Origin of the sequence: Klebsiella sp. 2680 (genome assembly GCF_900198535.1) — a bacterium.
In the GTDB taxonomy this organism is placed as follows: Bacteria; Pseudomonadota; Gammaproteobacteria; order Enterobacterales; family Enterobacteriaceae; genus Klebsiella; species Klebsiella indica.
The window spans coordinates 115,344-322,248 of the sequence record NZ_FZNJ01000005.1; the positions used below are offsets into that span (position 1 = coordinate 115,344).

Consider the following 206,905-nt stretch of genomic DNA (forward strand, 5'->3'; position numbering starts at 1 on the left):
CAGCAACAGATACAGCGTGCCATCGATATGCAGGCCATTGAGCGCCGCTTCGGTACTGCCGACGTTAGTGGCTTTGGAATCATTGATCCAGCGCACGCCGTTATGTTCCAGCGCCAGTTGAAAGCGATGCGCCAGCCCGGTAAATGTGGTCAACGCTTTCAGGCTGCTGGCGCGCGGCAGGCCTGCGGCATCGGCCAGCGCTAATGCCGCCAGGGCATTGCTGTAATTGTGTTGACCGCTAATTTTCATCTCTTTAACGTTGAGTACTTTCTCACCTTTTACGCGCAGCCAGGTTTCTCCCTGCTGGCGGTTCAGATGATAATCGCCAACGTCAACGCCGAAGCTGATGCAGCGCTCATCAGCGCCGCGTACCGGCATGGTTAAGGCATCATCAGCATTAACGATGCAGGCCCGGGCATGCTCATAAATGCCCAACTTAGCGGCACGGTACTGCTGCAGCCCCAACGGATAGCGGTCCATATGATCTTCGGTAACGTTGAGGATCGTCGCCGCTACCGCCCGCAGACTGAAGGTCGTTTCCAGTTGGAAACTGGAAAGTTCCAGTACATACAGTTCACGTTCAGGGGCCAACAGCATCAGCGCAGGGAGACCAATATTGCCCCCTACGCCGACATTGACGCCCGCCGCTTTCGCCATTTCGCCGACCAGAGTGGTCACGGTACTTTTGCCATTAGAGCCGGTAATCGCGACGATTGGCGCCTGCGCCTCACGACAGAACAGTTCGATATCGCCGACGATCTCCACCCCAGCATCTGCCGCAGCACTCAGGGAAGGATGCGCCAGCGCGATGCCAGGGCTGGCGACAATCAGGTCCGCCGCCAGCAGCCAGTCATCGTTCAGACCGCCGACATAGCGCTCAACGGCTTCCGGCAGTTTATCCAGCCCGGCAGGCGCGACACGGGTATCCATTACCCGCGGCGTCACGCCGCGAGACATGAAAAAGTCCACGCACGACAGGCCGGTCATGCCCAGCCCAATAATGACGACTTTTTTACCCTGATAATCTGCCATGTTTAACGTACCTTCAGCGTCGCCAGGCCAATCAGCACCAGCATCAGCGAAATAATCCAGAAGCGCACAATAACGCGCGGTTCCGGCCAGCCTTTCAATTCATAGTGATGGTGAATCGGCGCCATACGGAAGATGCGCTGACCGCGCAGCTTGAAGGAGCCGACCTGCAGAATCACCGACAATGTTTCAACGACGAAAACGCCCCCCATAATCACCAGCAAGAACTCCTGGCGCAGCAGCACAGCGATAATCCCCAGTGCGCCGCCCAGCGCCAGCGACCCAACGTCTCCCATAAAGACCTGCGCCGGATAGGTGTTAAACCAAAGAAAACCGAGACCGGCGCCGACAATTGCCGTACAGACAATCACCAGCTCACCGGCGTGACGCAAATAGGGAATATGCAGATAGTTAGCAAAGTTCATGTTACCGGTGGCCCAGGCCACCAGCGCGAACCCGGCGGCAACAAATACGGTCGGCATAATCGCCAGCCCGTCGAGACCATCGGTCAGGTTGACCGCGTTGCCGGTACCGACGATGACAAAATAGGCCAGCAGGATATAGAACAGCCCCAACTGCGGCATCACGTCTTTAAAGAATGGCACCACCAGTTGCGTGGCGGGCGTCTCTTTACCCGCCATATACAGCGCGAAGGCGACGCCTAACGCAATCACCGACATCCAGAAGTATTTCCAGCGGGCGATCAGACCCTTGGTGTCTTTACGCACCACTTTGCGATAGTCATCAACGAAACCGATAACGCCGTAGCCGACCAGTACCGTCAGCACACACCAGACATAAGGATTGGATGGATAGGCCCACAGCAGAACGGAAACGACAATGGCGGTCAGGATCATGATCCCGCCCATGGTTGGCGTGCCGCGCTTGCTAAAGTGTGATTCCGGGCCATCGTTACGCACCACCTGGCCGAAAGAGAGTTTTTGCAGACGGGCGATCATCCGCGGGCCCATCCACAAAGAGATGAACAGCGCGGTCAGCAGGCTGACAATGGCACGAAACGTCAGGTAGGAAAAGACGTTAAAGCCGGAATAATATTTGACCAGATGCTCGGCCAGCCATACTAACATGTTCCGTTCTCCTGTAATGCGCGTACTACCTCTTCCATGGCGGCACTACGTGAACCCTTCACTAAAATGGTCATAATTTTGTGTTCTGACATCAATTCTTGTAGTCGCGTCACCAGCTGCGTTTTATCGCTAACGTGTTCGCCGACGCCGCTGGCGTCGCTAATGGCTGCGCTCAATGTACCAACGCTTAATACGCGATCGATCCCGCCCGCTTTCGCCGCCTCACCGACCTGACGATGGCAGGCCTGACTTTCCGCACCGAGTTCGGCCATATCGCCAACGACCAGCACCCGATAACCCGGCATCTCTGACAGCACCTGTACCGCGGCGGTCATTGAGCCGACGTTGGCGTTGTAGGAGTCATCCAGCAGAAGCTGGCTATCGGTCAACGCGATCGGGAATAATCTTCCCGGCACCGCTTTCAGCCCCTGCAAACCGGCTTTAATCGCCGCATGGGTCGCCCCCACCGCCATCGAGAGCGCGGCGGCAGCCAGCGCATTGGCAATGTTGTGACGTCCCGGCAATGGCAGCAGGACATCAACGCTGCCCGTTGGAGTGCACACGGTAAATTCTGTACCGCGTGAGGTCACGCGAACGTTCGTCGCGGTGAAATCGCTATTGGCGGCGTTCGGCGAGAAGCGCCAGGTCTTACGTTCGCCAATCACGCTTTGCCAGTTCAGCCAGTCATTGTTATCGGCGTTCATAATGGCAATACCGTTGACGGGCAGACCGGTGTAAATTTCGCCCTTGGCCTTCGCAACACCTTCCAGCGAGCCGAAACCTTCAAGATGCGCGGCGGCCAGGTTATTGACTAACGCCGCTTCAGGTCGCGTCAGGCTAACGGTCCAGGCAATTTCGCCCTGGTGATTGGCACCTAGCTCGATAACCGCATAATCATGGTCTTTAGTCAGACGCAGCAGCGTCATTGGCACGCCGATATCATTGTTCAGGTTGCCTGCGGTATACAGCGTATTGCCGCACTGGCTCAGAATCGCGGCGGTCATCTCTTTGACCGAGGTTTTACCGGAAGAACCGGTCAGCGCGACGACCCTCGCGGGAACCTGCTGACGCACCCATGCCGCCAGTTCGCCGAAGGCCTGTCGGGTATCCTTCACCACCACCTGCGGCAAATCGCACGCCAGTTGACGGCTGACCAGCAATGCCCCGGTGCCAGCGGCTTTTGCCTGGTCGGCAAAATCATGGGCATCAAAGCGCTCGCCTTTCAGTGCCACAAACAGGCAGCCAGCCGTGATCTTACGGGTATCCGACGTGACCTCATCAATCGCCACATCGCCGCCGTGCAGTTCGCCGCGCGTAATGTCGGCAAGCTGGCTGAGAGTCAAGCGAATCATGCGACCGTCCCCAGCAGACGCGCAACGGTGACGCGGTCAGAATAATCAAGCCGGCGATTGCCAACGATCTGGTAATCTTCGTGGCCTTTTCCCGCCACCAGCACCACATCGCTTTCTTTCGCCTGCATCACCGCACTGGTTACCGCTTCGGCACGCCCCTCAACCGCTTTAGCACGCCCCGCGTCGAGCATACCGGCGAGGATGTCGTTAATAATCGCCCGCGGCTCTTCGGTGCGCGGGTTGTCATCGGTGACCACAACAATGTCGGCGAATTCTTCCGCGATAGCGCCCATCAGCGGGCGTTTGCCTTTGTCGCGGTCCCCGCCGCAGCCAAACACACACCACAGTTTACCGGCGCAGTGCAGACGCGCCGCCTGTAGCGCTTTTTCCAGCGCATCGGGCGTGTGGGCGTAATCGACCACTACTGTCGGTTTTCCCGGCGCGCTGAACACTTCCATTCGCCCGCAAACCGGCTGCAGGCGAGGAGCCGTTTTCAATAGCTCAGCCAACGGATAACCCAGCGCCAGCAGCGTCGCCAACGCCAGTAACAGATTACTGACGTTAAAGGCGCCCATCAGGCGGCTTTCGATCTCCCCCTTGCCCCAGGTGGAGTCAAACTGAATGGTCGCGCCGCCGTCGTGATAGTTTACGGCGGTTGCTTTGAGCCAGCGTCCCCGGCAGTTCGGATTAATGTGTTCTCCCATTGATACAGCAACCGCATCCGGCAGTTTCGCTAACCAGCGGCGGCCGACTTCATCGTCCGCATTGACGATAGCCTGACCAAAATGGTGGGTTGAATAGAGCAGCCATTTCGCCGCTTCGTAATGCTCCATATCGCCATGATAATCAAGGTGATCCCGGCTCAGGTTGGTAAAGATCGATGCAGCAAACTTCAGCGCGGCGACGCGGTGCTGTACCAGACCGTGAGAGGAAACCTCCATCGCGGCAAAGGTCGCGCCCTGCGACGCCAGGCGGGAAAGCACCTGTTGAACATCGACTGCCGAACCGGTGGTATTTTCCGTCGGGATGATTTTATCCAGCAGGCCATTCCCGACTGTGCCCATTACCGCACTGGTTTCGCCGAGTAGCTTCGCCCATTGCGCCAGCAGTTGAGTGGTGGTGGTCTTGCCATTCGTCCCGGTTACGCCGACCAGGCGCAGTTGCTCCGAAGGTTGATGGTAAAAGCGCCCGGCCAGCGCAGATAAACGCTCATTGAGCTGGCTCAGATAAATGACCGGTACGCCGTGCATTTCACGGATTTCACCGTCGTTAGCCTCATCTTTGGCCTCAGCAATAATGGCAGCAACACCTTGCGCTATCGCCTGCGGGATATAACGACGCCCGTCCGCCTGATGACCTAAAACCGCAATGAAAAGATCGCCAGAAGCCGCCACCCGGCTGTCCAGCGTCATTTCTCGCAGAATTCGCTCCGGCGCGCCAGGCACCCACGGAGCGAGAAGGTCGCGCAAATTACGATCTGCCACCTGTCCCCTCGCCTTTATTAATCACTAATTCACTTTTTTCGGCCGTTGCTAACGCATCCGGTTCAATGTTCATGGTACGCAACACGCCTCCCATGATGGCACCGAAGACCGGCGCGGAAACGGCGCCGCCGTAGTATTTACCCGCCTGCGGATCGTTGATCACCACCACCAGCGCGAAGCGTGGGTGACTGGCGGGCGCAACGCCTGCGGTGTAAGCAATATATTTATTGATATAGTGGCCATCCGGCCCGACTTTTTTCGCCGTACCGGTTTTAATGGCGATGCGATAGCCTTTGATGGCCGCCTTCACGCCGCCGCCGCCTGGCAGCGCCACGCTTTCCATCATATGAACAACGGTACGCACGGTGGATTCCGGGAACACGCGCTCTCCGGGAACCGGGGGATCAACTTTGGTAATCGACAGCGGGCGATAAATGCCATAACTGCCGATCGTCGCATAGACTCGCGCTAACTGTAACGGGGTTACCATTAGCCCATAGCCGAAAGAAAAGGTGGCCCTCTCTATGTCAGACCACCGTTGTTTTTGAGGGTATAAGCCACTGCGTTCTCCGACCAACCCCAAATTGGTCGCTTTTCCAAGTCCAAAACGTGAGTAAGTATCCACTAACGCTGAGGACGGCATCGCTAACGCCAGCTTAGAAACACCGACGTTACTCGACTTCTGTAGTACCCCGGTCAGGGTTAATTCGCTATAGCGCGCCACGTCTTTAATTTCGTGACCGTTAATTCGATAAGGAATCGTATTCAGCACGCTATTTTCGTTAACAATACCGCGCTGAAGCGCCGTCATCACTACCATCGGCTTCACCGTTGAACCCGGCTCAAACACGTCGGTAATGGCGCGATTACGCATGGCATCTTTGGCGGTTCCGGAGAAATTGTTAGGGTTATAGGATGGGCTATTAGCCATCGCCAGCACTTCACCGGTGTTAACATCCACCAGTACCGCGCTTCCCGACTCCGCTTTGTTAAACGCCACGGCGTTGTTCAGCTCGCGATACACCAGCGCCTGCAAACGCTCGTCAATGCTTAGCGCGAGGTTATGCGCCGCCTGGCTATCGGTAGAGGAGATATCCTCAATCACACGGCCATAGCGGTCTTTACGCACAATACGTTCGCCAGGCTGACCGGTGAGCCACTTATCAAAGCTCTTTTCAACGCCTTCGATCCCCTGGCTGTCGACGTTGGTGAAACCAATAAGGTGAGCGGTTACTTCGCCTGACGGATAGTAACGGCGGGACTCTTCGCGCAGATGAATCCCCGGCAACTTCAGCTTACGGATGTAATCGGCCATATCAGGATTAACCTGGCGCGCCAGATAGATAAAGCGCATCCGTGGATTGGTATTGATACGCGAAGCCAGCTGATCCAACGGCATATTCAGCACATCTGCCAGCGCCTTCCAACGGTTGTCCAGCGTGACGCCGCCGGCATCATGCAACTCTTTCGGATCGGCCCAAATCGCTTTCACCGGCACACTCACTGCCAGCGGACGACCGGAGCGATCGGTTATCATCCCACGTGCGGTGGACACTTCCTGCACACGCAGCGAACGCATATCGCCCTGACGCACCAGCATGTCGGGACTAATCACCTGTAGCCAGGCCACGCGGCCCAGCAGAAAACCCAGCGCCAACAGAATACAGCCGCATAACAACGCAAAACGCCAACTAACAAAGTTGGCCTGTTCTTCCTGACGTTTTGCTTTTAACGTTTTCGGCGCTGCTTTCATGCGTCGCAATAATCCTTATTTCTGTACAACGATATTTTCTTGTGATGGATCGACGTGTTGCATATGTAATTTCTCCGTCGCAATCCGCTCAACCCGGCTGTGATCGCCCAGCGCGTTCTCTTCAAGGATCAGGTTGCGCCATTCAATATCCAGCGCATCACGCTCCAGAACCAGCTGTTCGCGCTGCGCAGTTAACAGGCGCGTATGATGCGCCGTCGTCACCACCGTAATCGCCGTGATAATGATGCAAATGAACAGGCAGAGTGGCAGTTTCCCAAACCGCAGAAGATCGTCTCCGATCACGCCAGGCAAAGCATGGCGCTCGTTGCTTCCTATCGATCCTTTAACCTTACTGAGGGCTTCTGTCACTCTGCCGATCATGCGTTCGTCCTCTCTGCAATACGCAGCACTGAACTACGGGCCCGTGGATTTTCCGCCACTTCTTCTTCGCCCGGCATCAACTTGCCTAATGCTCTTAGCTCACGGCCGCCCAGTTTTTTGAGCTGCTCTTCCGTCATCGGCAACCCCGCGGGAACCTGCGGACCGCGGCTTTGCTCACGCATAAAACGCTTCACAATACGGTCTTCCAGCGAGTGGAAACTGATGATGGAAAGCCGCCCTCCCGGGGCCAGCACGCTGAGCGAGCTTTTTAGCGCCTGCTCTATCTCCTCCAGTTCACTGTTCACCCAAATGCGCACCGCCTGGAAGGTACGGGTCGCGGGATGTTTGAATTTGTCTTTTACCGGCGTTGCCGCCGCCACCACTTCCGCCAGTTCTTTGGTTCGCGTCATCGGCTCAATACGGTTACGCTCGACAATCGCACGCGCAATGCGTTTGCCAAAACGCTCTTCGCCAAAGGTTTTTATCACCCAGGCGATATCGGCTTCATCGGCGGTTTGTAACCACTCAGCGGCTGACTGGCCGCGAGTCGGATCCATACGCATATCCAGCGGGCCATCGCGCATAAACGAAAAACCACGTTCCGCATCATCCAGTTGCGGTGATGAGACGCCAAGATCGAGCAAAATACCGTCGATCTTACCGGTAAGATTGCGCTCGCCAACATAGTCAGCCAGCAGTGAAAAAGGACCATGAACGATGGAAAAACGAGGATCATCAATGGTTTTTGCCACGGCAATAGCCTGCGGGTCACGATCGATTGCCAGCAGGCGTCCTTCCGCTCCCAGCCGGGAGAGAATCAGACGCGAGTGACCACCGCGTCCAAAAGTGCCATCAATGTAGATACCGTTCGGACGAATATTCAGACCATTGACGGCTTCATCCAGAAGGACCGTAGTATGTTTAAAATTTTCCATCATTTACAAAGACAAATCCTGCAGGCGCTCCGACAGTTCCCCGGAAGCGGACTGCTCAGCGTCAATATCTTCCTTGACCCGTTGATACCAGGTCGTTTCGTCCCACAGTTCAAACTTGTTGAACTGCCCGACCAGCATCACTTCTTTTGTCAGCCCGGCATGTTGCCGCAGCACCGGCGCTATCAACAGGCGCCCGGCGTTATCCATCTGACATTCGCTGGCATGCCCCAGAAGCAGACGCTGTACGCGCCGCTCAGCGGGATTCATGCTCGATAAACGCGACAATTTTTGCTCGATGATTTCCCATTCAGGCAAGGGGTAAAGCAGCAGGCATGGGTGATGGAGGTCAATGGTACATACCAGTTGACCGGAAGCGCCCTCGATCAGCCCGTCGCGATAGCGCGTCGGGATAGCCATACGGCCTTTACTGTCGAGATTGACTAACGTTGCCCCACGGAACATGCCAGCCTCACCTCTTTTCGCCACTTTATCCCACAAATTCCCACAAGAAGGAGTTTACGGAGCGGAGGAAAAGCTTGTCAAGCTAGCACGAATACCAACGGAGCCTAAAAACCCATTATTTACAGCCGATATTCGCCCTGACGAAAAATCAACCAACAAACGAGGCAAATTAACGCTATGAATATCGGTAAGAAAATAACCAACAAACGTGTAACAGTTAAAAGCTGCAAAATATCTTCGGCAGGAAAATATTAAAGTGTCAGTTTGCGACGCGAGCGGCATTTTAGGTCATTCTGATGCGGGTTAACAGCATCAGTTAGCGCCTGAGAGGGCCTTTTACAGCGTGAGGCAGGGTTCGTGGCCAGCATAATAGTGAGAAAACGAGGATTAATTCAGCAACGCGCCGATTGAGTGTAACAAAATAATACAAACAGTTTAGCCAATCCATTTAGCGAGTAATAAAAGCGCAAAATAATTGGCCGTAAGAATAAAATTAAAAAAGGTGGCAGAAAGATTAAGGATTTATCTGAAAGATGCTTCACCCTGCCATTTTTACACCATTCATCCGAATTATCGCCAGACGCGTATCTGTCTGGCGAACGCTTTACGCATAATCCTGGTAACCTATTAGCGCAAATGCTCAGCGGCGGTTTAGCGTGCCGCGACGATACAAATTACGCCGGATACGGCTCAAGCCCGGTTTCGGTTTACGGGGTTCATCCAGGCTGGCCAGCACGATCTCCAGAACGCGTTCCGCAACATCGCGATGGCGCTGAGCAACGGCTAACACCGGACACTGGAGAAAATCCAGCAGTTCATTATCGCCAAAAGTGGCAATCGCCAGCTCAGAAGGCAATTTCCCTTCCCGGCGCAGCGCAACATCCATTACGCCCTGCAGCAGCGGAAACGAAGTCGTAAACAGCGCCTGTGGCATAGGATGGGTCTCCAGCCACTTTTCGAACAGTTGCGCCGCCGCTTCACGTTCGTAACTGTTTGCATAGAGGAAATGCACCTCTCGTGGATCGTCCTTCCACGCGATACGAAATCCCTGCTCACGCAGGAAGCTCACCGAAAGCTCCGGCAATGCGCCAAGATACAGTACCGTTTCCGCCGGAAATTTGCGTAATTCCGCCGCGAGCATTTCAGCGTCATCCTGATCGGCGCCAACGACACTGGTAAAGTGTTCGCGATCGAGCGCGCGGTCAAGGGCAACAATCGGGAACGAATCGTTGGCCCAGCGCTGGTAGAACGGATGCTCAGGCGGTAACGAAGTGGAGACGATAATCGCATCGACCTGGCGCTGCAGCAGATGCTCAATACAGCGCATCTCGTTATCCGGTTGATCCTCGGAACAGGCAATGAGCAGTTGATAACCACGCTGACGCGCCTGGCGCTCCAGGTAATTGGCGATACGCGTATAGCTGGTGTTCTCCAGATCCGGAATAACCAGACCAATAGAGCGCGTACGTCCTGCACGCAAGCCGGCAGCGACCGCATTCGGATGATAGTTATGCTCACGAACAACCGCCATCACCTTTTCAACAGTCTTATCGCTAACGCGATACTGCTTCGCTTTACCATTAATCACATAGCTGGCGGTGGTTCGCGAGACACCGGCCAGCCGGGCGATTTCATCCAGTTTCACAATTGCCCCTTGGGTAATAAGTACAAAACATAACCATTCTTCAGGTATGGCTTCATTTTTATAACATCTAAACGCAGAAAAGTTAGCACAGCAACCGCTTTAGTCTACAGTTCCCACCGATTTCGCAAAAAAATAGCCCGACAAGCTGTGCCGGGCTATTTTTACATCAATTTCAGGGGATCAGCGCATGATTTTGTCGCCACGGGACAATCCAACGACCCCCGAGCGGGCCACTTCGACAATTCGTGCGACATCACGCAAAGAAGCCAAAAACGCATCCAGCTTGTCGCTGGTTCCGGCCAGTTGCACGGTATAGATAGAGGGCGTCACATCGATAATCTGCCCACGGAAAATTTCCGTATTACGCTTCACCTCGTCACGTCCGTAACCGCTGGCCTGCACTTTCACCAGCATAATTTCACGCTCAACATGCGCGCCCTGGCCAAGCTCGTTAACGCGTAAGACGTCCACCAGCTTGTGCAGTTGCTTTTCTATCTGCTCAATCACTTTCTCATCGCCGACGGTCTGAATTGTCATTCTGGAAAGCGTCGGATCGTCGGTCGGCGCGACCGTAAGGCTTTCAATATTATAACCACGCTGCGAAAAGAGGCCGATTACACGGGATAATGCCCCCGATTCGTTCTCCAGTAATACTGATAATATCCGGCGCATAATCAGGTCCTCTCCGTTTTGCTCAACCACATTTCATCCATACCGCCACCGCGAATCTGCATCGGATAGACATGCTCGCTGCCATCAACCGCCACATCAACGAAAACCAGACGGTTATTGCGCACCTGTTCCAGTGCCTGAGCGAGTTTCTCCTCCAGCTCCTGGGGTTCGCTAATACGAATCCCGACATGGCCATAAGCTTCCGCCACGCGGGCAAAGTCGGGCAGCGACGCCATATAGGATTGTGAATGGCGACCAGAATAGAGCATGTCCTGCCACTGTTTAACCATTCCGAGATAGCGGTTGTTCAGATTCAGAACCAGTACCGGCAATTCGTATTGCAGCGCAGTGGAGAGTTCCTGAATATTCATCTGGATACTGCCATCGCCGGTCACACAGATAACCATTTCGTCCGGCAGCGCCATTTTGACGCCAAGGGCGGCAGGCAAACCGAATCCCATCGTGCCCAGGCCACCGGAATTAATCCAGCGCCTCGGTTTATCGAAAGGATAATAGAGTGCGGCGAACATCTGATGCTGGCCGACATCGGACGCGACATACGCATCGCCGTTGGTCAGACGCCAGATCGTTTCAATCACCGCCTGCGGCTTAATCTTGTCGCTTTGCGTGTCGTATTTCAGGCAATGGCGCGCACGCCACTGTTCAATCTGCCGCCACCAGTCACGGATGTCATCCAGCGGCTGCTGAGAGTCATCAGATGCGAGCAACTCCAGCATTTGTTCCAGCACCAGATGGGCATCGCCCACGATAGGCACATCAGCAGACACGGTTTTTGAAATAGACGTGGGATCAATATCAATATGCAGCACCGTGGCGTTCGGACAGTATTTTGCCAGATTGTTCGTCGTACGATCGTCAAAGCGCACGCCGACGGCGAAAATCACGTCGGAATGGTGCATGGTCATATTAGCTTCATAAGTGCCATGCATGCCCAGCATCCCTAATGCCTGCTGGTGCGATGCAGGAAAAGCCCCCAGCCCCATCAGCGAAGAAACCACCGGCAGCTTCAACTTCTCAACCAGCGTGTATAACGGGGATTCGCATTGCGCGTTAATCGCGCCACCGCCGACATAAACCACCGGTTTTTTTGCCGTCATCAGCGTTTGCAGCGCACGTTTGATCTGCCCTTTATGGCCCATCGTCGTCGGGTTATAAGAGCGCATGCTAACCGTGTCCGGCCAGCTATAAGGCAGTTTTTTAGCCGGGTTCAGAATATCTTTCGGTAAATCGACGACAACCGGGCCAGGACGCCCGCTGGCCGCCAGCCAGAAGGCTTTTTTCAGCACGCCGGGAATATCCTCGGTTTGCTTCACCAGGAAACTGTGTTTCACCACCGGTCGGGAGATCCCCACCATGTCACACTCCTGGAAAGCATCGTAGCCGATTAATGACGTTGCCACCTGCCCGGACAGGATCACCAGCGGAATGGAGTCCATATAGGCCGTCGCAATACCGGTAATCGCGTTCGTTGCCCCGGGGCCGGACGTGACCAGCACAACGCCAACTTCGCCCGTCGCACGAGCAAGGCCATCGGCCATATGCACGGCAGCCTGCTCATGGCGAACCAGAATGTGATCGATGCCACCAAGGGTGTGTAACGCATCATAGATATCGAGGACTGCGCCCCCGGGATAACCGAACACTTGCTTGACGCCCTGATCGACCAGCGACTGGACGACCATCTCGGCTCCTGACAACATCTCCATGATTTGCCTCCCGGCTTATTGTTTTTAACGACAGCGGAATCCGATTTCCGCGCGCTCGCACAAGACGGAGCACAACGGCTCCGCATTGAGGTGAATAGACTGCATGGCGTTACCATAACTGCTCACTAACGGGCAGGCAATTGGTGACCGTCGGCGCAAGAGACGCATAAAAAGAAGAAAAGATAGAATCCGGAGCAAAAGACGGTGAAAAACTTCAGATATAAGAAAATATGATAGCCAATGCTCGGAGAAAATAACTAACTACAGGAAATCATCCATTTTTTATCTGATACAGAGAGCATGTGATAAATGCAAACAGCATAAAATGCTACATTTTGTGATTTTTATCACACAAAGAAGGAGCCGAAGCCCCCCTTTGTACACGCGGTTAACGTTGGCAAATACTCACCAGCAGTTCTTCCATCCATTGATGACCTTTATCACGCCCGGCCGCTTCATGCCAGGAAAGATAGCAAGTCCGGCTATTCACTTTCAGCGGTAGAGGCAATATTTTTAGGTCCAGCTTATCGGCGAATTCACCCGCCAGCCAGCGTGGCGCAATAGCAACCATGTTGGTTTTGGCAACCACATTTAATACACTTATCATCGCATTACCTTGATAAGCAATACGGGATTGTTTATCAACCGTGTCATACCATGGCTGACTAAATGATGCATAACTATCAAGCGCGACGACGGCGTGCTCTTCCTGATAAATATCACTCCCCGCCAACGGCCCGAAAATTCGTGGATGTTTCCGACTCGCCACCATCACCATTTCATCTTTAAATAAGGGGACACAGGCAAACTCAGGACGACGAAACTCTTCATAACCAATAACAAATTCGATTTCCTGATAACGTAATTGATGCTCAGTATTCTTATTCAAGGCAGATTTAAAAACTAAATGAATGTTCGGCGCAATCTCAGCTACTTTATTAAAGATAACTGAAGTCAGGTAGTTATCCAGCGGACTGCAAACGCATAAATTAAATACCCGCTCGCTGCTGAGTGGCTCAAAGCCAGAGCCGGGTAATTCATTTTGTACCAGCTGCAATGCCTGACGAACGGCTCCAAATAGCTGAAAAGCCCTTGCTGTTGGCTGAATGCCGCGCCCATAACGAACAAACAGCTCATCATTAAACATCACTTTCAGACGCGATACGGCATTACTGACCGCTGGCTGCGACATCCCCAGAGAATGCGCCGCACGCGTAATATTTTGTTCCTGCATTACCGCATCAAATACGGTCAACAGATTGAGATCCACCATGCGTAACTGAGGTTTTTTGTTTTCTCCCTCAGAAACAGATTTATATTCAGTACCTTTATTTAACATATCTAACTCCCCTGTTACACTAAAATCCTTTTACCGAAATACATTAATTAATTCAGAGAATATCATTTATCATGCATATGACACTGACAAAAGGGTCGGAATCGATTTTAGGAATATATCAAGATTATGAATACCGGCAGAAATCGAACAATTTGACAGCATCTGTATTCAATAAATCTCTATCTTTTATTTAATAGTATTAAGTGTCACATAAAGATTAAGAGCCTATCCCATTAGGGCTATTTTGCTTGTCATTTTGAACCTGGGCAGTGCTCAGAATCCTCACGTACTACGTGTACGCTCCGGTTCTTCCGCGCTGGCCGTGTTCAAACTGTCGGCGCCAATAACGCCTGGTGGGATAGGTTCTAAAAATGAATAAAAACAGATAACGCTAACCACGACATGGGTTTTATTATACGATATGTTTACCCCTTTTTAATTTACATATCATTATCATTCACAACACCCAACCCACACATAAATAACAGCCGCAAAACAAATGGCTATACAGATATCGTTACCTGATGGACCCGGAGCTTAATTGAAGATCCCTCTACATCACGATATCAAAGTCACTCAGCAAGCGGCCCGGCTGATAGCACAAAACGATCGTCGTAAAAAAAGCGCAGTCGCCAGCATAATACGCTGACGACTCTTTTTGGTAAAAAGCCGTTTTCTTCTCTCGGGGGTTGACATCAAAAGCCATATCCAGTAACTCTAAAGGCATAACGATTTCATCTGGAGCATGACGTAATGATTCGCAGCATCCGCTTACTCAGCCTACTACTACTAAACGCATCCATTTTGCGCGGTAGGCTGTTGGGCGACGTTCATCGTTAAGTCATCTTCCAGCAAGACGATAAAACCCGCGCCAATGCGCGGGTTTTTTTATGCTCGCGAGCAAGGCGCCAGGACACAGACCAAGGATCTAAACCATGAGCCAGCAAGTCATTATTTTCGATACGACCTTACGCGACGGAGAACAAGCGTTACAAGCCAGCCTGAGCGTGAAAGAGAAACTGCAGATTGCCCTGGCCCTGGAGCGTATGGGCGTTGACGTGATGGAAGTCGGCTTTCCGGTCTCATCTCCGGGCGACTTTGAATCCGTGCAAACCATCGCGCGCACGGTTAAAAACAGCCGCGTTTGCGCCCTGGCACGCTGTGTCGAAAAAGATATTGATGTGGCAGCAGAATCACTGAAAGTCGCGGAAGCGTTCCGCATCCACACCTTTATCGCCACCTCGCCAATGCATATTGCGACCAAGCTGCGCAGTAACCTGGATGAGGTGATTGAACGGGCGATCTATATGGTTAAACGCGCACGTAATTACACCGACGATGTTGAGTTTTCCTGTGAAGATGCCGGCCGTACGCCAATTGCCGATCTGGCTCGCGTCGTCGAGGCCGCCATCAACGCGGGGGCGACCACGATCAATATCCCCGACACTGTCGGTTACACCATGCCGTTCGAGTTCGCCAACATCATTACCGGCCTGTACCAACAGGTTCCTAACATCGACAAAGCGGTTATCTCCGTCCATACCCATGACGATTTAGGCATCGCGGTCGGTAACGCCATTGCTGCGGTTCACGCTGGTGCTCGCCAGGTTGAAGGCGCGATGAACGGTATCGGCGAACGCGCGGGCAACTGCGCGCTGGAAGAAGTGATCATGGCTATCAAAGTGCGCAAAGACATTATGGATGTGCACACCCGCATTAATCACAATGAAATCTGGCGCACCAGCCAAACCGTCAGCCAGATTTGTAATATGCCTATCCCTGCCAACAAAGCCATCGTCGGCACCGGGGCTTTCGCGCACTCATCCGGTATCCACCAGGACGGTGTGCTGAAAAATCGTGAAAACTACGAAATCATGACGCCGGAATCCATCGGTCTGAACCAGGTACAACTGAACCTGACCTCCCGCTCCGGCCGTGCCGCGGTGAAACACCGCATGGAAGAGATGGGCTACAAAGATACCGACTATAATATGGATCACTTGTACGACGCCTTCCTGAAGCTGGCGGACAAAAAAGGCCAGGTCTTCGATTATGACCTGGAAGCACTGGCATTCATCAACAAACAGCAGGAAGAGCCGGAACATTTCCGCCTCGATTACTTCAGCGTGCAGTCAGGCTCCAGCGATATCGCAACCGCGTCCGTGAAACTGGCCTGCGGCGAAGAGACCAAAGCCGAAGCCGCCAACGGCAACGGCCCGGTTGATGCGATTTATCAGGCAATTAACCGTATTACCGGCTATGACGTTGAGCTGGTCAAATATGACCTGAACGCCAAAGGCCAGGGCAAAGACGCGCTGGGTCAGGTAGACATCGTCGCTAACTACAATGGCCGTCGTTTCCACGGAGTGGGTCTGGCAACGGATATCGTGGAATCGTCCGCGAAAGCGATGGTTCACGTCCTGAACAACATCTGGCGCGCCGCAGAAGTCGAAAAAGAGCTGCAACGCAAAGCTCAAAATAAAGAGAACAATAAGGAAACCGTGTAATGTCGAAGAATTACCATATCGCTGTCTTACCAGGTGATGGTATTGGCCCGGAAGTCATGAGCCAGGCGATGAAAGTACTGGAAGCCGTTCGTCATCGTTTTGATATGCGTATTACCACCAGCCAGCATGACGTTGGCGGCATCGCCATCGACCATCAGGGTACCCCGCTGCCGCAGGCCACCATTGAGGGCTGCGAGCAGGCCGACGCCATTCTGTTCGGCTCCGTTGGCGGGCCGAAATGGGAACACCTGCCCCCCGCAGAGCAGCCGGAGCGTGGCGCGCTGCTGCCGCTGCGTAAGCACTTTAAATTATTCAGCAACCTGCGCCCGGCTAAGCTGTATCAGGGGCTGGAAGAGTTTTGCCCGCTGCGTGCGGATATTGCCGCCAGTGGCTTTGATATTCTGTGCGTCCGCGAACTGACCGGCGGCATCTACTTCGGCCAGCCGAAAGGCCGCGAGGGTAGCGGTCAGCATGAGAAAGCGTTTGATACCGAGGTCTATCACCGCTTTGAGATTGAGCGCATCGCTCACATCGCTTTCGAATCCGCCCGCAAACGCCGTCGCAAAGTCACCTCTATCGATAAAGCCAACGTGCTGCAGTCTTCTATTTTGTGGCGCGAAATCGTGAGCGAAATTGGTAAGCAGTACCCTGACGTTGAACTGGCGCATATGTACATCGACAACGCCACCATGCAGCTGATTAAAGATCCGTCCCAGTTCGACGTACTGCTGTGTTCCAACCTGTTTGGCGACATCCTGTCTGACGAGTGCGCGATGATCACCGGCTCAATGGGGATGCTGCCGTCCGCCAGCCTCAATGAACAAGGCTTCGGTCTGTATGAACCCGCTGGTGGCTCCGCCCCGGATATCGCCGGCAAAAATATCGCCAACCCGATCGCGCAAATCCTGTCGCTTGCGCTGCTGCTGCGCTATAGCCTGGATGCGGATAACGCGGCGACGGCTATCGAAAATGCAATCAACCGTGCGTTAGAAGAAGGCGTACGTACCGGCGATTTGGCGCGCGGCGCGGCGGCGGTGAGTACCGATGAAATGGGTGATATCATTGCCCGCTATGTCGCTGAAGGGGTGTAATCATGGCGAAGACGTTATACGAAAAATTGTTTGATGCTCATGTGGTTTATGAGGCGCCTGACGAAACTCCGCTGCTGTATATCGACCGTCATCTGGTGCATGAAGTGACGTCTCCGCAAGCCTTCGATGGCCTGCGCGTTCACAACCGCCCGGTGCGCCAGCCAGGCAAAACTTTCGCCACGATGGATCACAACGTTTCGACGCAGACCAAAGACATTAATGCCTCCGGCGAAATGGCACGCATCCAGATGCAGGAACTGATTAAAAACTGCAAAGAGTTTGGCGTCGAACTGTATGACCTGAATCACCCGTACCAGGGGATTGTTCATGTCATGGGCCCGGAACAGGGCGTGACGCTGCCTGGGATGACCATTGTCTGCGGCGACTCCCACACGGCGACGCATGGCGCATTCGGCGCGCTGGCCTTCGGTATCGGTACATCCGAGGTTGAACACGTGCTGGCGACCCAGACGTTGAAGCAAGGGCGTGCTAAAACCATGAAGATCGAAGTCATGGGTAAAGCCGCGCCGGGCATCACCGCCAAAGACATCGTCCTGGCGATCATCGGTAAAACCGGCAGCGCTGGCGGCACCGGTTACGTTGTGGAATTCTGCGGCGAAGCCATTCGTGATTTAAGCATGGAAGGCCGCATGACCCTGTGCAATATGGCTATCGAGTTAGGCGCGAAAGCGGGCCTGGTTGCACCGGATGAAACCACCTTTAATTACGTAAAAGGCCGTCTGCACGCGCCGAAGGGCAAGGATTTTGACGATGCCGTCGCATACTGGAAGACCCTGAGCACCGATGATGATGCCACTTTTGACCGTGTTGTGACTCTGCAGGCGGAAGACATTTCCCCACAGGTAACCTGGGGAACGAACCCCGGTCAGGTGATCTCCGTCACCGATACCATCCCGGACCCGGCATCCTTCACTGACCCGGTCGAGCGCGCAAGCGCAGAAAAAGCGCTGGCCTACATGGGCCTGAAATCTGGCGTACCGTTAACTGAAGTGGCGATTGATAAGGTCTTTATCGGCTCCTGCACCAACTCGCGCATCGAAGATTTACGCGCCGCAGCGGAAATCGCCAAAGGCCGCAAAGTCGCGCCGGGCGTCCAGGCGCTGGTGGTGCCAGGATCTGGTCCGGTGAAAGCCCAGGCCGAGGCGGAAGGCCTGGATAAAATCTTTATTGAAGCTGGTTTTGAATGGCGTCTGCCGGGCTGCTCCATGTGCCTGGCGATGAACAATGACCGTCTGAATCCGGGCGAGCGCTGTGCCTCCACCAGCAACCGTAACTTTGAAGGCCGTCAGGGCCGCGGTGGCCGTACTCATCTGGTCAGCCCGGCAATGGCCGCCGCGGCAGCCGTTACCGGCCATTTCGCCGACATCCGTAGCTTGAAATAAGGAAACCATTATGGCAGAGAAATTTATCCAACATACCGGCCTGGTGGTTCCGCTGGATGCTGCGAACGTGGATACCGATGCAATCATTCCCAAGCAATTCTTGCAGAAAGTCACACGTACCGGCTTTGGCGCGCACCTGTTTAACGACTGGCGCTTCCTGGATGACAAAGGCGAACAGCCCAACCCGGACTTCGTGCTGAATTTCCCTGAATATAAAGGGGCATCCATTCTGCTGGCGCGGGAAAACTTTGGCTGCGGATCCTCGCGGGAACATGCGCCCTGGGCGCTGACCGACTACGGCTTTAAAGTGGTTATCGCCCCCAGCTTCGCTGATATCTTCTACGGCAACAGCTTTAACAACCAGTTGCTGCCGGTAACCCTGAGCGAAGAACAGGTCGATGAGCTGTTTAAGCTGGTCCTGTCACAGCCCGGCATTAAATTTGAAGTCGACCTTGAAGCTGAAGTCGTCAAAGCGGGAGATAAATCCTATCCCTTTAAAATTGACGCCTTCCGCCGTCACTGCATGCTTAACGGTCTGGACAGTATTGGCCTGACTCTGCAGCATGAAGAGGCAATCTCAGCCTATGAGAACAAGCAGCCGGCCTTTATGAGGTAAAGCGGCCAGAAGTGTATATCTCAGCCCGGACGTGAGTTCGGGCTTTTTTTCTTCCCGCGAAAATGAGACCTGACGCACATATACTCATATTGGCCATTATGCCAGACAGGAATATTTGAATCTTTAAAAATAAGTCATTATCAATTGGGCATCTATTCAATCATTCCGCGACCTGTTTTGTGTCAATTCACATGGACAAGTAAACAATCGATTGAAATATTTAATATAAAAACATCCGCGCGTGAATGAAATGTTAATCCTATAGAATTCCCCTATAGCTCAACGTAAAAAAAAGCATTATTTTTCCATTTCGTGCCTCGTTATCTTCCCCCACAGAGAGAGATTAACCTTGGATCGGCCAGGACACCGTATAGCGTCTGCCTGGCATCCCGTGGAGAGAGAGTATATGAGCCACTACCCCCATCTTTTTTCCCCGTTGACTATCAACGGGATGACCATCAAAAACCGTATCATCATGCCGCCGATGGGGTCCAACATGGCGAGTCTGAACGGTGAAGTCACCCAGGAGCAGATTGAATACTATGAGTTACGCGCGCGGGGCGGCACCGGGCTTATCACTATTGAAAATATTTGTATCGATTTTCCTTTTGCGTCTAACGGTACCACGCAGTTGCGCATCGATAACGATCAATATATCCCGCGACTGTTCAAATTAACCGAGACTTTGCATAAACACGGCGCCTGCGTCAGTATTCAATTAAATCATGCGGGCGCTTCAGCCTATGCATATCGCCTGAATGGGGAAATGCCGCTTTCATCCTCCAGCACACCGTCAAAAAAGAACGGAAATATTCCCCGGCCGATGACACATGAGGAAATTTATCATGTGGTGAATAAATTTGGCGATGCGGCGGAACGCGTACGCCGGGCCGGATTTGACTGCGTGGAAATTCACGCGGGCCACTCCTATTTAATTAGCCAGTTTTTATCGCCGCTATTTAATAAACGCACGGATGAATTTGGCGGCAGTATAGAGAATCGCACCAGAATATTAACCTTAATTGTGGATAAAATACGCGCCTGCGTCGGCCCGCGTTTCCCGATCAGTCTGCGTATTAGCGCTGATGATTTCCAGAAAGGCGGCAATACGCTCGAAGACTCTCTGCGTATCCTCGAACTGTGCCAGGACAAAGTCGATATTATCAACGTCTCCGCCGCACAAAACGATAACCTGAATTTCCAGATTGACCAGATGTCACTGGAAGATGGCTGGAAACGCTACCTCTCACGGGCGGTTCGCGAAAAATTCCATAAGCCGACGGTGATTGCCGGCAATATTCGGTCGCCGAAGGTCGCCGAGGACATTATCGCCAGCGGCGATGCCGACCTGATTGCCATTGGCCGCGGGCTTATCGCCGAACCAGAATGGGTACAGAAAGTGCAGAGCGGTAATGAACGCCTGATGCGCAAATGCATCTCCTGCAACATCGGCTGTGCGGATCACCGTATTGCCCGTTCCCGTCCTCTGCGTTGCTCTATTAACCCGGATATTATCCACGGTGACGCCTATAAACAGCGGCGCGTAAACCGTGATGTCAACGTCGTCGTTATCGGTGCCGGGACGGCGGGCATGGAAGCGGCCTGCACCGCGGCTGAAGTCGGCTGCCATACCTGGTTGCTTGAGGAGAAACACAATATCGGCGGGCTGGCCAGCGAGATTTCGCTGCTGCCGGAGAAAAAACGTATCGCCGATTTCCCGCAGTTTATGAAAAACCGTATCGCCTCGCTTGATAACCTGATGTTGCAGGTCGGTAAGCGCGCCAGTGTCGAATCGGTTGCCGCGCTGCGCCCGGATCTAATCGTCAATGCCACCGGTTCTGTTCCCTTGCTGCCGCCGATTGAGGGACTGCGCGAGAACATCGATGTCGTCGGCGGCAGCGTCTTTTCGATTACCCATATGCTGCATAATCTGGATCGATTTGCCGATGCCGCGGGTAAACGTATCGCCGTCGTCGGCGCGGGAGCCGTCGGTCTGGATGTGATTGAATATTTTTCCACTCGCGGCGTCAACGCCGTACTTATCGAAATGCAGGATGCCCCTGGCCGCGACCTGGACATTATTACCAAAAACGCCATGTTGACCATGCTTAATGAGCATCGCGTGGAACAGCACATGGGTACACAGTTAGTGGCCGTTACCCCAACCCATTTCACCGTTAAAAACGCAGATGGCACCTTTGATATTCCGTTTGATTACGGCTTCGTCTGTCTGGGAATGCGCGCCAATACCCGTGGCCTCAATGAGATTGAACAATGGGCCAGAGACAATAACGTAAAAGTGATGAACATCGGCGACAGCCTGATGGCCCGGCGAATCATTGATGGCGTACGCGAAGGACGCAACGTACTGGACATCCTTGAAGACATGGGTGCTCTGGGGGGCAATCTCGAATCAACAAAAATTCCATTTCTAACATATTGAGGGTTTTATCATGGCAGAACGTATTACCGGGCATACTGAGCTGATTGGTCTGATTGCCACCCCGATTCGCCACAGCATGTCGCCAACCATGCATAACGAAGCCTTTGCTTATCTGGGGCTGGACTATGTTTACCTGGCATTCGAGGTGGGTAATAAGGAATTAAAAGATGTCGTACAGGGCTTTCGAGGGTTAAAGCTGCGGGGCTGGAACGTCTCAATGCCGAACAAAACTGATATTTGCCAGTATCTGGATAAACTCTCTCCGGCGGCGGAACTGGTCGGCGCGGTAAATACCGTAGTGAACGACGATGGCGTGCTGACTGGCCACATCACCGATGGCACCGGCTATATGCGCGCCCTGTCTGAAGCGGGCATAGACATTATTGGCAAAAAAATGACCGTGTTAGGCGCTGGTGGCGCGGCTACCGCGATCTGCGTACAGGCGGCGCTGGATGGCGTAAAAGAGATCGCTATTTTTAACCAGAAAGACAAATTCTTCCCCAACGCGGAAGAAACTGTCGCCAAGATCCGCCGCAACACCGACTGCGAGATCCACCTGTACGATATTGCCGACCACAATAAACTGCGCGCCGAGATCGACAGTAGCGTCATTCTGACCAACGCCACCGGCGTGGGCATGAAACCGTTTGAAGGCCAGATGTTACTGCCTGACGACAGCTTCCTGCGACCGGACCTGATTGTTTCCGATGTCGTCTACAACCCGCGCAAAACCTATCTGCTCGAAGTCGCTGAGAAAAAAGGCTGCCGTACTTTAAACGGCCTTGGAATGATGCTCTGGCAGGGGGCGAAAGCTTTCGAAATCTGGACCGGAAAAGAGATGCCGGTTGAACACGTCAAAAGTATCCTTTTTTAAGGATGGGCGCGATGAAAAATAAATATGTTCCAACGGCAGCCGGGCTATACCTCAACTACATGATCCACGGCATGGGGGTTTTGTTAATTACCCTCAATATGGCGAATTTACAGACACAGTGGGGAACTGATGCTGCCGGCGTCTCCATTGTTATCTCGTCGCTTGGTATCGGTAAGCTCGCCACGATCGTGACAGGGTTCCTGTCCGACCGCTTTGGCCGCAAACCCTTTGTTTATCTCGGGATAGCCAGCTATCTGGTCTTCTTTATCGGTATATTGATGACGAAGAACATCTATCTGGCCTACTTCTGCGGTATTATGGCGGGCCTGGCGAACAGCTTCCTCGACTCCGGAACCTACCCGGCGCTGATGGAATCTTTTCCTGACTCTGCCAGCCGCGCGAATGTGCTGATCAAAGCCTTTATCTCTGCCGGGCAGTTCTTGTTGCCATTTATCATTAGTTTTCTGATATGGGCAAATCTGTGGTTTGGCTGGTCGTTTATCATTGCCGCCGCGCTGTTCGTTATCAGCGGTCTCTATCTGCTGAAAATGCCGTTCCCGGACCAGCAGACGAAAAAGGAGAGCGTCGCAAAAGTACAGGTGACCCCAGCGCCGCAGAGCAACGCCAACAAGCTTGATATGATCGTATTTACTCTGTACGGCTACATCAGCATGGCCACGTTCTATCTGGTCAGCCAGTGGCTCGCACAGTATGGTCAGTTTGTTGCCGGGATCCCTTACGCATCAGCCATCAAACTGCTGAGTATCTATACCATGGGCTCGCTGACGTGCGTATTCGTCACCGCCGCGCTTGTCAGAGGCGTCGTCAGTTCGGCAGTTGCGATGATGATATATACCTGTCTGTCGATGATTTCGCTGCTGATCGTCTGCCTGTTCCCCACGCCAATGATAGTTACCGGTTTCGCTTTTGTTTTTGGCTTCTCCGCCGCCGGCGGGGTGATGCAAATAGGGGCGACCATTATGGCTATGAGTTTCCCGGACGGGAAAGGCAAAGCTACCGGGATTTTCTACACTGCAGGGAGTGTGGCCAGCTTTACGATCCCGTTGATCACGGCAAAACTCTCGAAGATCGGCATCGCCAGCATTATGTGGTTTGATTTCTTTATCGCCATCATTGGTTTTGTGATTGCGCTGTACATCGGTTATCGTCAGTTTCAGACTCGCGCCGCGGCAAAAACCGCGCATGTCGCGGCAACCCTCTGATAGTCGCTGACAAAAAGAATGGATACCCACATGACGAACGCAGTAACAGTAAAAAACATTACCTTCCGGGAAGGGGAAACCTTAATTTGCGTGCCGCTGATCGGCAAAACGCTTGAGGAGCTGCAAGACAATGCCTGCGCGCTGGCAACGGCCGGAGCCGACATTATCGAATGGCGCGTCGATCACTTCACGCAGGTTAGAGAGACGGAGCAGGTACTGCTGGCACTGAGTGAAATTCGCCAGCGGCTAAAAAATATGCCGCTGCTGTTCACCTTCCGCAGTAAAAAAGAGGGAGGAGAAACGGAAATCAGCGATGAAGCCTATTTCGAGCTGAATCGCCAGGCGGTCAACAGTGGTCTGGCCGACGTCATTGATATTGAGTTGTTCAACGACGAAGCGCAAATTCGCTCGCTGGTAAACGATGCGCACTCTGCTGGTGTAAAAGTCATCATGAGTAATCATGATTTTCATAAAACACCGGCTCAGGAAGATATCATCTACCGTTTGCGCCGTATGCAGGACCTGGGTGCCGACCTGCCGAAGATCGCGGTTATGCCGCAGTCACCGCAGGATGTACTAACGCTGCTCTCTGCGACCCTGACCATGAAAGAAAAATATGCCACTCGCCCATTAATCACCATGTCGATGGGAAAATCCGGCGGCGTTAGCCGGGTAACAGGTCGCCTGTTCGGTTCGGCAATGACTTTCGGTACCGTGGGCCACGCCTCGGCACCGGGACAAATCGCCATTAGCCAACTGCGTGAGCTTATGGACATTCTCTCCTGAGAATGAGGTTGCCCGGAGAATCTCTCCGGGCATCTGTTCAACTGATTTTTTGGCTGTCATTGATAATGACTTCTTTAAATGACTGAATTGCCGGGGAAAACACCCTTTCTTTCATCGTTGCCAGATAAATATAACGAGGAGGAATCGCATTTTTTATCGTCAGGATATGCACGTTATAATATGAGAGTGCGGAAATTCGCGGCATGATCGCAATACCATAATCAATACTGACCAGTCCCGCCATCGCCGTATCCTCTTCCACATAGCAGGCAATATCCGGCACCAGTTTTTGTTGCATAAAGACATTATCAATAAAAGGTCGTAGCCCGCTGTTTTCTGAAAAATAGATATAGGGATAATGAATCGTTTCCGCCAGATCGACTTCATTTTCATACAATCTGGCCAGAGGATGATCTTTCGCCGTCACGACCACCAGCTCTTGCTGAATAATGGGAATAAAATCAATATCCGGTTCATCAGCAATATAGGAACAAATAACCAGGTCGCTTTTCCCGGCCTTAAGATCCTGCAATAAACTTAGCGAGGTACCCTGAGTAAAAGAAAATGTCACATTGTGACGAGAGGGTGAAAGTGAGTACTTATGGATTAACCGTGGAACAACATGCTCTCCCATGGTGTAAATAAACGCGATGCGAATGTTTTCTTTGTTCTCTGAATTATTTTTTTGCAACGTCATACGGCCATTTTCTAAAGAGGCCAGCGCATCCTCGACATAGGGCAGAAAGCGTTTGCCATTCTGCGTGATCTTAACATTGCGCCCTTTTCTGGCGAACAGCGCGACGCCCAGCTCTTTCTCCAGTTCAGAAATAGCATGGCTCAGGGAGGGTTGGGTGATAAAAAGACTGGAGGCTGCTTCCGTGTAATGCTCCGTTTCCGCCAGTCTCTTAAAATAATAAAGTTGCTTCAGGTTCATTATTTTTTCTCGTATAATATAAAAATAGATCTAATATACCATACAAGCCATCGCTGATAAGCCATAAAAGAGAAATACCAGGGCTATATCAAATATTATTTTGTTATTTAATGCCAGCGACGCATACGGTATTGCCGATGATCGATGTATCGGTCCTGCAACAGAGTATTTTTGCATGCCTGTAGTCATGCAAAAATATTTTAAACTTTAAAGGAATTCTATATGAGGACGATAAATGCTGAGGAACGGCCGATTCTGCCGTCGGCCACACAGAAACGAAGCAAAACGCGAATTGTCATTCTACTGTTACTCTCTATTGGGACGATGATAAATTATCTCGATCGTACCATTTTGGGTATTGTTGCACCCAGTTTAACCCGCGAAATACATATCGACCCGACGATGATGGGTATCGTTTTTTCCGCTTTCGCCTGGACTTATGCGCTGGCTCAAATTCCTGGCGGGATGTTTTTAGATCGTTTTGGCAATAAATTAACCTATGCCCTGTCAATTTTTTTCTGGTCCACCTTTACCCTATTACAAAGCTTTAGCGTGGGGTTGAAATCCCTACTGCTGCTGCGTTTAGGGTTAGGTATCAGCGAAGCGCCCTGTTTCCCGGTCAACAGCCGGGTTGTCAGTAAATGGTTTCCACAGCATGAACGCGCGCGCGCAACGGCGACCTACACCGTCGGAGAATATATTGGCCTGGCCGCTTTTTCTCCATTGCTCTTTTTAATTCTTGAACATCATGGCTGGAGAACATTATTTTTTATTACCGGTGGATTAGGTATTGTATTTACCTTTGTGTGGTGGAAGTTTTATCATGAACCTCATGAGTCAAAAACCGCAAATCAAGCCGAACTGGAATATATCGGCGCAGAAAATACCGCACAACCCAATGAAAATATTCCCTTTAACTGGCCTGATGCGAAACGCCTGCTGTGCTGCCGACAAATCATTGGCGCCAGCCTGGGGCAATATGCCGGTAACACGACGCTGGTTTTCTTTTTGACCTGGTTCCCGACCTATCTCGCGAACGAGCGTCATTTACCGTGGCTTCACGTTGGTTTCTTTGCTTCCTGGCCCTTTCTGGCAGCGGCCATCGGCATTATTTTCGGCGGCTGGATATCGGATAAAATATTAAAAAAGACATGTTCAGTAAATATTAGCAGAAAACTCCCGATTATTTCCGGACTATTACTTTCCGGCACAATAATTACCGCTAACTGGGTGGATAGTAACACCGCCGTTATTATCATCATGTCAATTGCCTTTTTTGGCCAGGGCATGGTCGGGCTAGGCTGGACATTGATCTCAGATATAGCGCCGAAGAATATGGCCGGGCTTACCGGGGGGATTTTTAATTTTTGTGCAAATATGGCGTCAATCATTACCCCATTAATCATTGGCGTTATCATCTCAATGACCGGTAATTTCTTCTACGCGCTCATTTATATCGGTGTGACCGCGTTGATTGGCGTTATTGCGTATATCTTCATTATCGGCGATATCAAACGAATTGTATTGAAATAACGCATGACGGACAGTGCTCCGGCAGGCTGCCGGAGCACTCAGGCGCTAAATATTCTTAACCCTGCTGGTCATAAACAGCGTCACCAGCGAAATCGCCGTAATCATCCAGTAAACGCTGATATGCCCATAGCTTTGCGACAGCGCGCCCTGAATGACGCCTGCCAGAATGACCCCGGTGGAGATACTGTTGGTAAATAGCGTCGTTGCCGCCCCTGCTCGTCCGGGCATCAGATCCTGAAACCACAGCATGCCAATCCCGGCGATAATACCGATAAACACCGCATTAAACAGCTGTAAAACCAGCAGCGCCACGCGGCCGTGAAACAGAATCAGGCCAATATAAAACAGCACGCCCGCGGCAACCGCCGCCACCATCATATTGCGCTTGCCCCAGCGCTTAACAAAGTAACCCGCCAGAATCATCGCCGGAATCTCCAGTCCGGCGGCCGTCCCCATCAGGACTCCGGCGAGGCTGTCCGGCAGTCCGAGATCGCTGCTGATCCACAGTGGCATATCAATGATATACATAGTGTTGCAGGTCCACATCAGCGTGGAGGCGATAAACAGCATACGGACATTTTTATCGTGCCATCCCCCGACCTGCCTCAGCACTCCCCCCTCCTCCGAGGGTTGTTCAACACGGGCGACCGACGGGAGCCTGAAAGCGATGAGCGCCAGACTGATGACAAAGATCCCCGCCGCTATCGAAAACATGGTCGTGAAGCCATAATTAAGCGCCAGCATAAAGGCCAGCGGAGGACCGATCACCCATGCCAGCGAGAGCTGAGCACGCATTATCGAACTGAACATCACCACTTCACGGGCCGAGCTATCGGCGTATTCCCGCGCCAGCGCAAAAAGCTGCGGCATCGCGGCGTTCGCCACCGAGGCCAGCATCACGCCACCGGTGATCAGCGTCAGATAATGACGATTAAACGCAAACAGCAGCGCGTTTCCTACCGCCATCAGGCAGCAGAACATGATCAGGCGTCGACGATCGCCCCGGCTATCCGAGCGCTTAGCCAGCGCCAGGCTGACCAGAATGCCGGCAATCGCGTTAACCGTATAGAACAGTCCCACCCAAAAGGGTTGCACGCCCACTTCGCGACTAAGGAATAAACTGAGCGTCGGCGCCTGCAGCGCGCCTGCAATACCGATCATAAACGCGACCAGCATAAAAGCGGCGTACACGCCGTTAAGACGGCGCCCCATCGTCATTAACCACAGCATCACATATCCTTTAGCGCGCGAAAAAAAGAAAAAAGCCAGCAGAAGATTTCTGCTGGCGGGTGATTCTATACTCTATGAATTTCGAGTTGCAGGACAATAACTATACAAAGGTTACTGAACAGCGCTTACCCTGGCTCACCAGAGGAGGGACCCAGGCTGAATCATGCAGCCAGACTGTCAATCTCTGGCGACACAGATAACTGCAGCTTGAAAAACGGGCGAATATAACACCAATACTCAGTCACACATGATGTCTGCAAGTCAATGAACCGAGGTCTGCGACGTCACTCCCCACTGCATCAGTTCGCCGAGCATTTTCTGCTGTCTTCCTGCCATCAGGCGGGCCAGCCAGGACGCATCCTGCGTCGCAGAAAAGTAGCGTTGGTAGAACTGTTGTGTGGTAGACCTCATCATATTCACCTCCTCACTTCATCGAAGGTGATTATTGACTTAATATAGGAAGTCATAAATTGCTGAGTTTTTATCAGGAGTTCCCCTTTTATGTCTTCCAGCCGTTTACAACAGCAGTTCATCCGCTTATGGCAGTGCTGCGACGGTAAGTCGCAGGAGACGACGCTTAATGAACTGGCAGATATGCTGAGCTGCTCGCGCCGCCATATGCGCACCTTACTGAATATGATGGAAGAGCGTGGCTGGCTGACCTGGCAGGCGGAAGCCGGACGCGGTAAGCGTTCCCGACTGGCTTTTCTCTATACCGGTCTGGCCCTGCAGCAGCAAAGAGCGGAAGATCTGCTGGAACAGGACAGGATCGATCAGCTGGTACAGTTAGTCGGTGATAAAGCCGCCGTCCGACAGATGCTGATCTCCCATCTTGGCCGCAGCTTCCGCCAGGGTCGGCATATTCTGCGCGTGCTCTACTATCGACCGATGAAAAATCTGCTGCCAGGCAGCGCGCTGCGCCGCTCAGAAACGCACATCGTGCGGCAGATTTTTAGCGCGCTGACGCGAGTAAATGAGGAAAATGGGGAACTGGAAGCGGATATTGCTCACCATTGGCAGCAGATCACCGCCACTCACTGGCGTTTTTTTCTTCGTCCGGGCATACATTTTCATCATGGTCGGGAACTGGAGATGGCGGATGTCATCTCTTCCTTACAGCGTAGCAACACGCTGCCGCTCTTCTCCCATATTGAGCGTATCGACTCCCCCACCGCATGGACCCTGGATATTCATCTTAGTCAGCCCGACCGCTGGCTACCGTGGTTACTCAGCCAGGTTCAGGCGATGATCCTGCCCCAGGAGTGGCGGTCGATGGAAAAATTCGCCAGCACGCCCATTGGCACCGGCCCTTACTCGGTTGTGCGTAATAACCAGAATCAACTTAAAATTCACGCTTTCGACGACTATTTCGGCTACCGGGCGCTAATTGATGAAGTCAACGTCTGGGTACTGCCGGAAATTGGTGAAGAGTCCAACGGCGGGTTAACGCTTCAGGGAAGTACGGAGAGTGAAAAAGCGGTAGAAAGCCGCCTTGAAGAAGGCTGCTATTACCTGCTGTTCGACTCCCGCAGCCCGCTCGGCGGTAATACGGCGGTACGCCAGTGGTTAAGTTATCTGTTCCAGCCCGCTAACCTGCTCTATCACGCTGGTGAACACTACCAGGGCAACTGGTTTCCAGCCTATGGCCTGCTGCCCCGCTGGCATCATGCGCGCAGCCATGCCTGTGAAAAACCGCCAGGTCTGGAAACGGTCAGGCTGACCTACTATCAGGAGCACGTCGAACATCGCGTCATGGGCAAGATCATGGCGACGCTGCTGGCCGAACATCAGGTGAAGCTGGAGATTCAGGAACTGGAATACGAAGAGTGGCATCGCGGAGAGGTAGTGAGTGACGTGTGGCTCAACAGCGCCAACTTTACGCTGCCGATCGATTTTTCCCTGTTTGCCTGGCTGTATGAAGTCCCGCTGATTCGCAAATGTATTCCCATTGACTGGGAGCGCGATGCCGGCCGCTGGCGCGCGGGAGAGCTTAATCCGGCGGCCTGGAGCCAGCAGTTGCTCACCACGCAAACTATCGTGCCGCTCATTCACCACTGGCTGATGATCCAGGGGCAACGCAGTATGCGCGGCGTGCGAATGAACACCCTTGGCTGGTTTGACTTTAAGTCAGCCTGGTTTGCGCCGCCGGAGCCGTAACGCTTTTCGTTAGCAGATAAAATCATTACACTAACTGCCGTTCTCAACGGGGTGCTAATAAACATACACAATATCATTCGAGTTGCATCGACGCGCGGTTAGCCCGGAAGCAACCAGAAAGATAAAGCGTATGGGCTGAGAAAATACCCGTCGAACCTGATCCGGATAACGCCGGCGAAGGGATTTGAGGCCCACTCAAAATCCTTTGCCCCCCCTTCTTCTGAGGTGCAAAGTGTTAAAAAAATTACTTCCCCTGCTGGCGCTGGTCGCCGCGCCGGTTTTTGCCAAACCCACCCTGACCGTTTATACCTACGACTCCTTCGCCGCCGACTGGGGGCCAGGCCCGGCGGTCAAAAAAGCCTTTGAAGCGGACTGCGACTGCGAACTGAAGTTCGTGGCGCTGGAAGATGGCGTCTCGCTGCTCAATCGTCTGCGAATGGAAGGCAAAAACAGCAAAGCCGATGTGGTGATTGGACTGGATAACAACCTGCTGGAAGCCGCGGCCCAGAGCAAGCTGTTCGCCAAAAGCGGCGTATCTACCCGCGCGGTCAGCGTACCCGGCGGCTGGCGCAACGATACCTTCGTTCCATTCGATTACGGCTATTTCGCCTTTGTTTACGATAAAAACAAGCTCAAAAATCCGCCGAAAAGCCTGAAAGAGCTGGTTGAGAGCCAGCAGAAATGGCGGGTCATTTATGAGGATCCGCGCACCAGCACGCCGGGCCTCGGCCTGCTGCTGTGGATGCAAAAAGTCTACGGCGATAACGCGCCGGAAGCCTGGCAGAAACTGGCGGCGAAAACCGTCACCGTCACCAAAGGCTGGAGCGAAGCCTACGGCCTGTTCCTCAAGGGCGAAAGCGACCTGGTGCTCAGCTACACCACCTCCCCGGCTTATCACATTATCGAAGAGAAAAAAGATAACTACGCGGCGGCCAACTTCGCGGAAGGCCACTATTTGCAGGTCGAAGTTGCCGCCCGCACCGCGGCCAGCAAACAACCGGAGCTGGCAGAGAAATTCCTCAAATTTATGCTTTCTCCCGGCTTCCAGAACACGATCCCCACCGGCAACTGGATGTACCCGGTTACCCAGGTTGCGCTTCCCGCAGGTTTTGACGGGCTGATCAAACCGCAAACCACCCTTGAATTTACGCCGCAACAGGTGGCGGCTGAGCGCCAGAACTGGATCAGCGCATGGCAACGCGCCGTCAGCCGCTAACTTTCGGCTGGCTGCTGCCCGGCCTGACGGCGGCGACCTTACTGGTCGCCGTCGCGCTGGCTGCTTTTCTGGCGCTGTGGTTCAGCGCGCCGGAAGCGGTCTGGGGATCGATGGTTAGCGATAGCTATCTCTGGCATGTGGTGCGCTTTTCTTTCTGGCAGGCGTTTCTTTCCGCGCTGCTTTCCGTGATACCGGCGATTTTTCTCGCCCGCGCGCTCTACCGTCGGCGCTTCCCCGGGCGCACGCTGCTGCTGCGCCTGTGCGCGATGACCTTAATCTTGCCGGTGCTGGTGGCGGTATTCGGCATTCTTAGCGTTTACGGTCGCCAGGGCTGGCTGGCTGAATTGTTTACCGTGTTCGGCTGGCAGTGGACGTTTTCACCCTACGGATTACAAGGGATCTTGCTGGCGCATGTGTTCTTCAATATGCCAATGGCCACGCGCCTGCTGCTGCAAACGCTGGAAAATATCCCCGGCGAACAGCGGCAAATCGCCGCCCAACTAGGGATGCGCGGCTACGCCTTCTTCCGGCTGGTTGAATGGCCATGGCTGCGTCGGCAAATTCTGCCCGTCGCGGCGCTGATCTTTATGCTCTGTTTCGCCAGCTTTGCGACCGTGCTGTCGCTGGGCGGCGGCCCGCGCGCGACCACGATCGAACTGGCGATCTACCAGGCGCTCAATTTCGACTATGACCCGGCGCGCGCGGCGATGCTGGCGCTGATCCAGATGGTCTGCTGCCTCGGGCTGGTATTACTCAGCCAGCGCCTGAGCAAAGCCCTCGCCATCGGGGTCAGCAACATCCACGGCTGGCGCGATCCTGACGACCGTTTGTTCAGTCGACTGAGCGACATTGCGCTCATTGTCATCGCGCTTTTACTGTTGCTGCCTCCGCTACTGGCGGTGATATACGACGGTCTGAATAACAATCTGTTTAGCGTCCTGCAACAGCCTGCGCTATGGCAGGCGCTGGGGACCTCACTGCGTATCGCCCTTGCCGCCGGGCTGTTAAGCGTGATGCTGACCATGATGCTGCTGTGGAGCAGTCGCGAACTTCGCGCCCGTAATCGCCCGTTGGCCGGACAGGCGCTCGAACTCAGCGGCATGCTGATCCTCGCCATGCCGGGCATCGTACTGGCCACCGGATTCTTCCTGCTGCTCAATAACAGCACAGGGCTACCGGAATCCGCCGACGGTATCGTGATTTTCACCAATGCGCTGATGGCGATTCCCTATGCGCTGAAGGTGCTGGAAAATCCTATGCGCGATATCAGCACCCGCTATGGCGCGCTTTGCCAGTCGCTGGATTTGCACGGCTTTACGCGCCTTAGGGTGGTGGAGCTTCGCGCCTTAACACGCCCGCTGGCCCAGGCGCTGGCTTTCGCCTGCGTGCTGTCGATCGGCGATTTCGGCGTCGTGGCGCTGTTCGGCAATGAAGATTTTCGTACCCTGCCGTTCTATCTGTATCAGCAAATTGGCGCTTATCGTAGCCAGGACGGCGCCGTTACCGCTCTGCTGCTGCTGGCGCTGTGCTTTTTACTCTTTAGCGTAATTGAAAAACTTCCGGGGCGTGATGCTAAAACTGAATGATGTCACCTGGCTTTACCAGCATCTGCCGATGCGTTTTACCCTCTCTGCTGAACGCGGCGAATGCCTGGCCGTCCTCGGTCCCAGCGGTGCCGGGAAAAGTACCCTGCTGAATCTGATCGCCGGTTTTTTATCACCCGCCAGCGGCAGCATTGAGATCGACGGTCAGCCTCATACCCACACGCCGCCCGCGCGCCGTCCGGTATCGATGCTGTTTCAGGAAAATAATCTCTTTAATCACCTGACTATCCGCCAGAACATCGCGCTGGGGATGCATCCGGGATTAAAGCTGAACGCAGAGCAGGCCACCCGTTTGCAGACCATTGCCGGGCAGATGGCGATTGACGCATTGCTGGATCGCCTGCCTGGCGAGCTTTCCGGCGGGCAACGCCAGCGTGCGGCGCTGGCGCGCTGTCTGGTGCGTCAGCAACCGGTACTGCTGCTGGATGAACCCTTCTCAGCGCTCGATCCCGCGCTACGTCAGGAGATGCTGGCGCTGGTTGCCGACGTCTGCCAGCAGCAGCAACTGACGCTATTAATGGTGTCGCACAGCGTAGAGGACGCGGCGCGCATCGCGCCGCGTTCGCTGGTAGTGGCTGAGGGACGGATACTCTGGGACGGCGAGACTACCGCGCTGCTCAGGGGCAACAGCAGCGCCTCAGCGCTGCTGGGGATTAGCGCGCAATAACCTTATACAGAATATCAAGATAGACCGGCATAAGCGGGTGGCGGAAGGTAAAAACCAGCGCGGCCGCGGCAACGCATACCGTCAGCGGCGTTAGCCACCGCAGGCGCGAACGCGGCAGGAAACGGGTTAAACGATCGCCCGCGCTGTTAGCGCCCCGCCACAGTCGCCAGCACAACCAGGCCGCCAGCCAGGCCAGCAGGGCCGCCCCCAGCAGCAGCCACTTAAAGCTGGCGCTGTGTTCATCCGTCGGAATATCAATCGCCGCCCCGGCGAGGATACCCGGTAAAAAATAGAGCGGCGGCCACAGCAGGCAGCCAATAATATTTGGCGGGATAAATTTCGCCACCGGCAGATCAAGCATCCCGGCGACCATCGGCACCAGCGGACGCGTCGGCCCGACAAACCGCCCGATAAGAATGGTCACCATGCTGTGCTGATGTAGCGCATGCTCGGTCTTATCGAGCAGCGCTTTATTTTTCTTCAAAAAAGACCAGCGATGCAGCGGCTTCTTAAACCGCCAGCCTAGCCAGAATGACACCCAGTCGCCGAGCAAGCAGCCGATAATCCCCGCCAGCCATGCCTGCCAGAAATTAACCTCGCCGCTACCGATCAGCGCGCCCAACCCGGCCATCATCACCGTTCCCGGCAGAATAAGCCCGACCAACGCCAACGATTCGAGGAAAGCGACCAGCAGAACAGCCAGCAGAGAATAGACCGTGGATTGCGTAATAAAGTGTTCCAGCAATGCTTGCATAATGTACCCGGTTTTAAAACGAAGCACGGATTCTCCGGAGCCGTGAATACTTCGTCAAGCCATCAATTGTTTCTACCCGTCATATTTTACGTTGCAGATGGCAACGTGAATTATTTAGCGTAGATCCTGTTTACTGGCTGCGTTAATTAACCGGACCATCATTTCACTTTCTTTACTTTCTATTCGCATCCAGCGCGAAACTCACTGGGGCTGGCGCCGGTGCACTTCTTAAAGACGCGTGAAAAGTAGAGCTGGTCTTCAAAGCCGACGTTACGCCCCACGGTGGCTATCGGCATCCGCGTGGTGCTGAGCAGCAGCTTCGCCTGGCTAATCCGCTGATCTTCACGCCACCCCAGCACGCTGATCCCCAGTTGCTGGCGAAACAGATGCGACAGCCGCGACGGCGACAGGCACACATGCTGGGCAACGCTGGCAATATCGAAATGGCTGTCCGCCAGATGATCGCTGATATACTGGCAAGCGTCGCGCACCCGGTTATCCAGCGGCGGATGCAACGATTCATTGATCGCCTCCATACGCCGCAGCAGCAGTTGCTCCATGAGATTGATCGCCAGCAGTTCGGAATAGCGCCCCGCCCCCTGCCCGGCCTCAACGATTTGCCCGAACAGCTCGCCAAAGCGCGGCAGCCACTGCTCATCCGGGCGGAAAAACCCGGTCTGGGCAAAAATCGTCGGCCAGTTAAGCCACTCATGCCAGTAAGCGCGTGGACGGAAGTAAACCCACTGGTGATACCATTCGCCAGCATTGGGATGACGGCCATAATGGTGAATTTCGCCCGGCGGGAACAGCAGCATATCCCCAGGCCGACAGGTAAACTGCTCCCCGTGGTTCTTGATCACCCCTTCGCCACGGATCGTCAGATTAAGGATATAGCCCTTCATGCCCAGCGGACGATCGATAAAGAAATCCAGATAGCCATCGGCGTCAATCGGCGTCAGGCCCGTCACCAGATGGGCATTAAAAGAGTAACCCGGCAATAAAGGATCGTTTTGCGTTTCGGCCATAACCTCAGCTCTCCCGGAGACATTAAGGACACCAATTGTCCATACCTTGCATTTTATCGCCTGGCTGACAGCCTGTACTGCGACGCGGGTTTGAAATCGAATTAAAACCCGCCGCTTCTCGGTAATAACTGAGAAAATCGGACAATTCCACCGCTTTCAGCGCATAACTGAAGTGTCTATAAAGACGGCAGAAAAGTCCACATTGAATATTTGCACGATGTCACACTTTGCAGCGTCACAGCAATATAGTCCATAAGATTAGCGAATACGGCCTGACGGTTTTCTGCCTGACTATCTACTGTTTCACCATGAATGATTTTTAGCATGGAGTAACAGCATGGCAATTGCGATTGGCCTCGATTTTGGCAGTGATTCAGTACGCGCGCTGGCCGTAGAGTGCGCAACCGGCGAAGAGCTGGCCACCTGCGTCGAGTGGTATCCGCGCTGGCAAAAAGGGCTATTCTGCGATGCCCCAAACAATCAGTTCCGTCATCATCCACGCGACTATATCGAATCGATGGAAACGGCGCTGAAAAGCGTCCTGGCATCACTGAGCGCTGAGCAACGCGCTACCGTTGTCGGTATCGGCGTCGATAGCACCGGCTCAACCCCCGCGCCAGTTGACGCCGACGGTAATGTGCTGGCGCTACGCGAAGAGTTCGCCAGTAACCCGAACGCAATGTTCGTATTGTGGAAAGACCATACCTCGGTAGAGGAGGCGGAGGAGATTACCCGCCTGTGCCACCAGCCGGGCAAAGAGGATTACTCCCGCTATATCGGCGGTATCTACTCCAGCGAGTGGTTCTGGGCCAAGATCCTTCATGTCACCCGCCAGGACAGCGCCGTCGCCCGCGCCGCCGTGTCATGGATTGAGCTATGCGACTGGGTGCCCGCCCTGCTTTCCGGGACGACACGTCCCCAGGATATTCGCCGCGGTCGCTGTAGCGCCGGGCATAAATCTCTGTGGCATGAGAGCTGGGGTGGCCTGCCGCCGGCCGGCTTCTTCGATGAACTCGACCCAATAATTAATCAGAACCTCGCCTACCCGATGTTCAGCGATACCTTCACCGCGGATATCCCGGTCGGCACCCTGACCGCCGAGTGGGCTCAGCGCCTCGGTTTGACACAAACCGTCACCATCTCCGGCGGCGCTTTCGACTGCCATATGGGCGCCGTCGGTGCTGGCGCGCAGCCGAATGCCCTGGTCAAAGTGATCGGCACCTCAACCTGCGACATCCTGATTGCCGATAAGCAAAACGTTGGCGAGCGCACGGTGAAGGGGATTTGCGGCCAGGTCGACGGCAGCGTTGTCCCTGATTTTATCGGTATGGAAGCCGGGCAATCCGCTTTTGGCGACATTTACGCCTGGTTTGGCCGCATTCTCGGCTGGCCGCTGGAACAACTGGCGCAGACCCATCCGGAACTAAAAGAGCAGATCACAGCCAGCCAAAAACAGCTGCTGCCCGCGCTGACCGAAGCCTGGGCAAACAATCCGTCACTCGATCATCTCCCGGTGGTGCTGGACTGGTTTAACGGTCGCCGCACGCCGAACGCTAACCAACGCCTGAAAGGGGTGATTACCGATCTGAACCTCGCCACCGACGCCCCGGCGCTGTTCGGCGGGCTGATTGCCGCCACCGCCTTCGGCGCGCGCGCCATTATGGAGTGCTTCACCGAACAGGGCATTCCGGTGAATAACGTGATGGCGCTTGGCGGTATCGCGCGGAAAAACCCGGTGATCATGCAGGCTTGCTGTGATGTGCTGAATCGCCCGCTGCAAATCGTCGCGTCCGATCAGTGCTGCGCGCTTGGCGCGGCTATCTTTGCCGCCGTCGCCGCTGGCGTCTACGCCGATATTCCCGCCGCACAGCAGCATATGGCCAGCCAGGTGGAACGCACCCTTCAGCCGCACCCTAATCAGGCGCAACGGTTTGAACAACTCTATCAGCGCTACCAGCAGTGGTCGGTCAGCGCAGAACAGCTTTATCTCCCTTCGACTGCAAAGGCGGAAACAGCCCCGCAATCCCAGGCCGCCCTCACCCATTAAGGACATGAAAATGACTATTTTTAATAATTATGAAGTGTGGTTCGTCATCGGTAGCCAGCATCTGTATGGCCCTGAAGCGCTAAGCCAGGTTACGAAACACGCAGAACATGTGGTGAACAGTCTGAATGCGGAAGCCAAACTGCCGTGCAAACTGGTGCTTAAACCGCTGGGCACCACGCCGGATGAGATCACTCATATCTGCCGCGACGCGAACTATGATGATAAGTGCGCCGGGATGGTGGTATGGCTGCATACTTTCTCACCGGCGAAAATGTGGATTAACGGCCTCACTATCCTCAACAAACCGCTGCTGCAGTTCCATACCCAGTACAACGCGGCGCTGCCGTGGGACACTATTGATATGGACTTTATGAACCTGAACCAGACCGCGCACGGCGGCCGCGAGTTCGGCTTTATCGGCGCGCGTATGCGTCAGCAGCACAGCGTGGTAACCGGCCACTGGCAGGATCGCGATGCCCATCAGCGTATCGGGGCATGGATGCGTCAGGCGGTTTCTAAACAAGATACCCGCCATCTGAAAGTGTGCCGTTTCGGCGACAACATGCGCGAAGTGGCGGTTACCGACGGTGATAAAGTCGCCGCGCAGATCAAGTTTGGTTTCTCGGTTAACACCTGGGCGGTTGGCGATCTGGTGCAGGTGGTCAACGCCGTTACCGATGGCGAAATCAGCGCGCTGGTTGATGAGTACGAAAGCAGCTATCGCCTGACGCCTGCGGTACAAATCCACGGCGAAAAGCGGCAGAACCTCCTTGATGCCGCGCGAATTGAACTAGGAATGAAGCGTTTCCTTGAACAAGGTGGATTTCACGCCTTCACCACCACGTTTGAAGATTTACACGGCCTGAAACAGCTTCCAGGGCTCGCCGTACAGCGCCTGATGCAGCAGGGTTATGGCTTTGCCGGCGAAGGCGACTGGAAAACCGCCGCTCTGCTTCGCATCATGAAGGTGATGGCAACCGGTCTGCAGGGCGGCACCTCCTTTATGGAGGATTACACCTACCACTTCGAGAACGGCAACGATCTGGCGCTGGGCTCGCATATGCTGGAAGTTTGCCCGACCATCGCCACCGCCGAGAAACCGATTCTCGACGTCCAGCCGCTGGGCATCGGCGGTAAGGCCGATCCGGCGCGTATCATTTTCAACACCCGGAGCGGTCCGGCGATCGTTGCCAGTCTGATCGATCTCGGCGATCGCTATCGTCTGCTGGTGAATACCATTGAAGCGGTAAAAACTCCGCACGAGCTACCGAAGCTGCCGGTGGCCAATGCCCTGTGGAAAGCGCATCCGGATCTGCGCACCGCCTCCGAGGCCTGGATTATTGCCGGTGGCGCGCATCACACCGTCTTCAGCCAGGCGCTGACGCTCGACGATATGCGCCAGTTTGCCGAACTCCAGGATATCGAGTTGACGGTGATTGATAACGAAACGCGCCTGCCGTCCTTCAAGGATGCGCTGCGCTGGAACGACGTTTATTACGGTTCAAAACGCTAAGCGGCTGTCCCCTCACCCTCTCCCCCTCAACGGGGAGAGAGAACCGATCGCGCGATGTAAGCCCGGGAGAAAAACCCGATCATCCTGCCGATTTTCGCCCTCTCCTTTTGGGAGAGGCCGGGGTGAAGGAAATCTGACTTGCCTGCTATTTCGGAGCACATTATGTTAGAAGATCTCAAACGCCAGGTACTGGAAGCTAATCTGGCCCTGCCAAAGCACAACCTTGTCACGCTGACCTGGGGCAACGTCAGCGCCGTTGACCGTGAACGGGGCGTGCTGGTGATCAAACCCTCCGGCGTCGACTACAGCATAATGACCGCCGAGGATATGGTTGTGGTGAGCCTGGAAACGGGCGAAGTGGTTGAAGGCAATAAGAAACCCTCTTCTGATACGCCAACGCATCGTCTGCTGTATCTGGCATTCCCGACGTTGGGCGGCATCGTCCACACCCATTCCCGTCACGCCACCATCTGGGCGCAGGCCGGGTTGTCGATTCCCGCGACCGGCACCACCCACGCCGACTATTTCTATGGCGCAGTCCCCTGTACTCGCCTGATGACCGACGATGAAATCAACGGTGAATACGAGTGGGAGACCGGGGCGGTGATCGTCGAAACGTTCCGTGAAAAAGGCCTCGATCCGGCGCAAATGCCCGGCGTGCTGGTGCACTCCCACGGGCCGTTTGCCTGGGGGAAAAACGCCGAGGATGCAGTACATAACGCCATCGTGCTGGAAGAGATCGCCTATATGGGTATTTTCTGCCGCCAGCTGGCGCCGCAGTTGCCGGATATGCAGCAGACGCTGCTGGATAAACACTACCTGCGCAAGCATGGCGCGAAAGCCTATTACGGGCAGTAGCGGCACAGCATTCCCGGCTCGCGCTGCGCTTAGCCGGGCAACAGGTGCACAGCCGTCTGCGGGACTGGTAGCCCGGACAGGTGCGCAGCGCCGCCTCCGGGAGATAGCGCGCGCCACACCTGTATAAAACCCCAGCATCACGCCATAAACCAGGTTATAATAAGGCCTGGTTTTTATTGATGAGAGCACGGCGTGACGCAGCCACGAGAAGGTTTTTTACTCACCCGTCACTGGCGGGATACCCCGCAGGGCACCGAACTGACGTTCTGGCTGGCGACCGATAATGGCCCGCTGGAGGTTACGCTGCCGCCGCAGGAATCCGTCGCGTTTATCCCTGAATCCCAGCGCGCGCAGGTTGAGCGCCTGCTGCAGGGGGAAAACGGCCTGCGCCTTGCGCCTCTCGCCCTGAAAGATTTTCACCGCCAGCCCGTTTTTGGCCTCTACTGCCGTGCGCATCGCCAGCTTATGCGGCTGGAAAAGAAGCTGCGCGAAAACGGCGTCACGGTATACGAAGGCGATATTCGCCCGCCGGAGCGTTACCTGATGGAACGCTTTATTAACGCGCCTGTATGGGTAGAAGGCGACGCGCGCGGTCGGCAACTGGTCAACGCCCGGATGAAGCCCAATCCCCACTACCGCCCACCGCTAAAATGGGTTTCGCTGGATATTGAAACCAGCCGTAACGGCGAACTCTACTGCATCGGTCTTGAAGGATGCGGTCAGCGTGTCGTCTATATGCTTGGTCCTGAACCCGCCTCAGCGCCTGCCGTCGATTTCGATCTGCACTACGTCGCCAGCCGCCCGCAACTGCTGGAAAAGCTAAACGCCTGGTTTGCCGTTCACGATCCTGATGTGCTGATCGGCTGGAACGTGGTGCAGTTCGATTTACGCGTTTTACAAAAGCACGCCGAGCGTTACCGTATCCCGCTAATACTCGGCCGCGGCAACAGTGAACTGGAGTGGCGCGAGCACGGTTTTAAAAACGGCGTCTTCTTTGCTCAGGCCAACGGCCGCCTGATTATCGACGGCATTGAAGCGCTTAAATCGGCATTCTGGAACTTCTCCTCTTTTGCGCTGGAGTCGGTCGCCCGCGAACTGCTCGGCGAGGGCAAAGCCATTGATAATCCCTGGGATCGGATGGATGAAATCGACCGCCGTTTTCACCAGGATAAACCAGCGCTGGCCACCTACAACCTGCAGGACTGCGAGCTGGTCACCCGCATCTTCCATAAAACCGAGATCATGCCGTTTTTACTGGAACGCGCCACGGTCAACGGCCTGCCGGCGGATCGTCACGGCGGCTCGGTAGCGGCCTTCAGCCATCTCTATTTCCCGCGTATGCACCGGCTGGGCTACGTTGCGCCGAACCTCGGCGAAGTGCCGCCGCAGGCCAGTCCCGGCGGCTACGTGATGGACTCACGCCCCGGCCTGTACGACTCGGTGCTGGTACTGGACTATAAGAGCCTGTACCCGTCGATTATCCGCACCTTTCTGATTGACCCGGTGGGGCTGGTTGAAGGGCTGGCGCAGCCCGATGACGCGCACAGCACCGAAGGCTTCCTTGGCGCCCGTTTCTCGCGAGAAAAGCACTGCCTGCCGGGGATTGTCGGGCAAATCTGGCACGGGCGCGACGAGGCCAAACAACATAAAAACAAACCGCTGGCGCAGGCGCTGAAAATAATCATGAATGCCTTCTACGGCGTGCTCGGCACCAGCGCCTGCCGCTTTTTCGATCCGCGTCTGGCCTCATCCATCACTATGCGCGGACACGCGATTATGCGCCAGACCAAAGCGCTGATTGAATCCCGGGGCTATGACGTTATCTATGGCGATACCGACTCCACCTTCGTGTGGCTCAAACGAGCCCATAGCGAAGAGGAAGCCAGCAGCATCGGCCGCTCGCTGGTGGCCTTCGTCAACGAATGGTGGGCGACGGCGCTGGGCAAAGAGGAGCTCACCAGCACCCTGGAGCTGGAGTTTGAAACCCACTTCTGTCGCTTTTTAATGCCAACCATTCGCGGCGCCGACACCGGCAGTAAAAAGCGCTATGCCGGGATGATTCAGGAAGAAAACGAACAGCGAATGGTGTTTAAAGGGCTGGAAACGGTGCGTACCGACTGGACGCCGCTGGCCCAGCAGTTTCAGCAGGAGCTCTATCTGCGCATCTTCCGCCATCAGCCCTATCGCGACTATGTGCGCGAGACCATCGATAAGCTAATGAGCGGTGAGTTTGACGATCGACTGGTCTATCGTAAACGCCTGCGCCGTCCGCTGGTGGAGTATCAGCGTAACGTGCCGCCCCATGTCCGCGCCGCAAGGCTCGCGGATGAGCAAAACGTCAGGCTGGGCAGGCCGCAGCAGTACCAGCAACGCGGCAGCATTAAATACGTCTGGACCCTCAACGGCCCTGAGCCGGTGGATTATCAACAATCACCGCTGGATTATGAGCACTATTTGTCAAAGCAATTACAGCCGGTCGCCGAAGGAATTCTTCCCTTTGTCGACGATGATTTTGCTACAATTGTGACCGGGCAACTGGGCCTATTTTGATATTGCCTTACGCACGCCGCTGGCACAAAAGCCGAAAAATGAAGGGCGAGGAGGTGGTGACGAACGTTCCGCCATCCAGTAATATAGCGCCCTTTCCATTCCCGGACCCAATTTTAACGCATCTTCGATTCTTTCGGAGATAAGCAACTATTGCCTGCAATTAAAGAACTAAAGAGCCGAACATATATGCCTTTTACACTTGGTCAACGCTGGATTAGCGATACAGAGAGCGAACTGGGATTAGGGACGGTCGTTGCCCTGGATGCGCGCATGGTTACCCTGCTTTTCCCCGCCATCGGCGAAAACCGTCTGTACGCACGCAACGACTCCCCCATCACCCGCGTAATGTTTAACCCGGGCGATACCGTCACCAGTCATGAAGGCTGGCAACTCCAGATTGACGAAGTTAAAGAAGAGAATGGCCTGCTGACCTATACCGGAACCCGTCTCGATACCCAGGAAACCAACATCAGCCTGCGGGAAGTCCTGCTCGACAGCAAGCTGGTCTTCAGCAAACCCCAGGATCGTCTGTTTGCCGGGCAAATCGACCGTATGGACCGTTTCGCCCTGCGCTATCGCGCGCGCAAATTTCAGAGCGAACAGTATCGCATGCCCTGGAGCGGTCTGCGCGGCCAGCGTACCAGCCTGATCCCACATCAGCTGAATATCGCCCACGACGTCGGTCGCCGCCACGCGCCCCGCGTCCTGCTGGCGGATGAAGTCGGTTTAGGAAAAACCATTGAAGCCGGGATGATCCTCCATCAGCAGTTGCTCTCCGGCGCTGCCGAACGCGTACTGATCGTGGTACCGGAAACCCTGCAACACCAGTGGCTGGTGGAAATGCTGCGTCGTTTTAACCTGCGCTTTTCCCTGTTTGATGACGAGCGCTACGCCGAAGCCCAGCACGACGCCATTAACCCGTTCGAAACCGAACAACTGGTTATCTGCTCGCTGGATTTTGTGCGCCGCAGTAAACAGCGTCTGGAACATCTGTGTGACGCCGAATGGGATCTGATGGTGGTCGATGAAGCGCACCACCTGGTGTGGAGCGAAGAGTCGCCGAGCCGTGAATACCAGGCCATCGAACAACTGGCGGAACGCGTGCCGGGCATTCTGCTGCTCACCGCCACCCCGGAACAACTGGGGATGGAGAGCCACTTTGCCCGTTTGCGCCTGCTCGATCCCAACCGTTTCCACGATTTCGCCCAGTTTGTTGAAGAACAGCAAAACTACCGTCCGGTTGCCGATGCCGTCGCCCTGCTACTGGCTGGTAAGAAGCTGAACGACGCCGAGCTGAACGCGCTTAGCGACCTGATCGGCGAGCAGGATATTGAACCGTTATTGCAGGCCGCCAATAGCGACCGTGATGACGCGCAGACCGCGCGTCAGGAACTGGTATCCATGCTGATGGACCGCCACGGCACCAGTCGCGTGCTGTTCCGCAACACCCGTAACGGCGTCAAAGGCTTTCCGAAACGCGAACTGCATACGATTCGTCTGCCGTTGCCGACCCAGTACCAGACGGCCATCAAGGTTTCCGGCATCATGGCCGCACGCAAAACCGCAGAGGAACGTGCCCGCGATATGCTCTACCCGGAGCAGATATACCAGGAATTTGAAGGCGATACGGGTACCTGGTGGAACTTCGACCCGCGCGTCGAATGGCTGATGGGCTATCTCACCAGTCATCGCTCGCAGAAAGTGCTGGTGATCTGCGCCAAAGCGGCCACTGCGCTACAGCTGGAGCAGGTGCTGCGTGAGCGCGAAGGTATTCGTGCGGCGGTGTTCCATGAAGGGATGTCCATCATCGAGCGTGACCGCGCCGCCGCCTGGTTTGCCGAAGAAGATACCGGGGCTCAGGTGCTGCTGTGTTCTGAAATCGGCTCCGAAGGGCGTAACTTCCAGTTCGCCAGCAATCTGGTGATGTTCGATCTGCCGTTCAACCCGGATCTGCTGGAGCAGCGTATCGGCCGTCTTGACCGTATCGGCCAGGCCCACGATATTCAGATCCACGTGCCGTATCTGGAAAAAACCGCCCAGTCGGTGCTGGTGCGCTGGTATCACGAGGGACTCGACGCCTTCGAACATACCTGCCCGACCGGTCGCACCGTCTACGATAGCGTGCATAACGAGCTGATTAACTATCTCGCCGCGCCGGAAAACAGCGATGGCTTCGATGAGCTAATCAAAACCTGCCGCCAGCAGCACGAAGCGCTGAAAGCGCAACTGGAACAGGGCCGTGACCGTCTGCTGGAGATCCACTCCAACGGCGGTGAAAAAGCCCAGCGGCTTGCGGAAAGCATCGAAGAACAGGACGACGACACCAGCCTGATCGCCTTCTCCATGAACCTGTTTGATATCGTCGGTATCAACCAGGACGATCGCGGCGAAAACCTGATTGTGCTGACCCCGTCCGATCATATGCTGGTCCCGGATTTTCCGGGCCTGCCGGAAGATGGCTGCACCATTACTTTCGAACGTGATGTCGCCCTGTCCCGTGAAGATGCGCAGTTCATCACCTGGGAACACCCGCTGATTATCAACGGTCTGGATCTGATCCTCTCCGGGGATACCGGCAGCAGCACCATCTCGCTGCTGAAAAACAAAGCACTACCGGTAGGAACACTGCTGCTGGAACTGATTTACGTCGTGGAAGCGCAGGCGCCGAAACATCTGCAGCTTAACCGCTTCCTGCCGCCGACGCCGGTGCGCATGCTGCTTGATAAAAACGGCAATAACCTCGCCGGTCAAGTCGAGTTTGAAAGCTTTAACCGCCAGTTGAGCGCCGTTAACCGTCACACCGGGAGTAAACTGGTCAACGCCGTCCAGCAGGATGTGCACGCAATTTTGCTACAGGGCGAGGGCCAGGCGGCAAAAGCGGCCCAGGCGCTGATCGATGCCGCGCGTAGCGAGGCGGATGACAAGCTGAGCGCTGAACTGTCGCGTCTGGAAGCGCTGCGCGCCGTTAACCCGAACATCCGCGATGATGAACTGGCGGCTATCGAGAACAACCGTCAGCAGGTGATGGACGCCCTGGGACAAGCAGGCTGGCGTCTTGATGCGCTGCGCTTAATCGTGGTCACTCACCAGTAACGGAACGCGAATATGGCGATGGAAAACTACAATCCGCCGCAGGATCCCTGGCTGATTATCCTCTACCAGGATGAGCACATTATGGTGGTCAACAAGCCCAGCGGCTTGCTGTCCGTGCCGGGTCGGCTGAAGGAGCACAAGGACAGCGTGATGACGCGCATTCAGCGCGACTTCCCGCAGGCCGAATCGGTGCACCGGCTGGATATGGCCACCAGCGGCGTGATTGTGGTCGCCCTGACCAAAGCGGCAGAGCGCGAACTCAAGCGCCAGTTCCGCGAACGAGAGCCGAAAAAGCAGTACGTCGCCCGCGTGTGGGGGCATCCGGAAAAAGCGCAAGGTCTGGTGGATTTGCCGCTGATTTGCGACTGGCCGAACCGGCCAAAGCAGAAAGTGTGTTACGAAACAGGCAAAGCGGCGCAAACCGAGTATGAAGTGCTGGAATTCACGGAAGATAACACTGCCCGCGTGCGCCTGAAGCCCATTACCGGGCGTTCGCACCAGTTGCGGGTGCATATGCTGGCGCTGGGCCATCCGATTCTCGGCGATCGCTTTTATGCTCCGCCGGAAGCGCTGGCCATGGCACCGCGTCTGTTACTGCACGCCGAAACGCTGACCATTACCCATCCCGCTTACGGTAACGCGATGACGTTCCGCGCGCCGATCGATTTCTGACCGGTCGACGATCTCCGTCCCGGTCGTGCCGCCAGCGGCGCACCCGGGACGCTTATAGTACCTAACAGGAAGCTCGCGTTAATCGCGGGCAAACCACGCATCAATCATCTGTTCAACGCGGGCAACAACCTGCCCGGTTTCGTGACGACGACTACGGGCGCAGGCGTGCGCCGGTTCTTCACACAGCAAGCAACGGCGCTTATCTTCTCCCATCGACTGCCGGCCAACCAGGCCATTTTTCGGGCAGATCACATCAATATCCCACAGACGGCCCAGCGGATGACTCTGCTCCAGATCGGTACAAAACGCTTTGATTTCACTCGCGTTATGTTCAACGCACCACAGCGCTTCCGGCCCGGTCGGCAGCCATAGCACCTGACGGTCCAGGGTGTGCCAGCGGTGTGTCCATAACATCTGGTCACAGGCCTGCAGCGCCACGCCCATCATATTGCGATAGCGAATGCTGTCTTTTACCGCGCCAGGCGTTACCAGGGTCAACGAAATGACCGGCTGTTGATAATGGGCCAGCCAGTCGGCCTGGCGAGCCGCACGCTGCTCTCTCGCCGCCAGCAGCGCCTCCATGCTTACGCCCTCAAAGGCGGGACTATCCACCGACATTTGTTTCTCTCCTCATCAATAAAAGACAGCGCTCAGGCGACCGTCGCTCTCACTAATTTCGGCGCTGATTGTATCGCTAAATGCACCGCATTTTGGAGACAGGACGCAGAAATTTTCTGCGTCATTTTGCGATAAATAACAGACTTAATCGTTACAAAAAAGTTAAATCATGCCAGGAAATGACTAAGAAAAAGCAATCCCAGCGAAACATTAATCGCGCCGCCGATTCGCGTGGCTATCTGGGCAAACGGCATCAGATTCATGCGGTTGCCGGACGTCAGAATCGCCACATCGCCGGTACCGCCCTGACCGCTCTGGCAGCAGGAGACAATCGCCACGTCAATCGGGTACATGCCAATCTTTTTCCCTACCAGGAACCCCGTCGCCACCAGCGCCGACACGGTACTGATAATCACCAGCAGATTGGTCACGGTAAATGCGTTAACCAGCTCCTGCCACGGGGTGATCGCCACGCCGACAGCAAACAGAATCGGGTAAGTCACCGCCGTGCGGAAGAACTTATACACCATCTGCGATCCCTCCTGCAGACGCGGAGAGACGCCGTTCGCCAGTTTGAGCAGCACCGCGAGGAACAGCATTCCCACCGGCGCTGGCAAGCCGATCATCTTCTGCCCCAGCATACCCAGCATATACAGCAGCACCGCCAACAGCGCGCCGGACGCCAGCGTCGTCACATCCATTTTGCCCTCGGTAGCCTTTTCACCCTGTATCTCGTTGCGGCGGTTTGGCATCAGTTGCCCTTCACCGGTTAAATGCGGGAAGCGTTTACCCAACTGATTCAAGCCGCCGGATATAACAATCGCGGTCAGACTCCCCAGCATCACCATCGGCAGAACCCGACCTAAAGCAACGCCCTGTTCCATATGCATCAGCGCGGCGTAGCCAATTGACAGTGGGATCGCGCCTTCCCCTACGCCACCGGCCATAATTGGCAACACAATAAAGAAGAATACCTGAAACGGCTCCAGACCCAGCACGGTACCGACGCCGACCCCCACCAGCATGCCAACGATTTCCCCACACAGCATCGGCAAGAAAATCCGCAAAAAACCCTGAATCAGCGTGGTACGGTTCATGCTCATAATGCTGCCGACAATAATGCAGCAAATATAGAGATAGAGAATGTTGGTCGATTTATAGAATTTGGTGGTTGATTCCACTACCACATCCGGCAGCAGTCCGTAATGCACCAGCGCCGAAGGAATAAAGGTCGCGCAGATGGCCGCCGCCCCGAGCTTCCCCAGCACCGGCAGGCGTTTACCAAATTCGCCGCAGGCAAAACCGAAAAAAGCCAGTGTCGCCACCATAACCACAATATCGCTCGGTAGCTTGCCGCCCAGACAATCTATCGCGATCAGGCCGCCGGCCAGCAAAAACAGCGGCAAGGGGATAATACCGACTTTCCAGTTATCAAGAATGTGCCACCAGCGCTGTTTTAGCGGTGCTTTCGGCGTATTAATAGGATCGATGGTTGCAGGGAATGCGTTGTCTGTGGTGCTCATGATTAAGCCCTCTGATTATTATTCCTTTGCAGATTAGAGCGCCACGCACAGACTTAATGTGAGGATCAACAGATTAAAAACGAAGTTTTTATGGTCACTATGGTTTTTATGGTTTTTATTATTGGTGTGATATCGCGCTGATTTATTGGCGTGGTTTTTATGGTTTTTAAATCCGTGGCCGAATTCACCTTGATAAATCACCGCCAGCGGATAATGCTGGTACCAGGCCCCTGCCCTGCATGGACGCTCACAAGTTTCCCTCAAGAACCCTGTTGGCATTGCAAAAGATGATCGCCTGCCGCCACTCTGATATTGTGCATAATACTTATGAAAGTTTCATTTCAATTTAAGTTATTCATTTCGTTGGTCGCCTTTTTCTCAGTTCTGTTCTCACTGTTCGGCGTTTATTATTATTTCGATGCCAGCCATCAGCTTTATCAGGAAATGAGCGCCCGGGCGAAAATACAGGCAGAAGAAATCGCCCTGATGCCGGATTTACGTCAGTGGGTGGCGCGTGAAGACGCTCAAGCCATCAAACCGTTTATGCAACATATCGCCAGCCGCAGCGACGCCAGTTTTATTGTGATTGGCGACAAGCATGGCCTGCATCTGTTTCATTCGGTCCATCCGGAATGGGTTGGCACCCGGCTGGTTGGCGGCGATAACCAAGCCGTACTGGAGGGGAAAAGCATCACCACCATCCGTAAAGGCGGGCTGGGGATTTCCCTGCGCAGCAAAGCGCCCGTTTTCAATGACGCAGGCCAGGTTATCGGGATTGTTTCCGTCGGCTACCTCACCAGCTATCTCGACAGCATTACGCTGGAAAAAGCGCTCAATCTCTTTATCGCCGCATTGATACTGCTGATCGCACTGTTTGTATTCTCCTGGTACTTCACCCGCAGCATCAAAAAACAGATTTTTTCGCTGGAACCACGCGAAATCGGCCTGCTGGTTCGCCAGCAAAAAGCAATGATGGAATCGATATACGAAGGCGTGATTGCGATCGATCATAATCGGCGCATTGAAGTGATTAACCACGCTGCCCGCAGCCTGCTCGGGCTGACCCAGCCCGCGCACCAACTGCGCGGTAAATCAATCGATAGCGTCATTACCCCACAGCCGTTTTTCACCGGCGATGAGATGCTCGAAAACGATACTCACGATGAGTTGTGCCGATTTAACCAGCTTACCGTCCTCGCCAGCCGGGTACGCATCATGCTGGAAAATGCGCTACAGGGTTGGGTGATTACCTTCCGCGATCGCGATGAAATTAACTCCCTTAGCGCCCAGCTCAGCCAGGTAAAACGCTATGTCGATAACTTGCGTATTATGCGTCACGAGCAGCTAAACCGTATGACGACGCTTTCCGGTCTACTGCATATGGGCCACTATGATGAGGCGATTCGCTATATTCAGGCCCAGTCGGAACACGCCCAGGAACTGCTGGACTTTATCTCATCGCGTTTTCATTCCCCGACGCTGTGCGGCCTGCTATTGGGTAAAGCCGCCCGCGCACGGGAGAAAGGGGTGGAACTCAGCTTTGACCCCGCCTGCCGTATTGACCGCCCGCTGCCGTCATTGATGGAGTCTGAACTTATCTCTATCATCGGTAATTTGCTGGATAACGCCATTGAGGCCACCCAGCGCGCTGCGACGCCGCACGAAGCGGTCGAGATCCTGATTCAGCTTAATGCCCGGGAATTAATCATTGAGGTGGCTGACCGCGGGATCGGTATTCGCCCGGAAATCCGCGAGCGCATTTTTGAACGCGGGATCACAACCAAAACCCGTGGCGATCACGGTATTGGTCTTTATCTTATTGAGCACTATGTCACCCAGGCTGGCGGCACGATTGAAGTGGCCGATAACACGCCGCGCGGCGCGATTTTCACGCTGTTTATTCCCGCCAACGGGCCAGCCCTTCCGCAACAAGAGACGCACTATGCATCATGACCTGGTCGATGTACTGATCATCGAAGATGAAAGCGAACTGGCGCGGCTGCACGCCGAGCTTATCCATAAACACCCGCGCATGCGACTCACGGGAATGGCGGCATCCCTCGCCCAGGCGCGGCAGATACTCAACGCCAGGCCACCGCAGCTGCTACTGCTTGATAACTACCTGCCGGACGGAAAAGGCGTCACCCTGATGAACGACCCCATTCTGGCCCAGGCTAACTGTTCGGTGATTTTTATTACCGCCGCCAGTGACATGGAAACCTGCAGTCTGGCAATCCGCAACGGTGCTTTCGACTACATCCTCAAGCCGGTGTCATGGAAGCGTCTGAGCCAGTCGCTTGAACGGTTCGTGCAGTTCTACGATCAACAGCGCGAATGGAAGATTGTCGACCAGCAGAACGTTGATTCACTGTATCAGTTGCAGGCGAAAAACTTCCGCGCCGATAGCGGCAGCAAAGGCATTGAAGAAAAAACCCTGGCGCGGGTGCAAAACCTGTTTACCGACAGAGAAGATCGCTGCTTTTCGGTTGATGAAGTGGTGAATGAGGCGGGGTTAAGTAAAACCACCGCCCGACGCTATCTGGAACACTGCGTGGAAATCGGCTTTCTGGATGTGGAAATGCTATACGGCAAAATCGGCCATCCGCGGCGGATGTACCGCCGCGCCGTCGGCACATCGTAACGCCGTCTCCCGCGCCGGGGAGAGGGCGGTAATTCAGAATCCGCGCTGCTCTTTAATAAGCTCCCAGGCTTTCTGGATCTCTTGCGCTTTCTGCTTGGCCATCTCCATCATCTCCGGCGGCAAGCCTTTCGCCACCAGTTTATCCGGATGGTGTTCGTTCATCAGTTTACGATAGGCGCGCTTAACGGTCGCGGCGTCATCAGTGGGCTTTACCCCTAATACGTTACAGGCATCTTCAAGGGTTGGCCCTCGCTGCGCCTGCTGCCAACCGGCATGGCCGCCGCGCTGGCCATACGATTGCTGCTGCGACTCACCGCCAAACTGCGCGCCGCCCTGCATCATACGCAGGAACTGATCGAACTGGGCGCGGGAAATCCCCAGCTCATCGGCAATAACAAACAGCACTTCACGCTCATTCGGATGCAACTCGCCATCGGCGAAGGCGGTTTGCAACTGAATTTCCAGAAACATCCGAATTAAATCAAAGCGCCCAAAACAGACGCTACGCAGCTGACGCATTTTCTCGCGCAGCGGATAATCATCTGATTTTCCGACCCGAAATGCCTGCTGTGCCGCGGTACGCGCTTCGCCATGCAGATTCATCCGATCCATCATCAGACTGGCGACATGAATATCCGCTTCAGTGACACGCCCTTTCGATTTGGTCAGATGCCCCATCACTTCAAAAGTGGTGGAAAAAAACAGCGACTGGCGCTCCTGCTGGTTGGCAAACACATTCAAACGGCGACTACGTGCACGGTCAAACATATGCCCGACTAAGAAGCCCAGCACCACGCCCCAGAAGCCGCCCCCCATCATCAACGCCACCGCAACGCCAATTATTTTCCCCAAATACTGCATAGACTCCCCAATCTCTCAGCCGCCAGTTAAGCTATATCTGACCGCACATTACAAAGCGCTGACGCCTCGGTCAATTATGGGACATAGCCTATAATTTGCTTTATCATACTCGTCATTCTACACGGTGCCTAACGCTCGGGAATAAAACGGGCCGGATTAACACTAGCGCGATTAAGATGAGTACGTTAGGCTCTGACCGTTTGCAAGCCGCTGCTACATGATGACGGAACAACAAATACAACGTATGAAAAAACGTATTCCCAGCCTACTGGCAACCATGATTGCCAGCGCCTTGTATAGCCAACAAGGCTTCGCTGCCGATCTCGCCACGCAGTGTATGCTTGGCGTCCCTGCCTATACACGTCCTTTGGTTGAAGGGAAGCCCAACGACCTGCCGGTGACGATTAATGCCGATCACGCGAAAGGCAACTATCCTGATAATGCCGTATTTACCGGCAACGTTGATATTAATCAGGGGAACAGCCGTCTCCAGGCCGATGAGGTTCAGCTTCATCAGCAGCAGGCCGCAGGCCAGGCGCAACCCGTACGCACGATTGACGCCCTCGGCCATGTTCACTATGACGACAATCAGGTGATCCTGAAAGGGCCGAAGGCCTGGTCGAATCTGAACACCAAAGATACTAACGTCTGGCAGGGCGATTACCAAATGGTGGGTCGTCAGGGCCGCGGCAGCGCTGACCTGATGAAGCAGCGCGGCGAAAACCGCTATACGATATTAGAAAACGGCAGCTTTACCTCCTGCCTGCCAGGGTCTGACACCTGGAGCGTCGTCGGCAGCGAAGTTATCCACGACCGCCAGGAGCAGGTGGCGGAAATCTGGAACGCGCGGTTTAAACTCGGCTCGGTGCCGATTTTTTACAGCCCTTACCTGCAACTGCCGGTAGGCGATAAACGCCGCTCAGGCTTCCTGATCCCGAACGCCAAATACAGTACCAAAAACGGCGTGGAGTTCTATCTTCCTTACTACTGGAATATCGCGCCTAACTTCGATGCCACGTTGACCCCGCACTACATGAGCAAGCGCGGCGGCGTCATGTGGGAAAACGAGTTCCGCTATCTCACCGAGGCGGGCACCGGCCTGCTGGAGTTCGATTATCTGCCATCGGATAGCATTTATCGCAACGATCACCCGGACGACGGCAACAGCCGCCGTTGGTTGTTCTACTGGAAGCATTCCGGCGTTATCGACCAGGTGTGGCGTCTGAATGCCGACTACACCAAAGTCAGCGATCCCGATTACTTCAACGATTTTAGCTCCAAATACGGTTCCAGTACCGACGGCTACGCCACGCAAAAACTGAGCGCGGGCTACGCCAATCAGAACTTTGACGCCACCGTGTCGACGAAGCAGTTCCAGGTCTTTAACCGGGAATCAAGTAACGCCTATTCCGCCGAACCGCAGCTGGATGTCAATTATTATCAGAACGATGTCGGCCCGTTTGATACCCATCTTTATGGCCAGGCGGTGCACTTTGTTAACTCAAACAGCAATATGCCGGAAGCCACCCGGGTTCACTTTGAACCGACCATCGATCTGCCGCTGTCTAACGGCTGGGGAAGTCTCGATACCGAGGCAAAACTGCTGGCAACGCATTATCAGCAGAGCAACCTTGATACTTATAACGCAGCCAACGGGACTGACTATAAAGATTCCGTTAACCGCGTCATGCCGCAGTTTAAAGTCGATGGCAAAATGGTTTTCGAGCGCGATATGCAAGAGAACTACACCCAGACGCTTGAACCGCGCGTGCAGTATCTGTATATCCCCTATCGTGACCAGAGCAAGATCGGCAGCTACGACTCCACGCTGCTGCAATCGGACTACAATGGCCTGTTCCGCGACCGCACCTATAGCGGCCTCGACCGTATTGCTTCGGCCAATCAGCTGACTACCGGCGTCACATCGCGCGTTTATGATTCCGCCGCCGTTGAACGTTTTAATATTTCCGTTGGTCAAATCTACTATTTCACCGAGGCACGAACCGGTGACGATAACATCAACTGGGAGAACAACGACACGCGAGGTTCACTGGTATGGGCTGGCGACACCTACTGGCGCATCACCGATGACTGGGGTTTACGCGGGGGCATTCAGTACGATACGCGTCTGGATAACGTCGCAACCGGCAACGGAACCGTGGAATACCGTCGCGACGAAAACCGTTTAGTACAACTTAACTACCGTTACGCAAGCCCGGAGTACATTCAGGCGACACTGCCTTCGTATTCCACCGCTAAGCAGTATAAAGATGGGATTTCGCAGGTAGGTATCACCGCCAGCTGGCCAATCGTCGATCGTTGGGCTGTCGTCGGCGCGTACTACTACGACACGAATACCAGAAAATCAGCGAACCAGATGTTAGGGGTGCAGTATAGCTCCTGCTGTTACGCTATCCGCGTCGGCTATGAACGCAAGATCAACGGCTGGGATAACGACAGCAGCGAAAGCAAATACGATAATACCTTCGGCTTTAACATTGAGCTGCGTGGTCTGAGTTCCAACTACGGCCTCGGCACCCAACAAATGCTGCGTTCGAACATTTTACCGTACCAGAGCTCCCTGTGATGTGGCTGGTTTACAACGTAATCCGCAATTGCGGTTAATTGAAATGGAAAAAGTATGAAGAACTGGAAAACGCTGCTTCTCGGTATCGCCATGATCGCGAATACCAGTTTCGCTGCCCCACAGGTTATCGATAAAGTAGCGGCTGTCGTCAATAATGGCGTTGTTCTGGAAAGCGACGTCGATGGTTTGATGCAATCGGTAAAACTTAACGCCCACCAGGCCGGGCAGCAGTTGCCGGATGACGCAACCTTACGTCATCAGATCCTCGAACGGCTGATCATGGACCAGATCATTCTGCAGATGGGCCAGAAAATGGGCGTGAAGATCTCTGACGATCAGCTCGACCAGGCCATCGCCAACATCGCCAAACAAAACAATATGACCATGGATCAGATGCGTAGCCGTCTGGCCTATGACGGGATCAACTACAACACCTATCGTAATCAAATTCGCAAAGAGATGTTGATTGCGGAAGTGCGTAACAATGAAGTTCGTCGTCGCATCACCATTCTGCCGCAGGAAGTGGAAACGCTGGCCAAACAGATTGGCGATCAGAACGATGCCAGCACCGAACTGAATCTTAGCCACATCCTGATCCCGCTGCCGGAAAATCCAACTTCCGAGCAGGTTGCCGCTGCGCAGGCGCAGGCAAACTCGGTGGTTGAGCAGGCGCGCAACGGCGCAGACTTCGGCAAACTGGCTATTACCTATTCTGCCGACCAGCAGGCGCTGAAAGGCGGCCAGATGGGATGGGGGCGTATTCAGGAGCTGCCAGGCATCTTTGCTCAGGCGCTGAGTACCGCGAAGAAAGGCGATATTGTTGGCCCGATTCGTTCCGGCGTTGGCTTCCATATCCTGAAGGTTAACGATATGCGCGGCGGCAACCAGAACATCTCGGTCACCGAAGTTCACGCTCGTCATATTCTGCTGAAACCGTCGCCGATTATGAACAACGATCAGGCACGCGAGAAGCTGGAGCAGATCGCGGCTGACATTAAGAGCGGTAAAACCACCTTCGCTCAGGCAGCGAAAGCGTTTTCCGAAGATCCTGGTTCCGCCAACCAGGGCGGTGATTTAGGCTGGGCGACGCCGGATGTCTTCGATCCGGCGTTCCGCGATGCGCTGATGCATCTCAACAAAGGTCAGATCAGCGCCCCGGTTCGCTCCTCTTTCGGCTGGCACCTGATTCAGCTGCTGGATACCCGCAAAGTTGACAAAACCGATGCCGCGCAAAAAGACCGCGCTTACCGCATGCTGATGAACCGCAAATTCTCTGAAGAAGCGGCCACCTGGATGCAGGAACAGCGCGCCAGCGCCTACGTTAAGATTCTGAACAACTAATCGCATAAGCCTCATACACAACATCGTTCAGGGTGTATCGAGGCGGCTAAGCGAATCGCCCCGGCCTTTGACCGGGGTGACGAAGCGCAGCCAGTAAAAGATCGTCTGAAGGATGAAGTGTATGAATCGCGTTGTTATCACTCCCGGCGAACCCGCAGGGATTGGCCCCGACCTCGTGGTGCAGCTTGCACAGCGCGACTGGCCGGTCGAACTGGTCGTTTGCGCTGACGGCGCGCTGTTGTCTGACAGAGCAAAGCTGCTCGGTCTCTCTTTATCCCTTTTGCCTTACGAACCCACGCAGCCGGCGACACCGCAACGCGCAGGTACCCTGACGCTGCTTCCCGTCGCCCTCAATGCGCCGGTTGAACCGGGCGTGCTCAACGTCAAAAACGGCGGTTATGTGGTCGACACGCTGGCTCGCGCCTGCGATGGTTGCCTGAACGGCGAATTCGCCGCGCTGATTACCGGGCCGGTGCATAAAGGTATTATCAACGACGCGGGAATCCCCTTTACCGGCCATACTGAGTTCTTCGAAGCGCGTTCACAGGCCAGTAAAGTGGTCATGATGCTGGCAACCGAAGCGCTTCGCGTGGCGTTGGTGACCACCCATCTGCCGCTCAAAGCGGTAAGCGAGGCGATCACCCCCGAGCTGCTGCGCGAAATCATCACCATCCTCGATCATGATTTGCGCAGCAAATTTGGCATCAAGGACCCGCACGTACTGGTTTGCGGCCTGAACCCGCATGCGGGTGAAGGCGGCCATATGGGCACGGAAGAGATCGATACGATAATTCCGGTGCTGGAAGAGATGCGCGCGAAGGGCATGAACCTCAGCGGCCCGTTACCGGCGGATACCCTGTTTCAGGCAAAATATCTCGACCATGCCGATGCGGTACTCGCGATGTATCACGATCAGGGCCTGCCCGTGCTAAAATACCAGGGCTTTGGCCGCGGCGTGAATATTACGCTCGGTTTACCTTTTATTCGCACTTCCGTTGACCACGGTACCGCGCTTGAACTCGCGGGCCAGGGGAAAGCGGAAGTCGGCAGTTTTATCACGGCGCTTAATCTCGCCATCAAAATGATTGTTAATACTCAATGAATAATCGAGTCCATCAGGGCCACTTAGCCCGTAAACGCTTCGGGCAAAACTTTCTCAACGATCGCTTCGTGATCGACAGCATTGTCTCGGCCATCAATCCACAAAAAGGTCAGGCAATGGTTGAAATCGGCCCCGGCCTCGCCGCGCTGACCGAGCCGGTCGGCGAACGCCTCGACCAGTTGACCGTCATCGAGCTGGACCGCGATCTGGCCGCCCGTCTGCAAACCCACCCGTTTCTCGGGCCAAAGCTGACGATTTATCAGCAGGATGCCATGACCATGAACTTCGGCGAGCTGTCCCGGAACCTGGGCCAGCCGCTGCGCGTTTTCGGCAACCTGCCATATAACATCTCAACGCCGCTCATGTTTCATCTGTTCAGCTATACTGATGCCATTGCCGATATGCACTTTATGCTACAAAAAGAGGTGGTCAATCGTCTGGTCGCCGGGCCGAACAGTAAGGCGTATGGTCGGTTAAGCGTAATGGCGCAGTATTACTGCCAGATAATCCCGGTGCTTGAAGTGCCGCCGAGCGCCTTTACGCCGCCGCCTAAAGTCGATTCCGCCGTCGTACGTCTGGTGCCTTACCGCACATTGCCCCATCCGGTAAAAGAAGTACGCGTGCTGAGCCGTATTACGACCGAGGCGTTTAACCAGCGGCGCAAAACCATCCGCAACAGCCTTGGTAATCTGTTCAGCATAGAGGTTCTGAGCGAACTGGGCATCGATCCGGCAATGCGCGCAGAGAATATTTCCGTGGCGCAGTACTGTCAGCTAGCTAACTGGTTATCCGATCATCCCCCTGTCAAGGAGAGCTAACCATGATTAATTCGCCCCGAATGTGTGTGCAGGTGCAAAGCGTCTATATCGAATCGCAATCTTCCCCGGAAGAAGAGCGCTACGTCTTCGCTTATACCGTCACCATTCGCAATCTGGGGCGGACTCAGGTTCAGCTTCTTGGCCGCTACTGGCTTATCACCAACGGTCATGGTCGTGAGACCGAAGTTCAGGGGGAAGGGGTTGTCGGCGAACAGCCATATATTCCCGCTGGCGGCGAATTTCAATACACCAGCGGCGCGGTTATCGAAACGCCGCTGGGCACCATGCAGGGTCATTATGAAATGATCGATGTGAACGGTACGCCGTTCGCCATTGAAATCCCTGTTTTCCGTCTCGCAGTACCAACGCTCATCCATTAAAACAATGTCTACATACCTTATTGGCGACGTTCACGGTTGTTACGATGAATTGATCGCATTATTAGAGCAGGTGGAGTTTAATCCTGAGGTTGATACCCTGTGGCTCACCGGCGATCTGGTCGCGCGCGGTCCCGGTTCTCTCGAAGTGCTGCGTTTCGTGAAACAGCTTGGCGATAGCGTACGCATCGTCCTGGGTAATCACGATCTTCATCTGCTGGCGGTTTTCGCCGGTATCAGCCGCAATAAGCCGAAGGATCGGCTAAAAGCACTGCTTGAAGCGCCTGATGCCGATGAGTTGCTCAACTGGCTGCGTCGCCAGCCGATGATGCAAATCGATGAAGAGAAAAAGCTGGTGATGACCCATGCCGGGATTACCCCGCAATGGGATCTGGCCACCGCCAGACAGTGCGCTCGCGATGTGGAAGCGGTGCTGTCCAGCGACTCCTACCCGTTCTTCCTCGACGCCATGTACGGCGATATGCCAAATAACTGGAGCAATGAACTCAGCGGCCTGGCGCGCCTGCGCTTTATTTCCAACGCCTTTACCCGCATGCGCTACTGTTTTCCGAACGGGCAACTGGATATGTACGCCAAAGAGGCGCCGGAAAACGCCCCCGCGCCGCTAAAACCGTGGTTTGCCATTCCTGGCCCGGTGGCCAGCGAATACAGCATTGCTTTCGGTCATTGGGCTTCGCTGGAAGGAAAAGGCACGCCGGAAGGGATCTATGCGCTGGATACCGGCTGCTGCTGGGGCGGGGATCTCACCTGCCTGCGCTGGGAAGATAAACGCTACTTTGTGCAGCCGTCGAACCGTCATCTTGATTCAGGCAAAGGCGAAGCGGTAAACGCCTGAGTCTTATGTTGTCGGCTGGATAAGGCGTTTACGCCGCTATCCGGCATTCACGCCACATCATTATCTGAGATAGCTGCTTATCAGGCCGACAAATCTGCATGACCACGACCGATTAACGACGTTCCAGAATCTCGAAACAGTAGCTATGAGAGTTCTGCGCGTCGGCGTCGTGGAACTCACTGAATACGGACTCCCACTGATCCGGATCGTAATCCGGGAAGTGGGTATCACCCTCGACTTCCGCGTCAATATGCGTCAGATAGAGCTTGTGCGCTTTCGGCAGAAACTGTTCATAAACACGACCGCCGCCAATCACCATCATCTCTTCGACATCGCCGCAGGCGGCAATGGCTTCATCAACCGATTTTACCCACTGTACGCGTTCGTCGGTGCCCGGCTGGCTGCTGATAACAATATTTTTACGCCCGGGTAAAGGGCGACCAATGGATTCCCAGGTCAGACGCCCCATCACTACCGGTTTGTTTAACGTGTTGCGCTTAAACCAGGCGAGATCGGCGGGCACATTCCACGGCATGGCGTTTTCCATACCGATAACGCGATCGACCGCTAACGCCGCAATAAGACTGATCATTGATTAATTCCCGAATACAAAAAATTGCCGCCACTATACGGAAAGCGTAATACTTCGTCGACTGGACAGAGAGTAAAGAATAAGGAAATTTTTAGATTTGCTGGCAAGCCCACGTAAGCCTGGTGAGCCGCCAGCAGCGGATTTAAATGGAAAACAAAATATTACTTGTAAAACTCACGTGACACCCTGAATTCATTTCATGACACCGGCTTATTCTGCGGCTCATCAGCAATATCGCCAGTATGTATTCCTTCTTCCGTCCCCTGCCAGCCATGACGCTGAACCAGCGACAAATGGTTGCGATCTTCGTTGATGATATCGGCCAGCATCTCGCTGGTACGCTTGAACACCGCCACCCGGGAAGCCGAATCGTTTTCCGCCATGACCACCATCTCCTCAACCATTTGCAGATTAAAACGGCGGAACAGATCGGCGCGCTCCCTGGCCTCGTATGCCCCCAGCCCCAGAGCCTCCAGGGTCATGCGCCCGGATCTCAGCGCCGCTTCAAAGGTTTCACGTTCCGGTGCTTCTATCCCGGCCTGACGCAACTTGATGTAATGGTTAACATCACGGGCACGGGAAATAATGTGCAGATGCGGAAAGTGCTCTTTTGCCAGTTCCACCAGTTGCAGGCTGGTCTGCGGATCATCGATAGCGTTAATCAACACTTCCGCATTCTCCGCCCCGGCGGATTCCAGCAGATCAGCGCGCGTGGCATCGCCGTAAAACACTTTCATATCAAATTTGCGCAAGGTATCGATATGGTCAGGATCATGATCGAGGATAACCATCTTTACGCCGCTGGAGAGCAGCACACGACCGACGATCTGCCCATAACGACCAAATCCGGCGATAATCACCCGCGGCTGCTCTTCATCAATTTCATCAGCTTCGCGCTGCTGGCCCCCCGTAGATTTTTCCAGACGCGTCAGCAATACCAGCAGAATCGGCGTTGCCGCCATCGACAGTGCGACGGCCAGCGTTAACGCCTTCGCCCATTCGCTGTCCAGCACATGGGCCATCTGCGCTGCGCTGAACACGACAAAGGCAAACTCACTCCCCTGTCCCAGCAGTACCGCAAACCAGCGGCGCTGGGCGCGCGGTACGCTCAGCGGTTTGGCAATCAGCCACAGCATCAGGGATTTAATCACCAGAAAACCCACCAGTAAAATCAGAATGCGCAGCGGATGGGTCGCCAGGGTACCAAAATCGACAGACATGCCGACACCGATAAAAAAGAGCCCCATCAACAGGCCCTTAAACGGTTCGATATCGCTTTCCAGCGCGTGACGATACTCCGAGCTCGCCAGCAGCACCCCGGCAAGGAACGCGCCCATCGCCATCGACAGGCCAACCTCTTCGAGCAGCAATCCGAAACCAAATACGAGAAACAAGGCCACGGCGCTGAACACTTCTCGCAGGCCGGAACGTGCGGCAAAGCGCAGCATCGGTCGGGTAAGGTAGCGCCCGAGCACCACCACCAGCGCCAGCGCCCCCACGACCTTCAGCGCCGACAGGGCAAACGCGCCCAGCGTCGTCGAGCCGCCGCTCGCCGCCAGCAGCGGGATCATCGCCACCAGCGGAATAGCGGCAATATCCTGGAATAGCAGCACCGCAAAAGCGCTACGGCCCAGTTGCGTCACCATCAGGTTACGCTCGTTCATCACCTGCATCGCAATCGCCGTTGAGGAGAGCGCCAGAGTCATACCTATCAGCTCCGCCACCTGCCAGCGCAGGCCAAGCGACATACAGAACAGCCCAATCAGCGTGCCGCAGACCACCATCTGCAACGCCCCACCGCCGAACACCGAAGCGCGCAGCTTCCACAGGCGCTGAGGATCCAGTTCCAGGCCAATGACAAACAGCATCAGCACCACGCCGATTTCAGCAAAGTGCAGAATTGACTCAGCATCCGTGACCAGCCGCAGCCCCCACGGGCCGATAATACACCCGGCGATTAAATAGCCGAGCACCGATCCCAGCCCACAGCGCACGGCAATCGGGACAATCAGCGCGGCAGAACCTAAATAGATCAGCGCCTGTATAAGCGTGTGGCTATCCATTCTGATGTGCCTCCTGCCATTCTATTAAACGTTGCCGATAATGGCGCGCCTGCGCCTGGAGGGTTTCATCATCACAGACGAACGTGCAATGAATGGCGAACGGTGGTAACCACTTCATGCCACAGTACAGACTGGTCGCCTGTAGCGGCTGGGCCAGAACATCAAAACCGGGAAAAGCGCCAGTATCAAAGTGGCTTTCACCGCCGCCGGTCGTCACCGCCCACATCAGCGATTTACCGCGCAGCGCGCTGCCGTTGTGACCATATGCCCAGCCGTGCGACAGGACTTTATCCATCCACAGTTTCAGCAACGGCGGCACGCTGTACCACTGCATCGGATGCTGCCAGATAACCAGATCGGCGCGAACCAGCGCCGCCTGTTCGGCGGCGACGTCGATATTAAAATCAGGGTACAGTTGATAGAGGGAGCGTATCTCTACGCCGTCAAGCCTCCCTGCCTGCTCAAGCATCCGCTTATTCGCATGCGAGTGCTGCGGATAAGGGTGCGCATAAATTATAAGAATCATTGATTAGCCTGCATTCGCTCCTGTAGTAATCAGCAAGAGTGTAGACAGTTAATCAAAACGCTTACAACGATAAGTGCGATCTATACCGCGTTATTTTACGCATTCCGCGGCTGTTTATTGACCGCGATATCCGACTCGGAGGTATCAAGGTCGCACTTCTTCGGCAACAAGAAAGTGATGGTTCCGGCAATGATCAACGACCCGGCCAACGCACAGACCGCGACGTTCTGACCATAAAGATAAATCATCACGCCGACCAGATATGGACCGCAAAAACCGCCAAGGTTACCCAGACCATTAATCACACCACGAGCGCTCCCGGCCACTTCCGGCGAGGCGATACGTCCGGGCATCGACCAGAATGGGCTGGTTGCCGACTTCAGGAAGAAACCACAGACCACCAGCGCAATATAAGCCGCCACCACATGCTCGCGCAGCACGACTGAGGCCACCAGCGCCGCCGCGAAGCAGTAGAGCGAGAAACGAACCCACAGACGACGTTTACCACTGCGATCGCTGAATAGCGAGATCGCGTAGATCCCGGCCAGGGTCGCGATGAACGGCAGTATGGCGAGGAATCCGACGCTAGCCATACTACCGCCGGTCAGTCCTTTAAGGATCGTCGGCAGCCATAGCGTGTAACCATAATCACCGGTCTGGTAAAAGAAGTTGAGGATCACCAGCTTCATCAGGCCAGGGTTACGGAACACGTCTTTCACCGGCGCATTGCTCACTGGCGCTTCGGCCAGTTTTACCGCTCGTTCAGCCGCAAGCGTAGTGACAAGATATTGACGCTCGCTTTCCGGCAACCAGCGGGCTTCTTCCGGGCGGTCGCTAATCATAAACCACCATACCGCCAGCACGACTACCGACAGCAGCCCTTCGATGATAAACAGCCAGCGCCAGTCCAGCGCCGCAATAATGGCGCCCGACACTGGCGCGGTCAGCATGCCGCCCAGTGGGGCAAACATCATCACAAAAGCATTCGCCCGACCAAGCTCTTTTTCCGGAAACCAGTTGCTGATCATCGTCAGCACCACCGGCAGCATGCCGCCTTCAGAGACCCCGAGAATAAAACGTAACACCAGCAATTGATATTCATGAGTCACAAAACCGGTGGCGATAGACACAACCGCCCAGGCGATCAGTGACCAGGCAATAAACGTCTTGCCACTGCCGTTTACCGCAATTCTGCCGCCGGGTATTTGCAGAAATAAATAACCAATAAAAAATATTCCGCTGGCGACACCAGCCATCTGACTGGTAATACCTAAATCCGTTTCCATTCCGCCGGGCAGCGCAAAACTAATATTAACCCGGTCCATAAACGAAATAATACAAGCAATCAATACCGGCGTAATAATACGCAGCCAGCGGGTGCTGGGAATTTTATCGTTCATATATCGCACTCTCTATGCAGAGGTTATCATTGTAATAAAGTGAGCGTAGGGACAGAGAAATAAACGTGAGAATTAATTAATTGCGTTCGGCAATACCGTACCGGCGAAATAAGCCGCCACATTGGCATAAACCACATCGCTCATTTTCTGCCGCGTCTCATGAGTGGCGCTGGCAACATGCGGCTGTAGTACTACATTATTGAGCGCAATCAGCTCTGCCGGTACATTTGGCTCATCTTCGAAGACGTCAAGACCGGCTCCGGCGATAACACCGTTTTGTAACGCCTGGATCAGTGCTTTCTCGTCCACCAGCGAGCCGCGGGCAATATTAATCAGCCAGGCATGTTTCGGCATGACGTTAAACACGGAAGCGTCAATCAGCCCGCGATTAGCTTCGCCTCCCGAGGCGGCAATCACCAGGAAGTCGCTTTCATGGGCCAGCGTGTGCAGGTCCGCGCACCACTGATAACTGAGTCCTTTCACTTTTTTGCGATCCGTATAAAGCACCTCCATATCGAATCCGCGGGCGCGGCGAGCGATAGCCTGGCCGATATTGCCCATCCCCAGCAGGCCGATGCGTTTGCCGCTCACCTGAGTCGCCAGCGGCAGCCCGCCGGTCAGCCAGCGCCCTTCCCGCACGAAACGATCGCCCTGACACAACTGACGCGAACCGGCCAGCAGAAGCCCCATCGCCAGGTCGGCGACATCGTTGGTCAACACGCCAGAAGTAATAGAGACGGCGATCTGTCGGGTGCGGGTGAACTCCAAATCGACGGCATCGGTACCCACGCCGAAGATAGCAATCAACCCAACGTGCGGCAGCAGCTCCAGAACGCTGTTCTGAACGCCAACATCACCCCGGGTGACCACGACCGCAATGTTCTCCCCCTGTTCGCGCAGAAAAGCGATCGGATCGTCCTGCTCATACAGGCGATACAACGGAAACTCGGCGGCCAGCTGCGCCTGTAGGGTATCGATAACGGGAGCCACTAAAAGGACGGCGCGGGTAATAGCATTATTCATCAGATCACCTGTTTGATATTTCAGTACGACGGTAGTCACTATCAAACGGGTTTTCTATGTGGTTTTTTGCGATCTGCATCACGCTGAATCGTGTTAAAAATAGCTGTTACGCGCTCCGTGATCGCTAAGACAAAACCGGCCTGCAGCGGCATGACAGCGGAAAATACGTTAACGTTCCGCTAACACCGCGCCATTAACGGTCAGGCAGGGTTAAATTGTTTCCCCCATCGACAAGCGATAATGCAGATCGACTTTCTCAATCGTGGGCAGTCCTTTGATTTTCTTAATTAAAATTTCCGTTGCGACTTTACCCATTTCAAAGCGTGGCGTCAGTACGCTGGCAAGACGCGGGGAGACGATCTGCCCGATCTCCAGACCATGAAAACCGGCAATCGCCAGTTCCTGCGGCACATTGATACCGGAAGCCAGGCACTCCTGTAACACGCCAACGGCAAGATCGTCATTGGTACAAAGAATCGCATCCATATCTGCGTACATCTGACGAGCGAGGGTCATCATCCCGGTTCCTATCGACACCGACGACACTTTGTTCGGCGCGATACGTCCCTGCGGCAATCCAGCATTGGTCATCGCCTGACAGTAACCGGCATAGCGCTGCTCATCTCGCACGTCGGACATCGAACCAAAATAGATTACCCGCCGCTTACCGCTCGCCAGCAGCATATTGGTCATATCGAATCCGGCGTTGAAGTTATCAAAGCCGACATTAATGCGCCCGACGTTATCCGTCAGCCCCATCACCTCGGCCACGGGAATCTTTGCCGCATTGAGGTATTTATCCGCCCGCAACGTATGGACCGACTCGGTTAGCAGCAGACCTTTAACGTTAAAGGCTAACACAGCGGCAATCTGCTCCTCTTCACGCTGACGGTCATAGTCGTAATTCACCACCAGCGTCTGATAACCGTGGGTAGCGGTGACCGACTCAATCCCGGCCAGCAGATCGGCAAAAATTTGATTATGAAAGGAGGGAATAAGCACGCCAATACGCGGAACGGCAACGCTAATCATCGCCGGATTATCAGGGTCCGGTTCGTAGCCGATTTCGGCAATAACGCTGGCGATACGCTCTGCCGTTTCCGGCTTGACCTTGTCCGGCGTACGTAAATAGCGGCTGACGGTCATCTTAGTTACGCCTGCCAGCGCTGCAATATCATTGAGCGTAATGCGTTGTGCTTTCATTTATCGACCCGTCAAATACATCCACTGCATCAGGCCATTATGCCTGTCACAGGTTAAAAAGAGAATCTTACGGCTCCCGTGTTAACCTGCTGAGCTACGGTAATTTCCATCCCGCTTCACGTTTAGCGTAACCCCTTTTGGTAACACCGTTTTGAGTGATCTGCATCACAGTTTTACCCAACAAAAATCCGTGAGATAGAGCACAGGTTATTCCGGTTACGTTTTTTATCAAATCAGAATTACCGGGCGCAACATCATTTATATTCAGCCGTTAATCAGGACATCAAGATGAAAGATCTTTTCAGCTTACAAGGCAAACGTATTTTAATTACTGGCGCAGGACAAGGGATTGGCTTTGTCATGGCGCAGGGCCTTGCGCAATATGGTGCGGAAATTATTATTAACGATATTTCAGCATCGCGCGCTGATGATGCGGTAATGAAATTACGCGATGAAGGTGCTACCGCGCATGCTGCGGTATTTAATGTTACCGATGCCGATTCCGTAGAAAACGCGATTAATCAAATTGAAAATGAAACCGGCGCAATTGATGTCTTATTTAATAATGCCGGAATTCAGCGCCGTCATCCGTTTACCGAGTTTCCGGTACAGGAATGGAATGACGTTATTTCGGTAAACCAAACCGCCGTATTTCTCGTTTCCCAGGCCGTTGCTAAACGCATGATTAGCCGCCAGCAGGGAAAAATCGTCAATATCTGTTCGATGCAGAGCGAACTGGGACGCGACACGATCACCCCATATGCTGCGGCGAAAGGCGCGGTGAAGATGTTAACCCGCGGGATGTGCGTCGAGCTGGCGCGCTACAACATCCAGGTCAACGGTATCGCGCCGGGTTACTTTAAAACGGCGATGACAAAGGCGCTGGTTGACGATCAAGCCTTCACCGACTGGCTATGCAAACGTACCCCCGCCGCCCGCTGGGGTGACCCGCAGGAGCTGGTTGGCGCAGCGGTATTCTTATCATCCAAAGCCTCGGATTTCGTTAACGGTCACCTGCTGTTCGTCGATGGCGGCATGCTTGTCGCCGTCTGAACAAGGAGTTCACTCACTATGGCAGGGCAATGCATTATTTTAATGGGCGTCTCCGGGACCGGCAAAACCACCGTCGGTCAGGCCTTAGCCCAGGCGCTTGGCGCAAAATTTATCGATGGTGACGATCTGCATCCGCGGAAAAATATCGTCAAAATGGCCGCCAGCCAGCCGCTTGATGATGACGATCGCCAGCCGTGGCTGGAGCGCATCGGCGATGTGATTTTCAGCCTTGGACAGAAGAACGAGTCCGGCGTACTGGTGTGCTCAGCGCTGAAAAAGCGCTACCGCAACCAGCTGCGCGAGGGCAACCCCCATTTGCGCTTCCTGTGGCTGACCGGCGACTATGACTGCATTTTGCAGCGTATGCAGACGCGTAAGGGCCACTTTATGCCAGAGGCCTTGTTGCGCAGCCAGTTCGCCACCCTGGAGACGCCGGACGCCAGCGAAAGCGATGTTTTAGCCGTCGATATCACGCCCGATGTCCCGGACATCGTGGCGCATTCCATCACGCTACTCAACCATCATCAACGACAGGGGATCCCGGCATGATTATTGATACCTTAACCGCCGCCGCCAAAAATAACGTTTACCCACCGGTTATCCGCAAAGCGTTACAGGCGGTATTGCAGCAGGATCCACAGACACTGCCACCGGGGAAATACACCATTGATGGCGATAATCTGTTTTTTACCGTCGTTGAAGGCAGGACGAAACCGCTGGTGGAACAGCGCCCAGAATATCATCATCAGTACATAGATATTCATATTGTACTGAAAGGCGAGGAGATTATCGGTGCCGGTAATCAGGGTCTGGAGATCGTAGAAGATGGCCCGTTTAATACGGCGCATGATATTGGGTTCTGTCAGAAAATCAGCAGCGAAACGCTGATTCATCTGTACCCCGAGGAACTGGCGATTCTGTTCCCCGGAGAGCTGCACCGGCCAATGTCCGCCATGGATACGGGCGCCCCGCTGCGCAAGATTATTGTCAAAATAGACCACGCCTTGCTTTAATGAATCGGCCTCGCAGCAATTCCAGCGAGCCCATAGATAGCGTTTAGATATCCTGCTCATCTATCAGTTGAGCATCCAGGCATAGGTTTCGGTCGTTCCACGCCTGTCGGTGCCCAAACGTATGGCGACACTTTACGCCTCATGATAATGCGCAGGATCTTGCCGCAACAAAAAAAGCGCCTCCGGCGTCGACCACCGGAGGCGCTTTTATCAACAAATTACCTTACTTTTTAATTTGCGCGTGCATTTCCTGTACCGATGTCACCTTCTCCATTGCGTTGGCATTCAGCGCCATCGTGGTGGCGAACCCGCCGTTCAGCGTAGTGTCATAGTGTACTTTGTACTGTAGCGCACTGCGGCGAATCAGCTTGGAGTCTTCAATCGCCTGACGACCTGCGGTGGTGTTGATAATGTAGGTGTATTCGCCATTCTTGATGCGATCCTGAATATGCGGACGACCTTCATGCACTTTGTTCACCAGACGCGGGTTGATACCGGCTTCGCCCAGCACAATCGCCGTGCCGTGAGTTGCATCCAGTTCAAAACCAAACTTCAGCAGTTTCGCCGCCAGATCCACCACGCGCTCTTTGTCGCCTTCGCGCACGGAGAGCAGCGCACGGCCCGATTTCTTCATCGTTGAGTTACTGCCCAGTTGCGCCTTAGCGAACGCCTCCGCGAAGGTGCGGCCTACGCCCATCACTTCACCGGTAGAGCGCATTTCCGGCCCTAACAGCGGGTCAACGCCAGGGAACTTGTTAAACGGCAGCACCACCTCTTTCACCGAGTAGTACGGTGGGATAATTTCTTTCGTCACGCCCTGCTCGGCCAGCGATTTGCCCGCCATCACGCGCGCCGCCACTTTCGCCAGCGGCACGCCGGTGGCTTTCGAGACGAACGGCACGGTACGCGCCGCACGCGGGTTGACTTCAATCAGATAAACTTCGTTGTTTTTGACCGCGAACTGTACGTTCATCAGACCGCGCACCTGCAGCTCAAACGCCAGCTTCTGCACCTGCTCGCGCATCACATCCTGAATCTCCTGGCTCAGGGTGTAGGCGGGCAGCGAACAGGCGGAGTCGCCGGAGTGGACGCCCGCCTGCTCGATATGCTCCATGATACCGCCAATCAGCACCATTTCGCCGTCGCAGATGGCGTCCACATCCACTTCCACCGCATCGTCAAGGAAGCGATCCAGCAGCACAGGCGCATCGTTGGAGACGCTGACGGCGGTCTGGAAGTAGCGACGCAGGTCGATTTCATCATAGACAATTTCCATCGCCCGCCCACCGAGAACGTAGGACGGACGCACCACCAGCGGGTAGCCAATCTCTTTCGCCTTCTCAACGGCCTGCTCAATCGCCGTCACGGTGGCGTTAGCCGGTTGTTTCAGCTTCAGGCGGTCAACCGCATGCTGGAAGCGCTCACGGTCTTCCGCGCGGTCAATCGCGTCCGGGCTGGTGCCGATAACCGGCACGCCAGCCGCTTCCAGCGCACGCGCCAGCTTCAGCGGCGTCTGGCCGCCGTACTGGACAATAACGCCTTTCGGCTTCTCGATACGCACGATTTCCAGCACATCTTCCAGCGTCACCGGTTCGAAGTAGAGGCGGTCAGAGGTGTCGTAGTCGGTAGAAACGGTTTCCGGGTTACAGTTGACCATAATGGTCTCGTAGCCGTCTTCGCGCAGCGCCAGTGAAGCGTGTACGCAGCAGTAGTCAAACTCAATACCCTGACCGATACGGTTCGGGCCGCCGCCGAGGACCATAATTTTATCCCGGTCAACGGATGGGTTCGCTTCACATTCATCTTCATAAGTGGAGTACATGTAGGCGGTATCGGTAGCGAATTCCGCCGCACAGGTATCCACACGCTTGTAAACCGGGTGCAGATCGTACTGGTCGCGCAGTTTGCGGATTTCCGCTTCGCGCACGCCTGCCAGCTTCGCCAGACGCGCATCGGCAAAGCCTTTACGCTTAAGCTGACGCAGGAAGTCCGCGTCGAGGCCGGTAATACCGACTGCAGCCACTTTCTCTTCCAGGCGAACCAGCTCTTCAATCTGTACCAGGAACCAGCGATCGATATTGGTCAGGTTGAACACGCCATCCACGGAGAGGCCCGCACGGAAGGCGTCCGCGATATACCAGATACGCTCGGCGCCCGCATCTTTCAGCTCGCGACGAATTTTGGTCAGCGCTTCCGGGTCATCCAGGCTCACTTTCGGGTCAAAACCGGTGGCACCCACTTCCAGACCGCGCAGCGCTTTCTGCAGAGATTCCTGCTGAGTACGGCCAATCGCCATCACTTCGCCGACGGATTTCATCTGGGTGGTGAGACGGTCGTTGCTGCCGGCGAATTTTTCAAAGTTGAAGCGAGGAATTTTGGTCACAACGTAATCGATGGACGGTTCGAACGATGCCGGAGTGCGGCCACCGGTGATGTCGTTCATCAGTTCGTCGAGGGTGTAACCCACCGCCAGTTTCGCCGCCACTTTGGCAATCGGGAAGCCGGTGGCTTTTGACGCCAGCGCCGAGGAGCGGGAGACGCGCGGGTTCATTTCGATGACAATCAGACGACCGTTTTTCGGGTTCACCGCAAACTGAACGTTGGAACCGCCGGTTTCCACGCCGATTTCACGCAGTACCGCCATCGAGGCGTTACGCATGATTTGGTACTCTTTGTCCGTCAGCGTCTGGGCTGGCGCGACGGTGATGGAGTCACCCGTGTGAATGCCCATCGCGTCAAAGTTCTCAATGGAACAGACGATGATGCAGTTGTCATTCTTATCACGCACCACTTCCATTTCGTACTCTTTCCAGCCAATCAGCGACTCATCAATCAGCAGCTCGTTGGTCGGAGAAAGATCCAGCCCGCGGGCGCAGATCTCTTCAAACTCTTCGCGGTTGTAGGCAATACCGCCGCCGGTGCCGCCCATCGTAAAGGAGGGACGGATAATGCACGGATAACCGACGTCAGCGGCAACCGCCAGCGCCTCTTCCATCGTATGCGCAATACCGGAGCGGGCAGTGTCGAGGCCGATTTTCTTCATCGCCACGTCAAAACGGCGGCGGTCTTCAGCTTTATCAATCGCATCGGCGGTGGCGCCAATCATGGTCACGCCGAACTCAGCCAACACGCCCTGACGCTCCAGCTCCAGCGCGCAGTTCAGCGCCGTCTGGCCGCCCATCGTCGGCAGCACCGCATCCGGGCGCTCTTTCTCAATAATTTTACGCACCACTTCCCAGTGAATCGGCTCGATGTAGGTCGCATCGGCCATTTCCGGGTCGGTCATGATGGTCGCCGGGTTAGAGTTCACGAGTATTACGCGATACCCCTCTTCACGCAGCGCCTTACACGCCTGGGCACCGGAGTAGTCAAACTCACACGCCTGGCCGATAACAATCGGGCCCGCACCCAGAATCAGGATACTTTTTATGTCTGTACGTTTTGGCATTGCTTTCTTCTCCGAAGAACCTGTTTATGGTCGTCGCGAGCGATGGGCAGACAAGGAAAAAATTTGTGAGAAAGCGCAGTTTACAAAACGTAAATGAGCATTTTGAACAAATTTTTAACGCCGTATTCCCGAGCACAGCAGAACATAAACAGGTTCTGATTATTTCGCGGACTGACGGTAGAGCTCAATTAACTCGATAAAGTGGTCGAACAATGGCGCGGCATCATGCGGGCCTGGGCTCGCCTCCGGGTGCCCCTGGAAGCTGAACGCCGGTTTATCGGTGCGATGAATCCCTTGCAGAGTGCCATCGAACAGCGATTTGTGCGTCACGCGCAGATTGGCAGGCATAGAAGCTTCATCCACCGCAAAACCGTGGTTCTGCGCCGTAATCATCACGGTATTATTATCGATATCTTTAACCGGATGGTTACCGCCGTGGTGGCCGAACTTCATTTTGATGGTTTTCGCGCCGCTGGCCAGCGCCAGCAACTGATGGCCGAGGCAGATGCCGAAAACCGGAATATCGGTTTCGAGGAATGCCTGAATCGCCTCGATAGCGTAATCGCACGGCGCCGGATCGCCAGGGCCGTTAGAGAGGAAGATACCGTCCGGGTTCATCTTCAGCACCTCTTCGGCGGAGGTCTTCGCCGGAACCACCGTCAGGCGGCAGCCGCGATCCACCAGCATGCGCAAAATATTGCGTTTGGCGCCGAAATCATAGGCCACGACGTGGAAAGGCAGATCGCTTTCGGCTTTAGCTTCCGGTAAATCACCCTCCAGCGTCCAGCTCCCCTGGGTCCAGTTATAGGTTTCTGCGGTGGTTACTTCCTTCGCCAGGTCCATCCCGTTCAGCCCCGGAAACGCTTTCGCTTTTTCCAGCGCCAGTGCCGCATCCGGGTTATCACCCGCGATAATGCAGCCGTTCTGCGCGCCTTTTTCACGCAGCAGGCGCGTCAGCTTGCGGGTATCGATATCGGCAATCGCCACAATATTATGGCGCTTCAGATAAGAAGAGAGGTCTTCGGTATTGCGGAAGTTACTGGCAATCAGCGGCAGGTCGCGAATCACCAGGCCTTGCGCATGCACCTGCGAAGACTCTTCATCGGCGGCATTGGTGCCGACGTTGCCGATATGGGGATAAGTTAGAGTAACGATTTGGCGGGAATAGGAAGGATCAGTGAGGATTTCTTGATAACCGGTCATTGAAGTATTGAAAACGACTTCCCCAACCGCCGAACCTGTTGCCCCTATGGCCCGACCGTGAAACTGGGTTCCGTCTTCCAGAACCAATAGCGCTGACTTAATCAAAACACCCTCCAAAGAATATCCACTCACTTTATTTGCATATTAATTCATAATATAGATCTGAATCAATGCAAATCTGTTGCCCGCAGAATTTTGGCAAACGGCGGCATTCTGGAGAGAAGGCAGGTAAAAGTCAACTTAAAGCGGATATTTTTAACCTTATTTCAGGCAACTATTCAGAAATACCGGCTTTAACGGGCAAAAAGATCAACTAACTGACCAGGGAAAACGCTTGCGGAGCCAGGTGATTGTGAAATCAATCCTGCGAAAGTAAAAAAACAGACCAACTGGTCAAAATTCACAACGAAGCCACAAAAAATACGAATAAAACATCAAATTTCTCTTACTTCGTTGTAAATACAATAAAAAACGACGAAAAATAAAAAGGGCAACAAGATATTGCCCCTTGCAATCAATTACTTATTGATCACAATAACCACATCACGATGGGTAATAATCGTTATAAACTGTTTAACTCAAGCACATCACGCATATCGAAAAGACCATTTTTCTTGCCTTTTAGCCATAATGCAGAGCGGACGGCACCATTAGCAAAAGTCATTCTGCTGGAGGCTTTGTGGCTGATTTCGATGCGTTCGCCAATATCGGCAAACATCGCCGTATGTTCGCCAACGATATCCCCGGCGCGCACGGTGGCGAAGCCAATCGTACCGGGTACCCGTTCACCGGTATAGCCTTCACGACTGTATACCGCGCACGCTTTCAGATCTTTATTCAGTGCGCCAGCAATCGCCTCACCCATCGCCAGCGCAGTGCCCGATGGCGCATCCACTTTGTGGCGATGGTGCGCTTCGATAATCTCAATATCGGTGTAGTCGCCCATCACTTTCGCCGCCTTTTCCAGCAGCTTTAACATCACGTTGACGCCGACGCTAAAGTTGGCGGCAAACACGATGGCAATCTCCTGCGCCGCGTCACTAATCGCCTGCTTTCCGGCATCATCAAAACCCGTCGTGCCAATAACCATCCCTTTGCCGTGCTCACGGCAAAAAGCGAGATGGTTCAGCGTACCTTCCGGACGGGTAAAATCGATGAGGACGTCGAAATCATCTTTGACCGCCTCAAGGTGGCTTTGCACCACGACCCCTGACTTACCCGTGCCCGCCAGTTCTCCCGCATCGCTGCCGATCAGCGAGGAACCTTCTCGCTCCAGCGCGGCGCCAAGTACCGCCCCTTCCATTTGCTGTACCGCCTGAATTAACTGGCGTCCCATCCGGCCGCCCGCCCCCGCGATGGCCACGCGGATTTGTGCATCATGCATAGCTATTCTCTTTTGTTAATACTACGTAAATTGTTTTCAGAGTAACCAGCCCATCGCTGCGCCGCTACTCAAAAACGCCGATAATTAGAAATTTATGACAAACTGCCGCTGATATCAGTAAAAACTATAAGATTGTGCCGGGAATCGGCGGGCTGGCAACCGGAAAGGATGAGTCTGGTCGAGTCTGAAAAGCCCGGATCGGTCAGCAGACAGGCCTATCCGGGCTCAATCAACAGTATAAAAGCGAGCAATCAGTGCAGGTACAGTTCACCGGCAGGAAAACCATACAGGAACCAGGTGACCGCCAGCAGATCGGCGCTACCGCCGGGGCTAAGATGACGAGCGATCAGTTCATCATCCAGTTGGCGCAACGATTCAAGCCCGCCATCAGCCAGTACCCCACCTTCCCACAGCAGTCTTTGCGCCTGCTGCTGGACAAAGTTAAGGCCCTCCAGGCCACCGCGAGAAACCAGATTGGTATCGTCATTCCAGGCCATCAGATGGAGTAAAGTCTGCAGCAGCGCCAGATTGGTGTCTCCGGTCTCAGCCATCACGCGATTAAATACCGGCATCGCCTGAGTGCGCACGGTACGAAAGCCACTTTCCGCCTCACCTCTGGCACCAGACAGTCCGTAACGCAGAAAATGCCCTTCCCCCTTACTCACCTTTTTTCCTTCACAGGCGGAAAGCTCGCGCCCCACCAGGCCACGACAGAATCTGGCGACCTGATCGCAGACCCGATGTTGCTCAACCGGTTCCCTCCAGGCAACCAGTCTTCCAATCGCCGCGCTGAGCAGACCAAAAGCGAAGATCGCGCCGCGATGTGTGTTCACCCCGCCAGTCGCCTCCAGCATATCCGTTTCGCAGGCCATACCCACTGGACGCAGCATCATCAATACCTGATCTGACACGATATTCGCGGTATCGTGACCCATGATGAAAAACTTCTCCATCCACGGGGCGACAACCGCCGTACTGGCCTCAAACGAGGCCAGATCCATATCCTGATGCGCGCCGGTGTTACAAATATCCACCAGCCCTGGCTTCGGCGTCAGGCGAACTTCAGTCAGCAGCGCCCGCTCCACGCGAGAAACAATATCCTCTGCCGTGACTGTTTGACGACGCGACTGGCGATGCTGGCTCATCATCACTTCGCTCATGCCTCATCTCCTCGACGCGTTTAGCGGGCGGTTTTAACCTGATGAATCACATCAATCACCGACCCATCGCGATAGCGCACCACGGCAACAACGCGATCGGTAAATGCGATCGGCGCCGGTTTGCCGGTCAAAAGCTCAGCGCGCTGCTGTAGCGCTTCGATGGTCATCAGCGGAATACCGGCATTACGCAGGTTATCGATCAGATCCTGGCGCGCCGGATTTACGGCGATACCGTGGTCGGTCACCAGCACGTCGACGCTGGCGCCCGGCGTGACGCGAGTCAGGACGTTTTCCACCACGCAAGGAATGCGCCCGCGCACCAGCGGCGCGGTAATAATGGTTAAGTCAGCACCGGCCGCGGTATCGCTGTGGCCGCCGGATGCCCCACGCAGCACGCCGTTAGAGCCGGTCATCACGTTCACATTAAACCCGGTATCGATTTCCAGCGCGCTCAGCACCACCACGTTCAGGCGTTCGCAGGAAGCGCCTTTCGCGCCGGGATTGGCGTACTGGTTAGCGGAAATCTCAATATGATTCGGGTTATTCGCCAGCGAACGTGCGGCATCGCCATCAAAAGACTGGGTATCCAATAACGCTTTAATTAATCCTTTTTCATGCAGATCGACCATCGTGCCGGTGATCCCACCCAGGCCAAAGCTGGCAGTAATGTTATTACGGCGCATTTTGTCTTCCAGAAAACGCGTGACCGCCAGAGATGCACCGCCGGTACCGGTCTGAAGAGAGAAGCCGTCTTTGAAGTAGCCGGAATGTTCGATAATTTTTGCGGTCTGGCGAGCAATCAATAACTCGCGCGGATTGCTGGTCAGGCGAATCGCCCCGGCGGTGATTTTCGCCGGATCGCCCACTTCCTCAACCTGGGCGATCAAATCCACCTGATCCTGAGCGATACTGGCCGGATAGTTCGGGTAATCCACCCATTTTTCGGTCAGCAACACCACGCATTTTGCAGCCTCGGCATCCACCCTGGCGTAACCCAGCGATCCGCAGCGTGATTTCCCGCTAAAACCATTGGCGTTCCCGAACTCATCGCAGCACGGCACCCCGAGGAACGCGACATCAATACTCAGTTCTCCACTCTGTACCAGATACGCCCGCCCGCCGTGAGAGTGGATTTGTACCGGATTTTCCATCAGACCCGCAGAGATCTCTTCGCCCAGCTTACCGCGCAGGCCAGAGGTGTAAATCTGACGAATTACGCCGTTTTTAATATGCTCAATCAGCGGCCAGTGTGCGTCAATAAGCGAACTGGACGCCAGCGTAAGATCGCGAAATCCCATCTCCGCCAGCTTCTCCACCACCATATTGACCACCTTATCGCCACCGCGAAAAGCGTGGTGAAAGGAGATGGTCATACCGTCTGTCAGCCCGGAGCGGCGGATCGCTTCCTCCAGCGAGTCACAAACTTTACGATGCCGTTTTTCACTTTCACTGGATAACCACGGACTTTTCGCCGTCACGCCCACATAGGGCGCTAATCCTTCCGGCATGACGTACTGCTGATTAAGCATTGCCACGGTCTCTTTCATGATTTTCTCCTTAATCCCGAATGCCGGACGCCGATAGCGCCACAACTTTGCGCGCATGAGCAATAATCGGCCCATCTATCATCTTGCCGTTTAGCGATACCACGCCCAGACCACGCGCTTCCGCCTCTTCCGCCGCCGCGATAACATCCCGCGCATGCTCGACGTCTTTAAGCGTTGGGGCATAAACCTGATGCAGCAGCTCAATCTGACGTGGGTTGATCAGCGATTTGCCGTTAAAACCGAGGTTTTTCGCCATGCTGGCTTCCGCAAGGAAACCTTCTTCATTATTAATATCCGACCACACCACATCATAGGCCGCGATACCGGTGACGCGGGCGGCATGCAGCACCGCGCAGCGAGCGTAAAACAGCTCGCTGCCATCGCCCCGGCAGGTGCCCATATCCATCACGTAGTCGAAGGCCGCCAGCGCAATTGCCGCCAGACGCGGACTGGAACGGGCGATCTCGACCGCATTCACCACCCCCAACGCCGACTCAATCGCCGCCATTAACCGGGTACTGCCGACTTCCCGGCCACACTCACGCTCAATGCGCTCGACGTGCGCTTCCAGTTCATGGATATCTTCTTTACTGTCGGTCTTCGGCAAACGAACCATATCCACGCCCGCGCGCACGACGGCCTCAAGGTCAGCGAGGCCAAACGGTGTGTTGAGCGGATTAATACGCACCACGGTTTCCACGTCCTGATACAACGGATGCTGCAACGCATGGTGTACCAGCAGGCGAGCGGTATCTTTTTCACGTAGCGACACCGCATCTTCGAGGTCAAACATCACCGCATCTGCGCCGTAAACAAAAGAGGTGCTTAACATTGCGGCGTTGGCGCCCGGGATAAACAGCATACTGCGACGAGGTTTCATAACTGGCTCCATTGCAGTTGAGATTGTTGCGCAGCCCGCAGCGCCGCGGCCTGGACGCGCGCCTTCAGTACACATTCGAGCGCGCCTTTATCATCGACGATCACATTTGCCCGGGTGACGCCAAGCTTCGCCAGCGTCTCTCTGACCACCTGTTCGATCGCGGCACCAAACTGCTGCTTCACCACGCTGTCTATTTCAAGCTGAATACCTGGCGCATCGGCAGGCCCGATCCTGACCATGACATCGCTGGACTCCAGCGTGCCGGCCAGGGCATCAATCATTATTTCCATAGAGGCAGATCCTTAGTTATGGAGGTAAAATCAGGCGGTTTGCTGCTCGCTTTCCGCCAGATGCTTCAGAAAAGAGAGTGTTCCCGGCGGAACCAGTGAGGCGATCGTTGACCACTTGCGTTGCTGATAGAGCGTGCGCACGCGGGAAGCGGAAATCGGTCCGCCATCCTTCTCAACCCGCTGCAGTTCGACGACCTTAATGGCAGGCGTATCACCGGGCGCTTCCAGCAGTTGCCGCATGCGCAAGTTGTAATTACGGGTCAGGGGACACAGTGGCTCGCTGCCGACAAAGCGGTGGGTGATCTGTAGCGCCGGAGCTAAATGTTGGCGAAAGAGTTGTAGATCGATCTGGCTGTGGCAATCGTCAACCGCGCCGTTGTCTTTGAGGAAATAACCAGGGAAAGTGGCTCTCGAAATCAAATAAGCCGATCCCGGATGCAAAGTTACGTTGGCGATCCCGGCGATCCCCTGCTCAATGAGCGCGAAACGATCCTGATAGCTGAAAAGTGAAGCGTCCTCCTTCACCACAAACAGATGCAGCCAGTCGCACTGATGAGCGGCCTGCTCAACCAGCCAGCGGTGTCCTAAGGTGAAGGGATTGGCATTCATCACAATAGCGCCAATTTTTTCCCCAGGCTGGCGATACATCATAAGCTGACGGCAATAACGGGCCAGACGCTCACAGCTATTTTCCATTAAAACGGCCTGCTCACCTGCCTGGGCTATCGGCCAGAATCCAGCGCAGGAAAATAGCGCGGCATTGGAGGGTTTGGTGAACAAAAACAGTTCGCTGCGCCCCAGTTCATACGCCTGAGTCATCAGTTCGGTCAACAGCTTCAGGCTCACCCCTTCTCCCTGCAGTGACGGTTCGACGGCAATACACTTCAGAACACATCCGGCAATCGCGCCACACCCGACAATGCGACGTTGATACTCCGCAACAATCACAATTTCGCAATCGGCTTCTAACGAGAGCTGATGTTGATGAAGAAAGAGATCGATGCTCTCTCGCCGCTGCGGATCTTTTTGTACCGCGACACGTTTTAATATCAGATTCATTTTTTAGCGCTTCATTGACCAAAAACGGACTGTATTTCGCCACTGTTCCCAGAGTGGTTCTTTTATTTAAGTCACACTTTTTTTCGTACCTTAATTGGCTTTATGGCTTTTATGTTGTTAATTAATTCAGAAGAATAAAAACAATTAAATTAATAAAAAACACCGCTAATCAGTGAAGATAATCACATATCCACCGGGGACGGATTTATTATTATGCCACCGTCCTATTATTACTTTTCTAACGGCATTATTCCTTATTATAACAGGGTGACGTCTTATGACTAACATGAGCCAGGTTCCGGAGACGGAGAAAAAGAGCGTTAACGATATACTGGGATTTAAAATCTTCGGTATGCCACTTCCGCTTTACGCGTTAGCATTAATTACTTTACTTCTTTCACATTTTTATAACGCATTACCGACCGACGTTGTCGGTGGCTTCGCGGTGATGTTTATTATTGGCGCCATTTTCGGTGAAATTGGTAAACGCTTACCCATATTTAATAAATATATTGGCGGTGCGCCGGTGATGATCTTTCTGGTTGCCGCATATTTTGTGTATGCCGGAATTTTCACACAAAAAGAAATTGATGCCATCACCAATGTGATGAAAAAAACGAATTTCCTGAACTTATTCATCGCAGTGTTGATAACCGGCGCAATCCTGTCGGTTAACCGCAAACTGCTACTTAAATCCCTGCTGGGTTATATTCCGACCATCTTAATGGGGATCCTCGGCGCATCAATATTCGGTATGCTTATTGGTCTGTGCTTCGGCATTCCTGTGGATCGTATCATGATGCTGTACGTGCTGCCGATCATGGGCGGCGGCAACGGCGCAGGCGCGGTTCCACTGTCTGAAATTTATCACTCTATTACCGGTCGTTCCCGTGAAGAGTACTACTCAACGGCAATTGCCATTCTGACTATCGCCAATATCTTTGCCATCGTGTTTGCCGCGCTGCTCAATATTATTGGCAAAAAATATCCGGCAATGAGCGGTGAAGGCGAACTGGTGCGTAAAGCCTCATTCAAAGTGGAAGATGACGAAAAAGCCGGTGAAATCACCCATCGTGAAACGGCTGTCGGCCTGGTGCTCTCCACGACCTGCTTCCTGCTGGCTTACGTTCTCGCCAAAAAAATTCTGCCGAGTATTGGCGGCGTGTCCATCCACTATTTCGCCTGGATGGTACTGATTGTCGCCGCGCTGAACGCCTCCGGCCTCTGCTCGCCGGAAATCAAAGCCGGCGCTAAACGTCTGTCTGACTTCTTCTCTAAACAGCTGCTATGGGTGCTGATGGTTGGCGTGGGCGTATGCTACACCGACCTGCAAGAAATTATTGACGCCATTACTTTCGCCAACGTCATCATTGCCGCGGTGATTGTCGTCGGTGCCGTCGTTGGGGCCGCTGTCGGCGGCTGGCTGATTGGCTTCTTCCCGATTGAATCAGCAATTACCGCCGGTTTGTGTATGGCTAACCGCGGCGGTTCCGGCGACCTGGAAGTTCTCTCTGCCTGCAACCGTATGAATCTTATCTCTTATGCCCAAATATCCTCCCGTTTGGGCGGCGGTATTGTACTGGTCATCGCCAGCATCGTGTTCGGCATGATGATGTAACCAATACGCACGATGGCGCTATCTGGGCATAAATCACGGTGGTGCAAATCAGGGCCCTGAGCCAGGGGCGGCTCCGGGAAATCCACCCTGCTCCTTAGCCAGAAGCACCAACGGATTCATCTTCAGACACGCCATCGTGCCCTTATTTTTGGACTATTTCATGAGTAATGCAGTTCTGCTGGGTGAAGGTTTCACCCTGATGTTTCTTGGTATGGGTTTTGTGCTGACGTTTCTGTTGCTGCTGATTTTCGCCATCCAGGGCATGTCCATCGCCGTGAACCGTTTCTTTCCCGAACCGGTTCACGCCCAGGGAACGGCCCCGACATCTGCCGCGCCAGACACTGACGACTTCACCCGCCTCAAGCCGGTGATTGTCGCCGCTATTCACCACCATCGTCGCCTTAACCCCTAATTCACAGAGGAATCCATGACCGTTGCCATTACCGATGTCGTCCTGCGCGACGCCCACCAGTCTCTTTTCGCTACCCGCCTGCGTCTTGACGATATGCTGCCTATCGCCGCTCAGCTTGATGATGTGGGCTACGGCTCACTCGAATGCTGGGGCGGCGCCACCTATGACGCCTGTATCCGCTTTCTGGGCGAAGACCCCTGGGTCCGCCTGCGAGAGCTAAAAAAGGCCATGCCGAAAACACCGCTGCAGATGCTGCTGCGCGGGCAAAATCTGCTCGGCTACCGCCACTATGCTGATGACGTGGTGGAGCGTTTTGTCGAACGTGCCGTCAAAAACGGCATGGATGTGTTCCGCGTATTCGACGCCATGAATGATCCGCGCAATATGAAAACGGCGCTGCAGGCGGTGCACAACCACGGCGCGCATGCTCAGGGAACGCTCTCCTATACCACCAGCCCGGTGCACACGCTGCAAACCTGGCTGGATCTGACTGAACAGCTGCTGGAAGCCGGGGTTGACTCCATCGCCATCAAGGATATGTCCGGTATCCTGACGCCGTCCGCCGCCTTTGAACTGGTGAGTGAAATCAAAAAACGCCACGATGTGCGCCTGCATTTACACTGCCACGCCACCACCGGAATAGCGGAAATGACCCTGCTGAAGGCCATTGAAGCCGGTGTTGACGGCGTGGATACGGCGATCTCCTCCATGAGCGCCACCTACGGTCATCCGGCCACTGAAGCCCTGGTCGCCACCCTTGCCGGAACGCAGTATGACACCGGACTGGATATCAACAAGCTGGAAAGCATTGCGGCATACTTCCGCGAAGTGCGCAAAAAATATCACGCCTTTGAAGGCCAGTTGAAAGGCTATGACAGCCGTATTCTGGTCGCTCAGGTGCCGGGCGGGATGCTCACCAATCTGGAAAGCCAGCTAAAGCAACAAAATGCCGCCGACCGGCTGGACGACGTGCTGGCGGAAATCCCCCGCGTGCGCGAGGATCTCGGTTTTATTCCGCTGGTCACCCCCACCTCACAGATTGTCGGTACCCAGGCGGTGCTCAACGTATTGACCGGGGAGCGCTATAAAACCATCGCCAAAGAGACTGCGGGGATTCTGAAAGGGGAATACGGCCACACCCCGGTACCGGTTAACGCCGCATTACAGGCAAGGGTACTGGATGGCGCAGAGGCTATCACCTGTCGCCCGGCGGATCTGCTCAAACCGGAGCTGGTACAGCTGGAAATGGATGTGAAGCAACAGGCGCAAATGCAGGGCATCGTGCTGGCGGAGAATGCTATCGACGACGTGCTCACCGTGGCCCTGTTTCCGCAGATCGGCCTGAAGTTCCTTGAGAACCGTAACAATCCATCGGCCTTTGAGCCGGAACCGCAGGCGGAAACCGCGCAGCCTGCCGCGAAAGCCGACATGCCCGCAGCGTCCGGCATCTATACCGTAGAAGTAGAGGGGAAAGCCTTTGTGGTGAAAGTCAGCGACGGCGGCGACATCAGCCAGCTCAGTCCCCCTTCTGCGCCGGTACCGACAACCAACGCGCCAGCGCCGACAGGAACCGGCGCACCGGTCACGGCACCGCTGGCGGGCAATATCTGGAAAGTCATCGCCAACGAAGGCCAGACGGTCGCGGAAGGTGACGTACTGCTGATTCTGGAAGCCATGAAAATGGAAACCGAAATCCGCGCGCCGCAGGCCGGGATCGTTCGCGGTATTACGGTGAAAGCCGGCGATGCGGTCTCCGTGGGCGACACCCTGATGATGCTGGCGTAAGGAACAGGAACCATGGAAAGTCTGAACGCCCTGATTCAGGGCATGGGGCTGATGCACCTCGGCTTCGGGCAGGCCATCATGCTGCTGGTGAGTCTGCTGCTGCTGTGGCTGGCCATCGCGAAAAAGTTCGAGCCGTTACTGCTGCTGCCGATTGGCTTCGGCGGCCTGTTGTCCAACATCCCGGAGGCCGGGCTGGCGCTAACCGCCCTTGAAAACCTGCTGGCGCACCACGATGCCGGACAGCTAGCAGTGATTGCCGCAAAGCTCAACTGCATACCGGATGTCCACGCCATTAAGGAGGCATTCGCACTGGCCATACCATCAGTGCAACAACAAACAGAAGCGTTGGCGACCGATATGGGCTACACGCCGGGCGTGCTGGCGCTGTTTTATCAGGTGGCGATAGGCTCTGGCGTCGCCCCGCTGGTCATTTTTATGGGCGTGGGGGCGATGACCGATTTCGGTCCGCTGCTGGCCAATCCGCGCACCCTACTGCTGGGGGCGGCGGCGCAGTTCGGTATCTTTGCCACCGTACTCGGCGCGCTGACGCTGAATTATCTTGGCTTTATCAACTTCACGCTGCCGCAGGCGGCGGCGATAGGCATTATCGGCGGCGCGGATGGCCCGACCGCAATTTATCTCGCCAGCAAGCTGGCGCCGGAGTTGCTCGGGGCTATCGCGGTAGCAGCGTATTCGTATATGGCGCTGGTGCCGCTGATCCAACCGCCAATTATGAAGGCGCTGACCACGACAAAGGAACGGAAAATCCGCATGATGCAATTGCGCACAGTAAGCAAGCGGGAAAAGATCCTCTTCCCGGTGGTGCTGTTACTGCTGGTGGCGCTGCTGTTACCGGACGCCGCCCCGCTGCTGGGGATGTTCTGCTTCGGCAATCTGATGCGCGAAAGCGGCGTGGTGGAACGTCTGAGCGATACGGTGCAGAACGCACTGATTAATATCGTCACTATTTTTCTCGGATTATCCGTTGGCGCCAAGCTGGTGGCGGACAAGTTCCTGCAACCGCAGACGCTGGGTATTCTGGTTCTGGGGGTGATGGCCTTCTGCGTCGGAACCGCGGCTGGGGTCTTGATGGCGAAATTACTCAATAAGTTCAGCAAGCATCCGATAAATCCACTGATAGGCTCGGCCGGCGTCTCCGCAGTACCAATGGCGGCGAGAGTATCGAACAAGGTGGGGCTGGAAGCGGATGCGCAGAATTTTCTGCTGATGCACGCAATGGGGCCGAATGTGGCCGGAGTGATTGGCTCGGCTATTGCCGCTGGCGTGATGCTCAAGTACGTGATGGCAATGTAGTTCGGTACGTATCCAGGCGGCGGTGCTGCGCACCTGTCCGGGGTGCGGCTCCGTGCGTTCGGATGATCCGGGTCTGACGCCGGTGCCGCATCCCGGGGATACGAAAATATCGTATTGCAAGCTAAATATCTTCCGAAATCAGCAAAACTGTGGGCCGATTCGGCGTTGTCAGCCACTAAAAAGGAGAACATGACCATTTGATGTCCATTCGCCCAATGATTAGCCGAAAAATCACGCACTGGTTTGCCCGCCGTTCATTCCAGAACCGCATCTTTCTGTTGATCCTGTTTACCTCAACCATCGTGATGCTGGCCATGTCATGGTATCTCACCAGTATTACAAAAGAGCGCCTGCATTATCAGGTCGGACAGCGCGCGCTGATTCAGGCAATGCAAATATCCGCCATGCCTGAGCTGGTTGAAGCGGTGGAAAAGCACGATCTGGCGCGAATTAAAAAACTTATCGACCCAATGCGCTCCTTTTCTGATGCCACCTATATCACCGTCGGCGATGTAAACGGCCTGCGTCTCTATCACGTTAATCCTGATGAAATCGGCAGATATATGAAAGGCGGCGACAACGACGAAGCGCTGTCTAACGCCAAAAGCTATGTTTCGGTACGTAAAGGCTCGCTGGGTTCTTCATTACGCGGTAAGTCGCCGATCCAGGACAGCACCGGAAAAGTGATTGGCATCGTCTCTGTGGGATACACCATTGAACAGCTGGAAAACTGGTTGAGTCTGCAGATCGGTTCATTGATGATCCCCATGGCGATCATGCTTCTCCTGCTGCTTTATTGCGCCCGACGCTTCTCCCTGCATATAAAAAAACAGATGCTGAATATGGAGCCGCAACAGCTTTCACAACTGCTTATCCAGCAGAGCGTGCTGTTTGAATCAGTATTTGAAGGGCTGATTGCAATCGACTCACATTACAACATTACCGCCATCAATCAAACCGCACGACGGCTATTAAACCTGAGCCAGGCGGAAACAAGTCTGATAGGTAAATGCATCAGCAGCGTGATTTCCCAGGAAAACTTTTTCTATGATGCGCCGCAAACAAATAAGAAAGACGAAATCGTTACTTTTAATCAAATTAAAGTCATCGCCAGCCGGATGGCCGTGACCCTCAATAATGAACCTCAGGGTTGGGTGATTAGCTTTCGCAGCAAAGATGATATTAATACCCTGAGTCTACAGCTTAGTCAGGTCCAGCAATATGCGGATAATCTGCGCGCCGTGCAGCATGAACATCGCAACCTGATATCCACCATTGCCGGTTTGCTGTTTTTGAAACGCTACGATAACGCGCTGGATCTGATTCAACAACAGTCGGAGAGACACCAGAAAGTCCTCGATTTTATTGCGCGTAATTTTAAAGTTAATCATCTTGCCGGGCTGCTGATTGGCAAATACTACCGTGCTAAGGAACTTGGCTTAGAACTGGTGTTCGACCCCGGCTGCTATGTCGATACGTTACCCCCATCACTTTCGCACAATGAGTGGATCTCGATTGTCGGGAATCTGCTGGACAATGCTTACAATGCCACGTTACGTCAGCCGGAAGGTTCAAGACAGATTGAGTGCCTGATCAACAGTGAAGGCAGTGAAGTCATCATCGAAATCGCCGATCAAGGGTGCGGTATTGACGAGGCGCTGCGCGATCGCATTTTTGAGCGCGGCGTCACCAGCAGCGACAGCAGCGATCACGGCATCGGATTATGGCTGGTGCGTAGCTACGTTGCGCAGGCTGGCGGCCATATCGTCATTGATGACAATATCCCCTTTGGCACAATTTTTTCCCTCTATATCCCCCTGACCCGAGATGAACATCATGGATAGCATAACAACCCTCATCGTTGAAGACGAACCTATGCTGGCGGAAATTCTGGTGGATACCATCAAACAATTCCCTCAGTTCGAAGTCATTGGTATCGCGGATAAACTTGAAAGCGCAAAAAAACAGCTCCGTCTCTATCAACCGCAGTTGATCCTGCTGGATAATTTCTTACCCGATGGCAAAGGCCTCGATTTAATCCGCCACGCCGTCTCGATTAATTATAAAGGGCGTATCATTTTCATCACCGCCGATAACCACATGGATACCATCAGCGAAGCATTGCGGATGGGGGTTTTTGATTATCTGATTAAGCCGGTTCACTATCAGCGCTTGCAGCATACGCTTGAGCGTTTTGCCCGTTACCGCAGTTCCCTGCGTTCCAGCGAACAGGCCAGCCAGACCCACGTTGACGCTCTTTTCAATATTCAGGCCAAAGAACATACCGAAGCCGCCGGTTCCCCGCTACGCGGCATTGACGAAAGCACTTTCAACCGAGTTCTGCAGCTGTTTGCTGACCCGGAGACAGTCCACACCGCCGACTCACTGGCCCGTATTCTCGGCAGCAGTAAAACCACCGCCCGCCGTTACCTGGAACAAGGGGTTAAAAACGATTTTCTTGAGGCTGAAATCAGCTACGGTAAAGTCGGCAGACCGGAACGGATATATCATGGTAAACATTCTGACCCCACTTAAACATCAGGCGAGCCCCTGTTTATTGGGCTATGGCAGTGAGTTAAGTACACGCCTGAGGTTTTATGCCGTCTCGTTTATCTGCGTGGAATTCATTTTTGGCCGGTTTTGGCGAAAGTTTGATGTTGCTGATTCGCATCTCGGCCTGAGCTCAGATTCATTTGCTCTGGAAGTACAAATGAATCTGAGCTTACTTCCCCCCTCTGGTCCTGTTCGTGCAGATTATCGAACGGAGCAACGTTCCTGCCGTTGCGCGCCAAACACGCCCGACGGCCTTCAGCAATTAGCCGCAGCGCCTCACGCCTGGGCAGGAATCGGCCTTTGACCTCCCTTTTTCGTCACCAGCGCGAATGCTGTTCAACATGGTTAAGCGTTTTGTCCGACAACTTGAAATATGACGGGTATCTATTTTTTCAATGACCATTCAAATCATCCCCCAGTTCATTAATATTCTCCACCACCATACCCCAAATGTAATTTGAAGAAGAAAGGTAAGAAACGTTAATATTCCGCCGATAATCCACCATGATTTGATATCATTGTAGCCAGCGCCAAAAATAACCGGCCCTGCAGCACCGCCATAGTGGGTTACCATACCGCCATAAGAGTTGCTGAAGAGTAAGGCGAGTGCTGTTAGCATCACCGGTGCGCCTGACACATTCGCCAGCATAGCAAATACTGGAATCATCGCTACAACATAAGCACTTCCCGATGCAAAGAAATAACGCACCAAAATACTTAATGCAGTAATAACAATAAAGGCTAAATTACCGTGACCGTTAAATGATATATTGTTTTTTAATAAATCAGCCAGCCATAAGAAAAAACCGACCCTGGATAGCAGTGAACTTAAGCCAATGATGCCACCGTACCATATGAGCGTATTCCATCCTCCCTTATTTTTAATCACGTCATCCCAGGTAACGATTCTCAACACCAGCATCAACGCCATGACACAGATTGCAACGGTTGACGCGTTGATCCCCAGTGGCTTACTAAATACCCAGCCAGCCAGGGCGAGAACAAAAATACAAGACAGCATCTTTTCGCGTAACGTCATTGGCCCCAACAATTCGATACCTGTTTTAGCGATCTTTTTATTATCTACGATCTTCAGTTCAGGTGGATAAAGCTTGTAGGTAATCAGTGGCGTTAATAGTAACATGATGACGCCAGGTAATCCCGCAGCCAGCGCCCATCCTCCCCAGCTCAATTTTATGTGGCAAATATCCTCGATCATTTTCAGCGCAAGTATATTTCCGGCCATGGCGGTGAAAAACATATAACTGGTTGTTTTAGTAACCATATAGACATTCAACATGAGATAATGGCCAACTCGCTTTGCGCTCTGCTCAGGCTCTGATCCAAGAGCGACGGCGACACTATTGATAATGGGTAATACTATACCGCCAGCACGAGCAGTATTCGAAGGCGTGGCTGGAGCCAGAATCAGGTCAAGAAAAGCAGTAACATAGCCAAGCCCCAAAGTCGTACTGCCAATCTTGCCAATAAGAATATAAGCAATTCTTTTACCTAATCCGGTAATGACAAATGCCGCACTTAGTGTAAATGCGGAAAAAACTAACCAGGTTGTACCGGATGAATATCCACTTAATACGCTAACGGCTTTTACAGTTCCGTCCCCTAAATTACCGACAATCGCCATTGATGCAGCAACAGCTATCAGTAACACGACAGGTTCAGAAAAAGGTTTAATAACTAAACCGACAATGGCTGCCAGATATATACCGGATAATATCCAGGCAAGTTGTGATAACCCTGCGGGTGCCGGAAATAAACTTATGAGCAACGGTATTGCTATTATAACAAGTAATTTCCATAACGTATTCTTTTGCATTTTTATTCCTTACCTGCACTCAGGATTAAAGGATGCTTGTGGAACGCATTCACATCCCCCGCAGCACACAGCATATTTCCGTCGTTTGGCAAGGTGTCGATTTGCAGTTGGTTAACCGAAACCTGAACAGACAGATAATCGATATCTGCTTTATCGCTAAGAGATTGACTGATAATAGTGACTTTACTGCTTTGTGGACTCCTTTCACCAATGCCATTCATCTCCAGCGCATAACCCGATCCCATTATGGCTAACAAGAACTCATCTCGTTGTTGAAGATCCTTAGGTAAATCATCGTCCAAAAGAAAGGCATCTGTGGATGTCTCTCCGCACATTAATACACAGGGAATGCGCTTCATAGCATGTTCCTCACACCATAAGAAATAGAAGAATTGAATAAAACAGCCTTGTGAATTTAATTAGTTTTATGCTCTTTAAGTTTTTATTTCCTTAATCAACGCCACATGTAAATCATCTCAGGCATTTTACAAATTCATTCTACTTGCAAGAAATTTATTGGTTGATAAAATTTTGCCATAGGAGTTATTCCTGCTGAGCATTAATTAAAAAAACTTTGCCGATTAATCACCATTTTTCATCGGGTTAGAGAAAATTTATTACCCCTTATGGAGAAAAAATGAAAAATGAACTATCTGGAATGAAAGCCTTTGTCACAATTGCAGAGCTAGGCTCATTTAGTAAAGCTGCCGAGTCACTCAATCTCACGCAACCAGCATTAACCAAAAAGATAAAAAAAATAGAGAGTAATCTGAATATTGCGCTATTCGAACGAACGACGCGAAAAATTGCGCTGACTCAGGCCGGAAAAGCTCTTCTCCCAAAGGCAAAGTCTTTGATTTCCAACCTTGATGCGGCAATATTTAACCTCAGCAATTTAACATCTCAATTACATGATACCGTCACGCTATCCTGCATTCCTACTGCCGTGTTTTACTTTTTACCGCGTGCTATCATTCAATTCAATCAACGCTATCCCAACATCAAAGTACGAATTTATGAGCAAGGTGTAGAAACATGTCTGAACTCAGTACGAAAAGGCAATGTTGATTTTGGAATAAATATGAACTTCGTCACATACCCTGACGTCGATTTTATCCCGCTGCTGAATGAGCCTTTTGTTCTGGCCTGTCGACAAAATCATCCCCTGGCAACCAGGAAACTGGTCGAATGGCAGGAACTCGTCAACCAGACCTTAATCGGTGTAAGAAGATCAAGTGTCAATAGACAGCTAATAGAAAAATGCCTGGCGGATAAACCCTGGAGGCTGGATTGGTTTTATGAAGTGAGACATTTGTCAACCTCGCTCGGTCTTGTCGAGGCTGGCCTGGGCGTATCGGCGCTACCGTGCCTGGCGATGTCTCATAACGCGAATAACAAGGTCGTGAGCATTCCCCTTGTCGAACCGGTTATCAGACGCACGCTTGGTATGATCCGCGCAAAAAACCGTCCGCTGTCCGAAGCATCGGAACGATTCGCGTCACTATTACTTCTTATGTGGACAAATGAAGCGGGCACGCTATGGCGCAATGTCGTCGACTCAAATCAGAATACCTGAGTTCCCGAAAAGCCGCTTCATCGCCATATTAAGGCGCCAGCGCAATCACCTCTGCCGCCCAGCGCTGGAACCCGGCGACATCCAGCCCCAATGCTACCCGCGCATTTGCTGGCTGCCCCAGCTTACCTTCAATATCGACAACCGTCATGCCGGATGTCCATGTTCCCTGAGTTTCCACCGCCACAAAGCACGGTTTGAGGGTAAAGAGCTGCGGACGAACCAGCCAGGCAATCGCGCACAGGTCATGCATACGCAAGCCGCTGCGCATGCTGCCGCTACGATAGTGGCTAAACAACGCATGAAGCATTTTCCCGGTCTGATTAAGCGCGGGAAGCGTCGCGAGATAATCCGGAGCCAGCACCGCCTGATTGGTTACATCCAGCCCACACATGACGATTTCCAGCCCGCTGTTAAAGACTTTCGCCGCCGCTTCCGGGTCGATAGCGATATTAAACTCCGCACTCGGCGTAAAGTTACCGCGCCCGGCGGAACCGCCCATAATGACCAGGCGGCGGATATTAAAACGGCATTCGGGATACTGAGTCAGCAGTAGCGCGATATTGGTTAACGGACCAATCGCCACCAGCGTTATCGGCTCCGATGCATGCATCAGCGTATCGCGCATGGCCTGAAACGCCGGTTTGGCCAGCGGCTGGCGATTATGCTCAACGAAAGCATAGCCTTCCATCCCGGACTCGCCGTGAACGGAAGCAGCATCGCGCAGCGGGCGAACCAGCGGCATTGATGCCCCCTGGGCCAGCGGGATATCAGCGTTCCAGAAATGCAGCAATTGCAGGGCGTTGCGGGTCGTTTTCTCCACGGAGACATTCCCCGCCACGGTGGTCATCAGCTGTAGATCCAGCTCTGGGGCAAACAGCGCCGCGGCAATCGCCGCCGCATCGTCAATGCCGGGATCGGTATCCAGAATGATCGGTAAGCGCATCGTTTCTCCATAAAAAAATGCCAGACATTCAGTCTGGCATCTTCTCATACTATGGCGAAAAAGAATCTATTCGACTTCACGGACATCGACCCGCAGCTCTTTCGGCACTTCGAAAACAATGTTCTCTTCGCGGCCTTCCAGCGGCACGGCTTCGCCGCCGCCCAGTTCCTGCAAACGAGAAATGACGTTCTGCACCAGAATATCCGGCGCCGATGCGCCCGCGGTTACGCCCACGCATTGCGCCTCTTTCACCCACGCCTCCTGAATATCGGCCGCATCATCAATCAGATACGCCGCTTTACCCATTCTCTGAGCCAGCTCGGCCAGACGGTTGGAGTTAGAGGAGTTTTTCGACCCTACGACCAGCACCACGTCGGCCTGTTCAGCCAGCGCGCGGACCGCTTCCTGACGGTTAGTGGTCGCATAACAGATATCATCTTTACGCGGTCCGACGATTTTCGGGAAACGTTCGCGCAGGGCGTCAATCACGTCAGAAGTATCATCAACGGAGAGCGTTGTCTGGGTCATAAACGACAGCTTCGCGTCGTTTTTCACATCCAGCGTCCAGACATCATCCGGTGATTCCACCAGATACATCCCCCCTTTCGGGTTACTGTACTGGCCCATGGTGCCTTCGACCTCCGGGTGACCGGCGTGGCCAATCAGAATCGACTCTTCACCGCGGCGGCTGGCGCGGGCGACCTCCATATGCACTTTGGTCACCAGCGGGCAGGTGGCGTCAAAAACCGTCAGATCGCGGTTTTTCGCCTCATTGCGCACGGCCTGAGAGACGCCGTGGGCGGAAAAAATCAGGATTGCGCCGTCCGGTACTTCGCTAATCTGCTCGATAAAAACAGCGCCGCGTTGACGCAGACTATCCACCACATAGCGGTTGTGGACGACTTCATGACGCACATAGATCGGCGCGCCGTAAAGCGTCAGCGCGTTTTCGACAATGCTGATAGCGCGGTCAACGCCTGCGCAAAATCCGCGCGGGTTAGCCAACAGAATCTGCATTTTACTCCTCCAGCGCCGGATCGATCTCCAGCACTTCAACATCAAAATGAACGGTACGCCCGGCCAGCGGATGGTTGAAATCCACGGTGATCGAATCACCGTTCACTTCACGGATCACACCAGGCATTTCGCTGCCATCCATTGCGGTAAAGAGCATAATCGCGCCAGTCTCAGGTTCACCCGCGTCGATAAATTCCCGGCGGGAGAAATATTGAATCAAATCCGGGCTCGGTACGCCAAACGCCGCATCCGGCTCCAGCGAAAAGGTGGTTTTATCCCCCTCTTTCAGCCCCAGCAAGTGTTGCTCAAGACCTTCAGAAAGCGAAGTATCGCCCAGGCGGAAGAGCGCGGGTTTACCATTATTACGGGTTGACTCTGCGGTGGAGCCATCGTCGAGTTTTAAGGTGAAGTGCACCAGCACCGCACTGTTGCTCTGTACTGATTTAGACATGCAGGTTGCTCACTTGTTTTACCGCCTGTTTGCCCGGTAGCGCTAACGTTACCGGACAAACAAAGATCGCGCTATTTTGTCGGCCGGATAAGGCATTTCGCCGCCATCCGGCATTTTATTACGCCTGCTTTTTCGGCAGGAACCCTTCCAGCACAATCAGCGCCGCGCCGATGCAAATGGCGGTATCGGCAAGATTGAAGGTGGCAAAATGCCACTCCCCAACGTAGAAATCGATCATATCGACGACAAAGCCGTGCCAGAGCCTGTCGAATAAATTCCCCAGTGCTCCGCCAATAATCAGCGCATAGGCAATGTTATTCAGCTTTTGCGTCGCCTTAGCGCGATACATCAGCACCGCGAGGATCACGCAGATACCGATAGCGATACCAGCAAAGAACCAGCGCTGCCAGCCGCCGCTGTCGGCAAGGAAGCTAAAAGCCGCGCCATAGTTACGCGCATAATGCAGATTAAGCGATGGAAACAGCGAGACCGTATCCCCCAGAGCAAAATTCTGGAGGATCAGGTATTTACTGCCTAAATCGATAATCAGCACGGCTACGACGATCCACAACCAGCGTAGCCCCGTTGAACAAATCGGTTTACTCATCAGGCAAATTTACGTTTTTCACCGTCACCGGCGATGTTGCTGACACAGCGTCCGCAGATATCCGCGTGTTCCGCCACCTTGCCGATATCCGTGGTGTAATGCCAGCAACGCGGGCATTTGTCACCTTCGGCTTTGCTCAGCACAACTTTCAACCCCTTCAGCAGTTCACTCTGCCAGGCGTCAGCCGGAGCCTGCGCATAATCGACAACTTTCGCCCCGGAGGTCAACAGGACAAATCGCAATTCATCGCCCAGCGCGTTCAGCTTCGCCGCAAGATCGGCATCGGCATACAGCGTGACCGCCGCTTCCAGAGAGCCGCCCACCTGCTTATCCGCACGCGCCTGTTCGATTACCTTGTTGACTTCGCTGCGCACTTTCAGCAGCGCGTCCCAGAAAGCGTCATTCATTGCTTCGTCGGCAGTCAGGCCGAACAGACCGGTGTACCATTCACCGGTAAAGACATATTTTTCACGCTCGCCCGGCAGATAACCCCAGATTTCGTCGGCGGTGAAGGACATAATCGGCGCCATCCAGCGCACCAGCGCCTCGGCAATATGGTACAACGCAGTCTGGCAGCTACGGCGCGCGACGCTGTCCGCTTTGGTGGTGTACTGGCGGTCTTTGATGATATCAAGCCAGAATGACCCCATTTCGACAGAGCAAAAGCGCATCAGGCGCTGCACTACTTCGTGGAAATCATAAGACTCATAGGATTTGACGATATCATCCTGCGCCGCTTGCGCACAGCCAACCGCCCAGCGGTCCAGCACCACCATCTCTTCCGGTTTCATCATGTCTTTTGCCGGATCGAAACCATTCAGGTTCGCCAGCAGGAAGCGCGCGGTATTACGGATACGGCGATAGCTGTCGGCGGCACGTTTGAGGATCTCGTCAGAAACCGCCATTTCACCGGTATAGTCGGTAGAAGCCACCCACAGACGCAGAATATCGGCCCCCAGTTTGTTCATTACATCCTGCGGAGAAACGGTGTTACCGATGGATTTGGACATCTTGCGGCCCTGGCCATCGACGGTAAAGCCGTGGGTCAGTACCTGACGGTACGGCGCTTTGCCTTTCATCGCGGTGGAGATCATCAGCGAGGACATAAACCAGCCGCGATGCTGGTCGGAACCTTCCAGGTACATATCGGCAGCATGACCGGCAAATTCAGGACGCACGTCAACGACGGAGGAGTGAGTCGACCCGGAGTCAAACCACACGTCGAGGGTATCCGGCACCTTTTCGTAGTTATCAGCATCGGCGCCGAGGATGTCGCGGGAGTCGAGATCCCACCACGCCTGAATGCCATCGACTTCCACGCGTTTAGCCACTTCTTCCATCAGCTCCAGCGTACGCGGATGCAATTCTTGCGTCTCTTTATGCACGAACAGCGACATCGGGACACCCCAGGTGCGCTGACGAGAGATACACCAGTCGGGACGATTGGCGACCATCGATTCGATACGCGCCTGCCCCCAGTCAGGGATCCACTGGACACCTTTGATCTCTTTCAGCGACTGCGCGCGCAGACCTTTCTGATCCATGCTGACAAACCACTGCGGCGTGGCGCGGAAGATGATTGGCGTTTTGTGACGCCAGCAGCACGGATAGCTATGCTGTAGCTTTTCTACGTGCAGCAGCGCGCCTTTTTCCCGCAACAGCGCTACGACGATGTCGTTGGCTTTAAAGACGTTGACGCCGTCCAGAGTCGGATAAGTTCCCGGCAGATAAGCGCCGTCCGGGCCAACCGGGTTAGCGACTTCCAGCCCATATTTTTGCCCAATGACATAGTCGTCCGGACCGTGGCCTGGCGCGGTATGCACCGCCCCGGTACCCGCATCCAGCGTGACGTGATCGCCAAGGATCGCCGGTACGTCAAAATCGAGGAACGGATGCTTAAAGCGTAACATCTCCAGTTCGCCGCCGTTGACCACCGCCAGAATGGTGTAGTCAGCGATGCCGGCGCGCTTCATCACGCTGTCGACCAGGTCTTTAGCGACGATCAGCGCCTGCCCCTCAACCTGCACCAGCGCATAATCAAACTCTGGTGACAAAGAGATTGCGCGGTTGGCTGGCAGCGTCCATGGGGTGGTGGTCCAGATAACCAGAGAAACCGGGCCATTCACATCGGCCACGCCAAATTTGGCCAGCACCGCCGCTTTATCCACCGCGTGGAATGCCACATCGATGGACGGAGACGTTTTGTCGTAATACTCCACTTCCGCTTCCGCCAGTGCGGAGCGGCAGTCTGCACACCAGTGTACTGGTTTAGCGCCTTTATGCAGGTGGCCGTTGCCGATGATTTTAGCCAGCGCGCGGATGATGTTGGCTTCAGTTTTGAAGTCCATGGTCAGATACGGATGCGACCAGTCGCCGAGCACGCCCAGACGGATAAAGTCTTTACGCTGGCCGTCGACCTGGGTAGCCGCATATTCGCGGCATTTAGCGCGGAATTCAGCCGCGGTGAATTTTTCCCCCGGCTTACCGTACTCCTGCTCCACTTTCAGCTCAATCGGCAGACCGTGGCAATCCCAGCCCGGCACATACGGAGAGTCATAGCCCGCCAGCCCTTTGGACTTAACGATAATGTCTTTCAGAATTTTATTAACCGAGTGACCAATATGAATGCTGCCATTCGCATAAGGAGGGCCATCATGCAGAATGAAGGTTTTTTTGCCTTTTTTGGCTGCACGGATGATGCCGTACAGGTCATCATCGGTCCAACGCGCCAGCATTCCCGGTTCACGCCTGGCGAGGTCGCCGCGCATCGGGAACCCTGTTTCCGGCAAATTCAGGGTCGATTTATAGTCACTCATCAGATTCTCGGTTCCGTTATTTCGGTTTGATAAACACCGTCAGGGTCAGGCCTGCCCGGTTAGCCCAAAGAACTCGCGGGCCGTTAACTCATCGCAGGCAATTTGCGCCTTTAGTTCATCAAGCGACGCAAATCGCTGCTCATTACGTATCTTTTTACGCAGTATTACATCTATATGACGACCATAGAGGTCCATTACAACATCCAGCAGATGCACTTCTAACTGCTGGCGTACGCCTGCCACTGTCGGACGGGTGCCGATATTGGCGACGCCAGGCAAGGGATGCTCTCCCAGCCCCATCACTTCCACCGCATAAACCCCTTGTACCGGGGAGACCTGACGACGCAGCGGTAAATTCGCCGTCGGGAAACCAATGGTGCGCCCCAGCTCATCGCCGTGGACAACGCGACCAGAGATAGTAAACGGATGCCCCAGCAAAGTCTCGGCCAGCGCCAGATCGTCATCCGACAGCGCCTGGCGTACCGCCGTACTGCTAATACGCACCCCGCCCTCGCAAAATGAGTGGGTACTGGTGACATCAAAGCCGTATTCCACGCCGGCTTTTTGTAATAATAAGAAATCCCCCTGGCGGCTAACGCCAAAGCGGAAATCATCCCCCACGACGAGGAACTGAACGCCTAATCTGCGGACCAGCAGTTCGCTAATAAAATCCTGGGCGGTCAACGACGCAAAGCGCCGATCAAAGCGCACGCACAGTACGTAATCGACGCCGCTTTCAGCCAGATAGTTAAGCTTTTCACGCAGACGCGTTAAACGTGCGGGCGCTTTATCGGCGGCAAAAAGCTCCAGCGGCTGCGGCTCAAAAATCATCACTGCCACCGGTAAGCCACGCTGACGACCTTCCGCACGCAAACGCTGCAGTAACGCCTGGTGCCCGCGATGCACGCCGTCAAAATTTCCAATGGTCAGCACACACCCGCGCGGGGCCTGACTGAGATTATGTATGCCGCGTATCAGCTTCATGTCTGGCTCAAAACAGTGAAAATCGTCCGAGTATACCTTGTACAACTGGCAACGTTAACCAGCGATTGCACCTCTACACCGAAAGATCCCGGTAATTCATTCACTCAGCGCAAGATCGCCGGAAAAACACCCCGCTGTCGTCGATTTTTCTGGTCGAAAGGCTGTATTCGCCAGCAACAAGCTGATAGAATCTTGCGCCATCACTACGTAATAAAGCGTTGTTGGTTTAAACGGCGCTTATTTGCACAAATCCATTGACAAAAGAAGGCTAAACGGGCATATTCCTCGGCCTTTGAATTGTCCATATAGAACACATTTGGGAGTTGGACCTTGGCTAATATCAAATCAGCTAAGAAGCGCGCCGTTCAGTCTGAAAAGGCCCGCAAGCACAACGCGAGCCGTCGCTCTATGATGCGTACTTTCATCAAGAAAGTATACGCAGCTATCGAAGCTGGCGACAAAGCGACTGCACTGAAAGCATTTAACGAAATGCAACCGATCGTGGACCGTCAGGCTGCTAAGGGTCTGATCCACAAAAACAAAGCCGCACGTCATAAAGCAAACCTGACTGCTCAGATCAACAAACTGGCTTAATTGTCTGTTGGTTGTCGCTTTGTAAAAAAGCCCGCGAAAGCGGGTTTTTTTATGTCTGTCGTTGATCACGTCAAACGTCAATACTCGCGTTCTGGTTATCGCAGCCGGTTCATACTTCAGCATGGACTGGCTGCGGCATTTTCCACGTAGCAGGAAACTGTTCTGGCTTATCTCCGGGAAGAGGTGAAAAGCGCTGAATAGTCGCGGTGACAAATACGCTGCACTGCCGGATGCTGGATCATGCGCTCGGCAAAAATAGCGTGATACTCTTCCATCACATTATCCATACGCCCGATCTCGACGATCGACTCATCGCTATAGAAATCATGTGAATACAGCGTTGGCGCGACGAATATCGCGTTATGCAGCGCCCCGAAGGCTTTCATCAACGCCGCATCGTCGAATTCCCCCAGAATTTCCACCTGCAATCCCTGCGAGTTAAACCAGTTGAGCAGCTTACGCCCCAGCATGGAACAACGCCCCGGAATCAACAAACGACGCTCTTCCAGGCAGGCCGGGAACGGCTTTTCCGGCGGAGGATTCATGCACCAGAAACTGACGCTGCATTCGCCGATTTTCACTGAAAACAAGCCTTCCTGCTGGGTGGAGTCAATGGGGCAATCGGAGATGATCATATCGAGCTTATGCTGGCTCAACTGCTCCAGCAGCATTTCGTGAGTTGACTCAAAACAGCGTAAATGGATCTGTTCGTTATCGACGACGGCGGCATCAAGTACACCGCTGACCAGCCTTTTTGACAGTGCGTCAGCCACACCGACATCAAACAACAGATTCGACTCTTTACGATAATTAACGATATCCAGCATTTCCTGGCTCAGGGTAAACATACGATCGGCGTAGCGGAAGACCAGTTCCCCCAGTTCACTGGGCTCAAGCCCTCGTCCTTTACGCTTGAACAACTTCCCCTGCAGACGCTCTTCCAGCGCTTTGATCTGTCCGGTAATGGTTTGCGGCGTCAGGAACAATGCCTCCGCAGCACCAACCACTGAGCCTTCTTTATAGACATGCCAGAAATAGTACAGATGGTTGTAATTGATATGTGACATGCTTCTCTCCCTGATTATGTCGAGGAGAACCGTAGCGGCTTTCCGTGAAATGTTAAGCCGCGTAGCCCGAATCCGCTACGCGCTTACGCAGTATGATGTATCCCGTCACTGCCGATAATATCGATCCAATAAGGATGCCAAGCCTGGCCCAGTTGTTCAATGCGGGATCAACGCTGCTGAAAGCCAGGGAGGCAATAAAAATCGACATGGTGAAACCAATCCCACATAGAATGCCAACCGCCATAATTTGCTTACAGCTCGTCCCTTCAGGCAACGAGGCCCATTTCAGCTTTAGCGCCAGCCAGCAGAACAGGCTAATTCCCAATGGTTTACCGATAAACAACCCGGCAATAATACCCAATGGCAGCAGCGAGGTCAGCCCTTCTACCGTGATCCCCTGCAAAGAAACGCCCGCATTAGCAAAGGCGAACAGCGGCAGGATCAGGAATGCCACCCACGGATGCAGTACGTGCTCAAGCTGCTTCGCCGGCGATTTACCTTTCTGCTCTTTTAGCGGGATCATAAAGCCGACAATGACGCCGGCCAGCGTTGCGTGAACGCCCGATTTCAGAACCGCGGTCCAGAGTATGGCGCCGACCAGAATATAGATGCCGGTGCGTCGTACGCCGCTCAGATTTAATGCCGCCAGTACCGTGATAGATCCAGCCGCAACAATCAATGACATGACGGAAAGGTCGTGCGTATAGAACAACGCAATAATAATAATGGCGCCCAGATCGTCAATGATGGCCAGCGCCATCAGAAAAATCTTCAGCGCAGCGGGAACCCGATTCCCCAGCAGCGCCAGTACGCCCAACGCGAAGGCGATATCGGTCGCAGCCGGAATCGCCCACCCTTCTCTGGCAATCGGATCCCGGCCGTTAAACGCCAGATAAACCAGTGCCGGAACCACCATTCCGCCCAACGCCGCGACGAGCGGAAACACGGCCTGGCGACGGCTGGCCAGCGCCCCCTGATTCATCTCGCGCTTCACTTCCAGGCCTATCAGCAGGAAAAATATCGCCATCAGCGCATCGTTAATCCACAACAGCATATTTTTGTTGATTTCTAACGCCCCTACGCGCAGTTGAACGGGCGTTTCCAGAAAAGAACGATACAGATCGCTGGTCAAGCCAGTATTGGCGAATAACATCGCCATTACGGCGGCAAAAATTAAGATAATGCCTCCGGATGCATCGCTATGGAAAAAACGCTGCAGATGTTTCACTTTTACCTCACCTTATCGGTAAACAACTCGATAAAAGAATCATACAGACGCAAATACATCGAAAAAACCAGTTTTAAATTGCCTTTATAGACGGTTTTTTCGAATTAACAAGTAAGACGACATAGCGTTTGTCAGAGGAAGAATAAACGTAAACCGCTCTCAATAATTCAGGGGCGAGGCGAGATGGTGGATAATCGTTAATTCAGGTAGTGTAGCGGCTAAAAGAGAAAAAGCCTGAGTAACAAAACCCAGGCTTGAGATGCAACAGGCAATCAAAAAAGATCAGCTGGTTAAATCATCGAAAAATTTCTTCACGCCATCAAAGAAACTTTTCGAGCGCGGGCTATTCTTCTCACCCGTGGGCCCACCAAAGCTCTCCTGAAGCTCTTTCAGCAGTTGCTTTTGTTTGTCATTAAGCCCCACCGGCGTTTCGACCACTACGCGACACAGCAGATCGCCCTGCGCGCCGCCACGCACAGATTTTACGCCTTTACCACGCATGCGGAACAGCTTACCGGTCTGCGTTTCGCCGGGCACCTTCAGGTTCACCCGGCCATCCAGCGTCGGGACCTCAATCTCACCGCCAAGCGCAGCCATGGTAAAGTTGATCGGAACTTCGCAATACAGGTTATTGCCTTCACGCTCAAAAATTGCGTGCTGCTTAACCTGTACCTGAACGTACAGATCGCCAGCCGGTGCGCCATGCTCACCCGCTTCGCCTTCACCGGCGAGGCGAATACGATCCCCGGTATCGACGCCTGCCGGGATCTTAACCGACAGCGTTTTGCTCTTCTCTACGCGACCATGACCATGACATTTGTTGCACGGATCTTTAATCAGCGTACCGCGGCCCTGACAGTGCGGACAGGTTTGCTGCACGGCGAAGAAGCCCTGGCGCATCTGCACCTGGCCGGAACCATGACAGGTCGGGCAGGTCTGCGGCTGAGTGCCTGCTTTCGCGCCACTACCGTGGCAGACATCACACTCTTCCAGCGTCGGAATACGGATCTCTTTGGTCACTCCGCGAACGGCTTCTTCCAGCGTCAGATCCATGTTATAGCGCAAATCGGCACCGCGCGACGCACGCTGGCGGCCGCGACCTCCGCCAAAAATATCACCGAAAACATCGCCGAAAATATCGCTGAAATCAGCACCGCCGCCAAAACCGCCGCCCCCCATGCCGCCTTGTTCGAAGGCGGCATGACCGTATTGATCGTAAGCAGCGCGCTTCTGAGCATCAGTCAGGATTTCATACGCTTCTTTAATTTGTTTAAATTTCGCTTCGGCCTCTTTATCGCCCTGATTGCGGTCCGGGTGATACTTCATGGCCAGGCGTTTATACGCCTTTTTGATTTCACGCTCTTCCGCGGTTCTGGGAACGCCCAAAATCTCGTAATAATCTTGCTTTGCCATTGGTGTTGTTCAGCCCCTTAACATGCGTGCACGGGCGGAGAGGAACCCTCTTCGCCCGTGCCAGTATTTACCCGTTCAAAGGGCGATTATTTTTTGTCTTTTACTTCTTCAAACTCAGCATCGACAACATCGTCATCTTTCGCGTTGTTTGCAGAAGCGTCAGCGCCGCCAGCCTGCTGCTGTGCATGCTGCTGCTGAGCGATTTCCATCAGTTTCTGGGAAGCCTGCGCCAGTTCCTGCATTTTCGCTTCGATAGCCGCTTTGTCTTCACCTTTCAGCGCCGTTTCCAGCGCGCTCAGCGCAGACTCGATTGCGGTTTTATCATCAGCCGGCAGTTTATCGCCCGCTTCTTCAACCTGCTTACGGGTGCTGTGCAGCAGATGGTCGCCCTGGTTGCGGGTCTGAACCAGCTCTTCAAACTTACGGTCAGATTCAGCGTTCGCTTCAGCATCGCGAACCATTTTCTGAATTTCGTCCTCGTTCAGACCAGAAGAGGCCTTGATGGTGATCTTCTGCTCTTTACCGCTGTTTTTGTCTTTCGCGGAAACGTGCAGGATACCGTCAGCATCGATATCAAAGGTGACTTCGATCTGCGGCATACCGCGCGGTGCCGGGTTGATGCCATCCAGGTTGAACTGACCCAGAGATTTGTTATCAGACGCGCGTTTACGCTCACCCTGCAGCACATGGATGGTTACCGCAGACTGGTTGTCTTCAGCGGTAGAGAACACCTGGCTGTGCTTGGTCGGGATAGTGGTGTTTTTGCTGATCAGCGCGGTCATTACGCCGCCCATGGTTTCGATACCCAGAGACAGCGGAGTAACGTCGAGCAGCAGAACGTCTTTCACATCGCCGGTCAGTACGCCGCCCTGCACCGCTGCGCCGATAGCAACAGCTTCGTCCGGGTTAACGTCTTTACGCGGTTCTTTACCAAAGAACTCCGCCACTTTTTTCTGCACCATCGGCATACGCGTCTGACCGCCCACGAGGATAACGTCGTTGATATCCGATACGGACAGGCCAGCATCCTGCAGCGCGACTTTCAGCGGCTCGATAGAACGGTTCACCAGGTCTTCGACCAGGCTTTCCAGTTTCGCGCGAGTCACTTTAATGTTCATGTGTTTCGGACCGGTGGCATCTGCGGTGATGTACGGCAGGTTCACGTCGGTCTGCTGTGCGGAAGAAAGCTCGATTTTCGCTTTTTCTGCCGCTTCTTTCAGACGCTGCATCGCCAGCGGATCGTTACGCAGGTCAATGCCCTGATCTTTCTTAAATTCTTCAACCAGGTAGTTGATCAGACGGGTATCGAAGTCTTCACCACCCAAGTGAGTATCGCCGTTGGTTGCCAGAACTTCGAAGGTTTTTTCGCCATCAACTTCGTCGATTTCGATAATAGAGATATCGAAAGTCCCCCCACCGAGGTCATATACCGCGATAGTACGGTTGCCGATTTCTTTATCGAGACCATAAGCCAGTGCGGCGGCGGTCGGTTCGTTGATGATACGTTTGACTTCCAGACCAGCGATACGACCGGCGTCTTTCGTTGCCTGACGCTGAGCATCGTTGAAGTAAGCCGGTACGGTGATAACCGCTTCGGTTACCGGCTCACCCAGGTAATCTTCTGCGGTTTTCTTCATTTTTTTCAGCACTTCAGCAGAGATCTGCGGCGGTGCCGTTTTGGTGCCTTTCACATCAAGCCATGCGTCGCCGTTATCTGCAGCAACAATTTTATACGGCATGATGGAAACGTCGCGCTGGACTTCTTCATCCTGGAAGCGGCGGCCAATCAGGCGTTTAATCGCAAACAGGGTATTTTGCGGGTTTGTCACTGCCTGACGTTTAGCCGGCTGACCTACCAGAGTTTCACCATCCTGGGTATAAGCAATGATAGAAGGCGTGGTGCGATCGCCTTCGGCGTTCTCCAGCACACGAGCTGTAGTGCCATCCATAATCGCTACACAAGAGTTGGTCGTACCCAGGTCGATACCAATAATTTTACCCATCTAAACGTCTCCACTAAAAATTCAGTCAACATGTGGTTGTGAACCTGTAATAAGGGCGAAACGTGCGGTTTCAACCGCCCGGACATCATTTTTTTTCAGGTTCATTCACTGCGGTTGACTACAAGATGGGGTCAGCCACCGCGTCATCAAGGGGGAGACACAAAAAAATTTTACCTCTGCTCCCCTGATGGATGGGCAAAACGGCGGCAGTTGGCAACAAGAGAGGGAAAAGAGTACACCCGATAAAAATAGCGCTAATCGGTAGCGTAATATATGACCCAGGCATAATTCGCAATAAATTCTCGGCACCCCGCCTGCCCAGGGTCGATAACCTACCGTCGTCAGGCAGAATCACAAATTGCTTAAAAACCCCCCTCCAGATCATGGACAGTATTCTGGCGCCTCATTATTATGCCGCGCCCCGCTCTCCAGCGGCTGTTAATATTTTTATTATAATCATTAAGTTGGGAAATTATGGATACCTCTAAATTAGCTAATCCGGCACCGCTGGGCCTTATGGGCTTCGGCATGACCACTATTCTGCTTAACCTCGTAAATAGCGGTTTGTTCGCATTTGATGTCGCTATCCTGGCAATGGGCATTTTTTACGGCGGTATCGCACAAATTTTTGCCGGTCTGCTGGAATTTAAAAAAGGTAATACTTTTGGCTTAACTGCATTTACCTCCTATGGCGCTTTCTGGTTGACGCTGGTCGCGATCCTTTTGATGCCGAAAACAGGTCTTGCCGAAGCGTCTGACGCACACTTTCTCGGTATGTATCTCGCACTGTGGGGGATCTTTACGCTGTTTATGTTCTTTGGCACTCTCAAAGGCCCGCGTATGCTGCAGTTCGTGTTTCTGAGTCTGAGCATACTGTTTGCTCTGCTGGCGATCGGCCACCTGGCAGATAACGAAGGCATCGTTAAGATTGCGGGCTGGGTTGGACTGATTTGCGGCGGCAGCGCGATTTATCTGGCGATGGGTGAAGTGCTGAACGAACAGTTTGGCCGCACCGTTCTGCCAATCGGCGAACAGCATTGATTGATGTTGCCGCCCGAACATGGGCGGCAACGAGATAACCGCACGGCGTTAAGACAGGCGCTGCAGTTCAGCTTCCGGCGTAGCGACCTGCTTATCCAGTCCCTGATTCAGCCACACGCCCAATCCCAGTCCCATAAACGACAGGGCCAGCACGTACCAGGCCGGCGCCATCGGCGAAACGCCCATCAGCATTGTCACCGCGATCGGCGTCAGGCCGCCAAAAATGGCATACGAGACGTTATAAGAGAATGAAATGCCGGTAAAGCGAACTTCCGCCGGGAACGCGCGCACCATCACGTAAGGTACCGCCCCCACCACGCCGACACACAGGCCAACCGCGCCATAGAGCAGGAACAGCTGCTGCGAGTTGCCGCCAGAAAGATGGTAGAAAGCCCAGCTACTGGCGGCCAGAAATAAACTCCCGACGATAAATGTGCGGCTGGCGCCAAACTTATCGACTGCCAGACCCGCCAACAAACAGCCAATGCACAGCATAATGGTGGCAATACTGTTCGCCTGCAGAGTGATTGCCGGAGCAAAACCGTAGTGCTTTTGTAACCAAACTGGCGACATCAAAATCACGACCACTATTCCGGCAGATAATAGCCAGGTCAGCAACATTGAGACGATCACCGCTTTCTGGTGCTTCAGCGTAACGGCCTTAACCGGCATCTCCTGAGCTAAGGCTTTTCGCTGTTGCATCTCAAGGAAAATCGGCGTCTCCTGTAGCCAGCGGCGTAAATACATGGCCACAAGACCAAATGCGCCGCCAAGCAAAAAAGGAATGCGCCAGCCGCCGTCGTGGATCCCCTGTGGCGTCAGATGAGTGTTAATCAGCGTCGCGACGACCGATCCCAGTAAGATCCCCACCGTCAGGCCAGCGGTCAACGTGCCACAGGCGATACCGATTTTTTTCTCCGGAACATGTTCTGCAACAAACACCCATGCACCCGGCACTTCTCCGCCAATAGCAGCCCCCTGAAGAATACGCATAAACAGCAGCAAAAGCGGCGCCACGATGCCCATCGATTGGTAAGTCGGCAACAGGCCTATCGCCAGCGTTGGCAGCGCCATCAGCAGAATGCTCAGAGTAAACATTCTCTTACGCCCGACCAGATCGCCGAAATGCGCCATAATAATGCCGCCAAGGGGACGGGCTAAATATCCTGCGGCAAAAATACCGAAGGTCTGCACCTGACGCAGCCACTCCGGAATATCGGCCGGAAAGAACAGTTCGCCAACGACAGCAGCGAAGAAGACAAAGATGATGAAGTCATAAAACTCCAGCGCGCCGCCCAGGGCAGCCAGCGTCAGAGTTTTATAATCTTGTCGATTCAGAGGTCGGGTATATTGTGACATAACGAGCAATCATCCAGAGGTATGAAGGGTGTTTTACGCAATGTGTAAAGTAAAAAACACTATACCGTAAATAAAACAACACACCACAGGCAATTCAGGTTATATCAGAAATGCATCAAATTCAGGATAAAGTTTCACGCCTTGCACTTTTAGGGCGAAAAGCTGCTACCACATCCCCATTTGTTTCGACATATGGCCCTTCAAGCAGCTGTACACAATACGGTACACTTGCAAAAATACCCTGTACCAGGACGTTACCTTCGGCATCTTTCACCCCCTCCAGCGTCTCCTCAATCGCCTTTGGCTGACCGGGCAGATTAAGGATCAGCGCCTGCTTGCGGATAACGCCAACCTGACGCGAAAGAATAGCTGTCGGTACAAAATGCAGGCTGACCTGGCGCATTTGCTCACCAAAGCCCGGCATCACCCGGTCGGCAATCGCCAGTGTCGCATCCGGGGTCACATCGCGCCTTGCCGGGCCGGTACCACCGGTGGTCAGCACCAGATGACAGCCCATCTCATCAACCAGCTCACACAATGTTTGCTCGATAATAATCTGTTCATCGGGGATTAAGCGGGGCAGCAATTCGAAAGGCGTGGACAGCGCACGCGCCAGCCACTCTTCAAGCGCCGGGATACCTTTATCCTGATAGACGCCGCTGGAGGCGCGATCGGAAATGGAAACTAAGCCGATTCGTAAGGTGTTCATGATTATTCCGTTCAAACAGTATTAATAAACAGAATAATACACCGAGGGGAGCAAGGCAGACAGTTTAATGTGGCCGACGGACGTCGGCCACGCGCGGGATTACAGCAGATCGCCGATCATTTTTTCCAGTTTTTCCTGGTCGATCGCAAACTTACGGATACCTTCCGCCAGTTTATCTACCGCCATCGGATCCTGGTTGTGCTGCCACAGAAACTCGGATTCCGTGATACGCGCCGGGCGCGCTTTAACTTCGCCGCTGAACGCCAGTTTGCGTTCGATAGCGCCTTCACTTTCCGCCAGCTCTTTCAGCAGGGCCGGCGCGATGGTCAGACGGTCACAGCCAGCCAGTTCCAGAATCTCGCCGACATTACGGAAGCTTGCGCCCATAACCACAGTTTCGTAGCCATGCTGTTTGTAGTATTCGTAGATTTCGCTTACGGAAACCACGCCCGGATCTTCAGCCGGCGCATACTCTTTCTTATCGGTATTGGCTTTGTACCAGTCAAGAATACGACCAACAAACGGAGAGATCAGGAATACGCCTGCTTCCGCGCAAGCACGAGCCTGAGCGAAAGAGAACAGCAGAGTCAGGTTACAGTTGATGCCTTCTTTTTCCAGCTGCTCCGCCGCGCGGATGCCCTGCCAGGTGGAAGCCAGTTTGATCAGAATACGATCGTTGCTGATGCCGGCATCGTTGTACAACTTGATGATGCGTTTAGCCTTAGCGATGGAGGCGTCGGTGTCATAGGACAAGCGAGCGTCAACTTCAGTGGAAATACGGCCAGGGATCAGCTTAAGGATTTCGAGACCAATGTTCACCGCCAGCTTATCGGAAGCATCAACAATCTGCTGCGCGCGATCGCTGCTCTGGCTGCGAGCCCAGGCAACAGCATCATCAATCAGCTTACGGTACTCAGGGATCTGAGCCGCACCGAGAATCAAAGAAGGGTTAGTCGTGGCGTCCTGAGGCTGATACAGCTTCATCGCCGCGATATCTCCGGTATCAGCTACGACAGTGGTGTACTGACGCAGAGAAGTTAATTTATCCGTCATGATAGTGTTTCTCTTAAACAGCAGTTAAGGGGATGTAACCGGTCTGCCAAGATGATAACACGCTGCTGGATCAGCGCAACCGCCGACAATGCACGAGCGCAGAGTGTGATAAACTACACCAATTAATTATCTGAACGTAAAGGGATTACCACTGAATTGGTGGCGCTTACACTCACGCGCCAGTATGGGCCAGGGGATGTTTAATGCCTGATTTTCTGTTCTTCATCAATGAAATACTCTGGGGCTCGGTAATGATTTATCTGTTACTGGGCGCTGGCGCCTGGTTTACCTGGCGAACAAAGTTTATTCCGTTTCGTTGCGTCCATCAGTTTAGCCAGGGTCTGAAAAAAAGCCTTGCGTCCCGGCCCGGCGGAGTCACGTCTTTTCAGGCATTGTGCACAGGTATGGCGGCACGTATCGGGAGCGGCAACCTGGCGGGAGTCGCCCTGGCCATCACCGCCGGTGGACCGGGAGCCGTTTTTTGGATGTGGATCTCAGCGCTGCTTGGGATGGCAAGCAGCTTTGCCGAATGTTCTCTTGCTCAGCTTTATAAAGAACGCGATGCCCGTGGCCAGTTTCGCGGCGGCCCCGCCTGGTATATGGCCCGGGGTTTAGGTATGCGCTGGATGGGGGTGTTGTTTTCCATTTTGCTGCTGCTGGCCTATGGCACTATTTTTAACACCGTGCAGGCCAACTCCGTTGCCTATGCCATGAAGTATGCATTCCATGCACCTGAAATCGTCACAGGTTGCGTGCTGGCCATTCTTATTCTGCTGGTTATCGTCCGCGGCATTCGAGGCGTGGCGCGATTACTGCAGTGGTTCGTGCCGCTGTTGGCTATGGTATGGATCCTGACCAGCCTGGTTATCAGTCTGTGGCATATCGACGAGCTACCAACCGTTTTTGCCACCATTTTCCGCAGCGCCTTCGGCTGGCAAGAGGCGGCGGCAGGCGCTGTCGGCTATACCATCAGCCAGGCGCTCACCAGCGGCTTTCAGCGCGGTATGTTTTCCCATGAAGCGGGCATGGGGTCGACGCCCAATGTCGCAGCGGCGGCAGCGACCTGGCCGTCGCACCCTGCCACTCAAGGGCTCGTGCAAATGATTGGCGTCTTCATTGATACGGTAGTGATCTGCACTGCCAGCGCCGTCATCATCATGCTCGCCCCGAGGAACGATAACAGCGCCGCAATAAACGGTATTCAGGCGCTTCAGCTTGCCATGAACAATCTTGTTGGCGACTGGGGCGCCGGTTTTGTCGCTTTTATCATGCTGCTTTTCGCCTTCAGCGCCATCATTGCAAACTATATCTATGCGGAAAATAATCTTGTCTTTCTGCGGATGGACAGCAGGCGAAATATCTGGGCGCTGCGGTTCCTCGCCCTGAGCATGGTCATCGCCGGAACGGTAATCAGCTTACCGGTCGCCTGGCAAATGGCGGATATCGTCATGGCGTTGATGGCGATTACGAACCTGACGGCTATCCTGCTCCTGTCGCCAACGGTACGGATCATCACCGATGATTATCTACGCCAGCGTCGGCTGGGCACGCGGCCGGAATTTGACGTTACGCGTTACCCCGAAATTCATCAGCAGGTGATGTCGGGTATCTGGGATAATCTGCCGCGTAAATAGCGCGGCAATTACAGCTATCGCTCCCTCTGTGGCGTTTTTTTGCTAAAGTCGTCAAAAATCTCCTGAAAGGACTGGATATGCTCATTCTGATTTCACCTGCCAAAACGCTTGATTATCAAAGCCCGCTAGCGACTGCTCGCTATACCCAGCCTGAACTGCTGGAATACTCTCAGGAACTGATCAATATCGCTCGCCAGCTGTCTGCGCCGCAGATAGGTAAACTGATGAGCATCAGCGACAAGCTGGCTGACCTCAATGCCACCCGTTTTCACGACTGGCACCCGGATTTCACCCCGGCGAATGCCCGACAGGCGATTCTGGCTTTTAAGGGCGATGTTTACACCGGTCTGCAGGCAGAGACCTTTAGCGAAGCCGATTTTGATTTTGCCCAGCAGCATCTGCGGATGCTTTCCGGCCTTTATGGCGTTCTGCGCCCGCTCGATCTGATGCAACCTTACCGGCTGGAGATGGGAATTAAGCTTGAAAACGCGAAAGGCAAAGATCTGTATCAGTACTGGGGAGAGGTGATTACCGATAAGCTGAATCAGGCACTGGAAGCGCAGGGCGACGATATCGTTATTAACCTGGCCTCTGATGAATACTTCCGGGCGGTTAAAGCCAAACAGCTTGCGGGTCGGATAATTAAGCCGGTTTTCCTCGATGAGAAAAACGGTAAGTTTAAAGTAATCAGCTTCTACGCCAAAAAAGCGCGCGGATTAATGAGCCGTTACATCATTGAAAATCGCTTAACCAGGCCAGAGCAGCTGACCCGCTTTGATAGCGAAGGTTATTTCTTTGATGCCGATGCATCAGGGCCGGACGAACTGGTATTTAAACGCCGCGAACAGTAAAAATCACGCTCCCCTGCCGCCGGATAAGGCAGCAGGGGAGTCAGGCTTAACCCATCATCAGCTTACGCAGGGCGGCAAAATCAGCCGGTAGATTATGCGACAGCAGCGGCAGATCCGCACGATCCGCCAGCGCTTTCGGCAGCGGCAGCGTCTCTTGCAGAATCTCTTCCACGCTCTCTTTAAACTTCGCCGGATGCGCGGTGCCGAGGAACAGGCCGTACTCACCGGGCTGCAGCTGGTCGCGCAGCGCGCGATAAGCTATCGCCGCATGCGGTTCCGAGGTATAGCCAATGGCTTTCAGTTCGCGCATGGTGGATTTCGTGGTTTCATCATCCACCGCCGCATAGCCCAGCTCATTCAGACGCCAGGTTTTGCGCCGGAACAGCTCTTCTACGCGCGGCCAGTTGTTCGGCTGGCTGACGTCCATCGCGTTAGACAGCGTGGCCTGGGTCGCTTTCGGCGACCAGTTACCGTCCTGCAGGAAACGCGGCACAGTATCATTGGCGTTGGTCGCCGCGATAAAGCGTTTAATTGGCAGCCCCAGCGATTTCGCCAGCAAACCAGCCGTCAAATCGCCAAAGTTGCCGCTTGGCACCGAGATAACCAACTGATTACGGGCCTCCTGCGGCAACTGCGCGACGGCCTCAAAATAGTAGCAAATCTGCGCCAGCAGGCGGCTGATATTAATGGAGTTAGCCGAGTTCAGCCCCAGAGCGGTTTTCAGCTCTTCGTCGTCAAAGGCCTGTTTCACCAGCGCCTGGCAGGCATCGAAATCACCGTCGATCGCGACGGTTTCAATATTGCCGCCCAGGGTACAGAACAGTTTTTCCTGCAGCGGGCTGATTTTACCGCGCGGATAGAGAATGACGACGTTAACGTTCGGCAGACCATAGAACGCATGGGCGACCGCCGCGCCGGTGTCGCCGGAGGTTGCCGTCAGGATGGTCACCGGTTTGTCGCCCGCGATATGGGTCAGCATCTGCGCCATAAAGCGGCCGCCAAAATCTTTGAACGCCAGCGTCGGGCCATGAAACAACTCCAGGCATCCCACATCTTTCTGCACTTTACTGACCGGCGCCGGAAAGGTGAATGCCGTGGCAATACGCTGTTGCAGCATGTCCTGCGGGATCTCGTCACCAATAAACGCAGACAGGATTTTCGCGCTGCGCGGGACGAAATCCAGCTTCAGCATATCGTCAATTTCAGTCAGGCTAAATTCCGGTAGATCGTGCGGAAAGAACAGCCCCTGCTGCTTGCCAAGCCCCTGCGTCACGGCCCGCGCAAAGCTGACCTGTTCGTTATGATCTTTTAAGTTATAGAGTTTCATTGGTTATCCCACTACTCGAGCGCCCGCCGTATCCAGCTGGCAAATATGAACGAAGCCTTCCTGATTTTGTAGATAGTGCTTTGCCAGCCAATCGGCGACACGCTGCGCGGTTTCCGGTTTATCGCATAACGCGAACATCGTCGGGCCGGAGCCGGAAATACCACACGCCTGCGCGCCAATTTCCATCGCCGCCTGACGCGCTTCGCTGAAGCCCGGCAGCAATTTGGTACGATACGGCTCGGCAATCACATCCGTCATCAATTTCGCCGCCAGCTGCGGCTGACGGGTATAGCAGGCATGAATAAAGCCCGCCAGATGACGACCATGAGCAATGCAGTCCTGACGGCGATACTGCGCCGGGAGAATCGCCCGCGCTTCCGCCGTCGAAACTTTAATGCCCGGATAAGCCAGCACCCATAGCCACTCGTCAAATGCCGGAACCTGCTGGCTGATAATGCCGTTTTCCTCAAGCATCAACTGGATACCGCCAAGGTAGCACGGCGCCACATTGTCGTAGTGGATGCTGCCGGAAATCCGCCCTTCCATCTCGCCCATCAGCGCCAGCATCCGGGTTTCGTTGAGCGGCTTACCGCAAAATTCGTTCATCGCCACCAGCGCCGCGACCACGGAGCAGGCGCTGGAACCAAGCCCGGAGCCTATCGGCATATTCTTTTCCAGCGTCATCGCGACCGGTACTTTTTTGCCAACCTCCTGGCAGAAGCGCTCCCAGCATTGATAGACGATATTTTCCTGCGGAGCCGTCGGCAGTTTGCTGGCAAAACGGCCAACGTTTTGCAGACTGAAGCTTTCAGCCGCCTCCACCGTCACGTTGTCCCCCAGCAGCGTACCGTCGACCGGCGTCACCGCCGCCCCCAGCACGTCAAACCCGACGCTCATATTGGCACTGGAAGCCGGGGCATATACTTTGACCATCTTAAACTCCTAACTTCCATGACAGGGTACGCAACAGATCGGCGAAAACGCCCGCCGCCGTCACATCGTTACCCGCGCCATAGCCGCGCAGCACCAGCGGCAGCGGCTGATAATAGTGGCTGTAAAAAGCCAGCGCGTTCTCGCCGTTTTTCACTTTGAACAGCGGATCGTTGCCGTCAACCGCGGCAATTTTCACCCGACACGTGCCATCCTCTTCTATGTTACCCACATAACGCAAGACTTTACCTTCATCGCGCGCTTTCGCGACCCGCGAGGAAAACTCATCATCCAGAGAAGGCAGACGCGCCATAAAGCTTTCAACATCGCCGCTGGCATCGAAATCGGCCGGCAGCGCCGGTTCGACGATAATGTCAGACAACTCCAGCTCACACCCGGTTTCACGCGCGAGGATAAGCAGTTTACGCGCGACGTCGACGCCGGACAGATCGTCTCGCGGATCCGGCTCGGTATAGCCCATCTCACGCGCCAGCTTCGTCGCCTCAGAAAAACTCATGCCTTCATCAAGTTTACCGAAGATAAATGACAGCGAGCCGGAAAGAATACCGGAGAAATGCATCAGCTCATCACCCGCGTTCAGCAGATTTTGCAGGTTTTCAATGACCGGCAGACCCGCGCCAACGTTGGTATCGTATAAAAACTTACGCCGGGAACTGGCCGCAGCATGGCGCAACTGATGGTAGTAATCGAGCGAGGAGGTGTTGGCTTTTTTATTCGGCGTCACCACGTGAAAACCTTCACGCAAGAAATCCGCATACTGATCGGCTACCGTCTGGCTGGAAGTGCAGTCGACAATAACCGGGTTCAGCAGATGGTACTCTTTCACCAGACGGATAAGTCGGCCTAAATTGAACGTCTCTTTCGCCTCAGACAGCTCGTCGCGCCAGTGCTCAAGGTTCAGACCATGTACGCTGGTCAGCAGGGCACGAGAATTGGCGACGCCGCAAACGCGCAGGTCAATATGCTTGCTTTTTAGCCAGCTTTGTTGGCGCTTGATCTGTTCGATCAGCGCGCCGCCAACGCCGCCGACGCCGATCACAAACACTTCAATCACCTGGTCGGTATTGAACAGCATCTGGTGAGTCACGCGCACGCCGGTTGTCGCGTCATCATTGCTTACGACAACAGAGATAGAGCGCTCGGAAGAGCCCTGAGCAATCGCGACGATATTAATATTGGCGCGCGCCAGCGCAGCGAAGAATTTGGCGGAGATCCCACGTAAAGTCCGCATACCATCGCCGACAACGGAGATAATCGCCAGGCGTTCCATGATCGATAGTGGCTCAAGCAACCCCTCTTTCAGCTCCAGGTAAAATTCATCTTCCATTACCCGCTTCGCTCGCGCACAGTCGCTTTGCGGAACACAGAAGCTGATGCTGTATTCGGAAGAGGATTGGGTAATCAGAACAACGGAAATGCCCGCGCGAGACATGGTGGCAAATACGCGCGCCGCCATCCCCACCATCCCCTTCATCCCCGGCCCGGAGACGTTGAACATCGCCATATTGTTAAGATTAGAGATCCCCTTCACCGGCAGATCGTCTTCATCACGGCTGGCGCCGATAAGGGTACCCGGCGCCTGCGGGTTACCGGTATTTTTGATTAAGCACGGGATCTGGAACTGGGCAATGGGGGCGATAGTGCGCGGATGGAGAACTTTAGCGCCGAAATAGGAAAGCTCCATCGCTTCCTGATAGGACATTGACTTCAGCAAACGGGCATCCGGCACCTGGCGTGGGTCGCAAGTATAAACGCCATCAACATCGGTCCAGATCTCACAGCAGTCGGCACGAAGGCAGGCAGCCAGTACCGCCGCAGAATAGTCGGAACCATTACGCCCCAGCACCACCAGTTCACCCTTTTCGTTGCCCGCAGTGAAACCTGCCATCAGCACCATATGGTCAGACGGGATCTGGCTGGCGGCAATGCGCCGGGTCGATTCAGCGATATCTACGGTCGACTCGAGATAATGCCCTACGGCAAGCAGTTTTTCGACCGGGTTAATGACCGTAACGTGATAACCGCGCGCTTCCAGCAAACCGGCCATAATGGCAATAGAGAGCTTTTCTCCTCTGCAAATCAACGACGCGTTGACGCTGTCCGGGCACTGTCCGAGCAGGCTGATACCATGCAGTACGTGTTTAATTTGCGCGAATTCCTGCTCAACAAAGACTTTCAATTGCGCAAGCGGGAATCCGGGTTGCGCCTCGGCGAGCCCTTGCAAAAGTTCGGCAAAAATACGTTCAGCATCGGCGATATTCGTTAGCGCTTCCTGACCACTGATTGTTTTTTCGATCATTGCGACCAGGTGGTTAGTAATCTTTGCCGGGGCAGACAGAACGGTCGCTACCTGCCCCTGCCTGGCATTACTCTCCAGAATATCGGCAACGCGCAGAAAACGCTCTGCATTTGCCACTGATGTACCGCCAAACTTCAACACACGCATGGTTGTGACCCCTTGATTTTTTTGTCGAAAAAAAAGCCCGCACTGTTCAGGTGCGGGCTTTTTTCTGTGTTTCCTGTACGCGTCAGCCCGCACCGTTACCTGTGGTAATAGTGATGGTGATAATCGTGGTGATCATGCCGATGCGATTCATGGACGTTGTGTACTCTGTAATTTTTATCTGTCTGTATCCTGTGCCTATATTGGTTAAAGTATCTGTCGCCTTAAGTCAACGAATTTCTACTTACAGGCGTTTTTTTCGTGAATAGACAATCCGCCAAAATACCCCAATTACTCACCGGAATTTATGCAAAGAAATGTCAATAATCAGCACACATATCCATACTAAAACGCTATGACGGGATTTTAGTCTGAGAGTTTTTTTTCAATGTCGTGCAATAAACGATGAAGCATTGCGGTGTCGCGCTGTTGCAAAAGACCGATACGCTGCTGTAGCCAGTCGCTGAGTTTGACATCATCTTCAACGCCCAGACGGGTAAGTAGATCGCGAGTTCGTAAACGTAACGCCTGGAGCTGATTGTCATCCCCGTCGACTAACATGGTCCGGTTTTGCTGCAGCAACGAAGTCAGTTGATAACAATACACCATCACAGACTGCCCTAAATTCAACGAAGGGTAGTCCGCCACCATGGGGATACCGGTCAATACGTCGGCCAGGAGCAACTCTTCGTTAGTAAGCCCGGAATCCTCCCGGCCAAACACCAGAGCGGTATGATTCATCCACTGCGCTTTCTCCTCCAGCATTGGCAAAAGCTGCTGCGGCGTCACGTAATAGTGAAAACGCGCCCGGCTGCGAGCGGTTGTGGCGACGGTAAAATCGACGTCGTGCAGCGCCTGCTCTAATGTGGCAAAAGTACTGATATTATCGAGAATGTCGCCGGAGCCATGCGCAACCCAGCGCGCGGCAGGCTGCATATGGGCATCGCTATCGACGATACGCAGGTCGCTAAACCCCATTGTTTTCATCGCTCTCGCGGCAGCGCCAACGTTTTCTGCCCGAGCGGGAGACACTAACACAATTGATAAACGCATTCGGTTTCCCTTTTATCTTTCAGCGGCAGGAATGACCATTCATCCCCTCATTTTACGCGCCATGAATTTACAAATTTGCAACAAAAGACGCTAAATTTGAGCTTTATCACTCATAAAGAAAACTAAACTATTCCCAAGACCCCATTACCCGGAGTATGTTAACAGAACGCATTTATCCGTATGTTTGACAATGATATTTATGTCAAAGCGTCTTTGCGGGTAGTGGATTCACCCTATTCATTATTTGCTGAGCGCGATTAATTGAGCCGTAGGTAAATTGTGATGATGAATCGCATTTCAATGCAATGATTTCACATGACTATTAACGTGCTACAATTGAACTTGATATAGGTCAACGAAGCGTAGTTTTATTGGGTGTCAGGGCTCTCTTAGCCTGTTATGTTGCTGTTAAAATGGTTAGGATGACAGCCGTTTTTGACACCGTCGGGTCCAGAGGGAAAGTACCCACGACCAAGCTAATGATGTTGTTGACGTTGATGGAAAATGCATCAAGAACGCAATTACGTACTTTAGTCATGTTACGCCGGACATGTTAATTTGCGACATGTACCAGGCAGGTCAGGGACTTTGGTACTTCCTGTTTCGATTTAGTTGGCAATTTAGGTAGCAAACATGCAGACCCCGCACATTCTTATCGTTGAAGACGAGTTGGTAACACGCAACACGTTAAAAAGTATTTTCGAAGCAGAAGGTTATGATGTATTCGAAGCGACCGATGGCGCGGAAATGCATCAGATCCTGTCTGAAAATGATATTAACCTGGTGATCATGGATATCAACCTGCCAGGTAAAAATGGTCTCCTGTTAGCGCGCGAACTGCGTGAACAGGCAGACGTCGCGCTGATGTTCCTTACAGGCCGCGACAACGAAGTGGATAAAATCCTTGGCCTCGAAATCGGTGCCGATGACTATATCACGAAACCATTTAACCCACGTGAACTGACGATTCGCGCACGCAATCTGCTGTCCCGAACCATGAACCTCGGCACCGTAAGCGAAGAGCATCGCAGCGTAGAAAGCTATAAGTTCAACGGTTGGGAGCTGGATATCAATAGCCGTTCGCTGGTTAGCCCGAATGGCGAGCAGTACAAACTGCCGCGCAGTGAATTCCGTGCCATGCTTCACTTCTGTGAAAATCCGGGCAAAATTCAGTCGCGTGCAGAACTGTTGAAGAAAATGACCGGCCGTGAGCTTAAACCGCACGACCGTACCGTGGACGTGACCATCCGTCGCATTCGTAAGCATTTTGAGTCCACCCCGGATACCCCGGAAATTATCGCCACTATCCATGGCGAGGGGTACCGTTTTTGTGGCGACCTGCAGGAATAACAGCGTTTTTCTTGCTGTCATCACGTAAAAACGGCGCAACTAGCGCCGTTTTTTATTTAAGATGCCACGCTTCCCGCCTCATCACAGCTCTCAGACCGTGAAGCGGATAACGATGAACGGCAAATCGGTCAGCAACAGAGTTGAACACCATAATAGCTGCGCCCCGTGAGAGCGGGTCTTATGAGTAAGACTGGCCACTCCGGCGACCTGCGCACCTGCAGTTTGACGGGAACAGACGCGCATTATCCCATACCCGGCCCATCCAGCACCAACTATATACCGGCGACTGAATTAGCATTGCCCGTTATTTATCCCATGCCATAATCGGCACAGCGCTAATCGCATTCTTTGGCGAACCGTCGACAATTTTATCTGAATAGGTCAGATAAACCAGCGCATTACGTTTGGCATCGTAAAAACGCACAACCTGCAGCTTTTTAAATATCAGCGAGGTACGTTTCTGGAATACCACCTCCCCCTGGGTTTTGCCCTTTTTGATTTTATCCGTTAACTCAATGGGCCCCACCTGCTGGCAGGAGATCGCTGCATCGGAAGTATCTTCCGCCAGCCCCAGTCCGCCTTTAATTCCCCCCGTTTTCGCCCGGCTGATATAGCACGTAACATTCTGAACATCGGGATCGTCAAAGGCCTCAACCACGATTTTATGATCCGGTCCGAGGAATTTAAAAACAGTATCAACAGAGCCGATTTGTTCCGCCTGCGCCAGCTGGCAGCCCGCGAATAAAAACATGCCCGCAGCTAATTTCTTGTATTTCATATTGTTACCATTATTAAATAATTTACTGAGCCATTATCACACATCAAGAAGAAAAGTTTTATAGATCACAGCGTTAAAAACGCACCACCAATACTTTCTGAATAATCGCATTTAAAAGCAAAAAAAACACTGAATGCTAAAACGTCAAAAAATGCTATTATCCGCTACCTTTAGTAGCGGGCACCTGAGTTTAAGGATGGGGATATTTTATGGATCAAGCAGGGATTATTCGCGATCTCCTTAGCTGGCTGGAAGGTCACCTGGATCAACCACTCTCACTGGATAATGTGTCAGCAAAAGCGGGCTATTCCAAGTGGCATTTACAAAGAATGTTCAAGGACGTAACCGGTCATGCCATCGGCGCCTATATCCGTGCCCGTCGCTTATCCAAATCGGCTGTCGCCCTGCGACTGACCGCACGCCCGATTCTCGATATCGCTTTACAGTATCGCTTCGACTCACAGCAGACCTTTACCCGAGCGTTCAAGAAGCAATTCTCGCTCACGCCAGCGCTCTACCGACGCTCTCCTGACTGGAGTTCGTATGGTATACGTCCACCGCTGCGTCTCGGCGAATTCACGATGCCAAAGCATGAGTTCGTCACGCTTGAGACTACTGAACTGGTTGGCTTAACCCAGAGCTATACCTGCAAACTCGAAGAGATTTCTGACTTCCGTAATCAGATGCGCGTACAATTCTGGCGAGAGTTTCTTGCCAATACGCCGTCGATTCCGCCGACCCTGTATGGCCTGCATGAGCCGCGTCCTAGCCTCGATAAAGATGACGAGCAGGAGGTTTTTTACACCACTGCGCTGACGCCGGAGCTGGCTAACGGCCACCTGCATAACGCTCATCCGATGACGCTTGAAGGCGGAGAGTACGTGATGTTTACCTACGAAGGCCTGGGCACCGGGTTACAGGAATTCATCCTGACGGTTTACGGTACCTGTATGCCGATGCTCAACCTTACCCGACGCAGAGGCCTGGATATCGAACGCTTCTTCCCGGAAATTGAAAGTGGGGATCAGGAACCGCCAGTTAACGTGCGCTGTGAATACCTGATCCCGATTCGCCGTTAACGCTGAAGCTCATCCATTGCGGGGGCATCCAGATGCGAAACATCCCCCGCCGTTTCCACCACCCATCCTGAGGCCAGCCACGGGCTTTGCTGGTAGTCAATGCGGGAAATAGAGCAGTTGCGCAGGCGCAAACGACGTTCCGCATAAGCCGGTAAACCCAGGATTGTACTCACCAGGCAACCCAACGCCATCCCGTGGCTCACCAGCAGCGGCCGACTTCCGGCAGGCAACGCCAGACAAGATGCCAGCGCCGCGTGCATGCGCTCGCTCAACTCCTGCATTGACTCCCCCTGCGGAATGCGGCCATCCGGCGTGCCGTTCACCAGTTGTCGACGCCAGCCCTCTTCTTCTTCATTCAGCGAGTCAATATGGCGCTTTTCAAGCACCCCCATATCCAGCTCACGCAAGCGTGCGTCCGCAATGATACGGCAACCGCAAGCTTCGGCGATAATCTCCGCGGTACGCCGCGTACGGCCTAAATCACTGGTGATAATATGCGTAATGCCTAACGTTCTGGCACGCTCACCAACCTGCCAGGCCTGACGCTCACCATGGGCGGTAAGCGGACTGTCAGACTGGCCCTGAATACGTCGCTCGGCGTTCCACTGCGTTTCACCGTGGCGAACAAGGTAAACCTGTAACATGCTTTATTATCCGTTCTGAACTCTCAATCTTCGAGCTACAAGCATAGCTTACCTGCAACCAGACTGATCTGGAGTATACTGCGATGATGTTATGTCACTCTGAGTTGTTTTGATTATGCACCATGTTGTCTCAGCGACCACTAATCCCGCCAAAATTCAGGCAATTCTGCAGGCTTTTAACGAGATCTTCGGCGAAGGATCCTGCCATATTGAGTCTATCGCCGTCGAGAGCGATGTGCCGGAACAGCCTTTTGGCAACGAGGAAACGCGCGCTGGCGCACGAAATCGCGTAGCCAACGCGCGCCGTATACGGCCGAACGCGGACTTCTGGGTAGCCATTGAAGCCGGGATCGACGAAGGCAGTACTTTTAGCTGGGTGGTTATCGACGATGGCGCACAGCGTGGAGAATCGCGCTCCGCGACCCTGCCGCTACCGCCAACCATTCTGGAAAAGGTTCACGCTGGCGAAGCGCTGGGATCGGTGATGTCACAGCATACCGGTATCATTGAAATTGGCCGTAAAGAGGGAGCGATTGGCATCTTTACCGCCGGAAAGCTAACGCGCAGCAGCGTTTATCATCAGGCGGTCGTGCTGGCGCTAAGCCCGTTTCATAACGCTATTTATCGTTAACTTTCGGCAGCACCTGCGACAGCCACTGGCGCAATTCCGCCGGAGCGGACTTCAGGCTATTTGAACCACGGGTAATAGTGGCGATCCCCGCGCCGAGCTCATTTTTTAGCTCGCGCTGGCTCATCTCGCCGCGCAGCAGTTCTTCAATGATGCGAACGCGCGTCCCCAGCGCCTCACGTTCATCGGGGGTCAGCATGAGCTGTAAAAACGGCAGTTGTAAATCGTCGGTGTACGCCTGCTGTAATAGCGCCACGAAACGCAGCCATTCCTGATGACGCTGTTCGGCCACCGCCGCTGAATAGGGGGATTGTTGGGTCATGTTACGCCACCTGTCGGATGTACTCACTAACGAGTACAAAGCATAACATACTTCTGTCCGTACTCTACGCATTTCAGGCAACATAGCAAAATGCTATGTTGCCTGAAAACGACGGGGCTAATAACGCAGTTTCCACTCCGCATCGCTCAACAGCGTATCTTTCTGCCCCATAAAGTAGCGATAGTAAGCGTCATAGGACAAAACGTTTTTCACATAACCACGCGTTTCCGAGAACGGTATACTCTCGACAAACGCCACTGCGTCTATCCGCCCGTCGCTATTGCCGCGCCAGGTTCGAACTCGCCCTGGGCCGGCGTTATAGGCTGCAGAGGCGAAAATGCGGTTATCGCCAAACTGTTGATAAACATATTGCAGGTAGCGAGTGCCGATATTGATGTTCATTTCCGGGTCCAGCAGTTGCGATGGGCTGCTGTAACCCGGAATACTGAACATGCTGACCATGTGCGTGGCCGTTCCCGGCATAATCTGCATCAGGCCGCGGGCGCCAACCGGTGAACCGGCTTTCGGATTCCAGGCGCTCTCCTGGCGGGCAATCGCCATCGCGTAGCTTTGTGGAATATCTTTGCCGCTGGTATAGCGGGCAAAGAGATCTTTATAGGCGAGTGGAAAACGCTCTTCCAGTTGATCCCATAATTTACCGGCGATCGTGGCCTGAACGCTGAGATCCCACCAGTCCTGATTAAACGCATAGCGCGCCAACTGAGCCTGCTGATCTTTGGTTTTGCTGGTCACCAGGCTTGCCCATTCACTACGGGCGGTGTTATCCATATTCCAGTACATCAGCTCACGCACGCGAGCCATTTCAGGCCCGGAGGTCAACGCCGGATCGATATTAGCGGGCGCTTTGTCGATGCGAAAAGTGTACTCCTCGCCAAGACGCTGGGCCGCGACCATCGGGTAAAAACCGCGTTGCTGCATCAGAGCGTGCAGAATCTCTTTCGCTTCATCATCGCGCCCGCGCTCCAGCAACAGATCTGCTTGCCAGTATCGCCATTCATCTTTCTCTTTCGCCTCCATCGGCAAACGAGCCAGCCAGGTGTTCAGACCGCGTCTGTCGCCGAGACCTAAAGCCATACGCACCCGACGCTCCACCAGAGTCGTCGATTGCGAACGCATAATGGCGTCGTCGCGCCAGCTAGCCTGTTCTTCGGTAACGTCGTTACCCATCAGTCGCCAGGCGACAATATCCCGCAGTTGCTGAGTCTGCTCTTCATTCAGCTTCTGCGCCTGCGCCAATGCGGGGATCATCAGGCGCGCGTTTTCCACATCCTGACGCGCAACGCTGGCAAAGGCCGCCGCTGCCATCTGGCGGGTGAAATCCGTCGCGCCGGTGGTACGGGCGAACGTCATTACACTATTCGGATCGTTAGCCAGCGCAATGACCGCTGTCGAAATCGTTTGATAATCAGGCGGCATCTGTTGGGCAAGAACTCGCACCAGACTGGTATTCCCCGCTTTCATCGCCAGCAGGATCCGCTCAAGATACGCCAACGGATCCTGCTGACCGGAAGCGCGCCAGGCGCCAAATAGCCGATCGCAGGCGTTTGGCTGACTTTTTCCGCTCAACCACAGCGTTTTTGCACCGCTCCAGGCTTCCTGAGTCTGGCCTGTGTTCCATTTTGCATAGTAGTAATTACACTGCGCTTCAGTGCTGGCCGGTTTATCCGGACTAAAGGCCAGCAGGCCACGCCAGTCGTCACGACGCGCCAGCTCGTTAACAAATCGTGATTTCAGCGACCGCGCCAGAGGCAGTGTCGGGTTGGCAGCGATAAAATTGGTCACCACCAACGCAGGCTGATTCATGAGATCGTCGGTTATCTGCCGATACTGAAGGTAAGGATAGAGCGGATAGGTCGTCAGGGTGGGCATCAGTTGGTTGACAACATCCATCTGTCGATGGTCCCACGCCTGTTTAATTTGAGCATAGCGGCTGCGTTGTTCATCCAGTGAATCCGCATGCGCCAGTTGGCTTAACACCAACAGACTCACGCTGGCAGCCAGAACACGCCAGGCCACAGTTTTGGCTTTTTCCACAAGCTCATCCTCTCTTCAGGTGCGCCACTGCAGCATCATGCCGCTGGCAAAATTTCATGTATCAGATAGATATGCTAATCAGACAACGCAAATCACGCCATGTCCTGAACATTTTTTTACGCTTTTGTTAATCCCATCGCCTCGCTGGGATTAACGCGCGAAAAAGGCTACACTTCGCCTTTGAAAACTATTCACTACGCTACTCAAAATTATTCTGGCTGCATCAAAGCGGCAATAAGAAGAGATCCCTGAAAGCATTACCGGGTGTTCCGAATGCAGCCAACACAGAGGCCGCCAGAAGGATAGAGAGTATATAAATGAGAGGCGAACTCCAACGTGGCTCAATTCGTTTATACTATGCATCGTGTCGGCAAAGTGGTTCCGCCGAAACGTCATATTTTGAAAAATATCTCCCTGAGCTTCTTCCCTGGCGCGAAAATCGGCGTTCTCGGTCTGAACGGCGCCGGTAAGTCGACCCTGTTACGCATTATGGCCGGTATTGATACCGATATCGAAGGCGAAGCGCGCCCGCAGCCCGGCATCAAGATTGGTTACCTGCCACAGGAGCCGCAGTTAAATCCGGAGCAGACCGTACGCGAGTCAGTCGAAGAGGCGGTGGCCGAAGTGGTCAACGCGTTGAAGGGTCTCGACGAGGTGTACGCTAAGTACGCTGAGCCGGATGCCGACTTCGACAAACTCGCCGCGCAACAGGGTAAGTTTGAAGAGATAATCCAGGCGCACGACGGCCACAATCTCAACGTACAGCTGGAGCGTGCCGCCGACGCTCTGCGTCTGCCGGACTGGGAGGCGAAAATCGCCAATCTTTCCGGTGGTGAGCGCCGCCGCGTCGCGCTGTGCCGTCTGCTGCTGGAAAAGCCGGACATGCTGCTGCTTGACGAACCAACTAACCACCTGGATGCAGAATCCGTGGCATGGCTGGAGCGTTTCCTGCACGATTTCGAAGGTACCGTCGTGGCGATTACTCACGACCGTTACTTCCTCGATAACGTTGCCGGTTGGATCCTTGAACTTGACCGCGGCGAAGGGATTCCGTGGGAAGGTAACTACTCTTCCTGGCTGGAGCAGAAAGATCAGCGTCTGGCGCAGGAAGCCTCTCAGGAAGCGGCCCGTCGTAAATCGATCGAGAAAGAGCTGGAGTGGGTACGCCAGGGCGCGAAAGGCCGCCAGTCTAAGGGCAAAGCCCGTCTGGCACGCTTTGAAGAACTTAACAGCGTCGAATACCAGAAACGTAACGAAACCAACGAACTGTTTATTCCGCCTGGCCCACGTCTGGGGGATAAAGTGGTGGAAGTCAGCAATCTGCGTAAGTCCTACGGTGACCGCCTGCTGATTGACGACCTGAGTTTCTCCGTGCCGAAAGGCGCGATTGTCGGCATCATCGGCCCGAACGGCGCGGGTAAATCCACGCTGTTCCGCATGATGTCCGGTCAGGAACAGCCGGATAGCGGCACCATCACCCTGGGTGATACCGTCAAGCTGGCTTCCGTCGACCAGTTCCGTGACGCCATGGATAACAGCAAAACCGTGTGGGAAGAAGTTTCCGGCGGGCTGGATATCATGAAGATCGGCAATACCGAGATGCCGAGCCGCGCCTACGTTGGCCGCTTTAACTTCAAAGGGGTTGACCAGGGCAAACGCGTGGGCGAGCTGTCCGGCGGTGAGCGCGGTCGTCTGCATCTGGCGAAGCTGCTGCAGGTTGGCGGCAACGTGCTGCTGCTCGATGAACCGACCAACGACCTCGATATTGAAACCCTGCGCGCGCTGGAAAACGCCCTGCTGGAGTTCCCGGGCTGCGCAATGGTTATCTCGCACGACCGTTGGTTCCTTGACCGTATCGCCACTCACATCCTGGATTACCAGGATGAAGGTAAGGTGGAGTTCTTCGAAGGGAACTTTACCGAGTACGAAGAGTACAAGAAACGCACCCTGGGCGCCGATGCCCTTGAGCCGAAGCGTATCAAGTACAAGCGTATCTCGAAATAAATGCAAAAGGGCAACGCAAGTTGCCCTTTTCAGGCTGATGACAAACCTGCATCAGATACTGTGCCCGCATTTCCGCCGGATGGCGGCTAACGCCTTATCCGGCCTACATGTTCTAAAATATCAATAAATTATCAATCACCTGCTGGCCCGTGCAAACGAAGCGCCGCCGGACAATTCCTGAAGAACGCTCATTGAAAAAGACAAAGCAAGTTGTGGTGCTGGTCAGTTTAGGAAAATTCACCCGGTGTTATAGCGGGTAAGCAGCTCCGCTAATCGGTAGTTATGGCGAACATGGCGCGTTTTTCGTTTTCGCCCATTCAAATTCCGTGGTCTGTTCCGTTCACGGGTAATACGAAGATATTCGTTATATCCACAGCGTGTGAACGGGCAGGGGGACGTTTCGCCCGTCCCCCTGCACCCCCGGCATGGCGCTGAAAACCTGCCGCTCCGCGGTCCGCTCCACTCCGGCTTCATCTGGCGGACCGGCTGAGACGCGGCATCCTTGCCGCGACTCAGCCTCTGGCCGCCGTCCTGGCGGCCAGTCCTGGATGCGCGCCTGCGTTCTCGCCAGGTTTCCTTGATGCGCCCAACCCCCATGCGGTGAGTCCGTTATTCGTCAGTGGCTTTTCAGAGGCTGAAAATTATAAAAAAGTTATATCCTTTATATTTCAGCCCGTATCAGCTCAGTAAGCGAATCAACTGAATCAGATTTTCGTTTAAACCACCGATAATGCGATTGCCACAGGCAAATAAAACAAAAGGCAACACCGATGATTTGCTTAAGTGAACGGCATTACAAAGCAAATTGCCCTTTTTTATGTATCCCGTCTCTCTGTAGGCTGAGACGGCCGGGGTGAGGGCATCAGGCCGCACTGTCCGTGCCTTATCCGGGCTGCCCCTGCTCGCCCATCATCTCTTTCACCAGTTCAACACAGCGCAGAAAGCGCGCGTCGTAATCCGCTTCTTTCACATGCACGAAGTCTATTTCATTCTCTTTTAGCAGAGAGACCAGCAGCGACTGGAACTCCTTACGATCGACTGAACTGCCAAGACTGCGCAAACCATCCGCTACCCACGGAGTATTGTTCTCCAGCAAAATAACCAGGTCGAAGCGATACTCATCGATCAGCGCCTGAACAAAGGGATGCTCGCGCCCTTCATACTTCAGACAAAAAGCCTGAGTGCTGACAAAATCGGTGTCGATAAACGCCACTTTATTGGCATATTTTACTGCAAAATCAATGTATTGTGCATGTCCAAGAGCTATTTTGTCATAGTCAGAATATTGCAACGCAATCTCATCGCCGCCAAGATGCGAAAACACATAGTCACGACCATATTCCCAGGCGCTGGTCGTATTAAAAATATTGGACAGTTTATTTACCAGCGTCGATTTACCGCTGGACTCACCACCAAGAATCGCCACCGTACGCACAAAAAATGGTTTTACTTCAGTCGGAATATATTCCCAGTAGCGGAACGGGTTTTCACGGATCTGCCCCCCGCTAATGTTCATAAAAGTGCGTTTCGGATCGATAAGGACGGTCTCGATCCCTAAATGCTCCAGATACTGGGGCGCATCCCCTTCTTCTGAAGTATAAATCCAGTTTGGCTCAATACCCTTCTCGCTCATAAAGGCACGGATCCCGCGGCTCCAGACATCCCAGCCGTGCGGATAAGGCTCCATTCCTTCTTCATTAAAAGCATGAATGCGAATATTTTTTTGATATTTAAAGGTTTGCAGCAACCAGCGCAGACGATCGGGTACGGTCGGCTGCTGTGACATGGCGCTCTTTTCAAACAGTTCACGATCACGGGGAGCGTCGTAACCCATAATGATATGCAGTTCATCGACCTGGCTGCAGGCACGCTGAATCAGGTAAATATGCCCGGTATGCAGCGGATAAAACTTACCAAAAACGACACCCACGCTCTTTTGCCGACGCGGAAACTCCAGCCCCAGAAACCGATGCAGCGCTTCCAGCTTCTGCGCGCTCGGGCTTTTGATTTTAGCGTTCAGCAACTGGCTCAGATAGCCTTTGGTCATCCCGCTGGCATCCGCCACCTGCTGTAGCGTACAACCTTTCTGCTTGATCGCGGTTTTAAGATAGTCAAACGATGACACAAGAGCCTCCTGCTAAAAAACGCGTAACAATGCCTGATGGCGCTTCGCTTATCAGGCCTACAACATCAATCCGTAGGCCGGATGGCGACGCATTGCGCCGCCATCCGGCAAATTATACAACATCAGTGCATACAGATGATTATAAGTCGTCAAAGACGCTTAACGCGTCCGCAAGTTTTTTCACACCAAAGATCTGCATCCCTTCCGGCACTCTTTTCGGTACGTTGGCCGCCGGAACGATTGCGCGACGAAATCCATGCTTAGCCGCTTCCGAGATACGCTCCTGACCGCTCGGCACCGGGCGAATCTCCCCGGCCAGCCCCACTTCGCCGAAGACCACCAGATCCTGCGGCAATGGGCGGTCGCGCAGACTGGAGACCATCGCCAGCAGCAACGCCAGATCGGCGCTGGTTTCAGTGACCTTTACCCCACCGACGACGTTGACGAACACATCCTGATCCGCCATCTGCAGGCCACCGTGGCGATGCAGCACCGCCAGCAGGATCGCCAGACGGTTTTGCTCCAGCCCCACAGCCACACGGCGTGGATTGGCCATCATCGAGTGATCCACCAGCGCCTGGATCTCCACCAGCAGCGGGCGCGTCCCTTCCCAGACCACCATCACCGAACTGCCGGACGTCACTTCATCACCACGGCTTAAGAAAATTGCGGAGGGGTTGCTGACCTCACGCAGTCCCTGCTCGGTCATCGCGAACACGCCCAGTTCATTTACTGCGCCAAAACGGTTTTTATGGCTGCGCAGGGTGCGAAAACGAGAATCGGCGTCACCATCAAGCAGCACCGAACAGTCGATACAGTGCTCCAGCACCTTCGGCCCGGCCAGAGAGCCATCTTTAGTGACATGACCAACCATCACAATAGCCACGCCGCGCGTTTTGGCAAAGCGCGTCAGGTAAGCGGCCGTTTCGCGCACCTGGGCCACGCTCCCCGGCGACGACTGCACGTCGGCCATATGCATCACCTGGATGGAATCGATAACCATCAGCTGCGGCTTTTCTTCATCCGCAATAAGGCAAATCTGCTCAATACTGGTCTCTGACAGCATATTGAGATTGGCGGTCGGCAACCCCAGACGATGGGCGCGCATCGCCACCTGCTGCAGCGACTCTTCCCCGGTAACGTACAGCGTTTTCATACCTTCAGACAGTTTGCACAGGGTTTGCAACAGCAGCGTCGACTTACCCGCCCCGGGATTGCCGCCAATCAGGATGGCGCTGCCAGGCACGACACCACCGCCCAGCACACGGTCGAATTCTTTAAAGCCAGTGGAAAAACGGGGCAATGCCTCAAGGCTGATATCAGAAAGCTTCTGTACTTTCGAGATCCCGGCATTACCGGCATAGCCTGACAGGCGCTCGTTCCTTGCCACCTGCGGTGAAGCGGCTATGCGCATCTCGGTGATCGTATTCCACGCATGACAGGCGCTGCACTGCCCCTGCCAGCGCGGGTAGTCCGCACCACATTCATTACAGACAAATGCGCGTTTTGGAGCTTTCGCCACGTTCACCTCTTACTTTTGATTCATGCTGCCGGAGAGAATACAGAATACCCCCATCAGGTCAGCGTGACGGATAGTCACTTCCGCCAGTTCATTTACTTTTGGTTTGGCATGATAGGCAATGCCGAGCCCTGCCGCTTTAAGCATCGGCAGATCGTTAGCGCCATCGCCAATCGCTACGGTTTGCGCCGCCGGGAGCGCATACTTTTCCGCCAGTTTGCGCAGCGTATTGGCTTTATATTTTGCATCGACGACATCGCCAATAACGTTGCCAGTCAGCTTACCGTCCATGATCTCAAGTTCATTGGCAAATACCGCATCAAGATGCAAATTGTCGCGCAGATACTCGGCAAAGAAGGTGAAACCGCCGGAGGCGATCGCCACTTTCCAGCCGAGCGTTTGCAGATTCTGAACCAGTTGCGTCAGCCCCGGCATCAGCGGCAGGGCTTCGCGCACCTGCAACAAAATGTTGGCGTCGGCATCTTTCAGGGTCGCCACCCGCTGACGCAAACTGGCGGTGAAATCAAGTTCGCCACGCATCGCTCGTTCGGTGACTTGCGAAACCAGTTCGCCGGTACCGGCCAGTTTGGCGATTTCGTCGATACACTCAATCTGAATCGCCGTTGAATCCATATCCATCACCAGTAAACCGGGCGTGCGCAAGTGCGGGATTTTGCCCAGCGGCGCGACATCCAGTCCCGCTTCGTGGGCCAGCCGCGTCGCCCGTAGCGTCAATGAACCTGCCAGACGAATCACCTGATAATCTTCGACCGCCCACGAGGAGACGATAACCAGCGCCGCGCCCAGCTCACGCTGCCACTGCGTCAGACGACGCTTGTTAAGGCCCCGGCCATACAGCAACCAGCCGCTACGTCCGGCGTGGTAATCCAACGGCATAACTTCATCACCGCTGAGGGAAAGCGGCAATCCAGGCCACAGGGAAACATCTTCAGGCAGGTCGCACCAGGTCAAACTATTTGGCATCACGGCTCCACATCACTTCATTCAGGCGAGGAAAATAACGCATGAGGCTACCTTGTAACCAACGCTTCTGGCAACATTAAGCTGCAAATTTTCAAAGGTGGAATATGGTACGCGCAAAACTTAAATTCCGGCTGCATCGCGCGGTGATCGTTTTGATCTGTCTGGCGCTGCTCGTTGCTCTGATGCAGGGCGCGTCGTGGTTCAGCCAGAACAGTCAAAAACAGCGTAATCCGCAACTGGAAGAACTGGCACGCACGCTGGCACAACAGGTGACGCTAAATCTGACGCCGCTGATGCGTAGCGAAACGCCAGATGAGAAAAGGATCGGCCAGTTGCTGGAACAGCTTACCGACAAAAGTCGGGTCCTGGATGCGGGTGTTTATGACCAACAGGGCGATTTGATCGCGCGTTCCGGTGAAAGCGTTGAAGTACGCGATCGGCTGGCGCTGGACGGCAAAAAAGCGGGCGGTTACTTCAACCAGCAAATCGTCGAGCCTGTTCAGGGTAAAAATGGTCCACTCGGCTACCTGCGGCTGACGCTGGATACACATACCTTAGCCACTGAATCGCAACAGGTCGATAATACCACCAATATCTTACGCCTGATGCTGTTATTATCACTGGCCATCGGCGTGGTACTGACGCGTACCCTGCTGCAAGGTAAGCGCACCCGCTGGCAGCAATCGCCCTTCCTGTTGACCGCGAATAAACCGGTGCAGGATGAAGATAAAGATGAATCGGAATAAGGAAATCGCGATGCCTGGACTTCGTCTGCTGCTCTCTGACTCTTACGACCCGTGGTTCAATCTGGCGGTTGAGGAATCTATTTTCCGTCAGATGCCCGCCAGCCAGCGTGTGCTGTTTTTGTGGCGGAATGCCGACACTGTGGTCATTGGCCGCGCGCAAAACCCGTGGAAAGAGTGCAACACCCGGCGCATGGAAGAAGACAATGTTCGCCTGGCGCGACGCAGCAGCGGCGGCGGCGCGGTGTTTCACGATCTGGGCAATACCTGTTTTACCTTTATGGCCGGGAAGCCGGAGTACGACAAAACGATCTCCACCGCGATAGTGCTCAATGCGCTGAACGCGCTGGGCGTTACCGCAGAAGCTTCCGGCCGTAACGATCTGGTGGTGAAAACAGCGGAAGGCGACCGCAAGGTTTCCGGCTCGGCCTACCGGGAAACCAAAGATCGCGGCTTCCATCACGGTACATTGCTGTTGAATGCCGATCTCGGCCGTCTTGCGAACTACCTCAACCCTGATAAGAAAAAGTTACAGGCCAAAGGGATCACTTCTGTACGCGGGCGCGTCGCAAATCTGGTGGATCTGCTGCCAGGCATTACCCATGAACACATCTGCGACGCTATTACCGAGGCGTTCTTCAGCCATTACGGCGAACGCGTGGACGCCGAGATAATCTCTCCAGATAAAACGCCGGATCTGCCCAATTTTGCCGAAACGTTCGCTCGCCAGAGCAGTTGGCAATGGAACTTCGGCCAGGCGCCAGCTTTTACGCATCTTCTGGATGAACGCTTTATCTGGGGCGGCGTTGAACTGCACTTCGACGTTGAGAAAGGGCATATCACACGTGCTCAGGTTTTTACCGACAGCCTTGACCCTGCGCCGCTGGAAGCGCTGGCCACGAAATTACAGGGCTGCCTGTATCGCGCTGAAATGCTACAGCAGGCTTGTGATGCGCTGTTAGTCGATTTTCCAGAGCAGGAGAAAGCGCTACGGGAGTTGTCGGCATGGATTGCCGGAGCGGTGCGCTAATTAAAAAAGCCCGCTGCGCTTAGCGGGCCTCAAAACCGCAGGCCGGGTCGGGTGAAGCTCCGCCCGGCACAACAGGCCTTACTCTTTATCGCCCAGCAGAACGGATTCCAGCGCGATTTTGATCATGTCGTTGAACGTCGTCTGGCGTTCAGCGGCGGTGGTCAGTTCATGAGTACGGATATGGTCGGATACGGTGCAGATAGCCAGCGCTTTCGCACCAAACTCAGCCGCAACGCCGTAAATACCTGCCGCCTCCATTTCCACGCCCAGGATGCCGTACTTTTCCATCACGTCGAACATTTCGCCGTCAGGAGAGTAGAACAGATCGGCGGAGAACAGGTTGCCCACGCGCGCGTCAACACCCAGCGCTTTCGCCGCGTCTACCGCGTTGCGCACCATGTCAAAGTCGGCGATGGCCGCAAAATCATGATCCTTGAAGCGGATACGGTTAACTTTGGAATCGGTGCAGGCACCCATACCGATCACCACATCGCGCAGTTTAACGTCCATACGCACAGCACCGCAGGAACCCACACGAATGATTTTCTTGACTCCGAAGTCGGTGATCAGTTCTTTCGCGTAAATAGAGCAGGATGGGATCCCCATGCCATGCCCCATAACGGAAATCTTACGGCCTTTGTACGTCCCGGTGAAACCCAGCATGCCGCGCACGTTGTTCACTTCACGTACATCTTCAAGGAAAGTTTCAGCAATGTGCTTCGCACGCAGCGGGTCGCCCGGCATCAAAACGACGTCAGCGAAATCACCCATTTCTGCATTAATATGTGGAGTTGCCATCTTCAGCTCTCTTTAATTAGTTGTTTTTACCGGGTGGTGGCTTTGCCTTACCCGGCCTGCAAACCGTAGGCCCGGTAAGCTTGCGCCGCCGGGCAATTGCATCACAGCATGTTTTTGCCGTAGTCCATCGGCGACGTACCGAAGTACGTTGCCAGCGTCTGACCGATATCCGCAAAGGTTTCACGGTGACCGAGCGAGCCCGCTTTCACTTTCGGGCCATAAATCAGCACCGGAATGTGCTCGCGAGTATGGTCCGTACCGGTCCAGGTCGGGTCACAACCGTGGTCGGCGGTGAGGATCAGAATGTCATCTTCACCGACCAGTTCCATCAGTTCCGGCAGACGGCGGTCAAACAGCTCCAGACCCGCAGCATAGCCCGCTACGTCGCGGCGATGCCCCCAGGATGAGTCGAAATCAACGAAGTTGGTAAAGACGATCGTCTCGTCGCCCGCGTCTTTCATCTCTTTAAGGGTGGCGTCGAACAGCGCGTCCAGGCCAGTGGCTTTCACTTTTTTGGTGATGCCGCAGTTGGCGTAGATATCCGCAATCTTACCGACGGAAACCACCTGCCCTTTTTTCTCGTCGACCAGTTTCTGCAGGATGGTCGGCGCCGGCGGTTCAACGGCCAGATCGTGACGGTTGCCGGTACGCTGGAAGTTACCGGCCTTATCGCCGATAAACGGACGCGCGATAACGCGACCAATATTGTAGCCGCCTTCGGTCAGCTCTTCACGGGCGATTTCGCACAGCTCGTACAGCTTATCCAGCCCAAAGGTCTCTTCATGACAGGCGATCTGGAATACGGAGTCAGCGGAGGTATAGAAAATCGGTTTACCGGTTTTCATATGCTCTTCGCCCAGTTGATCCAGAATGACCGTGCCGGAAGAGTGACAGTTACCGAGGTAACCCGGCAGGTTGGCGCGTTTTACCAGCTTATCCAGCAGTTCCTGCGGGAAGCTGTTTTCGTGGTCGCTGAAGTAGCCCCAGTCGAACAGAACCGGCACACCGGCGATTTCCCAGTGTCCTGATGGGGTATCTTTACCGGAAGAGAGCTCATGCGCCCATGCGTAAGCACCGATAACCTCTGCGTTACCGTCCATACCCGCAGCAATTTTACCGGTAGCACCTTCATGCGCCTTCACCAGCCCCAGACGAGTCAGGTTAGGCAAATTCAGCGGACCTTTGCGGCCGTGGTCAGCCTCGCCTTTGGCGCAGGCTTCTGCAATATGGCCCAGGGTATCTGAACCTACGTCGCCAAAGCGATCCGCATCTTCAGTCGCACCGATGCCGAAAGAGTCCAGCACCATAATAAATGCACGTTTCATCTTATTCTCCGTACCTTTTGCGCTGCAAAAAAGCGATCAGATCAGTATACCGCTATTCGGTAATACGACGATAGACTGTCGGTGTAATTTCAGGCGCTTTGTCGTCAAGGCTGATTGCCGCTTTGACGGCTTGCGCCGCTTCCTGCCAGCTGGCTTCGTCTTTGGCGTGGATAACAGCCAACGGACGCTGCCCGTCAACGCTGTCCCCCAGACGCGCCATATCGGTAAAGCCGACGCTGTAATCAATGGTGTCCGACGCCTGGCGACGACCGCCGCCCATTGAGACCACCGCCATGCCCAATGCGCGAGTGTCTATCGCGGAGACAAAACCTTCCGTATCGGCATAGACGGCTTTGCTGAGCATCGCCGTCGGCAGGTATTTCGCGTAGTTTTCCACGAAATCGCTCGGCCCTTTCTGTGCCGCTACCATGCGACCAAAGATTTCCGCCGCTTTGCCGTTATCCAGCACCGCCTGTAGTTTCACTCGCGCATCGGCGTCATCTTTCGCCAGCTTGCCGGAGATCAGCATCTCCGCACACAGCGCCATCGTGACGTCGAACAGACGCGGGTTGCGGTATTCACCTGTCAGGAACTGCACCGCTTCGCGCACTTCGACGGCGTTACCGGCGCTGGAGGCCAGCACCTGGTTCATGTCGGTGAGCAGCGCCGTTGTGCGCACGCCTGCACCGTTGGAAACGCCAACGATGGCTTCAGCCAGCGCGGCAGAGAGTTCGTAGGTCGGCATAAAGGCGCCGCTGCCCACTTTCACGTCCATCACCAGCGCATCCAGCCCTTCCGCCAGTTTTTTCGCGAGGATTGAAGCGGTGATCAGCGGGATGGAGTCCACCGTCGCGGTAATGTCGCGGGTGGCGTAAAAACGTTTATCCGCCGGTGCGAGCGAACTGGTCTGCCCAATAATCGCCACACCCACGTCTTTAATGATTTCGCGGAAACGGTTGTCGTCCGGGAAAATATCAAATCCCGGGATCGCTTCCAGTTTGTCGAGCGTACCGCCGGTATGACCGAGACCGCGCCCGGAGATCATCGGAATGTAGCCGCCGCAGGCCGCCACCATAGGGCCAAGCATCAGCGAAGTCACATCACCCACGCCGCCGGTGGAGTGTTTGTCGACAATGGGGCCGTTAAGGTTGAGACTCTTCCAGTCCAGAACGGTTCCTGAATCTCGCATCGCCATGGTCAGCGACACACGCTCAGGCATCGACATATCGTGGAAGAAAATGGTCATCGCCAGCGCGGCAATCTGCCCTTCAGAGATGGTGTTATCACGAATACCATTGATAAAGAAGCGGATCTCTTCGTCGCTTAACGGATGACCATCACGTTTTTTACGAATAATTTCTTGTGCGAGAAACACGGTAACCCCCAGGAGAAAAGAGTAGAAGGCCATTGTAGGCCGGGTAAGCAACGCGCCACGCGGCAGTCGTATTGATGCCGGATGGCGGCTGCGCCTTATCCGGCCTACGTCACTACAACTCCGGCAATATAAGGCTTAGTAGCTGCTTGCGCTCTTGCCATCCCCGTGGCCCAGCGCTTTCAGCAGGCTTGCCAGCAGGCTGGATGCGCCGAAACGGTAGTGACGGGAATCCGCCCAGTCAGCGCCAAACAGTTCGTCAGCAATAGCCAGGAACTGCTGCGCATCTTCAGCGGTACGCACGCCGCCAGCCGGTTTGAAACCAACGGTTCTGGAAACGCCCATATCGCGGATTACTTCCAGCATGATGCGTGCGCTTTCCGGCGTTGCGTTAACCGGGACTTTACCGGTAGAGGTTTTGATGAAATCCGCACCGGCTTTGATGGAAATTTCAGACGCTTTACGGATTAACGCTTCTTCTTTCAGCTCACCGGTTTCGATGATCACTTTCAGCAGCACGTTTGCCGCTGCACAGGACTCTTTACAGGCTTTCACCAGATCGAAGCCCACCTGCTGTCGACCTTCGATCAGCGCACGGTACGGGAATACCACGTCAACTTCGTCCGCGCCATACGCGATGGCTGCGCGGGTTTCCGCCAGCGCGATGTCGATGTCATCATTACCGTGCGGGAAGTTGGTGACGGTCGCAATGCGGATCTCCGGCGTGCCTTGCTCTTTCAGGGCCTTACGGGCAACAGGGATAAAACGCGGGTAAATGCAGATTGCAGCAGTATTTCCAACCGGGGTTTTTGCCTGATGGCACAGCGCGATCACTTTTTCATTGGTGTCATCGTCATTCAGGGTAGTCAGGTCCATCAGTTTCAGCGCCCGCAGGCTGCTTGCAGCTAAATCAGTCATTTTATACTCCGACGGCGTATTGCCGGTTTAACGTTTATTCACTTTGCGAGACTGTTACTATTGTAACATCATCTCGCACTCACACTTCGATACGTATCACAATTAATGAAAGACAATTGCTAATTTGCATTAATTAAATGTGATATTACTCACACAAAAACCCGAACTCAGGCGTTCAGGGTCAACCGGTGCGTACGCATCATCCCCTCTTCTGCCAGATCGTAAATGTGACAATAATAACATAACACCATATTAAAACGTGCTGTCGGTGTGCAGAATTTACCCAAAGCGACAGAGAATCCTTATTATTTATTGATAAATAATAAATTTATTTTATTGCTGAAATGAGGGAATTTTAACAATCAGAAGGCGAGTGCCAGCAGCGGTGTTGCCGCTGGCCTGTTTTATCGTTAAGCGTGAGTTATAACGCGAGGAATACACCCGCGATTGTGGCGCTCATCAGGTTAGAGAGCGTACCTGCCGCAACGGCGCGGATACCCAACTGGGCAATATCCTGACGACGGTTAGGCGCCATTCCTCCTAACCCACCGATCAGAATCGCAATGGATGACAGGTTAGCAAAGCCGCAAAGCGCAAAAGAGATGATAGCCTTGGTATGCGTGGAAATCACCTGTAAACCTGCGGCGGCAACGTCAGCATCAGCTTTCAGATATTCACCAAAATTCATATAAGCGACAAATTCATTGATGATCAGCTTCTGGCCGATAAAAGAACCGGCAACGGTAGCCTCACTCCACGGTACGCCAACCACCCACGCCAGCGGCGAGAAAACCCAACCGAGGATCAATTGCAAAGAGAGATCGGGATAGTTAAACCAGCCGCCAACGCCGGAAAGAATACCGTTCACCAGCGCGATCAGGGCGATAAACGCCAACAGCATCGCGCCAACGTTAAGCGCTAACTGCATCCCGGAAGCCGCGCCGGAGGCGGCGGCATCCAGCACATTCGCCGGAGCCTCTGGGTCGGCGTCATTTTTCCCCATCGCCGGACTGTCCTGCGGTTTCTCGGTTTCCGGTACAATAATCTTCGCGAACAGCAGGCCGCCAGGCGCCGCCATAAACGAAGCGGCAATCAGGTATTCCAGCGGCACACCCATCTGCGCATAGCCGGCAAGAACCGACCCGGCAACAGACGCCAGGCCGCCGCACATCACCGCAAACAGTTCCGAGCGCGTCATCGTCGCAATATAAGGACGCACCACCAGCGGCGCTTCTGTTTGACCAACAAAGATATTCGCCGTGGCTGAGAGCGACTCCGTGCGCGAAGTTTTCAGCACCGCGCGCAGCGCCCCGCCAAGAATGCGAATAATAAACTGCATAATGCCGAGGTAGTAGAGTACCGCGATCAACGAAGAAAAGAAGACAATCACCGGCAGTACGCGGAGAGCGAAAACAAATCCACCGCCGCCGAAAACCTCAAACATCTTATCGGAAACCAGCCCACCGAAAATAAAGCTGATCCCCTCATTGCCATAAGCAATCACGTTGGCAACACCGTTCGACATGGCCAACAGCGCCGTGCGACCCGCCGGTACATAAAGAACCAGTGCACCGATCCCCACCTGGATAATCCAGGCGCCGAGGACGGTACGCAGATTGATGGCCTTTCGATTGCTGGAGAGAAGCACAGCGATAGCTAACAGCACCACCATGCCAAAAAGTCCCATGAGAATTTGCATACAGAATACCTGTGTATTAATAGTTCGACCTAAAAGCCACGCGATTATAACGGTATGAAATCATCATTCTCATTTCAGCTCACATATTTTAAGCAAATCGATGATATAAAAAGGCAATAATGAGATATCCGTCACTTAACAGATCGTCACAGGAGGGCAAAAACGTCTTTGGTATTACACATTATGGCATGGGCGATCACTTCCGCAGGTTCCCGTCGAAGCTCGCACAGGCTGGCGAAAACGCGAGCCACCTGTTCAGGGCTGTTCGGCTGTCCCTGAAAGCCATTCAATGGCATATCCGGCGCATCGGTCTCCAGCAGCAGCGCCGAAAGAGGCAACCTGGCCATCACATCGCGGGTCTTACTGGCGCGTGGATAGGTAATCGTCCCACCTACGCCAATTTTATAGCCCAACTGTACAAAGCGCTCCGCCTGCTGCAGGCTACCGGAAAAACCATGTACCACGCCGGTTCGCGGTAAAGCATGTTTTTTCAACAGCATCGCCAGCTTATCGTGGGTGCGTCTGGAGTGAATAATAACGGGAAGATCGTCACGTTTGGCCAGCCGCAGTTGCGCTTCAAATATTGAAATCTGGCGTTCAAACTGCGGATCTTCACGATAAAGATCGAGGCCGATTTCCCCCACCGCCACCAGCTTGTCGTGACGCCCGGTCAGACAGATTTCAAGCTGTTCAAGGCTACGCTCATCATGCCGCTCAATGACTATCGGATGTAAGCCCAGTGCGGCATATATCGCATCATGTTGCTCCGCCAGCGCCAATACCCGACTGAAATTATCCGCTTCAATTGCCGGTACCACGATCTGCGTAACGCCAGCGGCCGCCGCCCGGGCAAGACTGGCGGTTTCATCACCGGTAAAAGGTGGAAAGTCAAAGTGGCAGTGAGTATCAATAAATCGTAAGGTCACGCCAGATCCTCATTATTCATGCTGGTATCATTGGCCTGTGACGTGGCGACAATCGACGCCTGATGAATCTCATTGGCCACAGGTGCAGGCGGAACAACGCTCGTTTTCGGCACCGCGATACGCGGCGCATGGCGCAACAGCGGCGGCTGGTCGGCCAACAGTTTACCGATCGTGGCGAGGAAATAACGCCCGCACTGGCGTCCGGTTTTGTAGTCTTCCAGTAACGCCGGAATACGGCTACCTAACACCATACTCTTCAAGGGTTTCTGCGGATATATCTCCAGAATACGCAGCTTGCCCGGAGGTTTCTCAATAAACTGTTGCGTAGCACGATAGGTGGTTTCGTGATGCTGCACCAGGTTCACAAACGTCTGCAGGCTACTTTCGCCAAGCCACCGTTCCATTCGTTGAAACCACTTCGGCGTATAGTACATCTGGGAGGGAACGGTGCGAATCACCACGATGGTCTGCGCCCCCCGACGGGCCGCTTCCTGCACGGGTATCGCGTCGCTGACGCCGCCGTCGAGGTAGCTGACGCCATCCAGCATCACGCCGCTGCGATAAAAGCCGGGAATAGCGCTGGACGCGCGGATCAGATCAAGCCAGGTTTGTTGGGTCGGGGAAAAATAATTTGCCATATAGTCATCACCCCGGCAGGCGCACATCCAGAACGCTTTTCCCTGCGCAAAGCGTTCTTCCGCGTAAGCCATTGCCAGCGGCATCCTTTGCGCGGTGGTCTCCACCAGCCAGTCCAGATCGATAAGGTTACCGCCGCGAACGAAACGCATCGGGTCGAAAAATTCGCGAGAGGTGGTATAACGCGTGATGACCTTACGGGCATAACCGGGTTGGTTACAGATATAGGCAGACAGGTTTTGCGCTCCGGCTGAAGTGCCAAACATCATATCGAATGGGTTAAATCCCGCGCGCATAAATTCGTCCAGCACTCCGGCGGTAAAAATCCCTCTCTGCCCCCCACCTTCGCACACCAGGGCGAGTTTGCCCGGCGGGAAGGGTTTTACAGATAATGGCGTGATGTTGCCCAGCGTAACGGGAATGCGATGCCCCACCCTGCTTCCTGCCTTACGTATTGTAAAAAACAAAGGTAACGCAATTTTTAACGCCCGAAAGCAGAGAAAGCCAGTCGCAGCGACTGGCTTTATGTAAGACGGTATTTCACAGGCTAACGTTCAGGGGCGCCGACGGCCGGTAAAGAGACTGACCAGAAACAGAATAATACCAACGATAAAGACAATTTTAGCAGCCCAGGCAGCGGTGCCCGCCAGGCCACCAAAGCCCAGGGCAGCAGCAATTAACGCGATCACCAGAAAAATAATACCCCATCTAAACATACGTCTCTCCTTACCAGAGTTAATGACGGTTGATTTTCTGCGCGTTCAGACCGCGCATACACAACCCTGTGGTGCTACACATTCAGCGGAAAGACCGCAGAGAAATGCTGTTAATGAATGGATTTATTTGACGCTAAGATCGTTTTTTACGCTTTTGACGCCGGAAACGGCCTGGGCAATCGCCTCCGCCCGCGCCGACTGTTTGCTGGAGGCGACCGTGCCGGATAAACGCACGATGCCATCGGTGGTCTCTACCTTCACGTTTCGCGACGGAACAATATCGTCAGCCAGTAATTTAGCTTTGATTTCACTGGTGACTGCCGTATCGCCAGCGTAACCCTTCAGGGACGCGGATTGTTCGTTCTGCACGCTAAGTTTGTCGTTAACGGAGTCCACACCTTCAACGGCTTTGGCAACGCTAAGCGCCTGTTTACGCTGCTCAGCGCTATCCACCGTCCCGCTTAACGTAACGACTTTATTTTCGGTTTTCACAGAAATATCGGTGCTGCTAATCTCTTTATGGTCAATCAGTGCCGCCTTCACTCTGGCGGTAATGGTGCTGTCATCCATGAAATTACCGACTTTATCCATCGAATTATCCACCGCCTGCCCCGCACGGCTGGCAGCAGATTTGACGCTATCGAGGGTTGAGTTTTCCGCATATGCCGAGGCGCTGATGATGGCTGAGCCGAAGAGGAGAGCCAGTACTGTCCTGGCGTTCTTTGGTCTTGTCATTGTGAGTTCCTCGTTATTTTTTAACAGATAAAGCAAAATAAGCAGTCTATTAAGCCAGAAATGTAAGAATGACTTATTAAATGTAGTAGAAAAACCAGAAAACGCGGCATGAGCAGGTAAAAAAGCGCGACGAAGCGCCACAATTAAGAACTTTCCAGACAGGCAATCGCAGAGGGTAAAGTGCGTGGAGCGCGGCGAAAACCGCGCTCCGGAGTGGATTAGTGTTCGCGTGTTTTTCGGAACTGCACGTCAGGATAACGTTCCTGGGTCAGGTTCAGGTTAACCATCGTCGGAGCGATATAAGTGAGGTTATCACCGCCATCAAGCGCTAACTGAGTTTCGTTCTTACGCTTAAACTCTTCGAACTTTTTCACGTCGGTTGATTCAACCCAGCGCGCAGTCGCCACGTTAACCGATTCGTAAATCGCCTCTACGTTATATTCGCTCTTCAGACGCGCCACAACTACGTCAAACTGCAGCACACCAACGGCCCCGACGATCAGATCGTTGTTAGAGATCGGACGGAAAACCTGCACCGCCCCCTCTTCAGAGAGCTGGACCAGCCCTTTCAGCAGTTGTTTTTGCTTCAGCGGATCTTTCAGGCGAATACGACGGAACAGCTCCGGCGCGAAGTTCGGGATACCGGTGAACTTCATCATCTCGCCCTGGGTAAAGGTATCGCCAATCTGAATGGTGCCGTGGTTGTGCAGACCGAGAATATCCCCCGGATACGCCTCTTCCACATGGGAACGATCGCCAGCCATAAAGGTCAGGGCGTCAGAGATCACCACGTCTTTGCCCGTGCGAACCTGGCGCATTTTCATGCCCTTCTCGTACTTGCCGGAAACGACGCGCATAAACGCCACGCGGTCACGGTGTTTCGGGTCCATATTGGCCTGAATCTTAAACACGAAGCCGGTGAACTTCTCTTCTTTCGCTTCTACCTTACGGGTATCAGTCTGACGTGGCATCGGCGCGGGCGCCCATGCCACCAGGCCGTCCAGCATATGGTCAACGCCGAAGTTACCCAGCGCGGTACCGAAGAAAACCGGCGTGATTTCACCGGCCAGGAACAGCTCTTTATCGAACTCGTTAGAAGCGCCCTGCACCAGTTCCAGCTCGTCGCGCAGCTGCTGCGCCAGGTCTTCGCCCACGGCAGCATCGAGTTCCGGGTTGTTCAGACCTTTAACAATGCGCACTTCCTGAATGGTGTGGCCTTTGCCGGTCTGGTACAGGTAAGTTTCGTCTTTATAAAGGTGGTAGACGCCTTTGAACAGCTTACCGCAGCCAATCGGCCAGGTGATCGGCGCACAGCCAATTTTCAGCTCATTTTCCACTTCATCCAGCAGTTCCATCGGGTCGCGGATGTCACGGTCCAGTTTGTTCATAAAGGTCAGGATCGGCGTATCGCGCAAGCGGGTAACTTCCATCAGCTTACGGGTACGATCCTCAACGCCTTTCGCGGCGTCGATAACCATCAGGCAGCAGTCTACCGCCGTCAGGGTACGGTAGGTATCTTCGGAGAAGTCTTCGTGCCCGGGGGTATCCAGCAGGTTAACCAGACAGTCGTGATACGGGAACTGCATAACGGAGGTGGTAATAGAGATGCCACGCTGCTTTTCCATCTCCATCCAGTCAGATTTCGCATGCTGGCTGGAGCCACGGCCTTTTACCGTACCAGCGGTCTGAATCGCCTGTCCGAATAACAGCACCTTTTCCGTAATGGTGGTTTTACCGGCATCCGGGTGAGAAATAATGGCAAAAGTGCGGCGCTTAGCCACCTCCTGCAAATATGGAGACAACGTCATAATTCAATCTTCTTAGTAAACGCGACAACGCGCCGCGCATGTTGAATACGAAAAAATTGCGGCTATTTTACCCATCAATGGAGGGGAGGCAATCAGTGTTTACACAGGCGTTGCTCCAGTTCGCTTAACGAGGTGACCGTCCAGTCCGGATGGAGATCCGCAGGCAGTTCCCGTTGATGAGGGTTGAACCAACAGGTCGCCAGACCGGCGTTGACGCCGCCACGAATATCCGACTCAGCGGTATCGCCGACCATCAACACCCGGGAACGCTCGGGATTTCCCGCCTGCGCCAGCGCATAGTCAAAAATACGCACATCCGGCTTCGCCACCCCAACCTCTTCGGAAATAATCAATAAATCAAAGTGATCGCATAATCCGGTACGCTCAAGTCGCGTCTGCTGCAGTGAGGTAAAACCGTTGGTGATAATCCCCATTTTCACCTTCCCCTGCAACGCATTAAGTAACGATACCGCCCCCGGCAGCGGCGAACAGATCTCCGCCATCGAATTCATAAATGCGGCATTCAATTCGCCAGGGGGGACATTCAGCCGTTCGGCCCAGTTATCGAAGCGCTGATGCTGCAGTTGAAGAGACGTGATAGCGCCGTTCTGATAATCCACCCACAGCGGCTTATTCACGGCCTGGTAATCCTGAAAATCCTCGGCGGAAAACGTCACGCTATAATCGAGAAACATTCGCTGCAGACCGCTAAATGAGTCGAACGTAAATAACGTTTCATCGGCATCAAAGAAAATCCAGTCCCATTTCATCGTCTCACCTTGTCTTACATACTGATTGGCAGCGCCATAATGATTGCATCCTCACGCCCGTCGACCGTGGGATAATAGTTGCGACGAAGGGTCGCCTCGTTAAAGCCTAAGCGCTCATAGAGTGCGATGGCGGCGAGATTAGAGGCGCGCACCTCCAGCCACAGGGTGACGACGCCGCGTTTTTCCACTTCGTCAATCACATGTTCCAGCAGTTCTCTGCCGAGGCCGCGACGCTGAAAAGCAGGATCGACCGCGATATTAAAGAGTGTTGCTTCGTCGAGCACGATTTGCGTAATGGCAAAGGCCGCCATCTCGCCGTCCACTGCCAGTTGAAAATTGAGATAGCGTTCTCCCTGATTGCTGGCAAACGTCTGCTCGCTCCAGGGAAACGCGTGAGCGCGCGTTTCGATTTGCCAGGCGCGGGGCAAATCAGCCGCGTTGAGGGTAGAAATCGTGTTCATGTGCGCAAATTTGTTGCCAGAGCGCCCTGCGGGCAGGCGTACTGGTTTGAAGTTCATCGAATGCGGGTGTCGATATCTGAGCCCCCGCCAGCGGCAGCGGTTCGTCCGTGCCCAATCGCCAGCTATTACAGCGGGTATCCTGCGGCAGCATCGCGACACGTTCAGGCGTCAATTGCATAACCTGTTCCGGGGCCAGGGCCAGCGCGCGTAAAATATCACTGACCAGCGGTTCGCTAAGCGATGGCAATGCTTCCGCCACCATCACCAGACGGATACTCCCGGGCAGCGAGATAGCGATTTCACCCTGTAACGCCCCAGGACGACGTAGCGACCACTGAGTAATCCCCAGTTGCTGTAATTGCCAGTCTCGTCGGGATGTCATAGCGAAACACTCCTGTTAATCCAGCGCGCAATATAACAAATCCGTCGTATCTGCGCCAACAAAGCCGCTGCCGCTGGTCGGTGTCCCGCGTCTGACAAAGAGGCAGCCCGAAAGATAACGTGTATAATCGGCGCCAGTCTCAATGAAGGAGTGTTTCATGTCCGCTTTTACCCCGGCAAGTGAAGTCTTGCTGCGCCACAGTGATGATTTCGAGTCCGCCCGCGTTCTGTTTGCCGGTGACCTGCAGGATGATCTGCCCGCACGTCTGGACACAGCCGCCAGCCGCGCCCATACCCAGCAGTTTCACCACTGGCAGGTACTGAGCCGCCAGATGGGTGAACATGCCCGCTTTAGTCTGGTCGCTGAAGCCAGCGACGTCGCCGGTTGCGACACACTTATTTACTACTGGCCAAAGAACAAGCCGGAAGCGCAGTTTCAGTTGATGAACCTGCTTTCGCTATTACCCACAGGTAGCGATATTTTCGTGGTTGGCGAGAACCGCAGCGGCGTACGCAGCGCGGAGCAGATGCTGGCCGAATATGCGCAGCTAAGCAAAATCGACAGCGCGCGGCGCTGCGGGCTGTATCACGGTCGTCTGGAAAAACAGCCCGAATTCAATCCACAACAGTATTGGGGCGAATACGCGCTGGACAATCTGACAATTAAAACCCTGCCGGGCGTCTTCAGTCGCGATGGGCTGGATATTGGCAGCCAGTTGCTCCTTTCTACCCTGACACCCCATACGAAAGGCAAAGTGCTTGATGTCGGCTGCGGCGCTGGCGTGCTGGCAACCGTGCTGGCAAGCCATTCACCAAAAGTTCGTTTAACCCTGTGCGACGTCAGCGCTCCGGCGGTAGAGGCCAGCCGCGCCACGCTTGCCGCCAACGGCATGGAAGGGGAAGTGTTCGCCAGCAACGTCTTCTCCGAAGTGAAGGGGCGCTTCGACATGATTATCTCCAACCCGCCTTTCCATGATGGTCTGCAGACCAGTCTGGAAGCCGCGCAAACGCTGATTCGCGGGGCCGTCCGTCATCTGAATAGCGGCGGAGAGTTGCGTATCGTCGCCAACGCCTTCCTGCCTTATCCGAACGTGCTGGATGAGACCTTCGGCTTTCACGAAGTTATCGCCCAAACCGGTCGCTTTAAGGTCTACCGGACGGTTATGACCCATCAGGCAAAGAAATAATCTTTCACCTGTTCCGGCGACAGCGCATGCCTGTCGCCGACATCCCCCTTCAGCCGTCCATTTTTGCAACAATCAATCCAACTGATACAATTAACTATTGACGAATAGCTGAAAACCACTAGAATGCGCCTCCGTGGTAGCGATACTTTCATAGTGTCGATGGTATGCGAAGGTGGCGGAATTGGTAGACGCGCTAGCTTCAGGTGTTAGTGTCCTTACGGACGTGGGGGTTCAAGTCCCCCCCCTCGCACCAAAACCACGTTGATATTGCTCGCACTGGGCGAAGGTGGCGGAATTGGTAGACGCGCTAGCTTCAGGTGTTAGTGTTCTTACGGACGTGGGGGTTCAAGTCCCCCCCCTCGCACCAACGAGGCGATATCAAAAATGAAGAATACTGTGCGAAGGTGGCGGAATTGGTAGACGCGCTAGCTTCAGGTGTTAGTGTCCTTACGGACGTGGGGGTTCAAGTCCCCCCCCTCGCACCAATATTCTTCCCCTTCTGAATTATCCCATCAGCCTTAAATTCATTATCATCAGCATCATCCCACTTACCAGCGCGAGACATGACGGTAACAGAACGAAATGCCGTAACTGACGATGCCAAATCATCGCGGCTGACATCAGCATTCCTGAAGTGACTAATCCGCGCCAGGCCTCAACCGACAAATCGGCAAAACCGAGGGCGGTAATCAATATGCCAGGGATCAGAACGCCCCAACCACTCCCTAAGGTTCGCTGCAACATGTTTCCACCTCTCACAACGATAATGATAACCAATATCATATGGTAATTTTTATCATTTGTCATATCTGGTAAGCTGCAAGACTCTATTCTTTACGTTTACGGTAATGACATACATTCATGAAGGTGATAAATTAAGCGAACGAAAACTATATATTAAAATTCCTGATTAATGCACAAAAAAGCTTATTTTGTGTGGTGTTTTTTCATTATTTATTTTTAGCACCCATCATATTGTATTTTAACGACTAATAATGACTACCCCAACATGACTGCACAATCCTGGCGCGTACATCACAAGCAAAAATATCAGTATTCCTTACGGCTCTTCCTGTTGCTTAGTTTTGTTTCTGCCACGTTGTCTCTGGTCAGTCCACTCTTTAGCGTCATTACTTATACTCTGCCTTGCTTTATGATTGTTGGCTGCAGTACGGTTTTGTTGCTATGGCACTGGCGATTTTCCCGGCGTAAAATAAGTATTTCAGTTATTTCTCTTATATTTGGCCTGCTTTGGGCATGGCACATTGCGGTAAAATCAGCGGTGATAGGTTCACCGCATTTTAACTACCTGGTGATTGCCTTATTAAGCGTACTGTTTATTGGCACTATTGCTTTTTCCAGCAATATCATTGCGTTCACCCTGTACTCTTTGCCGACATTTACTGTCTGTTTGATTCTTGATGACAGAGGGCAATGGATACGGATGTGCTGGTACTTTTTTCTGCCCATTGTCGGTATCACGCTACAGAACGTCATTCAGAAGCGTAGCGAAATATTCACTCAAGGGCTTATGGATAAGCTTCTGAAGGAACGTAACACGCTTAACGATCTCAGTATGTTAGATCCGCTTACTGGTTTGTATAACCGCCGAGGTTTACAGAATCAGTTGAATACTGTTCTTTCATTAGAAAATACCGAGCACTACGTCCTGCTGCTGGATATTGATCATTTCAAAGCTTACAACGATCATTATGGGCATATGATGGGCGATCAGGCGCTGATTCAGGTCTCCGCCGCCATCCGCAACGCCGTGCGCTCACGCGATATCGTTGCCCGCTTTGGCGGCGAAGAATTTATGGTGCTGTTGACCAACAGTACGGCGGAAAATGCGCTTCAGGCTGCGGAACGGATCCGTCAACGAGTCTACGACCTGAAAATTCCCCATATGTTTAATGAAAGTGTCGCGACCAATGTCACTATCAGTATTGGTATGACGCCGCTGATTGATGCCGATGTTGATAGTGCGCTGAAACGGGCGGATAACGCCCTTTATGAAGCCAAAAATATGGGGCGTAACATCATTCTCGCCAGCTAGATCTGGCTGTCCCCCTGCACGACATCATCGCGTAGACAAATCTCTTGCCAGGTCAACGTCAGGATATTAATATCAAAAATCATTCTCATTTATATTTTCATTTTATATCCGATGGCTTACCGATCACTCTCATTCAACAATGATCTCATCTGGCGGGCGCCGCTCTCTTCGCCTGAGCAGGCATTGGCGAATACGATTCGGGACAAGATCGCGACATTACGCCCCCATCTGTTGGATTTTCTCCGACTGAATGAACAAGCGCCACATCATGCATTAACCCTGACAGAATGGTCACAGCCGGTGGCGCTAAGTTCCCTGCTGGCGACGTATTCAGACCACATTTATCGCAACCATCCCAAGCATGCGCGTGAACAAAAACCGTTGTTATCCCTGTGGGCGCAATGGTACATCGGTTTACTGGTTCCGCCGCTAATGCTGGCTCTGCTGAGCGAGGAGCGTGCCATTAGCCTGGCGCCGGAGCATATTCGCGTCGAATTTCATGAAACTGGCCGTGCCGCCTGTTTTTGGATCGCCATCCATTCAGCGGAGAACATCTCCGGACAATCCGCTTCATCACGAATGGAAAGGCTGGTCACCCATGCTTTACAGCCCGTCGTTCAGGCGCTGGAAGCCACTGGTGATATCAACGGCAAGCTTATCTGGAGCAATACTGGCTATCTGATCAACTGGTATCTGGGGGAAATGAAAGCCCTGCTGGGGGATGAAAAAGTCACCGAAATTCGCCAACACTGCTTCTTTGAAAAACAGCTTGCCGACGGTCAGGATAACCCGCTGTGGCGAACGGTGGTTTTACGCGAAGGACAGCTCGTGCGCCGCACCTGCTGCCAGCGCTATCGTCTGGCGGATGTTCAACAGTGCGGCGACTGTACGCTGAAATAGCCTTCTCCTGAAACGGGCGACCAGCCCGGCCACCCGTCATGTTTATGCCGTCTGCTGACTCTCCGCGGCAATACGCTGCGCCTCTTCTGCCTCCTGGGTCAGCAACTGTTTCTCGTACACTTTAAAGAATGGGAAATAAATGATCGCCGAAACGCACGCCAGAATAACGACCAGAATAGCTGCCCGGAAATCCCAGCCTAACGCCCATGCGCCGCCAATCGGTGCCGGCGCCGTCCACGGCACCACTGAAATCACCCGGCTAATCAGGTCCAGCTTCATTGTCGCCCAGGCCAGTACCGCATTAACCATCGGCGCCAGCAGGAAAGGAATAAAGAACACCGGATTCATCACAATTGGCGTACCGAAAATCACCGGTTCGTTGATGTTAAACAGGCTTGGCACCACGCTCAAACGACCAATCGAACGCAAATGCGCGGAGCGACTGCGCAGATAGCAAAATACCAGCCCCATTGTGGCTCCCGAACCACCAATGACGATAAAGAATGTCCAGAACGCTTCCATAAAGATATGCGGTAACGGTGCGCCCTGCGCCAGGGCCTGCTGGTTCATGCCAAGATTGGTTAGCCAGAACATCTGCAGCATACCGGAGACAATCGCCGCACCGTGGATACCGGCAAACCACAACAGATGAGCAATCAGTACCGCCAGTAAAATGGCGGGCAACGAATCCGCCGCAGAAACCAGCGGTTTGAAGATAGCCATAATGGCCTGAGGGATCAGCATATCGAAATGATGCTGAATAAACAGACTGAGCGGATAGAGCGTCACCACCACAACCAGCACCGGGATCAGCAGATCAAAAGAGTTTTTAATCATCGGCGGCACCTGATCCGGCAGGCGAATACCGATGTTATGCGCTTTCAGAAAGCGCATCATTTCGACGCAGTAAACCGCCACAAGAAGGGCGGTAAAGATCCCCGTTCCCCCCAGACTATCAACCGGCAAACTGCCATTCGTCTTTGGTGCCGCTACGAGCAGAAAGGCCATAATCGACAGCATCGCGCACATAAAAGGATCAAGCTGATTCGTTTTTTCGTAATGCTTGCCGAGGTTATAGGCAATCGCGGCACAAATGTAGATAGACATAATGCCCATCGTCATATCAAACGGCGTCAGAATTCGCCCCTCATACTCTTTTGCCAGATCCAGCCAGGCACGGGCAATCCCCCAGGTGGTATCCGGCGAAAACGGCGGGTAAGCAAAGACGAGAAGAAAAGAGCCAACAATCATAAACGGCATGGCGGAAATAAAACCGTCGCGGATAGCCATAACATGGCGCTGAGACGAAATACGTCCCGCGGCCGGGCTGATGTAATTTTCTACAAAGCGAAATATCAAATTAAATGCAGCATGGTTAGCAGACATAGCAGCCCTCCTGACAGGCCAGATAAACAGTCCCGGCAACGATTATCTTGCCGCAGCAATGACCCCGGATTGGTGAGTGGGTCAGCACGTCGGATAGCACTCCTGGCGCACTGGCTGCGCAACCAGATCCGGTTCATATACGGCTCTTTTGTTATAGGTGACGCGGGAAATCACGTTGCCAGTATTCATATCTATATGAAAACCCGCAACCGGTTACAGTAACCGGTTGCAGTGATTGTGAAGGAGATCCAGAAATTGGAAAGATTCTTGATTATCCCCCAATGATATTTACACTTTGCGAAGCTTGTGACAGATTTTTAACAAGCCTTAATCAGGAGATTCCAATGAGTCTGCAGTCCGTGCGGCAGTTCTTTGCTGACCGCGCCCCCGATATCGAAATCATCGAACTTAATCAGAGTACAGCAACGGTCGCCTTAGCCGCAGCGGCGCATAACGTTGAGCCCGGGCAAATAGCAAAAACCCTGTCCTTAAAAGTCAAAGAAAGGGTCGTGCTTGTTGTCGCGAAAGGCGATGCACGCCTGGATAATAAAAAACTCAAGGAAGCGTTCGGCGCTAAAGCACGTATGCTAAGCAGTGATGAGGTGGTTACGCTAACCGGGCATCCCGTCGGTGGTGTGTGCCCATTTGGCCTGGAAATTCCGCTGGCGGTTTACTGTGACATCTCACTCAAGCAATACCCCGAAGTCCTGCCAGCCGCAGGATCAATCCATAGCGCCGTTCGCATTTCACCCGAACGAATGGCGCAGTTGACTGACGCCACCTGGATTGATGTTTGCTGTTAAGTAACACCAGGCTGGAGAGAGCAGGCCTCTCGTGCTTCTGGCAACATCCGAGCTCCACTACAGGCGCAGCAGAATATCTGCTGCGCTCAATAGCCCCATATCAGAACTGACGCCAAGCTTAGTCATCGCATTCGATTTATGCGCGCGGATAGTTTTGATATTTCGTTTCAGCTGCGTCGCTATCTCCGCCAGGGAATAGCCGTAGGACATATATCTCAGAATCGTATGTTCCATTGGGCTCAGGATCTGATGACACAACCTCGTTTTTGGGTTCATATCTGCCGCATTTACCTGAGGGTTGAGATTAAGAATCTGCAGCAAGCGTTCCTGCAACTCAATCCGACACGCTGATTTATTCAACAGACCATGTAAACGAGAAGATACCAGATGAACGATCAAACGCATTTCGGCTTCATCATTTGCCAGGACAATTCTTTGTATTTCAGGGTAATAGTGTGCGACTTCATTAAGGAAAAGTAAACTTTCCAGACGCGCTCGACGATTACCCGAAAGTGAAAAAATAATCGCGGAAAAATTATCAGATTTAAATGCTTGCTTTAATGTCTGAGTATCTTTAAAAAAACGAACACAAAATTTCTTATCGCTTTCATTCATTAATATGTGGTGAAGCGCCACTTCCGTCATCGTACATTTTTCGACGACAGCAATATATCGCGTTATGTGATTATTTTCCATTCTGCCGGTCCTCATTGGCCGAATCAATATTCAGCGTTCTCATTCCCTGAACACTGTTAATCCAGGCATACATTTCTGCGTTGCTGCGTAAAGATAAGCGCCGCATAGCGCTATTTTTTTGCGCGCTTATTGTTTTATTACTTTTCTTCAATAAAGCGGCGATTTGATTAATTCCCCACCCTTTTGCGAGAAGCCTCAGCACCTTCCGCTCAGAAAACGTCAGTATGGCCCGTTGATGCATCTCTTCATCAATATTTCCCCTTTCCGGGCGGCATCCCGCCTCGCTGACGCGTTCAGTCGCATTTCCTCCGGGGCAAATCGCGTCGATGAGGTAGTTCACCGGTTCACTGTTAGAAATTAATGTGCTTCCCGACCGCATTAATAACTCAACCGCTAATGGATAACAGGCATCTCCGGCCATAAATACCCAGTGTATATTCTGATATTGAATCATTAAAGAATGGTAATATTCACATATATCTCCAGGTTGATCGATTCCGCTGGAGAGATCTGCAATAACCAGCAGCGCACAACGTAATTGTAGTAAGGTTAACGCTTCCGGAGAGCGACAGAAACTGAATTCGTAATCAGGGCGATACTCCCCCACAATGGCTTTTAGCCCACACTGCATAACCGGAGCGCTACTAATAATAATACAGTGCTTCCCCTCTCCTGGTAACATAAACTCTCCGCTTCCTGTTGAAGATTCAGCCCAGGCAAAAGATCAGATGAATAATTGTGCATCCATCAGATTATTCTGCCGAAATAAATCTTTGTCGTCCCTGGCGAGCACACTATCTCGTGCGCTGAAGTCAATTTATATTATGGCGAGCAACATATTGCCGTTATCCATGCCAATAATTAACATTAACACAGGTATTTGTCAGCAATAAATTAGAAATGGTTAAAACCTTCGTTAGATATGCTAACGCAAGAGAGATGAGCCAACTATGATTTATTTTATTTTCTTCCGAAATGCTTTAGGTGATTCCCCACTATAGCGACGAAAGAAACGGGAGAAATAAGCAGCCTCAGTAAATCCCAAATAATCAGAAAGTTGCGCAATTGTCATGCTGGTATACTGCAGGTTACGACGAGCCTCAAGCATCAACCGTTGATGTAGAACGCCCAGCGCGCTACAGCCATAAAATTCATGGCATAAATAATTCAGATGCGTCACAGATATACCAACCCGCCGGGCATAACCCGTCAAAGGCATATGCTCGCGATAGTGGCTTTCAATAAGACGCGAAAAATGACGCATGACGGTGCGCTTACGTTCAGCTTTATCCTCCGTGATTAGCTGCGATCGATACCGCCGGTTTAACCAGACCAGCAGCGCCCCCAACAGCGAATGCAGCATCATTTCGCGCGCATCATGATCCTCACGGTACTCTTCCTGTATGGCGGTAAACAGGGCCCGGATATGGCTCCTGGACGTTTTCACCGGCACACACTGCGGCTGGTCGAGTACATCCAGTTGCCGCCCAAACTGATTTTCGAAACCTCTAAGCAGCGGCAACGCCAGCGATAAAACATATCCTTCCGTTCCCGGCGAAAAATGAAACCCATGAATACATAACGCCGGAACAACCTGAATACAGGATTCCGTCATCACGGTGGTGGCCCCTTCAATTTCGATGGCAGCCTGCCCTTTATGCAGATACAGCAATTGCACCAACTCCGCATGCTGATGCACGCGGATATGCCATTCATACAGACGGCTACGCTGCAGTATCGATTCACAGTGCAAAAGGTCGGGCGTTGGCCAGTCGCGATCTTCACCATACAGTTTAAAAACGGGAACGATGTTATCTGTCTGCATGATGGCTCCGGATCTTATCGCTTACGCCACACACACCATCGGCAGACCGACATAGTTTTCAGCGATAGTGGTTAAACCGGCACGTGATTCAAGAAAATAGCGACGGTCCGCCGCCTGCATTTTTCTGTCAAACTCGCTTTGCTGGGGGAAGTCATGCAACAGACGCGTCATAAACCAGCTGAATCGCTCACCTTTCCAGACACGATCCAGCGCCAGACGAGAATAGCTTGCTAACAGATCGGCGCGTCCATGGTGATAATATTCACGCAGGATCCGCCACAAATAGTTGACATCGGATGCCGCCAGATTCAGCCCTTTTGCCCCCGTTGGCGGTACGATATGCGCCGCATCCCCCACCAGAAATAATCGCCCATACTGCATCGGTTCCACCACGTAGCTACGCAGCGGCGCGATACTTTTCTCAAGTGAGTGACCAACCACTAACTTATTCGCCAGATCATCAGGCAACCGACGTTTGAGCTCATCCCAGAAACGTTCATCAGACCATGCTTCAACCTTTTCACTGAGCGGTACCTGCAAGTAGTAGCGGCTTCTGGTTAGTGAACGCTGACTGCAAAGCACAAACCCACGCTCATGATGGGCGTAAATGAGCTCCGGATTAACCGGCGGCGTATCCGCCAGCAGCCCAAGCCAGCCAAACGGCCAGACGCTTTCATACTCTTTAAGGATGCCGTCAGGAATACTTTGCCGGGAAACACCGTGAAACCCATCGCAGCCCGCAATAAAGTCGCACGCCAGACGGTAGTTTTCACCATCGCAGCGAAACGAGATCGAGGGCCGGTCGCTTTTCGCATCATTAATGATGACGTCCGTAACGCCATACATAATCGGTGCTGCGCATTCCGCACGCGCCGCCATTAAATCGCGCGTCACTTCGGTCTGCCCATAAACCATGACGCTTTTGCCTTCAGTAAGCTCCGTCAACGCAACCGGTACGCGCTGTCCCTCAAACAGAAACTCGATCCCGTGGTGCACCAGACCCTCAGCATCCATCCGCCGGGCAGCGCCCGCTTCACGCAACAACTCCACCGTTCCAGTTTCCAGAATCCCCGCACGAATCCGCCCTAACACATACTCAGGCGTTTGCCGCTCAAGAATGACCGTCTGGATCCCCGCGTTATGTAACAACTGCCCCAGCAGGAGTCCGGAAGGACCCGCGCCGATAATCGCAACCTGTGTTTTCATAGGATCGCCTCAGCAAGTTAATTATTTGTTGATTTTTTGTTTATTAAAAGTTCGAATTTGCATTTTTGATAAGTCGGGCAGGAAAAAGAAGGTAAGAATTGGTGCAAAAATTGCACTTTTTATCAATCTTGCGGAAATGTGGCAGAGGTCAAATTCCAGAGGCCAACAGACGGGCGATTTTTTACACATTGTTTGATCCTGACCGCTCAGCTAAAACAAGACTTCAGGTAAAAGTATCGCCAGACACGACAGCATCAGGCATCACGGACAGCAGGTATTTATGCAAGCAACGCAGGCAACTCAACGCGCAATCACGCGATTGTGCATTCAATGTGGTCTTTTCTTATTACAACATGGCGCAGAGAGCGCACTGGTTGAGGAGCTTTCAACCCGCCTGGGACGGGCATTGGGAATGGATAGCGTTGAAAGCGCCATCTCTTCCAACGCGATTGTGCTCACCACCATTAAAGATGGTGAATGTCTGACGTCAACGCGGAAAAATGCCGATCGCGGCATCAACATGCATGTCGTTACGGAAGTTCAACACATTGTGATTATGGCGGAGCATAAGCTGCTGGATTATAAGGATGTTGAAAAGCGGTTCGCGCAAATCAAACCGCTGCGCTATCCGCGCTGGCAGTTGGTTTTAATGGTCGGCCTCTCCTGCGCCTGCTTTTGTAAACTCAACAATGGCGGTTGGGACGGGGCATTGGTGACCTTCTGCGCCAGCGCGGTGGCCATGTATATTCGCCAGGTACTCACTCACCGCTCAATGCATCCGCAGATTAACTTCTGCCTTACCGCCTTTGTGGCCACCACAATATCCGGACTGATGCTGCGTCTTCCGGCTTTTGCCGGTACGCCGACAATCGCGATGGCCGCCAGTGTACTGCTGTTGGTTCCCGGTTTTCCGCTGATTAATGCCGTTGCCGACATGTTTAAAGGGCATATCAATACCGGTCTTGCACGCTGGGCCATCGCCAGTCTGCTAACGCTCGCCACCTGCATTGGTGTGGTGATGGCAATGACCATATGGGGGTTACGCGGATGGGTATAATCATGTATCTCCTCGCCCTTGCGCAGGATATGGTCCTGGCGGCTATTCCTGCCGTAGGTTTTGCCATGGTATTTAACGTGCCGCAGCGCGCGCTGCGCTGGTGCGCCCTGCTGGGGGCCATCGGCCACGGTTCGCGCATGGTGATGATGACGGCGGGTGTTAATATTGAGTGGTCGACATTTATGGCCTCCCTGCTGGTTGGCTGCATCGGGATCCAGTGGTCCCGTTGGTATCTGGCGCACCCGAAAATTTTCACCGTTGCGGCCGTCATCCCTATGTTTCCCGGTATATCCGCCTATACCGCGATGATTTCAGCGGTAAAAATCAGCCACTTTGGCTATTCGCAAGAGATGATGGTGATGCTCTTGAGCAACTTTCTTAAGACCTCGTCTATTGTTGGCGCATTATCTATCGGCCTTTCTATTCCAGGCCTGTGGCTCTACCGCAAACGTCCGCGCGTATAACGGTTCGCGTCGCCGGGTCACCTGCGGCGCTCCTTCCTGAGCGCACCCTATGCTACTATGTGTGCAGTTCCCCTCTTTCATTGTCGTTCAGAGTTGAGATTGATTTATGTCTTCACGAATATTAACTACCGATTTTAGCGGTCTGGATGACTTCATGCAGGATCACGCAACGGTACTGGCAAAATCGGCCAGCGGCGTCGTCGCCGTCTTCGCCAACAATGCCCCCGCATTCTATGCGCTCACGCCGGAACGTCTGGCAACGTTGCTGGAACTGGAGGCCAGACTATCACGCCCTGGTAGCGATATTGCGCTGGACGCGCAGTTTTTTGCCGAGCCTCCTCAGGCGGAACCTTGCGTCGTGCCGATGGGTAAATTTCCAATGTATGCCGACTGGCAGCCGGATGCGGATTTCCAGCGTCTGGCCGCGCTTTGGGGCATTGCCCTGAGCCAGCCCGTCACGCCGGAAGAACTGGCCGCGTTCATCGCTTACTGGCAGGCGGAAGGCAAGGTCTTTCATCATGTCCAGTGGCAACAGAAGCTGGCGCGCAGCGTGCAGATTGGCCGGGCCAGCAACGGGGGTCAGCCGCGACGCGATGTCAACGCGATCAGCGAACCTGATAACCATATTCCACGAGGATTCCGAGGATGAGCATGAAAAATGTCGGCGATTTAATGAAGCGCCTGCAAAAAATGATGCCAGCCCATATCGAACCCGCGTTTAAAACAGGTGAAGAACTGCTGGCCTGGCAAAAAGAGCAGGGCAAACTGCGTTCGGAAGCGCTGGCGCGTGAAAACCGCGCCATGAAAATGCAGCGCACGTTTAACCGCTCCGGCATTCGCCCGCTGCATCAGAACTGTTCGCTGGATAATTACCGGGTAGAGTGCGAAGGCCAGATGATCGCGCTATCCAGGGCGCGACAGTACGTCGAGGAGTTCGACGGCAACATCGCCAGCTTTATCTTCTCCGGCAAACCGGGCACCGGAAAAAATCATCTCGCCGCCGCGATCTGCAATGAACTGCTGCTACGCGGTAAGTCAGTATTAATTATTACCGTCGCCGATATTATGTCGGCGATGAAAGAAACATTTAGCAACCGGGAAACCAGCGAAGAGCAGCTCCTTACTGACCTGAGTAAGGTCGATCTGCTGGTGATTGACGAAATCGGCATGCAAACGGAATCGCGCTACGAGAAGGTCATCATCAACCAGATTGTCGACCGCCGCTCTTCATCAAAACGCCCTACCGGCATGCTGACTAACAGCAATATGGACGAAATGAATAAACTGCTTGGCGAGCGCGTTATGGATCGCATGCGACTCGGCAACAGCCTGTGGGTCAATTTTAACTGGGACAGTTATCGCGACCGTGTGACCGGGAAAGAGTATTAAGATATTTCTGAACCCTGCCAGCGCTATAATTACACGATCGTTAAATCACGGCGAAGAGTATGTCTATGAAATCTACAAAAATGTTGTTCCGCACGGCGATGGTGTCAGCCGCTTTACTGACTTTCGGCGCCCACGCCAGCTCCTGGCAGGATTCTCTTTCCAGCGCCGCTAACCAGCTCAGCGCCCAGAGCGATAGCCAGCAAAGCAGCGGTATATCCCTCTCCTCGCTCACCGGCTTACTAAACGGCGGAAGCCAGTCGTTGACTTCCAGCAGCATGAATAATGCCGCCGGGATTATGTCCTATTGTGCGAAACAGAAGCTGGCATCGGTAACTAATGGCGAAAACATCAAAAATCAGGTTCTGGATAAACTGGGCCTCAACACTGAGGAGAAGCAAAAAGAGGACACCAACTACCTTGAAGGCCTTCAGGGGCTATTAAGTAGCAAAGACGGCCAGCAGTTGAATCTGAATAGCCTTGGCAGCAGCCCACTGGCGGAAAAAGTGAAAACTAAAGCCTGCGATCTGGTCTTAAAACAGGGCGTTAACTTCCTCTCCTGATCCCTTCCTTATCATGCCGCGTTTGGCGACTTAGCTCCGCCAGCGCGGCCGTCATGGCAATTTGTTGCACAGATGTCAGTTTGAGCCCCCTCCGGGCACGATGTGAAGCAGATCAAAAACGGCGTTTTCTAAACCAATTCTGAACCAAAGCACAATTTCATGACCCTATAATTGCAGCAATATGAAGCGGCAATTACAGTGTAGTGTGGAAAGTGATCTGCCCGGCCAGCCGACAGCTGGCATGAATGAGGATGAGCTGTGTCTGAGTTGTTATCTATCGCCCTGTTTCTTGCCTCGGTGATGATTTACGCATTAAAAGCAGGTCGTAATACCTGGTGGTTCGCCGTCACGCTCACCGTACTGGGCCTGTTCGTTATTCTGAATATTACCCTTTACGCCAGCGATTACTTCACCGGCGACGGTATCAACGATGCAGTACTCTATACATTGACCAACAGCCTGACGGGCGCAGGCGTGAGCAAATATATTTTGCCAGGTATTGGGCTGGTGATCGCGCTGGTTGCGGTGTTTGCTGCGCTCGGCTGGGTGCTGCGCCGTCGTCAGCATCATCCTCACCATTTTGGCTACAGCCTTGCCGCACTGGTTCTGGCGATGGCTTCAGTCGATGCCAGCCCCGCCTTTCGCCAGATTAGCGAACTGGTCAAATCCCAGTCACGCGATGGCGATCCCGATTTTGTGGCTTACTATAAAGAACCGTCAAAGAGCATTGCGCATCCGAAGCTGAACCTGGTGTATATCTATGGGGAAAGCCTTGAACGGACTTATTTTGACGACGACGCGTTCCCGAAGCTGACTCCCGAACTCGGAAAACTGAAAAACGAGGGTCTGGATTTCAGCAATACCGCCCAGCTACCGGGTACCGACTACACCATTGCCGGGATGGTCGCCTCCCAGTGCGGGATCCCGCTGTTTGCGCCGTTTGAAGGCAATGCATCGGCCTCGGTCTCCAGCTTTTTCCCGCAAAATATCTGTCTGGGCGATATCCTGAAAAACTCCGGCTACGAAAACTACTTCGTCCAGGGGGCTAACCTGCGTTTCGCCGGCAAAGATGTCTTCCTCAAATCTCACGGCTTCGATCATCTGTACGGTGCGGAAGAGCTCAAAGCAACGGTCGCCGATCCCACCTATCGTAACGACTGGGGATTCTATGATGACACCGTTCTTGATGAGACCTGGAAAAAATTCGTCGCCCTTTCACAATCGGGAAAACGCTTCTCGCTGTTCGCGCTGACGGTCGATACCCATCATCCGGATGGTTTTATCTCCCGCACTTGCCAGCGAAAAAGCTACGAAATCGATGGTAAAAAGAACCTTTCCTTCAGCGCCGTTTCCTGTAGTCAGGAGCATATTGCCGCGCTGATTAACAAGATAAAAGCCTCGCCCTGGTTCAAAAACACGGTCATCGTCGTATCTTCCGATCACCTGGCGATGAAAAACACCGCCTGGGATTATCTGAATAAACAGGATCGCCGGGATCTTTTTTTCGTCCTGCGCGGCGATCAACCGCAGCAGGATATCCTGACGGTCAAGCGTAATACGATGGACAACGGCGCAACGGTGCTTGATATCCTCGGCGGCGATAACTTTATTGGCCTTGGCCGCAGCAGCCTTTCCGGCGAGTCGCTTTCCGCTATTTTCCTGAACATGAAAGAAAAAGTGCTGGCATGGAAACCAGATATCATCCGGCTGTGGAACTTCCCTAAAGAGATGAAGAATTTCACCATCGATGCGCAGAAGAACATGGTTTCATTTTCCGGCAGCCATTTCCGCCTGCCGTTACTGCTGCGTATCTCCAGTAAGCGCGTTGAACCGCTGCCGGAAAGCGAATACTCTGCGCCATTGCGCTTTCAGTTGGCTGATTTTGCCCCGCGCGACAATTTCGTCTGGATCGATCGCTGCTACAAGATGGGCCAGCTATGGTCGCCGGCGCTGGCGCTCTCTACGGACTGGTGCGTATCGCAGGGACAGTTGGGCGGCGAACAGCACGTCCAGCGTGTCGACAAAGCGCAATGGCAGGGCAAGACGGCGTTCAACGATACCCTTATCGACATGGGGCGCTATAAGAGCAATGTTAATACCCTGAAGATTGTCGATAACGATATTCGTTATAAAGCCGACAGTTTCATTTTTAACGTTGCCGGCGCGCCGGAGGAAGTGAAACAATTCAGCGGCATTTCCCGCCCGGAATCATGGGGGCGCTGGTCCAACGCGCAGCTTGGCGGTGACGTGAAGATAGAATATAAAGCGCCGCTGCCGGAGAAATTCGATCTGGTGATTACCGCCAAAGCCTATGGTCCGAATGCCAATAAGCCAATTCCCGTACGCGTTGGCGACAGCGAGCAAACGCTCACGCTGGCTAACACCGTCACCACCACCACCCTGCATTTTGATAATCCGTCACGCAGCAATACCTTGACCATTACGCCGCCAGATCCGCAGTCAACCAACGAGGGCAATATTCTCGGTCATTCCCCACGCCAGCTCGGTATCGGTATGGTTGAGATCAAAGTGGTAAAACGCGAAGGATAAAATAAACCCGCCCGGCGACTTTCTGTGCCGGGTCGTGGTGACTAAGGCCGGAAATCAGCCATGCAGCGGCTTTAACTCATCCGCCGACAGTCCGGTAATCCGCTGTATCGTCTCGGTATCTAAACCGTTCTTCAGCATACTATCGGCAATACGCAGCGCTTCCCGCCTGCTCCCTTCCTGGCGGCCTTCCTGCCTCCCCTCTTGCCGACCTTCTTGTCGACCTTCCTGCTTGAGTTTTTGAGCGATAGACATCAACCAACAGGAACTGGCGGTTATAATGGGAGTGGTGCTCACTGGCAAGCCTTGAGGGTGAGATTAATCAGGTGCAGGCTATCGGCAGTCACCTGGTCTATCTGGTCGAAATCAAGAATATTACCCTCAGCCAGCAGGGCCACGGGCTGATTTACTTCAAGCGCCGTTTCCATTCGGTAATGATGGAGATAGAAGTGGTGATGTAGGTTTACTCGCCGCCACGCGGGTAGCCTGATGATAAACACATTCCCGGAGGTGGTGCCTCCGGGAATGTGTTGTGATTCGGCAAGAAAGTAGTCAGTCAACTGCGCGACATGATGCCCAGTCAAACCTCCCACCACCGCGGAAATTTTGTTTGGTATAGTTCTCAGGCAGCGTTAAATGCCACCCTTTTCGTTCGGCGACGCAGGCAATGACGGGAAATTGAGAATAATCGATAGCATCATGAATAAATTGCTTTTTACCTATATGTTGTAAAAAGGCGTCACCTCGATTCCATATCGCTTTTTTGAGCCGGATATTCCAGACTTGATAGCTCTCGCCGGCAATAGTATAAGCTTCACCTTCAGGCGCCTTTTTTGTCCAGTCAATCTCTCCGCCATCGTTTAAATATTGCCACACAGCATAACGCTCAAGGGTAAATTGGCTGGGTAAGGTACTGACATTTTCAGAATCTATTTTATCGAGTAACTGTGGATTTGCTAACAGTAGCGCCATAGCTTTATGCATGTAGCCCAACATAATGTCGGGACGTTCGGGCAAGCCCTCTTCAGCTTCAAATAAAGAGATGTAAGCGAGATAGAGTGCGTCATCACGTACCTTTTGACCGTTCGCCGCCGCGCTGGCAACGATTTTCGCCGCCCGATATTGTAAACTACCCCAGGATTCACCGCCACCAACGGGTCTGTAGCGATTATTGTATTTTTCACCCGTCAGGTAACCTTGAGCAGCATTTAAATCGTTAGCATTTAACGCCGATACCGCGCGCTGATGGTCGGATAAGGTCATTACATTGCGTCCCGTATTTCTCGCCATATAATAAGACTGCTGACAATCAGAAAGCATGATTACCATAACGACCATAGCAATAACTCTCAGAAAGATTTTATATATTTTCAACGAGAAGCTCCTCATTCTATTTATAAATATATTGTTTTGAAACTTGTCTCGGTTCAATGTACAGCAAAACGGTTACTCGACCTTTTTTATAGCTGCGCTGCCATTTCGCGCAGTCAGTAATTCTATTGGTATCTAACCCTTTATTATACCATTCTTGTTGTCTGGCCATACAGTCTGAAAGACTTTGATAGAACTTGTTTTTATCAGCAATAAACTCTTCTTTAGTTATCGCCCGGCCATAATCTCGATCAAGGATTTTCACTTCCTTATTGTAAAGAGCCAGCGCCTCTTTGCCATTATCAACCTTGTAGGCCTGTTCGCTGGAGTCAACAACAGCGTTCAAATAAATACTCTTCAGTCCTTTGCTTTTATCGAAATAAAGATTCATTTTCTGATATTTCAATTCACTCACTTCCTGGGGGGACAGAGTTGAAATAATCAGGTTTGGATCTTTCCCCGCGTAATTGACATCTGAGACTTCCAGAGAATATAAAGGCGTGTTCCTGGCCTCATCATAGCTCATCTCCCATCGCAGATTATAAGGTGCAGGCGGCTCATCAGCGGCCTGACGAGGGCTGGCTGCATAACTGAATGTTGCATATAAAGCACTGATGATGATCATTAACTTTACAAATTTCATTACCTGATTTCCCTTTGATAAACGCTATCCATACCCAAAACTTCAAAGTCAGCATGATATTAAAATACCTATTAGTGAAATAACAATATTGATTTTTCTGCTGATAAATAACTCCATCCTGAACCGGCAAAGAAACGCTTATCGCCAGACAGAAAAAATAGTGACCTCAATCACATATCTACCACCCGTCGGCCTTATACCCAACCGCTTACTCCGGCAAGTGACCGCTTAACCCCGCATATAACCACTCGCAGATTTACCCAACTTTACGCATATGAAGTTCTGGCAAGATCGTCTCCAGCATAGCGAGTCAATATCTCCTCAACCCCTAACTTAAACCCAGAACCAGACGGCTTCGGCCTATTACTCATCTAATTAAGCCAGGTTTTACTATGGATACTAAAAAGTTATTCAAGCACATACCCTGGGTGATTCTTGGAATCATCGGGGCATTTTGCCTCTCAGTCATCGCCCTGCGCCGCGGCGAGCACGTTAGTGCCCTGTGGATCGTAGTGGCATCGGTTTCCGTCTACCTTGTCGCCTATCGTTACTACAGCCTGTACATCGCGCAAAAGGTGATGAAGCTCGACCCCACGCGCGCCACGCCGGCGGTCATTAACAACGATGGCCTGAACTACGTACCGACTAACCGCTACGTGCTCTTCGGCCACCACTTTGCCGCTATTGCCGGTGCCGGTCCGCTGGTAGGCCCGGTTCTCGCCGCGCAGATGGGCTACCTGCCGGGCACTCTGTGGCTGCTGGCGGGCGTCGTGCTGGCGGGGGCGGTACAGGACTTTATGGTGCTGTTTATCTCCTCGCGTCGTAACGGCGCTTCGCTGGGGGAAATGATCAAGCAAGAGATGGGGCCGGTACCGGGTTCCATTGCCCTGTTCGGCTGCTTCCTGATTATGATCATCATCCTCGCCGTGCTGGCATTGATTGTCGTAAAAGCGCTGGCGGAAAGCCCGTGGGGCGTGTTCACGGTCTGCTCGACCGTACCGATCGCCCTGTTTATGGGTATCTACATGCGCTTCCTGCGCCCGGGCCGGGTGGGTGAAGTGTCGGTTATCGGTATCGTTCTGCTGGTTGCATCCATCTGGTTCGGCGGCATCATTGCGCACGACCCGTACTGGGGCCCGGCGCTGACCTTTAAAGACACCACCATCACCTTTACCCTGATTGGCTACGCCTTTATTTCCGCACTGCTGCCGGTATGGCTGATTCTGGCGCCGCGCGACTACCTGGCGACCTTCCTGAAAATCGGCGTTATCGTCGGCCTGGCGCTGGGTATCGTGATTCTCAATCCGGATCTGAAAATGCCGGCCGTGACCCAGTATATCGATGGCACCGGCCCGCTGTGGAAAGGCGCGCTGTTCCCGTTCCTGTTTATCACTATCGCCTGCGGCGCGGTCTCCGGCTTCCACGCCCTTATCTCTTCCGGTACGACGCCGAAGCTGCTGGCTAACGAAACCGACGCCCGCTTTATCGGCTACGGCGCGATGCTGATGGAGTCCTTTGTAGCGGTGATGGCGCTGGTGGCGGCATCAATTATCGAGCCGGGCCTCTACTTCGCGATGAATACCCCACCTGCTGGCCTTGGCATCACCATGCCAAACCTGCATGAAATGGGCGGTGAGAACGCCGCGATGATTGCCGCGCAACTGAAGGATGTGACCGCGCACGCCGCAGCAACCGTCAGTTCCTGGGGCTTTGTGATTTCGCCTGAACAGATCCTGCAAACCGCGAAAGATATCGGCGAACCGTCGGTACTGAACCGCGCAGGCGGCGCGCCAACCCTGGCTGTCGGTATTGCTCATGTGTTCCACAAAATTGTTCCGATGGCGGATATGGGCTTCTGGTACCACTTCGGTATTCTGTTTGAAGCGCTGTTTATCCTCACCGCACTGGATGCCGGTACCCGCGCAGGCCGCTTTATGCTCCAGGATCTGCTGGGCAACTTCGTGCCGTTCCTCAAGAAAACCGATTCTCTGGTTGCTGGCGTCATCGGTACTGCGGGTTGCGTCGGTCTGTGGGGATATCTCCTGTATCAGGGCGTGGTCGACCCGCTGGGCGGCGTGAAGAGCCTGTGGCCGCTGTTCGGTATCTCTAACCAGATGCTGGCCGCCGTGGCGCTGGTGCTTGGCACCGTGGTACTGGTCAAAATGCAGCGCACCAAATACATCTGGGTTACCGTCATCCCCGCCGTATGGCTGCTGCTGTGCACCACCTGGGCACTGGGTCTGAAACTGTTCAGCACCAACCCGCAGATGGAAGGTTTCTTCTTCATGGCTCAGCAGTACAAAGAGAAGATTGCTTCCGGCGGTGAACTGACCGCACAGCAGATTGCCAACATGAACCATATCGTGGTGAACAATTACACCAACGCCGGTCTGAGCATTCTGTTCCTGGTGGTGGTCTACAGCATCATCTTCTACGGCATCAAAACCTGGCTCAACGTGCGCAACAATAAAGTGCGCACCGATAAAGAGACCCCGTACGTGCCGGTACCGGAAGGCGGTGTGGAGACCTCTTCACATCACTAACTAAACCTGATGCCGGATGGCGCTACGCTTATCCGGCCTACAAAATGCAGTTAACGTAGGCCGGGTAAGGCGAAAGCCGCCATCCGGCTTTATTCATTAACGGGACGGCAAAATGTTTGGTAACTTAGGTCAGGCAAAAAAATATCTCGGCCAGGCGGCGAAAATGCTGATTGGCATTCCGGATTATGACAACTACGTCGAGCATATGCAGACCAACCATCCGGACAAGCCGTATATGACCTACGATGAATTCTTTCGCGAACGCCAGCTAGCCCGCTACGGTGGCGATGGCAAAGGCGGTATGCGCTGCTGTTAATGGAGGCAAACATGACACCGATTGCAGTGACCCTGCTGACCGGGTTTCTTGGCGCGGGGAAAACCACCCTGCTACGCCATATTCTCAACGAACAGCACGGTTTTAAAATCGCCGTTATCGAAAACGAATTTGGCGAGGTTGCTGTTGACGATCAGCTCATCGGCGATCGCGCCACCCAGATCAAAACCCTGACCAACGGCTGCATCTGCTGTACCCGCTCCAATGAACTGGAAGATGCCTTGTTAGACCTGCTCGACAACCTCGACCAGGGCAACATCCATTTTGACCGGCTGGTAATTGAGTGCACCGGCATGGCCGACCCCGGCCCGATTATTCAGACCTTTTTCTCCCATGAAGTGCTGTGCGAACGTTACCTGCTGGACGGCGTCATTGCCTTAGTTGATGCGGTACATGCCGACCAGCAGATGAATCAGTTCACCATCGCCCAGTCGCAGATCGGCTATGCCGATCGCATTCTGCTAACCAAAACCGACGTGGCAGGCGAAAGCGAAAAACTGTGTGAGCGTTTAGCGCGTATCAACGCCCGTGCCCCGATTTACACCGTCACGCACGGCGATATCGACCTCTCCCTGTTGTTCGACACCAGCGGCTTTATGCTGGAAGAGAACGTGGTTAGCAGCAAACCGCGTTTTCACTTTATCGCCGATAAGCAAAACGATGTTTCATCGGTTGTGGTGGAACTGGATTATCCGGTGGATATCAGCGACGTGTCGCGAGTGATGGAAAACCTGCTGCTGGAATCGGCGGAGAAACTTCTGCGCTACAAAGGCATGCTGTGGATTGACGGCGAACCGAACCGCCTGCTGTTCCAGGGCGTCCAGCGCCTTTACAGCGCCGACTGGGACCGCCCGTGGGGCGACGAACAGCCGCACAGCACGCTGGTGTTTATCGGCATTCAGTTGCCGGAAGATGAGATCAGAGCCGCATTTTCGGGGTTGAAGAAGTAACCCTTATTCTGGATTGTCCGGTGGCGCTTACCGGACCTACAAATCAACGACACAGGCCGGATAAGGCGAAGCCGCCATCCGGCACTCACTCCCCCCACTCACTCAGTAATCACAAACCGCGTCGCGGCAAAGCAGTTGAGGATGCGGTGCACCAGAAACACCATCGTCAGCGTCGCTACCAGCGCGACGGTGACTGAAGTGATGCGGTACAGATCGCTGAAAACCAGATCGCTGTCCGGGTGCAGGTTCTGGCCGAACATAATCCCGATGGTGGTGATACTGGCAAAACCGACGCCCGCGCCGACCTTTTCCATCACATGCAGACGAGCGCTAAAGGCCAGCCCGAGACCGATCAGCGGCATCATCAGCAGCATATGGTTGCTGAAGTCATAAATGAGCAGCTGCACCAGCAGAATATAGATACAGGCCAAGACCACGCCGACCACGCGCCAGAGAGAACTTAACACCGCCCCGCGATAATGCATCGGAAACAGAATCAAAATACCCGCCATCAGCGCCGACAACGAATCGCTCAAATCGCAGATCTGAAAGATCACAAAGATCATCGTCGCCACGGTGCCGGAAAGCAGCGACTCATGGCGAATCCGGGCATCATCTTTCTCAATACGCGGCGGCGGCTGACGCGGTTCGACATCGGGGATCAGATAGTGCAGCAGCGCGCTCAGGGCTACCGCCATCACGCAGGCCTCCATATTGGAGAACATCAGCGTATGCCAGTTGGTGGTGGGGTAACTCATAAAGTTGAGCATCGTGCTCTGGCACACCACCCCCATCGCTCCGAGTAAAAACAGCGGCCCCTTGCTCATAAAACGAAAGCGCATCACGTACAGACCAAACACCACCAGCGTCATAATGACCGGCCACTGCGAGAGATAGCCGACAATCAACACCATTTCGACACAGTTCACCGCCGCGCTGAATACAAACTGTCTCGCCACATGGCGATTAAACACCGGCACCAGCGACAGCAGCATCAGCGGATAAACCACAAAGAACACGCCGTACTGCACGTTGTAGAAGGTCGAAATGCTCAGCGCTATCGTCCCGGCAACGGAAATACGCACGGTCTGGCGAAAATCATTGGCGGTGTAGGCCACATTATCATGCGAGTTGAATACACGGGCCAGGGTGTTGATCGACGCCAGCAAGTTAATAAACATAATGCAACCAGCTAACGAGGTGAATTTGCACCCCGGCAAAGGTGCGGGCAAACGGCCCTTCGCTGTTATACAACTGCACCGTAGCGCGCGCCCCGGTCGGCAGGGGGGTCTCCAGCGGCTCGTTCAATGCCACATGAATACGCATCCGTTGGGCATCGCGTACCCAGCGCGTCGACTGCTCCGGCTGCGACAACTGGCCGTTAACCGCTTCCTGCCCGGCCAGAATCCCGGCATCGCTACTGGTCACATGCGCAGGAAACACTTTGCCCGGCATGGCGTCAAACACCACTGCCGCATCCGTGCCAATACGGGTATGGCGCAGGCTTTTTTCACGAAAGTCAGCAACAATATCCATCTCAGGACTGACCAGCGCCAGTAAAGGCGTGGCAGCAGTGGCGTAAAGCCCAGGGTTGAGCTGGAGATTGCTCACCGTCCCGTCGGTTTCCGCCCGCACCTTTGTCCACTCCAGGTTCAGTTGCGCCTCCTCCAGCGCATTGCGGTATTTTTGCAGCGTCACATTGCGACTGTCGTCGCGTTCACCGCGCTGGATCAGCAGGTTCTGGATACTGGCATTCAGCGCCGCCACCGACTGCTCGCTGGTCTGCCAGGCCGTGCGTACCTTATCCAGATCAGACTGCGAGACATTCTGCATTGCGCTCAGTCGCTGATAGCGGTCAAGCGTGAGTTTATCGTTGCGGGCGGTATATTGCGCGGTGCGCAGGTTGGCGCGCGCAGAGGCGATCTGCGCATCCAGCTGTTGGTTGCTCAGCTTCGCCTGCTCAAAGGCAATCTGTGCGGCTTCAACTTTATTGATAAACGGCGTTGGGTCCAGTTCATACAACAGGTCGCCCTTTTTCACCTGGCTATTGTTGCGTACGTAGACGTGAGAGACATAGCCGGAGACGCGCGAGGAGATCGGCGTCACCACGCGCATCACGGTGGAATCCGGCGTCAGCGGGATCCAGATATCGGCAACGATAAACCAGGTGAATATTGCAAGGAAAGCGGCAATACTCACCCTTACCCAACGGGCAAATTTTTGTTCTGGGGTCATCATAATTTTTAGTGTTGATTGTCTTCTTCGCGGATTAACCGCAGATTGCAGGCGATTTGATTTAATGTGGCGCTGAAAGCGGCGAGTTCCGCTTCAGGAAGCGTACGCGTGACCCGATGTTGATAGATCTCAATCACCCGGTTCAGTTCTACCAGCCGGGAGCGCCCTGCTTCCGTTAGCGTCAGCAGGCGGATGCGCTTATCATATGGCGATGTTGAACGCACCAGATAACCTTGATTTTCCAGTTGCTTAAGGGTACGCATCAGCGGCGGCAGCTCAATGCCCTGTACCTCCGCCAGTTCACTCACCGAGACGTTATCACCCAGTTGATGCAGTTGCATCAACACCGTCCAGCTTGACTGCGTCAGGCCGGTATCGGTGATAGCGGCATCAATAATGGCTCGCCACTGGCGCACCACCATCGCCATACGCATCCCCATCGGGCGGCGGGCAAACAGATCATCTTCGGTCATGTATTTTCCCTCTTAGCTGAAGAGAAAATAATAGTTACCAGGATAAGTATCAAGAAACAAACTATCAGGAAGCATTAATTGATAAATTTTATGAATATAAAAAGGCCGGACATCAACCTGTTCAGCCTTTATAAACGACCTCATGGCTACTCGACCTGATCCCGCCGTAAGCCAATATCTTTCAATCTCTCATCGCTCATGCATTGCAGGATGCGCCGGGTTTGTGCCTGCCGTCGCCGCGCTTTGTAGGCACGCCAGATCAGCACAAAACCGATAAACGGCTGTTTTGCTTTGTTCTCATGAAATTCCACACGCCACCTCCCCATATGATTAGCAGAGGCTTCATTCTGAGGGCTTGCAGGCCGTATAATACAGATTCACAAAATACTTTTATTTAACATACAGATTGGTTAAAACGGTACCTGAACCGGATTAATTCCCGCCATCTGTACTGGTTTTTCTATCTGTATGACATCTATGAGGGATACAGCGTGACGCGTTACCAACATCTGGCTAATCTGCTGGCCGAGCGTATTGAGCAAGGGCTGTATCGCCACGGGGAAAAACTGCCGTCGGTGCGGAGTCTGAGCCAGCAACACGGAGTCAGCATCAGTACCGTACAGCAGGCGTATCAGACCCTGGAAACGCGGCAGCTCATTACGCCGCAGCCGCGTTCGGGCTACTTCGTCGCGCCGCGGAAAGCGCAGCCGCCAGTCCCTCCCATGTCACGTCCGGTACAGCGCCCGGTAGAAATTACGCAATGGGATCAGGTGCTGGATATGCTTGAGGGCCATCACGATAGCTCGATTGTCCCGTTCAGTAGCGGTATTCCGGATGTCAGTCAACCCAGCCTGAAACCGCTCTGGCGCGAGCTTAGCCGGGTGGCGCAGCATAATCTGAAGTCGGTGCTGGGCTACGACCAACTCCCCGGCAGCCGGGAACTGCGTCAACAAATTGCCCGCCTGATGCTGGATAGCGGTTCAGTCATCGACGCCGATGATATTGTGATCACCAGCGGTAGCCAGAGCGCAATGTCACTGGCGCTGTTGACGGTTTGTCAGCCGGGAGACATTGTCGCTATTGAATCCCCCGCCTACTACGGCACCATGCAGCTGTTGCGCGGTCTGGGAATAAAAGTCATTGAAATCCCCACCGATTCTGACACTGGTATCAGTATTGAGGCGCTGGAACTGGCGCTGGAGCAGTGGCCCATCAAAGGCGTCATTCTGGTCCCCAATTGCAATAATCCGCTGGGATTTATCATGCCGGACGCCCGTAAAAGAGCGGTACTGTCCCTTGCTCAACGCCACGATATTGTGATTTTTGAGGACGATGTGTATGGCGAACTGGCGACGGAATACCCGCGTCCACGCACTATTCACTCCTGGGACATCGACGGCCGGGTCATTCTGTGCAGTTCATTAACCAAATCTGTCGCGCCGGGTCTGCGTGTCGGTTGGGCCGTCCCCGGTCGCTATCATGACAAACTGCTGCACATGAAATACGCTGTTATCGGCACCAATGTCCCCGCCACGCAGCTGGCGGCGGCGGCCTTTATTCGTGAGGGGCATTATCACCGCCATGTCCGACGGATGCGTCAGATCTATCAGCGTAATATGGAGATATTTACCTGCTGGGCGCAAGAATACTTTCCCAGCGGGATCTGCGTAACGCGCCCCAAAGGCGGCTTTATGCTGTGGGTGGAATTGCCGGAGCAGGTTGATATGGTCTGCGTCGCCAGACAGTTATGTCGCCTGAAAATCCAGGTCGCACCGGGCTCGCTCTTTTCCGCATCAGGAAAATACCGCAACTGCGTGCGCATCAACTGCGCGTTAGCACCAGATGAGAAACATCGGGAAGTCATGCAAAAATTGGGGAACGCGATAAAAGTGGCAATGACATGAAACGTCCTTCTTCCGGCAGGCGGAGAGATCGCTTACTGGCGTATAACCACCAGCTTCGGGTTCACAACGCTTTAATTCGGGAATGGAGGGCTTACGGCCAAACAATGTTTCCATCTGTGTTATAACAAACCATCCCTTGCCAACACGAGCGCACCATGACGCAACCCCGTGATATTCCGCAAACCTTCTGGCGCAACGAGCAGCTTCCCTGGCTGGAGCTGCGCAGCACCTGGCGCAGCCGCCAGGCCTATAAATGCCACCATCACCCACAACTCTCTCTCGGGGCGATTATTGAAGGGGAAACGCGCTGTATCTGCAACGGACAGGAGTATCTACTGCGTACTGGCGATCTGATTCTCATCCCTGCGCAAACGCCCCACAGCTGCAACCCGCGTAACGATCAGCCGCGCAGTTACCATATGCTTTACCTCGATTTAAACTGGTGCCGACAACAGCTGGTGAATATTCCTCCTCAGTGCCAGTTGGCGACATCTCAGCCGGTAATACATGACCGCGGGCTCTTCACGCAGTATCTGCAGATCGTGGACCAGATGAAACAACAACAAACCGCGACGCTCCCCGCAAACATAGCCCGATTACTTCAGTGCCTACCTCTGCGCCCGCTCGCGCCTCTGGCGCTCAGCCAAACCAGCTCACGGCTGTTTAACCGTCTGGGAACAAGCCTGCAGGCTCCGCCTACGCTGGATAACCTCGCCGATGAGTTCGCCCTGCGCAAAGAGACGCTGATCCGCGTCTTTAAGCAGGATACTGGCCTGACTCCTGCCAGTTTTCTGAATATAGCGCGTATTGAATTCGCCAAAACGCGCCTGCGCGCCGGAGATAATATTGCCGACGTCGGCTATCAGGCCGGGTTTGCCGACCAGAGTCACTTCCATAAGACCTTTGTCAGCTATACCGCCGCCACGCCGCGTCAGTACGCACAGGGCCGATCAATATCAGACAATAATTAACGTTCGCGCAGGCGTAGGGTGGCCTCAGTTTATTACTGAGGTTGCTATGAACACACTTACTACGCTCTTTCCCTCTGCCTTTCCGGCGCTCGCGCTCTCTCATTTTGTTGCCTTGTTAAGCCCAGGGCCTGATTTTTTCCTGCTGGTGGGCTACGCCATCCGCTATCGGCTGCGCGGCAGCGCCGGGCTGTGCGTCGGTATTGCTGCCGGTAATGGCCTCTATATCATGCTGGCGATTATCGGCTGGGAAATTCTGCGCCAGCACCCCCTGCTTTTTACGCTGATTGAACTGCTGGGTGCGGCGTATTTGCTGTGGATTGGCAGTTTGCTTGTACGCAGTCGCCCGACAATGCTGGATTTACGCGGCGCGCCGGCTTCACGCCCGTCGCAGCTAAAACAACTGCTTCTGGGGCTCGGTTCCTCACTGCTCAATCCCAAAAACGCCCTGTTTTACCTCGCGCTGATGACCTCGCTACTTGGCCCAAATGTCACGATGTTGCAACAAGTGGTGAGCGGAGTCTGGATGACCGGCGTCGTGTTGCTGTGGGATCTGTTACTGGTATCCCTAATGGCACTCACGTCGGTGCAACGCCGCCTTTCCGCCGTCGTCTGGCGAATTGAGCAGGTAGCCGGTGGCATCCTGATGGCTTTTGGTTGCTGGATCGTGTGGCAGTTTTTGCACCTGTTCGCCGTCAGGTTATATGCTTAACCCTATGAATAAAATCGCTGACCTGAAACGCGCCAAACGACTGGCGTTATTGCTGCTGCTGATCGCAGCCGCTATTTTTATCACTACTCTCGTGCTGCCGCCGGCTCCGTGGGTCGGTGCGCTGAAGGCTATTTCCGAAGCGGCGATGGTTGGCGCGCTGGCGGACTGGTTTGCGGTAGTGGCGCTATTTCGCCGCATTCCGCTGCCGTTTGTGTCACGGCATACAGCCATTATCCCGCGCAATAAGAATCGTATTGCGGACAATCTCGGCCATTTCGTGCAGGAAAAATTTCTCGACACGCCGTCGCTGGTGGCGCTAATCCGCCGCTATCAACCGGCGCTAATGCTCGGCAACTGGCTCAGCCAGCCGGAAAACGCTCGCAGGATTGGTCAGCATCTGCTGCAAGTGATGAGCGGCTTTCTGGAACTGACCGATGATGCGCGAATTCAACGTCTGCTGCGTCGGGCGGTGCATAAGGCGATTGATAAGGTTGATTTAACCCAAACCAGCGCCATGATGCTCGAAGGGCTGACCCGCGATAACCGCCACCAGAAACTGCTGGATTCGCTCATTAGCCAGTTGATCGCCCTGCTACAACGCGACAGTTCACGGGCATTTATCTCCCGCGGGATCGTACACTGGCTGAAGACCGAACATCCGCTAAAGGCCAGACTGTTACCCACCGAATGGCTGGGCGAGCACAGCGCGGAAATGGTCACCGATGCGGTCAATACGCTACTTGACGAAGTCAGCCAGGATCGGGCCCATCAGATCCGCAAGGCCTTCGATCGCGCCACGTTGACGTTGATCGACAACCTTAAGTCCGATCCGCAGATGGCGGAAAAAGCGGATCATATTAAGGCATATCTGAAAAACGATGAAACCTTTAATCGTTACCTTGGAGAGGTATGGGCCGACCTGCGCGGCTGGATCAAACGCGACGTCAATCACGAGCATTCACGTATTAAGCAGCGCATTGCCGACGCCGGACAATGGTTTGGTGAAACGCTGCTCCATGATAAAGCGCTGCGTGAATCACTGAGCGAGCATCTTGAGCAGGCGGCGCATCGGGTTGCGCCAGAATTTGCGACGTTCCTGACACGCCATATTAGCGATACGGTAAAAAGCTGGGACTCACGCGACATGTCACGGCAAATCGAACTGAACATTGGCAAGGATCTGCAGTTTATCCGCATCAACGGCACGCTGGTTGGCGGTACTATCGGCCTGGTATTGTGGCTATTTTCACAAATTCCGTCGCTGCTGCATCTTCATATATGACGTAATAGATTGTTTTTAATATCTTTTTATCATAAAGATAATTAACATATTAAAAAATATGGATATTTCTATTGACCCTAAATTTGTTGCCGTGTGAACTGCTGAAATAGCATGCGCCGGTTCAGAACCTATCCCACCGGGGTTATTTCACTGGTCATTTTGCCTCCCGGCCGTACCTGAACAAAACGCTGTGCGTTTTGATAGCCCGATGACCAACCAGTATTACAGACCGTGCTCGCATTTCTGTCAGGCGGTGGATTACGCCAGAGCCGGGCGATAAAATGTACAGAGACTCGACAAGGAGCCCACTGATGTTGCAAGGAATGACTCGTTTTTTCGCCCGGCATTCCGCCACGCTGTTCTTTCCTGTGGCGCTGATCCTGTATGATTTCGCCGCTTACCTGACCACCGATCTTATCCAGCCCGGCATCATTCACGTCGTGCATGATTTTGACGCCGATGTGGCGCTGGCGCCCGCATCGGTTAGCCTGTATATGGCTGGCGGAATGATACTGCAGTGGCTGCTCGGACCGCTATCGGACCGCGTCGGTCGTCGGCCGGTGCTGCTTACCGGCGCGCTGATTTTTACCCTTGCCTGCTGCGCGACGATGTTTACCACCTCGATGACGCAATTCCTCGCAACACGTTTTATCCAGGGCACCAGCATCTGTTTTATCGCTACAGTCGGTTACGTCACCGTGCAGGAGGCGTTCAGCGAGACGAAATCGATCAAGCTAATGGCCATTATTACCTCCACCGTGCTGATCGCCCCGATTATCGGCCCGCTCTCCGGCGCCGCGCTGATGCATTTCATCCACTGGAAAACGCTGTTCGGTATTATTGCCACGATGGGATTTATCGCCTGGCTGGGGCTATTGCTGAATATGCCGGAAACCATACGACGCGGCGACGTTGCCTTTAGCGTCAGCGGCGTCGTCCGCGACTTCCGCGACGCGTTTCGCAACCGAATCTTTCTGTTCGGCGCCGCCACGATCTCGCTCAGCTATATCCCGCTGATGAGCTGGGTTGCGGTTTCACCGGTTATTCTGATTGATGACGGCGGGTTGAGCTCCGCAGCGTTTGCCTGGACTCAGGTCCCCATATTCAGCTCAGTGATTATCGCCAGTCTGTCAGTGGCGCGCTGGGTAAAAGATCCGGCCCATCCACGCTTTATCTGGCGTGCAGTACCCATTCAAATGACCGGACTGACGCTACTGATCGCCGGCAATCTGCTTTGGCCGCACATCTGGCTGTGGTCAGTGCTGGGCACCTGCTTCTATGCTTTTGGCATTGGGCTGATTTTCCCGACGCTGTTCCGCTTTACCCTGTTCTCTAACGATCTGCCAAAAGGCACCGTTTCCGCTTCGCTGAACATTGTGATCCTCAGCGTCAGCGCACTCTCCATCGAAGCAGCACGCTGGCTGTGGTTTAATGGCGGCAGACTGCCTTTTCACATCCTGGGCGTCGCGGCAGGGATAGCAGCCGCTTTCTGTCTGGCAGGATTGCTGAACCGGATGCGCAAGTTGCCGGATGCAACGCCGATGCAGGAGACGCAGGAGTAGAGAAACGCTACTCCACGGTCCAGGCCTCGCTAAAGTTCTCATCGGCAAACAGTTCCGTCAGGCCGCTGATCTGTTTGAGGCGCAGCACCTCGTCGGCATCCATACCCAGCTCTTCGCCAATGCGCCGATCGTCCCACCCCTGACGGTGTAAATCGCGCACAATATCCGACATCGCCGCGATCTGATGTTTGCCCCTGGCGCGATTATGGCGAATGGTCGCAGCAATACGCTCTTTCTCTCCCTCTCGTTCGGCATTGATCAGCGTCACCGGAAGATAACCATGCAGGCGTCGGCTCAGTTGTGGACGACGCTGGCCAATCAGATGGCGATGAAAACCGTCCACAACCAGATGACGCTGCTGCTGGCGAGCCACCACGACCGGTTGCGTAAAACCATCCAGCTCGATGGAGCGCTCCAGAAGCTGCTTTTCCACACTCGCCATCACGTTTGGATTATAGTCATTCGCCTCTACCGTTTGCGCCTTCACCCAAAGAACGCAGTCCACCGGTTCACGGCGAAACGGACTGTGCTGATGAATCAGGCTCTTTAGCTCGTTTATTGCCTTGATTTTCATATCAAGGTCATCAAACGATTGCAGATATTCAATCACTGTTTTAGCCACATCCGGTGATATCACAACACTCTCCATTCTTTGCGTTTGTTACCCATAAGCCGACAGTACCGTTCATAGTGCTTAGGCTGCGTCGGACTGAATGAAAGCATCCGACACCAGAAATCATTTTTCAGTAGCGTTTTGCAGATACGACGCCATGAGGGAATATCACGATAGCCGAGATCTTTTTCCTGCTCATCGGGAATATCATCGGGGAAACCGCGGGTCTGGTACCAGCGCAGATAAATCGCGATTTTATTCCGGTAATGCTCGGCCGTTTTTTCCGGCATGCTATCGAGCAAAAAGAGCGCATACTCGCGCCAGCTATAGTGCGGCGGCTTGCGGATTTTCGTCTTCAGCGCAAAGTAATCGCCGCTGGTATTGGCGTAAATCGCGCCGCTGTGCGCCCCGCATACCCGACGGCACATGCGCTCCCACGTATCAGGTTCCAGAATATGATAGAGCCATAGCCCACGACGCTGCTCAGGGCCAAAAGGTTCGCATACGCGCATATTCTTCAATGGCACGCCAGCACGATACATCAGATCATAAAGTGGATTGTAGGGCAGTTTCGACTTGTGATTAAAAATCCAGATATCGCGGGTCCGCCAGTCATAGAGGGGATAGCAGGTGTAGCTAAACCCTTCCGGCGAGGCCGTCGTCCAGGGTTTATCCTCCTCAAAGCGCAGTTTCGTCGATGAGGTTAGCGCCATATAGCGATGCAGCGACTCGTCGGTACGAATACCGATCAGCGAGGCGAGACTTTTGCCTGCGGCCAGCCAGTGCGCAAAAGCCGGGACAAAGGATTCGAATGTCATTTCTGGCTGATAAAAAGGAAAGAAGGCCGCATCCGTGATGGCATCATGAGGCGGTTGTCTCACCCATTCCACCCCTGGACGCCAGGCAACCCATTCGGGCTCATGTTGCGATACGCCGCTCACCGTTGTCATAGGCAGCGCCACCCAGTAGAACCGACTCACGACGTCCTGATAACGGTCTTTCATATTTTGTACATGTTGAATGGTTAATAAATACTGCGCTTCCCAGTCAACAAACAATACCGCAAATGTCTTCCCTTTTTTCCGCGCGACGGCGGCAGCCAAATGAAATAATACCGTTGAATCTTTGCCGCCGGAAAAAGATAAACACACCCGATCAAAGGTATCAAATACCCAATCTAAGCGCATCAGGGCAGCGTCAAAAACATTCATATTCAGTTTTACGAGCTTCATCCTTCACCCATGATAAATGAATCGCTGTCAAAATGTACTTATATACCCTCAATAATTCGAGTTGCAGGACAAACGATAACCGTTTTGAACGCGCATACGCCGACTCCGAAACACGATACCGAAGACCGGCCATGCGGCAAGCAAGAGTGTCCCGATGAGCTTACACAAGTAAGTGATTCGGGAGACAAATCTGCCAGAAACAGATTTGAACGCTGCCTGCAGCAGCCCTGAACGGACCGAATAACGCGCGTCGTCAACGCATAAGCAACTTGAAATATGACGGATATAGATAAATTCCGTCAGCCTGATAATCCAGAATCAGGCCAGAGAATATTCAGATAGATATTACTATGCTGAAAAAAGGCGAACGCAACTAAATGTTGCTAACACTGGCGAGATGATACTATCCCATTTAAATTCATGATGTTATGAGAAATATTGATTATTTCCATTTAATCCGATGAAATTTGATCCAGATCATGTTCTATACTCTGACATATTTTATCAATATCTTCCTGATGAGGAAAAACATCGCGCTTTCGGGCAAGTTAATCATTAATATCGGATATAATTTTGAATTCTGTCTAACGGTAACAATATTTATTAAGGAATGTAATGAACGATATCGATCTCAGCCTGGCGCAACGCGATTTGCTGCGCGAAAAGTTATGTAAATACTGCGAAGATAATTTTGAACTGGAACTGCAGCAATTTGATGCCGAATTCTTTATCGACTTTATCACTAAAGAACTGGGCCCAACGTTTTACAATGCCGGGATTGATGCGGCGATTAGCACTCACCTTGCCTGGAGCGATCGAATCCAGGAAGAGATGGATCTGAAAAAGATCTATTAGCGGGAGATCAATAAATACGTAGTGTTTGCAGGGTTATAATGTGGCTTCTTTCATCATCTCCCGTGTACGGGGAAGGAAAACCATGTCACTTATCACCGATCTACCCGCCATCTTTGACCAGTTCTCTGCAGCCCGCCAGAAGGGATTTCTCACGGTCATGGAGCTTAAAGAACACCATATTCCGCTGGTTGGTACCTACTGCACCTTTATGCCACAAGAGATCCCGCTGGCCGCAGGTGCGGTAGTCGTTTCGCTGTGCTCAACCTCTGACGAAACGATTGAAGAGGCGGAAAAAGATCTGCCGCGCAATCTCTGTCCGCTGATAAAAAGCAGCTACGGCTTTGGCAAAACCGACAAATGTCCCTACTTCTACTTTTCCGACCTCGTGGTGGGTGAAACCACCTGCGACGGCAAAAAGAAAATGTACGAATACATGGCCGAGTTTAAGGCGGTGCACATTATGCAACTGCCCAATAGCGCCAACGACGCGGCCTCAAGAGCGCTGTGGAAAGCGGAAATTCTGCGCCTGCAGCAGGTGGTTGAGGCGCGTTTTGGCACGCCGATCACCGAAGCCGCACTGCGCGAGGCGATTATCCTCAAGAATCGTGAACGCCGGGCGCTGGCGAATTTCTATCGCGTCGGGCAACTCAATCCTCCCGCGCTCAGCGGCAGCGATATCTTAAAAGTGGTCTACGGCGCGACATTCCGCTTCGATAAAGAGGCGTTGATTGATGAACTCAATAACATGGCTGAACGGGTTCGCCAGGAGTGGCACGAGGGTAAACGGCTGGAAGCGCGGCCACGTATTCTGATCACCGGCTGCCCGATTGGCGGCGCGGCGGAAAAAGTCGTCCGCGCTATTGAAGAGAACGGTGGTTGGGTGGTGGGCTTTGAAAACTGCACCGGCGCCAAAGCCACCGAACGCTGTGTGGAGGAGAACGGCGACGTTTACGACGCCCTGACCGACAAATATCTCGCCATCGGCTGCTCCTGCATCTCACCGAATGATCAGCGCTTAACCCTGCTCAGCCAGATGATTGACGAGTATCAGGCCGATGGCGTGGTGGATGTCATTTTGCAGGCCTGCCATACCTACGCGGTGGAATCGCTGGCGATTAAACGTCACGTGCGCCAGCAGCACAACATTCCCTATATCGCTATCGAGACCGACTATTCAACGGCGGATATCGGCCAGCTCAGCACGCGTGTCGCAGCCTTTGTTGAAATGCTCGAGGAGTAAGCATGAGTGTTTGCGTAGGAATTGATTCCGGTTCCACCGCCACAAAGGGCATCCTGCTTGAAAACGGCATCATTCAGCGCCGTTTTCTTAGCCCAACGCCGTTTCGCCCCGCCGACGCCATCGTCGAAGCCTGGGAAACGCTCTGTGCCGGGTTAAGCGAACGCCCGTTTTTAACCTTAACCGGCTATGGTCGCCAGTTAGTGGATTTTGCCGATAAGCAGGTCACCGAAATCTCCTGCCATGGACTGGGGGCTCGCCTGCTGGCCCCCGCCACCCGCACGATCATCGATATTGGCGGCCAGGACAGTAAGGTTATCCAACTGGATGACGACGGTAATCTGACCGACTTTCTGATGAATGACAAATGCGCGGCGGGTACCGGTCGCTTCCTGGAGGTGATCTCGCGCACGCTGGGCGCCAGCGTCGAGCAACTGGACAGCATCACCGCGGGTATTGAGCCGCATGAGATGACCAGCATGTGCACGGTATTTGCCGAATCCGAGGCCATCAGCCTGCGTTCTGCAGGGGTGCAGCCAGAGGCGATCCTTGCCGGGGTCATCAATGCCATGGCCCGGCGCAGCGCCCATTTTATTGGCCGCCTTTCGGCGCATGGTCCACTGCTGTTTACCGGCGGCGTCAGCCATTGCACGGCATTCGCACGAATGCTGGAGGGGCACATCGGCATGGCGGTGCATACCCACCCCGACGCTCAGTTTGCCGGGGCTATCGGTGCGGCGCTGATTGGTCTACGCCAGAGGAGTCGCAAATGACGGAATATCTGTTTTTATTTCATTCCACGGTAGGCGTGGTGAGGATGCGCAAAGCCCTGCAGGCCGCAGAAATGCATTTTCGGGTAAAGGATATTCCCCGCCAGCTACGCGGCGGCTGCGGACTCTGTATTTATCTGAGCTGTAAGGCGGGAGAGCAGCAGCAGTGGGTAATCCCCGGCGAAACGGAAGCAATATTTTGTGTCACCGGGGATAACTACCAGCTACTGACCCGCTTCCCGCAATGAACATGAGGGATCTTAAGAACATCCCGCACATTGCAGCAGAGCGCACAATGCGGAATGAGTCGGCGGCGCGTTGTTTACGCGGACCGCCGAATTTTACGGTTTTGTCTTCAGGATAGGGCCATGACCCTACCAGCAGAAAAAATGCGCGCGCAATCGCCGGATGCTTCCCTTAACCCAGCACCTGACGAATGCAAGATTTAAACACCCGCACGCCATCCGCCAGCGATTCGCGATCGAAATGCATCTCCGGGTGATGCAGACCCGGCACCAGGTTACAGCCCAGTCCCCAGAACCCGCCTTTCACTTCCGGGCGCAAACGCAGATAGTGGAAAAAATCTTCGCTACCCGGCGTGCTCTTCGCTTCCGTTAAGCCCGCATCGCCAAACGTTTCCCGAATCGCCTGGCTGACAATGGCCGTAGCCTCTTCATTAATAATGGCGGCAGGCATCTCTTTGACGATCCTGATATCCACTGTGGCGCCGTAAGCTGCCGCGCTGCTCTCTATCGCCCTGACTACGCGCTCTTTCAGCATTGCCATCCCGTCATTTTCCGCGCTCCGCAGATCCCAGCACACGTGCGCTTTAGCCGGAACAGAATTCGTCACTCCCGCATCGCAAAGAAAACGTGTAGCTTTCGCACTCCAGGTCAGCGAAGGCGCCAGGTGGATACCGTTTACCGCCTGCACAGCATGCGACGCGGCATCCAGCGCGTTAATGCCCAGATGAGGACGGGCTGCATGCGCGGCTTTACCGTGGAAATCAACCATTACCGTCGCGGAAGCGGAGTAGTACATCGCCGGAACCGCCTTCCCTTTTGGACACTCTTCCAGCGGCCTGAGATGGAAACCAAACAACATCTCCACATCATCCAGAACGCCCGCTTCCGTCAGCGCTATCGCCCCGGTTCCCAGTTCTTCAGCTGGCTGGAAAAGTATTTTTAACGTCCCACGCTTCACCAGACCTTCAGCGAGGATCTCTTCGGCAGCGGTCAACACCACCGAAGAGTGCCCGTCATGGCCGCAGGTATGGCGGGCCTCTAAACGACCACCGATAATATGGCCCAGCGCATCCATATCTGCCCGCAGCGCCACTACCGGCCCCGGTTTGCCGCTATCCAGTTGCGCAACAATGCCGGTGGTGCCGCCAACGTTGCGGGAAACCTGAAAACCCGCAGCTTCCAGCGCATCGCCGATATAAGCCGACGTTTTGTACTCCTCAAAGCCCAATTCCGGAATTTGATGCAAATAATTGAAATGCTCTAAAGTTCGCGACACGTTTTACTCCTTGTCTTTTATTATGCAATCACGCGCATGACCAGCATGGCGATAACGGCGTTGATAATGCTCACCGCCATCAGCAGCGGCCAATATTTTTTCGGTACATCCGCCACCCCGAGCAGCCGTCCCATGTACTGGAGCTGCGAGCCCATCAGAAAAATCGCCGGGATCAGGATAGTGATATCTGTCACATTGAGGGTACCTTTGCTCAGCAGGCTCACCGCCACACCGGTCCCCGCGGAAGCGGAAAGCCAGGAGGTCAGCAGAACGGTAATCGCTTCGCCAGGCAGGCCAAACAGCCCCATCAGCGGCGCGCAAAGATGGCCTATTATCTGCATCACGCCGAGCAAGTTAAGCATTTCGGCAATGACGTAGGCCATTAATACATTCGGCATCAGATTGTTGATGGCGATATTAAATCCTTTCCGTGCGCCAATAACAAAAATATCGAACGGATTACTGGCGACTTTTGCCGAATTACTCATTGTCAAAATCTCCTTTATAGGCAGTATTCAAAACCATACGGACGATTACTGCGCCAACAAATTTCAGGACAAACATTAAAAGCAGCGGGATAATAATGGGGATCGTTAACGATGCGAACAGCGCCGAACCAATAGAGAAATAGTTATTAATCAGGCCCGCGCCGGAATATTGCCAGGCCCCCATAATCACCACATCTTTGCGGTTAATTTTTTTGCTGTCATACAACTCTTTCGTTAACGCCGCACCGGCATCGGTGCTCTGTAGATCGGTAATTAAGGCCAGACCGGTGTACCCCGGAATACCCAACAGCGGACGTAATAGCGGTGTCAGCAGCTTATGCGCCGCGCGGATCGCGCCGTAGTGAGTAAATATTTCCAGCAGCCCCAGCGCCAGCATTACCGTCGGTACCAGTGACAGGGCAAATAAAAACCCGGCCTTCGCGCTGATCCCACCACTGCCGATAAAAGAGTTGGTTTCTGGCGTTTTCATGGTCCCAAATGCGCCGCCAAGCGTGGTGAAGTCAAAAGCCCCCAACCAGGCCATCCCTTCAACTTTAAAAAATAACCCTGAGAAAACCAATAATACGATTACCAGCGAAATCCAGGCGCCAGGCCCTACTTTCCATTCATTTGTTGTATCGTTGGAGGAACATTCCAACGTTTTATTTTCACTCATACCCAATCCTCTCACATCATGGAATATCTGTCCGATTGTATGTAATGTGCAATATTGTCAATTTATTATTCTTCTGGCTTATTATTTTGACGAAATAACATCCATAGATAACTAAGGCTTTCCTTTTTTAAAAGAGGCTGGCAGACATACCAAAACCTTATTCATCTTATTTATTTTATATAAATACCTTATTCATCAGCACCCATAATTGGGTTATCTGATTAGTATCGCTGTTTTATCCGCCCCGCATTTTCCTCCATTCCTGTTTTTTGTCCGAATAACGATTATCTATAACCAGACAGGATGATAAATGCCTGCTAAAGGGTGTTATTGTTGACTTTAGGTCAACAAAGGAGTGAGAAACGATGTTACACGAGAAGCCCATGAGCTATCTGTATGAAGTCGGTATTCAGGGAGGTATTCGGCGGGCAGCCGATATTCTGGGGATCAATCCGTCGGTCATTAGCCGCCAGATAGCACAACTGGAGCGAGCGCTGGAACTGCCTTTGCTGGAGCGCCGGGGGCGCAATGTCGTGCTTACCGAAGCGGGGCGTCTGCTGGCGGAGGATTACTGCGAAAGCCGCCAGCGACGAGAAAAACTGGAAAGCCATCTAAAGGATTTACGCCACATGCGCGGCGGGAGTATATCGGTGAGGATTGGCGGAGGACTGGTCACCACCTTTATTGAATCGGTGATGAGCACCTTCTCTCAATCCTGGCCGAACGTGTTCGTCGATATTATCGTCAGCAGCATGCAGGAGATGCTTAATGATATCGCCAGCGGCGAAGCGGATATGGCAGTGGCCTTCGGCCCCATCGGCAACCCGGAGCTGAAACGCCACAGCTTTCAGTGGGGGCCTATCTGCGCGGTCGTATCTCCGCAGCATCCCATAGCGACGCAGTCTATCGTCACGATTGACGAGTTAACCCAATATCGCCTGATCGCGCTAACCGAAAGCTTCGGTCTCCAGCGCCATATGAACGCCATGTTTAAAACCGCCGGACTACAGTTTCATCCCGCTTATCGCTGTAACCTCTTTTCAACCGCCATGAGCCTGAGCCAGGCTGGTCTGGGGATCTCGTTTATGACCGAATATGCCGCCCGGGAAGCCATCGCCCATGGCATACTGACCGCGATCCCCATCGACCATCCTATCGCCAGTAGCGCCCAATGCCACTTATTACGCAACTCCGACCGTCGGTTTTCACCCGCAGCCCATCATATGTGGCGACTATTGCATAACGCTTTTCGCGATGCGCAGCGGGCGCTGACGACCTGAGTGCGCGCTCATCCAAGCGGAACCTGTGCGGATATAGATTCTGGCTATACATAATGTCACTGGCGATGATGCTGGCGAGCCAGCGCCCACTTGTTCCATCACGTGCAAACGGGCGCTGATATTCGCGCCAGATTTGAACGATACTGATAACGTCAGACAGTCTGCGTCAGGTAATTAACCTGTTTGAGTCCGGTATTTAATTGAACCCAGGCAGGTTAAATTCAGACGGGTGCGCTCATGGTTATATACTGGATATATTCATCTACTGCTTTAAAGGCGTTCCACAATCATTGCAATACCCTGACCGCCACCAATACATAGCGTTGCCAGGCCCAACGTTTTATCGTAGCTATGTAGCGCGTGGATCAACGTCACCAGAATGCGCGCGCCGCTGGCTCCGATCGGATGGCCCAATGCAATAGCACCGCCGTTAACATTAACCTTCTCCGGATCTAACCCCAGCTCGCGTTGTACCGCCAGATATTGAGCGGCAAACGCTTCGTTAGCTTCGATTAAATCAATGTCTTGTATTGTCAGGCCCGCTTTCAGCAGCGCTTTCTGAGTAGCGGGAATCGGCCCCAGCCCCATCACTTCGCCTGGCACCCCTGCAGAAGCCCAACTGAGGATACGAGCGAATGGCGCTATCCCCTGTTGACGCGCTTCGGATTCACGCATCAGGATCAGGGTAGCTGCCGCATCGTTAATACCGGAAGCATTTCCTGCAGTTACGGTTCCGTCGGGCAGAAAGGCCGGGCGCAGCGTGCTAAGTGAGTCCAGCGTGGTATCGGCACGCGGGAACTCATCTTTGCTGAACCAGCGGGTTTCTTTCTTCATACGCAACGTAACGGGCGTAATTTCGGCAGCGAAACGACCGCTGGTCTGTGCAACAATAGCTTTTTGCTGCGATACCAGCGCAACGCTGTCCTGATCGGCACGAGTAAAGCCGTAGCGTTTAGCAATGTTCTCCGCCGTGATGCCCATATGATAATCATTGAAGGCGCACCACAGGCCATCCGTTATCATCGAATCCACCAGTTTTCCATCGCCCATACGGTATCCCTGGCGCGCTTTTTTCAACAGGTAAGGGGCGGCGCTCATGTTTTCCATACCACCAGTAATGCAAACCTGATTATCACCAGCGGCAATGGACTGGGCCCCAAGGGCCACGGCCTTCAGGCCAGAACCACACACTTTACCAACCGTAAATGAGGGAGTTTCAAACCCAAGCCCTGCCGCCTGGCTCGCCTGGTGCGCCGGATTTTGCCCCAGCCCGGCATTCAGTACGTTACCCAGGATAACTTCGTCGATCTGCAGACCTTGAGGCAGTGCCGACAGCCCATCCTTAATCGTGGCAGCAGCCAGTTCCACCGCTGGGATATTTGCCAGGCTACCAGCAAATTTACCAATAGCAGTACGTTTGGCATTAACAATAACGACAGAATTATTCAAATTCATCATTTTCTCCTCAGTGGACTTTTAACAGTTGCAGATTGTCGGAGAGGATGAACCTGGCTTCTGTTTTCTGGCGTAGTTCGTCAAGAGTGATTTCCGGGCTAATTTCACGCAGCACCATTTGTTGGTCAATAAATTCAAATACCGCCAGTTCAGTGATGACCATGCTAACTCTGTTGACCGCCGTAAGCGGATAAGTGCATTTGTGCAGTAGCTTCGGGGTACCATTCTTCGCGCAGTGCTCAAGTGCGATTATCACTTTCCTGGCCCCCACTACCAGATCCATGGCTCCTCCCATGCCCGGTATCATTTTTCCAGGTACAACCCAATTAGCCAGGTTGGCATGCTCGTCCACCTGTAAGCCACCGAGGACGCATACATCCACATGACCACCACGGATCAATGCAAAGGAAAATGCACTATCAAACATGGCTGCGCCCGGAACCATGCCGCAAGGCTGTCCACCAGCATTGACCAGATTAGTATTGATTTCAGTGGTGGCACCTAAACCGAGAAAACCATTTTCCGACTGGAAGGTGACTTCAATATTATTTGGTACGTAGTTCGCCACTTTAGTGGGTAAACCGATCCCTAAATTGACAACATCCCCATCTTTTAACTCCATGGCAACGCGGCGTGCAATAATCGATTTTGCGTCCATTAATATTCCTCCATGTATATATGATCAACGAGTGCTGCTGGCGTCACAATACATTCCGGCGCTAATTGACCGACAGGAATAACCTGCTCGCATTGTGCAATTACAGTATTTGCAGCAAGAGCAATAAGAGGATTAAAATTACGAGCAGTGAGATGATAAACAAGGTTTCCACTGGTATCAGAGATGCTTGCCTGAATGAGTGCCAGGTCGGCACGTAAAGGTAACTCTAATAAGTATGTGGTGTTATTAATGGTAATTTTCTGTTTATTTTCTTCGACTACAGTACCCACTCCAGTTGGGGTAAGAAAACCACCAAGCCCAGCGCCGCCACAACGTATACGCTCGGCAAGCGTTCCTTGAGGCACCAGCTCAACATCCACTTCACCAGCGAGCATACGCTTACCCGTCTCTGGGTTAGTCCCGATATGTGACACGATGATTTTCTTTACCTGACCGTTAGCTATTAATGGGCCAACGCCGGTATCGGGAAAAGCGGTATCATTACCTATCAGGGTTAAATGGGTGACACCGGATTTAATAATTTCCTGCACTAATAATTCCGGAGTACCTACACCCATAAAGCCACCGAACATAATGGTCATTCCATCCTTTAAGCAAGAATGGAAATAACCCGCATCAATAATTTTGGTTTTCATTATTTAGTCACTCCTTCACACGGACAATACGCTGCCTCACCAAAAGCGGGCAACAATTTCAACGTACTTTCCGATATAATGACTTCCTAATATAAGCAGGAAAACCTGCCCATATTAATTCATTTATTGCGTGCCATATACCCGTCATACTTTAAGCTGCATGTACGTTGACTGCGTTCACTCACCCAGTCACTTACTTCAGTAAGTGACTGGGGACTCGCTCGTTTGCCGCCTTTATGCAATTCGAATTATTTAGGGTATAGATATCATTGTCAGCGATCGGATATCGCGGGTATCAAATATCCATATCAAGGATAGCAGCGCTCAGCCCTTTACCATGCATATCCAGCGCCAGAGAGCGAGTTACGCCGCCCCCCAATGCACCGTACATTACAAAGTTCAACGCACCAATCGCAGGCAATTCATAACGCACCACGTCGCCAGTGACAATATCGGCAAACCAGGCTTTCACTTTCTCAGCCGTAATAGCTTTCTTAATTTTCTCATAATCTTCCGTGCGGTAAGCAATCAGCGAAATATTTGAGGTATTGCCTTTATCACCAGTTCGGGAGTGGGCGATTTCACGCAGTTTCATGAGTTAATCTCCAGGTAATTAATCATCGGGGTAACCCGATCGCGGGCTAGTAGTGTGGAATCCATTGCCAGGATCTCTTTGACGCCTTTATTCACACCGCCGCCGCCTGCCGGACCGTTGGTATACAACGTCTCGACCTCGTTACCCACTTTCACCGCTTCAGCACGTGTGGCGCAACGTGCCGCAACGCGGGCGCGCACTTCATATGGTTCGCTGCTCTGAGAGAGTCGGGTACCGTGCAAAGCATCGATGCCGATAAGATCGAAACGTACTTCAGATGGTACAAAGCCGCAAAGCTCGAAACGGCCTTTAACGACATCCAGCGCCAGACGACCACGTGCCACAGCACCTGGGCCAGCGTACGATATTTCGCCTTCTCCGATAAAGCCATCCAGATAACCGACCGATACTTTCAAAGTATCGGTCCTGGCTCGGCCAGTGGCTCCCTGAACACGTACACAATCTTCACCCACCTGGGTAAAAGTAACAGCAGTGAAATCGGCAACCACATCCGGCGTGATATAACTGTCGGGACGGTGGATTTCATACAACATCTGCTCCTTGCAGGTATCAACACATACACGACCACCGGAGCCTTGCACCTTAGTGATAATCGCGTCACCATTTTCATCGATCTCCGCAACAGGGAAACCCAAGCGTTCAAGATGCGGAATGTCTTTGAAACCCGGATCAGCATAATAGCCGCCGGTAATCTGTCCGGCGCATTCAAGCAAATGTCCTAAACAAGTACCCTTGCCCAGATGTTCCCAGTCGTCCGCTGCCCAGTTAAATTCATACATCATCGGAGCCAGGAACAAGGACGGATCGGAGACGCGTCCAGCAATGATAATATCTGCGCCGTCACGCAGGGCTTGCACCATTGCATCGGCGCCCATATAGGCGTTAGCGGAGAGAATCTCTTTCCCACATGATGATACGGGTTTTCCAATATCATCCAGTATCGCATCGGTTTGAATCAGCACAGGATGAACATCATCACCAGTAATCACCGCGATTTTCAACTGCTTCGCGCCTAACTCCCGGGCGATTTCCAATACACGCTTTCCGGCCGCTGTTGGGTTTGCAGAACCCATATTGGTAATTATTTTGATACCTTTTTCCAGGCAGGTCGGTAATATCGCATACATTCTGTCTGCCAACAGTTCGTTGTAACCCATCTCCGGGTTCTGCTTTTTGTGTTTTTGGCCAATAGCAATAGTTCGTTCAGCCAAACATTCAAAAACGAGATACTGAATATCGCCTTTCTGAGCCAATTCAAGCGCGGGCTCGATGCGATCTCCGGCATAGCCTGCACCGGAACCTATACGGATAGTTTTCATAGCATTACCTTCTGTATTTAAAACAACTCTTATATCGATGTCGTTGTCGACGAGGTTGACTAAAGAGGGAAGACACCAAAGATGACGCAGGCAATTGTCATGACGACACTAGCCGCCCAGAGCACGGGAATTGAGAATTTCTGGTGATCGGCTAAATCGACGCCCGCCAGGCTAACCAGCAGGAAGGTGGCTGGCGTCAACGGGCTAACGGGAAAGCCAGTCGTCATTTGCCCCAATACAGATGCCTGCGCAACCTGGATGGCAGGTACGCCAAGCATTTCGCTGGTGTGTGCGATCACGGGCATGATGCCGAAGTAATATGAGTCCGGATCAAATACCAGGCTGAGTGGCATGGATATCAGACCAACAACGAATGGAATATGAGAAGCCAGTGAGGGCGGGACAAAACCAACGGCCGCTTCGGACATCGCTTTAAGCATCCCGGCACCGCCCATGATGCCAGTGAAAGCACCTGCGGCGAACAGGATACTGGCCATCATCAATGCGGCTTTGGCGTGAGCATTAATACGCGCCTTCTGCATTTCTACATTAGGGTAGTTCACTATCAGCGCCACGGTCAGTGCGACCATAAAAGCGACTGTGGGGGATATCTTCGTAAACACCATAGTGCCAATCACGCACAAAACTAACACGATGTTAATCCAGAACATATGCGGACGACGTAAGGCTTTCTCCTCGTCAGTCAATTCCTTCACATGTTCTTGTACGTTAAATGATGCAGTGCCTCTATCAGGTAAATTCCCCCTCGCCAGACAGAGGCGTTTTTCCTCTTTTTTACCCCAGTAGTAGCCCATCAGCACCATAAAGACCAAACCGCAAATCTGAGCCGGAATCAGTGGAATGAACAGATCGTGGGTGGAGATATTCAGCGCAGCAGAAGCGCGAATCATCGGGCCAGTCCAGGGCAGAAAATTAACACCTGCGCTTAATGCAGTGATGCCGACCAGAATACGCTTATCAATGCCCAGTTTATTGAACAGAGGTAACATGGCCGGTATGGTGATCAGGAAGGTAACCGCACCATTACCATCCAGGTGAGCCAGTAAAGCCAAAACGCCGGTACCAATGATAATTCTAACTGGGCTGGTACCTACCATGCGCAAAATACCGCGAATAATAGGATCAAACATTCCCGCATCCGTAACCACACCAAAAAAACAAATGGCAAACACAAACATGGCTGCCATAGGTGCCAGTTTGGTTATACCATCAACGACATATTTTGCTGTGTCGGTACCACAACCTGCCAGCAATGCACCGACAATCGGAATGACAATTAATGCTACCAAAGGGGACATTCTTTTGGTCATGATGAAAAATAAAAGGGTGGCAATGGTAAGCACACCGATTAACGCTAACATAAAGCACTCCTCTCTATTCTATTTATTACCGTTGCGCCGTTGATTGTTGCGTTTATTTAAATAAGATGTAAGTAAATATCGTTTTCATAACAAACCAGAATCAACGCATATCCCAGAACAGATATTGTTGGCTGATCTTTTTTACCATCCAGAATGACAACAGACTAACTCATAATCAGAATAGATTTATTTGAAATAAAAATGCATGCATTTTATTTGTCAAACAGATAACTAGTAAAGCATTTCATATGGATAGGTAACTAAATGTTTTTTATGTGTAATCATGAAGAAAATTACGCTTATTGACCTTCCGTGGATGTGACATGTGTTGAAAATATCATCTTTATCTCTTCCATCTTGCTGACAAGTAAGATTTAATAAATGAGGCACCGATCATAAAAACATAATAAGTTACTTGCAGTAAATGAGTATTTTAATATCCGACAATGTTGAAGGTTTGATTTCAGATAGAGGTGTTATGAATTTATCCATTAGACAATTACGGGCATTCATTACCTTAACGGAAACTCAAAGTTTTACTCGTGCAGCGCATAAAATAAACCTTTCACAGCCTGCTTTTAGCGCACTGATCGCTACTCTTGAAGACGAAATTGGTTATCGCTTATTCGATCGTGATACCCGCAAGGTGCAATTAAATGCCAACGGTATTCATTTTATCGAAGTTGCGCGACGACTAATTCAATCCCATGACGATGCAGAAAATGAAATTAGAACTTATGCCACTGGTTATAAAGGCAAAATTGTGCTCGCGTTATTACCGTCTATGGCCGTGGAATGGTTGCCACAGGTGCTGGCTCAACATCACCATGAACATCCTGATATTAAAGTGGAACTACTGGATACACAATGGGATCGCTGCCTGAAAGCAATTCTGGACAAACACGCTGATCTGGCGTTGATGGCCGGTCAACCTTCTCCAGGAACCTTTAGGTCACGTATGCTGTTTGCTGATGATTTTTTTCTTATTTGCCACAGAACTCATCCGCTGGCACAACGACAGAATGTAGATGTTTCAGAAGTTGCACAATACACATTTGTTGGATTCTCTCAAGGGACCAGCATCCGCCAGTACACTGATCAACTGATGACGCCACACAGTTTTAACTATGTGCTGGAAGTGCGTCAGTTGACAACCATGATGGGATTAGTAGCGGCTAACTATGGCGTTAGTATCGTCACGGGATTGACGTTGTTTCAGTTCCAACATAAGGACATTGCTATCGTCCCATTCCGTGATTTATCGTTACAGCGCGGTATCTATCTGGTAACAGATAAAGAACGCCAACTGTCACAATGCGCCAAAGATTTTTATGATCTTTTGCTGACTAAAGCAGAGTGTTTTATGCCACGTTCAGTAAGTTGACCAACCAGACTGCAGGAATATTTATCCTGTTTATTGAACATCAAATAATAATAGTTTTTCCTGAGGTTAGTATTTATTAACACCATATACTTTAATTGAAAACCTAAGCGCAACATCACGTCGGAATGTACAACTTATACTTTGTATTTATACACTCCATAGTGAGCATCTCAATTTTCTCAGTTCAAGTTCGATCACTGTTCACCTCCGTGCGCTAATAATACAAATGACCTCATTTCCACTTTCATAGCATTCCTGTCAGTAAAAGCGCCAGGCCAAAGATCAACACCGCCAACGCGAAACAAATCCATGTTTTCTGATATTGTCCCTACGTTGTTTTCATCCATTCACTCCCCAAAAAACACCATCCCCTTATAGGGTTTCTCCCGGCAGGACGCCAGACGCCTGGCGAGATCGCCAACGTGCAACTCCAGCTTGTGACCGTCTGGATCGAGGAAGTAGTGCGATGCCCCTTCGCTTTTATTCACCTTCCATACCGCCACGCCAGCAACCTCGAGGCGGGCGGCAAAGCGGGCAAAATCCTCTTCCGCTATGCTAAACGCATAATGTGTGTAGTCGCTTTCCTCCGGCGGGGGAACGCGCCGTTGCGGATCCAGCGACAGACACAGCCAGAGATCGCCGCAGGAGAGATACGCACCGGTATCCCACGTCGCGTGCAATCTCATACCCAGAAGCTGCTGATAAAACATAATGGCTGGTGCCAGTTGGCTGACTGCCAGGGTCAGATGATTCAATCCGCTTAACATGGCTTATCCTCTAATGACATCACGATTTGCTGACGTAGCCACCGATGCGCCGGGTCACGGTGCCAGCGTTCATGCCACAGCATCAGCATATCAAATCCCGCCACCGCCAGCGGCGGTTCGACCACCGTCAGGCCGCCAGCGCCACGGACCAGCCGTTCCGGCAGCACCGCCACCAGCTCGCTATTGCGCAGGGTTTCCAGCATAAACAGAAAATGTGGCACAGAAAGCACAACCCGGCGGGTTAGCCCCAGATTCGCCAGTGCGCTATCAGTCGCGGCGCTGAATCCTCCGCCTTCCGGCGAGACAATCACCTGTTCCAGCTGGCAGAACTGTTCCAGGCTTAACGCAGATTGCAGAGCCCAATGCCCCACTCTGCCCGCCAGCACGTAGCGCTCACGAAACAACAAACGCTGATGTAGTCCCGGCGGCGCGCCATCGTGAGTATGAAAAAACAGATCCACTTCATCTCGCTCCGCCTGCTGTATCAGCCGGGAAGGTTGCAGCCTGTATACCGCCAGACGACTGAGCGGGGAAGCAATTCGCAGCGCATTAATCACCGGTAGCAAAATTGCCGATGCCATATAGTCCGTCGCCGCCACTCGCCAGGTCTGCACCGCTGTCTGCGGATCAAACCCCTGAGCTGGCGTCACTGCCAGCTCCAGCGCCAGTAGCGCATCGCGCAGAGGACCGCGTAGTTCATCGGCGCGAGCGGTGGGCTGCATACCCCGCGGCCCAGGCAGCAGCAGAGGATCGGCAAATATTTCACGCAACCTTGCCAGTTGCACGCTAACCGACGGCTGCGACAAATTAAGGCGTTGCGCCGCACGGGTCACATTATTTTCACTGAGCAGGACATCAAGAGTGCGGAGCAGATTAAGATCCAGACGCTGGAGATTAGACATAACTATACCTGTTATTAAAGTAATTCATTTTTACTATAACGCCAGCCCCTCTACTCTGCAGTTCTCCATTGCTCAGAGGTGATCTCAATGAATGTGTTACTGGTTTATGCCCATCCTGAACCGCGTTCCCTTAACGGCGCGTTGAAAGATTTTACCGTGCAGCGTCTGCACAATGCCGGTCACGAAGTTCAGGTTTCCGATCTTTACGCCATGCGCTGGAAGGCCGGATTTGATGCCGATGACAGCAGCGCCCCGCCGGTGGGGGCGTGCTGGCGAGCGACGCTGGATTCGCAATACGCCTTTGCTCATGGTACACAACGCGAGGATATCGTTCGCGAACAAGAGAAGCTACTGTGGGCCGATACGGTAATTTTTCAGTTTCCGCTGTGGTGGTTTTCTATGCCCGCTATCATGAAAGGCTGGATTGACCGGGTCTACGCTTACGGGTTTGCCTACGGCGTCGGCGAGCACAACGAAAAACACTGGGGCGATCGCTACGGTGAAGGGACGTTCGCGGGCAAACGGGCGATGCTGATCGTTACCGCTGGAGGGTGGGCGGAGCACTACTCGTCTCGGGGGATTAACGGCTCTATCGACGACATCCTGTTCCCTATTCAGCACGGGATCCTGTTCTATCCTGGCTTCGACGTACTGCCACCGCTGGTATTTTACCGTACAAATAAAATAGATGATTCGCGCTTCGCCACATTGTGCGAGGAACTGGCCCGACGGCTGGATACGTTATCCGAAACCGCTCCGATTCCCTTCCGCCGCCAGAATCAGGGCGACTATCTGATCCCGTCGTTAACGCTGCGCCCGGAACTGGCGCCGGGAGAAAGCGGCCTTAGCATTCATCTCAGCCACAAGTGATCTTTCTGCAAGTTGCAGGACAAAACGATTAACCGTTTGCACAACGCTTGTGCTGGCCTCAAAAAGGCAAGGCTCAGGGATGAGCCGGGTCACCGTAGCCGAGGGCGACCCGAATTATTTTTTGAACATATACACTAAATAATACATACAACCGCAATCAAAGAAATAAAAAACCATAACGAACCAACCAGATAATCAAAGCTGCTAGAAACACGATGAATGTCAAAGTTTGTCACTGTGCTTATCGATAAATAACATTTTGTGATTTCAATCGCGGTTATTTTTTCCTTTTTCCCTATTTTGATTACACCCTTTAACCAACAAGAGGACGATGTAATGATACCTAAATCGATTTATCGTCTCATCGCCCAGGGTGGCCTGGACGACTGGTATAATTTGGATCACCGCATCACCAACGACTTCCCTCGTTAATTCTCCGCTGCTGCTTACTCTCTGAAAAATTAATTTATTACTGCGTTTAGTCGTTATTTGTCGCGCCTGTTATTTGTCGCCAGATAACTAAACGCGGCACAGCATTCCCATGGAGAAAATAAATGAAACGTATCCCTGAACCGTTCCGCATTAAAATGGTTGAAAACATTCGTATGACCACCTTTGACGATCGCGTGAAAGCCCTGGAAGAAGCGGGCTACAATCCGTTTTTGCTTAATAGTCAGGATGTTTATATTGACCTGTTAACCGACTCTGGTACCGGCGCCATGAGCGACCACCAGTGGGCCGGGCTGATGATGGGCGACGAAGCTTATGCCGGGTCGCGCAACTATCAGCACCTGTGTGAAAAGGTCAAAGAGATCATCGGCTATCCATACACCATTCCAACCCATCAGGGACGCGGCGCGGAGCAGATCCTGTTCCCGAGCCTGATTGCCCGCCGCAAGTCGGCGCATCCGGTATTTATTTCTAACTTCCACTTCGATACCACCGCCGCTCACGTCGAACTCAACGGTGCAAAAGCCATTAACGTGGTGACGCCGAAAGCCTTCGACACCACCTCCTGGTATGACTGGAAAGGCAATTTTGACATCGATTTGCTGAAAACGACCATCGCCGAGCAGGGTGCGGAAAACGTGGTGGCAATCATTACGACCGTCACCTGCAATAGCTCAGGCGGCCAGCCAGTATCGCTGGCCAATATGCGCGAGGTGTATCAGATCGCTCGTCAGAATAATATTCCGGTGGTGATCGACTCAGCCCGTTTCTGCGAAAACGCCTGGTTTATTAAACAACGTGAAGAGGGCTATGCCGATAAGTCGGTGAAAGAGATTATTCTGGAGATGTACCAGTACGGCGATATGCTGACCATGTCCGCCAAGAAGGACCCGATGGTCAATATTGGCGGGTTGTGCTGCTTCCGCGATGACGTAGCGTTATTCAACGAAGTGCGCATTCGCTGCGTGCCGATGGAAGGCTTTGTCACTTACGGCGGACTGGCGGGACGTGATATGGAAGCAATGGCTATCGGCCTCGAAGAAGGGACCAACGAGGACTATCTCGCTTATCGTATTAACCAGGTGGAATACCTTGGCGAACGCCTGCGTGAAGGCGGCATTCCGATTCAGTATCCGACTGGCGGCCATGCGGTGTTCGTCGATGCCAAACTACTGCTACCACATATCCCGCCAGAGCAGTTCCCGGCCCACGCCTTAAACAACGAACTCTACCTGGAGGCCGGAATTCGCAGCGTGGAAATTGGTTCCCTGCTGCTGGGGCGCGACCCGGAAACCGGCAAGCAGAAGTCGTCGCCGATGGAGCTATTACGTCTGACCATTCCGCGCCGCGTCTACACTAACGATCATATGGACTATATCGCTGATGCACTGCTCGCCGTTAAGGCCCGTGCCGCAACGATTAAGGGCTTGACCTTCACCTATGAACCACCGGTACTGCGCCACTTCGTCGCCAGACTGAAGCCGGTGAAATAACCTCCCCATAGCGCTCCCGCAACGGGAGCGCTTTTAATCACAAGTCGGTACCAATACGCTCAATCACTCGGGTTGCGTCCGGGTAGCTGTTTGCGCAGCCTGTTATTTAATAAATATAGCCGCATGAGGAATACACCTTATGGCTACATTATCGGTTACAAAAAATACGCCATCGCTCATTGGCGGAGCGATGATCATTGGCGGTACAATTATTGGCGCGGGTATGTTCTCTTTACCAGTGGTGATGTCCGGAGCCTGGTTTTTTTGGTCGCTGCTGGCGCTCATATTAACCTGGTTTTGTATGCTTCACTCCGGATTAATGATCCTGGAAGCGAATCTGAATTATCATATTGGCGCCAGCTTCGACACAATTACCAAAGATTTACTGGGAAACGGCTGGAATATTATTAATGGTGCGACCGTCGCTTTTGTATTATATATTTTGACCTACGCCTATATTTCCGCCAGCGGTTCAGTTATTCAGCATACTTTCGCGCAAATAAATCTCGCTGTACCAGCGCGCTTAGGCGGCCTTGGGTTCGCGCTGGTGGTCGCCTTTATTGTCTGGCTCAGTACCAGAGCGGTAAGCCGGATGACCACCATCGTGCTGGGTGCCAAAATTATAACCTTCTTTATGACCTTTGGCGGCCTGATGTGGCATGTTGAACCCGCCATTCTGTTCAACCGCTCGGAAGCCAATGCGACGTATCTGCCTTATGTTCTAATGACGCTGCCGTTCTGTCTGGCATCATTTGGCTATCACGGCAACGTCCCCAGCCTGATGAAATATTACGGTAAAGACCCGCTCATCATTCGCCGCTGCCTGCTGTTCGGTACGCTGATGGCACTGGTGCTGTATATTATCTGGCTGGTGGGCACTATGGGCAATATTCCGCGCCCGGCGTTTATCGATATCGCCGCGAAAGGCGGCAATATCGATGTACTGGTGCAAACCTTGAGCGGTCTGCTGAACAGTTCGACGCTGGATTTACTCCTGACCGTTTTTTCCAACTTCGCCGTCGCCAGTTCGTTCCTTGGCGTGACTCTCGGCCTGTTTGATTATCTGGCGGATCTGTTTAAGTTTAACGATAGTCGACTGGGACGTTTTAAAACCGCGCTGGTCACCTTTCTGCCGCCAATCGTCGGCGGACTGCTGTGGCCAAACGGTTTTATCTATGCCATCGGCTTCGCTGGTCTTGCCGCCACCGTCTGGGCAGCTATCGTACCTGCTCTGCTGGCGCGTGCCTCACGTCGGCGTTTCGGCAGCCCAAACTATCGGGTATGGGGCGGTAATGCCATGATTCTGCTGATCTTATGCTTCGGCGGCGTCAACGCGCTAATTCATATTTTATCCAGCGTTAACCTGATGCCGGTTTATCGCTAAGTGAAAAACTGCTTTTACTGCCCTCACTTTTCGTGGCAGGATAACCGTTATGAACAGAAACGTTGTCGTTGCCTACTCGCGTCGTTGGTGGCTGCCTGTATAACAGGCGGCATGATTACGTTTCCTCTATTCAAAGCCGCCGGAAGGCGGCTTTGCTGTTTCTGAGTGGCGCCTTTCGGCCTGATTACACCGTAAGGAGTGACTCATGACCACCACACAAACTATTCTTACCGGCGATCGTCCCACCGGCCAACTGCACCTCGGCCATTACGTCGGCTCCCTGCGCCAGCGCGTACAGCTTCAGCATGACCATCAACAATTTATCCTGATTGCGGACCTGCAAGGGCTCACCGATAACGGTAATAACCCACAAAAAGTCAGCAGCAATATTCTTGAAGTGATGGCTGATTATCTGGCCGTCGGCATCGACCCGCAAAAAACCACCATCTGCCTGCAATCGGCCCTGCCGGCACTGGCCGAACTCAGCGCGCTGTACATGAATATCGTCACCGTCTCCCGCGTCGAGCGTAATCCCACGGTTAAAAATGAAATCGCCCAGAAGGGCTTTTCCCGTTCGCTGCCGGTCGGATTTTTAGCCTATCCCATTAGTCAGGCCGCCGATATCACCGCCTTCAAAGCCGAGCTGGTGCCTGTGGGCGACGATCAACTGCCAATGATTGAACAGACCAACGAGATCGTGCACAAAATGAATAGCCTGACGACAACACCGATATTGCGGCACTGTAAAGCCCTCCTCAGCGAAGTCAGCCGTCTGCCCGGCATCGACGGCAATGCCAAGATGTCGAAATCGCTGGGAAATACGCTCACGCTTTCGGCCAGCGAAGAGGAGATTCATCGTACGGTCAGCGCCATGTATACCGATCCCAATCATCTCCGAGTCGCCGATCCCGGCCAGACAAAAGGTAACGTTGTCTTCACGTATCTCGACGCCTTTCATCCTGATAAGGCATTGGTTGCAGACATGAAAGCGCACTATCAGCGTGGAGGGCTGGGGGACCGACAATGCAAAAATGAACTCGAGTCCTGTCTTCAGGCATTGCTGGCGCCGATGCGTGAACGTCGGGCAACCTGTATTCAGGATAAAGGTATGCTACTGGAACTGCTGCGCCAGGGAAGCAAGCGGGCGCATCAGTTAACGCAGCAGACGCTGTATGAAGTGAAACGCGGCCTTGGATTACCGGTGCTGTTCTGAACGCCCCGGGCGCAGGCGAAAACCGGGATTAATGACCGCTGTCGCCTTCGTGCAATTTCACGCAGTTGCGCCCATTGCGCTTGGCAACATACAATGCGCTGTCGGCGTCGCGCAGCAGCAGATTGTAATCCGGATGACCGGTGTGGGCGGCGTAGCCAATGCTGACGGTAAGCGAAACCTCGCTCTCCGCACCAACGTCAAACGCCAGTTGGCTAATTTTCTGGCGCAGACGATCGAGAATCGTAAAAGCTTCCGCCGCACCGGTCTCCACCAGCACCAGCAGAAACTCTTCTCCACCGTAGCGGAAGATATAGTCGCTGGAGCGGATATTATCGCTGATGAGCTCCGCGATGAGCTTGATCGCACGGTCGCCTACCATATGCCCCCAGTGATCATTGATCTCTTTGAAATGGTCAATATCAATAATGGCCACCGTCATCGGCAACTCATAATTCATCGCCAGGGCGACTTCATGCTTGAGAACCACCGGCAGATAACGGCGGTTCAACAGGCTGGTCAGCGCATCTTTGCCACCTTGCATCTGCGTTAAACTGCTAAAGAGAACAGCGAGCTGGCTGCCAATCTGCTGACAATGGATATGGATACCCTGTAACAGACTTTGGGTATTTTTATAGTCTGAGCCTTCCACCGAGGCTTTCCAGGCGGATAACAGAGTATCCACCTTGTTAATTAAGTCAGCGATTTCTTGCATTTGCGGATTTTTATTAAAATAACGCACGCATTTATGGCGGAACCACAAACCAAACTCCGAATCAGACAATAACGTACTGTTAATATCCGTTTTATTATCGCTGACAATATTAAAAATAGCGGTATTTTCCCATCCGGAGAGTGAAGCCTGCTGTTTTCCGTATTCCAGCGGCACGTTATCCATCAGACTATACAGGCGGTAAGCCTCTTCATTTTTTGTCGCCCGAGAGTGCGATAAAGTATAAGCATGACACATCATCTCTATCGCCATACTAATCGCCATGCTGGCGTAGTGGATGGCGGCGATGCTGGTTTCACGGTCAATGGTGCTATCGCGGATAGTTTCAATCAATCCGGCCTTCAACTGACGCGCGCCGCGCAGTACGGCCTCTGCCGGGATCCCGATGCGCGAATGAATGCTGCCGATCAGGTACTGCCGTTCCGCCAGCGCCTGCAGGCCCGCTTTCTCACATGTCAGGAGGTCTTTCACCCACCCGGCCAGCGAGCTACTGAGCCGCTCCTGGACTAAATCATAGGTGAGATACCGTGCGATATCCGGATCCTGGAAAATAAAGTCATAAAAACGGGTCGCTAACGCTTCCGCCTGCTGCCCCGCAATATTTTTAAGTACCGACTTCACTTCCGGCGTCAGGCTGTCGTACAACGGCAACCACTCCTTAAAAATAAGGGCAATATATTTTTGACTTTCATCTTTCATTGAATACAGCACTCGCCAGGCGTTAGTGTATTTTCAGGGCCGGAGATCATACAACAGTTCACCCAGGGTAACCAGATTAAAAATGCGCCAGCCAGCCACCAATAATATCCTCTGGTTATTAGCCATGAAGGCATTGCTTATCGATACGAAGATAAAATGAACTGACGCCCGGAGCCGTAATCTCAATAAATATCATGGGGAATATTGGCTCCCGGTTTCTTCTGCTGTTTTTCTGTTAACCTTGCAACAAGTCCATGCTTTGCATATGGACATATTTATTGCGGGTGCTAGTCTTGCCTTGACGGTAGAAAAAATATGCGTGTTTCATTTAAGGCGAGGATTGCTGATGATGACCACATTAATCGCACCTCCTTCTGACCGGTTAGCAGTTCCTCAGCCCCCCTGCGCCGACTGGCCCTTCCCTTCATTCCTCACTTCTCTGAAGAGACAGTACTTCACTATGCGAAGAAGAAACACGCGCCACTCAGCAAATGGAACAAAGCGAGTCGTGTATGGACAAAATCAAACGGCGTTGGGTTGGATTCACTGCGGCTTTACTGATGGTGATAGCCGCCGCGGCATGGTGGATGCTACGCCCGCCAGGGGTTCCGGCAGGTTTTGCCAGCAGCAATGGCAGAATTGAGGCGACCGAAGTCGACATCGCCACAAAAACCGCCGGACGTATCGCCACGATTCGGGTTAATGAGGGACAGTTTGTCCGCCAGGGCGAAGTCCTGGCCCGGATGGATATCCGGGTACTCAACGAACAGCGCCTGGAAGCCTCCGCACAAATTAAGGAAGCGGAAAGCGCAATCGCCGCTGCCAAAGCGCTGCTCGACCAGCGCCAAAGCGAAATGCGCGCCGCCGAAGCAGTGGTGAAGCAACGCCAGGCCGAATTAAATTCCGCCGCCAAACGCCACGCTCGCTCCAGCACGCTATCACAACGCGGCGCAGTCTCCGCTCAACAGCTTGACGACGATCGGGCGACAGCGGAAAGCGCCAGGGCAGCGCTGGAATCAGCAAAAGCGCAAGTGTCAGCGGCCAGAGCGGCTATCGAGGCGGCGCGAACCAACATTATTCAGGCCAAAACCCGGGTCGAAGCAGCTCAGGCCACCGAACGTCGAATCATCGCCGATATTGACGATAGCGAACTTAAAGCACCGCGCGATGGCCGTATTCAGTATCGCGTTGCTGAGCCGGGAGAAGTGCTGGCAGCAGGTGGTCGGGTGCTAAATATGGTCGACTTGTCCGATGTCTATATGACCTTCTTCCTGCCCACTGAACAGGCAGGTCTGTTGGCGCTGGGCAGCGAAGCGCGGATTATCCTTGATGCCGCACCGAATCTGGTCATTCCGGCCAATATCAGTTTTGTCGCCAGCGTAGCGCAATTTACCCCAAAAACGGTAGAAACCCGCGACGAGAGGCTGAAGCTGATGTTTCGCGTCAAAGCCCGCATTCCGCCTGAATTACTTGTACAGCATCTTGAGTATGTGAAAACGGGCCTGCCCGGCATGGCCTGGGTAAGGCTGGATAACCAGCAGACGTGGCCCGAAGCATTGACGGTGAGGGTGCCGCGATGAAAACGGTCGCCAGCCTGGAAAATGTGAGTCAGCACTTTGGCGCCACCGTCGCCCTAAAGGACATTACGCTGAATATTCCCGCCCGCGGTATGGTGGGGCTGATCGGGCCTGATGGCGTGGGTAAATCCAGCCTGCTATCGCTGATTTCCGGTGCGCGAGTGATTGAGCATGGTAGCGTCATGGTTCTCGGCGGTGACATGCACGATGCGCGTCACCGTCTGAATGTGTGTCCCAAAATCGCCTGGATGCCTCAGGGACTGGGGAAGAATCTCTATCATTCCTTGTCGGTATACGAAAACATTGAGTTCTTTGCCCGCTTATTCGGTCATGACAAGGCCGAACGCGAAAGCCGGATCAATGCGTTGCTGCACAGCACGGGGCTGACGCCGTTTCGCGACCGTCCGGCAGGGAAACTCTCCGGAGGGATGAAGCAAAAGCTTGGTCTCTGCTGCGCGCTTATTCACGATCCGCAGTTGTTGATCCTTGATGAACCCACTACCGGGGTCGATCCCCTCTCCCGGGCACAATTCTGGGATTTGATCGACAGCATTCGCCAGCGTCAGCCGGAAATGAGCGTACTGGTCGCCACCGCCTATATGGAAGAGGCGGAACGTTTTGACTGGCTGGTCGCGATGAATGCGGGAGAGATACTGGCGACCGGCAGCGCCGAAGAATTAAAAGCCCAAACGGAGAGCCGGACGCTGGAGCAGGCCTTTATTGCTCTGTTGCCGGAGACGCAGCGCCGGGCGCATAAAGAGGTGCTCATTCCGCCGCGCAACGCCGGGGAGAATGACATTGCAATTGAAGCTCGCGATCTGACGATGCGCTTCGGTAATTTTATCGCCGTTGATCATGTTAACTTTCGCATCGCCCGTGGCGAAATTTTCGGTTTCCTCGGTTCTAACGGCTGCGGTAAATCCACGACCATGAAAATGCTGACCGGGCTGCTACCGGCCAGCGAAGGCGAAGCGTGGCTGTTTGGCCAGCCAGTGGATCCTAAGGACATCGAAACCCGTCGTCGTGTCGGCTATATGTCGCAATCCTTTTCCCTCTATAGCGAGCTGACCGTCCGGCAAAACCTCGAACTGCATGCTCGCCTGTTCCATATTCCGGATATCGAGATCCCCGATCGGGTTGCTGAGATGAGCCGGCGCTTTATGCTGGAAGACGTTGTGGATACTCTGCCCGCCTCACTGCCATTGGGGATTCGTCAACGATTATCACTGGCGGTAGCGGTGATTCACCGCCCGGAAATGTTAATTCTTGATGAACCGACCTCCGGCGTCGATCCCATTGCCCGGGATATGTTCTGGCAACTGATGGTCGATTTAGCCCGTCAGGATCGGGTGACGATTTTTATCTCCACCCACTTTATGAACGAAGCGGAACGCTGCGATCGCATTTCGCTTATGCATGCCGGGAAGGTGTTAGCCAGTAATACGCCGCAGGCACTGGTCGAACAGCGTGGAACGGATAGCCTCGAAGCAGCGTTTATCGCCTGGCTACGGGAGGCAGCAGACGCCGCCCGGCCACCAGAGGTTGAGCGCGCACAGGGTCCTGTTAATGCACTTAAAAACGAAATGCCGCAACCGCGTCAGGCATTTAGCTTGTCCCGCCTGTTTAGCTACAGTCGCCGCGAGGCGCTTGAGTTACGCCGCGATCCGGTACGATCGATCCTGGCATTGCTCGGCACCGTGATCCTGATGTTTATTATGGGCTATGGGATCAGTATGGACGTTGAAGATCTGCGATTCGCGGTGCTCGACCGTGACCAGACCATCAGTAGCCAACGCTGGTCGCAAAATATCACCAGCTCACGCTACTTTATTGAACAAGCGCCGTTGCAAAGTTATAGCGAACTGGACAGACGAATGCGCGACGGCGAACTGGCGGTGGCTATCGAGATTCCGCCCAATTTCGGCCGCAATATCGCCCGGGGTACGCCGGTGCAAATTGGCGTGTGGGTGGATGGTGCGATGCCAAACCGGGCGGAAACAATACGCGGCTACGTGCAGGCAATGCATCTGGCCTGGCTACAGGAAATGGCTGCTCGTCAGTCGAGCCCCAAGCGCGATACTTCTCTGATTTCCATCGAAACCCGTTACCGCTATAACCCGGATGTGAAGAGTCTGCCAGCCATTGTCCCGGCGGTTATTCCACTGCTATTGATGATGATCCCGGCGATGCTCAGCGCGCTTAGCGTCGTTCGCGAAAAAGAGCTTGGCTCAATAATTAATTTATACGTGACGCCAACCACCCGTAGCGAATTTCTGCTGGGTAAACAGATGCCGTATATCGCTCTGGGGATGTTCAACTTCTTTCTGCTTTGTGGGCTGTCGGTATTTGTCTTTGGCGTGCCGCATAAAGGGAGCTTTTTGACTCTCATGCTGGCCGCGCTGCTCTATATCACTATTGCTACCGGGCTCGGCCTGCTGATCTCAACCTTTATGAAAAGCCAGATTGCGGCGATTTTTGGCACCGCGATCATCACGCTTATCCCGGCGACGCAGTTTTCAGGAATGATCGATCCCGTTGCCTCGCTGGAAGGGCCAGGCCGCTGGATTGGTCAAATTTATCCAACCAGCCACTTTCTGACGATTGTGCGGGGGACGTTTTCGAAGGCGCTGAATCTGACAGATCTATGGATGTCCTTTATACCTCTGCTCATTGCTGTTCCGCTGGTGCTTGGCCTGAGCGTATGGCTGCTGAAAAAACAGGAGGGATGATGCGCGGATTACGCAATATTTATAATCTGGGCGTGAAAGAGCTACGCAGTCTGCTAGGCGATAAAGCAATGCTGACATTAATCGTATTCGCTTTTACCGTCTCGGTATACTCCTCCGCCACCGTGATGCCCGGATCGTTGCATTTAGCCCCTATCGCCATCGCTGATATGGATAAATCCCAGCTCTCATCGCGTATTATTAACGGCTTTTATCGGCCCTGGTTTTTACCGCCTGAACTCATTACCGCTGATGAAATGGACGCGGGCCTGGATGCCGGGCGCTACACTTTCGCCATTAATATTCCGCCCGAATTTCAGCACGATGTGCTGGCCGGACGCCAGCCAGAGCTACAGGTTAACGTTGACGCTACGCGAATGAGTCAGGCGTTTACCGGTAATAGCTATATTCAGAATATCGTCACTGGTGAGGTAAATAGCTTTGTCGCTCGCTATCGGGATAACAGCTCGCTGCCGGTTGAGCTGAACGTCAGGATGCGTTTTAATCCGAACCTTGAACAAGAACGTTTCGGTGCGGTAATGGCGATTATCAACAATATCACCATGCTGGCGATTGTTCTTACCGGTTCGGCGCTGATACGCGAGCGTGAACACGGCACCGTGGAACATCTGTTGGTTATGCCGGTCACGCCGTTTGAGATTATGCTGGCGAAAATATGGTCAATGGGGCTGGTCGTGCTGGTGGTTTCCGGTCTATCCCTGATATTGATGGTTCAGGGGGTTCTTCAAGTGCCGATTGAAGGTTCCGTACCGCTGTTTATGCTGGGGGTGGCCCTGAGTCTGTTTGCCACCACCTCGATTGGCATTTTTATGGGGACGGTGGCGCGTTCAATGCCGCAACTGGGTTTGTTGATGATTCTGGTCCTTTTACCGTTGCAGATGCTCTCAGGGGGATCAACGCCGCGGGAAAGTATGCCGCAGGCGGTGCAGGACATCATGCTCACCATGCCGACAACCCATTTTGTCAGCCTCGCGCAAGCGATTCTGTATCGGAGTGCGGATTTCGCAATAGTCTGGCCGCAGTTTCTGACGCTTCTGGCTATTGGTAGTGTGTTTTTTACGATTGCGCTACTGCGCTTTCGTAAGACCATCGGTGCAATGGCATGAGCCAGTACCGTTATTGCAATATCAGGTAGTGGTATCTGCGTTATTTATTACGGTTCATAAAGCGGCGCAGCAGCCAGGTGAACCCCATTGCCATGCTGAATAAGATAAACAACAGTAGCACCCAACTGACTGAGATTCGCAGCAACGTATTTAGCGTCATAAAGGGCTGAAGATACACGGTAAATGAGTGATCTACAGGCTTTCCCAGCAGAGTCATAACGCCATCCGTCAGCCATACCAGCACCCGGCAGACCAGCCAGATAATCGCAGGCCAGCAGAGCAAAACCAGAAAGGTGAAACGCTCCTGAATATAAATTATCAGTTGGCGCAGAGGAGGACAGTTGATCAAAATTTTCATTTATATTCTATATTCTCATATTGCCAGCCGGTGACATACATCAGTCGTCAAAAGACGTTATCGGATTCACCGCCATACAGGTGATGCTTCCTATGTTTTATCAGATTTGAATTAACCTGAATCCGATCGAGTTAACAAAGTGTTAAGGACACTAAGACATTTGTCTGAAAAAGTCCAGCCATTACGCCATTGTTCTACATTAAGCGAGGGTATTGTCGCCATTTGTTAATATAATTATATTATCGTAACTAAATAATTATACTTAAAATAAGCCACACCGTATTCACATTCAACATTAAGACTTTTCCCTATATATTCATTCACTATCAGAACTAAAAAATAATAACGCCATAAGGTAACCCATTGTATTTTATATATTAAATTAATATTATTATTTAGTTTCAAGCAATGATGTTGTTCTTAAAGACCATGTCTGAGAATAGCTTTTGCCTTGCATCGCCACAGCATTGGCTCTTTTAGTTACCGCCCGAAGTGAATGATATAAATTATTTTTATCAAAATCATACCCATGATTACCGTATAACTCATGAAGTTGCCTGTTACTGATAGCAGTACAACAGGTAGGCGTTGTTCTATCAGTCACAATCCGTTAGTTTTACTCCAGAAGCTAAAGTAAGATCTCAACCAGTGGCAACCCTTTCATTAATTTGCCACCTTTTAATCGAGCTGCCAGGGGTAAAGTTTCCTCTCCTCAGCATTCAGACAACAGAATATGAAGGTATCTGAAAGCAAAAATGTTGTGGCATATTGAAAATATGGGGCAACAACACTTAGTCAGCCAGATCTGACCGCATCCCTGACCATTTTTTATTATCCTTAACGAAAAAGCCCATTCGTCAGGATGGGCTTAGACGACAAAAAGCAAAAGGCCCAGTCTTTCGACTGAGCCCTTTGCTTTATTTGATGCCTGGCAGTTCCCTACTCTCGCATGGGGAGACCCCACACTACCATCGGCGCTACGGCGTTTCACTTCTGAGTTCGGCATGGGGTCAGGTGGGACCACCGCGCTACGGCCGCCAGGCAAATTCTTTGTGCTCTGTCCTGTGTCTTTTGCGCTGATACTGCGTTGGCTGCTCTGGCGAACGTCAGTCACATACTCTTGTATGCTCCTTCCTTTACTTCTCTTGCCGCCTTGTCTCAGCGCAAAATCCTTCGGACTCTGAATCTAAGCTGAATATTGTCTCTGTCTCTCACCGCCAAAACATCTTCGGCGTTGTAAGGTTAAGCCTCACGGTTCATTAGTACCGGTTAGCTCAACGCATCGCTGCGCTTACACACCCGGCCTATCAACGTCGTCGTCTTCAACGTTCCTTCAGGAGACTCTAAGTCTCAGGGAGAACTCATCTCGGGGCAAGTTTCGTGCTTAGATGCTTTCAGCACTTATCTCTTCCGCATTTAGCTACCGGGCAGTGCCATTGGCATGACAACCCGAACACCAGTGATGCGTCCACTCCGGTCCTCTCGTACTAGGAGCAGCCCCCCTCAGTTCTCCAGCGCCCACGGCAGATAGGGACCGAACTGTCTCACGACGTTCTAAACCCAGCTCGCGTACCACTTTAAATGGCGAACAGCCATACCCTTGGGACCTACTTCAGCCCCAGGATGTGATGAGCCGACATCGAGGTGCCAAACACCGCCGTCGATATGAACTCTTGGGCGGTATCAGCCTGTTATCCCCGGAGTACCTTTTATCCGTTGAGCGATGGCCCTTCCATTC

Annotated in this window: 182 protein-coding genes, 3 tRNA genes, 2 rRNA genes, 3 pseudogenes, 1 riboswitch and 1 other annotated feature (1 of these 192 running past the window's edge); of the genes and pseudogenes, 84 read left to right on the forward strand and 106 right to left on the reverse strand. The window is 53.3% G+C overall.

The window, feature by feature from the left end:
- The 13 genes from murD to FN037_RS24405 form a co-directional block, all read right to left on the reverse strand.
- Positions 1–1,032, reverse strand: partial view of a UDP-N-acetylmuramoyl-L-alanine--D-glutamate ligase gene (gene murD, locus FN037_RS19600; RefSeq protein WP_142503012.1) — the 5' portion only. It extends 285 nt beyond the left edge of the window; 1,032 of the gene's 1,317 nt are visible here — the first part of the coding sequence; its start codon is at positions 1,030–1,032; its stop codon lies off the left edge, out of view.
- A 2-nt stretch (positions 1,033–1,034) separates the two neighbouring features.
- The gene (gene mraY, locus FN037_RS19605) at positions 1,035–2,117 is read right to left on the reverse strand and encodes a phospho-N-acetylmuramoyl-pentapeptide-transferase (protein ID WP_138361954.1); all 1,083 of its coding nucleotides are present in this window, start codon (positions 2,115–2,117) and stop codon (positions 1,035–1,037) included.
- Positions 2,111–3,469: a UDP-N-acetylmuramoyl-tripeptide--D-alanyl-D-alanine ligase gene (murF, locus tag FN037_RS19610; protein ID WP_138361953.1), complete on the reverse strand. Its 1,359-nt coding sequence runs from the start codon at positions 3,467–3,469 to the stop codon at positions 2,111–2,113. The genes mraY and murF overlap by 7 nt, the downstream gene beginning before the upstream one ends.
- Positions 3,466–4,953, reverse strand: a complete 1,488-nt coding sequence (gene murE / locus FN037_RS19615; protein WP_138361952.1) for a UDP-N-acetylmuramoyl-L-alanyl-D-glutamate--2,6-diaminopimelate ligase — start codon at positions 4,951–4,953, stop codon at positions 3,466–3,468. The genes murF and murE overlap by 4 nt, the downstream gene beginning before the upstream one ends.
- A complete protein-coding gene (locus tag FN037_RS19620) occupies positions 4,940–6,706 on the reverse strand; it encodes a peptidoglycan glycosyltransferase FtsI (protein WP_142503013.1) in 1,767 nt (588 codons plus the stop codon). Before FN037_RS19620 ends, murE begins: the two co-directional genes overlap by 14 nt.
- Before the next feature lie 15 nt (positions 6,707–6,721).
- Positions 6,722–7,087 (reverse strand): cell division protein FtsL, encoded by a 366-nt coding sequence (gene ftsL, locus FN037_RS19625; RefSeq protein WP_138361950.1) that lies wholly within the window; start codon positions 7,085–7,087, stop codon positions 6,722–6,724.
- Positions 7,084–8,025 (reverse strand): 16S rRNA (cytosine(1402)-N(4))-methyltransferase RsmH, encoded by a 942-nt coding sequence (gene rsmH / locus FN037_RS19630; protein ID WP_138361949.1) that lies wholly within the window; start codon positions 8,023–8,025, stop codon positions 7,084–7,086. The genes ftsL and rsmH overlap by 4 nt, the downstream gene beginning before the upstream one ends.
- Positions 8,026–8,484, reverse strand: a complete 459-nt coding sequence (gene mraZ, locus FN037_RS19635) for a division/cell wall cluster transcriptional repressor MraZ (protein WP_138361948.1) — start codon at positions 8,482–8,484, stop codon at positions 8,026–8,028.
- 640 nt (positions 8,485–9,124) lie between these two features.
- Complete coding sequence (cra, locus tag FN037_RS19640; protein WP_142503014.1) at positions 9,125–10,129, reverse strand: catabolite repressor/activator; 1,005 nt, start codon at positions 10,127–10,129, stop codon at positions 9,125–9,127.
- A gap of 180 nt (positions 10,130–10,309) precedes the next feature.
- The gene (gene ilvN, locus FN037_RS19645) at positions 10,310–10,801 is read right to left on the reverse strand and encodes an acetolactate synthase small subunit (protein ID WP_138361946.1); all 492 of its coding nucleotides are present in this window, start codon (positions 10,799–10,801) and stop codon (positions 10,310–10,312) included.
- Positions 10,802–10,803: 2 nt separating this feature from the next.
- The gene (ilvI, locus tag FN037_RS19650; protein WP_142503015.1) at positions 10,804–12,528 is read right to left on the reverse strand and encodes an acetolactate synthase 3 large subunit; all 1,725 of its coding nucleotides are present in this window, start codon (positions 12,526–12,528) and stop codon (positions 10,804–10,806) included.
- Between the two features lie 388 nt (positions 12,529–12,916).
- Complete coding sequence (gene leuO / locus FN037_RS19655) at positions 12,917–13,867, reverse strand: transcriptional regulator LeuO (protein ID WP_138361944.1); 951 nt, start codon at positions 13,865–13,867, stop codon at positions 12,917–12,919.
- A gap of 553 nt (positions 13,868–14,420) precedes the next feature.
- Positions 14,421–14,594, reverse strand: a complete 174-nt coding sequence (locus FN037_RS24405; RefSeq protein ID WP_171034906.1) for a hypothetical protein — start codon at positions 14,592–14,594, stop codon at positions 14,421–14,423.
- 208 nt (positions 14,595–14,802) lie between these two features.
- On the opposite strand from FN037_RS24405, the gene leuA reads away from it, so the two are divergent.
- The 8 genes from leuA to aroD all read left to right on the forward strand — a co-directional run bounded on the left by leuA (position 14,803) and on the right by aroD (position 24,810).
- The gene (leuA, locus tag FN037_RS19665) at positions 14,803–16,374 is read left to right on the forward strand and encodes a 2-isopropylmalate synthase (RefSeq protein WP_138361943.1); all 1,572 of its coding nucleotides are present in this window, start codon (positions 14,803–14,805) and stop codon (positions 16,372–16,374) included.
- A complete protein-coding gene (gene leuB, locus FN037_RS19670; RefSeq protein WP_138361942.1) occupies positions 16,374–17,465 on the forward strand; it encodes a 3-isopropylmalate dehydrogenase in 1,092 nt (363 codons plus the stop codon). Before leuA ends, leuB begins: the two co-directional genes overlap by 1 nt.
- Positions 17,466–17,467: 2 nt before the next feature.
- Positions 17,468–18,868, forward strand: coding sequence for a 3-isopropylmalate dehydratase large subunit (leuC, locus tag FN037_RS19675; RefSeq protein ID WP_142503016.1), 1,401 nt, complete (start codon positions 17,468–17,470; stop codon positions 18,866–18,868).
- A 10-nt stretch (positions 18,869–18,878) separates the two neighbouring features.
- The gene (leuD, locus tag FN037_RS19680; RefSeq protein ID WP_142503017.1) at positions 18,879–19,484 is read left to right on the forward strand and encodes a 3-isopropylmalate dehydratase small subunit; all 606 of its coding nucleotides are present in this window, start codon (positions 18,879–18,881) and stop codon (positions 19,482–19,484) included.
- A 406-nt stretch (positions 19,485–19,890) separates the two neighbouring features.
- Complete coding sequence (locus FN037_RS19685; protein WP_138361939.1) at positions 19,891–21,927, forward strand: FAD-dependent oxidoreductase; 2,037 nt, start codon at positions 19,891–19,893, stop codon at positions 21,925–21,927.
- A gap of 10 nt (positions 21,928–21,937) precedes the next feature.
- Complete coding sequence (locus FN037_RS19690) at positions 21,938–22,801, forward strand: shikimate dehydrogenase (protein ID WP_138361938.1); 864 nt, start codon at positions 21,938–21,940, stop codon at positions 22,799–22,801.
- 11 nt (positions 22,802–22,812) lie between these two features.
- Complete coding sequence (locus FN037_RS19695; RefSeq protein WP_142503018.1) at positions 22,813–24,024, forward strand: MFS transporter; 1,212 nt, start codon at positions 22,813–22,815, stop codon at positions 24,022–24,024.
- A 30-nt stretch (positions 24,025–24,054) separates the two neighbouring features.
- Positions 24,055–24,810, forward strand: coding sequence for a type I 3-dehydroquinate dehydratase (aroD, locus tag FN037_RS19700; RefSeq protein ID WP_138361936.1), 756 nt, complete (start codon positions 24,055–24,057; stop codon positions 24,808–24,810).
- Positions 24,811–24,847: 37 nt separating this feature from the next.
- Here the strand turns inward: aroD and FN037_RS19705 are convergent, their stop codons facing one another.
- Positions 24,848–25,744 (reverse strand): LysR family transcriptional regulator, encoded by an 897-nt coding sequence (locus FN037_RS19705; protein WP_138361935.1) that lies wholly within the window; start codon positions 25,742–25,744, stop codon positions 24,848–24,850.
- A 222-nt stretch (positions 25,745–25,966) separates the two neighbouring features.
- Between FN037_RS19705 and FN037_RS19710 the strand changes: the two genes are divergently transcribed.
- On the forward strand, positions 25,967–27,277 hold the full coding sequence (locus FN037_RS19710; protein WP_138361934.1) for an MFS transporter: 1,311 nt from the start codon (positions 25,967–25,969) through the stop codon (positions 27,275–27,277).
- A gap of 45 nt (positions 27,278–27,322) precedes the next feature.
- On the opposite strand, the gene FN037_RS19715 is transcribed toward FN037_RS19710, so the two are convergent.
- Entirely contained in the window at positions 27,323–28,507 is a 1,185-nt protein-coding gene (locus FN037_RS19715) for a sugar efflux transporter (protein ID WP_142503019.1), read from the reverse strand.
- A gap of 261 nt (positions 28,508–28,768) precedes the next feature.
- Positions 28,769–28,921: a glucose uptake inhibitor SgrT gene (gene sgrT, locus FN037_RS19720; protein WP_138361932.1), complete on the reverse strand. Its 153-nt coding sequence runs from the start codon at positions 28,919–28,921 to the stop codon at positions 28,769–28,771.
- A gap of 87 nt (positions 28,922–29,008) precedes the next feature.
- Between sgrT and sgrR the strand changes: the two genes are divergently transcribed.
- From sgrR to thiQ, 4 genes are all read left to right on the forward strand, one after another.
- The gene (sgrR, locus tag FN037_RS19725; RefSeq protein WP_138361931.1) at positions 29,009–30,664 is read left to right on the forward strand and encodes an HTH-type transcriptional regulator SgrR; all 1,656 of its coding nucleotides are present in this window, start codon (positions 29,009–29,011) and stop codon (positions 30,662–30,664) included.
- A 37-nt stretch (positions 30,665–30,701) separates the two neighbouring features.
- A riboswitch (TPP riboswitch) is annotated at positions 30,702–30,865 on the forward strand.
- A 31-nt stretch (positions 30,866–30,896) separates the two neighbouring features.
- Positions 30,897–31,880 carry a thiamine ABC transporter substrate binding subunit gene (gene thiB, locus FN037_RS19730; RefSeq protein WP_138361930.1) on the forward strand — a complete coding sequence of 328 codons (984 nt, stop codon included), beginning with the start codon at positions 30,897–30,899 and terminating at the stop codon, positions 31,878–31,880.
- Entirely contained in the window at positions 31,856–33,466 is a 1,611-nt protein-coding gene (thiP, locus tag FN037_RS19735; protein ID WP_138361929.1) for a thiamine/thiamine pyrophosphate ABC transporter permease ThiP, read from the forward strand. Before thiB ends, thiP begins: the two co-directional genes overlap by 25 nt.
- Positions 33,450–34,151 (forward strand): thiamine ABC transporter ATP-binding protein ThiQ, encoded by a 702-nt coding sequence (gene thiQ, locus FN037_RS19740; protein WP_142503020.1) that lies wholly within the window; start codon positions 33,450–33,452, stop codon positions 34,149–34,151. The genes thiP and thiQ overlap by 17 nt, the downstream gene beginning before the upstream one ends.
- Here thiQ and FN037_RS19745 read toward each other — a convergent pair.
- Together FN037_RS19745 and araC are read right to left on the reverse strand one after the other, a co-directional pair.
- A complete protein-coding gene (locus FN037_RS19745; protein WP_138362055.1) occupies positions 34,138–34,905 on the reverse strand; it encodes a DedA family protein in 768 nt (255 codons plus the stop codon). The two genes, thiQ and FN037_RS19745, sit on opposite strands and share 14 nt — an antisense overlap.
- Positions 34,906–35,084: 179 nt before the next feature.
- Complete coding sequence (araC, locus tag FN037_RS19750) at positions 35,085–35,930, reverse strand: arabinose operon transcriptional regulator AraC (RefSeq protein ID WP_138361927.1); 846 nt, start codon at positions 35,928–35,930, stop codon at positions 35,085–35,087.
- 337 nt (positions 35,931–36,267) lie between these two features.
- On the opposite strand from araC, the gene araB reads away from it, so the two are divergent.
- The 6 genes from araB to rluA all read left to right on the forward strand — a co-directional run bounded on the left by araB (position 36,268) and on the right by rluA (position 46,663).
- On the forward strand, positions 36,268–37,977 hold the full coding sequence (araB, locus tag FN037_RS19755; RefSeq protein WP_138361926.1) for a ribulokinase: 1,710 nt from the start codon (positions 36,268–36,270) through the stop codon (positions 37,975–37,977).
- Positions 37,978–37,987: 10 nt separating this feature from the next.
- Positions 37,988–39,490 carry an L-arabinose isomerase gene (gene araA, locus FN037_RS19760; RefSeq protein ID WP_138361925.1) on the forward strand — a complete coding sequence of 501 codons (1,503 nt, stop codon included), beginning with the start codon at positions 37,988–37,990 and terminating at the stop codon, positions 39,488–39,490.
- Positions 39,491–39,652: 162 nt separating this feature from the next.
- Positions 39,653–40,348, forward strand: coding sequence for an L-ribulose-5-phosphate 4-epimerase (gene araD, locus FN037_RS19765; RefSeq protein WP_138361924.1), 696 nt, complete (start codon positions 39,653–39,655; stop codon positions 40,346–40,348).
- A gap of 192 nt (positions 40,349–40,540) precedes the next feature.
- Positions 40,541–42,898: a DNA polymerase II gene (gene polB / locus FN037_RS19770; protein WP_142503021.1), complete on the forward strand. Its 2,358-nt coding sequence runs from the start codon at positions 40,541–40,543 to the stop codon at positions 42,896–42,898.
- Positions 42,899–43,084: 186 nt separating this feature from the next.
- A complete protein-coding gene (gene rapA / locus FN037_RS19775; protein WP_142503022.1) occupies positions 43,085–45,991 on the forward strand; it encodes an RNA polymerase-associated protein RapA in 2,907 nt (968 codons plus the stop codon).
- A gap of 12 nt (positions 45,992–46,003) precedes the next feature.
- Positions 46,004–46,663 (forward strand): bifunctional tRNA pseudouridine(32) synthase/23S rRNA pseudouridine(746) synthase RluA, encoded by a 660-nt coding sequence (gene rluA / locus FN037_RS19780; RefSeq protein WP_142503023.1) that lies wholly within the window; start codon positions 46,004–46,006, stop codon positions 46,661–46,663.
- A 78-nt stretch (positions 46,664–46,741) separates the two neighbouring features.
- Here rluA and citX read toward each other — a convergent pair whose 3' ends face one another.
- The gene (gene citX / locus FN037_RS19785; protein WP_142503024.1) at positions 46,742–47,281 is read right to left on the reverse strand and encodes a citrate lyase holo-[acyl-carrier protein] synthase; all 540 of its coding nucleotides are present in this window, start codon (positions 47,279–47,281) and stop codon (positions 46,742–46,744) included.
- Between the two features lie 167 nt (positions 47,282–47,448).
- Positions 47,449–48,804, reverse strand: coding sequence for a 2-hydroxycarboxylate transporter family protein (locus FN037_RS19790; protein WP_142503025.1), 1,356 nt, complete (start codon positions 48,802–48,804; stop codon positions 47,449–47,451).
- Positions 48,805–49,131: 327 nt separating this feature from the next.
- On the opposite strand from FN037_RS19790, the gene FN037_RS19795 reads away from it, so the two are divergent.
- Complete coding sequence (locus FN037_RS19795) at positions 49,132–50,757, forward strand: sensor histidine kinase (protein ID WP_142503026.1); 1,626 nt, start codon at positions 49,132–49,134, stop codon at positions 50,755–50,757.
- A complete protein-coding gene (locus FN037_RS19800) occupies positions 50,747–51,445 on the forward strand; it encodes a response regulator (RefSeq protein ID WP_142503027.1) in 699 nt (232 codons plus the stop codon). The genes FN037_RS19795 and FN037_RS19800 overlap by 11 nt, the downstream gene beginning before the upstream one ends.
- Before the next feature lie 33 nt (positions 51,446–51,478).
- Here the strand turns inward: FN037_RS19800 and djlA are convergent, their stop codons facing one another.
- Positions 51,479–52,306 (reverse strand): co-chaperone DjlA, encoded by an 828-nt coding sequence (gene djlA / locus FN037_RS19805; RefSeq protein WP_138361916.1) that lies wholly within the window; start codon positions 52,304–52,306, stop codon positions 51,479–51,481.
- A gap of 244 nt (positions 52,307–52,550) precedes the next feature.
- Here djlA and lptD point away from each other — a divergent pair, with 244 nt between their 5' ends.
- The 6 genes from lptD (at position 52,551) to apaH (ending at position 59,387) form a co-directional block, all read left to right on the forward strand.
- A complete protein-coding gene (gene lptD, locus FN037_RS19810; protein ID WP_142503028.1) occupies positions 52,551–54,893 on the forward strand; it encodes an LPS assembly protein LptD in 2,343 nt (780 codons plus the stop codon).
- 54 nt (positions 54,894–54,947) lie between these two features.
- Positions 54,948–56,234 (forward strand): peptidylprolyl isomerase SurA, encoded by a 1,287-nt coding sequence (gene surA / locus FN037_RS19815; protein ID WP_142503029.1) that lies wholly within the window; start codon positions 54,948–54,950, stop codon positions 56,232–56,234.
- A 121-nt stretch (positions 56,235–56,355) separates the two neighbouring features.
- Positions 56,356–57,336, forward strand: a complete 981-nt coding sequence (gene pdxA, locus FN037_RS19820; RefSeq protein WP_138361913.1) for a 4-hydroxythreonine-4-phosphate dehydrogenase PdxA — start codon at positions 56,356–56,358, stop codon at positions 57,334–57,336.
- A complete protein-coding gene (gene rsmA / locus FN037_RS19825; RefSeq protein WP_142503030.1) occupies positions 57,333–58,154 on the forward strand; it encodes a 16S rRNA (adenine(1518)-N(6)/adenine(1519)-N(6))-dimethyltransferase RsmA in 822 nt (273 codons plus the stop codon). The genes pdxA and rsmA overlap by 4 nt, the downstream gene beginning before the upstream one ends.
- A 2-nt stretch (positions 58,155–58,156) precedes the next feature.
- Positions 58,157–58,534 (forward strand): Co2+/Mg2+ efflux protein ApaG, encoded by a 378-nt coding sequence (gene apaG, locus FN037_RS19830; RefSeq protein WP_138361911.1) that lies wholly within the window; start codon positions 58,157–58,159, stop codon positions 58,532–58,534.
- A 4-nt stretch (positions 58,535–58,538) separates the two neighbouring features.
- Positions 58,539–59,387, forward strand: a complete 849-nt coding sequence (gene apaH, locus FN037_RS19835) for a bis(5'-nucleosyl)-tetraphosphatase (symmetrical) ApaH (protein ID WP_138361910.1) — start codon at positions 58,539–58,541, stop codon at positions 59,385–59,387.
- A gap of 112 nt (positions 59,388–59,499) precedes the next feature.
- On the opposite strand, the gene folA is transcribed toward apaH, so the two are convergent.
- The 6 genes from folA to FN037_RS19865 all read right to left on the reverse strand — a co-directional run bounded on the left by folA (position 59,500) and on the right by FN037_RS19865 (position 66,194).
- A complete protein-coding gene (gene folA / locus FN037_RS19840) occupies positions 59,500–59,979 on the reverse strand; it encodes a type 3 dihydrofolate reductase (RefSeq protein ID WP_138361909.1) in 480 nt (159 codons plus the stop codon).
- 197 nt (positions 59,980–60,176) lie between these two features.
- A complete protein-coding gene (gene kefC, locus FN037_RS19845) occupies positions 60,177–62,042 on the reverse strand; it encodes a glutathione-regulated potassium-efflux system protein KefC (RefSeq protein WP_142503031.1) in 1,866 nt (621 codons plus the stop codon).
- On the reverse strand, positions 62,035–62,568 hold the full coding sequence (gene kefF, locus FN037_RS19850) for a glutathione-regulated potassium-efflux system oxidoreductase KefF (protein ID WP_138361907.1): 534 nt from the start codon (positions 62,566–62,568) through the stop codon (positions 62,035–62,037). Before kefF ends, kefC begins: the two co-directional genes overlap by 8 nt.
- A gap of 95 nt (positions 62,569–62,663) precedes the next feature.
- Positions 62,664–63,968, reverse strand: a complete 1,305-nt coding sequence (locus FN037_RS19855) for an MFS transporter (protein WP_138361906.1) — start codon at positions 63,966–63,968, stop codon at positions 62,664–62,666.
- Positions 63,969–64,040: 72 nt separating this feature from the next.
- Positions 64,041–64,991, reverse strand: a complete 951-nt coding sequence (locus FN037_RS19860; protein WP_138361905.1) for a 2-hydroxyacid dehydrogenase — start codon at positions 64,989–64,991, stop codon at positions 64,041–64,043.
- A gap of 210 nt (positions 64,992–65,201) precedes the next feature.
- A complete protein-coding gene (locus FN037_RS19865) occupies positions 65,202–66,194 on the reverse strand; it encodes a LacI family DNA-binding transcriptional regulator (RefSeq protein WP_142503032.1) in 993 nt (330 codons plus the stop codon).
- 288 nt (positions 66,195–66,482) lie between these two features.
- Between FN037_RS19865 and idnO the strand changes: the two genes are divergently transcribed.
- The 3 genes from idnO to FN037_RS19880 are packed head-to-tail and all read left to right on the forward strand — an operon-like array spanning position 66,483 to position 68,260.
- Positions 66,483–67,247 carry a gluconate 5-dehydrogenase gene (gene idnO / locus FN037_RS19870; protein WP_138361903.1) on the forward strand — a complete coding sequence of 255 codons (765 nt, stop codon included), beginning with the start codon at positions 66,483–66,485 and terminating at the stop codon, positions 67,245–67,247.
- Positions 67,248–67,265: 18 nt separating this feature from the next.
- Positions 67,266–67,796, forward strand: a complete 531-nt coding sequence (locus tag FN037_RS19875) for a gluconokinase (protein ID WP_138361902.1) — start codon at positions 67,266–67,268, stop codon at positions 67,794–67,796.
- Complete coding sequence (locus FN037_RS19880) at positions 67,793–68,260, forward strand: YhcH/YjgK/YiaL family protein (RefSeq protein WP_138361901.1); 468 nt, start codon at positions 67,793–67,795, stop codon at positions 68,258–68,260. Before FN037_RS19875 ends, FN037_RS19880 begins: the two co-directional genes overlap by 4 nt.
- A gap of 223 nt (positions 68,261–68,483) precedes the next feature.
- Here the strand turns inward: FN037_RS19880 and carB are convergent, their stop codons facing one another.
- From carB to citC, 8 genes are all read right to left on the reverse strand, one after another.
- Complete coding sequence (gene carB / locus FN037_RS19885) at positions 68,484–71,708, reverse strand: carbamoyl-phosphate synthase large subunit (RefSeq protein WP_138361900.1); 3,225 nt, start codon at positions 71,706–71,708, stop codon at positions 68,484–68,486.
- 159 nt (positions 71,709–71,867) lie between these two features.
- A complete protein-coding gene (gene carA, locus FN037_RS19890; RefSeq protein ID WP_138361899.1) occupies positions 71,868–73,016 on the reverse strand; it encodes a glutamine-hydrolyzing carbamoyl-phosphate synthase small subunit in 1,149 nt (382 codons plus the stop codon).
- A 457-nt stretch (positions 73,017–73,473) separates the two neighbouring features.
- Entirely contained in the window at positions 73,474–74,295 is an 822-nt protein-coding gene (gene dapB / locus FN037_RS19895) for a 4-hydroxy-tetrahydrodipicolinate reductase (protein WP_142503033.1), read from the reverse strand.
- Positions 74,296–74,546: 251 nt separating this feature from the next.
- Positions 74,547–75,440 (reverse strand): triphosphoribosyl-dephospho-CoA synthase CitG, encoded by an 894-nt coding sequence (citG, locus tag FN037_RS19900; RefSeq protein ID WP_374043498.1) that lies wholly within the window; start codon positions 75,438–75,440, stop codon positions 74,547–74,549.
- 35 nt (positions 75,441–75,475) lie between these two features.
- On the reverse strand, positions 75,476–77,002 hold the full coding sequence (gene citF / locus FN037_RS19905) for a citrate lyase subunit alpha (protein ID WP_138361896.1): 1,527 nt from the start codon (positions 77,000–77,002) through the stop codon (positions 75,476–75,478).
- 10 nt (positions 77,003–77,012) lie between these two features.
- Positions 77,013–77,882, reverse strand: a complete 870-nt coding sequence (gene citE, locus FN037_RS19910; protein WP_138361895.1) for a citrate (pro-3S)-lyase subunit beta — start codon at positions 77,880–77,882, stop codon at positions 77,013–77,015.
- Positions 77,879–78,172: a citrate lyase acyl carrier protein gene (gene citD / locus FN037_RS19915; RefSeq protein ID WP_138361894.1), complete on the reverse strand. Its 294-nt coding sequence runs from the start codon at positions 78,170–78,172 to the stop codon at positions 77,879–77,881. Before citD ends, citE begins: the two co-directional genes overlap by 4 nt.
- A 30-nt stretch (positions 78,173–78,202) precedes the next feature.
- The gene (gene citC, locus FN037_RS19920) at positions 78,203–79,231 is read right to left on the reverse strand and encodes a [citrate (pro-3S)-lyase] ligase (protein ID WP_138361893.1); all 1,029 of its coding nucleotides are present in this window, start codon (positions 79,229–79,231) and stop codon (positions 78,203–78,205) included.
- A gap of 277 nt (positions 79,232–79,508) precedes the next feature.
- On the opposite strand from citC, the gene citS reads away from it, so the two are divergent.
- The 7 genes from citS to FN037_RS19955 all read left to right on the forward strand — a co-directional run bounded on the left by citS (position 79,509) and on the right by FN037_RS19955 (position 87,217).
- A complete protein-coding gene (citS, locus tag FN037_RS19925) occupies positions 79,509–80,849 on the forward strand; it encodes a citrate/sodium symporter CitS (RefSeq protein WP_138361892.1) in 1,341 nt (446 codons plus the stop codon).
- A gap of 160 nt (positions 80,850–81,009) precedes the next feature.
- Complete coding sequence (locus tag FN037_RS19930) at positions 81,010–81,261, forward strand: oxaloacetate decarboxylase subunit gamma (protein WP_138361891.1); 252 nt, start codon at positions 81,010–81,012, stop codon at positions 81,259–81,261.
- A gap of 15 nt (positions 81,262–81,276) precedes the next feature.
- Positions 81,277–83,046: a sodium-extruding oxaloacetate decarboxylase subunit alpha gene (gene oadA, locus FN037_RS19935; RefSeq protein WP_142503034.1), complete on the forward strand. Its 1,770-nt coding sequence runs from the start codon at positions 81,277–81,279 to the stop codon at positions 83,044–83,046.
- 12 nt (positions 83,047–83,058) lie between these two features.
- A complete protein-coding gene (locus FN037_RS19940; protein WP_138361889.1) occupies positions 83,059–84,360 on the forward strand; it encodes an oxaloacetate decarboxylase subunit beta in 1,302 nt (433 codons plus the stop codon).
- 215 nt (positions 84,361–84,575) lie between these two features.
- Positions 84,576–86,204: a sensor histidine kinase gene (locus FN037_RS19945; RefSeq protein ID WP_138362054.1), complete on the forward strand. Its 1,629-nt coding sequence runs from the start codon at positions 84,576–84,578 to the stop codon at positions 86,202–86,204.
- Positions 86,197–86,895 (forward strand): response regulator, encoded by a 699-nt coding sequence (locus tag FN037_RS19950; RefSeq protein WP_138361888.1) that lies wholly within the window; start codon positions 86,197–86,199, stop codon positions 86,893–86,895. The genes FN037_RS19945 and FN037_RS19950 overlap by 8 nt, the downstream gene beginning before the upstream one ends.
- The gene (locus tag FN037_RS19955) at positions 86,870–87,217 is read left to right on the forward strand and encodes a hypothetical protein (RefSeq protein ID WP_142503035.1); all 348 of its coding nucleotides are present in this window, start codon (positions 86,870–86,872) and stop codon (positions 87,215–87,217) included. The genes FN037_RS19950 and FN037_RS19955 overlap by 26 nt, the downstream gene beginning before the upstream one ends.
- A gap of 99 nt (positions 87,218–87,316) precedes the next feature.
- Here FN037_RS19955 and FN037_RS19960 read toward each other — a convergent pair whose 3' ends face one another.
- Both FN037_RS19960 and FN037_RS19965 read right to left on the reverse strand, forming a co-directional pair.
- Positions 87,317–88,750 (reverse strand): anion permease, encoded by a 1,434-nt coding sequence (locus FN037_RS19960; RefSeq protein ID WP_138361886.1) that lies wholly within the window; start codon positions 88,748–88,750, stop codon positions 87,317–87,319.
- 56 nt (positions 88,751–88,806) lie between these two features.
- Positions 88,807–89,109 (reverse strand): annotated as a pseudogene (locus FN037_RS19965) (PrpF domain-containing protein); the annotation flags it as partial.
- Between the two features lie 278 nt (positions 89,110–89,387).
- Between FN037_RS19965 and FN037_RS19970 the strand changes: the two are divergent.
- Positions 89,388–90,326 carry a LysR family transcriptional regulator gene (locus tag FN037_RS19970; RefSeq protein WP_142503036.1) on the forward strand — a complete coding sequence of 313 codons (939 nt, stop codon included), beginning with the start codon at positions 89,388–89,390 and terminating at the stop codon, positions 90,324–90,326.
- Positions 90,327–90,354: 28 nt separating this feature from the next.
- Here FN037_RS19970 and rihC read toward each other — a convergent pair whose 3' ends face one another.
- The 6 genes from rihC to ribF all read right to left on the reverse strand — a co-directional run bounded on the left by rihC (position 90,355) and on the right by ribF (position 97,144).
- A complete protein-coding gene (gene rihC, locus FN037_RS19975) occupies positions 90,355–91,269 on the reverse strand; it encodes a ribonucleoside hydrolase RihC (RefSeq protein ID WP_138361883.1) in 915 nt (304 codons plus the stop codon).
- Between the two features lie 66 nt (positions 91,270–91,335).
- On the reverse strand, positions 91,336–92,286 hold the full coding sequence (gene ispH / locus FN037_RS19980) for a 4-hydroxy-3-methylbut-2-enyl diphosphate reductase (protein WP_138361882.1): 951 nt from the start codon (positions 92,284–92,286) through the stop codon (positions 91,336–91,338).
- 1 nt (position 92,287) lies between these two features.
- Positions 92,288–92,737: an FKBP-type peptidyl-prolyl cis-trans isomerase gene (gene fkpB / locus FN037_RS19985; RefSeq protein WP_138361881.1), complete on the reverse strand. Its 450-nt coding sequence runs from the start codon at positions 92,735–92,737 to the stop codon at positions 92,288–92,290.
- Positions 92,738–92,855: 118 nt separating this feature from the next.
- Positions 92,856–93,344 (reverse strand): signal peptidase II, encoded by a 489-nt coding sequence (gene lspA, locus FN037_RS19990; RefSeq protein ID WP_142503037.1) that lies wholly within the window; start codon positions 93,342–93,344, stop codon positions 92,856–92,858.
- The gene (gene ileS, locus FN037_RS19995) at positions 93,344–96,160 is read right to left on the reverse strand and encodes an isoleucine--tRNA ligase (RefSeq protein ID WP_142503038.1); all 2,817 of its coding nucleotides are present in this window, start codon (positions 96,158–96,160) and stop codon (positions 93,344–93,346) included. Before ileS ends, lspA begins: the two co-directional genes overlap by 1 nt.
- A gap of 45 nt (positions 96,161–96,205) precedes the next feature.
- A complete protein-coding gene (gene ribF / locus FN037_RS20000; protein ID WP_138361878.1) occupies positions 96,206–97,144 on the reverse strand; it encodes a bifunctional riboflavin kinase/FAD synthetase in 939 nt (312 codons plus the stop codon).
- Positions 97,145–97,474: 330 nt separating this feature from the next.
- Here ribF and rpsT point away from each other — a divergent pair, with 330 nt between their 5' ends.
- Positions 97,475–97,738, forward strand: a complete 264-nt coding sequence (rpsT, locus tag FN037_RS20015) for a 30S ribosomal protein S20 (protein WP_003018940.1) — start codon at positions 97,475–97,477, stop codon at positions 97,736–97,738.
- A gap of 167 nt (positions 97,739–97,905) precedes the next feature.
- Here rpsT and nhaR read toward each other — a convergent pair whose 3' ends face one another.
- From nhaR to dnaK, 4 genes are all read right to left on the reverse strand, one after another.
- Positions 97,906–98,805, reverse strand: a complete 900-nt coding sequence (gene nhaR / locus FN037_RS20020; protein ID WP_138361877.1) for a transcriptional activator NhaR — start codon at positions 98,803–98,805, stop codon at positions 97,906–97,908.
- A 52-nt stretch (positions 98,806–98,857) separates the two neighbouring features.
- Positions 98,858–100,033, reverse strand: coding sequence for a Na+/H+ antiporter NhaA (gene nhaA, locus FN037_RS20025; RefSeq protein ID WP_138361876.1), 1,176 nt, complete (start codon positions 100,031–100,033; stop codon positions 98,858–98,860).
- Between the two features lie 282 nt (positions 100,034–100,315).
- Positions 100,316–101,446 carry a molecular chaperone DnaJ gene (gene dnaJ, locus FN037_RS20030; RefSeq protein ID WP_138361875.1) on the reverse strand — a complete coding sequence of 377 codons (1,131 nt, stop codon included), beginning with the start codon at positions 101,444–101,446 and terminating at the stop codon, positions 100,316–100,318.
- An 86-nt stretch (positions 101,447–101,532) separates the two neighbouring features.
- Positions 101,533–103,449 carry a molecular chaperone DnaK gene (gene dnaK, locus FN037_RS20035; protein ID WP_138361874.1) on the reverse strand — a complete coding sequence of 639 codons (1,917 nt, stop codon included), beginning with the start codon at positions 103,447–103,449 and terminating at the stop codon, positions 101,533–101,535.
- A gap of 474 nt (positions 103,450–103,923) precedes the next feature.
- Here dnaK and satP point away from each other — a divergent pair, with 474 nt between their 5' ends.
- Positions 103,924–104,490: an acetate uptake transporter gene (gene satP / locus FN037_RS20040; protein WP_138361873.1), complete on the forward strand. Its 567-nt coding sequence runs from the start codon at positions 103,924–103,926 to the stop codon at positions 104,488–104,490.
- Between the two features lie 48 nt (positions 104,491–104,538).
- Here the strand turns inward: satP and FN037_RS20045 are convergent, their stop codons facing one another.
- The 3 genes from FN037_RS20045 to tal form a co-directional block, all read right to left on the reverse strand.
- Positions 104,539–105,849 carry an MFS transporter gene (locus FN037_RS20045; protein WP_138361872.1) on the reverse strand — a complete coding sequence of 437 codons (1,311 nt, stop codon included), beginning with the start codon at positions 105,847–105,849 and terminating at the stop codon, positions 104,539–104,541.
- 121 nt (positions 105,850–105,970) lie between these two features.
- Positions 105,971–106,558: a molybdopterin adenylyltransferase gene (gene mog, locus FN037_RS20050; protein WP_142503039.1), complete on the reverse strand. Its 588-nt coding sequence runs from the start codon at positions 106,556–106,558 to the stop codon at positions 105,971–105,973.
- Between the two features lie 99 nt (positions 106,559–106,657).
- A complete protein-coding gene (gene tal, locus FN037_RS20055) occupies positions 106,658–107,611 on the reverse strand; it encodes a transaldolase (RefSeq protein ID WP_138361870.1) in 954 nt (317 codons plus the stop codon).
- A 203-nt stretch (positions 107,612–107,814) separates the two neighbouring features.
- On the opposite strand from tal, the gene FN037_RS20060 reads away from it, so the two are divergent.
- Both FN037_RS20060 and yaaA read left to right on the forward strand, forming a co-directional pair.
- A complete protein-coding gene (locus tag FN037_RS20060; protein ID WP_142503040.1) occupies positions 107,815–109,245 on the forward strand; it encodes an alanine/glycine:cation symporter family protein in 1,431 nt (476 codons plus the stop codon).
- A 77-nt stretch (positions 109,246–109,322) separates the two neighbouring features.
- Positions 109,323–110,096, forward strand: coding sequence for a peroxide stress protein YaaA (yaaA, locus tag FN037_RS20065; RefSeq protein WP_142503041.1), 774 nt, complete (start codon positions 109,323–109,325; stop codon positions 110,094–110,096).
- A 46-nt stretch (positions 110,097–110,142) separates the two neighbouring features.
- Here the strand turns inward: yaaA and thrC are convergent, their stop codons facing one another.
- From thrC to yjjY, 6 genes are all read right to left on the reverse strand, one after another.
- Positions 110,143–111,423 (reverse strand): threonine synthase, encoded by a 1,281-nt coding sequence (gene thrC, locus FN037_RS20070; RefSeq protein WP_142503042.1) that lies wholly within the window; start codon positions 111,421–111,423, stop codon positions 110,143–110,145.
- 3 nt (positions 111,424–111,426) lie between these two features.
- On the reverse strand, positions 111,427–112,356 hold the full coding sequence (thrB, locus tag FN037_RS20075; protein WP_138361866.1) for a homoserine kinase: 930 nt from the start codon (positions 112,354–112,356) through the stop codon (positions 111,427–111,429).
- A gap of 1 nt (position 112,357) precedes the next feature.
- Positions 112,358–114,820 (reverse strand): bifunctional aspartate kinase/homoserine dehydrogenase I, encoded by a 2,463-nt coding sequence (gene thrA / locus FN037_RS20080; protein WP_142503043.1) that lies wholly within the window; start codon positions 114,818–114,820, stop codon positions 112,358–112,360.
- Positions 114,821–114,846: 26 nt separating this feature from the next.
- Positions 114,847–114,964: a sequence feature (Thr leader region), on the reverse strand.
- Entirely contained in the window at positions 114,903–114,971 is a 69-nt protein-coding gene (gene thrL / locus FN037_RS20085) for a thr operon leader peptide (protein ID WP_138362052.1), read from the reverse strand. It overlaps the preceding feature by 62 nt.
- A 212-nt stretch (positions 114,972–115,183) precedes the next feature.
- Positions 115,184–115,870, reverse strand: coding sequence for a tRNA/rRNA methyltransferase (locus FN037_RS20090; RefSeq protein WP_138361864.1), 687 nt, complete (start codon positions 115,868–115,870; stop codon positions 115,184–115,186).
- 397 nt (positions 115,871–116,267) lie between these two features.
- The gene (yjjY, locus tag FN037_RS20095) at positions 116,268–116,408 is read right to left on the reverse strand and encodes a protein YjjY (protein ID WP_138361863.1); all 141 of its coding nucleotides are present in this window, start codon (positions 116,406–116,408) and stop codon (positions 116,268–116,270) included.
- Between the two features lie 95 nt (positions 116,409–116,503).
- On the opposite strand from yjjY, the gene arcA reads away from it, so the two are divergent.
- Complete coding sequence (arcA, locus tag FN037_RS20100; protein WP_138361862.1) at positions 116,504–117,220, forward strand: two-component system response regulator ArcA; 717 nt, start codon at positions 116,504–116,506, stop codon at positions 117,218–117,220.
- Positions 117,221–117,524: 304 nt separating this feature from the next.
- On the opposite strand, the gene creA is transcribed toward arcA, so the two are convergent.
- Entirely contained in the window at positions 117,525–117,998 is a 474-nt protein-coding gene (gene creA, locus FN037_RS20105; RefSeq protein ID WP_138361861.1) for a protein CreA, read from the reverse strand.
- 209 nt (positions 117,999–118,207) lie between these two features.
- On the opposite strand from creA, the gene robA reads away from it, so the two are divergent.
- Positions 118,208–119,077 (forward strand): MDR efflux pump AcrAB transcriptional activator RobA, encoded by an 870-nt coding sequence (gene robA / locus FN037_RS20110; RefSeq protein WP_138361860.1) that lies wholly within the window; start codon positions 118,208–118,210, stop codon positions 119,075–119,077.
- Here robA and gpmB read toward each other — a convergent pair.
- Positions 119,074–119,721 (reverse strand): 2,3-diphosphoglycerate-dependent phosphoglycerate mutase GpmB, encoded by a 648-nt coding sequence (gene gpmB, locus FN037_RS20115; RefSeq protein ID WP_138361859.1) that lies wholly within the window; start codon positions 119,719–119,721, stop codon positions 119,074–119,076. The genes robA and gpmB overlap by 4 nt on opposite strands.
- Positions 119,722–119,836: 115 nt before the next feature.
- Between gpmB and yjjX the strand changes: the two genes are divergently transcribed.
- On the forward strand, positions 119,837–120,352 hold the full coding sequence (gene yjjX, locus FN037_RS20120) for an inosine/xanthosine triphosphatase (RefSeq protein WP_138361858.1): 516 nt from the start codon (positions 119,837–119,839) through the stop codon (positions 120,350–120,352).
- Here yjjX and trpR read toward each other — a convergent pair.
- Positions 120,339–120,671, reverse strand: a complete 333-nt coding sequence (trpR, locus tag FN037_RS20125; protein ID WP_138361857.1) for a trp operon repressor — start codon at positions 120,669–120,671, stop codon at positions 120,339–120,341. The two genes, yjjX and trpR, sit on opposite strands and share 14 nt — an antisense overlap.
- A gap of 117 nt (positions 120,672–120,788) precedes the next feature.
- Complete coding sequence (gene sltY / locus FN037_RS20130) at positions 120,789–122,726, reverse strand: murein transglycosylase (protein WP_142503044.1); 1,938 nt, start codon at positions 122,724–122,726, stop codon at positions 120,789–120,791.
- A gap of 336 nt (positions 122,727–123,062) precedes the next feature.
- Here sltY and ettA point away from each other — a divergent pair, with 336 nt between their 5' ends.
- The gene (gene ettA / locus FN037_RS20135; protein WP_138361855.1) at positions 123,063–124,730 is read left to right on the forward strand and encodes an energy-dependent translational throttle protein EttA; all 1,668 of its coding nucleotides are present in this window, start codon (positions 123,063–123,065) and stop codon (positions 124,728–124,730) included.
- 883 nt (positions 124,731–125,613) lie between these two features.
- Here ettA and nadR read toward each other — a convergent pair.
- The 3 genes from nadR to serB all read right to left on the reverse strand — a co-directional run bounded on the left by nadR (position 125,614) and on the right by serB (position 129,358).
- Entirely contained in the window at positions 125,614–126,855 is a 1,242-nt protein-coding gene (nadR, locus tag FN037_RS20140) for a multifunctional transcriptional regulator/nicotinamide-nucleotide adenylyltransferase/ribosylnicotinamide kinase NadR (protein ID WP_138361854.1), read from the reverse strand.
- A 139-nt stretch (positions 126,856–126,994) separates the two neighbouring features.
- Positions 126,995–128,377, reverse strand: coding sequence for a DNA repair protein RadA (radA, locus tag FN037_RS20145; RefSeq protein WP_138361853.1), 1,383 nt, complete (start codon positions 128,375–128,377; stop codon positions 126,995–126,997).
- Positions 128,378–128,386: 9 nt separating this feature from the next.
- Positions 128,387–129,358 carry a phosphoserine phosphatase gene (gene serB, locus FN037_RS20150; RefSeq protein ID WP_142503045.1) on the reverse strand — a complete coding sequence of 324 codons (972 nt, stop codon included), beginning with the start codon at positions 129,356–129,358 and terminating at the stop codon, positions 128,387–128,389.
- 104 nt (positions 129,359–129,462) lie between these two features.
- On the opposite strand from serB, the gene FN037_RS20155 reads away from it, so the two are divergent.
- Both FN037_RS20155 and lplA read left to right on the forward strand, forming a co-directional pair.
- Entirely contained in the window at positions 129,463–130,104 is a 642-nt protein-coding gene (locus tag FN037_RS20155) for a YtjB family periplasmic protein (protein ID WP_138361851.1), read from the forward strand.
- A gap of 10 nt (positions 130,105–130,114) precedes the next feature.
- Positions 130,115–131,131: a lipoate--protein ligase LplA gene (gene lplA, locus FN037_RS20160; protein WP_138361850.1), complete on the forward strand. Its 1,017-nt coding sequence runs from the start codon at positions 130,115–130,117 to the stop codon at positions 131,129–131,131.
- 78 nt (positions 131,132–131,209) lie between these two features.
- Here lplA and deoD read toward each other — a convergent pair whose 3' ends face one another.
- The 13 genes from deoD to FN037_RS20225 all read right to left on the reverse strand — a co-directional run bounded on the left by deoD (position 131,210) and on the right by FN037_RS20225 (position 143,677).
- Positions 131,210–131,929 (reverse strand): purine-nucleoside phosphorylase, encoded by a 720-nt coding sequence (deoD, locus tag FN037_RS20165; RefSeq protein WP_138361849.1) that lies wholly within the window; start codon positions 131,927–131,929, stop codon positions 131,210–131,212.
- A 101-nt stretch (positions 131,930–132,030) separates the two neighbouring features.
- A complete protein-coding gene (deoB, locus tag FN037_RS20170; RefSeq protein WP_138361848.1) occupies positions 132,031–133,254 on the reverse strand; it encodes a phosphopentomutase in 1,224 nt (407 codons plus the stop codon).
- 52 nt (positions 133,255–133,306) lie between these two features.
- Positions 133,307–134,629: a thymidine phosphorylase gene (deoA, locus tag FN037_RS20175; RefSeq protein WP_142503046.1), complete on the reverse strand. Its 1,323-nt coding sequence runs from the start codon at positions 134,627–134,629 to the stop codon at positions 133,307–133,309.
- 135 nt (positions 134,630–134,764) lie between these two features.
- Complete coding sequence (gene deoC, locus FN037_RS20180; protein ID WP_142503047.1) at positions 134,765–135,544, reverse strand: deoxyribose-phosphate aldolase; 780 nt, start codon at positions 135,542–135,544, stop codon at positions 134,765–134,767.
- 421 nt (positions 135,545–135,965) lie between these two features.
- Entirely contained in the window at positions 135,966–137,243 is a 1,278-nt protein-coding gene (locus FN037_RS20185) for a NupC/NupG family nucleoside CNT transporter (RefSeq protein ID WP_138361845.1), read from the reverse strand.
- Between the two features lie 146 nt (positions 137,244–137,389).
- On the reverse strand, positions 137,390–138,169 hold the full coding sequence (locus FN037_RS20190; RefSeq protein WP_138361844.1) for a TatD family hydrolase: 780 nt from the start codon (positions 138,167–138,169) through the stop codon (positions 137,390–137,392).
- Positions 138,166–139,239: a patatin family protein gene (locus FN037_RS20195; RefSeq protein ID WP_138361843.1), complete on the reverse strand. Its 1,074-nt coding sequence runs from the start codon at positions 139,237–139,239 to the stop codon at positions 138,166–138,168. The genes FN037_RS20190 and FN037_RS20195 overlap by 4 nt, the downstream gene beginning before the upstream one ends.
- Before the next feature lie 120 nt (positions 139,240–139,359).
- Positions 139,360–139,521: a DUF1328 domain-containing protein gene (locus FN037_RS20200; protein ID WP_071200058.1), complete on the reverse strand. Its 162-nt coding sequence runs from the start codon at positions 139,519–139,521 to the stop codon at positions 139,360–139,362.
- Positions 139,522–139,644: 123 nt separating this feature from the next.
- Positions 139,645–140,256 carry a molecular chaperone OsmY gene (gene osmY, locus FN037_RS20205; RefSeq protein ID WP_142503048.1) on the reverse strand — a complete coding sequence of 204 codons (612 nt, stop codon included), beginning with the start codon at positions 140,254–140,256 and terminating at the stop codon, positions 139,645–139,647.
- A 218-nt stretch (positions 140,257–140,474) separates the two neighbouring features.
- Positions 140,475–142,064 (reverse strand): peptide chain release factor 3, encoded by a 1,590-nt coding sequence (gene prfC / locus FN037_RS20210; RefSeq protein WP_138361841.1) that lies wholly within the window; start codon positions 142,062–142,064, stop codon positions 140,475–140,477.
- A gap of 92 nt (positions 142,065–142,156) precedes the next feature.
- Positions 142,157–142,834, reverse strand: a complete 678-nt coding sequence (gene yjjG / locus FN037_RS20215; protein WP_142503049.1) for a pyrimidine 5'-nucleotidase — start codon at positions 142,832–142,834, stop codon at positions 142,157–142,159.
- 14 nt (positions 142,835–142,848) lie between these two features.
- On the reverse strand, positions 142,849–143,295 hold the full coding sequence (rimI, locus tag FN037_RS20220) for a ribosomal protein S18-alanine N-acetyltransferase (RefSeq protein WP_138361839.1): 447 nt from the start codon (positions 143,293–143,295) through the stop codon (positions 142,849–142,851).
- Positions 143,264–143,677, reverse strand: a complete 414-nt coding sequence (locus FN037_RS20225) for a DNA polymerase III subunit psi (protein ID WP_138361838.1) — start codon at positions 143,675–143,677, stop codon at positions 143,264–143,266. The genes rimI and FN037_RS20225 overlap by 32 nt, the downstream gene beginning before the upstream one ends.
- Positions 143,678–143,834: 157 nt before the next feature.
- Between FN037_RS20225 and rsmC the strand changes: the two genes are divergently transcribed.
- From rsmC to FN037_RS20245, 4 genes are all read left to right on the forward strand, one after another.
- Entirely contained in the window at positions 143,835–144,863 is a 1,029-nt protein-coding gene (gene rsmC / locus FN037_RS20230) for a 16S rRNA (guanine(1207)-N(2))-methyltransferase RsmC (protein ID WP_138361837.1), read from the forward strand.
- A 166-nt stretch (positions 144,864–145,029) separates the two neighbouring features.
- A tRNA-Leu gene (locus FN037_RS20235) sits at positions 145,030–145,116 on the forward strand.
- A 27-nt stretch (positions 145,117–145,143) separates the two neighbouring features.
- Positions 145,144–145,230: transfer RNA gene (locus tag FN037_RS20240), tRNA-Leu, on the forward strand.
- Between the two features lie 31 nt (positions 145,231–145,261).
- A tRNA-Leu gene (locus FN037_RS20245) sits at positions 145,262–145,348 on the forward strand.
- Between the two features lie 19 nt (positions 145,349–145,367).
- On the opposite strand, the gene FN037_RS20250 is transcribed toward FN037_RS20245, so the two are convergent.
- Positions 145,368–145,607 (reverse strand): DUF1435 domain-containing protein, encoded by a 240-nt coding sequence (locus FN037_RS20250; RefSeq protein ID WP_138361836.1) that lies wholly within the window; start codon positions 145,605–145,607, stop codon positions 145,368–145,370.
- Positions 145,608–145,872: 265 nt separating this feature from the next.
- Between FN037_RS20250 and FN037_RS20255 the strand changes: the two genes are divergently transcribed.
- Together FN037_RS20255 and fhuF are read left to right on the forward strand one after the other, a co-directional pair.
- Positions 145,873–146,919 (forward strand): GGDEF domain-containing protein, encoded by a 1,047-nt coding sequence (locus FN037_RS20255; protein WP_138361835.1) that lies wholly within the window; start codon positions 145,873–145,875, stop codon positions 146,917–146,919.
- 111 nt (positions 146,920–147,030) lie between these two features.
- On the forward strand, positions 147,031–147,819 hold the full coding sequence (gene fhuF / locus FN037_RS20260) for a siderophore-iron reductase FhuF (protein ID WP_138361834.1): 789 nt from the start codon (positions 147,031–147,033) through the stop codon (positions 147,817–147,819).
- A 42-nt stretch (positions 147,820–147,861) separates the two neighbouring features.
- On the opposite strand, the gene FN037_RS20265 is transcribed toward fhuF, so the two are convergent.
- Positions 147,862–149,205 (reverse strand): PTS sugar transporter subunit IIC, encoded by a 1,344-nt coding sequence (locus FN037_RS20265; RefSeq protein WP_138361833.1) that lies wholly within the window; start codon positions 149,203–149,205, stop codon positions 147,862–147,864.
- Between the two features lie 344 nt (positions 149,206–149,549).
- Between FN037_RS20265 and FN037_RS20270 the strand changes: the two genes are divergently transcribed.
- On the forward strand, positions 149,550–150,008 hold the full coding sequence (locus FN037_RS20270) for a YbaK/EbsC family protein (protein ID WP_138361832.1): 459 nt from the start codon (positions 149,550–149,552) through the stop codon (positions 150,006–150,008).
- 57 nt (positions 150,009–150,065) lie between these two features.
- Here FN037_RS20270 and bglJ read toward each other — a convergent pair whose 3' ends face one another.
- The 4 genes from bglJ to pobA all read right to left on the reverse strand — a co-directional run bounded on the left by bglJ (position 150,066) and on the right by pobA (position 153,735).
- Positions 150,066–150,704, reverse strand: coding sequence for a DNA-binding transcriptional activator BglJ (bglJ, locus tag FN037_RS20275; protein WP_171034904.1), 639 nt, complete (start codon positions 150,702–150,704; stop codon positions 150,066–150,068).
- Positions 150,694–151,386 (reverse strand): LuxR C-terminal-related transcriptional regulator, encoded by a 693-nt coding sequence (locus FN037_RS20280; protein ID WP_171034903.1) that lies wholly within the window; start codon positions 151,384–151,386, stop codon positions 150,694–150,696. The genes bglJ and FN037_RS20280 overlap by 11 nt, the downstream gene beginning before the upstream one ends.
- 273 nt (positions 151,387–151,659) lie before the next feature.
- The gene (locus FN037_RS20285) at positions 151,660–152,529 is read right to left on the reverse strand and encodes a helix-turn-helix domain-containing protein (RefSeq protein ID WP_142503050.1); all 870 of its coding nucleotides are present in this window, start codon (positions 152,527–152,529) and stop codon (positions 151,660–151,662) included.
- 21 nt (positions 152,530–152,550) lie between these two features.
- The gene (pobA, locus tag FN037_RS20290) at positions 152,551–153,735 is read right to left on the reverse strand and encodes a 4-hydroxybenzoate 3-monooxygenase (protein ID WP_138361830.1); all 1,185 of its coding nucleotides are present in this window, start codon (positions 153,733–153,735) and stop codon (positions 152,551–152,553) included.
- Between the two features lie 280 nt (positions 153,736–154,015).
- Here pobA and FN037_RS20295 point away from each other — a divergent pair, with 280 nt between their 5' ends.
- From FN037_RS20295 to opgB, 6 genes are all read left to right on the forward strand, one after another.
- A complete protein-coding gene (locus FN037_RS20295; RefSeq protein ID WP_138361829.1) occupies positions 154,016–154,792 on the forward strand; it encodes a threonine/serine exporter ThrE family protein in 777 nt (258 codons plus the stop codon).
- Positions 154,783–155,256 carry a threonine/serine exporter gene (locus FN037_RS20300; protein ID WP_138361828.1) on the forward strand — a complete coding sequence of 158 codons (474 nt, stop codon included), beginning with the start codon at positions 154,783–154,785 and terminating at the stop codon, positions 155,254–155,256. The genes FN037_RS20295 and FN037_RS20300 overlap by 10 nt, the downstream gene beginning before the upstream one ends.
- A 106-nt stretch (positions 155,257–155,362) precedes the next feature.
- Positions 155,363–155,905 carry a primosomal protein DnaT gene (gene dnaT / locus FN037_RS20305; RefSeq protein WP_138361827.1) on the forward strand — a complete coding sequence of 181 codons (543 nt, stop codon included), beginning with the start codon at positions 155,363–155,365 and terminating at the stop codon, positions 155,903–155,905.
- A gap of 2 nt (positions 155,906–155,907) precedes the next feature.
- Positions 155,908–156,645: a DNA replication protein DnaC gene (dnaC, locus tag FN037_RS20310; RefSeq protein WP_138362050.1), complete on the forward strand. Its 738-nt coding sequence runs from the start codon at positions 155,908–155,910 to the stop codon at positions 156,643–156,645.
- A gap of 65 nt (positions 156,646–156,710) precedes the next feature.
- The gene (locus FN037_RS20315; protein ID WP_138361826.1) at positions 156,711–157,205 is read left to right on the forward strand and encodes a DUF2501 domain-containing protein; all 495 of its coding nucleotides are present in this window, start codon (positions 156,711–156,713) and stop codon (positions 157,203–157,205) included.
- A 258-nt stretch (positions 157,206–157,463) separates the two neighbouring features.
- A complete protein-coding gene (gene opgB, locus FN037_RS20320; RefSeq protein ID WP_142503051.1) occupies positions 157,464–159,755 on the forward strand; it encodes a phosphatidylglycerol--membrane-oligosaccharide glycerophosphotransferase in 2,292 nt (763 codons plus the stop codon).
- Positions 159,756–159,809: 54 nt separating this feature from the next.
- On the opposite strand, the pseudogene FN037_RS20325 reads toward opgB, so the two are convergent.
- Positions 159,810–160,010: pseudogene (locus FN037_RS20325) on the reverse strand (ISNCY family transposase); the annotation flags it as partial.
- 35 nt (positions 160,011–160,045) lie between these two features.
- Between FN037_RS20325 and hpaC the strand changes: the two are divergent.
- Positions 160,046–160,213, forward strand: a pseudogene (gene hpaC, locus FN037_RS20330) (4-hydroxyphenylacetate 3-monooxygenase); the annotation flags it as partial.
- A gap of 91 nt (positions 160,214–160,304) precedes the next feature.
- On the opposite strand, the gene FN037_RS20335 reads toward hpaC, so the two are convergent.
- Together FN037_RS20335 and FN037_RS20340 are read right to left on the reverse strand one after the other, a co-directional pair.
- The gene (locus FN037_RS20335; protein WP_185929290.1) at positions 160,305–161,015 is read right to left on the reverse strand and encodes a transcriptional regulator; all 711 of its coding nucleotides are present in this window, start codon (positions 161,013–161,015) and stop codon (positions 160,305–160,307) included.
- A 127-nt stretch (positions 161,016–161,142) separates the two neighbouring features.
- Positions 161,143–161,766 (reverse strand): hypothetical protein, encoded by a 624-nt coding sequence (locus FN037_RS20340; RefSeq protein WP_142503053.1) that lies wholly within the window; start codon positions 161,764–161,766, stop codon positions 161,143–161,145.
- A gap of 392 nt (positions 161,767–162,158) precedes the next feature.
- Between FN037_RS20340 and btsT the strand changes: the two genes are divergently transcribed.
- From btsT to yjiA, 3 genes are all read left to right on the forward strand, one after another.
- Positions 162,159–164,309 (forward strand): pyruvate/proton symporter BtsT, encoded by a 2,151-nt coding sequence (gene btsT / locus FN037_RS20345; RefSeq protein WP_142503054.1) that lies wholly within the window; start codon positions 162,159–162,161, stop codon positions 164,307–164,309.
- A 112-nt stretch (positions 164,310–164,421) separates the two neighbouring features.
- On the forward strand, positions 164,422–164,625 hold the full coding sequence (locus FN037_RS20350; protein ID WP_138361818.1) for a YbdD/YjiX family protein: 204 nt from the start codon (positions 164,422–164,424) through the stop codon (positions 164,623–164,625).
- 11 nt (positions 164,626–164,636) lie between these two features.
- Positions 164,637–165,593 (forward strand): GTPase, encoded by a 957-nt coding sequence (yjiA, locus tag FN037_RS20355; RefSeq protein ID WP_142503055.1) that lies wholly within the window; start codon positions 164,637–164,639, stop codon positions 165,591–165,593.
- Positions 165,594–165,691: 98 nt separating this feature from the next.
- On the opposite strand, the gene FN037_RS20360 is transcribed toward yjiA, so the two are convergent.
- The 4 genes from FN037_RS20360 to FN037_RS20375 all read right to left on the reverse strand — a co-directional run bounded on the left by FN037_RS20360 (position 165,692) and on the right by FN037_RS20375 (position 168,612).
- Positions 165,692–166,774 (reverse strand): DUF2955 domain-containing protein, encoded by a 1,083-nt coding sequence (locus tag FN037_RS20360; RefSeq protein ID WP_142503056.1) that lies wholly within the window; start codon positions 166,772–166,774, stop codon positions 165,692–165,694.
- Positions 166,764–167,831 (reverse strand): HlyD family secretion protein, encoded by a 1,068-nt coding sequence (locus tag FN037_RS20365; RefSeq protein ID WP_142503057.1) that lies wholly within the window; start codon positions 167,829–167,831, stop codon positions 166,764–166,766. Before FN037_RS20365 ends, FN037_RS20360 begins: the two co-directional genes overlap by 11 nt.
- Positions 167,832–167,836: 5 nt before the next feature.
- Entirely contained in the window at positions 167,837–168,301 is a 465-nt protein-coding gene (locus FN037_RS20370; protein ID WP_142503058.1) for a MarR family winged helix-turn-helix transcriptional regulator, read from the reverse strand.
- Positions 168,302–168,447: 146 nt separating this feature from the next.
- Entirely contained in the window at positions 168,448–168,612 is a 165-nt protein-coding gene (locus tag FN037_RS20375; protein WP_138361813.1) for a DUF1127 domain-containing protein, read from the reverse strand.
- Positions 168,613–168,792: 180 nt separating this feature from the next.
- On the opposite strand from FN037_RS20375, the gene FN037_RS20380 reads away from it, so the two are divergent.
- From FN037_RS20380 to mdtM, 5 genes are all read left to right on the forward strand, one after another.
- Complete coding sequence (locus FN037_RS20380; protein WP_142503059.1) at positions 168,793–170,205, forward strand: PLP-dependent aminotransferase family protein; 1,413 nt, start codon at positions 168,793–168,795, stop codon at positions 170,203–170,205.
- A gap of 155 nt (positions 170,206–170,360) precedes the next feature.
- Complete coding sequence (locus FN037_RS20385; protein WP_142503060.1) at positions 170,361–171,176, forward strand: AraC family transcriptional regulator; 816 nt, start codon at positions 170,361–170,363, stop codon at positions 171,174–171,176.
- 46 nt (positions 171,177–171,222) lie between these two features.
- On the forward strand, positions 171,223–171,885 hold the full coding sequence (locus tag FN037_RS20390; protein WP_142503061.1) for a LysE family translocator: 663 nt from the start codon (positions 171,223–171,225) through the stop codon (positions 171,883–171,885).
- Positions 171,878–173,167: a DUF445 domain-containing protein gene (locus FN037_RS20395; protein ID WP_138361809.1), complete on the forward strand. Its 1,290-nt coding sequence runs from the start codon at positions 171,878–171,880 to the stop codon at positions 173,165–173,167. The genes FN037_RS20390 and FN037_RS20395 overlap by 8 nt, the downstream gene beginning before the upstream one ends.
- A 311-nt stretch (positions 173,168–173,478) precedes the next feature.
- A complete protein-coding gene (gene mdtM, locus FN037_RS20400; protein WP_142503062.1) occupies positions 173,479–174,729 on the forward strand; it encodes a multidrug efflux MFS transporter MdtM in 1,251 nt (416 codons plus the stop codon).
- A 7-nt stretch (positions 174,730–174,736) separates the two neighbouring features.
- Here the strand turns inward: mdtM and FN037_RS20405 are convergent, their stop codons facing one another.
- Together FN037_RS20405 and FN037_RS20410 are read right to left on the reverse strand one after the other, a co-directional pair.
- Positions 174,737–175,363 (reverse strand): IbrB-like domain-containing protein, encoded by a 627-nt coding sequence (locus FN037_RS20405; RefSeq protein WP_138362049.1) that lies wholly within the window; start codon positions 175,361–175,363, stop codon positions 174,737–174,739.
- Positions 175,363–176,574: a phosphoadenosine phosphosulfate reductase gene (locus FN037_RS20410; RefSeq protein ID WP_138361807.1), complete on the reverse strand. Its 1,212-nt coding sequence runs from the start codon at positions 176,572–176,574 to the stop codon at positions 175,363–175,365. The genes FN037_RS20405 and FN037_RS20410 overlap by 1 nt, the downstream gene beginning before the upstream one ends.
- A 615-nt stretch (positions 176,575–177,189) precedes the next feature.
- Between FN037_RS20410 and FN037_RS20415 the strand changes: the two genes are divergently transcribed.
- The 4 genes from FN037_RS20415 to FN037_RS20430 all read left to right on the forward strand — a co-directional run bounded on the left by FN037_RS20415 (position 177,190) and on the right by FN037_RS20430 (position 179,684).
- Positions 177,190–177,429, forward strand: a complete 240-nt coding sequence (locus tag FN037_RS20415) for a DUF2164 domain-containing protein (protein ID WP_138361806.1) — start codon at positions 177,190–177,192, stop codon at positions 177,427–177,429.
- Between the two features lie 82 nt (positions 177,430–177,511).
- Positions 177,512–178,669, forward strand: a complete 1,158-nt coding sequence (locus FN037_RS20420) for a double-cubane-cluster-containing anaerobic reductase (protein ID WP_138361805.1) — start codon at positions 177,512–177,514, stop codon at positions 178,667–178,669.
- Between the two features lie 2 nt (positions 178,670–178,671).
- Positions 178,672–179,439 (forward strand): putative 2-hydroxyacyl-CoA dehydratase activator YjiL, encoded by a 768-nt coding sequence (gene yjiL / locus FN037_RS20425; protein ID WP_142503063.1) that lies wholly within the window; start codon positions 178,672–178,674, stop codon positions 179,437–179,439.
- Complete coding sequence (locus FN037_RS20430; protein ID WP_138361803.1) at positions 179,436–179,684, forward strand: DUF3343 domain-containing protein; 249 nt, start codon at positions 179,436–179,438, stop codon at positions 179,682–179,684. Before yjiL ends, FN037_RS20430 begins: the two co-directional genes overlap by 4 nt.
- 169 nt (positions 179,685–179,853) lie before the next feature.
- Here FN037_RS20430 and FN037_RS20435 read toward each other — a convergent pair whose 3' ends face one another.
- The 3 genes from FN037_RS20435 to FN037_RS20445 are packed head-to-tail and all read right to left on the reverse strand — an operon-like array spanning position 179,854 to position 182,121.
- Complete coding sequence (locus FN037_RS20435; protein ID WP_138361802.1) at positions 179,854–180,957, reverse strand: M20 peptidase aminoacylase family protein; 1,104 nt, start codon at positions 180,955–180,957, stop codon at positions 179,854–179,856.
- 20 nt (positions 180,958–180,977) lie between these two features.
- Positions 180,978–181,445 carry a YjiG family protein gene (locus FN037_RS20440; RefSeq protein ID WP_138361801.1) on the reverse strand — a complete coding sequence of 156 codons (468 nt, stop codon included), beginning with the start codon at positions 181,443–181,445 and terminating at the stop codon, positions 180,978–180,980.
- Complete coding sequence (locus FN037_RS20445) at positions 181,438–182,121, reverse strand: nucleoside recognition domain-containing protein (RefSeq protein WP_138361800.1); 684 nt, start codon at positions 182,119–182,121, stop codon at positions 181,438–181,440. Before FN037_RS20445 ends, FN037_RS20440 begins: the two co-directional genes overlap by 8 nt.
- A 365-nt stretch (positions 182,122–182,486) precedes the next feature.
- Here FN037_RS20445 and FN037_RS20450 point away from each other — a divergent pair, with 365 nt between their 5' ends.
- Positions 182,487–183,401: a LysR substrate-binding domain-containing protein gene (locus FN037_RS20450; protein ID WP_138361799.1), complete on the forward strand. Its 915-nt coding sequence runs from the start codon at positions 182,487–182,489 to the stop codon at positions 183,399–183,401.
- A 270-nt stretch (positions 183,402–183,671) separates the two neighbouring features.
- Here FN037_RS20450 and FN037_RS20455 read toward each other — a convergent pair whose 3' ends face one another.
- From FN037_RS20455 to FN037_RS20480, 6 genes are all read right to left on the reverse strand, one after another.
- Positions 183,672–184,856: an acetyl-CoA C-acetyltransferase gene (locus FN037_RS20455; RefSeq protein ID WP_185929289.1), complete on the reverse strand. Its 1,185-nt coding sequence runs from the start codon at positions 184,854–184,856 to the stop codon at positions 183,672–183,674.
- Between the two features lie 10 nt (positions 184,857–184,866).
- Positions 184,867–185,514 carry a 3-oxoacid CoA-transferase subunit B gene (locus tag FN037_RS20460; protein ID WP_142503064.1) on the reverse strand — a complete coding sequence of 216 codons (648 nt, stop codon included), beginning with the start codon at positions 185,512–185,514 and terminating at the stop codon, positions 184,867–184,869.
- Positions 185,514–186,170, reverse strand: coding sequence for an acetate CoA-transferase subunit alpha (gene atoD / locus FN037_RS20465; RefSeq protein WP_142503065.1), 657 nt, complete (start codon positions 186,168–186,170; stop codon positions 185,514–185,516). The genes FN037_RS20460 and atoD overlap by 1 nt, the downstream gene beginning before the upstream one ends.
- Positions 186,171–186,465: 295 nt before the next feature.
- Entirely contained in the window at positions 186,466–186,765 is a 300-nt protein-coding gene (locus FN037_RS20470; protein WP_142503066.1) for a hypothetical protein, read from the reverse strand.
- Positions 186,762–188,105, reverse strand: a complete 1,344-nt coding sequence (locus tag FN037_RS20475) for an acyclic terpene utilization AtuA family protein (protein ID WP_142503067.1) — start codon at positions 188,103–188,105, stop codon at positions 186,762–186,764. Before FN037_RS20475 ends, FN037_RS20470 begins: the two co-directional genes overlap by 4 nt.
- 59 nt (positions 188,106–188,164) lie before the next feature.
- Positions 188,165–189,487, reverse strand: a complete 1,323-nt coding sequence (locus tag FN037_RS20480; RefSeq protein ID WP_142503068.1) for a CitMHS family transporter — start codon at positions 189,485–189,487, stop codon at positions 188,165–188,167.
- A 478-nt stretch (positions 189,488–189,965) separates the two neighbouring features.
- Here FN037_RS20480 and FN037_RS20485 point away from each other — a divergent pair, with 478 nt between their 5' ends.
- A complete protein-coding gene (locus FN037_RS20485; RefSeq protein WP_142503069.1) occupies positions 189,966–190,871 on the forward strand; it encodes a LysR family transcriptional regulator in 906 nt (301 codons plus the stop codon).
- A 347-nt stretch (positions 190,872–191,218) separates the two neighbouring features.
- Here the strand turns inward: FN037_RS20485 and FN037_RS20490 are convergent, their stop codons facing one another.
- Both FN037_RS20490 and FN037_RS20495 read right to left on the reverse strand, forming a co-directional pair.
- Positions 191,219–191,638: a FosA family fosfomycin resistance glutathione transferase gene (locus FN037_RS20490; RefSeq protein WP_138361798.1), complete on the reverse strand. Its 420-nt coding sequence runs from the start codon at positions 191,636–191,638 to the stop codon at positions 191,219–191,221.
- Complete coding sequence (locus FN037_RS20495) at positions 191,632–192,540, reverse strand: LysR family transcriptional regulator (RefSeq protein WP_138361797.1); 909 nt, start codon at positions 192,538–192,540, stop codon at positions 191,632–191,634. Before FN037_RS20495 ends, FN037_RS20490 begins: the two co-directional genes overlap by 7 nt.
- A gap of 87 nt (positions 192,541–192,627) precedes the next feature.
- Between FN037_RS20495 and FN037_RS20500 the strand changes: the two genes are divergently transcribed.
- The 5 genes from FN037_RS20500 to trpS all read left to right on the forward strand — a co-directional run bounded on the left by FN037_RS20500 (position 192,628) and on the right by trpS (position 197,950).
- Positions 192,628–193,410 carry an NAD(P)H-dependent oxidoreductase gene (locus FN037_RS20500; RefSeq protein ID WP_142503070.1) on the forward strand — a complete coding sequence of 261 codons (783 nt, stop codon included), beginning with the start codon at positions 192,628–192,630 and terminating at the stop codon, positions 193,408–193,410.
- A gap of 336 nt (positions 193,411–193,746) precedes the next feature.
- A complete protein-coding gene (tnaC, locus tag FN037_RS20505) occupies positions 193,747–193,842 on the forward strand; it encodes a tryptophanase leader peptide (protein ID WP_138361795.1) in 96 nt (31 codons plus the stop codon).
- Positions 193,843–193,964: 122 nt separating this feature from the next.
- On the forward strand, positions 193,965–195,353 hold the full coding sequence (tnaA, locus tag FN037_RS20510) for a tryptophanase (RefSeq protein ID WP_142503071.1): 1,389 nt from the start codon (positions 193,965–193,967) through the stop codon (positions 195,351–195,353).
- 139 nt (positions 195,354–195,492) lie between these two features.
- A complete protein-coding gene (gene mtr, locus FN037_RS20515) occupies positions 195,493–196,737 on the forward strand; it encodes a tryptophan permease (RefSeq protein WP_142503072.1) in 1,245 nt (414 codons plus the stop codon).
- 205 nt (positions 196,738–196,942) lie between these two features.
- The gene (gene trpS / locus FN037_RS20520) at positions 196,943–197,950 is read left to right on the forward strand and encodes a tryptophan--tRNA ligase (protein WP_138361792.1); all 1,008 of its coding nucleotides are present in this window, start codon (positions 196,943–196,945) and stop codon (positions 197,948–197,950) included.
- A 28-nt stretch (positions 197,951–197,978) separates the two neighbouring features.
- On the opposite strand, the gene FN037_RS20525 is transcribed toward trpS, so the two are convergent.
- Complete coding sequence (locus FN037_RS20525; protein WP_142503073.1) at positions 197,979–199,379, reverse strand: diguanylate cyclase; 1,401 nt, start codon at positions 199,377–199,379, stop codon at positions 197,979–197,981.
- Between the two features lie 512 nt (positions 199,380–199,891).
- Between FN037_RS20525 and FN037_RS20530 the strand changes: the two genes are divergently transcribed.
- The 3 genes from FN037_RS20530 to FN037_RS20540 are packed head-to-tail and all read left to right on the forward strand — an operon-like array spanning position 199,892 to position 204,809.
- Positions 199,892–200,959, forward strand: a complete 1,068-nt coding sequence (locus tag FN037_RS20530) for an HlyD family secretion protein (RefSeq protein WP_142503074.1) — start codon at positions 199,892–199,894, stop codon at positions 200,957–200,959.
- Positions 200,956–203,685, forward strand: a complete 2,730-nt coding sequence (rbbA, locus tag FN037_RS20535) for a ribosome-associated ATPase/putative transporter RbbA (RefSeq protein ID WP_142503075.1) — start codon at positions 200,956–200,958, stop codon at positions 203,683–203,685. Before FN037_RS20530 ends, rbbA begins: the two co-directional genes overlap by 4 nt.
- Positions 203,685–204,809, forward strand: a complete 1,125-nt coding sequence (locus tag FN037_RS20540; RefSeq protein ID WP_138362048.1) for an ABC transporter permease — start codon at positions 203,685–203,687, stop codon at positions 204,807–204,809. The genes rbbA and FN037_RS20540 overlap by 1 nt, the downstream gene beginning before the upstream one ends.
- Positions 204,810–204,849: 40 nt before the next feature.
- On the opposite strand, the gene FN037_RS20545 is transcribed toward FN037_RS20540, so the two are convergent.
- The 3 genes from FN037_RS20545 to FN037_RS20555 all read right to left on the reverse strand — a co-directional run.
- The gene (locus FN037_RS20545) at positions 204,850–205,167 is read right to left on the reverse strand and encodes a hypothetical protein (protein ID WP_138361788.1); all 318 of its coding nucleotides are present in this window, start codon (positions 205,165–205,167) and stop codon (positions 204,850–204,852) included.
- Between the two features lie 926 nt (positions 205,168–206,093).
- Positions 206,094–206,209 (reverse strand): 5S ribosomal RNA (gene rrf / locus FN037_RS20550).
- A gap of 196 nt (positions 206,210–206,405) precedes the next feature.
- Positions 206,406–206,905: ribosomal RNA gene (locus FN037_RS20555) — 23S ribosomal RNA — on the reverse strand; the annotation flags it as partial.

Bases quoted from the DNA above. Each gene is read 5' to 3' on its own strand.
- mraY (WP_138361954.1), bottom strand. From the start codon at position 2,117: ATGTTAGTATGGCTGGCCGAGCATCTGGTCAAATATTATTCCGGCTTT.
- murF (WP_138361953.1), bottom strand. From the start codon at position 3,469: ATGATTCGCTTGACTCTCAGCCAGCTTGCCGACATTACGCGCGGCGAA.
- FN037_RS19620 (WP_142503013.1), bottom strand. From the start codon at position 6,706: ATGAAAGCAGCGCCGAAAACGTTAAAAGCAAAACGTCAGGAAGAACAG.
- ftsL (WP_138361950.1), bottom strand. From the start codon at position 7,087: ATGATCGGCAGAGTGACAGAAGCCCTCAGTAAGGTTAAAGGATCGATA.
- rsmH (WP_138361949.1), bottom strand. From the start codon at position 8,025: ATGATGGAAAATTTTAAACATACTACGGTCCTTCTGGATGAAGCCGTC.
- mraZ (WP_138361948.1), bottom strand. From the start codon at position 8,484: ATGTTCCGTGGGGCAACGTTAGTCAATCTCGACAGTAAAGGCCGTATG.
- ilvN (WP_138361946.1), bottom strand. From the start codon at position 10,801: ATGCGCCGGATATTATCAGTATTACTGGAGAACGAATCGGGGGCATTA.
- ilvI (WP_142503015.1), bottom strand. From the start codon at position 12,528: ATGGAGATGTTGTCAGGAGCCGAGATGGTCGTCCAGTCGCTGGTCGAT.
- leuO (WP_138361944.1), bottom strand. From the start codon at position 13,867: ATGTTAAATAAAGGTACTGAATATAAATCTGTTTCTGAGGGAGAAAAC.
- FN037_RS24405 (WP_171034906.1), bottom strand. From the start codon at position 14,594: ATGCCTTTAGAGTTACTGGATATGGCTTTTGATGTCAACCCCCGAGAG.
- leuA (WP_138361943.1), top strand. From the start codon at position 14,803: ATGAGCCAGCAAGTCATTATTTTCGATACGACCTTACGCGACGGAGAA.
- leuB (WP_138361942.1), top strand. From the start codon at position 16,374: ATGTCGAAGAATTACCATATCGCTGTCTTACCAGGTGATGGTATTGGC.
- leuC (WP_142503016.1), top strand. From the start codon at position 17,468: ATGGCGAAGACGTTATACGAAAAATTGTTTGATGCTCATGTGGTTTAT.
- leuD (WP_142503017.1), top strand. From the start codon at position 18,879: ATGGCAGAGAAATTTATCCAACATACCGGCCTGGTGGTTCCGCTGGAT.
- FN037_RS19685 (WP_138361939.1), top strand. From the start codon at position 19,891: ATGAGCCACTACCCCCATCTTTTTTCCCCGTTGACTATCAACGGGATG.
- FN037_RS19690 (WP_138361938.1), top strand. From the start codon at position 21,938: ATGGCAGAACGTATTACCGGGCATACTGAGCTGATTGGTCTGATTGCC.
- FN037_RS19695 (WP_142503018.1), top strand. From the start codon at position 22,813: ATGAAAAATAAATATGTTCCAACGGCAGCCGGGCTATACCTCAACTAC.
- aroD (WP_138361936.1), top strand. From the start codon at position 24,055: ATGACGAACGCAGTAACAGTAAAAAACATTACCTTCCGGGAAGGGGAA.
- FN037_RS19705 (WP_138361935.1), bottom strand. From the start codon at position 25,744: ATGAACCTGAAGCAACTTTATTATTTTAAGAGACTGGCGGAAACGGAG.
- FN037_RS19710 (WP_138361934.1), top strand. From the start codon at position 25,967: ATGAGGACGATAAATGCTGAGGAACGGCCGATTCTGCCGTCGGCCACA.
- FN037_RS19715 (WP_142503019.1), bottom strand. From the start codon at position 28,507: ATGCTGTGGTTAATGACGATGGGGCGCCGTCTTAACGGCGTGTACGCC.
- sgrT (WP_138361932.1), bottom strand. From the start codon at position 28,921: ATGATGAGGTCTACCACACAACAGTTCTACCAACGCTACTTTTCTGCG.
- sgrR (WP_138361931.1), top strand. From the start codon at position 29,009: ATGTCTTCCAGCCGTTTACAACAGCAGTTCATCCGCTTATGGCAGTGC.
- thiP (WP_138361929.1), top strand. From the start codon at position 31,856: ATGGCAACGCGCCGTCAGCCGCTAACTTTCGGCTGGCTGCTGCCCGGC.
- thiQ (WP_142503020.1), top strand. From the start codon at position 33,450: ATGCTAAAACTGAATGATGTCACCTGGCTTTACCAGCATCTGCCGATG.
- FN037_RS19745 (WP_138362055.1), bottom strand. From the start codon at position 34,905: ATGCAAGCATTGCTGGAACACTTTATTACGCAATCCACGGTCTATTCT.
- araC (WP_138361927.1), bottom strand. From the start codon at position 35,930: ATGGCCGAAACGCAAAACGATCCTTTATTGCCGGGTTACTCTTTTAAT.
- araB (WP_138361926.1), top strand. From the start codon at position 36,268: ATGGCAATTGCGATTGGCCTCGATTTTGGCAGTGATTCAGTACGCGCG.
- araA (WP_138361925.1), top strand. From the start codon at position 37,988: ATGACTATTTTTAATAATTATGAAGTGTGGTTCGTCATCGGTAGCCAG.
- araD (WP_138361924.1), top strand. From the start codon at position 39,653: ATGTTAGAAGATCTCAAACGCCAGGTACTGGAAGCTAATCTGGCCCTG.
- rapA (WP_142503022.1), top strand. From the start codon at position 43,085: ATGCCTTTTACACTTGGTCAACGCTGGATTAGCGATACAGAGAGCGAA.
- rluA (WP_142503023.1), top strand. From the start codon at position 46,004: ATGGCGATGGAAAACTACAATCCGCCGCAGGATCCCTGGCTGATTATC.
- citX (WP_142503024.1), bottom strand. From the start codon at position 47,281: ATGTCGGTGGATAGTCCCGCCTTTGAGGGCGTAAGCATGGAGGCGCTG.
- FN037_RS19790 (WP_142503025.1), bottom strand. From the start codon at position 48,804: ATGAGCACCACAGACAACGCATTCCCTGCAACCATCGATCCTATTAAT.
- FN037_RS19795 (WP_142503026.1), top strand. From the start codon at position 49,132: ATGAAAGTTTCATTTCAATTTAAGTTATTCATTTCGTTGGTCGCCTTT.
- FN037_RS19800 (WP_142503027.1), top strand. From the start codon at position 50,747: ATGCATCATGACCTGGTCGATGTACTGATCATCGAAGATGAAAGCGAA.
- djlA (WP_138361916.1), bottom strand. From the start codon at position 52,306: ATGCAGTATTTGGGGAAAATAATTGGCGTTGCGGTGGCGTTGATGATG.
- lptD (WP_142503028.1), top strand. From the start codon at position 52,551: ATGAAAAAACGTATTCCCAGCCTACTGGCAACCATGATTGCCAGCGCC.
- surA (WP_142503029.1), top strand. From the start codon at position 54,948: ATGAAGAACTGGAAAACGCTGCTTCTCGGTATCGCCATGATCGCGAAT.
- pdxA (WP_138361913.1), top strand. From the start codon at position 56,356: ATGAATCGCGTTGTTATCACTCCCGGCGAACCCGCAGGGATTGGCCCC.
- rsmA (WP_142503030.1), top strand. From the start codon at position 57,333: ATGAATAATCGAGTCCATCAGGGCCACTTAGCCCGTAAACGCTTCGGG.
- apaG (WP_138361911.1), top strand. From the start codon at position 58,157: ATGATTAATTCGCCCCGAATGTGTGTGCAGGTGCAAAGCGTCTATATC.
- apaH (WP_138361910.1), top strand. From the start codon at position 58,539: ATGTCTACATACCTTATTGGCGACGTTCACGGTTGTTACGATGAATTG.
- folA (WP_138361909.1), bottom strand. From the start codon at position 59,979: ATGATCAGTCTTATTGCGGCGTTAGCGGTCGATCGCGTTATCGGTATG.
- kefC (WP_142503031.1), bottom strand. From the start codon at position 62,042: ATGGATAGCCACACGCTTATACAGGCGCTGATCTATTTAGGTTCTGCC.
- kefF (WP_138361907.1), bottom strand. From the start codon at position 62,568: ATGATTCTTATAATTTATGCGCACCCTTATCCGCAGCACTCGCATGCG.
- FN037_RS19855 (WP_138361906.1), bottom strand. From the start codon at position 63,968: ATGAACGATAAAATTCCCAGCACCCGCTGGCTGCGTATTATTACGCCG.
- FN037_RS19860 (WP_138361905.1), bottom strand. From the start codon at position 64,991: ATGAATAATGCTATTACCCGCGCCGTCCTTTTAGTGGCTCCCGTTATC.
- FN037_RS19865 (WP_142503032.1), bottom strand. From the start codon at position 66,194: ATGAAAGCACAACGCATTACGCTCAATGATATTGCAGCGCTGGCAGGC.
- idnO (WP_138361903.1), top strand. From the start codon at position 66,483: ATGAAAGATCTTTTCAGCTTACAAGGCAAACGTATTTTAATTACTGGC.
- FN037_RS19875 (WP_138361902.1), top strand. From the start codon at position 67,266: ATGGCAGGGCAATGCATTATTTTAATGGGCGTCTCCGGGACCGGCAAA.
- FN037_RS19880 (WP_138361901.1), top strand. From the start codon at position 67,793: ATGATTATTGATACCTTAACCGCCGCCGCCAAAAATAACGTTTACCCA.
- carB (WP_138361900.1), bottom strand. From the start codon at position 71,708: ATGCCAAAACGTACAGACATAAAAAGTATCCTGATTCTGGGTGCGGGC.
- dapB (WP_142503033.1), bottom strand. From the start codon at position 74,295: ATGCATGATGCACAAATCCGCGTGGCCATCGCGGGGGCGGGCGGCCGG.
- citG (WP_374043498.1), bottom strand. From the start codon at position 75,440: ATGAGCCAGCATCGCCAGTCGCGTCGTCAAACAGTCACGGCAGAGGAT.
- citF (WP_138361896.1), bottom strand. From the start codon at position 77,002: ATGAAAGAGACCGTGGCAATGCTTAATCAGCAGTACGTCATGCCGGAA.
- citE (WP_138361895.1), bottom strand. From the start codon at position 77,882: ATGAAACCTCGTCGCAGTATGCTGTTTATCCCGGGCGCCAACGCCGCA.
- citD (WP_138361894.1), bottom strand. From the start codon at position 78,172: ATGGAAATAATGATTGATGCCCTGGCCGGCACGCTGGAGTCCAGCGAT.
- citC (WP_138361893.1), bottom strand. From the start codon at position 79,231: ATGAATCTGATATTAAAACGTGTCGCGGTACAAAAAGATCCGCAGCGG.
- citS (WP_138361892.1), top strand. From the start codon at position 79,509: ATGACTAACATGAGCCAGGTTCCGGAGACGGAGAAAAAGAGCGTTAAC.
- FN037_RS19930 (WP_138361891.1), top strand. From the start codon at position 81,010: ATGAGTAATGCAGTTCTGCTGGGTGAAGGTTTCACCCTGATGTTTCTT.
- oadA (WP_142503034.1), top strand. From the start codon at position 81,277: ATGACCGTTGCCATTACCGATGTCGTCCTGCGCGACGCCCACCAGTCT.
- FN037_RS19940 (WP_138361889.1), top strand. From the start codon at position 83,059: ATGGAAAGTCTGAACGCCCTGATTCAGGGCATGGGGCTGATGCACCTC.
- FN037_RS19945 (WP_138362054.1), top strand. From the start codon at position 84,576: ATGATTAGCCGAAAAATCACGCACTGGTTTGCCCGCCGTTCATTCCAG.
- FN037_RS19950 (WP_138361888.1), top strand. From the start codon at position 86,197: ATGGATAGCATAACAACCCTCATCGTTGAAGACGAACCTATGCTGGCG.
- FN037_RS19955 (WP_142503035.1), top strand. From the start codon at position 86,870: ATGGTAAACATTCTGACCCCACTTAAACATCAGGCGAGCCCCTGTTTA.
- FN037_RS19960 (WP_138361886.1), bottom strand. From the start codon at position 88,750: ATGCAAAAGAATACGTTATGGAAATTACTTGTTATAATAGCAATACCG.
- FN037_RS19970 (WP_142503036.1), top strand. From the start codon at position 89,388: ATGAAAAATGAACTATCTGGAATGAAAGCCTTTGTCACAATTGCAGAG.
- rihC (WP_138361883.1), bottom strand. From the start codon at position 91,269: ATGCGCTTACCGATCATTCTGGATACCGATCCCGGCATTGACGATGCG.
- ispH (WP_138361882.1), bottom strand. From the start codon at position 92,286: ATGCAGATTCTGTTGGCTAACCCGCGCGGATTTTGCGCAGGCGTTGAC.
- fkpB (WP_138361881.1), bottom strand. From the start codon at position 92,737: ATGTCTAAATCAGTACAGAGCAACAGTGCGGTGCTGGTGCACTTCACC.
- lspA (WP_142503037.1), bottom strand. From the start codon at position 93,344: ATGAGTAAACCGATTTGTTCAACGGGGCTACGCTGGTTGTGGATCGTC.
- ileS (WP_142503038.1), bottom strand. From the start codon at position 96,160: ATGAGTGACTATAAATCGACCCTGAATTTGCCGGAAACAGGGTTCCCG.
- ribF (WP_138361878.1), bottom strand. From the start codon at position 97,144: ATGAAGCTGATACGCGGCATACATAATCTCAGTCAGGCCCCGCGCGGG.
- nhaR (WP_138361877.1), bottom strand. From the start codon at position 98,805: ATGTCACATATCAATTACAACCATCTGTACTATTTCTGGCATGTCTAT.
- dnaJ (WP_138361875.1), bottom strand. From the start codon at position 101,446: ATGGCAAAGCAAGATTATTACGAGATTTTGGGCGTTCCCAGAACCGCG.
- dnaK (WP_138361874.1), bottom strand. From the start codon at position 103,449: ATGGGTAAAATTATTGGTATCGACCTGGGTACGACCAACTCTTGTGTA.
- satP (WP_138361873.1), top strand. From the start codon at position 103,924: ATGGATACCTCTAAATTAGCTAATCCGGCACCGCTGGGCCTTATGGGC.
- FN037_RS20045 (WP_138361872.1), bottom strand. From the start codon at position 105,849: ATGTCACAATATACCCGACCTCTGAATCGACAAGATTATAAAACTCTG.
- mog (WP_142503039.1), bottom strand. From the start codon at position 106,558: ATGAACACCTTACGAATCGGCTTAGTTTCCATTTCCGATCGCGCCTCC.
- tal (WP_138361870.1), bottom strand. From the start codon at position 107,611: ATGACGGATAAATTAACTTCTCTGCGTCAGTACACCACTGTCGTAGCT.
- FN037_RS20060 (WP_142503040.1), top strand. From the start codon at position 107,815: ATGCCTGATTTTCTGTTCTTCATCAATGAAATACTCTGGGGCTCGGTA.
- yaaA (WP_142503041.1), top strand. From the start codon at position 109,323: ATGCTCATTCTGATTTCACCTGCCAAAACGCTTGATTATCAAAGCCCG.
- thrC (WP_142503042.1), bottom strand. From the start codon at position 111,423: ATGAAACTCTATAACTTAAAAGATCATAACGAACAGGTCAGCTTTGCG.
- thrB (WP_138361866.1), bottom strand. From the start codon at position 112,356: ATGGTCAAAGTATATGCCCCGGCTTCCAGTGCCAATATGAGCGTCGGG.
- thrA (WP_142503043.1), bottom strand. From the start codon at position 114,820: ATGCGTGTGTTGAAGTTTGGCGGTACATCAGTGGCAAATGCAGAGCGT.
- FN037_RS20090 (WP_138361864.1), bottom strand. From the start codon at position 115,870: ATGCGTTTATCAATTGTGTTAGTGTCTCCCGCTCGGGCAGAAAACGTT.
- yjjY (WP_138361863.1), bottom strand. From the start codon at position 116,408: ATGACTAAAGTACGTAATTGCGTTCTTGATGCATTTTCCATCAACGTC.
- arcA (WP_138361862.1), top strand. From the start codon at position 116,504: ATGCAGACCCCGCACATTCTTATCGTTGAAGACGAGTTGGTAACACGC.
- creA (WP_138361861.1), bottom strand. From the start codon at position 117,998: ATGAAATACAAGAAATTAGCTGCGGGCATGTTTTTATTCGCGGGCTGC.
- robA (WP_138361860.1), top strand. From the start codon at position 118,208: ATGGATCAAGCAGGGATTATTCGCGATCTCCTTAGCTGGCTGGAAGGT.
- gpmB (WP_138361859.1), bottom strand. From the start codon at position 119,721: ATGTTACAGGTTTACCTTGTTCGCCACGGTGAAACGCAGTGGAACGCC.
- yjjX (WP_138361858.1), top strand. From the start codon at position 119,837: ATGCACCATGTTGTCTCAGCGACCACTAATCCCGCCAAAATTCAGGCA.
- trpR (WP_138361857.1), bottom strand. From the start codon at position 120,671: ATGACCCAACAATCCCCCTATTCAGCGGCGGTGGCCGAACAGCGTCAT.
- serB (WP_142503045.1), bottom strand. From the start codon at position 129,358: ATGCCAAATAGTTTGACCTGGTGCGACCTGCCTGAAGATGTTTCCCTG.
- FN037_RS20155 (WP_138361851.1), top strand. From the start codon at position 129,463: ATGGTACGCGCAAAACTTAAATTCCGGCTGCATCGCGCGGTGATCGTT.
- lplA (WP_138361850.1), top strand. From the start codon at position 130,115: ATGCCTGGACTTCGTCTGCTGCTCTCTGACTCTTACGACCCGTGGTTC.
- deoD (WP_138361849.1), bottom strand. From the start codon at position 131,929: ATGGCAACTCCACATATTAATGCAGAAATGGGTGATTTCGCTGACGTC.
- deoB (WP_138361848.1), bottom strand. From the start codon at position 133,254: ATGAAACGTGCATTTATTATGGTGCTGGACTCTTTCGGCATCGGTGCG.
- deoC (WP_142503047.1), bottom strand. From the start codon at position 135,544: ATGACTGATTTAGCTGCAAGCAGCCTGCGGGCGCTGAAACTGATGGAC.
- FN037_RS20185 (WP_138361845.1), bottom strand. From the start codon at position 137,243: ATGCAAATTCTCATGGGACTTTTTGGCATGGTGGTGCTGTTAGCTATC.
- FN037_RS20200 (WP_071200058.1), bottom strand. From the start codon at position 139,521: ATGTTTAGATGGGGTATTATTTTTCTGGTGATCGCGTTAATTGCTGCT.
- osmY (WP_142503048.1), bottom strand. From the start codon at position 140,256: ATGACAAGACCAAAGAACGCCAGGACAGTACTGGCTCTCCTCTTCGGC.
- prfC (WP_138361841.1), bottom strand. From the start codon at position 142,064: ATGACGTTGTCTCCATATTTGCAGGAGGTGGCTAAGCGCCGCACTTTT.
- yjjG (WP_142503049.1), bottom strand. From the start codon at position 142,834: ATGAAATGGGACTGGATTTTCTTTGATGCCGATGAAACGTTATTTACG.
- rimI (WP_138361839.1), bottom strand. From the start codon at position 143,295: ATGAACACGATTTCTACCCTCAACGCGGCTGATTTGCCCCGCGCCTGG.
- FN037_RS20225 (WP_138361838.1), bottom strand. From the start codon at position 143,677: ATGACATCCCGACGAGACTGGCAATTACAGCAACTGGGGATTACTCAG.
- rsmC (WP_138361837.1), top strand. From the start codon at position 143,835: ATGTCCGCTTTTACCCCGGCAAGTGAAGTCTTGCTGCGCCACAGTGAT.
- FN037_RS20250 (WP_138361836.1), bottom strand. From the start codon at position 145,607: ATGTTGCAGCGAACCTTAGGGAGTGGTTGGGGCGTTCTGATCCCTGGC.
- FN037_RS20255 (WP_138361835.1), top strand. From the start codon at position 145,873: ATGACTGCACAATCCTGGCGCGTACATCACAAGCAAAAATATCAGTAT.
- fhuF (WP_138361834.1), top strand. From the start codon at position 147,031: ATGGCTTACCGATCACTCTCATTCAACAATGATCTCATCTGGCGGGCG.
- FN037_RS20265 (WP_138361833.1), bottom strand. From the start codon at position 149,205: ATGTCTGCTAACCATGCTGCATTTAATTTGATATTTCGCTTTGTAGAA.
- FN037_RS20270 (WP_138361832.1), top strand. From the start codon at position 149,550: ATGAGTCTGCAGTCCGTGCGGCAGTTCTTTGCTGACCGCGCCCCCGAT.
- bglJ (WP_171034904.1), bottom strand. From the start codon at position 150,704: ATGGAAAATAATCACATAACGCGATATATTGCTGTCGTCGAAAAATGT.
- FN037_RS20280 (WP_171034903.1), bottom strand. From the start codon at position 151,386: ATGTTACCAGGAGAGGGGAAGCACTGTATTATTATTAGTAGCGCTCCG.
- FN037_RS20285 (WP_142503050.1), bottom strand. From the start codon at position 152,529: ATGCAGACAGATAACATCGTTCCCGTTTTTAAACTGTATGGTGAAGAT.
- pobA (WP_138361830.1), bottom strand. From the start codon at position 153,735: ATGAAAACACAGGTTGCGATTATCGGCGCGGGTCCTTCCGGACTCCTG.
- FN037_RS20295 (WP_138361829.1), top strand. From the start codon at position 154,016: ATGCAAGCAACGCAGGCAACTCAACGCGCAATCACGCGATTGTGCATT.
- FN037_RS20300 (WP_138361828.1), top strand. From the start codon at position 154,783: ATGGGTATAATCATGTATCTCCTCGCCCTTGCGCAGGATATGGTCCTG.
- dnaT (WP_138361827.1), top strand. From the start codon at position 155,363: ATGTCTTCACGAATATTAACTACCGATTTTAGCGGTCTGGATGACTTC.
- dnaC (WP_138362050.1), top strand. From the start codon at position 155,908: ATGAAAAATGTCGGCGATTTAATGAAGCGCCTGCAAAAAATGATGCCA.
- FN037_RS20315 (WP_138361826.1), top strand. From the start codon at position 156,711: ATGAAATCTACAAAAATGTTGTTCCGCACGGCGATGGTGTCAGCCGCT.
- FN037_RS20335 (WP_185929290.1), bottom strand. From the start codon at position 161,015: ATGACCTTATCCGACCATCAGCGCGCGGTATCGGCGTTAAATGCTAAC.
- FN037_RS20340 (WP_142503053.1), bottom strand. From the start codon at position 161,766: ATGAAATTTGTAAAGTTAATGATCATCATCAGTGCTTTATATGCAACA.
- btsT (WP_142503054.1), top strand. From the start codon at position 162,159: ATGGATACTAAAAAGTTATTCAAGCACATACCCTGGGTGATTCTTGGA.
- FN037_RS20350 (WP_138361818.1), top strand. From the start codon at position 164,422: ATGTTTGGTAACTTAGGTCAGGCAAAAAAATATCTCGGCCAGGCGGCG.
- yjiA (WP_142503055.1), top strand. From the start codon at position 164,637: ATGACACCGATTGCAGTGACCCTGCTGACCGGGTTTCTTGGCGCGGGG.
- FN037_RS20360 (WP_142503056.1), bottom strand. From the start codon at position 166,774: ATGTTTATTAACTTGCTGGCGTCGATCAACACCCTGGCCCGTGTATTC.
- FN037_RS20365 (WP_142503057.1), bottom strand. From the start codon at position 167,831: ATGATGACCCCAGAACAAAAATTTGCCCGTTGGGTAAGGGTGAGTATT.
- FN037_RS20370 (WP_142503058.1), bottom strand. From the start codon at position 168,301: ATGACCGAAGATGATCTGTTTGCCCGCCGCCCGATGGGGATGCGTATG.
- FN037_RS20385 (WP_142503060.1), top strand. From the start codon at position 170,361: ATGACGCAACCCCGTGATATTCCGCAAACCTTCTGGCGCAACGAGCAG.
- FN037_RS20390 (WP_142503061.1), top strand. From the start codon at position 171,223: ATGAACACACTTACTACGCTCTTTCCCTCTGCCTTTCCGGCGCTCGCG.
- FN037_RS20395 (WP_138361809.1), top strand. From the start codon at position 171,878: ATGCTTAACCCTATGAATAAAATCGCTGACCTGAAACGCGCCAAACGA.
- mdtM (WP_142503062.1), top strand. From the start codon at position 173,479: ATGTTGCAAGGAATGACTCGTTTTTTCGCCCGGCATTCCGCCACGCTG.
- FN037_RS20410 (WP_138361807.1), bottom strand. From the start codon at position 176,574: ATGAAGCTCGTAAAACTGAATATGAATGTTTTTGACGCTGCCCTGATG.
- FN037_RS20415 (WP_138361806.1), top strand. From the start codon at position 177,190: ATGAACGATATCGATCTCAGCCTGGCGCAACGCGATTTGCTGCGCGAA.
- FN037_RS20420 (WP_138361805.1), top strand. From the start codon at position 177,512: ATGTCACTTATCACCGATCTACCCGCCATCTTTGACCAGTTCTCTGCA.
- yjiL (WP_142503063.1), top strand. From the start codon at position 178,672: ATGAGTGTTTGCGTAGGAATTGATTCCGGTTCCACCGCCACAAAGGGC.
- FN037_RS20430 (WP_138361803.1), top strand. From the start codon at position 179,436: ATGACGGAATATCTGTTTTTATTTCATTCCACGGTAGGCGTGGTGAGG.
- FN037_RS20440 (WP_138361801.1), bottom strand. From the start codon at position 181,445: ATGAGTAATTCGGCAAAAGTCGCCAGTAATCCGTTCGATATTTTTGTT.
- FN037_RS20445 (WP_138361800.1), bottom strand. From the start codon at position 182,121: ATGAGTGAAAATAAAACGTTGGAATGTTCCTCCAACGATACAACAAAT.
- FN037_RS20450 (WP_138361799.1), top strand. From the start codon at position 182,487: ATGTTACACGAGAAGCCCATGAGCTATCTGTATGAAGTCGGTATTCAG.
- FN037_RS20455 (WP_185929289.1), bottom strand. From the start codon at position 184,856: ATGAATTTGAATAATTCTGTCGTTATTGTTAATGCCAAACGTACTGCT.
- FN037_RS20460 (WP_142503064.1), bottom strand. From the start codon at position 185,514: ATGGACGCAAAATCGATTATTGCACGCCGCGTTGCCATGGAGTTAAAA.
- atoD (WP_142503065.1), bottom strand. From the start codon at position 186,170: ATGAAAACCAAAATTATTGATGCGGGTTATTTCCATTCTTGCTTAAAG.
- FN037_RS20470 (WP_142503066.1), bottom strand. From the start codon at position 186,765: ATGAAACTGCGTGAAATCGCCCACTCCCGAACTGGTGATAAAGGCAAT.
- FN037_RS20475 (WP_142503067.1), bottom strand. From the start codon at position 188,105: ATGAAAACTATCCGTATAGGTTCCGGTGCAGGCTATGCCGGAGATCGC.
- FN037_RS20480 (WP_142503068.1), bottom strand. From the start codon at position 189,487: ATGTTAGCGTTAATCGGTGTGCTTACCATTGCCACCCTTTTATTTTTC.
- FN037_RS20485 (WP_142503069.1), top strand. From the start codon at position 189,966: ATGAATTTATCCATTAGACAATTACGGGCATTCATTACCTTAACGGAA.
- FN037_RS20490 (WP_138361798.1), bottom strand. From the start codon at position 191,638: ATGTTAAGCGGATTGAATCATCTGACCCTGGCAGTCAGCCAACTGGCA.
- FN037_RS20495 (WP_138361797.1), bottom strand. From the start codon at position 192,540: ATGTCTAATCTCCAGCGTCTGGATCTTAATCTGCTCCGCACTCTTGAT.
- FN037_RS20500 (WP_142503070.1), top strand. From the start codon at position 192,628: ATGAATGTGTTACTGGTTTATGCCCATCCTGAACCGCGTTCCCTTAAC.
- tnaC (WP_138361795.1), top strand. From the start codon at position 193,747: ATGATACCTAAATCGATTTATCGTCTCATCGCCCAGGGTGGCCTGGAC.
- tnaA (WP_142503071.1), top strand. From the start codon at position 193,965: ATGAAACGTATCCCTGAACCGTTCCGCATTAAAATGGTTGAAAACATT.
- mtr (WP_142503072.1), top strand. From the start codon at position 195,493: ATGGCTACATTATCGGTTACAAAAAATACGCCATCGCTCATTGGCGGA.
- trpS (WP_138361792.1), top strand. From the start codon at position 196,943: ATGACCACCACACAAACTATTCTTACCGGCGATCGTCCCACCGGCCAA.
- FN037_RS20525 (WP_142503073.1), bottom strand. From the start codon at position 199,379: ATGAAAGATGAAAGTCAAAAATATATTGCCCTTATTTTTAAGGAGTGG.
- FN037_RS20530 (WP_142503074.1), top strand. From the start codon at position 199,892: ATGGACAAAATCAAACGGCGTTGGGTTGGATTCACTGCGGCTTTACTG.
- rbbA (WP_142503075.1), top strand. From the start codon at position 200,956: ATGAAAACGGTCGCCAGCCTGGAAAATGTGAGTCAGCACTTTGGCGCC.
- FN037_RS20540 (WP_138362048.1), top strand. From the start codon at position 203,685: ATGCGCGGATTACGCAATATTTATAATCTGGGCGTGAAAGAGCTACGC.
- FN037_RS20545 (WP_138361788.1), bottom strand. From the start codon at position 205,167: ATGAAAATTTTGATCAACTGTCCTCCTCTGCGCCAACTGATAATTTAT.